A 230686-nucleotide genomic window follows, 5' to 3' on the forward strand; every position below is an offset into this window, starting at 1 on the left:
GAAGCGCTGCGAAACAGGCTGCTTGATTCGGCAGCAGAGAGAAGGGAGGAGAAAGGGAGTGGAGCATGAACGGCTGGAAAGTGTGCTGGAGGACTACAAGGAGCGCATCCAGCGTCTTGCGTTGTTTGATCCTTTGCACAAGCTGGATGCCAAGCGGGAAAAAGATCGGCAAGAGCGGCCTATCGATATGTTTGGACTGGGGTTGTTAGCTCTGCTGTTCTTTTTTGAAAATATGTTAATCCGCAACAAAAAGACCGGGGTGCAAGAGCTTGCCGCCTTTCTCATGCAGATGAACCAGGAGGAGATCGACCTAGAGGATGAGGGATTTGAAAAGATCGCCCGAACGATTATTGAGACGTTCCGGCCCGCCAGTGGCAAACGCAACCACCGGAGCTTTTATAACTGGGAGACACGGCAGATGGACAAGGTGGAGTTTTCGATTTTGAAAGCAGAGCGGGGAGATATAGCGGCCAACAAGCAGTATTATTCCCTCGATGAAGACGGGCTAGAGCTGGTTTTTGCCACAAAGGAGTTTTTCCGGGAGTTTCATTTGTCGATTAATCAATTGCTATTGAGAAAACAGTTGGAAAAAGGTGAGTTCGGAGGAGCGCTGCGGCAAATCAGCGAGATGCGGATCGATGTGGAAGCTTTGCAGGAACGCATGGTGCGGATGAAGCATGAAGTGCAGCGCAACATTATTTCGGAAGAGACGTATGTGCGCTACAAGCAAGTCATTGAAGACATCCATCTGCGTCTTGCGAGAGAGCATGAAGAGTTTCACGAACTGCAAGGGTTTGTCGATGAAACGAAAGAGCGGCTTCTGTATGAGCGCAAAGGAGAAAAAGAACACCGGGCGTATGAATATATTTTACGCATTGATCGGGAACTAGGAGAGGTGCACTTTGCCCATACGGAACTGTTGAAAGACAGCATCGTGCTGAAAACGACAGCTCTCCAGGCGGCACAGGAGACGCTATACCATGTGGCTTTGCAATCTTTCAATTTTGACCAGGAAATCGTCGCTCGCCTGATCGCTTCCCCTCTGCCTCTGACCGCGACGAGAACATTGCTTGCGCCGTTTCTTTCCCTGGAGCAACATACAGGCTGGTCGCCGCTGGCTGTGTTTGAAAAACAGCGGGTAGGGGGCGAACTCGAGGAAGAAGGTCAGGGCGATTTTGAAGAGGTAACCGATGAAGCGGAACAGGAGCAGACGATCGTCCAGCAGCAAAACTTTGGAAAAATCATGCGCTATGTCCTCACTGTTCTCGATGAACAAGGAGAGGCTACGATTTCGCAGGTTGCCCGGCATATGCGGGAAAATGGGCATGAACATTGGCTGCAGCATCGGTCCTTTTATGATTTCTGGTTGCTCGTACATCAGCGTTCCCCGTTGCAAAAGGCGCACGAAGAGGAAGACCATCACTTGCTGGGGGAAGTGCTCGCCCTGCTGCAGCCTGGACAGCGCATCGAGGTGATTGAGCTAGAGGAACGCTTGCAGCTTACGAAGCGATTTGAAATACAAGATATGAAGGTATGCAGAAAGGAGAGTTCCCATGTATGACAACGAGCAGGTTCTGACGGCCTTTCGCATCTATTCTCAACTTAGCCGGGACGGACAGGCAGATACGGAAAGCATGAGAATGTATGTGGGCAATGACGTAATCAGAGGGCTGGTGGAGCAGTTCGCACGCGAAGTGGATTGTGCCGTCATTCCTGCGGGGGACAAGCTGTACATGGTTCCGCTCGCGGTAAGCTCTCCGTTCCATTTGAAAAATGCTTCGCTGAAAAAAGAATACTTGCCCGCCAAAGCCAAGAACATTGATTTGTACATGATGTACGTAGCTATCCTCATTCTGTTTGGCGAGTTTTACGACAGCTACCACTCAACGGAAATGACGAGAGATTTTATCACCTTGGGAAGCTGGTTGGAAAGCATCGACGCCCGTATCCAGACGTTGAAGGAACATGGTCCGGAGCGCTTGCAAGCACTTGACGCCGAGTATGAATATAACTGGAGTCTGCTGGTGGAGAAATGGGAGGCCATTGATGACTTACGTGAGTCTTCCAGGCAGCAGGATGGACGGACGAACAGCCGCCTGGGCTTTTTGTCTATCGTCCAAAATTTTTTGCGAGAACAAGGTCTGATCGCGGATCTAGGGAACCAGGAGCTGACGCTCACGGAAAAAGCCAAGACGATTATTCAGCGCTACTACATGGACGTGGATTACAATCGGGGAATTCTGGACTTCATTTCCGGGCAGGAGAAGCAGAAGGAGGGAGCGTAAATGCCTGTCATTTCCAAAATTCGCTTTACCAATGTGATCTATGAGGGAGGAAGCAAGCGCTATAATGATGAGCTGTTCGTGTTTGACGGGCATAACGGCGCGATTTTGCTTGAAAATGGCGGAGGGAAAACCGTCTTCATCCAGACGGCCCTGCAAACCGTGCTGCCGCATCAAGAGCTGGCGGGACGCAAAATCAGGGAGACGTTATCGCTGGCAGGCACTCCTGCTCATATTGCTATTGAATGGATTATCAACGACTCTCCTCGCCGTTACGCTTTGACCGCTGTCAGCTTGTTTTTGCACAACAACGACCTCGATTCGCTGCGCTATGTGTATGAATATGAAGAGGGGAATCCGCATGCGATCGATGAGCTTCCTTTTTCCAGAGAAGGGGCGTTTGGGAAAAAGCGACCGGCAGATAAAGGGGATATGCAGGATTACTACGCACTAATGAGTTCTCGGCATATGAACGCGCGTACGTTTGCGACGATCAGGGAGTATCATGCCTATCTGGAAGAACACTTTCAGTTGATTCCCGCCGAATGGCGTAAAGTAGCGACGATAAACGGTGCGGAAGGCGGCGTGGAGATTTTTTTTGACGACTGCAAGACGACGGACCAATTGGTGTCGCAGTTGTTGATCCCTACGGTGGAAGAGGCAATCAGCGGCAACAATGGTCAGGCTTTTGCGGAAATTTTTGAAAAACAGCGAGAGCAGTTCAAGCAAAGCAAGCAGCTCCGCATGCAAATCCAGGAGTGTCAACTGCTGGAAAGGTCCGTGCAGCAGTATAAACAAGTGTTTGCCACGTATCAGGAATCGAGAGAGTTGCTGGAACGGGAAAAGGAATGGACGAAGGCACTGTTTCAGCACGCCCGGAACGAACTCTTGCTGGTAACAGCGGAAGCCGAGAAAATCGCAGGGCAACTTTCCGAATTGCAGAGAAAAAAGCATACTTTAAACTGGAAAAAGGCATCCCGGGATATTGCAGCCCAGGAAGCAGTCGTGAAGCAATACGGTGCCGAATGGCGCGAGGAATCGCGCAAGCTTGAAAAAATGACGCTGGAAGCCGAAAGGGCGGAACGCCACCAGTACACCCTGGAATATGCCAAATACCAGTCGCAAAAGCAAGTGGCCGAAGAAAAGCTGACATTGGCCGAATCCCAGATTGCGAGGCTGGATGAAGAACAGGACGTTTCCCAGATCAAAGAAGCGCTTGGGCGCACGAACAGAGAAATTCGCGGGTACTACGACCAGGCGGAAAAAGAATGGAAACAGCAGGAGAGCATGATCCGCAGCCAACTGGACAGTGTGCTCCAGCAAAAAAAGGCCAAACGAAACGAAAGCGAACAAGAGCGGGAACGTCTCGAGGCAAATAAGAACAAGCAAGCGGCCTTGCGAGAGCGGATGGAAGGTGCGTCCAAAGAGCAGCAGAGAATTGCCGGAAATATTTTGAGCAATCCACTTCGCGAAACGGTCGAAGAATTCATTCCTGTCTGGCAGGAAGAGCTGAGGAAAAATCAGGAGAACCAAAGCCTTTACCAACAGCACATCAAAGAGTGCGAGGAGCAGCAGGCCAAGCTGGAAAGCAGGCTGGAGGAAACTCGCAAGGAGCTTATGGCCTGGCAAGAGCAAGCGAACCAATGGATATTGCGGTGTACGGAAGCCGAGAAGCAGCAAAAAAGCGTCCTGACAAGCTTGATCGAGCACATCCCCAGGCTGTCCTACCTGGATTCGCTCTACACCAGACAGGAGAGCGTAACCCAAACGGTAATGGACAAGGTCGCGATTTTGGAGAAGGAAAAAGAAGAGGCATTTTCGCGGGAGCGACAAGTGACAAGGCTGAGCGATGAATACGCTGAAAGCGGCGTGTATGCGGCCGATCCCGAATTGGCCGCGCTCGTCGTCAGATGGAGTGAGTCGTTTCACTATTTGGAGACTGGACCGCAGTTTCTCCAAGAGGTGCTGCAACGTGGAGAGATCGCTCTGGAAGCTCTCACTGCCCGCTTCCCTTATTGGGCAGCAGCCTTGATTACTACCGAACAGGAAATCGAACAACTGGCAGCGAGGCTGCAAAAGCATGCCGACCAGCTCCGCAGTCCTGTCATCCTCCTTTCCTTGCAGGAAGCGCGCAAATGGCTGGAAGCAGGCGAAGAGTATGCATTCTCTTACCGCCAAATCGTCCCGAGCCATTGGCAGGACAATCTGGATCACGAACGGTTTGAGAAGTGGAAGCGGGAGTTGCAAGAAAAAGCGGCTGCAGTCATTCAAGCGCGCAAAGACAAGGAAACCGAGTACCAGAAGCTGTACCAGTTGAAAAGCGAGCTGCTCTGTTTTTACGCAGACTATCCGCAGGCACGGTACGCAGACTGGACGCGGCAGCGGGACGAATGCCAGGCGCAAAAAGAACGATGCCAGAAGGACATCGCGAATCATACGGAACAAATCAAGAAGATCGAACAAGAAAGGAAGCATTATACGGAGAAGCTGTCCGAAGAAAAAGGACTGGAGCAGACTTTGGGCTATCGTTTGCAAGAGGCGAACCAGTATATGCTGCAGAAAAAAGTATGGGAGGAGGCAAAAAGACAAGAGGATGAGCTCGTGCGCGAGGCGGAACTGCTGAAGCAAAACTTGCAGGCCCTGGACAGGGCGTTGAAAACGCTGGAGGCGCAAGAGCAAGAACTGCAGGAAGAGCGGGAAGAGAAGACCACGGCCCTGGCACATCTTCGCGGGGAATGGCTCTATGAACAGGTGAGAGAGTTCCCGCCGGCCACTCCCCGGTTCTCCTTCGAAAGGTTGCGTGCCGAGCGAGAGCAATTGACAGATAGGTTGCGGGAGCGGCAAGCGAGCCGGGCAGAATTAGAGAGGGAGGCCGAGCGTCTGGCGAAGGAAATCGAAGCGAATCAGCGCGGAATGAATCTGGTGCTGGCGAAGCTGGATCAGCCGCTGGAACATCCGGTCGTCTATCCGGTGGATGGAGACGTCCAGTACGAACGTATAGTCAGGAAGGTCGCAGAATTGAAAAAAGGGGTCGCGGCCCAGCGTATTGTGACGGAAGAGCGGAGCAATCGTTTGTCTGAGCAAAACGGCCGCCTTGTGACATTGATGGAGAAGTACGGAGAGCGATTTGGAGATGAGCCGCTGGAAAGGTTTGAAGGTGATCTCAACGACGCGCTGAAAAGGCTGAACCAGGAGGAAGCGGATACGGCAGCAAAACAAGAGTATTTGTTGACGCAGGAGCAGGGCTTCCGCCAAACAGTCAAAGAACTGGAGGACACGATCCGGGAGCTGGAGGCCAAGAACGAGGTTTACCGTTTTGCCGAAGCCGCCGTTACCGATGTCCCGGTACGGGAAGAAGAGTTGCTCGCTTTCCCTTACCAGCGCTTGGCCGTGGCGCGAAAACGAATCCGGGTGCTCTCCCAGAAACAGGAGACTGAACAGCAGGAATGGAGGAAGGTCATGGCTGAAAAGGACCGATTCAAGCAATTTTGCGAAAGGCAGATTCGGAATAACAAATTGCGGTACACAGCCATGGCCGGAATTCAGAACAAGCAGGAATTTTCCGAGGTACAGGAATGGGCAGACACCTTGACCAGGACGATCGCCACTAGTATCCGGGTATTGGAGGATAACTTGCAAGGGCGGGACAAAGAACTGCAAGATTTCATCACGATCGTGCACACCCACTTGCAGCGAATTGCCGTCGAACTGAAGACGATCCCGAAAAAAACGAGTGTCCAGGTAGAGAGCGGCAGGAAGGAAGTATACAGCTTCCACGTTCCGGAGTGGAAAGAGGAGATCGGAAAACAGCTACTCCGTCAGCACGTTGACTGGATGTTGAATCGGCTGGACGGGGACGAGTTTAAGGATGTGGAAGGGAAAGAAGACGCAGGAAAAATGAAGAAGTTTATCTACGCCTCCCTGCAGTCCAAATCGCTTCTCGGCATCGTCATGGGCAATGACAGCATTCGTGTAAAGTGTCGGAAGGTCAGCAAAGACGGACAAGTGAGCGGGGCGCTCTCGTCCTGGGAAGAGTCAAACAAGTGGTCTGGCGGAGAAAAGTGGAGCAAGAACATGACGCTCTTTTTGGGCATCCTCAACTACCTGGCGGAAAAGCGCCAGCGTATCCAGCAAACGGGCAAGCGTTATCGGACAGTCATCGTGGACAATCCGTTCGGGAAAGCATCCAGTGAACACGTGCTGGACCCTGTTTTCTTCATTGCCAACGAATTAGGCTTCCAGCTCATTGCCCTGACCGCTCATGCGGAGGGAAAATTCATTCGCGATTATTTTCCTGTTGTTTACAGTTGCCGTTTGCGCGCTTCTGCTAGTGGCGACGCTTTGATTATGACGAAGGAGCGGGAGATCAAACACGCTTATTTCCGTGATTATGATCCGTATTCATTGCTGCGGCTGAGTGAGCATGAACAGCTTACTTTATTTACGTGAGAGATTGGCAAGTCGCTGCCGAGGAACAGCTCGATGTACAGCCGAAGGGCTTCGACAACACCATCCGCTGGAATGTCGGTCACATGATCTATTGGATGGATCGGTACTCCACGCTCTGTTTTGATACTCCGTCCTTGATTCCGGATCAGTATGAAGGGCTGTTTGCCTCCGGTACAAAACCGTCTTCGTGGACGACAGAGCCCCCGAGCAAGGAAGAATTGCTCTCCTTGCTAACGTTGCAGCTTTCCCGCCTATCCGAGCTGACGCCTGAGATGCTGGATGCACCATTGAAAGCGCCGTATGTCATGGGGCCTTTCCAATTCGATACCGCAGGCGAGCTGTTCAACTTTGCCCTGGTTCACGAAGGAATCCATCTTGGGACGATTTCCAGCCAGCGCAAGCTCATCCAGTGAAGATCTTGCACTCGGATGCAAAAAACGAAGCAGGGTCACATCATAAAAGGAGGGTGGTCAGGATGAAAACCCGTGAAGCGTTTGACGCCTTTAGATGTGCGCTGGAAACAGGATATACAGGTGATTTCCTTGACAAGGTGACGGATGACTTTCATTTCTTCGTTCCGCTCCCGTTGGATGGGTGGAATCAGAAGCAGGAGGGCCGAGAGCGGTTCGAGGAATTAGTCAGGTTTGAACGCTCTGTGTTTCAGATGAGCCTCGCTTCGCTGATCGAGCTGGAGAATGAGAACTACGGGATGGTCGTATTTCGCTCGGAAGGCTTGCTGAACGGCAAACCTTTCCGCAATGAGCTTTCCATCGTTTTTGAATTCGAGGGGGAGCGGATTCGCTCCTTCCGGGAATATGTAGGCATGCCGTTAAAAAACTACGAAAACCCGTAAAAAGCGTTCAAGCAAAAATGGCAGTCGGTTCGCGGGGAGCCGACTGCCTGTTTTTTGGCTGTTCCTGTCAGGGACGGCTTTCTCGCGTTCACGCCTCTCCGGCAGCGGACGGCTTTGTCGCGCTGCCTTTTGTTTTCCCGGAGGAGAACAAAAAACATCCGGCAATCACCATAATACCGCCCACTCCTTGCATCCACGTCAGTTGTTCATCCAGGCTTTTTTACAAGATCACGGAGGAGGCGATTTCGAGATCTTTCTCTTTATTGCCTTTGTTTTTTCAATTGGCATGTTTGGAATATCGTGTCCATCGATATACCATTTTTTCATCGATACTATGGCGACGGGCCACTTGCGCAGCGTTGCCTGCTACTTTTGCTTTTTAAACCAATTGTTGTTTGAACTCCAGTAAATAACGTTTCCGTTGCATAAAAAATCTCGCTCTATTTTTTTGATACCAGATAAATTAACAAGATAAGTGGCAATAACCCCAATTATGGGGCTTTAGAGAGACAACGGAGGAGCTACGAATGCAATTGGTTCAGGAGACAGGCAGTTTATCAGACAACGGTAAAAGGGATTTTGCGGCGGATCGGACAGACAGTGCAATAGCCTCTTTTTTCGAGATACCCGTAGATCACCCTATCCGATCCGCTGCACTCTTGGCCACTTTTTCCGAAATTCAAGCAACAACCAGTTATGAAGATTTTACTGATTTGCTTCAATGCCTTTTGAAGGCAATGGTAAGAGTCTGAATTTTTTGTCAAAATAATTTACAATATAATACAAATGATGGTAATATATGCAAAAGTTCCTACATAACATTTCTAACAGAATGCACTGTCTCAAAAATTAATTTAAGTAGACTGTATGAAAGGATTGGCGAAGTCAGTTTTAACAATTGTTTCACTCATTTGTCTTGTGTTACGAGGTGGTATGGCTCAAGCTTCTACGTCACCAGGAGAAGAAGTCCTTTTTCAAGCAATAATAAAATCTGAGAAAGAATTATTGGAAGATGCATTGGCAGGAAAACGGGACCCTGGGTTAGAAAACTTAACGATGAAGTTCAAGCATTGGATGACAACGGAAAAAAATCGACATCAATATAAAGAAATATTATACTGTTCAGAAGTTAAAGCAGACAAAAAGAGGAAATGAAGTTGCTACTGATTATGTTGTATTAGGTTCCGCTGTTATTGACGATCCCAAAACCAACCCGGGAATAAACTTTACTCAAAATATTACGGGTTATTTTTCTACTACCACTATTGGTACAGATCAATATGCGAAGGCTACCCGCTATGAAGCAAAATATACACTTCATGACGGTAATTTACTCAAGATCACAGATGCCGTTTTTAATGTGAGAACGGAAGGAAGAACACCATCCGGCCAAAATTACTTTAATCAACAGAACCCTACATCTATCAGTCCTGTCAACTGGGGACAAACTTATGTAAAGACACCCACTTGGGATTACGTTAACATATCTGGTTCTGGATATTGCGGAGGTACATTGACGACGAAATTCACCGCTCGCAGTTCTTCGGGAACCCTTGTTTCTACTGTTGGATTTAACCCATGAACTTAACCGCTAATAGAACCCGCGGTCGTAGATCGCGGGAATTTTTTATCGAGGAGCCATTCCTGTAATGAAGAAATTTGAGCTTTGAAAGAAAAAAGCGCCTCCTGTATGCTGGGTCTTGGAATGGTCACATTCACACTGCCCTAATGAAAAGGAGGACGCTCTACATGAAGTATAAGCTGAAACAGAAACAGAATCAACGGATTACACGAATTACCGAAAAAACACTGGTTGTTGGCGCGGACATCGCCAAAAAGATTCATGTAGCTCGAGCCGTGGATTTCCGAGGCATTGAGCTTGGGAAAGAATGTGTGTTCCACAACGATCAGGAGGGGCTAACGAAACTGGCTGCGTGGATGAAGGAGCTTGGCCGGATACATGAGAAAACCGACATCGTATTTGGCATCGAGCCTACCGGACACTACTGGTTCCCGTTAGCGGCATTTTTGAAGGAGCAAGACATCAGGGTCGTCGTCGTGAATCCGCACCATGTGAACAAGAGCAAAGAACTTGAGGACAACTCGCAGACCAAGAGCGACTACAAGGATGCGAAGGTCATTGCCGACCTGATTCGGAGCGGGAAATATTCAGAGCCCAATTTGCCGACCAAGGAATATGCAGAGCTACGCATTCTGATGAATTTTCGGGAGAAGGTCATGGTGAGCTTGAATCAAGTGAAAGCTCGGATTACAAACTGGTTTGACCGCTACTTTCCGGAGTATCCACAAGTGTTTAAGGACTGGGAAGGCAAGGCATCACTGATGACCATGCGCCAGTTTCCCACTCCAGAGGAGATTGTCTCGATAGGCGCCAGAGGCGTTCTCACACATTGGAAGACGGAAATCAAGCGTGGGGTGGGCATCAAGAGAGCGGAGCAGCTCTATGCTGCCGCTACGGTCTCTATCGGGCTTACCGAGGGGCTGACAGCTGCCCGAATCGAGCTTGCCGCCTTGCTGCAGCAGTACGATCTGTACTGCAAGCAAGAAGAAAGCATTATGACGGAAGTCCTGCAGATTCTGGAGAAGATCCCCGGAACGAAGCAAATGCTGAGCATCCCAGGGATTGGCATTCTGACCGTCGCCGGCTTCTTGGCGGAGGTTGGCGATCTGAACAACTACGACCATGGACAGCAGATCATCCGTCTGGCTGGGCTGAATCTGACGGAGAACAGCTCTGGAAAACGTAAGGGAAAGACCGGAATCAGCAAGCGGGGGCGCTCTCGCCTAAGAGGCATCTTGTTCCGCTGCATGCTGCCGATGGTAGCCAAAAACAAAGAGTTTAAAGCGCTCCACGAGTATTATACAACGCGTAGTCAAAATCCGCTCAAGAAGAAGCAATCGATTATCGCCTTATGTGGAAAACTGGTTCGCGTCCTCTATGCACTGGGGACAAAGCAGAAAGAGTATAACGCAAACGAAGTATTGGGGCCGATTCGACAAGCCCAGCTACAACAAAGTGCTGCATAAAGCTTATCAACAAACCTGTCATCTCGCTTATTCACATGTGTACAACCATGACAACGGAAGCACCGGAGAAGCCGAAGAATTATAATCCATAAGGGCAACGACCCAGTCGAGGAGCTAGAATCGGCCTCCACCCCTTGAGAGGTAGAACGAAGGAATGTAAGGGCATAGACCCAGCGTGACATGGGAGGGTAAACCCCGAGGGCGGATGTGGAGATCCACTGTGCGATCATACCTTTTTATCCACAGTCTGGAAACTGGTGATTGCAGGCTCTATTCCCGCCACAGCCCTTACAGAAATATTTGTATCTCCTTCAATCTTCCGACAAGAGCTTTAAGATGTCAAAGTTAAAAAACAGAGAATGAGCGAGAAAACAGGAGAAAACATTACTTTATAGTGGGAGGGATACGGGTTGAGTAAAGTCAAAAGATACTCCTTATTATCTGGTGCCCTGTTTATTATCTTCGTTGGTGCTTATATGCTTCTCAACCATTTCCGCACCTCGCAAGAATGGTCGTACTTATTTCGAGGCTCCAGCCAGCAATGGGAAGGACAAATGGTGGTGAGGCCCTGGGGAGATGGGAGCGAGGTGCTCTACAAGGGAACGATAAAGCCGCTAACTCCGATGAAAGTCACTCAAATTACCTATAAGACAGACTTGGTAACAAGCCAACCTGGGGGAACGCTGGTTTCACCATCTATCGAGGAGGGGAAGCCGCTTCCAATATTTACTACAAGTCCGGGGCATGACTCCATCCAGTTTCGAGCGGGGATGAATGCAGGAGAGATAACCAGCATTTTTTATCGGGACCTTGTATATGAAATCACTTGGAATGATGAAACGGGGCAGCATACCGAAAAAATCGTCTTGAAGCTCGTACCACCCTCGTGACCCGACGAGGACGAATCATCGGAAAATGGAGGATGGCATCAAACAAAATGGCAGTCGGTTCGAGAGAAGCCGACTGCCTGTTTTTTGGCTGTTCCTGCCAGGGACGGCTTTCTCGCGTTCACGCCTCTCCGGCAGCGGACGGCTTTGTCGCGCTGCCTTTTGTTTTCCCGGAGGAGAACAAAAAACATCCGGCAATCACCATAATACCGCCCACTCCTTGCATCCACGTCAGTTGTTCCCCGAGGAATAGAAAGGCCAAAAGCGACGTGAAGATCGGATTGAAGTTGAGGAAAATGCCTGATGTAGTGGCGCCCAGCTTTTGCACCCCGATGTTCCACAGCACCATGCACACGACGGTGGAAATCACGCCGGTGTACAATAGGGAGCCGACGAAGGACGCATTCAGGTTGGATACGGTAAAGTCAGCCAGGTTAAAAGGCACCAGGATCGCCAGCCCGAAAACAGCCGAATAGAGGATGGACATCATCGGAGTCGTCTTGGTCATGGCCCACTTGCTGCAAATGGAATACAGTCCCCACACGCCAACGGCAGCGAGCATCCACAAATCGCCCGTGTTGAACTGCAAGGTGAGCAGGTAGTCCGTGTTGCCTTTTGACAACACAAGCAGCACGCCCGCGAGCAAAAACACCATGCAGCCGATCTGGAACAGGTTGATCTGCTCTTTTAAAAAGACAAAGGAAAACAGCGAGATCGACAGCATGTTCAACGTCGAAATCAGCCCGACATTCGTCGCGGTCGTCGTCTCCAGCGCGAGAAACTGGAACAAGTTGAAGAGGACGACGCCCGTAATGCCCATCAGCACCAAAGGCAGGATCGAGTCTTTGGCCGGCAACAGCTTTCGTTCCTTCCACCAGACCATCGGCAGCAGGCACAGAACCGCGATCAGCCAGCGCAGGCTGGTCAACGTCAGCGGAGACGCGTGCCCCACGAGCGACTTGCCCAGGACAAAGTTTCCTCCCCACAAAAGACTGGTGAGCAGCAGCAAGACATAAGCTTTTGGCATAGCAGATAGCCCCTTTTTCGCGATAACGGAAGAATGGATAATCATCTTGTTAATGAACATAACATTTTCGTTAGACTTGCAAAATAAGATTCTGTATAATAGAAAAAATTCGAAATAAAAGCTTCATAAAGTGGACTTCGACAAAATTTCATCTGTTTTTCGCGAAAAAAACGTGCCGCTGTTCGAATAATCAAAAGAGGGGAAAATCAAATGGAAGCTTTTGTCAGTAAAGTGCTGGATCGGGTCGATCTGCACATTCTGGATCTGCTGCAAAAGGACGCGACGATCAGCAATGCCGAGCTGGCGCGGCGCGTGAATTTGTCGCCGCCTGCGACGCACACACGGGTAAAGCGTCTGGAGGCGGAAGGCTATATCAATCGGCAGGTGGCGATTCTCGACCAGGAAAAGCTCGGCTTTGATTTGTTGTGCTTTATTTTTATCAGCACGAACATTCACCAGGCAGAACAGTTGGAGACGCTGGAAAACGCCTTGCGCGCCATGCCGGAAGTGCTGGAGGGCCACTGCCTGACGGGCGAATACGATTACTTGCTGAAAGTCGCGATCAAGGATCGGAAGGGGCTGAACAGCTTTATTCGCCGGCTGAACCAGCTCGGCATTTCCCGGCTGCAAACGAACCTGTCCCTGCGAGAAGTGAAATATTCGACGGTTTTGCCGATCACAGAGGCAGAGCAGGCGCCGTCCGACAGTCGCTAACGGGATTTTTCCGATATCATGCCGACCGAGAATCCGGCTTTCTTTTCGCAGAAGTCTGTTGATAAAACAGAAGATTTCCGTAATCATAGAACAAGAGACAGATTACGAGGAGAAAAAGGGGAATCAGACTGATGGCAATCAAGGCGATTTTATTTGATTTGGACGATACGTTATTGTGGGATGAGCGCAGTGTCAAAGAGGCGTTTCAGGCAACCTGTAGAGAAGCCGCCAAGCATTACGAGGTGGATGCGGAGCAACTGGAAGCTGCGGTCCGCAAGGAAGCTCGGGCGATGTATGAAGCCTTCGAAGCATTCCCCTTTACGAAAATGATCGGAATTAATCCGTTTGAAGGACTGTGGGCGCAATTTGCGGAAGGAAAGCAGGAGGAGTTTCGCCAGTTGCAAGCGTTCGTTCCTACGTACCGGAAGGAAGCGTGGACGCGCGGCTTGCGCTCTCTTGGCATTGAGGACGCGGAGCTTGGGCAAAAGCTGGGAGAGATGTTCGTCGCGGAGCGGAAAAGCCGTCCGCTCGTCTATGAAGAAACGTTCGAGGTGCTCGATCAGCTCAAAGCCAAATACAAACTGCTGCTGCTCACAAACGGCTCGCCTGATCTGCAAAAACAAAAGCTGGCAGGGGTGCCGGAGCTTGCGGCTTACTTCGACCATATCGTGATCTCGGGAGATTTCGGCCGAGGCAAGCCGGCGGCGGAGATTTTCGAGCACGCCATGAGCCTTTTGGGCATCACGGCGGAGGAAGGCGTCATGATCGGGGACAAGCTGACGACCGACATCCAGGGCTCCAACGCGGTCGGCATGCGCAACATGTGGATCAACCGGCACGGCGCGAAGCTGGAGGGCGAGATTGTTCCGGCGCATGAGATTACGAGCTTGCGCGAGATTCAAACCGTGATTGATACATGGGAAAACTAGCAGACAGACAAAGGACAAGCCCGCCGGACGTTTCGGCGGGCTTTTTTCCTAGCGTCTTATACTTCCAAGTGGAAGGTTATTCGCAGCCTGCACGGTCACGTCACTGCGATGCCTGAAAGAGAGAGGCGGGAGGAGGGACCCGTGTGAAGCGTCATCAAACAGATGGAGAACGGCAGCTTAGTCAGTTGTTTTCCCGGGAACACGTTGTCCTGGGACAATATATGGAAAAATTGAAGAAGCTTGTCTATCAAAACCGAAGCAATCATTTGCTCTTGCTTTGCCTGCCCTTTTTGCCGCATGTCCCCGCGCTTGTCAGCGTCATCTTTTTGCCGGGAGTCGTCAAAATGGCGATTGCCGCCAAAGGGGTAAAGCTGCCTGTAAAAACAGTCGGGATCATGGAGATCGGCAATGTCCTCTGGTTTTTGGCGGGGGGATATGTGCTGCTTGCGGTGTGACTGCCCCCACGCGAAATATGATGTTTACAAACTGGTGAAGATTGGGAAAATAAGCTAAAGTCAGATCAACATTTGACGAAAACCAGACGTGGGGGAATGGTCAGTGTCTATGTTCGGCAGAAACGAGCCGTGTCCGTGCGGTTCGGGCAAAAAATACAAAATATGCTGTTTGCCTAAAGAGGAAGCAAAATGGTTGGCACTGTCCCAAAATCCTTCCCTTGCCGAAGTACAAGTGCAAAACGAATACTTCCAGCCCGCAACTACCTCGCACAACGCTTTGCAAGGAATGCGCGAATTTGCGTTGGCTGTCATGGACCAGATGGGAACGTATTTGAGACGGGAGCACAAGCGCGATGACATGATCCGCTTTCTGGCAACCGATCTGTTGAAGCTGGTGGATGAAGGCGAGCGCCATTATTTTGAGGCAGTCAGAGAGATACTGGAAATGAAAGGGCTGCCTCCAGCGGCGCGGAACCAGGTAAAGGCCGTACCTGCCTTGACCAGAGCGGAGCGCATTCTGGTCCGCAATGCAGCGCAGAGCATTTTGGCAGAGTATGCGTTTATGGGCGAACACGATACGGCCGATTACGGAGCGATGAAAGTCATCATGGAGTGCTGCTATCAGGCGGTTGCACGGGGCATCGAGGAACAGGCCGATTTGTGGAGCGTCAAGCTGTTTGTCGATACGGGCAACCAACTGGTCGATTGGGAATTGCAGTTCAGTGACGACATGGCGTTCGGGCTGGATCAGGAAGAGAGTGAGGTCATGATTTACTTTGACTGGCACTCGCTCGACGAGATTGAGAACGAATATGAATCCTACGCCCACACGCTCACCGGATTGCGCGAGGAGTCGTTGAAAACGTTGGCGACGGCTCTCGTCCAGGAATCGTCGACACCGCGCAAGTCAGCCGACAAAATCACGTACACGGGACTGGCGATGAACTATTTCGGCTTGCTGGAGCAGGAGCTGCGGGATGTCATCTCTTTTCACGAAGGGGCGACCGCTCCGAAAAAACGGATGTGGCGAGAGCTGTGTGAATACTTGCAAAACGAGCACGTTCCGATCGTAAGCGACGGCATCGAGCTTTTGGGGGACAAGCTGAAAGCGTTGCACGGGCTGCGCAATCGGGCTGCACACGGGGAGTTCATTACGCATGAGGAATTTGCGGCAGTAAGAGCGCTGGCGCTCGACTCGAACTTGCTCGCGTACATCTCGCAGGCAAAATCGGCGTATGCCGAGCAGCGGGCTCAAGGCTAGGTCGGGCCAGAGTGCTGCTACCCGCCAGCCACGGAGACGTTTTGCACCAAAAAAATTGTCAGTAGCCACTATTTGCGAATAGTGGTTTTTCTGTTCGGCTCAGTGGTGCCGCGCCCCTCGCCTTGCCTGCTATAATAGACAAAAAATCGGTACAGACGATGAACTTTTGACCTGGACTGACCATGCTTTTCGCGGGAGGAACAGGCCAAAAGCGAATGCCAGAACGGCGGAACAAAAGGAGGTCATCATGTTCAAGATCACGCTGCCGCAGCTAGAATCCCATTTGTGGGAATGTGCCAATATTTTGCGCGGGAGCATTGACTCCGCTGACTATAAAAACTACATTTTCGGCTTGTTGTTTCTCAAGCGGCTGCACGATGTTTTCAGCGAAGCCGAGCAGCATCCCCCGGAGCGCGGAGATGGCGTCGGCGATGGCGACAAACACACTCGGGACGCTCACCTGTTTGTCGTCCCGGAAAACTCGCGCTGGCACAGACTGCAGGCGCTGACAGAAGGGATTGGAGCCGCGATCAACGAGGCGTTTGCCGCGCTCGAAGCGGAAAATCCCGTGCTGCGCGGCGTTCTGGCGACAATCGACTTCAGCGATACGGAAAGGCTGCCGGACAAGCTTTTGCAGCAGTTGATCCGGCATTTTTCCGCGATTGACCTCGGCAATGGCAACTTGTCGGAGCCGGATATTTTGGGACGAGCCTACGAATATTTGCTCAAGCAGTTTGCCGCTGATGCAGGGAAAAAGGGCGGAGAATTTTACACGCCGAGCAAAGTGGTGGAATTGATCGTGAGGCTCATCAAGCCGGAGGAAGGCATGCGCGTGTGCGACCCGACGGCAGGCTCCGGGGGGATGCTAATTCAGGCGGTGGACTACATCAAGGCAACAGGCGGCAATCCGCAGCGCATTACGCTGCACGGACAAGAGCGCAATTTGAAGACGTGGGCGATTTGCAAGATGAATTTGCTGTTGCACGGCCTTTGGGACCACCGGATCGAAAAAGGCGATACGATCCGCGAGCCGAAGCTGCTCGAAGATGGCGAGCTCATTTTGTACGACCGCGTCATTGCCAACCCGCCGTTTAGCCTGAGCAACTGGGGGCTGGAAGAAGCAAGGACGGACACGCTCGCCCGGTTTCGCTTCGGACTGCCGCCAAAAGACAAGGGCGATTTCGCTTTTGTGCAGCACATGGTGGCGACGCTTGCGCCAAACGGCAAGGCCGGGGTGGTCGTGCCAAACGGGGTGCTGTTTCGCAGCGGGGCGGAGGCGGCCATCCGCAGGGGGCTGCTGGAAGAAGACTTGATAGAAGCAGTGATTGGCTTGCCGCCCAACCTTTTTTACGGCACGGGGATTCCCGCTTGCATCCTGATTTTGAACCGCAACAAAGAGGCGGCGAAAAAGCGGAAAGTGTTTTTCCTGAATGGCGCAAGCGGCTATCAGGAAGGGAAAAACCAAAATTTCCTGCGTGACTCCGATGTGCAGGACATCGTGTCCGCCTATGAAAAGTGGGAAGCGGTCGACCAATACTGCCGGGTAGTCGAGCACAGCGAAATCCAGGCCAACGACTACAACCTGAACATGGCCCGCTACATCGACTTGTCCGAGCAGGAAGCGCAGATCGACGTAGGGGCAGCTCTGGCCAAGCTGCGCGCGCTGGAGGCAGAGCGTGGCGAGGTAGAGGGGAAAATGCTCCGTTTCCTGAAGGAGTTGGGGTACGATGCCTGAATGGAAAAAAGGGCCGCTCGGATGGGCCGTGCGCGTGCAAGGCGGCTATCCGTTTTCCTCGACCGCGTTTGTGGACAAAGGGGTTCCCGTCGTGCGGATGAGCAACATGAAAAACGGCCGCCTGGACTTGTCGCAGGCGAAATGCCTCGATAAAACCGCTCTTGAGAAGTTCAAGTCGTTCGTGCTCCAGCCAGGCGATCTGTTGCTCGGGATGTCTGGCAGTATTGAAAATTTCGCCGAAGTGCACGCAGACGATCTGCCCGCGCTGCTCAACCAGCGCGTCGGGAGATTGCAAGTCAAGGACGACGCGCTCGTGTGCAGAGAGTATTTGAAATTCGTGGTGACCTCCAAACGGTTTCGCGACCAGGTGCTGACCATGGCGGCGGGCGTGGCCCAGCTCAACATCAGCTCGAAACAACTGGAGTCCATCCCGATCTGCTACCCGCCCCTGCCGGAGCAGCAAAAAATAGCGGCCATTCTCGCCTCCGTCGATGCCGTCATCGAGAAGACCGACGCGATTATCGCCCAGGTGCAGGTTGTAAAAAAGGGGTTGACGCAGCAACTTTTTACGCAAGGAATCGGCCACACGGCGTTTGTCCAGACGAAAATGGGCACGATTCCAGAAGGCTGGTCGCTGGTCAGGCTCAAGGAGATCGCCAAGGTCAAGGGCGGAAAACGAGTGCCAAAAGGCAGCAGCCTGACAGACACCGTTACTCCTTATCCGTATATACGGGTATCCGACTTTGGCGAGCATACGGTGCGGATGGAGCAGCTCAAGTACGCAACCGAAGAGATTTACAGCAAAATCAAGCGCTACACCATCTCCAGACGCGATATTTACTTGTCGATCGCAGGCATTTATTTAGGCGTGGCGGGCAGAGTCCCGGACGCGCTCGACGGTGCGCTGTTGACGGAAAACGCGGCGAAAATTACGCCGACGAGCGACCAGGTTGATCTCGACTATTTGATGTTTGCCCTTGGCTCGGAATTTTGCCAGCGGCAGATTGCAGTGCTAAAAGGCGTGACAGGAGTGCCGAAGCTGGGCTTGAAGCGCGTGGAGACGATGCTCGTCCCCCTCCCCCCTCTGGAGGAACAGCAAAAAATCGTGGCCGGGATCAAAAGCGTCCTCTCCAAGCGCAACATCGAGGAAGCGAGGCTGCAGCAGTTGCGGGCGGTCAAAAAAGCGCTGATGCAGATGCTGTTGACAGGCAGCGTGCGCGTGTAGCCGGACGAAGCGGCGGGGAAGAGCCGCCCGGCTTCGGTGCCATCACGCGTTTGACGCACGGGGCCGAGGCGTGCTGTGTCCTTGAGCCGCCGCGCGTACACCAGACTCAATCGCGCCTTGAATCCAGCCGTGGTACTGGGGAGAAGTGTGCTCCCCGGCCAAAGGCACAGGGCCTTCCTGCGCGGTCAAAAACGCGGACAGCTCCGTCTCCTGCAGCGGTTTGAACAAGGCAAAACCTCCTGCGGCAAAAGGCTGTGTCGCCCAATTGTGGACCACGCCTGTCACAAACGTCCTGTACACTTGCGCGTCGAAGAGGATAGCCAACTGGCGCAGCACCTGCCTGATTTGCTCGTCGTGGGACATGCTGATCCACGGCAGCGCGTCGTCTTCCCACGTGTAGCTCGCCAGGATGGTCCCGCCAGGCTGCTGAAACCCGTGGCTCGGATAATAGGCAAAGCGCAAAGGCAGGTCGCAGATCGTCTGTCCGCCGTACAGCCCTTCTTCTTCCCAAAATCTGCGCGAAAACTGCAAGCCGATTTTGGTCGCGGAGACGTAGTGGAGCTGGTGAATCGCCTTCCATTTTCCAAACGAAAACAGGCTCGTCGGCTCGACATCGACAAATTGCAGGACGGAAAAGGGAACGGTAACGATCGCGACATCTCCTTTCAGTTGAAACGAGCGGGAAGAGGCGAGGTTGATTCCCGATATGGCGATTTTTGGCCCGCGCTGGCTGATCTTGGTCATCTTGTGATGGAACAAAACGTTTTCCTGCAATTCCGGCGCGAACGACTGGGGAAGCTGGTCAAACCCTCTGCTTATTTCATAGAAGAGAGTAGCGGGCGAGAAAAGGATGAAGTCGCGCAAAATTTCCAGAAAAGACAGCTCGGGAAAGCCTTCAAAGCCGCTCATGACCTTGATTTTGTCGACCGCCGCCGCTGACAGGGACGCACCGAGCGGATTGTGGCGCAAAAATAGCTCCATCGAATATTTATCGTATTCCTGGATGACAAGCGGCCAGTGTTGCTCCGGATTTTGCCGGATGAAATCGAGGAGCGACCCGATGGCCATGAGGGCAAGGGCGTCAGCCGACTTGCCTTTTTCGTGTGGCGCGACGGGGAAGCGCAGCATGTCTGGCTGTTGCTCGTACAGCCAGCGCCGTTTTTTGATTCCGTTTACGTAAAGGAGATCGTTCGGCGTGCTGTTGATGAACTTGTTGAGAGGCAGCCCGAACTTGGCGATGTAGGCCATCGTGAGCTGGTGGGTGCTGGGGATGCGCATGGCGCCGGCTTCCAGGTAGTGGCCGTCTGTAAAAGGCGCGCGCAGCGTGAGCACTCTGCCGCCGAGGCGTTCCGACGCTTCCACAATCGTGACGCGGTGCCCGGCTCGCTTCAACAGCGACCCGGCGACCAGTCCAGCCATGCCAGCGCCGACAATGATGATCTTTTTGGGCTGGTTCGTCGGTGGCAGCCCGTCGCGGATGATGGTCAGCATTTGCGATTCAGTCAGGGAGGATGAAGTGATCTCCATTTCGTTTCTCCTTTGTGCACTTGTAAAAATAAGGTATTCTCGCATGGCGCAATGGTGTTTGCCAGATTCCATTTTCATCCAAGTCATGGTAGACTGGAATGGTAGGGGAACAAATGATCGGGGGTCGAGTCATGCTGCCAACATACGTAATCTGGAAACCAAGCACGGGAGCGGGGTATGAGCATCTTGCCATCAGCGAAAGCGAGGAGCAGTTGACAGTCGACAGCTTCGTGATCGGGGAGAGCGAACCGGACAAGCTCGCGTGAATCCAGTATGAAATCGTGCTCGATCGTAGTTGGGCCACGAGAAAAGTTTCAATTCGGCATTGGGGAGGGCAAAAAGCGCTTTGTCTTTTGTCCGACGGAAACGGACAGTGGACGGACGAGGCGGGACAGCCGATTGCCGAGCTGGCAGGCTGCGTCGATATTGATCTTTCGTGTACGCCGTTCACGAACACGCTGCCGATCAGAAGACTGGCGTTTACTCCGAACGTGCCGCAGGAGATCGACGTCGCCTATTTTTCTGCCTACGAGCTGACCTGGCGGCGGGTGCGGCAGCAGTACACGCTGCTTGCGTCTGACGCCGATACTGCGGTGTTCGAATATCGCGCGGGCGCTTTTGTGCAAAACATCACAGTGGATGCAAACGGTCTTGTCCTTTTGTATCCCGAGCTTTTTGTTCGCGAGAGGCCGCTGGCCGCAAGCGGTATCGAAGTGGAAGCAGGCAAGTAGAAAGGGGCCGTTTTGTCATGGCGGAGCGTTTTCTGGCGGGGCTTTTGGCCAGCTTTTTGTTTACGTTTGGCGCGGCGATCTTCTATTTCCAAGATCGCTTCATGGTTCTGCCGACGGCTATGTTCACATTCCCGACCGTCTTTGTATTGGGGCTGCCGCAATCTGTCGCGATCGACTGGCTCCTGCGGCCTTTGCGCAGTAGAAAAAGGAGCAGAGTGGTCGTGCTGCTGGAGGCTTTGCTCTACGCCGTAGCCGGAATCGCGGCGACCGCCTTGTTACTCTGGCTCGTAACAGGAGAGTTGTTCAAGGGGATTTCTTCTTTTTACTGGCTGGGGATGACGGCTTCGTTGCTTTACTATGCGTGCTTGCTCGCCCTCAGAAGGCAGAGGAAAAAGCGGGACACGCCGCATGCCAAGGAAGCCGAGAACGAATGAAGCGAAGGAGACGGGTTGAGCACATTGGAAAAGGCAATTGCACTCGCGGCACAGGCGCACGCGGGGCAAACAGACAAAGGCGGGAATCCGTACATCCTCCATCCGTTGCGTGTGATGCTGAACATGCCAACGGACGAGACGAAAATCGCGGCTGTGCTGCATGACGTGCTGGAAGACACCGCTGTCACGGTGGCGGATTTGCAGGCGGCAGGCTTTTCCGAACCGGTCATTGCCGCAGTGATTGCTCTGACCCGGCGCGAAGGCGAAGCCTACGAGGACTTCATCCGCCGGGCGAAGCAGGATGCGATCGCCAGGCAGGTGAAGCTGGGCGATATCGAGGACAACATGGACTTGTCGCGGATTTTGGAACCGACTGAACAAGATTACGAAAGACGCAAGCGCTACGAGAAAGCTGCCCTGCTGCTGACTTCGCAAGGGCAATACGAGGGGAACGGCTAGCGGCGGCAGCTTTTCTTGACGGCGGCTGTTTTGGTGAGCTATAGTGGGAGTAACCTTATCAGGGGAGAGATGTTGATGTCGGCGGTTGTTCTTAACTAACGCAATTCCATACAAAAGGCTAGGAGCAAGTTCACGAAAATTTTGCACGTTTGGCAAAGTTTATTTGTGATGGTTACTTTCCGGCCTTGGAATTTGTTAAGAACAGCGGATATCATCCAATGCTCCAGGGGTTTTTCCCCCAATCATTGCGCCCAAATCCGTGCTGTTTTCAGCGCGGTTTTTTTGCGTCCTTTTGACGGCAGCCCAGCCACTTTTTCGTGAGCGGATTGCCGTTTGGAAGAGAGGCTGTTTGCGCGCGCTTGGTTTGGGGTCACCCACAAAAAGGGCGGAGAATGACGTTTGTTCATTCTTCGTCCTTTTTTTGTTGATGAGCAAAAAAAGATGCGAAAAAAGATGCGAAAAAAGGAGCGATTCACCTTGAACGAAAAAGCATGGCAACGCCTCGAATACGACAAGATCAAAGCTGCGCTCATGGAGTACGCGGTGTCGTACGTGGGGAAAAAGCACGTCGCGCACATGCAGCCGCTCGACTCGGCCAAAGTTCTGCGCAAAAAGCTCGACGAAACAGCGGAAGCAAAAGCATTGCTTGCGCATGGCGCGAGCGTCCCGATTCCTTCGCTTGCAGGAATCGAGCAAATGATGTCGCTGCTCGGGACCGGGTATGTGTTTACGGAAGCCGATTTTTCGCACCTGCACCAGTTTCTCGCAAGCTGCGCCCAGCTCTCGAAATACATGGCGAGCAAAGCGCCAATAGCGCCGCGTGTCAGCTCGTACGCGCTGACGATGTACACGCTGAGCCGCTTGCAGGCGGAGATCGAGCAGTGCATCCGGCACGGGCAGGTCGTGGATACGGCCAGCAAAGATTTGCTCAAGGTCCGCAAGCGCATCGTCGTGTTTGAAGAGCGGCTGAAGCGGCAGCTCGATTCGCTCACGAACAAATACCGCTCGATCATGCAGGAGAACGTCATAAGCAAGCGCAACGGCAAATACGTCCTGCCGATCAAAAAAGAGCATCGCAGGCAAGTGGCGGGCAGTGTCGTGGACGAATCCGCGAGCGGCCAAACTGTCTACATGGAGCCGGCAGAGCTTGGCGCGGTACAGTTCGAGCTGGCGGCGCTCAAGGCCGAGGAAGCGCGCGAGGTGACCAAGGTGCTGATGCAACTGTCCGCTGTCGCGGAGGAATTTTCGCAGGAGCTGCATGTAAATGTGGAGACGGTCGGCATGTACGATTTTTTGTTTGCCAAGGCCAAGTACGCGCTGGCATTGGGCGCAGTCAACGTGGAACTGAACGAGGACGGACTGATCGACGTGAAAGAAGCGCGGCATCCGCTGCTGGGCCGGCAGATGGTTCCGTTGGATTTTCAGATTGGAAAAAGCTACAAGTCGCTGGTCATTACCGGTCCGAATACGGGCGGGAAGACGTTGGCGCTCAAGACGGTCGGCCTGTTGACCGCGATGGTGCAGTCCGGCTTGCTGGTGCCTGTGAGAGAGGGCAGTCGCTTCGCTGTTTTCCGCAATATCGCGGTAGATATCGGCGATGGGCAGAGCATCGAGCACGCGCTGAGCACTTTTTCCGCCCATATTCATCATGTGATCGAAATCTTGCGGGTCACGGACAGCTCGACCCTCGTGCTGATCGATGAAATGGCGTCCGGCACCGATCCGGGCGAAGGGGTGGGCTTGTCGATTGCGATTTTGGAGGAGCTGCACCGAAGAGGCGCGACGGTGATCGCGACGACGCATTTTAACGAAATCAAAAATTTTGCCGCCGCGACAGACGGTTTCCAAAACGCGCGCATGGAGTTTGACGAAGAGACGCTGCAGCCGCTCTATCGCTTGCGCATCGGCGAAGCGGGCCAGAGCTACGCGTTCGTGATCGCCACGAAGCTGGGGATTCCGCCGGAGATGATTAAGCGCTCGCGGGAGATTACGCAAAGCGGCTTTGCTGGTGCGCGAAGGGGCGAGCAGGGGGCTGTGGCAGCGGCGCAAGTCAGCGAGAAGCAAGCAGTCACGATGCGAGAAGCTGAGGGGCAAGCAGCCGAGCAGCAAGCGAACCAAGACCAGCAGCCATTGCCGCCCACCCCCGAGATCGACGGAGAGCCACCCGCGACAAAGAAAAAGCCGTTCGCCATTGGGGATTGCGTTTTTGTGTCGTATCTGGGCAGAACGGGCATTGTCTTTTCCACCGCGGACGCCAAAGGCAACGTCGGCGTGATGATCCAAAACCAGAAATTCAAAATCAACCAGAAACGGCTCAGCCTGCACATCGAGAGCAAGGAGCTATACCCGGCGGACTACGACATGGACATCGTGTTTGAAACGAAAGAAAACCGGAAGAAACGAAAGCTGATGAGCCGCAAGCACGTAGAAGGGGTATCCATCGAAACGAAGCAGGAGGGATAAGGGCACACACAGCCAGCCGTTTTTCGAGCGGAACAGGCATTTGAATAAATGGCAAGGGGAGCAAGCTGCGCGTTTGGCAGCGGCTTGAGAGGGCATGGCGTGGGCTAGCCAGCATGCTGGTTTTGCTCCCTTTGCTTTTTCCGCCTTTTTCATCCGATTTGATTCCACTTCCACCCGGCTTTCATTCGGTGAGTAAAAGGAAGGGAGAATACAGCTCAATGAAGAGGGACAGGCGGAAAAAGGAATATAGACAGGTCCGTTCTTTTACTTATGGTGAAAACTTACATCACGTTTTCCGATAAAGTGGTAAGATGCAGACAGGCGATTGGGAAACGAGGCGGCGAGCGCACAAGTGGCAAGGGCAAAGGGGGCCATGAACTTCGCCCGGTTTTTGCTCATGCTGACGTTACCCGTAAAAAGCGGTCGGAAAAAAGGCAATCAGCCAAAAAGCAGAAAGTGACCCGCACATATCCGCCCGGCAGCGAATGGAACAATACGAGCTGTACGCCGAGGCCGTTTGCGATATTCGAGAGCCCTGTGCCACAAACCACTACCAACAGAAAAAAGAAAGAAGGTGAACAGCAATGAGTCGTACAAATCCATGGGATGCGGAATGGCAAGTGACGGAGGACCTGGCTCAAGCCTTGATCTACAGCCAGTTTCCCGCATTGTCCTTGAAACAGGTAAGGCGTCTCGGGGACGGATGGGACAATATCGTCTATGTAGTTGGCGAGGAATACGTTTTTCGCTTCCCGCGCAGAAAAATCGCTGTGGAGCTGATCGAGCTGGAAGGCAGGCTTTTGCCCAAGCTTGGCCCGTTTCTTACGCTCCCGTATGCAAAACCGCTTTTTTACGGGGAGGGCAGCGCAGCGTATCCATTGCCGTTTCTCGGCTATACGTACATCGCCGGGAATTTTCCGCTTGGGTTGCCAGAGGAGCAGCGCGCGGCGTCTGCGCTCGTGCTTGCCCGCTTTTTGAAAAACTTGCACGCATTCCCCGTCCAGGTGGCCAAAGAAAACGGTGCGCCCACTGACCAGCGCGGATTGCAGGATATTCGGGGACGGAAAGAAAAAATGCAGCAGTTTCTGGCTGAAACGGACATTCCTTTTGCGGAAGCCGATCGCGCGCTGATTGCGGATTATTTGCAGGGGCTTGGCGTGGAGCAGATTCAGCCGAAGGAAGTGTTGATGCACGGCGACCTGCACTTTAAAAACATGCTGGTGGCTCCCGATGGAAAAATCGCGGGCATTATCGACTGGGGAGACATGAACATCGGTCATCCCGGCTGCGATCTGAGCATTGCCTACAGCTTTTTGCCGCCACAGGCAAGGGATGGCTTTTTCCGCGCATACGGCGAAGTCGATGAAGAGACGAAGCTGTTGGCGCGTCTGATTGCCGTCTACATCCCGATGCTGATTTACATGCAGGCAAAAGACACGGGCGACGACCGCGTAGCAGCGGAAGCGAGCGCGGTCATCAGGCGCGCCTTGGCAAATTAAATTCGTAGCGGGCCGTCGGGCGAGCTGTCTACAAGCATAGGCGAGGCGAGGCCGAAGCGTCACACATGGCTTTCGCTGCACGGCCCAATGGCAAGCTCGCTCATCTTGCGGTACAGCGTGCTGCGGGCGATGCCGAGCTTTTTCGCGGCGGCGCTGATGGAAGGGGCTTCGCGGATCGCTTGCTGGATCGTTTCCCGCTCCAACGTGCGCAACAGAGGCGAATGGTCTGCCTGCGCGTCCGCTTCGTTCTGCCCGAGCCATGTCCAATCAGGCGGGAGATGCTGAACCGAAATTTGCGGGTCGGGGAAGGCATGCAAAAAGGCGCGCTCCAGCACATTGCGCAACTCGCGCACATTTCCCGGCCAGGAATGGCGATGCAGGGCAGTCATGGCTGTTTCGCACAGTTGCGTGGGGCCGCCCTCGTATTGCTCGTGCAACTGGTGGAGAAACTGCTCTGCCAAAGAGGCGATGTCTTCCTTTCGCTCGCGCAGCGGCGGGATGCGAATTTGCAGCACATTCAAGCGGTAGTAAAGGTCCGCGCGAAACAGGCCGTTTTGCACATCGTCCTCCAGAAAGCGGTTTGTGGCGGCGATGATCCGCACGTCCAGCTCTTTTTCGGTGTGCGAGCCAAGCCGCGTAATTTTCCGTTCCTCCAGCACACGCAGCAGCAAGACTTGCAGCTCCAGCGTCATTTCCCCGATCTCATCGAGGAACAGCGTACCGTGGCTGGCGGCTTCAAATTTGCCGGGCTGCCCTCCTTTTTTTGCCCCGGTAAAAGCGCCGTCTGCGTAGCCAAACAGCTCGCTCGCAATCAAATCTTTGGGGAGCGAAGCGATATTGACTGCGACAAACGGCCCGTTTTTGCGCGGGCTCGCGTCGTGAATGGCTCTGGCCAGCACTTCTTTGCCGGAGCCTGTTTCGCCCAGGAGCAGCGTATGGGAGAGCGAGTGGGCGGCGATTCGCGCCGTCTGCAACTGTTTTTGGTACAGCGGGCTTTTCGTGGCGATGGCTGGGAAAAGTGTCGGTTGTTGCTGGGCGGGCGAGGAAGCAGGGCGTCGGCGAAGAAGATAAATCCACATAGGGGCAGCTCCTTCTGTTGTCTGTTCCTCAAAGGTCCAGTCTTTTCGCAGCGCATCTTGCCAATGTTCGTCCAGCGTCATCCCGGCGCGGATGCCGAATCGTTCGCCAGCAAGCCGGGTGGCAAACACGACTGTCCGGGACTCGTCGAGGGCGATGAGGTGCTCGTGACTTTTTTCAGCCCAAAAAAGCAAGAGCCTGCGCCAATCTGCCTCGGTCTGCGAGAGAGGGCGCGAAGGAGGCGTGGCAGGTTGCGATAGATTCAAAGAATCGGCAGGAGGCTTGGCGACAGGGAGAGGTTGAGAGGCAGCGCGATGTTGCGAACGCTCGATGACGGATGAAGCCCCGATAAACGAGAGTGGCACGTCGGCTTCGAGAATGGTACTCGCATCCCTTCTTGGTAAATGGTTTGTTTTCGTTGTCCGATCGCAGGACAAGTGTTCGAAAGTGAAACACGCAAACAATTTTTCCGTTAACCAATGAGGCAATACAAGCAGGACAGGGGAGATAACGAGAAAAGAAAGCCAGTAGCTGACCCGTTTTGCGACAGGCTTCTCTTCCCTATTATACAGGAAAATATAGGCAAAAGAAGCGTGATGGGTAAATTTTGTGAATTTTCCGTCTGTTGGCATACACGTTGCTTCCAAGAAGAGGGAGCGACACTCATTCTTCAGCAAAAAAAGGAGGATGCAGCATGCCAGAAGTATTATTTCGCGTCGACCTGAACAAACCGATGGAGGAACAGGATACACCCGGCCACAACCGATGGCATCCTGACATTCCCGCTACGGTATCGGTCAATCCGGGGGCGGTATTCCGCATAGAGTGCAAGGATTGGACGGATGGACAAATCAAGAACAACGACGATCCGGTCATCCCATAGACGCCCGGCGTTTTTTTCGTGGGCGCTTAGTTGGCGCCACGCGCTTTCCAGGCCAGCGCCTTTTGCTCCAGAGAGCAGGCCAGCTCATGCTTGCCTGCGACATAGCTGGCAGCGTCGTACGGGAAGCGCTCTGCCAACTGCTCCTTCAGCTCCCCGTACAGCCGGGCACAGTCAGGATGGGCGCGCAAGTAATCGCGAAACGCCAGATGGCGTCGAATCGCCGGATGGTCTTGCTCGTAAACGTGGACGTGATGGGTGCGCTCGTCGCCGCCTTTGGCAAAATACCGTCTGCCGGGCAAGCCGAACTCGCCTTTTGGCAAGTAGCCTAGCGAGCGCATCTGTTCGTTTGTCTCATCGACGCGCCCGATATCGCGCACGACTGGCAACAGGTCGATGATCGGCTTTGCTTTCAGCCCGGGCACGGCTGTACTGCCGATGTGATGAATCTGTATGAGGTTGTCCTGGAATACTTGGCGCAGCAGCTCGGCTTCCGCGGCAAACAAGGCTTGCCAGCGCGGATCGTAGGGGTGGACTTCGACTTTTCGCATGACAGACTCCTTCCTGTACGTGAGAGGGATCGCTTTTTGGCGTGAAAAGGCCCGGACATTTGGCAAGGCGAGCAATGTCCGGGCGCGTTTTGGTTCTTTTCTAGTTATGATTTTCGGTTCGGCGGTCCAGCGACTTGCACGCGCGCCGGGTTTGTCACTTCCAGCGTAATCATCGAGCTGACGACGGCTTGCATGGTCACAACCAGATACGTTCAAAAAAAGATAGCTTTCCAAATGGGTGATTCCAACGAAAATCGTTTCTCCTTCTCATTTTCACGGTGTTTTCCAACAGAAAAATGGCAGAAACGATACGGTTACACGTGTTTCACACTCTCTTTCCTGATCTTGGCGATCGTGGCAAATGATCGCTGCTCTGGTTATATTGTAAGGCTTGCCTGGGCCGGGATGCAAAGCTGCCATTTCGGCATTTTGGACGTTTTTCGGGCAGGCTGGGGCCGTTTTGCCTGAGCAGGTCGCTCGCTCATCGCGTACGTAGCCAGCGCTCGGCGGCAATCGCGCGCGTGGCCGTCAGTTGTCCAGCGCAATGCCGCGCGCGGCGGCGCGAAGTGCTTCCAGCGCAAACGAGCCTGGCGCGACCCCAAACAAGTTTTCAAAAATCGGCTGGATCGCCTGCAGACGCAGGCGGCGTTCTTCGGGCGTCCATTTGAACAGGGCCGAGTCCGCCCAATGGTGCAAGGTGCTGAGAAAAAACTCGGCAGCAAGCGCCGGGTTGGCGACGCGAAACCGCTGTTCACGGTTGCCCTGGACGATGATTTCCGTCAAGATCGGCGTGAACTTGCAAATGGTTTGGATGTACAGTTTTTGCCGGAGTACGGCGTTGTTGTCATGCTGCAAATATTTGAAGTTTTCCACATGCCCGGTCGGAGCGTCCAGCTCGTAGACGAACACCCAGGCGATTTTTTCGTAGGCGGTAAGGTGTGGGGCGCGGGCAATCCGCGCATAGTGCTCCCGGATTTGCTCCAGTTGCCGCGCGATCAGGGCGCTGGCGAGAGCGTCCTTGGATTCAAAGTAATAGTACAGCGTCCCCTGCGCGACCTGCATCGTTTTGGCAATGTCGATCGTGGATGTTTTTTCATAGCCAACCCGGTTGAACAAGGCTTCGGCAGTGTCGAGAATTTCATTGCGGCGGACGAGAGGATCTTTCGAAATTCTTGGCATCGGTCATATCACCTCCTGTTCATTAAAGCATCCGACAAGTTATCAGTCAAACCTGTCACCGTAATTAAATGGTAGTCAGTCAAAAAGAAAACTTCACCCGTTGCCCGCCTGTTTCAACGGACCGAATCGGGGAAACGAAGAGGCGGCCGCATCGGGGTTCAAGCAGCGCGCCTTTTCGTAAAAAGCGCCCGGACCGCTGGAAAAAAATGCGCACCCGAGCAAACTTTTATGGTTTAATCTACGGTATCAGACCACATTTTGCGCGATGTGTCATTGGGTATCGGCAGAGAGGAAGGCGTCAACATGAACCAGGCCAAAATATTACTGATCGAAGACGAGAAAAAAATCGCCCGTCTCCTGAAGCTGGAGCTGGAGTACGAAGGCTATGAAGTGAAGACGGCCGAGGACGGGGCAACCGGACTGGAGTGGTTCAAAAGCGAGCCGTGGGATTTGGTCTTGCTGGACGTGATGATTCCGCAGCTCAGCGGGATGGAGGTGCTCAGGCGCATTCGCGCATCGGACAGCGTCACTCCGGTGATTCTGGTCACCGCCCGGGATTCGCTTCCCGACAAAGTGAGCGGCCTCGACTTGGGAGCCAACGACTACATTACGAAGCCGTTTGCCATCGAGGAGTTGTTGGCGAGAATCCGCGCCTGCCTGCGTGTGGCGGCGGGCGTCAGGAAAAAGGAAGAAGAAGAGGCGCCGCTCAAGGTCGGCGATCTTTTTATCGATGAAAAAAAGCGGATCGTCATGCGCGGGGAAACGGTGGTGGAGCTGACGCCGCGGGAGTTCGACCTGCTCGTCTACCTGGCCAGGCACGTCAATCAGGTGCTGGACAGGGAGCAAATTTTGACGGAGGTATGGGGCTATGACTACTACGGCGACACCAACGTCGTCGACGTGTACATCCGGTATTTGCGCAAAAAGCTGGACGATCCTGCCCATCCGCCGCTGATCCAGACGGTGCGCGGAATCGGCTACGCGTTGAAGGAGTAAAAAACGATGACGATTCGCAGCAAAATCCATCTGTTCTCGACGGTGTGGCTCGTGCTGACTTTATGTCTCATCAACACGTCGATTTACTGGCTGTTTTACAAACAAACGACCGACCTGGAATTGGAAAGACTGCAACTCCAGACCGAAAACATCGCCCAGCGGCTGCATGAAGCGGGCAGTCAGGCCGAGCCGGCCGAGCTGTTGCAGGCGTATTTGTCCCCGATCGACATGATCCGCATCGTAAACGCCGAGTCCCGCGCAGTGGTGACGGCGACGAAGGAGCTGGCCTACGGCAAGTGGCCGCCTGCGTTCAGCCCGCAAGAAACGTACCGGATCGAGGAAAAAGACGGCGTGCTCTACGCCATCGGGCAGATGCCGCTGATCGCGGGAGACGGCAGCGTCATGTCGATGGAGGTGACGACGGCCTTGCCGCAGGTGCAGGAGACGATGCAGGTGCTGCTCGTCGTGCTCTTGATCGCTTCACTTGTCGTGCTCTTGCCTTCGTTTTGGGCGGGCAAAATGCTCGGCAACCTCATCGTCGGACCGATCAACTCGCTCATTCGCACGATGGAAGAAATCCAGCGCAAAGGCCAGTTCAAAAAGCTGGAGCTGCCGGCCAGATCAAACGACGAGCTGTACCAGATGGGAAACACGTTCAACAAAATGATGGATATTTTGCAGCAACATTTTGTCAAGCAGCAGCAATTTGTGCTGGACGCGTCCCACGAGTTGAAGACGCCGCTCACCGTGATCGAAGGCTATGCGACGATGCTGAAAAGATGGGGCATGAACAAGCCGGAGCTGTTGGAAGAATCCGTCGAGGCTATCTACTCGGAAGCTGTGCGGATGAAAAAGCTGACCCGGCAAATGCTGATGCTGGCGAACCCGGACGAGGAGTCGAATCTGGACGTGCAGGCGGTAGATGTGGAAAAGCTGTGCGAGGAGACGAGCAAATGGATGCGGCGCACCTACGAGCAGGAGATTCGCGTCGAGGCGCAAACGCCGGGGATTCACGTGCTCGCCGACGAGCAGCGGCTCAAGCAGTTGCTGGTCATTTTGCTCGACAATGCGCTGACCTACAGCACGGAGGCGATCCGGGTAGAGATTGCCGAGCAGGCGGACACGGTGACGCTGTCTGTGATCGATCAAGGGGTGGGCATCCCGCCGGAAGACCTTGCCCACATTTTCGACCGTTTTTACCGGGTGGACAAAGCGCGCGCACGCGATACAGGCGGCACAGGGCTCGGCCTGTCGATCGCCAAGCGGATTGTCGACGTGCACGGCGGCAGGCTGGATGTGCGCAGTGAGGTCGGGGTAGGCAGCGCGTTTACCGTGACATTGCCGAGTGCGACCCAAAAGAAAGCGGGGGAGAGCGAATGAAGCGAAACCATGCGATCGGGATGATCGGACTGGCGCTGGTGGCGGGAGCCGTGTTCGGCGTGTCGCAGCTTGCGGCAGGCGAGCAGGACAAGAAACGCACGAGCGAAGAAATCACGAAGTCGCTGGAAGCCAGATACGGCAAGGCGAAGACAGCTTTTGAGCTGACGACAGAGGACGGCAGGGAGGTCTACGCGGGGACAGTGGAAAATCAAACCGGAACGTATCGCGTGCAAGCGGATGCGCTCACCGGACAAGTCACCCACATTACGCTGCTGTCGGCAAAGCCCAGGCCGCAGCCTGCTTCCGCAGAAACAGCGCCGCAGACAGCGGAGGAAGGCGGCAGCCGCCCGGCTTCGCCAGCGCCAACTAGCGAGATTGCCAAAAGCGGCATTTCCCTCGACCGGGCGCGAGAAATCGCTTTGCAACAAGTAGCCGGGACGTTTGACGGCATCGAGGTGGAGCAGAAGGATGGGATGGCCGTCTACGAGGTAGAGGTCGTCACCGCCGAAAACCGGGAAGTGAAGGTCGCCGTCGACCCGCTCACCGGACAAGTGCTGTCGATCATGTGGGAGGACTAAAGGCTTTCTCATCAAATTTTAATCTTTCTCTCGCTTTCTGCTCATCTGCCTCTTGTACGATGAGGTCAGTAGAAAAAAAGGAGAGAGAAACATGAAGAGAAACGTCATTATGATAGCAGCAGGTGCAATCGTCGTGGGGAGCCTTGGCGCGTCAGCCATGGCGAAGACATACCAGCACAATCCTCAGCCGAACCAGCAGCCGACCAGCTTCAACTATTTGCACGTGGATGACGACGTTCCGTTCGGTTGGGAAAAGCAAATCCGCATCACGTCTGAGCAGGCGCAAAAACTGGCCCTGGGCGTCCAGCCTGGCGTCATCAAGGAATGGAAGCTGGACCGCGCGGGAAAAACGCTTGTGTACAAGGCGGAGATTTTCCACAACTACCGTGAGATCGACGTCTACGTCGACGCGGTAACGGGCGAGGTTTGGCGCGAGAACGATCCGGTGCGCAAGCAGAAAACGGTGAAGATCACTGTGGAGGAAGCGAAAAAAATCGCGTTGTCCAAAGTAAACGGAAGCATCAAAAAAATCAAGCTGGACGAAGACGACGGCTACTACATCTACGAGGTAGAGGTCCGCACAGGCAACAGACAGGAAGCCGAGATGGACATATCGGCTACGACTGGCGAGATTTTGAGCATGGAGTGGGACGACTAAGTTGTAACGCGCGAGTACAGTCCGCAGCAAACCGCAAACCGGCCTTTGTCCAGACGACAAGGCCGGTTTTTTCATTTTCTGGCAATTCCGTATTCCCATTCATCAGCGTAGAACCTATAATGTTACTTGGGATTACCCGCTAGATTGTGGTATAATTTTGACGCCAATATACGACTAAGGAGTATGGATGATGGAAAAAAAGCTAATCTTCGGTCATAAAAATCCAGATACGGATTCCATTTGCTCGGCGCTCGTCTACGCTGATCTGAAAACGAAGCTCGGCGCAAACGTAGAGCCAGTTCGCCTCGGTGTCATCAGCAGCGAGACGGCGTTCGTCTTGAACTACTTCCAGGTAAAAGAGCCTCGCCTCGTGGAAACCGTGGCGAACGAAGTCAACGAAGTAATCCTCGTGGACCACAACGAGCGTCAACAGAGCGCAAACGACATCGAGCAGGTGCAAGTAGTCGAGGTAATTGACCATCATCGCATCGCGAACTTCGAGACAAGCAATCCGCTGTACTTCCGCGCGGAGCCTGTCGGCTGCACCGCGACCATCTTGAAAAAAATGTACAAAGAAAACGGCGTGGAGATTCCAAAAGACATCGCGGGTCTGATGCTGTCCGCGATCATTTCCGACACGCTGCTGCTGAAATCCCCGACCTGCACAGAGCAAGACGTAGCCGCTGCCCATGAACTGGCGGAAATCGCAGGTGTGGACCTGCAAGCGTACGGACTGGAAATGCTCAAGGCAGGCGCAGATTTGAGCGACAAAACCATCGCCCAACTGCTCTCCCTCGATGCCAAAGAATTTCAAATGGGCAACGCGAAAGTGGAAATCGCCCAAGTCAACGCAGTAGACGTCAATGACGTGCTGGCTCGCCAAGGCGAACTGGAAGCGGCTATTTCCGCCATCATCGCGGACAAAGGTCTGGACCTGTTCGTGTTCGTCGTAACCGACATCCTGAACAACGACTCTGTGGCGCTGGCGCTCGGTACGGCTACACAAGCGGTAGAAAAGGCGTACAACGTCACGCTGGTTGACAACAAAGCCGTTCTCAAAGGAGTCGTTTCCCGCAAGAAGCAGATCGTGCCTGTATTGACAGATACATTCCAGGCTCTCTAAAATACGCTACCGAAATACCAAAAAACACAAAGGCTGCCCGCGAAAATGTGGGCAGCCTTTTTTCCTATCAAATAAAAACGGATCAGATTCTCATCCAGGATAAGGGCAACCAAGGCTGCGCCAAGTCATCGGCACAGCCTTTGGTTTTCTCATGGCGCTCAAAACGGATTGTGGTTGTGATGACTCAGATGGTTCATCGTCTGCTGCGCATAGGCGTCATCGTCGTAATGCCGGATTGCGTGTTTGTCTCTTGCCCGCAGGCTGATCGAGCCTGTCAAAAAGTAGGCGGCGCCGAGAACAGCCAAAATAACAACGAGGGTATAGAGCATTCGAAAGTCCCCCTTTTTCCAGTGGCTTACCAATAGGTTAACATATTTTTCCTGACAGAACTACGGTTGACTTTGACGGTGCGTAAATGTGTACGATGAATTTGTCAGGAGGGATGGAAGATGGAATATACGGTGCAAAAGCTGGGTCTCCTGGCGGGCGTCAGTACCCGGACGCTCCGATACTACGATGAGATTGGCCTTCTCAAGCCGGCGAGAATCAATTCATCCGGGTATCGTATTTACGGGCAGGCAGAAGTGGATCGCTTGCAGCAAATCTTGTTCTACCGCGAGTTGGGTGTGAGCTTGGAGGAGATCAAGGAAATTGTCAGCTCGCCGACCTTCGACGCCGTCCAGGCACTGCGGGAGCACCGCGCGAAGCTGCTGGACAAACGGGCGCAGCTCGATCGGCTGATCGCCAATGTCGATCTAACCTTAGCGCAAAGAGAGGGGACGAAAACGATGACGGACAAACAAAAATTCGAAGGCTTCAAGCAGCAACTGATTGATGACAACGAGAAGCAGTACGGGCAAGAAATTCGCGCCAAATACGGCGACGAGCAGGTGGACCGTTCCAACCGGAAACTCAAGGAAATGACCGAGGAAGAGTACAACCGGCTTGAGCAGTTGAACGCAGAGTTGCACAAGACGCTGGAAGAGGCGTTTGCCACGGGAGATCCGGGCAGCGAGCTTGCGCAGAAAGCGGCTGACCTGCATCGCCAGTGGCTGACGTTTTACTGGGACAGTTACAGCAAGGAAGCGCACGCCGGGGTGGCGCAAATGTATGTGGACGACCCGCGCTTCACCGCCTACTACGATAAAACCCAGCCGGGACTGGCGGCGTTTCTCCGCGATGCGGTCGTGATTTATACGCAAGCGTAGACAGCCGATAGCGTCGAGAAAAACAAACCGCGCACCGCCCTGAATCAGATCGGAAAGCTTCGATCCGGTTGGGGCGGTGTTTTTTCATGCCTGTTTCATGCCCAAGCTGGCCTGGCTCACGCCCCTTGGCTGGAACCGGAATTTTTTCGCTGATGAAAACTTTTGGCCCAAGGGAGTGAGCCATCCGTCCATCGAGGTCGAGTTTTTTCGCGCTGAACGCGTGTTACCGTGAACAGACAGCGGGCGAGCAGCAGGGAGCCGCCCAACCGCTTTTCTTTTCTGTTTGTTGCGTTATATAATCTGTTCGAGCTGGACCCGGGCGCGAGCTATCTCTCCATGCCGCACAATGACGGTGTTTACGAGTATATAAGCGTCAGCGCCGGACGGTTTGCCTTGAAAATCAAGGAAGAGACGTTTCGCCTCGGCGAAGGGGACGCGATTCGCTTCACGGGCAACGTCCCCCACGCGTACAGCAATGACGGCGAACAGCCGCTATGAAGTCATTTGGGCGGCGGCAGGGCATCCGAAAGCGGTGTTTCGACTGACTCCCGAGCAACTGGTGCAAATGACGAACGGACAGGTCGCCTGTATCGCTTCGTGCCGCTAGCGGCAAAGGGGTCTATCGCCTCGTTGTAGAATAGATGATAAAGTGGAAATATTCCTAAAACAACGAGGAGGGTATACATGAAAGCTACAGAACCGATTTTCCTGGGGCATCGCATCCATCTGATCGACGGGTTTGATATGGGCTGGGCGCAGCGGACGGGAACGTACGTCATCGCCGAGGACGAGCTGACCCTGGTCGAGACAGGGCCGAGTCCTTCTGTCCCGTACATACGGGAAGGGCTGCGCAGGCTCGGATTTTCCCCGGAGCAAGTGAAGTACATCATCGTGACGCACATTCACCTCGATCACGCGGGGGGAGCGGGACTTTTTTTGCGCGAGTGCCCGCAGGCAAAAATCGTGGTGCATCCAAAAGGAGCGCGCCATCTGGTGGACCCGAGTCGGTTGATCGCGGGCGCCAGAGCGGTGTATCACGACGATTTTGACCGCCTGTTCGATCCGATTGTCGCCGTTCCCGAAGAGCGGATCATCGTGCGCGCCGACCAGGAGACGCTGCAAATTGGCGCCAACTGTGTCCTGGAATTTTGGGACACGCCGGGACATGCCAACCATCATTTCAGCATTTACGACCCGGTCAGCCGCGGCATGTTCACGGGAGATACAGCGGGTGTCTTCTATCCGCAGCTTCAACGGGACGGGATTCACTTCGTCCTGCCGTCCACCTCGCCGAACCAGTTTGACCCGCAGGCGATGCTGCGCTCCGTGGAACGCTTTGAACAGCGCGGGCTTGCGCGAATCTATTTCGGGCATTTCGGCATGACTGACGATGTTGCCGACGTCTATCGGCAGGTGCGCGAGTGGCTTCCTGTCTTTGTCGCGGAAGGGGAGGCGGTCGTAGCCGCCGGACTCGGCGATGGCGAACTGGCGGAGCGGCTGTTCGGGCGTGTACTGGCGCATCTGCAATCGTTCGGGATCGGCGACGGGCATGAGGTGCTGGACGTGCTGCGGCTCGATTTGCAAGTATGTGCGATGGGAATTGTCGACTATTTGCAAAAGCGCAGGAAATAGCGGGAGACGCCAGACAGCGGGTACGAGACGGGCAGCATGGGCTTACGTAGCCGTGGCAGCAGCGAAAAAGCATTCTTTTTTTGGCAAAGGAATGCTATCATGATGGATGAGTCTTAGCAGTTGTAGGCCATTGCAATTGAATACGCGCAAACAGGTGCCTTGGTCCTTGCCAAAGGACGAGGTGAAAAGGGAAGCCGGTGCAAGTCCGGCGCGGTCCCGCCACTGTAAAGCGGCTGTCGCAATAGCTGCCAAGCCAGGAGACCTGCCTGTTTGCCTGATGTGCCTGCGCCTTCGCGGAAAGGTTCGGCCCGTTCAGGACGTTTTTTTGCGTGAGCATGGATGAGCCTGACATGTCGCCCCTTTGGTTCCGGTTGGATGCGAAGGGTTTTTGTTTGCTAAGAATCAACCAGTCGCACAGAAAGGAAGTCATACATATGAAACGCGCATGGAAACTGCTCATCCCGCTGGTGCTTGCTGCAAGTCTCGTCGGCTGCGGCGGCAACACCCAGACGGCACCTGCTCCGCAGGCAGAAGCACCGCAGACAGCACCACAGGACGCGGCTGCCAAGCAGACCGTCTACCCGCTTACCGTCACAGACGCGACCGGAAAAGAAGTGACCGTGGCAAAAGAGCCGCAACGAATCGTCTCGACTTCCCCGGCAGAGACGGAAATCTTGTTCGCGCTCGGCTTGAACGAGCGGATTGTCGGTGTCTCCGACTTCGACGACTATCCGGCAGAAGCGAGCACGAAGCCAAAAGTGGGCGGAGTCGTCAAGCCGAGCGAAGAAGCGATTCTCGCCCAGTCGCCCGATCTGGTCATCGGCGGAATTTCGATGGAAAAGCCGGTTGCCGACAAGCTGAAATCGCTCGGCATGCCAGTGTACGTCACGCATCCGAAAAAAGTGGATGACATCCTGAACAACATTTTGACGATGGGGGTTATCACCAACCGACAGGAGCAGGCGGAAAAAGTCGTCGCCGCGATGAAGCAGGATATCGCCCGCGTACAGGAAGCCGTCAAAGCGGTGAAGCCGGAAGACAAGAAAAAAGTGTACCTGGAGTTTGCGCCAGGCTGGACCGTGGGCAAAGGGGAGTTCCTCGACGAGCTGGTGACGCTGGCAGGCGGGACGAACATTGCGGCCGACACAGAGGGCTGGAACCCGATCAGCGAGGAAAAGATTTTGAAAAGCGATCCCGACGTCATTTTGTACGCCAAAGGCATTACGGATGACAAGACGGGCACGAAGCTGGAAGAGATCATCGCAAACCGCAACGGCTGGGATACGATGAAGGCGATCCGCGAGAAGCAAGTGTTCGGAATGGACCAAAACCTGCTGGCGCGCCCAGGCCCGCGCATTACACAAGGTTTGATCGAGGTAGCTAAAGCGATTTATCCTGACCTGGTGAAATAAAAATGAAAAAGCAATGGCTTATATGGGGAGGAGCGAGCAGCCTTGTGCTGCTCGTATCCGTGGTGGTCAGCATTTCGATGGGGGCGGCGTCGCTCCCTCTTTCGCAAGTATGGCTCATCCTCTTGCACCAGCTTCCCGGCATGTCGGAGTGGATTCCGGCGACATGGCCGGAGTCGTCCGAGCAGATCGTGATGAAGGTGCGTTTTCCGCGCGTCGTACTGGCCATTTTGATCGGAGCTTGCCTGTCGCTTGCGGGCGCGGGCTTTCAAGGCGTGCTGCGCAACCCGCTTGCGGACCCGTTCACGATGGGCGTAGCGTCCGGTTCGGCCGTCGGGGCGGCTTTTCTGATCCTGTTCGGCTTGCAGTTCGCTGTTCTTGGAGAGTGGAGCACGCCTGTCGTCGCCTTTTTGACGGGGCTTGTCAGCTTGTGGATTGTGCTTGCCCTCGCCAAGACGCAAGGCAAGCTGCAGACGGAGACGCTGATTTTGTCCGGCGTCGTCATTCAGGCGTTTCTCGGCTCGCTCGTGTCCTTCATGGTGTCGCTGTCGGATCAGACGGTGAACGAGATCGTTTTCTGGCTGATGGGAAGCCTGTCGTTTCGCGGCTGGGCCTTCACGTACGTCCTGGTCCCGTATTTGCTGATCGGCGTGCTCGTGCTGCTTGGCTATGCCCGCTCGTTGAACCTGTTTGCGCTCGGGGAGCGGCAGGCGGCGCATCTCGGAGTCAACGTCGACAAGACGAAGCTCATCATTTTGCTCGTCTCTACGCTCCTGACTGCAGCGGCGGTTTCGATTGCGGGCGTCATCGGGTTTGTCGGGCTGGTCGTGCCGCATCTGGTGCGGATGATGGTCGGGCCTGACTACCGCATTTTGCTGCCGATGGCGACCATCTGCGGCGGTGTGTACGTGCTGTGGGCGGATACGCTGGCGCGAATGCTGCTCGTGCCGACAGAAATCCCGCTCGGGGTCGTGACTGCGTTTTTGGGAGCGCCGTTTTTCGCCTATTTGCTGAAGCAAAACAAACGGATCGGAAGGAGGTAGTCGCGTCATGATCGAAGTGCGCGGGCTGCAAAAGTCTTACCAGGATGTGTCCGTCCTGCGCGAGATCGGGTTTACAGTCCAGCAGGGCGAGTTTTTTGGCATCATCGGCCCGAATGGGAGCGGAAAATCAACGCTTTTGAAAATGCTCTCCGGTGTGATTGCCGCTGATGCGGGAGAAATCACGCTCGCGGGCAAACCGGTTGGCCGCTATACGCGCAAGGAGCTGGCGCGGGTTCTCGCCGTACTCGAACAGGAGGGGCTGCCTCCGGTCGGCTTTCGCGTTCGCGAGGTGCTGGAAATGGGGCGCTACCCGTACCAAAACTGGCTGGGCGAGGAACAGACAGACGTCGGGCCGCTCATCGACGAGATCATGCAGCTTTTGGGCCTGACACCGCTTGCCGATCGCACGCTGGATCAACTGAGCGGAGGGGAAAAGCAGCGCGTCGCCTTGGGCAAGGCGCTCGTGCAAAAGCCGCAGGTGCTGCTTCTGGACGAACCGACGACTTATCTCGATATCGGCTACCAGATTCAACTGATGGACATTGTGCGCAAGTGGCAAAAGACGACGCAGGTGACCGTGGTCGCGGTGCTCCACGACCTGAATCTCGCTTCGCTCTATTGCGATCGCATCCTGATGCTGCACAAAGGCGAGCAGATCGGCGTAGGCACGCCAACAGACATGCTGCAAAGCGACCGGATCGAGGCGGTGTACGGGACGCGGCCGATCGTCATGGAGCATCCTGTCCACCGTTTGCCGCAAATCATGCTGCAATCCGGGTCGTAATGGGGGAATACAGATGATCGTACTCGTGACAGGCGGCGCTCGCAGCGGCAAGAGCACCTTCGCGGAAAAATACGCGGCCCATCTGGGGCAATCGGGCGTCTATATCGCCACCGCGCAAGCTTTTGACGAGGAGCTGCAGGAGCGCATAGCCAGGCATCGCGAGCGCAGGCGAACGAGCGCGTTTTGCTGGGAGACGATCGAGGAGCCTTACGCCCTCGCAGACGTGATCCGCTCGCTTGGGCAACGGGACGAGCTGGCGCAAAAAAAGGCGGTCGTCGTGGTCGATTGCCTGATCGTCTGGCTGTCCAACTGGCTGATTTGCCACGAGCAGGACGAGGCGTTCGCGCGCACGCTTGCGCAGGCAGACGAGCTGATTGCGGCTGTAGAGGACTTTCCCGGGACGATTTTGTTTGTCACAAATGAAGTCGGGGCCGGACTGGTGCCGGAGTATCCGTTAGGGCGCATGTTCCGCGATCTGGCAGGCTTGATGAATCAGCGGCTGGCGACGGTGGCCGACCAGGTGTTTCTGCTCACAGCAGGCATTCCGCTGGAACTCAAAAGCAGGGCGTTTCGCTTTTAGGCAGGGGAAAAGACGGTTTCGCGTCGTCTTTTTCCCTTTTTTGTGCTATACTATAAGAAAAGCAATGGAAAGGATCAGGATACCATGCGTCCCCATAGGACGATCTGGAAACGGTATGACCTCTCCTACATCTAGCTTCGTAGTAGTCGACCGTCACTTGGACGACTAGCCTACTACGAAAGCGAGGCCCTTTGTATGAGTAGCGACTTATACTTGCGATGTTCCTCCGTAGTCGGTTGGTCGTCTGTGCCAAAACCGACAAAAATGCGAGGAATCGATGATGAGGAGAGCGCTGCAATTTACTCGACGTTACGGTATGATTTTGTTTGGAGCATGTTTGCTTGCTTTTGCGTATTATCACATCAACTTTCAGAACCACTTGTCTGAGGGCGGCTTCGTCGGCCTGGGGTTACTGGCCAAATACGCCTTTGACCTGTCGCCAGCGATGATGATTTTACTCTTGGACATCCCGCTGTTTCTGGTTGCCTGGTTAGTGCGAGGGCGTCAGTTCATCTGGGACACGATCTTTGCCTCACTGGCGTTTACCGGGTTTTATGAACTGTTCGAACAGTTTTCCCCGATTGTGATGGATATGAGCAGAGTGATGCCGCTCGCTTCTGTGTTGTCCGGGGTATTGACCGGACTCGGCACCGGGCTGGTTCTGCGCTACGGAGCTGCGACAGGCGGCGACGATATTTTGTCCCTGTTGCTCAGCAAGTACACAGGATTGTCGATCGGTACGATTTTTCTGTTGCTGGACGCCATGGTGTTGGGCCTGTCGTTCTGGTATGTACCGATGAAAGAGATGCTCTACACCATTTTGGCCGTCGTCATCTCCAGCCAAGTGATTACCTGGACGGTGAATGCCGGCGGTGCAGGAATCGCTGTGGAGGAAGAGGCGCACGGACATGGCAACGTCTCGATGACACACCAATGATGAGAAATCCAGTTGAAAAACATGCCTATACAAAAGCGCGAAAAAGGCCAGGTCGGTTTACCAGTCGACTTGGCCTTTTCCCTGTTCCTGTACATAACGACACGGGGAAGTAGTGGATACTAACCCATACGTAAAGCTGTCTGACGGAAAGGACGGGGTCTGCATGAGCGATCGTTTTTTTGGCAACTACAAAGCGTTCGTGGTCATCCCGGAAAAAAAACAAAAGGCGGGGCCGAAAGCGTTTGATCCGAGCGACTACACCCGCCACTTCGTTCTCACATTTTCCTTGTATGATTCGCTGATTGCAAACTGGAAGGAAGCCGCCAAGTTCAAAGTCCAGCCGCGACAGGGCCTGGCGCGAGTCGTCGACGACTTTAACCTCAAGCATGGCGGCGATGCTTACCTGCAAATTTTGGAGATGGAGGAGGACCAGTCCTACTTTGTGCTGGCGCTGTCCTGCAAAACAGCCAGCGATCAGGAGCAGGCGGTCATGAACCGGATCACCCATCTGCTGGAAAAAGATTTCGCGACGGACCTGTTGATCGGAGAAACGTGGTACCAGCTTATTGGCACCAAAGGCAAGTTCGAGCGCAAGCTGTTCTCCTACAGCATCCAGCCGTACCACTAGCCGCCGAAGTAGTCGGCGAGACCGTCCACGATCGCTTGCGCTGCTTTTTCCTGGTAAGCGGCAGTGCGAACGAGCTGCTCGTCTTTCGGATTCGACAAAAAGCCAAGCTCAACAAGCACAGACGGCCTGTCGTTTTCGCGCAAAACGTGGTAGTCGCCGAAAGAAATGCCGTTGCTCTTCAAGCCGATCCCGCCTGCCAGACGAGTCTCGATGCTTCGCGCGAGGTCGTAATCTTTGTTTTGCGCGTAAAAAAACGTCAAGGTCCCGCTGTTCGGCTTCGTGGAGGAGTTGTAGTGAATACTGACAAAGGCGTCCGCCGCCTTCGCTTCGCTAATGGCTACCCGCTGGGCGAGAGAAGGCTTTTCCGCATCGCTCGTCCGGGTCAAAATCACCTGTGCCCCTCGCTGGCGCAGCTTGCTCGCCACCAGCAGCGAGGTTTGCCGATTCAGCGTCTTTTCTTCGGTACTCCATTTGGTTCCGAGCGTCCCCACGTCGCTTCCTCCGTGCCCCGGATCAATGACAATCACTTTTCCCCGCAATCCGCCTGACTTGTTGCTGCTGCTTGCGACGCGGTTGCTTGTCCCCTCGCGGATGTACATGGACGATACCCAGCCTGTTTTTCCATCGGCGGTTCTGGTTTGCAGCCAGTCGGCCTGCTTTTTGAGTATCTCAACCTGTGTGCCCATGGCGAGCACATGAAGGATGTCGTGCTCCAGCCCAGGGCCTTTGCGCATGCGCAGGGCATCCGCCGCTACGGTCCCGGTCTTTTTGCTTGCCGACGCAGCAGGAGCGGGAGCAGGAGCTGGCGAGGCAGCAGTGCCTGCTTTGCCTTTTTGCAAATAATAGCCGGCTACCCAGCCGCTCGCCTGCTGGTATTTGATTTTGACCCAGCCATGGGAATCTTCCGAAACGACAGCCACAGTAGTGCCGTATTTCAGCGTGGCGACGACGGACGACTGGAGGGACGGTTCGCTGCGAACGTTCAGGGAAGTCGCGACGACTTTTGCCTGGGAAGAATTTGCTGTTGCTTGCGTCGGCTCCATGAGCGCGGGCCATGCCAAAAGCGCCGTCAGCAGGCCCGCTCCCAGGAGTGACGCTGTTTTTGCGGTTAGTTTCATGATGTGTACCTCTGGTCTCGATTGTCTGTCTCTCTTTGGACAATGATAAAGGGAAACGAAATCGTCCAGTAGTGCATTTTTTCCTGATTTTTCTTAGGAAATTAGTGGAGGGGAGGCGCGTAGCGGGCCAAAGCGTTTGCCGCCGACTCGGCCATGCGCCGTTTGAGCTGGTCGTTTTCCACTACTTTTACCCGCAAACCGAGAAAGCGGAGGCGCGACAAAATAAACTCCTGCTCGTCTTGCAAAAAACGGAGCGTAATCGTGTACTCCTGCGTGTCCGGGTCGTAGGCGACTTCTTTGTCGAAGCAGGAAAAGGCGTACAAAATGCGCTGCAGCTCCGGGTTGTAGCGGCGCACGACCTGAATTTTCGCCGTTTGTCGGCGCGCCGCGAGCATGTTTTCGATCACGGGCAAGAAACTGTCGTACCACGCGTCCTCGACGTAGATTTCCTTCGCGGAACGGATGAGCGACAGCGGCGTTGTGAGCAGATGCTCGGAATCGAAGGTCAGCCAGATGAGATACCAGTCTTTTTTGGCGAGCGAGAACTCCAGCTTGTACGGGACGCCGCGCTGGTTGCGGTAGGCCCGGCCGTTTCGGGTGCCCGCGTGGATCAGGATGTGGTTTTTGCCGAGAATGATCCGGCGCAGCTTGCGGACGAGCGGATGCCAGACGTTCCGGGTTCGCGCTCCGGCTTTTTCGATGAACAGCTCGCGTTCGTCAGCCGGCGCGTAGGCGGCTGTCAGTTGTTGCAGCTTGGACAGCGTCCCGGCTTCGAAAAAGCTTTGCGCCGCCGGGTGCTTGAGCATCATGGCGAGCCACGCCTTTTCGTGCGACGTCACCGGGTACAAGCCAGCCTCGTCCAGCCGGGTGACGAGCTGATAGTTGTGGATTTTGTCAAACAGATTCATAGTAAGCGAGCAGCTCCTTCCATTCCTTTTGAAATTGCCTGCGCAAAAAGAGCGGCTCCAGCACCTCGCAACTGGAACCGAAGCTGCGAATCCACGGCGTGATCTCCAGCGTGCTGTTGACCGTAATTTCGTAGAGGAAGCTTTCCCTCGTCTCTTCCGTAATCACGCCCCACTGGCCCTGGGCCTCGACCCGTTCCTTGATGAACGAGTGCGGCGTCCCTTTGGGCTGGAAAAATTTCAGCCGGATCGTCACAGGCTCCCCCGTATCAATCAGCCAACTGTGTTGAATGCGCTCGTCTACGCGCGCCTGCATGCGCGAAAAAACGTCCGGCGCAGCCTGTCGGCCGAGAGCAAGCTGGGTGATCCCTTCCACCCGGTACTTTCGCAGCGGTCTTTTTTCGCTTTCCTGGGCGAGCAAATACCAGCGTCCGTACTGATGGTCAAACACGACCCGCAGCGGATATACATTCTGCGGCTTGCCCGAGGAGTCGCGCAGGAAGGCGGGGTTCGTGTTTTGCGAATCGTAAAATTTGCGCCGTTTGGGCGTGAAGTAGCAAAATTCCACCATTCTTTGCTCGGCGATCGCAGTGGCGAGCAGCAGCGCCTGATGCTCGTCGAGGATGCGGGACACAAAGTGGTACTTGTACAAAAAGACGGCCCAGTCCTCGCGCTCGAGCCGGGTGTCCAGGCAGCGCTTGACTTTATGGCGCAAAAGGTAGCCGGGCACAGCGGGGAGCTGGGTGTTGGCCATGACGTCGATAAAGTCATGCAGGTCCAACAGCTCGTCATCGGCGAGCGAATTCCACAGCTCCTGGTCAAAATGATAAACATAAGGCCGCGCGTCGCCGCTCTTTTTGATGACGGCCAGCTCTTCCAAGTATTTCAAGTCCTGGCGCAACGTTTTTTCGTCCGGCACTTCGCCCGTCGGAGTCGCGAGAAACGCGTCCAGCAGCTCCTTGATCGAGCGCGGCTGCTGGCTGAGCTGCTCGAGGATGCGGGACAGCCGCTCTACCTCCGATTCCTTGAGCGATTTGGCGTGGTAGAGGAACATCAAAAAATTGTCTGTCACAGCAAAGTAGTTGTAGCGAAGCTGCGCGTAGTAGCCTTTTTTCTCGCTATCTGTCACGTGCTGGTAGAGGGTGGACTGAATCTCCCTGAGCTTTTTCACGGTTTTGTCCAGCGTATGGACGGAAATGCCCAGCCGCTCCGCCAACTGCTGGCGGTTGTACGCCCCTGCGGTCAAAAACATCAGGCGCAGCAACTGCAATTCTTTGTCAAAGCCTTCTTTTGCCATCCGCATTCATCCTTATCTGTGCGGTAATTTCCAAATTAGTCCTCATATTACGAAAGCGGGGGAGCACAAGTCAAGACGTGGCGACGATTTTGCCAAAAATAGCGGGTCGTAATACTTTTGCCATGTTCAGCCATGGAAAAATCAGCGAAGATAGCAGCAAGAGAAAGCCGTCGCGTTGTCTGCTGGCGCGGCTCGGCAAGGAGAGGAGCAACAACGAAAATGAAAACGATCGATCACGGGAATTGCCATCGGGAAGTGCAGCTTGGCGCTGGCTCCGTTCACGTGTTTGCCAATGACGAAGTGTTTGCCACATTTGGGCAGCGCGTGTTCGAGATGGCGGAACATAACTTGCGCATCCCTCGCAATGTGTACTTTTCCTATACGCCGGATGCCCATGTCGGAATCGGGACGTGCATCGGGACGACGGCCGTCTGGAATATGCATGACGGGTTTGTGTCGCCCTCGATTGTCGGCTCGGATATCGGCTGCGGCATGCGCGTGCACCTGACGCCGCTGCATCGGGATGAGCTGAAAGACAAGCAATTGAAGCGCGAGCTGATTCAGGCGATTGAAACGTACGTGCCGACGACGGAGCGCGGGCAAACGAGCTACACCGATATTTCCCTCGAAGAAGTGGTGAAGCATGGCCTGAACGGCCTGCCTGCCGCGTATTTGGCGGAGCCGGCGGGCGAGCCGGGCGGGGTGAGCCGCTCCTTGACTCATGTGGAAAAGCATACATTTGCCTTCGATCACGCGGCGCTTGCGCACATCCCGGCCAAGTCGTGGCAAAGAGCGTGGGGACAGCTCGGCACGCTCGGCGGCGGGAATCATTTTATCGAAATCCAGTCGCTCGAAATCGCGGAGGACAACCGGGAGATCGCACAGGAATGGGGCTTGTTCGACGGGCAGGTCGTCATCATGATTCACTCCGGCTCCCGCGCCTGGGGCGCCATGCTCGGACGGGATTACACGAAAAGCTTCAAGGAAGCGATGTTCAAGTGGGGGATTGAAAATCCGGAGCCGAGCCTGGTCTACGCCCCGATTGATACAGAGGAAGGCAAGCGATATTTGAACCTGATGTACTCGGCCTTGAATTACGCGGTGGTGAACCGCCATCTGATCGGCTATGCGGTCGAGCGGGCTTTCCGGGACGTGCTGGGAAAAGACTTTTCCACGCCGGTCCTGTACGATTTGATGCACAATTACGCCTTGCAGGAATATCACCGCAACACGCCGATGCTCGTCCATCGCAAAGGGGCGACCAAAGCGCTTCCGGCTGGCCACTTCCAAAATCCGAAGGCGTACAAAGACGTGGATCAGATTATTGATTCCGTCGTGGGGGCAAAGCTGGCGACAGTCGTAGCCAAGTGCAAGCCGCTCGTCGCGATCAAAGGAGTATGAGCCGAGATGGTTTCCGCTGCCGGGCGGGAGCCATCTTTTGCTTTCCTTTTGGCAAAATAGGTTCGAATGTAACATAAATTGCACCGCTTCCCCAACCGATATGAGAAAAGAGACCAAATAGGGGAGATAGGGGAACAGCTATGGCTACATACTACTACTTCACCTGCCAAAAGTGCCGGACCCGGGGGGGAGTTTTCGGCGAACAACCTTGGGGGTGGGGGAACTTTGACATGATCGAGTCCTTTAAGTTCCTGGCTCATCACATTCGCACGTGCGGGGAGGAGCACATCCGCGTCATCTCGGAGGAAGTGGACGAATACATCGATCAGCTTCACGGAGAGTACAACACGTTCCTGGAGCAGACGAAGCATATTTTTCCGCACTCGAAGGATTGGGAGTTTCTCGACCGCTGGAAGTCGCTAAAAGTTGAGGAATTAAAGGAAAAATGGGTAGAGGAAAACCGGATTGCCCACCCGGATGACCGCTTGAAGATTTACGGCACGCTTGTGGAAGTGGAAGTTTTGCAAAGAAGGGCCGGACGCGTTTCCTTCCTGGCGACCGTGACGGACCGTGAGAAAACAGCGTGGAGGCTTTCTGCCACCATGCCCGAATTGCCTGCGCTCGAGCAATCCTATATCATCATAGGAGTAAGACAGGATCATCCGGAGCTGGGGGAGATTGTGGAAGTGTTCAAGATGATTCCCCAGTCTGCAGATACGAAAGAGAGGGATCGCTAGGATGAAGCTTGAGTCCATCGGCAAACTGCTGGAAACAGTACGAAAGCGCAATCCGCTGGTGCACAACATCACAAACGTCGTCGTGACCAACTTCACGGCCAACGGCTTGCTCGCCCTCGGCGCGTCACCTGTCATGGCTTACGCCGAGCAGGAAGTCGCTGATATGGCGAAAATCGCAGGGGCACTCGTCCTGAACATGGGAACGTTGAACGAACGCGAAGTAGAAGCGATGCTGATCGCCGGAAGCTCGGCCAACTGCCACCAGGTCCCGGTGCTGTTTGACCCGGTAGGCGCAGGCGCAACCCCGTACCGCACGGAAACCGCGCAAAAAATCGTGCGCGAGCTGGACGTGACCCTCATTCGCGGAAACGCGGCAGAGATTGCCAACGTCATCGGAGAGGCGTGGGAGATCAAAGGCGTGGACGCAGGCGAGGCGGGCGGAGACGTCGCAACGCTGGCAAAAGCGGCGGCGCAAAAGCTGAAAACGGTCGTGGCGATTACCGGAAAGGTCGACGTCATTGCCGACGGCAGCCGGGTGTACGCCATCCATAACGGCCATCCGATCTTGACCAAAGTGACAGGCACGGGCTGCTTGCTGACTTCAGTGATGGGCGCATTTGCCGCTGTGGAAAAAGACACGCTGTTAGCCGGAGCCGCCGCGCTCGTCACATACGGTGTCGCCGCCCAGCTCGCCGCGCAAAAGACGGCCGACGAAGGGCCGGGCAGCTTCCAGATTCAGTTTTTGAATGCCCTGTCCGTCGTGACCGCCGACGATGTGCACCGCCTGGGGGTTATCGAGCAGGTGGGGCTGTAGGCGAAAAGCGTGTAGGCGTGCAGGCATCTGTCCGTGCGATTTGCGGCAGCCTGTCGTTGTTGGGGGAGAGGGGATTCCTCCTGTTCCAGTTAAAATTTCTTCGTATTTTAAGAAGGAAGCGGATAAGGAGAGAGCTAAGAGAGTGGGTGCGTGACGAACAGGGGGATGCAGTGGGCTTCGTGCGGAGCGGCCGCGTGACGGACAGATGGATGTAAAGGGTTTTCGTGCGGAGCGGCCACATGCCGGACAGGCGGAAGTAGCGGCATTCGTGCGGAAGCGGCCACATGCCGGACAGGCGGAAGTAGCGGCATTCGTGCGGAGCCGTCACGCGCGGGACAAGCGGAACTAGCAGGCTTTTGTACAGAGCGGCCCGCTACTCGCAAGCCGCCACTCCGTTGCTTCGCTTTGCCATGCGCGGTTTGCATGGCTTTTTTGTACCGGACGAATTGTCAAGACAAGTGCGACAGAGCTTCCATGAATGATTCGTAAGCGGTCTTCCAACCCAGACATTTTCTTGGCCGATTGTTAATGAGCTCCAAGGCCTGAATCAGTTCCTCCTCGGAGACTTCGGCAAAATCCTTGCCTTTGGGAAAAAATTCTCGCAGAAGGCCATTTGCGTTCTCGTTCGTGCCCCTTTGCCAGGAAGAGTAGGGATCGGCAAAGTAAATGTTTACGCCATGTGCTGACTCCAGCCGTTCGTAACAGGCAAACTCTTTGCCACGGTCAACGGTAGCTGTTTGAAACGATCCTTTCGGTAACGACTCAGCAACGAAACCAAAGGCCTTTTCCATGGAAGCCGAGGTACGATCAGGCATCTTTACGGCAAGGTAAAAGCGTGTCTTGCGCTCAGCGAACGTCGCGACACACGCCTTACTTTTTCCACGGCTGGAAACAACCGTATCCAGTTCCCAATGACCAAAGCTCTCACGCTTTCGTACTTCCTTGGGTCGCTGCCGAATGGACTTTCCTACGTTGAAACGACCACGTGTTTCGATTGGTCTCCGGCGTTTCCCTTTGTGGCGCAAAACGGTGGTATCTCCTTTAACCAAAAAGCCCTGATACAGCCAGCGATACATCGTTTTAAACGACACTTTCTGTTCGGGGCATTCCTGACTCATCCGTCCGGCAATCTGCTCGGGAGACCAGGTCTGCGCCAGCTTACTGGCAATGTAATGCTCACGTTCAGGAGTCCGCTTGCCTCTGGGAACAGACCGTTCGCGACGTTTCTCGTAAACCTCTTGCGCGGCTTCTGCCTGATATTCCCCTGCCTTACAACCCCGTTTTAACTCACGGGCAATGGTAGCATGATGCCGTTTGAGTTCTCTGGCAATGGCGCGGGCAGACCAACCCAAACGATGAAGGAGTGCTAGCTCACTACGCTCTGTTATGCTAAGATGTGTATAACTCATGATTGATTCTCCTGTGTAAATGGTGTTGTGGTGACTTCATTTTACACGAATCAATCATGGGCCGTTTTTTTATCTAGGTGTCGCACTTGATATTACAATCTGTCATATGGCTAGGATTAGGATAGGTAAGTTAGGGCGTAGCTGTAGTTTCGCAGCGTATAGGATAACAGCTTCTTCTGGTGCTCCGAGAGCGCGAGGAATACAAATTCTACTTGATCATTTTCAAACGGGCGGACATAAAAGCAGGAAATTCCATGACAAATAATTTCTTTCTTTAACGTCAGTGCTGCACTGGCATCGGTTCGTATATGCACTTCCACGGCCTTGTACCCTCCTTGGACATTCACTAGAGTACCAAAAAAAGCCAAAGGAAAAACACGGGAGTTATGGCAGATTCATGTCCAAGGTGTTACCATTTTTTGTATGAAGAATGACAATCGTGACAATTCGCAAAACAGCCTATTTCAAGTCGTCCGGAATGCATTTGGAGCGGGAAAAATAGGCGGAAATCATCGCGGCCACCCTGCCCTTTTCCGTGTTCATGTCGATTTTGTTTTGCAAGCAGCGCAAAAGCTCCTGGTCGCAGCTACAGGAAAAATAGCCGCGCTTTTGATAGCAGCGGTCGTGCTTTTTGCAGCAGCGGTCGATATCGTCAATCGGGGCGCCCGGCCCCGAACAGCCCGGGCCGCACCAGTTTCCGTACAAACAAGGAATCCGACCTGCCCGCCGTCTTCTTCTGCCCACCAGCCATCACTCCGCATCGTCAATGATTATTGGTAGCATATTGGAAAAGCGGGGAAGTTGCTTTAGGCAATTTCCACGAAAATTGACGCAAAAACTTGCGAGGCAGAGCGGAGAGAGGGTGGTGTCATGGCGGTCGCTGCCAGGACGAGAACGCCAGCGGGGAGCCGCTTCGTTTTCACAGATTTGCACGCAGAAAAACTTTTAAAATACTCCTTGAAATCGGCTGTTAGATATGATAGATTAGTTCTTGCCCGAGCGATATGCGAACAGGGCAAGCGGAAAATTTGGATGGATGTCCGAGCGGCCGAAGGAGCACGATTGGAAATCGTGTAGGCGGGGTCGACCCGTCTCGTGGGTTCAAATCCCACTCCATCCGCCATCATGGCCCGTTGGTGAAGCGGTTTAACACAGCAGCCTTTCACGCTGTCATACAGGGGTTCGAATCCCCTACGGGTCACCTAGTTCCCCCACAAAGCGAAGTGGATGCGTTGTAACAACGCCGAGTACTTTGCGGGGCCCCAACAACTGGTTGGAACCCGACTTTTGTCGGGGAAGAGTGGAGGCTTAGCTCAGCCGGGAGAGCATCTGCCTTACAAGCAGAGGGTCGGCGGTTCGATCCCGTCAGCCTCCACCATTTTCATATTTGCGGTCGTGGCGGAATTGGCAGACGCGCTAGATTCAGGTTCTAGTGGTGGCAACACCGTGGAGGTTCAAGTCGAACCAGCCGTATCATATCAGCATATTTAAGGGTTTTAGGATGCTCAGAGAATTAAGTGGGCTGACTGAAACCCTTTTTGCCTACTTATGACCACTTTCTTCCGATGCAAAATCATCGTGGAAGGAAGTGGTTATTTTGTTGCTCAAATTTGCTGTTCAGGAATTTTTAGACGACAGAGAATATAAGAACCTGTCCAAGAACACAATCGAAACATATCGGATTTTCCTAAAGGATTTTCAAAACTTTTGCGTCTCCCAAAGTATCATCAATCTTCACGAAATCACATCGGGAACAATCAAGAGTTATTTGCTGATGTGTCAAAAGGAGCAGGGAAACAACGCAACAACTCGAAACACAAAGCTTCGGACGTTGAAGACGTTCTTTAATTACCTCGAACAAAACGAAGTAATTGCCACAGGCAAAAACCCGACAAAGAAAATGGCTTATGCCAAAGAGGAAATAAAGATTGAAGTCTTTACCGACGCTCATATTTCGCAAATGTTGAGTTATTTGAGACGTGTAAAAAGACGTGAACGGACATTCCATGCCTATCGGAATTACGTCATGATTATTTTCCTTTTGGGTTCTGGTTGTCGCCTTGGGGAAACTGTGAATTTGCGCTGGAACGATGTGGATATGGTCAACGGGGTTATCACCGTTTGGGGCAAAAAGCGAGAAGTGAGCAGTATACCAATTACGGAAAAGCTTATCAAGGAGCTTGCTGAATACCGCTTGTATTGTGAAAAGTATTTCGGCAAGGTGGGCGAGTATGTATTTGTGACTGACGAGAATAAACAGTTGTCGCCAAATTCAGTTAAGTGCATGTTCAAGAAGCTTAAAAAGGTCTTTGATTTTAAGGATGTTCGTTTATCTTGCCATACTTTCCGACACACTTTCGCTCATCGGATGTGCATGAACGGATGTGACGTTTTTACTCTTCAAAGGATGTTGCGTCATACTGAAATCGAAATGACGAGCCGTTACATCTCCATGTGGGGAACTGCATTGAAGGAGCAGAACGACAAATACAATCCATTGAACCATTTAGAGGTTTGAGGAAGAACGGTAAGAACAATTAAACGCATGAGGGCTTCCAGAAGGCTTTCTAAGCCTGTTTTATAGTGGGAGAAGAAATACCTTGTCCTTGTAGCTGTAAAGCCGTACAGGGCGAAAATGAGCGTTTGACAGTGGATGGTTAAACCGTTGTGTCAGAATATGAATATGACGTTCCGAACCGAAGTGGTAAAGAGGGAGATGAATGACATCTCCCTCTTTACGTTCCCCATTCAGCACCATATTGGATTATCTTTGGAACTAGCGTCTGAGAATTATCAGTAGTAAGTAATTGCGGAGTCAATACGAGCGTAAACAGCATGTTAGATGCAATTAAAACTTTAGCTAAGGTTTTCATTAACTCACACCTCCGTAAAAGCGTTTAGCACTACATTACATTATATTACCAAAAGTACGACTTGTCAAATATGTCAATTTTTGGGTATAATGATAGGAGCTACTATTACAGATAAGGAGGTATTATTCGATGGCAAATGTAACAGACAAAGAAACACATCTAATCTTACAGCACATCATTAACAAGATTGAGGAAAATAAGTGGGAAGAAGCGAAGAAACAGTTCGACAGTTTGGAAGCAGAGCAAATTGAAGTAGAGGACAAGAGTATCTATTGGTGGGCAAGCGCTCGCTTCAATCACAGAAGTCAGAATTTTGCTGTTGCAGAAAAACAGTATCTACTGAGCATTTCGTTAGCTAAAACAGCCTATGAGGAAAAAGCTAATGCTACAGACTATGTTAGGGTACTTTCCTCGATGGGGCTATTTTACTCTCAATTTGGCGAAGCCAATAAAGCAGTTCCATATTTGATGACTGCGAATCAGTTGATAGATAGACATGAAATTGGAGGAGTTCAAAGGGTTCTTACATACTATTCAAAAGGTGTTATGCATGGAGTGCTGGATGAGTATGTGTCAGCGATTGAATGGCTAAAGCGTGCAGAAGAATTGAATGTTTCGTTGAAATTGCTTTATAATGGGGCAGACATACACATAGTAATGGGAATATGTTATCACAAGTTGTCACAATTCGAGGATGCTGAGAGAAGCTTCTTGAAAGTGCTGGATATTCTGAAAATCATCCCAGATGAAAAGCTAGAAGCAGTTCTTGACCTGAATTTAGGAAGACTTTATAGAAGAACAGGTCGGTACGAAGAAGCACTCGAACATCTTCACTCTGCCTTAGAACTACATCAAGAGGCTGACAGAAAGCACTCGGTTAAGAATACCACCCTAGAATTAGCAAAAGTGTACCGTTTAATTGGTCAGTTAGAAGAATCCAAAAGACTTTGCTATTCAGTCCTTGAAGATTGCACCACGGACGAACTTTTAGCTGAAACTCAGTACGCTCTTGCGGAAACGCTTTATTGTGACAAGCAGTTTGATGAAGCTCTTAAAAACGCAAAGCTTGCATTGCAGTATTTCAAAAAAGACCCAAATAGACTTGAATTTGCAAATAAGACTTATGAACTGATTGTAAAAATATACGAGAAGAGTGATTCATGAGCAACGGAGGTGAGATACAATCACCTCGTTTTTTGTTTGAGCCTAGCTTCTAATTATTTTGTAAATATAAAATGGGCCACTAGCGTTGCATTAATCTTTTCATACCATTCAAAATCATCATAACTTTCAGCGTTCAAGTGTTCTCAGGCATAAAAAAATCCTTTACACTGGAAAGGTCAGGTAGTTCCTGTCCAAATCCAACGCAAAGGATAGACCATGGACAAGAATACCCTATTTTCTTCATTTGGTAAATACATTTCACCCATTAATATTGTGAAATTTCAACAACGGATAGACGAAACGGATCAGGACAAGTACGTGAAAAAGTTAACGACCAAAGCATATCTACTCCTGTTTTTGCATGCTCAACTTCAGCAACGAGAAGGACTCCGAGCCATTGCAGATGATGTTTTATCAAAGAAATTCCAGCGAGAGTTAGGACTGTCGTCGATTAGTCCCGCTCAGCTTAGTCGCAAAAACAATCGAGTAGATCCAGCTTTGCTTGAAGAAATATTTGTTGACCTTGTAGGGCAAATTCAGAGACACTCGGGCAACACGTATTCCCTTCGAAAAGACATGAAAATCATTGATTCTACAACGATTGGGCTGTGTTTGCAGAAGTACAAATGGGCAACTTTCCGTAAAACCAAGGCTGGCATCAAACTTCATCTTCGTCTCGTCTTTGCCGACCAGGGGGATGTGTATCCTGAAAAAATAACCATCACGGGTGCCAAGTCCAATGACCGCACTCAAATGGAATCGTTGATTGATGAGATCGGTATGATGTACGTCTTTGATCGAGGGTATGTGGATTATGAAAAATTTGATGAATACACGGACAAAGGCATCTTTTTCGCTTCTCGTCTAAAAGATAACGCCGAAATCCGTCATCTTTATGAATTCAAAATCCCCTTGGAAAGCTCCGTTTTATCGGATTCCATGATCCTTCTTGGAACGCCTCAAAAGCGGGTAGATAACGTGCTGCGACTCATTGAAACGCTTGATTCGAAGGGAAATCTCATTCGAATCATTACGAATCGGTTCGACCTGGAAGCAGAAGAACTCAGCGACATCTATCGTTGGCGTTGGCAAATTGAGCTGTTTTTCAAGTGGATAAAGCAGCATGTAAAGATCAAGAACTTCTATGGAACGAGTGAAAATGCGGTACGAAACCAAGTATTACTCGCACTCATTGCCTACTGCCTGTTGCTCCTTGTCAAACTGGAACAAAACAGTCAGCACAGCTTGTTGCAGATCAGGAGATGGCTAAAAGTGTTTCTTTGGCAAACGTTCGAACAATGGATAGGTAGAATGAATTACCAGTCCAAACGAACATCCAGAGGGCGACAGAAAAGGAATTAGGTATTGGTTGCTGTTATCACGATTGTAATAAATGTATAAAACTACCAAATGGACAGTGGCTACCTTTTGCTTGGTTGCTGCCGTTTTTGGTTGTGTAGCTGAAAATGTCATTCAGAATACTTCGACAAATTACGAACGCATTTTTTATGCAACGCTAGTGAAAATGGGCAGGTATTTAAACCTGCCCATCATCTATTGCTTTCCTGCCATGAATGTGATAATCCCTATGGCAGACAACATAACACCAACCCCCACAATAGACCACATAATAATTTTCCACTTTCTTGCCATATCGTCATTTCCTTTCAACGCCTTCATTCCAACTCCAAAACCTATTTCCTTGACTAAGGATTAATCGGTCAAGCCATCTTTCAAAGCCTTCTAGAAGCTCTGTACGTTCCCCGACTCCGATGATAATTATATAATCTTCTCTACCATTTTTAACTTTCTCACTGTCGATATACATATATTCACCGTGTCCGTAGAAAGTCCCCATGTGATACCAACTATGAGGAAATGTATTGTCTCTACTAGGACGTGTCTGAAAACTAAAGAAAATGTGGTATGATTTAGGAAAAACGAATGGAGCAACGAGCATGATTCAAAGACGGTACGAAATAAACGATGAACAGTGGGAACAAATTCAGGACATGTTCCCCCCCTATCGAACAGGACGTCCGTCCAAATTAAGTAATCGTACCATGTTTAATGCCATTCTTTGGATTGCCCGAAGTGGTGCGGCTTGGCGAGATTTGCCGGAAGAACGTTATGGTTCATGGAAAACGGTCTACAGTCGCTTCTGCAAGTGGAGAGATACCGGATTACTTGTCGCCATCTTCCAAGCTCTTCACGTAGAACCTGACTTTGAAAACTTGAGCATCGATTCTACATCGGTCAAAGCTCATCAACACAGTGCGGGTGCTAAAAAAACGCAGAAGGACACGAAGTAAATCAGCACATAGGCGTCAGCCGTGGCGGAAAGACAACCAAACTTCATACCGTCGTCGATGGATTAGGGAATCCCCTCGCTTTTCTTCTCACGGGGGGGCACGTCTATGATTCCGTTCCAGCGATCAATTTGCTTCAAGGGTTTGATCTTACGGGAAGCCATATTGTTGGTGACAAAGCCTACGGCTCAGAAGGCATTCGGCATTGGATTACGGCTAAGCAGGCAGCGTACACCATCCCGCCTAAAGCGAATAATAAAAATCCTTGGAAAGTGGATTGGTACCGCTATAAAGAACGGCACTTGGTGGAGTGCTTCTTCAATAAAATCAAACATTTTCGACGAATCGCTACTCGTTACGACAAGCTGGCCAAATCATTCCTAGCGTTTGTATATGTCGCGTCCATCTTTAAACTAACTCAATAATGAGTTTTCAGACACATCCTAGCGTGATACTGCATTATTTCTTCGATTGAGTGTATAAAAATCTGATGCGTTTCACTTATAAACAAGCCAGCCCCATTGTGCATTGACAAAAACTCCTTGTAGCTGTCAGGCAACACCCATCCTGTTTTCTCTGTAAAGGATTCGATTTCTTCTTTTGATGCAGGGTTATTCCACTGAAACTCCACGTCAATCAAATCACCAGTATATTCTTCTTGAATGAGTGTATAGCCTTTGGATACTCTAACCTTCAATGAATCCAATATTGGCACTATGTCTGGTTGCATGAATTTCCCCTCCATAAGCGAACGCATAATTTGGTACATTTTACTGACATTTAATTTTTCAACTGCGACATTAAACAAGGCAGGTTGCAAACCTTGCCCTGTTACTCTTCATGGGATATTTTGAAAATAGTTACAGTCTCAAAATATAAATTCCTCATCTCATCTTCTTGAATACTTGGTTTAAGTTCTTTAAACCAATCTGCTTCTAAATCCTCATCATTAAGTACGTTTCCTCTCCAAAGGGACAATCCCAATTTAGGAAAGGTATATGAGTAGCCTAAAGAAGCATCTTCATTTCTATCATACGGTGAAATCTTATCTAGCATTTGCACGAGCTTGCTTGCTTTCGTATTAAACACATCAATATCTCTAAACAGACAATAGTAATAGTCTTTCAGTAAATTGGAGATATGAATATGGGACACTTTTCCATCTGCATCATATTCGCATTGGACATCTTCATAAAAATGCGGTTCAATAGATTCATTCTTACTCAACTGAACATATCTCTCGACTTCTTCTTTAGTCATTCCAAGCTTAATTACATCTATTGAGTGTCCTTCCTCAATAATTAAATTTTTCATATTTTCCCCCTAGTATCTTGGTAACGGAAAATCTGAACACAACCTTAAACTATTAGAAGAGTAAGGATGTGTTCAGATTAATGTTACTGTTATGTTACTTTACACCCCAAAATTGTAGTGCCAAGTAGGATGCCGCAACAATATAATCGTTATACTTATCTGCTAAGTTATTATATTTCCCTTCTGGGTCACTTACTCCTTTTAGACCATCTACTTCATATTTAAGTAAGCCCATGTAATCTTTGGCATTCATATATCGCACTTCTTCGTCTCTAAATCTTTGAGAAGAACTGTAGTTCCCCCAGTTAGGCGTTTTTACATGGTCATCATACATCATCCTAACAGCAGGAAACTGTCCAGTATTTTTGAAACCTGCTTTTTCTAATGAACTAGCCGCAACGATATGGTGTCTTTCACCGCCCAAAGCATCCATTGAACTATAGGAGCGAGCATCGAAGTTATATCTTTGCCAAGTGAACTTATTGTTACCACTTTTATTATCATATCTCCAAGTTGTTCCATCCTCAACTACAGTTATATCATATTCAAAATAATCTGAAACAGCATCTTTGCTTTGTATCCACTTGAATACATTTCCAGTACCAACGCTTTTCTTATCGAATTTAATGCTATTATCGAACTTCCAATCTTTTCTTTGTTTATTGTACTTTTTCAATGTTCCAGATATCGAGTCAATTTTATCTTTGCCAACATTAAGAATGTCTACAGAAAAATCAGAACCACTCGTACTATAAGCAAGATACCAAACGTTACTAATCGCATTATCTGGTGAGCGTTCTACTAGCAAGTTTTCCTCGATAGTAATTTCTTGCGGTTCAGGCATCTTCAACCCTAATTCATTCACTATCTCCTGAATGTCACTATCACTAATTTCACGCAGGATTAAAGGTTTTTCCATCTCAGTAAAATCAATTTGCTCTGATAGGAAATTATACTTTTCGTTTCCAGTGCTTAATAGATGTTCAAATCCTTGCTCCGTAATGTAATCTGCAACATCTGGATGTTCGCTGATTTCATCTAACTTAATATTCTCAATCAGGGAAGGAGCTTCCTCTTGTGCAATCGTGATGTTAGAAAATACACTAGAAACTAACAGAAGACATAACAGCATGAGCGATGTGATTTTTTTGACACTCATCCAAACTCTACCTCCACAGATTATTTACTTTCTTTTCCAGTATATATTGTCATTTTTTGTATGTACATAGGACTTACGTCATATTGTCAACCATTCAATTAGGTAGGTTTACAATTAGTTCGCAGAGATTTAAAAATAAAAAGGAGATAGGTGCATTCCTGCCTTCTTACCACTTGAACCATGAAATTTGCACACGGTGAAATTCATTTGTGCTGAGTTTTGAGCGCGAATGACACTTAGAGGGGAGTCATCCATGCTCGAATGTGAGCAAAATTGACACAGTATAAACAAGAAGATAGAACTATAAAGAATAGATAAAGACGACGAGCGTTCTGCAACAGCATGTTCTATTTACAAAAACTACCTTTTTCCCAATTATGTCATTTTTTTCGTCACCTATTATAAATAGAGTTATATATTATACATATACTACTATAGAGATATAAGATTATAATAACTCTATTTATATAAGGCTCCGCAAAAAATGACATAATTGGAGAAAAAACAATTTTTTACAGGAGAATCTATCCTCGTGCTATTAAACGGTCTACAATAGCTCTATTTGCCCTCTCTGTGTTCGGGGGTATTGTTACTGCTCCCATACCTGTTTCATGTCTCAGAAGTCGATTCTGAGCGTCTGGTGATGTGATACGAATAGAGACATATCATGCGTCTTCTACCTCTTGAACTAGAGTTGTTCAAAACAGTGAACAAACGGTCGAGTTATCACTATTAGAAATGAGAACGAGTCAGCCACTTCTCGTTCCAACTGCGATTTTATCCAAGTGCATAATGGTGAACCCATCCTCCTAAAACAATTGGGTTCACCAATCACTCATTGATTCGGCAAGGATTCCTTGCCTTTTTCTTTGCATATATCATTCAAAAAAATGAATCCAACGTCCTTGCCTTCGGCATGGGTGTATTTTAATTCCAATGAAAGGAGTGATTACATTGGCAGAGATTAATGCTAGTGGTTATCAGTCAATTCGTGATTTTATTCAGTCAAAGTGGAAGTTCATTGAACTACGTGACATTACTGGTCAGGCAATCCTTCGGCTAGATACCTCTGATAGTCGGGTGTCTTGGACACATACAGCAGGTTCGCAAACACTTGAACTTACCATTGTTGTAAAAGGTGCTGATGCAGGAATTACATTGCCACAAACGTTTGCTTCGTCAGCGATTTACGATGTCGCTTCTGGTGGAAGTCCATATTCGGTTGAATCGTTCACGCCGTTCACGATGGAAGGAGCTGGTGACGAACTGACAGTGAAGCACCAAATCCAAGTTCCGAAAGTAACGTAAGGGGCGATGTAAATGCTTGGTACAGGAACACTATCAGACCCTTATCAAATTACTACCAGAAACGAGTTATCACAAATTGCCAATGATTATTCAGCACACTACATCTTGGTAAATGACATTGACCTAGCGGGAACGAACTGGATTCCATTGCCTGTCTACGACAAAAAAGGAGTTATGTTCACGGGTTCGCTTAACGGGAATTTCAAAAGAATCATCAACATGAAGATTGTCGGTGCTTTGAATGATTCCTACATTGGTCTGTTCAAGCGTCTGGGCAAAGGTGGGAGCATTAAGAATCTTGGATTGGTGAGTGTTGACATAAGCTCTCAGGGGCATTATACAGGTGCTTTTGCAGGTAATGATTATCAAGGCAGCTTTGAAAAAAATTATGTCACTGGAACAATCAAACTGACAGGCTCTTATAATTTCCTGGGTTCTTTTACAGGTCAGATGAACGAATCAAATTATAGCGACTGCTACAGCAATGTTAATCTGATTGGCGGTACAGGCGGTAACTATGGGGGCTTTGTCGGATACGCTCAAAAAGGCAGTTTTAAACGGTGTCTTGCACTCGGATACTACAATGGGATTGCTAATAACTGGACTTCTAGCGGTGCATTCTGTGCGAATCTGAACTGGGGAAATGCTACCTACCAATCTATTGTTGAAGATTCTCATTATGATTCGACTGTCAATCCGAAAGGAAATCCTGCTGGCGGTGTTACAGCAAAGACAACTGCTCAGTTAAAAGCGGGAACTCCATACAATGCGAACTGGTCAACAAACACATGGTCATTCGTTGCAGGGCAATATCCATCATTGATTGTTCCGTTGTCCACTTTAAAGGCGACCAAAACAGTTTCATCTCATGTTTCAGAGTTCATATCGTCACAAGTGTTAGAGAAAGTAACATCGAAAACAAGTGTGTCCCATGTCAATGAACTTGACATTGAATGGGAAAAGTTAATCAAGAGCAACAGAGAAGCATCCGCATACATGCGAGATATTGTTTCTGGTGCGAGTAGGTCAGTACAGGTGGTCAAGGTTACGAAAAATGCTGTGACTTCGTACATCGTCCCAATTACATCGGATGTTGAAACGATGGTACAAAAATTCAAAATGGGTAGTGCCACAGTGACTTCTAGTATTGAAGGCGTTTCAAGCGAAGCGCAAAGAGAGGTAACATCACTCAGACAAGCACTGACGTTCATTGATTCGATTGTAGGAAAGTCGGTCACTCCTGCATTAAGCGTGAACCAGATAGAGACGATACTCAATCATATCGAAAATGGCACATTGTCTGAGTATGTAATGAATCAAAATGCTGTTGCCATGCTCGATGGCGTGACAGCAGACAGTGATTATCAAAATAATTCAAGTACGAATGTTCTTGAAAACCAAACTCTTGCGGAGGTGAGATAAATGGCTTTGATTGGCGATACAGTCAGATTACGAGTTCGATTCAGGACATTTAATGGAAATGCAGTTGACCCAACAGATGTTAAATTGAGGGTATTAGATGGAAACGACTACGCAGAAATTGAAGTAATCCCAATGACAAATACTGACAAGGTTGATGTTGGTGTTTATGAACATGATTATATTATCCCTGATGGGGATTCTGAAACGCTTGTGTATGAGTTCTCTGGAATGTTCAATGGAAAGCCAATCCTTTCAAGGGGAAGTTTTAGCAGAACATTCGTGTAGGTGGTGATACAGAATGTTTGAAATTCCGATGGAAGCTATTGCTACACAGGGAATCTTTGCTATTCTATTCGTTTGGTTGCTAGTCAGTACGAAAAAGGAATCGAAAGAGCGTGAAGATAGATTAATGGCTCATGTTGAAAAGACTACGGAAACCTTAGATGTTCTTAGCAATCGAATGGAGAGGGTCAGCACAAAGGTTGACCACATTGACATAAGACTAAGTGCTTTTGAAAGTAAGGACAAATAAAGGGGGCTATGTAAATGGCAGAAGAAATCATTGACGCTGTTGCTGATAGTGTAATTGCAGATGAAAAAACAAATGGTGAAGCAACGTCCTATACGGATGCTCAGATTGAGGACTTGATGAAACCACTTCGAGATGAGATTGAACGATTGAACAAGGAACGAGACGAGTCAGTTCCGAAAGCTGAAATCGAATATCAGAACCGCATGAAAGAACTCTGGCAAAAGGAAGTAAACCTTGAATTGAAACTGGAAGGTTTACACGATTTTGCGGAGTTCTTTTTTGTTGAAGAAGGTCATTATGAGGAACTGGAAGCAAAAATTAAGCGGTTCAAAGAGGTGCTTGGCAAACGTGACTTAAACAATGGGTTTGTTCCAGAAAGTCACAGAAGCGCAGACAAATATACGCTTGCTGAAAAGAGTAAGGATACCAAAGCCATGATTGGTTCTAAGTTGTCCAAGCTTTTCAAATAAATCGTACTAAGGAGATTGATATAAGATGAATACAACTAGGACGTGTCTGAAAACTAAAGAAAATGTGGTATGATTTAGGAAAAACGAATGGAGCAACGAGCATGATTCAAAGACGGTACGAAATAAACGATGAACAGTGGGAACAAATTCAGGACATGTTCCCCCCCTATCGAACAGGACGTCCGTCCAAATTAAGTAATCGTACCATGTTTAATGCCATTCTTTGGATTGCCCGAAGTGGTGCGGCTTGGCGAGATTTGCCGGAAGAACGTTATGGTTCATGGAAAACGGTCTACAGTCGCTTCTGCAAGTGGAGAGATACCGGATTACTTGTCGCCATCTTCCAAGCTCTTCACGTAGAACCTGACTTTGAAAACTTGAGCATCGATTCTACATCGGTCAAAGCTCATCAACACAGTGCGGGTGCTAAAAAAACGCAGAAGGACACGAAGTAAATCAGCACATAGGCGTCAGCCGTGGCGGAAAGACAACCAAACTTCATACCGTCGTCGATGGATTAGGGAATCCCCTCGCTTTTCTTCTCACGGGGGGCACGTCTATGATTCCGTTCCAGCGATCAATTTGCTTCAAGGGTTTGATCTTACGGGAAGCCATATTGTTGGTGACAAAGCCTACGGCTCAGAAGGCATTCGGCATTGGATTACGGCTAAGCAGGCAGCGTACACCATCCCGCCTAAAGCGAATAATAAAAATCCTTGGAAAGTGGATTGGTACCGCTATAAAGAACGGCACTTGGTGGAGTGCTTCTTCAATAAAATCAAACATTTTCGACGAATCGCTACTCGTTACGACAAGCTGGCCAAATCATTCCTAGCGTTTGTATATGTCGCGTCCATCTTTAAACTAACTGAGTCTGTCAAGATTTTTGTGTAAACGTGAAAACGATGCTTCATATGTCGGGCTTGACATGGAGCCACTGGCGGGCATGAGTTCTTGCGATTGGGCGATGGAGAAGTTCACACCATCGCAAGGCAAAGTAGCCTATCATGCCCGCCCCTCCATGTAAAGCCCTTCATCGAATCTGTACCCGTTCTGGGAAATGTACAGTCAACTGGAGAAGGATTTGCCCCCAATTTTGGACCCGCCCTGTCCACTTCCGAATGACATCCATCGTCGCCAAATATAGCATTTTGAGTAGCGATTCATCCGTCGGAAAGATACTTTTTCCCTTTGTCACCTTCCGGAGTTGTCGATGGTAGCTTTCGATCATATTCGTTGTATAGATGAGCTTGCGCAACTCAGGGGAGTACTTGAAAAAGGTCGCCAGTTCATCCCAGTTACTCCGCCACGACCGGACAATCAGGGGATACTGTTTTCCCCAGGTCTCCTCAAATTGATCCAATTCCAGGAGAGCCGCCTCTTCCGTTGGGGCCGTATAGATCGGACGCAAGGCCGTAGTAATCTTCTTCAAATCCTTGTACGACACATATTTGATGGAATTGCGGATCTGGTGGATGATACATTTTTGAACCTCCGTTTGCGGATAGCTGGCTGCAATGGCTTCGCTGAAGCCTTTTAAATTGTCTACACAGATAATCAAAATGTCCTGAACGCCACGATTTTTCAGATCCGTCAACACATGTAGCCAGAACTTGGCTGACTCGTTTTCTCCGATCCAGATGCCAAGAACGTCCTTATAACCTTCCAAATCAATGCCAATGACCATATAGGCGGCTTTGCTGATAATTTGCCCGTCCTGTTTTACCTTAAAATGAATGGCATCCATGAAAACAACGGAATACACGCTTTGCAGCGGGCGATTTTGCCATTCCTTGATAAGAGGTAACAGTTTAGCTGTTACGTTGGAGATAAGGGTCGGGGATACCTCAAGTCCATACAGATTGTGCAAATGATCCTGAATATCCCGTGTGCTCATGCCTTTGGCGTACATAGAGACGATTTGATCTTCAATACCCGTTACATGTCTCTGGTGTTTCTTGACAATCGCAGGTTCAAATTCTCCAAGACGATCACGGGGAATCGTGAGATCCAACTCCCCATACTCAGACGTAACCGTTTTTTTGCTATAGCCGTTCCGACTGTTTTTCGTCTGCTTCTGCTTGCTGTCATGCTTGGCATAGCCCAATTCGGTATCCAATTCGGCCTCCAACATTTCTTGCAGTGTTTCTGCAAAAATGTCCTTCAGGGCTTTTTGAACATCCCCCATGGTTTGCAAGTTGTGTTCTTTGATAAGTTGGCGCAGCTGGTCTTTTGGAATGAGTCCCATGTGTTCTCTCAACCTCACTTTGTTTCATTGTAATGGAATGTGGAATGAGAGTTTACACAAAATATTTTACAGTCCCAACTAACTCAATAATGAGTTTTCAGACACATCCTAATTTGACTACCCAAGAAAATATTTCTCTTGCGAAAGAGATTGCTCTTGTTGCTCCAATCGACACGCCATTCACTACGCTACTGCTTGCGAATGGTAAGCAAAAACAATCAACAGCAAAGATTTATGTTTGGCGTGAGAAAACACTGAATCTAACAGATGACATTTCGGTTGCAGAGGGTTCGGATGCTACGAACTTCGCTCATGGTGTTCGTGCGGAAATGAACAACGTCATGGAAATCTTTATGAAATCGGCAAAGGTTTCTGGTACAGCGCAAGCAACAGGCGCAGTAGGTGATTTGTTCTCTAGCGAAATTAATGACCGCCTTGCGGAACTGAAAGTAAACATGGAGAAACGCCTAATCAGCGGTGTCAAAGATGATGGCTCAGTAAGTGGCATCCGTAAAATGGACGGCATTCTGAAATTCGTTGATGCTTCCAACAAGATTGTTGGTGCAACAACAGGTGTTATCACAGAAGCAGAAGTAAAACTGCTTGCTCGTAAGCTGTGGGAACAGGGTGTCGGTGCAGGAGAGATTTATGCACTTGTAAATGCAGATATTAAAGAGCAGATTGATGAATTGTACAAAGACCGCTACAACTACCAAGCAATGACAAATGAATTTGGTCTGGTGGTTCAGACGATTGATACGAACTACGGAAGAATCAATTTTGTTCTTGACCGCCATATGCCAGTGGATAAGATTGTGGCGTTCGATTTGAACGCTGTGTCGATAGCTTATCTTCGTGAGCCTGTGTTCGAGTTGCTTGGTAAAACGGGCGACAATACACAAGGTCAAGTGGTTGCGGAAGCGACTCTTGAAGTGCTTTCCAAAAAAGCAGTTGCCGAGTACACGCTGAAAGCATAAACAGTAGTCTAAGCAAAATGGAGTGGGAGTTCCCCACTCTTTTTTGTTTTCGGGAATATTCACTTTTTATAACGAGCGAGGTGATTAAGAAAATGGACGATAAAGATTCTTACGTAATCAAGCGGAGGAAGAAACGGATTCGATTGGTGCAAATTGCGAATGCGATAGGGTGTTCGCCTTCGATGTTGTCAAAGTACGAGACTGGTTGTGCAAATATGTCGCACCAAAAGACTATTAAGTATAGGGAATACATTGATGCAGTGTAAATAAAAATGGGCGAATGACAGGGAGGAAAAAAGAATGAAGGAAATCATCACGAAATTGAATGACCTTTACATTATTCAGCGAGGTCACTACTTGATACAACACAAGCATGGTGGATACAGCCAATATACGGCAGGACAAATTGGCAAGAACAAAAAGAAAATAACAAAACTGATGGATTGGCACGTTGAGAAGCATCTCCAAGGCGATTTTACCATTGGGACATTCGGAGGTAAACTTACGACTAAGTTCATGACTTTTGATGTTGATTTTCATGAACCAGAAATGGCGAAATGGATGACGTACAAGGTTGCTCATGCATTGGATGAATGGGGACTAGACTATTACATTAGTTTTAGGTAAGCGTCAAATAGCCCACACCTTGTCGCCAAGATGTGGGCTGATCTATGCTGGAATCAGGATTGGAACACGCGGCAGGTCAGTGGTAGCGAAGGCGACCAAGGGAGTAAACTGTCCAACGCTTCTGGATTTTTCGGATCGGGAAGCTGCGGGAGTTGCTCGAACAAGAACATCAAGTACTTGAAGGGGTTCAACCCATTCTCTTTGGCCGTTTCAATCACACTATAGATGATCGCACTGGCCTTTGCACCGCGTGGCGTATTGGCGAACAGCCAGTTCTTTCTTCCGATTACAAAAGGCTTGATGGAGCGCTCACTGCGGTTGTTATCAATCTCCAGTCGCCCGTCGCTCAAGAACGCCGTCAGCTTGTCCCATTGATTCAAGCTGTAAGCAATCGCTTGTCCAAGCAGGCTTTTCGGCAAGGTACGGGATCGCTGCTGGCGCAGCCATGCCAAATAGGCATCCAGAACGGGGCGACTGCGCTCCATTCGGATGGCATAGCGTTCTTCCGGGGCGGCATCTTTGCATTCTCGCTCAATGGTAAAGAGCTGATTGCAGAACTGGAGTCCCTGCCAGGCAGCTGTTTCGGTTTTGTCTTGCGAAGCAGGCAGTGCCTTCAGCGCTTCATCAAACTTGCGGCGCGCATGTGCCCAGCATCCGATCAGTTTCACACCGGACACCTTGTGGTATCCAGGATACCCGTCCACGTGCAGGTAGCCGTTGAATCCCGCCAGAAACTTTCGGGGATGTTCACCGCCGCGCGTTGGCTGGTAATCGTACAGAACGATGGGCGGTCCCGTACGACCGGTTCGGTACAACCACAGATAGGACTGTGTTTGCGCTGTCTTGCCCGGCTCGCACAGCACCTGCAATGTCGTTTCGTCGGCATGCGCGATGTCTTGGTTCAGCAGATGCTCGTGCATACGGTTTGTCAGTAGCGAAAGCCACTGCTCTGCGCCGAAGATCATCCAGTTGGCAAGCGTCTGCCGCGAGAGGGTGAGACCTAGACGGGCAAACTGTTGCTCCTGTCGGTACAGCGGCTGGCTGTCCACATACTTCTGGCTCATCACATGCGCGAGGATCGAAGGGGAAGCCAAACTTCCCGGATAAACCGGCTTTGGCATGGGAGCCGTTACGATGGGCGTGTGTATCTCCTCACGTTCGCAACGACGGCACGCATACACCTGACGCACATGGCGCAGCACTTTCACTTCCGCCGGAATGACCGTGATTTCGTTTCGTGTCTCCGTGCTCATCGCATGGAGCGCACCACCGCAGCACGCGCAAACTTGTGCAGCCTCGGGCAACTCATACAGGATCGTTTCCACAGGAAACGAATCCAGCTTGGCCTCGTGGCTACCTGTAGCCTTCTTGCGGCTGTAAGTCACTGTCTCGATATCTGGTTCCTGTGAGACAGGGGTCGCCAACACTTCCGCTTCGTTAAACAGCTGTAGTTCCAGTTGATCCGGATGCGTCTTCTCGCTGGAAGCGCCGAAGCGCTTCTGCTGGGCAAGACGGAACTGTTCTTCGTACCACTTGAGTTTGGCAGTTAGCTCCGCATTTTGCTGCTGCAGTTTGGCAAGCTGTGCCTCATATTCTTCGGTTGTAAGGGCAGGGAAATCCACTCGATTTTTCATTCTTTTTCTTTTCGGCAAAGAGCTTCATATTCCCTGCCAAAAAGTGTGTCGAAACCACAAACAGTTGCGTTAGATGACCGTACAGGCAGTGACTGGTGGATGCGCTTGCCTCTGGCTCAGGGAAAGTCCATCCAGCAACCAGCGCAGCTCACGGCTGGAGACCGTTACCGGCTCTCCATTGCCGGTTGGCCACTGGAACGTCCCGCGTTCAAGACGGCGGTAGAAGAGCCAGAAGCCGTTATGCTCCCAGTACAGGATCTTGAGCTTGTTGCGGTCACGATTGCAGAACACGAACAGGCACGGGGAGAAGGGATCAAGCCTGAATCCTTCTTGCACGAGCGCCGCCAGACCGTCAATGGATTTTCGCAGATCGGTGAAGCCGCATGCCAGATAGACCCGATCAATCTGGATGGAGTTCAGCATAAGGCCTGGAGCGTCCGAACCACGTCGGACAGGAGTACGGGGTTGTAGCGGGGGCGGATTTCAATCACGGCCGCACCCACTTTGACCAGTAACAGAGATTCTGTGTTCTCCTGCGGTTGGTGCACGTTAACTGGGACCCACTGCGGGGGACGAACAGAGGATTCTTTTGAATCCCGAAATTTCCGCAGCCAATACCATAGCTGTCTGGTGGTAACTTCATTTTCAGCGCACCATTTCTCAGCGGTAAGGCCACTGGCGCGATAATCGTTGATTCGTGCCTCCCACTGTTCACGGAGATCCGTTTGCTTCATCTACATCCTCCCACTATAAAGTAATGTTTTCTCCTGTTTTCTCGCTCATTCTCTGTTTTTTAACTTTGACATCTTAAAGCTCTTGTCGGAAGATTGAAGGAGATACAAATATTTCTGTAAGGGCTGTGGCGGGAATAGAGCCTGCAATCACCAGTTTCCAGACTGTGGATAAAAAGGTATGATCGCACAGTGGATCTCCACATCCGCCCTCGGGGTTTACCCTCCCATGTCACGCTGGGTCTATGCCCTTACATTCCTTCGTTCTACCTCTCAAGGGGTGGAGGCCGATTCTAGCTCCTCGACTGGGTCGTTGCCCTTATGGATTATAATTCTTCGGCTTCTCCGGTGCTTCCGTTGTCATGGTTGTACACATGTGAATAAGCGAGATGACAGGTTTGTTGATAAGCTTTATGCAGCACTTTGTTGTAGCTGGGCTTGTCGAATCGGCCCCAATACTTCGTTTGCGTTATACTCTTTCTGCTTTGTCCCCAGTGCATAGAGGACGCGAACCAGTTTTCCACATAAGGCGATAATCGATTGCTTCTTCTTGAGCGGATTTTGACTACGCGTTGTATAATACTCGTGGAGCGCTTTAAACTCTTTGTTTTTGGCTACCATCGGCAGCATGCAGCGGAACAAGATGCCTCTTAGGCGAGAGCGCCCCCGCTTGCTGATTCCGGTCTTTCCCTTACGTTTTCCAGAGCTGTTCTCCGTCAGATTCAGCCCAGCCAGACGGATGATCTGCTGTCCATGGTCGTAGTTGTTCAGATCGCCAACCTCCGCCAAGAAGCCGGCGACGGTCAGAATGCCAATCCCTGGGATGCTCAGCATTTGCTTCGTTCCGGGGATCTTCTCCAGAATCTGCAGGACTTCCGTCATAATGCTTTCTTCTTGCTTGCAGTACAGATCGTACTGCTGCAGCAAGGCGGCAAGCTCGATTCGGGCAGCTGTCAGCCCCTCGGTAAGCCCGATAGAGACCGTAGCGGCAGCATAGAGCTGCTCCGCTCTCTTGATGCCCACCCCACGCTTGATTTCCGTCTTCCAATGTGTGAGAACGCCTCTGGCGCCTATCGAGACAATCTCCTCTGGAGTGGGAAACTGGCGCATGGTCATCAGTGATGCCTTGCCTTCCCAGTCCTTAAACACTTGTGGATACTCCGGAAAGTAGCGGTCAAACCAGTTTGTAATCCGAGCTTTCACTTGATTCAAGCTCACCATGACCTTCTCCCGAAAATTCATCAGAATGCGTAGCTCTGCATATTCCTTGGTCGGCAAATTGGGCTCTGAATATTTCCCGCTCCGAATCAGGTCGGCAATGACCTTCGCATCCTTGTAGTCGCTCTTGGTCTGCGAGTTGTCCTCAAGTTCTTTGCTCTTGTTCACATGGTGCGGATTCACGACGACGACCCTGATGTCTTGCTCCTTCAAAAATGCCGCTAACGGGAACCAGTAGTGTCCGGTAGGCTCGATGCCAAATACGATGTCGGTTTTCTCATGTATCCGGCCAAGCTCCTTCATCCACGCAGCCAGTTTCGTTAGCCCCTCCTGATCGTTGTGGAACACACATTCTTTCCCAAGCTCAATGCCTCGGAAATCCACGGCTCGAGCTACATGAATCTTTTTGGCGATGTCCGCGCCAACAACCAGTGTTTTTTCGGTAATTCGTGTAATCCGTTGATTCTGTTTCTGTTTCAGCTTATACTTCATGTAGAGCGTCCTCCTTTTCATTAGGGCAGTGTGAATGTGACCATTCCAAGACCCAGCATACAGGAGGCGCTTTTTTCTTTCAAAGCTCAAATTTCTTCATTACAGGAATGGCTCCTCACTTGATTCTGAGGAGATTATCTCAAAGTGCGGTCTGTGTTTTGAAGGTGGGATTTATTTGACGCTTACAGTTTTAGTGGCTCGAAGGGGTATCACATTGATTTGTTTTTTGAAGATTTAATTCAGATTACAGATGCAAAAAAATTCTTTGATTATGTGCTCGATAAAGCAGAGGTGCATCTGTTCTCCGATGCAGGAAACAAAGTTGAATTTCGGGTTACTGATAAGTTAGGCATAAAATTACCGCTGGGCAAACACCAGAAGACAGGCGAGTATTGTGGATTTTGCCTAGTCGAAGATGGATTGAAGGTAATGAATCAAGAAGCCAGCGAAGCGTATTTGTTATCCATCACGAAAATGACGAGTCAAAGAATATTGAATATTATCGAAAGGGAAGAGTTGGAAATCGAAGATACGGAGAAATTTATCAGAACAGAGGACGCGATAAGCCATCACAAATCGCTCGCTAATTATGAGCAATCGGAAGAATACTCCATCAGTAGAGCGCAAGAGCTACTAAAAAATGGATTGCAGATTCAGGGCAGCCGACACAAGTCCATCTTATTAATTGGCATGTATCTAAAATACTGTGGCTTGGAACGTGAAGATTGCCGAAGTGAGTTATATGCTTGGATGGAATGGCAAAATCCAGATTCATATACGACTCCCTTGGAGGATTGTTACAAAGATATTGACCAAGTAGTAAAGGACATTTACGAACGAGATTATAATTTGAGTGCCAGTAATAAAGATTTGACAGTTACACTCGATGAAGTCAAATGGATTATTGAAAAGTGTCTGTGAACGCTCACCAAAATGTTGACCACTTTGCTCATCATAAAGTTACCCACCTGACAGTTTGAGCACACGTCATCATTTTCACACCTAATTGCAAATGTTTTTACTGAGCCAAGGATCGTCAAGGGCTTGCGTAGCAAGGGGTTTACCCTTTATCCTTGACGATCCTTGGTGCAGGAAATAAAATGCTACTTTGTGTGAAAAAAAGCATCGTAGGTGGTCAACTCGAAGATGAGCGTTTGCTCCAAAAATGGTCAACTTTTTGATTAGCATTCACAAGTGTCCACAAAAGAACCAGAAGCTAATCACATATGCTATGCTGATTCACTCAAAGCGCCATGCGAATTTGCAAGGCGTTTTTTTTATGCCTTTTAAAGATATTGCAACGACAACAGGCTTGGTAGAAGAGACAGCTAGAAACCAAGTAAACAAATTGATTGACTTGGGAGTGATTGAAGTAGTGGAGCGCAACAGGATACCTAAAGGGAAGGGATTGCAACGAAAATTACCTAACCTGTACCGATTGAATATAAAGATGGCTGTCGAAAGAGAGAGTGATGAATCCAAAATGTTTGTAACTGAGCAAATGAATAATCTCAAATCATGTATGATGTTTTATTTCACAAATAGGGAGTTAAAGAAGATGCTTCCAAGAAAGCAATATGAGAGTTTAGTAGCCTTGGCTAGTTGATAGATGTCCTAGTGGATGAGGTATGAGGGATTAAAGGCAGAGCTAGAACCCTTCATAGGGATATAAATAATCTATTAACCCTAAAATCGTACAACTTTCTAAATATCTATATTTTACCAAAAGGAGTTGGTCAGATGAATATTCATGATGCACTAAAAGCGGTTGCATGGGACAGGGCTGAGTATTTCAAATATAAGTTTCCTGCTGTGCGGTTCGACCAGACGAAGGGAATCAAGACACAAGAAGATTTTCTCAGGGTGGTAAACAAGAAAACGATGAATCCTTATTTGCGTTGGGAAAAGACACAGGAGTACAAAGCGTTGGTGGCTCTGATGTTGCAGTCCAGAACCGCAGATGACTTGCAGGAGGTTTACAACGTTGTTGCTGAGAACGCCAAGACAGGTGACGACAAGTCAGTAAAGCTGTTCTTGGCATTGACAAGAGAGATTGATGCACACGCAAAAATCGCAATGAAAAGCATGGAGCGTTTTGAAGAAGACGAGGAAGAGGATGATGATTTGATTATATAGAAGGTGATGAAATGGCTAGGGTAAGCGTGAAGGAAAAACTGAAAGTAATTAACGAGAGTCCGAAGTTGTGGTTGCAGAACTTTGTGAAGATTGTAGACAACAATGGTGATGCTGTTCCCTTTAAGGTGAATGAGCAACAGGAAATGTTCATTAATGAGATGGTCAAATTCAACATCATCTCGAAAGCAAGGCAAATCGGATTCTCCACTTTATCGTTGGGTCTGTGCTTGTACTATGCTTGTACGAACAGCAACACCAACTATTTGTTGGTTTCATATAAAGCGGAATCATCGAGTTCATTGTTTGAGAAGTTGAAAATGATGTACGATTCATTACCGCATGACAAATATTCGTTTCCGAAGATTAAGCGGTCTAATCGTGATGAGTTCGTTCTAGAAAATGGTTCGAGGATTCAATGCTCTGTAGCTGGATTAAAAGATATTGGGCGTGGTACTACATACCAATATATTCTGTTGTCAGAGTTTGCATTTTACCAGAATCAAGAGAAGGTACTGCTGTCTGCTGAACAAGCGTTGGCTAAGAACGAGACAAGCAGAATTGTCATTGAGACAACATCGAATGGCTTTAACTATTACCAGGAAGTCTTCATGAATGCCTTTAAAGGAAAGTCTAAATACAGAGCTTTCTTCTTTCCTTTCTATTCCAGTGCTTATGAAAGACAATTCAAGCATGACTATAATCAAGCGGAAGAATGGTACAAGGCAAGCAATGGAGGAAGGTGTTTATGTCCTGCTGATTTAGACGATGATGAAAAAATTCTACATGAGAAGGGTGCAACATTAAAACAATTGATGTGGCGCAGGTGGAAATTGCTTGATATGAGCATCCAAGAATTTTATCAAGAGTTCCCAAGCAATCCGATGGAATCCTTTATTAGTAGTGGATTCAGTGTCTTTGACCAATCAAAGGTGTTAGAGCGAATCAACGCTACACCAGAATCAATGCCAAAAATGGAATTGAATCACCTTCCAGAACCTTTGTTGAAGTATATCAACAGAGGTCTTTTTATTTTCAAGTTGCCCAAAAGGGGAGAACGATATTTTGGCGGTGCGGATACCGCTTCTGGTTCTGGTGGAGACAGTTCAACCATTACGATTTTGGATGCCGATGGCGAACAGGTAGCGAGTTTTTATCATAACAAAGTTCCTGTGTATGTATTTGCAGAAATCATTGATTGTATTGGCAGATTCTACAACTATACGTTCTTTGTCATTGAGCGTAACAGCTATGGATTGCCATTGCTTGAACGATTAAGGAAGGAATATGACTATCTGAATCTATATAAGCACAAGGTATTTAATCAATCGACAGGTAGAAAGCAAATGAAGCTGGGATGGCAGACAACAGCAGTAACCAAGAGCATTCTTGTTTCTGATTGTAAAGAGCATTTTGAAGTTGGCATGATACAGGTCAATTGCAAAGAGACATTGGCACAAATGCAAATATTTGTGGAAGCAGATGGCAAAACAGGAAACAAAGCTGGTCAAGGCAATCACGATGACTTGGTTATCTCTCTTGCTTTTGCTGTTCAAGCAATTAAAGCAAACAAATGGTATGTATAAGGAGATGGTGATAGATGGATATTCAAGAATATATTAATCGCACTCATAATGGTGAAGCGCATTGGTTTGTAGAAGAGGTTTCCATGCCGCACCATAAGCGAAGAGTCCAAGACATTCTTGAAAAGAAAGAGTATTTGAGTGGGCAGCATAAGATTTTGAAAAGAGGAATGGAAACATACAATGGCAAGGACTTTGAGCCACGCAAGATTGTTTTGCAGTATTGCAAGACCATCGTGAACTTTCAGACCAGTTATCTGTTGAAGAATCCGATTTCGCTTACTGGTGTTTTTCGCAAGTCAAAAATACAGAGAATCGCTGCGGATTTGTGCATAGGCACGGCCAACGCTGAAGATTATGACGATCTCACTCCGGATAGCGCATTTCGTAGCCGGTAGCTCTCGCCGGTGAAAGCCAGGACGTGTGCGTGGTGAACGAGTCGGTCCACGAGCGCTGCTGTCAGTCTGGCATCTCCAAACACCGTGTTCCACTGGCCAAACTCAAGGTTAGAGGTGACAATCACACTCCTTTGCTCATAGCATTCGGAGATGACGTTAAACAGTAGTTCAGCTCCGTCTTTGTGAAAGGGCACAAACCCCATTTCGTCGAGGATGAGTAACTCAGCCTTCTGCAACTCCCGCTGAAAACGGCTAAGCGTCCCGGATTGGTACTTGTCCTGTAACGCGGCCACAAGGTCATGCACCCGAAAGAATCGTACCTCGTACCCTCGTCGGCAAGCCTCCACGCCTGGTGCCGTTGCCAGGTGGGTCTTGCCTGTTCCCACTTTGCCCAGCATCATCACGTTCTCTTTCCGCTCGAGAAATGCCAGATCCGTTAGGAGCTCACGACTGCAATGCGCTGGGAAGGTGACTGCTCCGAAATCATAATCCTCTAGTGTCTTCATCTGTGGAAACCGGGCTTTCTTCATGAGTCTGCGAATCCTGGATATCTCTCGGCCCCGCAGTTCCACTTGGAGGACTTCAAGCAAGTATTGCGAGCGGTCATTGAACGCAATCGCCTCGTACGCTTCCATCACATACCCCAAGTGGAGGTTCTTGCATGCAGTAACCAATTCGTGTTTCATGCTCTGCTCACCCCCAGAATGGCGTCATATTGCCTGAGGTCCGGTGTGTGCCCGTGAATCTCCATCGGTGTATGAGCCTCCGCAAACGGCTTAGGGTGAAACTCAGGATGTTTCATCGCATATAGCGCATGCTCAAGGACTGTGTCAGGATCGAAATGCCCAGCCAGTGTATCGAGTGCAGCACCCATGTCGGACATCTGGTGTGTATCTAACAATCGACGAATCAGAGCCACACGAGATTTCCTCAGATCGATATCCTCCACTTGCACGAATCTGCGGACGGAAGCAGGCATGAACCTCGCCAGATCGGAGTACATCACCATCCTTGGCTTTCTCAGGTAACCCTCAAACACATCTGTCCACTCAATCGGGATTGCCTTTTCCGTGTACGGGCGAGGCAACGTCCCCAGGTGTCGGTACTCTCCGTCGCCCGACAAAACCTCGATCTCGTCCCATTTCACCTTGAGCAATACGGGATCTAGCGCACGGCACTGCGGTAGTGGATATGTGGTTGTTTCAAACCGGAGTTCCCGATATTTGTTCAAGCGGGCCGGTTCAAGCCTGAAAACCTCAAACGCAACGGTTGGCATAGCCAAAAGCTTCTTCCGTTCTTGCTCCCACAAGTCGACGATACGCTCTTTCTTGGCATAGTGTGGACGATCCATGTCTGCCTCTGCTGCCTGGGCCAAGTATGTCTCAAGGTCAGCATCCGTTTCGCAAATCGGTGGTGGTACGAGCCAATTACGCCGACTGTACCCCACCTTGTTCTCCACATGCCCCTTTTCGTGACCACGATAGGGATTACAGAATTCTGGGTCGAACCGGTAGTGGGTAGCAAACCGCAGGAACTGATCGGTGCATGACCGCTTTCCATCACGGCTAATCGAGACCACCGCCGCCGACAAGTTGTCGAACCAGATTTTCCTCGGAACGCCTCCCATCCGTTCAAAGATGTGCTTCATTGCCTCCAGAAAACACTCTGTGTTCTCCTTTCGAACCGGAAAGGCGAAGGCCGCATTGCTAAACGAGAAGGACATAATCAGCACTTTGCGCTCCACGAGTTGACCTGGTTGCCCAACATAGGCTGTACCAAAATCAACCTGTGCCTCGCCGCCGGGGTGTTCGAGTCGTTCATAGCTTTCGGCACGTTCCAGCTTGAGTTCTTTTCGGCGTTTGGCTACATATTCTTCAACAGTGCGTCGTCCGCCCTCAAACCTGTATTCATCACGCAGACGATCAAAGATTCGCTTCGCGGTATAACGCTGTTTGCGGGGCAACGCCTGCTCCTCCGTTAACCAAGTATCAATGATGTCAAGATACGGACCGAGAACGGGATATCGTCTCTTGCGCCGACAAACGGGTTCATTCCAATCGTCCTTTGTGGCGTATTTCTTGGCTGTCCGCCAATTGACTCCCATGGCTCTCGCAATCTCCGAGATTGAATAATCCTCATTCTCGTACAAAAATTTGATATACTGTTGCTGTGGCACTTTCAACATTCCTCTCACATCTCCCTGGTTCTTCTGGACAAAGACCAAGGTAGACTTAATAGAGTGATGTTGGCAAGTGCCTATTTATTTTTCCGCCTTGTAAAACGCAGGCTAGCTCTGCATTTTTACGCTGCGATTTTCTGTACTTTTATTATGCGATATACAACTGGTGATGAGAATACAGTTGCAGAGTTCAAGAAGGTCTATCGTAAAGGGAAGTTCAATAAGATTGACTTCGACATTCTGGACAACCTTGTTAAGTATGGGAACGCATATGAGTATATTTATGTTCAAGATGGCGTGATTAAGAGCAAGCTGATTGCACCAGAAGACTCGTATCCTGTTTATAACTTCAAGAATGAACTGATTGCATTTATCGAGTTCTATATTGCCGATTTTGCTGAATATTACACAGTGTATTATTCAGACAAAGTTGAAACATGGACAAATGCAGGGACAGGAGAAGATGAGTTCTATTTGCTGGAAGCTAAAAAGAATGTGAGCGGTTTACCAATCTGTTACAAGAACCAGAATGAAATGGATGCTGTGTTTGGTCGTAGTGATTTGGATGACTTCATTGGCATCTTGGACAATATGGAGGACATTCTTTCCAAGTTCACTGATTCGTTTTATAAACATCACAATCCGATTCCTGTAGCCATTGGTCAACAGTTGAAAGGGGATGGGTTGCCTAATCATGTTGTTGGTGGTGGGCTTGTTCTTGATGATGGCGCAGATTTCAAGATGATTAGTAACTCGCTGGACTATCAATCCTTTGAAGCCATTTATAAGACATTGAAGCAAGCTTTACTTGATGTTTCGTTCACACCTGCTGTCAGCTTGAACAACACTGACGTAAGCAACTTATCTGAGGTATCAATGAAGTTGTTGTTTCAGCTTGCAGATATTAAGGCAGGATTGAATGAGAAGTTTATTCGTGAAGGAATGGAACAGAGATTTGCTGTCATTGCCGAACTACTTGGTCGTATGGGTGTTTCGTTTGATGAGGAAGCGTTTGATACTTTGGATGTTGTGTTTCAGTATAGCAGACCTACGAACGAGAAGGACATTATTGAAAACCTTAAAGCATTGCGTGAGATTGGGGCTATCAGTATTGAGAGCGTTCTTGAAAACAGTCCCTATACAAAAGATGTAGGACAAGAGATGGAACGCTTGAAGGGGTCGAATGCCAATCGTGATGTTCAGTTGGATAATGATGGTGGCATGAGTGAGGATAAGGTTGAAAAAGTGGCGAAAATCGCTTAATAAGACAGTTGTAAAAGATAGGATAGTTGTGTGGGAATGTATGTTCGCAGACCGCACACTTTTGAATTATATAGAGAACAAACTGAGCCGCTATCAGTTGGATTCAGAGAAGTTCAAGTCAGGTGTGCGTCCTGTCCAACTCTAAGGACTGTAAGGATTAGAGCGTCCGAACGTTAAGATAAAGAACAATGAAGACAATCAAATCAACGGTTTCACCATCTTCATGTCCAACGAAATATTCTTACAATTTAGACCACCATCTTACTCTAGATAGTGGTCTGTTTTTCGCCTAAAATATGGTAATTCGGGCAGTTTCAAAGGTTTTATGCAACGAAAATGAATAACAGTGCATAAACGATGAATAAATACAGGGTTTATTCAGTTCCGTACACTGAAAATACTCGGTTTGAGGTGCGATACCCTAAAAGTATTTTAGGGTGGGCGAACATACCTCTTTACACACAGGCAAAAAATTTCAAAAAGGAGTGTTTTCCAAATGAACAACTTACAGCGACTGCAATTAGAGATTCAAGGTATCGAATTGTCCCATGAGGAAATCCAAGTGTATCTTGCAGAGAATGGCTTGAAGCACTATGACGAATACAATCCAGAATCAAATAAATCGAAGCGTTCCATTTACCAGACTGCATTATCCATTTTGGAATCGGTTGCTAATAACCCCACTCTAATGAAGGATTACAAGCAGGATGATATGAGCATAGCAGCATTCCATGAAAATCTTCAAGCTAGGATTGAGCAATTGGAACGCAAGGTTCGTCAGATGCCATCTAACGATGATAAGACCGAAAGCAATTATTTTATGCTGTTCCAGTAAGAAAGGAGAGTGCTTTACATGAAGGTTAATTTGTTTCAGGTACAGGACAGTGATTTCAAAGTGTTGTTGGATAAGTTCGGAACTTCAATCAAGGTAAATAATTTGGATACGAGAGCGGTTATCACGAACACATCCATTAACGAGTGGGACGATAAATATATTTCCACCAGCACACAACTCAAACGTGGCGACCACATTCTACTGGAAGGAAAAGATTGGTATGTAATCAGTCAAGTTAAGACTAAACGTTACGAATCGTACAAAGCCATAATAAGGTGTGCAGAGCATTCCATTAGATTTAACCTGTCTGTTAAGGACGCTCCAAACTCAGCCTATGTATCATATGACGTTAAGGAAATCCCTTGCATTGTCCAGACTACAAGTGATTTTGGTTTGGATGGTGGCAGACAAATGATTCTTGGAGAGGGAGAACTGGCTATCCTTGCCCAAGATAATGCAACAACCAGAGCAATATTCGAGTCATTCACAGATAATTCTAGGAAGCATGATATTGTCATTGACAATCGTCAGTATGCGTATCAGGGATTTGATTTCATCTCAAAAGGTCTGGTTCGTATCAATGTCAAAGTGACTTCTTTATCTCAACTGACTGATAAGGTCAACGGTATTCATTGGCAGTATGACCATGCGAATTGGGATGGTGTCATCGACAGTTCGTTTTATGATTGAACAACAAATTAAGAAAAAATTTAAAACCACTTTACAAATGTCGCTGACCACTATATAATTATAAATGTTGTATCGGGAAGAAAGTGTTCTAAGCATCACAAAACACTTGATAATGCTGACATTTTCATATGCGGTCGTGGCGGAATTGGCAGACGCGCTAGATTCAGGTTCTAGTGGTGGCAACACCGTGGAGGTTCAAGTCCTCTCGACCGCACCATATCGTAAACGACAGGTTCCAGTCTGCTTTTGTGGCAGGCAGGGGCCTTTTTTTGTTAGGCGTTCGCGCTCTCTCTGCTGGCGCTGCCATATTCGGCGCGGCCGTTTCGGAATGGCCGAAGCGTACGGCAACACCCATGGCTGGGGCATAGGACAAAGCGACCCGCGAGACCTGTTGATTGTACAAGGCGTCTCGCGGGTTGTTCGTTCCTTCTCCTTGACCTGGTTCCCGGCGGCTCCCCCCTGCCATGCCAGCACCCTGTCCCCAAAAACGTGGCCCCAACAGGTCGCGCGGACAAGATATGGTATAACGAAAAGAAAGAAAACGCAGGAAAGAGGTTGCATGCATGGACTCGGTTCTTCACGTTTTAAAAGAGTGCAGTCTCCTGGCGTGGGAAAAAGGGAAGCCGTCCCTGGAAGTGGCGTTCTCGTCCCCGACGATGCTCGCCCCGCTGTCAGGGCGAATGCGCATGCAGGACGGCAAGCGGACGGTTTGGCTGGGCCCGGAACAAATCGTGCTTTTGCGTCCGGGCCACTCGGTGACGATCTGCGCCGACAAAAACGAGAGCCCGCCTGTTTGCCGCCTGTCCTTCGAGAGCTATCGGCTGGCGGAGCACGACGATGAGCAGCTCGTCTACCGCAACGACCGCAGTTGTTTGCCTGCGAGCGGCTGGGTCACGAATCGACTGCCGTATCGGGCAAATGTGCTGCTGAACGAGCTTTCGCACGCGTGCCAGCAAGCGTCCGCCCACGGCCAGACGGCAGAGCAAAAGCAGCACCAGCGCTTGTTCAAAGAGATGATGGAGCTTGCCCTTCAGTACGAAATTACGCCTGAACTGGATTGGGAGCCGTCGATCCAGAAAGCGGTAACCTATATCGAGGAAAACTACCGAAGCCCGATTACCCGCCCCGAGCTGGCGCGGCTGGCCGGATTTCATACAAGCTATTTTTCGACCTTGTTTGCGAAAAAGCTGGGGTGGGGCTATTCCGAATATTTGAATCGCGTGCGGATCGACCGCGCCAAAGAGCATTTGCTGACGTCGGCCATGACGGTCAACGAAATTGCCGCGAAGGTCGGCTATGCAAACGGCGAGTATTTGAGCCGAAAATTCAAGCAACTGACCGGCATGTCCCCAGGCGAGTTCCGCAGTCGGCCGATTCCGAAGCGAATCGCCGCCTTTCAATTCGTGGGCGATTTGCTTGCGCTCGGTGTCACGCCTGTCGCCACTGACGATGAGCTTGTGCGCGGAGCGCTGCTGTTAAAAGAGGAACTGCAAAATGTTCCGACGGTCAACGGCGCATACGACGACGAGCAGCTCGCCAACCTGAAAGCGGATCTCGCCCTGGCTCCGACCTACTTTTATTACACGCCTGGCAGGATGAAGCGACTGCAAAACATCGCCCCGGTGCTGGCGCTGGAATGGGACAAGCTGGACCCGCTCGCGGAGCTTCGGCTGGTCGGCAAGCTGATTGGCAGAGAGCGGGAAGCGGAGCGATGGATCGAGCGCTATCAGGCACAGGTCGAAACTGCGAGAAAACAACTGCAAAAGCTGATCGACAGAGGGGACACGGCCGCCGTCTACGAGCTGCGCCACGATGGCGTCTTCATCTGGAACAAAACGGCGAGAGGGGCGTACAACCTGTACGACGCCCTTGGCTTCCGTCCGCCGGAGAGCGTGCACAGGGACGTGCTCGTGCCTGGACGGCATCTCTGGATTGCAGCAGACAGGCTGCCCGAATACGCCGCAGACCATATGTTTGTCATTGATGCCCGCGATGACCATGGGGCGGGTGTGCATGGCCTGAGCTTGCCAGCCTTCGAAAAGGCTCCCGGACAGGTGTATGCGCTGGAGCTGAACGAATTTTGGAGCAGTGACGGCTTGGCGCTAGAGCGCCAGTTGCACATCCAGACAAATTGCTTGCTCCGCGGCGGCGCAGAGTGAACATTTGTCCAGAAAAAACGGCAACTTTATGAAATAGACGGTGTATGGAAAAGCTTGCTATGATGGGTACGGATTTTATTGATAAGGTCGTTTCCCATTTTTAGCAAGAAGGAGCTGTACAGGATGAAAAGAAACAAGGTTGGAGCACACAGAGCGCCTGGCATGCTGAGCGCCTTACTATTGGCGATGGCGGTATTGCTTGCGGCTTGCGGTGGAGCCGGAGGGGGCAGCGGGGCCTCGCAGGAAAACGCAGTAGAGGGGCAAACAGCGGCAACGGCTGCGACGAGCGGAGAGGCCAAGCCGTCTACCCGTAAAGTAAAGACGGTCAACGGAGAAATTGAAATTCCGGCCGAGCCAAAGCGCATTGTCGCCCAAGGATATTTGGCTACCTTCCTGGCACTCGGGATCAAGCCTGTCGGGGCACCGTTCTGGGATATCGACTCCCCGCATATCAAGGCACAGACAGAGGGCATCGAAGACATCGGCACGATTGACGCCAGCAGTGTGGAGAAAATTTTGGCCCTGAATCCCGACCTGATCGTCACGCTGAGCGACGACCCCAAGCTCTATGAGCAGTTGAGCAAAATCGCGCCCACACTCGTTTTCGTCCATACGACATTCAAAGACTCGCGCGAGCAAATCCGCACGTTCGGGGAGATTCTCGGCAAGGAAAAAGAAGCGGAAGCCTGGATTGCCTCTTTCAACGAAACGGTAGAGAAAGCAAAGCAGCGCATCAAGGGAGTCGTCGGCGAAAACGCGACGGCTGCGATCATGGGCGGCTTCGACAAGCAACTGGTGGTGTACGCCGACGGCCTTTGGCGGGGAGCCGAAGCCATGTACAAGCATCTTGGGCTGAAGCGACCGCCGCTGGTGCAAAAAAGCGTAGACGAGGGCAAAGAGCATGTGACCATCTCGTTAGAGCAGGTCAACGAATTTTCCGGCGACTACCTTTTTGTGGAGTCGGGCAAGCAGGCGGGACTTGATCCGAGCAATCCGATCTGGAACACGCTGGACGCAGTCAAAAACGGCCGCGTTTACCAGATGGATACCGACTATTTTTGGCCGTACGACCCGATTGCCGTAAAAGCACAAGTCGATCTGATTGCCGACATGCTGGTCGAGGGCAAGCATCAGTTTTGACAGCGGAATATTTCCTCCTGCCATCTGGATACATGCTGAAATCAGCCCTCGAGCCAGCTTACGTGTACGAAGGCGATGAACCTGCCCGGCTGGTTGCGCTCGTAGAGGCGGGAATCGGCATCGCCTTTATCCCTTGCACGGGAAGGAGCTTGCACGAGCAGGTCCACTATTTGCGGGTAGAGGGCTGCAATTTGGCGCGCGAGATCGCTTTGCTCTGGCACAAGAGCCGGTACATTTCCCGCGCTGCCCGGGAGTTTCGCGAGATCGTGGAGGAATACTTTGCGGACGTCACGAGCAATGCGCTGCTGTCCTTTTGCAAACCGGATGCTTTCCGCTTGGAGCGTGGAAAATGACAGGCAGACGGGCGGCCACGACAGCCAGGTCAGAGCCAGTCTGCTGCTGTTTGCCACACAAGAAAGAATACGAAAACCCACCTTTACGAGCGGGCCGCAACATCTGGCGCGGCGTGGTCGCTCCACTCGTAAAGGTGGGTTGTTCTGTCTCGCGTTACGGGGCGAGTTCCAGGTCAGGTGCGGACTGGGCGTTTTCTGCCGAAGACTCGCCGCTGCTCGATTCATCTGCATTGCGGGGAGGGGCAGCGGTGCTGAAAGATTCGGCTTCGGCAAAATTCGTCTGCTCGATGAGCTGTGCTGCCAGCGCCTTAAACTTTTCTCCCATCTGCTCATCGAGCCTGCCCATCGTCTGTTCCAGTGCGGCCACTTGCTCGCGTTTGGCTGTTGCCGTTTGGCCTGACAAAGCCCGGCTTTCGTCCAGCTTGATCTCCTGATTCAACACCCGGATGCCGCGGGCGATTTTATGTTTCTGGGCAGAAAGCTGTTCGAGCTGCTCCAAGTTACCGGACAACGCCATGAAATGCTGCAAGGCAGGTTCTTCGGCAGTCTGGTTGCCAGCGTCAGCGGGTTTTTCAGGAGTCGGCTGTTTGCTGTCTGCATCCTGGACGAACGTCTTCTGCATTTCATCCAGCTTGATTTGGCTGATTTGTTCATCCAGAGCGCGAATTTGCTCATCGAGCGCCTTGATCTGTGCGACATGGAAATTTTCACATAGGTTCCTCTTTTCCAATCAGCGGTAATGCTGCTTCTCCTGTTACCATCGGCTATATTTTTCCATTTGTGTATAGGAATTGCGGACAATGGTTAAAGTTTTTTTGAACGGAGAAGGCCGCAAAAAACAGCCTGCCTATCATGAACTAGGGCGAATTTCCGCGAACGGCTCGGAGGAAGCAGGATGTTTTTCTTCTATATAATATACAAAGGACAGCCCGCGCCGTCGCGGACGGACAAGTTTGCGCTTGTCGACCCCGAGCCTATACACAACGGCTTTATATGGCGTCACTTTCCATATCCTTGACTTTTTTTTCACATATGTTACAATTACGCTTGTAAAAGAGGTCCGAAAACCACTTTTCAGCAATGCGAACCTGGCAAGCGACAGCTTGCGCAAAAGGGGACAGCATTTGTTTTGCGGGTGTAGTTCAATGGTAGAACTCCAGCCTTCCAAGCTGGTCGCGTGGGTTCGATTCCCATCACCCGCTCCATAGCGTTTGGCGGTGTAGCTCAGATGGTCAGAGCGTTCGGTTCATACCCGAAAGGTCGGGGGTTCGACTCCCTCCGCCGCTACCTGATTGATTCCACACATGGCGGTCGTGGCGAAGGGGTTAACGCACCGGATTGTGGCTCCGGCATTCGTGGGTTCGAGTCCCATCGATCGCCCCATAGTAGAAACAGCAAAAGCCCAGCGAGATTCCTGCACGGATCTGGCTGGGCTTTTTGTATGCGCGTTTTCAGGACGAGTTTCTCGCTCGCTACATGTTGCGGTGCAGCATGGCAGTGGTCCGAGCATAGGCACACATGCGATCGACCGCCCCGCCTTCATGCGGCGAAACATGCAGGCGGTGCGAAAAAAGCATACAAGCGCGCGCACGAGAAAGGTTCGCGGCGGGGCGACACAGTTCCTTACGCGGCCAAGAAGCTGCCAGCGGGAGCTTGTTTTTGCCTGCTTACGGAAAAGGATGCGGCTGAAAAAAGTGAATCCGGTTGCCAAACGGGTCTGTCACGCACACCTCGCGCGTTCCCCATGGCGTTTTTTCCAGACCGGGCCGGGCGTATTTGTACGACTTGCCGGTAAGCGTCTGGTGCAGCAGCTCGATGTCCTCGACCTGCACGCGGACAGCCGCGCCCGGACAGGCGTCTCCGTGATGTTCGGTTAAGTGCAGCACGCACTCGGGCGACGAGACTTGCATGTACAGCGGAAAATGGTCCTCGTAGCGATGCTCCCAATCGACCTGAAATCCGAGAAAATCGACGTAAAACTCCTTCGCTTTTGCTTCGTCAAAAATGCGGAAGACAGGCGTGACGGCAAGAGTCATCTGTTCACAAACCTCCTTAATGCAGTAATCGTGGACAAATGCAGCCCTTCGTGAAAAATCGTCCGCACCAGCACCTGGGCGATGGTGTGCATGCCAGATTCGGTGGCAGGAAATGGTTCCTCCAGCCGCTCCCCATAGGCGGAGCGAATTTGCTGAGGCTGTTCTTCCAGCAAGGCGAGGATGGTTTGCAGGGGAGGGGGAGGAGATTGCCAGTCTGCCGGTTTGGTCCCGTAGCCGAACCATTCGCGGAAGCCGGGCGGAATCGGAGCCTCCTCTTTCGTCAAGTGCTGCAGCCATAAGTATTGATCCAGATAGATGTGTCCCAAGTTCCACAAAATATTGTTGGAAAAGCCCGCCGGGACGATGAGCGCTTCTTCCTCTGACAAGCCGTTTACCGCCTCCAGCACTTCCTTTCGATAATCTTCCAACTGCTGAAAGAGGACAATATGCCGTTTTTCCATACCTCTGTTCCCTCCTGATTTCGCTTCTTCTTACCATTCCATGCCATCGCCGCTTTCTCCTATCCGCGAGAAGGGAAAGGCACAGAAAAAAAAGCGTGCCGGGTCCCCGGTGGACCGACACGCTTGATTCAATTACATGCCTTTTTTCTCCAAGACATGGGCGGGCGCGAAAAGCCTGCGCCATTTGATTTGCGGCACGCAGATGGCCGCGAGGATCATCAGAACGCCGCCCCATTGGGAAAGCGTCACGTTTTCTTGGAGGACAAAGCAGGACAAAAGCACGACGGTTGGCAACTCGACGGCACTCAAGATCGTGGCGAGGCCGTTGCCGATGCGGGGGACGCCTACCGCCAGGCAAAAAATCGGGATGACCGAGCCGAATACGGCAACGAGCAAGCCGAGCGGAAGCAGTCCGTCCATCAGCCGTCCATTGAGCAAAAAAGTAGGCGGGTAGACGATGGAGAGCATCACGGCTGCCATGCTGATCGTAATCGCGCTGCGCAAATAAGGATTCATGCCCGGAAGGACGCGCCCGCTGAAGAAAATGACCAGCGCGAACGTTGCCCCCGACAACAGGCCGCAGACCAGACCCGTGATGCTGACGTTTTGCAGCCCGCCTTCGCTAAGACCGCTGGCCAGCACCGTCCCGCCGCCGAGCATGAGCAGCGATACCCATTTTTCTGCTGTCGGCCATTTGCGGTCGACGAGCGATTCGAGCAGGACACCGATCCAGGTGAACTGGAACAACAGCACGATGGCGAGCGAAGCAGACACGCGACTGACAGCCTGATGGTAAAAAATACTGGTGGAAGCCATCATCAGGCTGACTGGCGCCAAAATCAGCAAATATTTCCAATGAAACCGTTCCCGCGAGAAGAACAAGGCCGCAATCGACATAATCAAGCCGCCGAAAATCAGTTGGCTCCCGCTCATTTCAAAAGGAGTGAAGCCAAGGGCGAACGCGTGCTTCATGAACAGGGACAGCACCCCGTAGCTGCATGCGCCGAGCAAGACTAACAAAACAGAACGCCAGTATGTCATAGGTAAAAATTCCTTTCTTATGACTAAACTCGGTTGAATAATGCCTATTGTACACCAGCGTTAAAAATGGTACAATGAAAAATTTGATCTCACTTCATTGTGTTACTGAGGTAATCAGATGTCTTGTTACATCGCTGCCATGGTAGCGAATGAAAGTGTCTCGAGCGCTTATATTGGTGATGAATACATAGCCGATTGGCGACAATTCCGTTACACTACTCTATAGGATGGGCACATGGCAAAATCAGTGGAGGAAGAAAAATGAAACAGGGGATACTTTACGCGTTTGCCGCGTATTTTGCATGGGGGATGCTCCCGCTGTACTGGAAGCTGTTCCAGTCGATGGGCGCATGGGAGATTTTGGCGCATCGCATCGTCTGGTCTGTTCTTTTTGTCGCAATCATTATTCAGGTAACGAAACGCTGGCGCGCGATGTGGGGATCGGTATCCGGAGGCAAAATAGCCGCGGCGCTTGCCATCTGCTCCCTGCTCATCAGTGCGAACTGGCTGATCTACATTTGGGCGGTAAACAACAACCAGGTCATGCAAACGAGCCTTGGCTACTATATGAATCCGCTGTTTACGGTGCTGCTCGGCGTGATCTTTTTAAAAGAAAAAATGCATGCCGGACAGTGGGTAGCGCTGATTCTGGCTGCCTGCGGCGTCCTGTTCATCACCGTGCAATACGGCGAGTTTCCGTGGATTGCCCTCTCGCTGGCGCTCACGTTTGCGTTTTACGGCCTGGCGAAAAAGGTGGTGAAGATGGAGGCGATGATCGGGCTTGCGTGGGAGACGCTGTTCGTCGCGCCAATCGCGCTCGGCTATCTGATTATGCTCCAGGCAAACGGGACAGAGACCGTGACGACTTTGGCATGGTGGCAGATGTTGTTGCTGGCGCTGGCCGGAGTCGCGACGGCGATGCCGTTGTACTGGTTTGCGCAAGCCGCGAAGCGCTTGCCGCTCTCGATCGTCGGCTTCATCCAGTACGTCTCGCCGACGATTACGCTGCTTACCGCTGTGTTTTTGTTCGGAGAGCCGTTTACGACGACGCATCTCATCAGCTTTTCGTGCATCTGGTCGGCGCTCGTCATCTTTACCGTAAGCTCGATGCGCAAAAAGCCGGCGACGGTTCCGCTCAAGCCGGAAGTGGCGATCAAAAAGCAAGCGTGAGATTAGAGAAAAAAACTCCTGACCGATTCCGGGACGATGCTCTCGGCGGGTCAGGAGTTTTTGTTTGCGAACCGCTGGCCTTAGCCTTGGTGCTTGCGGCGGTATGCGCCGTGGTTGGTTGGGCCGACGTATTGGTTGAGGGCAAAGGAGTGGCGAATCGCTTCTGTAATAAATTCCTTCGCGACTTCGACGGCTCCGCGCACGGAATTGCCTTTTGCCAGCTCAGCGCAGATCGCAGCAGAGAAGGTGCAGCCTGCTCCGTGCGTGAATGTAGTGTCAAAGCGCTCGGATTCGAGCACTTCAATGTTTTGCCCGTCGTAGAAAACGTCGACAGCATTGCCGCTTTGCAGCTTGGTGCCGCCTTTTACCACGACGTAAGAAGTGCCGAAGTCATGAATGCGTTTTGCCGCTTCTTTCATGTCTTCTACGCTTGTCAGCGCGCCCATTTCGCTGAGGATGCCCGCTTCGAACAAGTTTGGCGTGGCAACCGTCGCACGCGGGAGCAGCACTTCACGCAGGCTGATGGCGATTTCCGGATGGAGCGCTTCAGCGCCTTTACAGATCATCACCGGGTCTACGACGACATTTTTCAATTGGTATTGCTCTATTTTGCGGGCAGCGAGGTCAACCAGCTCGGTGGTGCCAAGCATCCCGGTTTTGACTGCATCGACGCCGATTCCGGCGAGCACCGTTTCGATCTGTTTTTCCAGAATAGCCACATCGATCGGGAACACTTCATGGAACCAGTCATTGTGCGGGTCTTGGGCCACGATAACAGTAAGGGCTGTCATTCCGAAGACGCCAAGCTCCTGAAACGTTTTGAGGTCTGCCTGTTGTCCAGCACCGCCGCTGGTATCGGAGCCTGCAATGGTAAGCGCTTTTTTCATTGTCATTTTGATTATCTCCCTCTTGTGCAGCAGCGAAGTGAATGCAGAGCTTTACTGTCATGCACTGTAATGTCTCCCTCTATATTAAGAGGAAAAAAACAGCGGTGTCAATAATATCCCCAGAAATAAAAAACCGCTTCCCGGGATGAGAAACGGTTTTCATTATGTAGACCATGTTAGCGGGAGGCAGCGTGATGAAAAGAAAAGCTGATCGGCGTAGACAGGGAGCGGGAGCGTTTGGTCGCGAGCTGTTTGGCCTGTTTGGCTGCTTCGAACATGCTCGGCGCCTTGATGATTTCTACCCATCTGCGAGTTGCGGTTTCAAATAAAAAGCGATAGATTGTCATCGGTCATCGCCCTTTCGTGTTTTCTTCACACTCATATTGTAGTACGTATTTGGCAGCAGTTGGTTACGCGTTTGTTACATGATTTTGAAAAAGCTGTTGCATTTGTGTGAAGGCGAAATAGTTTTTGTCAAGTCCGTTACGTTTTTCGACTTTTTACGTCTTTAGTATGAGAAAAGAACGAATGAGGTGCTGTAAAGATGGCCAACACAACGGGAGAGCTGACAGTAACCGGAGTCAATCACAGCTACGGAACGGGGAAGATCAAGGTTCCGGTGCTGTTTGATATCAACCTGCACGTCAACCGGGGCGAGTTTGTCGCCTTGTGCGGTTCGTCCGGTTCAGGGAAGTCGACGCTGCTGAATTTGCTCGCTGGTCTGACCAAGCCGGAGGAAGGCAGCGTGATGGTGAGCGGCGAGGAAATCTCCAAGTTTAACGAAAATGAATTGTGCCTGTTTCGCCGCAAGCACATGGGCTTCATTTTCCAGTCGTACAACCTTTTGCCTAACTTGACGGCGCTGGAAAACGTGGAGCTGCCGTTGATCTTCGCGGGCGAAAGCGTCAAGAAGCGGAGGGCGAAAGCAAAAGAGATTTTGCATCGGGTCGGACTGGAAGGACGGATCGACCACCGGCCGAACGAGCTTAGCGGTGGGCAGCAGCAGCGCGTCAGTATTGCGCGGGCGCTCGTCAACCAGCCAGGCATCATTTTGGCTGACGAACCGACGGGGAACCTGGACTCGAAGACCGAACAGGAAATTCTCCATCTCATGAGAGAAATGAACAGGGAAAATGGGACTACGTTCATCATCGTTACCCATGAACAGGAAGTAGCAGAGCAGTCCGACCGCGTCATTTATTTGCAGGACGGCCGGGTTGTACAAAAAAGGACAAGGCCAGCGTAGGCGAGGGGTATGAGGTGAACATATTGTGAAGGTAATGGATTCGTTTCGCATCGTCTGGAGAAACTTGTGGCGGATGAAGCTGCGGACCGCCCTGACATCGGTCGGTGTCATGATCGGCACGGCTGCCATCGTCGCGATGATGGCGCTGAGCTTGGGGCTGAAGGAAAACGCAGTGAAAAGCCTGGAAAACTTCGGGAACTTGACAGAGATGGACGTCGAACCGATGTACTACGACCAGGAAAAGGGCGAGATGATCCCGGACGATCAACGCAAGCGGCTGAATATGGAAGCTGTTCAGGAGCTGAAAAAAATACCGGGCATCGCAGCCGTCATGCCTGTCAAGCGGCTGAATGAGCAGGCGAAGCTGAAGGTAGGCAGGCGCGAAGGCTACGTCGAGCTGGTCGGGGTCGACGTGAATGAGTCGGCCGCCTACCGCAAGAACGATGTAGAAAAAGGGACGTATTTGACAGGTTCTCCCCAGGAGGTCGTCGTCGCTTTTGACGTTCCGCGGGCAATGCGCGATGTGGAAAAAGAAAAGCGGGAGGCGCGCAGGCGCAACGCCGACAACGGCAGACAGTCGGGCATGTCCGCAATGCCTCCCGATATGGGCGGCGGCGGAGAGTCGGCAGCCTTCAACATCGTCGACAAAGCGGCAACACTCATTTTGACGCGGGAATACCGCATCGACGACGAACCGAAATTCGAGAAAAAAGAATTGCGGGTGCGCGTCGTCGGCCAGCTTCAAAAATCGGAAAACTTTCGCTACTCCACAGCGGTCTACGTCCCGCTTGGCGTCGTGAAAGAGCTGAACGATTGGGTGAACCGCGGACGCAGCGACGAAGGCAGCGAAGGCTCGTCGCGCCGCACGCGGGAGCAGGCGACAAAAGACACGTTTGAATTTGACCAGATGACCGTCAAGGTAGAATCGCGGGAGCAGGTAGAGAGCGTCGTCAAGGCGTTGAAGGAAAAAGGCTATGAAGTGTGGTCGCCAGCGCGCGAACTGGAGACGATCAACCAGTTTTTCTTCGTGATCCAGATGGTGCTGGGCGGCATTGCAGCGATCTCCTTGCTCGTTGCCACAATCGGAATCGTCAATACGATGATTATGTCCATTTTGGAGCGAACAAAAGAAATTGGCATTATGAAAGTAATCGGAGCAACCGTATTTAACATTCGCTGGCTGTTTTTGATGGAGTCAGGCTTCATTGGACTGATCGGCGGCCTGGCCGGGCTTGGCATGGCCTGGGGCGCGGTAGAGCTAGTGAACTACTTCGGCGCATCCGGCGGCATTATGGACAGTTTGAACATGGGGTATGGCGGCGGACCGGAAGGCGAACAGAGCAAATTGGCAGTGATTCCGGTCTGGCTGGCGTTGTTTGCCATCGGCTTCTCCTTTATCATCGGGCTGCTCGCGGGTATTTTCCCGGCGATTCGGGCTTCCCGTCTAAGTGCACTTCAAGCGATTCGATCAGAATAAGAAATGTGGGGAACGAAAGATGAACAAGAAAAAATGGATCATACTAGCAGCGATTGTGGTCGTTTTGGGAGGGGGCGGCTACGGTGGCTATGCGTACTACCAGTCGAAAAACACGGCTGCAGAGGAACCGCCTGCCGAACCGCCTTCCTTCCCGACGGCTACAGTAGATGTGGGGGAAGTAAAGAAGACGATTTTCTCTTCCGGTACCATCGAAGCAAAGGCGCGTGAGGAAGTCAGACCGGAGATCAGCGGCAAGGTGCAGAAGCTGTTTGTCAAGGAAGGACAAGCCGTGAAAAAAGGCGACGTGTTGTTTACGGTAGACAGCGTGGACGCCCAACTGGAATTGCAAAAGCAGGAGTTGGCGATCATCCGTGCGCAAAAAGAGCTGAACGAGCTGAAGAACAAAAAAGACAAGATTGTGGCCGACAAAACGGGGAAAGTCAAGGAAGTGCTCGTGAAGGAAGGCGAAACAGTTACCCCCGACACCGTCGTGGCGAAGCTGACCAATACCGACTATTTGAAAATTACAGGGAAGTTCACCGCATACGAAGCCGAGCATTTCCGCGTAGGGCAGCAGGTGAAAGTGTTTATCAGCTCGTCGCTTTACTACGTGGACGGAGTCGTGACGAAGGTAGACCATATCGGTCAAAAGGAAAAAGGAGTCGGCGGCGTTCACGATGTCGACGTCTTGGTTAAAAAACCGGGTGCCCTCTACGTGGGCGATCTGGGCGAGGTGCAGTACACCGATCCAAAAGGCTTGCTGTTCGCCAGCCAAAAAGCGACGCCGTTTGAATTGCCGGATGAGATGGAGATCGTGGCAGGGACGCACGGCAAGATTGGCAAAGTAGAAGTGGAGAAAGACGACGAGATCAAGGCAGGGCAGCTTTTGTTCAAAATGGACCTGACCGAATCCGAGCTGGAAATGAAGGACAAGGAGCTTTCCTTGAAAGAAGCGCTTTTGAATATGGAACAGAAAAAGCGGGAAATCGCCAAAAAGCAAGTGGAAGCGCCAATCAGCGGGGTCATTACGAAGCTGAACGTCAAGGAAGGGGAAGCGCCTGGCTCCGAGCCGGTTGCGGTCATCATGGACACGAGCTCTGTCTACTTCGTCGCGGCTGTGGACGAGATGGACATTCCAGCGATCAAGCTTGGGCAAAGCGTCGATGTGTACTTGACGGCATTCGGCAACAAGCCGTTCAAAGGCAAAGTCACCGAGCTGCCGAAAGAGGGGACAAAAGAGGACAAGTCGGTTCGCTTCGCGGTCAAGGTCGAACTGAGCGACACGGCTGATATGAAGCACGGCATGACAGGGGATTGCGATATTTACGTGGAGCAAAAGGAAAACGTGAAACGACTGCCTTTGAACGCCGTGGAAGTGTTGGAAGCAGGGCTTGGCACGGTGATGGTAAAAGACCCGGCCAGTGGCGAGCCGACGCCAAAAGAAATTGAGATTGGCGTGGAAGGAACCGACTTTATTGAAGTGGTAAAAGGATTGAATGAGGGAGACGAAGTTTTGCTGACGAATCCGGAAGGCATGTAAACTTTGCAGCGTAGACTCCCAGCCAGATAAAGCCAACAGCCCTGCGTATCCGTCCCGGGACGAAGCGTGAGGGCTGTTGGCTTTTTACGCGTGCTTTTCGGACAAGGCAAGCGTTTGGACGAGTTGCGATGTCAAGCTGTGCAACGGATGGGCGACAAACCTGCCTGTCTCGCGGGCAAACCGCTCGGCTGCCGGAGCCATGGAAAGTTGGGCTACGGACAGCGGAACGCCGTGCAGCGTCTGATCGAGGTCGTGCAACGCTGCTGTGAGTTTGGCCAAATAGGCTTCCTGTCTGTTTTCCATGAGCAGGGTAAAAGCGTCCTCGACTACGAGCAGCTCGATTGCCGGAACGGCTCTTGCGGTCTGCGCCTGCTTCCGTATCCGGCTCATCGTCGGTTCGACGGTCGCGGGATTGCTGAATACGAGCAAGTGCCTTTCGGTCGTGCGGGACAACTCCTGGATGAAGGGGCCGTCGATCGTGAAGACAGGCGCGGCACATGCCGCTTCAGCTTCGGCTGTGAGATAGGAGGCGTACTGGGTGCAAGTGATGACGATGGCGTCAACGGAACCGTCGTCCATCCCTTTCAACTGTTGGCGAAGCCTGGCGTAAGCCTGTTCTGTAGCCGAGGCGGCAGGGCCGTCGCCTGGCAAAAGCAGATCGGCATCGACGAAGTGAACCAGCTCGACATCGTACATAGCGAAGGCAGCGGACAAGAGCGCGATATTGCTCGGATGGGCGTGCAGGCAAGCTATTTTCTTCACGGGCGCTCTCCGGCGTTTGGTGATGCGTTCGTAGCTTCCTTGTAGGCGATGATGCGGATGCGCTTGTAGTCCACGACCCAGTTGCCGTCTTGAAACAGCGTCGGACGGACCAGCTCTGTCACTTCCTCGCAGACGGCTTCGATCTCCTGCGCGGACAGCCCGGTGAAAAAGGGGCTGCAAAAGGAATCGAGCCAATGTCGAAGCCCCCGATCCCCGTCAGGCAGCGTCGTCGGCCTGTCGAAATGCGAAGCGAGCGTTACGCGAAAGCCTTGCTCCTCAAGCAGCGTCGTGTACTCGCCGACAGCGGGAAAATACCACGGAGAGCGTTCGTCTGCCGAAAGATTCCGACGGCTCAAGGCGATGCGCAGCGCCTGGACGACGTGCTCACAATTGCCTTTTCCGCCGAACTCGGCAACGAACCGTCCGCCGGGCGCGAGCGCATGCCAGACAGTGCGAATCACCTCGCGCGGCTTTTTCATCCAGTGCAGCGCAGCGTTGGAAAAGACAGCGTCATACGTTTCCGCGGATTGGTAAGCGTGGGCGTCCGCGACGAAAAAGGCGACTTGCGGGTATTTTTGTCTGGCTGCTGCAATCATGCTGGCCGAAAAGTCAATGCCCGTTACGTTTGCGCCTGCTTGCGCCAACTGTGCGCTCAAATCCCCTGTTCCGCAGCCCAGATCGAGAATGCGCTCTCCCGGCAGCGGCGACAGCCATTCTACAACTCCTTTGCCATAAGCAGAAACAAAATTCATCTTGTCGTCGTACAGCTTCGCGTTCCATTGATTCGTAGTACTCACCTGGCTCACCCCTTTGTTCTTGTTTTACCAGCTTGCGTGGTATAAATCAATCCTATAAAAGTTATGAACTAAATAGGAATTACCTATATCGAATCCCGACGAAATATTTTCAAGCTACACAGGAGATTGCGCTCTTTTTGTCGAAGAAAGACGAGTGGCAACGCGAGCAATGAAGAAAGGTAGAGGACATTTCGTGAAAAAATGGGTTGTAAAAGCACTTCTTGTGTGTCTGGCAACCGGCACTTTCTTGTCGGGCGTATCGGCTCCGCCAGCCATGGGAGCAGGGGCTACAGCATCGATGAAAAAAAACAGCCAAGTATCCAAGCCCGTTTCGCAGCCTGTTCACAATATGATTATCTTCAACGACTATCAGGTAGCAGGCCAGGACTCCGGCGGATGGAACTGGGTGAAAAACGACGAGTTTATCCTCCCGCCTGAAACCGCTCTTGATATCGATCTTGTGCAAACGACATATGGGAGCGGCACGAATCTCAATCGAAGCGAAGTGTTGCTCGATGGAGTGGAGCTGCCGGAATACCAGGTCGAGCAGCAGTCCTCGCAAAGCACGTTCCGCTGGCAGGTGCCCCGCTTCTCGATTCCTGCCGCCAAATTGTCTCCCGGACCGCACATCCTCACGTTCGTTGTAACCGATGCCAAGGGGCAAAAAAGCACCGTGCACGTGCGCTTTCAAGTAGAGGCGCAAAACTACCCGAGCATCTTCGAAGGGGAGAAGCCGACAGGTGCAGCGATTCCATCGGGTAGCCAAACCGCGATTTTTGGCATGATGGGCTCGACCAGCTTTGCCAGTACGGTTCCGGGAACGTGGAAGCTGATTAACAAAACGACAAATGCGGAGCTCCGATCCGTGCCGGCCAAAATCTTCGCGACAGGCACGCTGCCGACTGGCAATTACGATCTGGTGTTTACGCCTGATGACAGCAGCCTGAGCGCCTGGATGACGCACATTCGGATCGGAATGGCAGAGCTGTACATGGGAACGGATGCGAGCGGCCAAAAGCTCGCCCAAGGACAGCAAGTGACTGCTCCGGCGGCGCCAGGCGTCGTGCAACTGTATTCGCCGGTTGCCGGTCGCTGGTCGGTGAACGGAACAGGCCAAACTTTGACCGACTCCCAGCACTTCGAGGTCGTGATTCCGGAAATGATGGCGGGAATGACCATGTCCGTCACCTTTGAGCCGAATCAGGCCGCCAACACCGACGATCTGTGGGGAGGCTCGACAACGGAAGTGAAAATTCAGGTGCCCGGTGCGCCGAACTCCTGCGATTCTGCCAGCGCTACAGCGACGATGGATGTGCTGATGCAGCAAAATGCGCAGTCTTCGTTGATGGTAGAGCGGGAAAACTTGTACTCGTCCGATGTCACCGTGAAGCTCTACCAAAATCCGGTGCACGTCATCTGGCTGGCGACGGCTGCCGAGCACGTGGAGCAGGGCAGTGAAGCTTCGGATGACGAGGGGCCGGGCTTTTGGGCAGTCGATAACGTCGTCGTGGATGAATCCAAGCTGAACTGGGACCATACCGCTTTGCTGCTGTCCAGCTTTAAGCCGGGCCGCTACAAGGTCAACTATTACAGCAAGCGCGAACCGCGTCAGTCGTGGTGCGGCTACATTCAGGTCGTAGAGGACACCCGTCCGATCCCGTCCGCCCCTGTTTGCGCCAAAAATGAAGCAGGACTGGCACCCTCACCAGGGCCGATTCTTTTGAAAAACAGTCGCGGCAACGAATATCGCGATGGGCAAACCGTCAGAGTCAGCTCGGCGGCGGAACTGGACAGCTTGAGCGAGCTTCGGCTGACGTCTACGTATGCGAAGCGGATCGGGAACAAAAAGCTGAAAGACGGAAGCGGCAAGGACATGATCACCTACTACATGCCGAATCTCGTCTGGACGTACGGCGAAACGCCAATCGGCACCCGCCAGGAGTACATCGGAGCAACCATTTCCTCGGCAAACGCGATTCAGGTGTTCTATGAAGGAAAAGAGATTGCAAGCCTGAAGCCGAACACGGACGAGGAATACGTGGACGAGGGCGATGAATCGCTCGATTTGAAAGCGATCATCGCAGACAACGAGAACAAGCCTGGCGTCTACACAGTTAAAGTAACGAACACATTCCGCAATAAAACTTGCTCGGTCGTGCAAAAATACAAGAAATACGACAAAGAGCTGGGTGAATCGGAACGAAATCAAACGATGACCTTAACCGTAGAGGTCAAATAAACAGATGACCCCCTTGCATGTGGCAAGGGGGTTTTTGCAAAGGTGGGGGGCAAGCAAGATGACGGATGAACAGATTGCGATTCTGCAAGCGTTCGGCTTTTGCGTCGAAAACGGACAAGTGAAACATTTGAAGCTGGGAATCGTAACAGACAGTGAGGAATTTGCGCGTTTTTCCCAGGCAGAGGAGCTGCGGGCGCATATCAAATCGCTGCTTCGCAACCAATGCCAATGGAAGCGCGGCAAAGAAACATAGAAGCAATGATCCGGGAGGGATTGCGGCAGATGGAGTCGAGACAGGTTTTGCAGCAGGCATTGGAAGAGGTGGAGGCATGGGAGCGCGACCAGAACGATTTGTGGTTCTGGGAAAAGCTCGGCAGGCTTCCGTTCGTTTTTCTCGATAAAATGACGCCGAATTTCGTCCGGGAAAAGCTGGGGACAGCCGTGGACGAGATGGCCGCGTTTCTGGAAACAGGGGGAACGTATCTCGTTCAGGATACGGCGATTTACAGCAAGTTCGCTCCCCGCTTGGAAAGGGATGGCGCGGGCATTCCGCAGACCGCAGAAGTCGCAGGGGCACCGCTCGTCCTCATGGATGAGATTGCCCGCGAGCTGAAAGAATCGCGCGCGACCTTTGCCACGGTACAGGGCGCAACGACAGGCATCGGCGGCATTTTTACGCTGGCGATTGATATTCCGTTGCTGCTCGGCACGTCGCTGAAAGTGCTGCAAGAAATGGCGCTATGCTACGGCTATCGCCCGGAGGACAAGCGGGAGCGGCTGTTCGTGGTCAAATGCCTGCAGTTCGCTTCTTCCGATATCGTCGGCAAAAAGGCGATACTGGCTGAGCTGTCGCGCTTTGACGAGCCTGCTGCGCAAAAAGACGTCATGGCGCAATTGCAGGGCTGGCGGGAAGTCGTGGTGACGTACACGGAAAATTTTGGCTGGAAAAAGCTGTTTCAGATGGTGCCGATTGCAGGCATCCTGTTTGGGGCGTACTTGAATCGCTCAACCGTCCAGGATGTCGCCGAAGCGGGGCGAATGCTGTACCGCAAGCGGCGAATCCTGGAGCGATTGCGCGTGGAGCAAAACAAAGAGGAATGATTAGCTCCAGTCCTCTGCCGTGATCGCAAATAGGAGGTGATCTTCCCACACGCCGTTGATTTGCAAATAGCGCAAGGACAACCCTTCGTGGCGAAAGCCGTTTTTCTCCAACACGCGGATGGAGGGAGTATTGCGGGGCATGACAGCGGCCTGTACCCGGTGCAGCCCGGCTTCCTGGAAGGCGTACGCGAGCGCAAGCCGTACGGCCGCAGTGGTGTAGCCTTTGCCGTTGCAGGCTTCATCCATGAAGTAGCCGATGGTCGCGTTTTGCCAGGCGCCGCGCACGACGTTTGACAGAGCGACGCGGCCGATCATTTCGTCCGTGTCGCGCAAAAACACGCCAAAGGCGAAGGCGGTCCCTGCTGCAAAGTCTTGCTCCGCTTGCGCAATTTGCGCCTCCTGACCGCTCAGCGTCAGGAAGGCGGCGGAGCGGAGCGGCTCGAACGGTTGCAGGAAGGCATGATTACGCAGCCGAAGCTTCAGAAGCTCGGCTGCGTCATTTGCTTGCAGTGGTCGCAAGTAGACCGTATGCGTATGTAACGTCATGATATCAATCCTCCTTCTTGAGAAAAGATGGATCGACATTTTATCATGACAGCGCTTGCTTGAAAAGGATTTTTTTGGACAACTTCTTTTCCGGCGCTAGTCTTAGCCGAGCAGCTCGGAGAAGGAAACGCCAAACTGTTTGCAAATCTCTACTTCTTTTGCGTTAGGAGACAGCTCGATTTTCAGACCTTCGAGTGGAGTTTCCGCTCCGCGCTCGCTCGCTTTTTTCAGCAAAATATCTACAGCAGCGCCCACATGCTCGTAAGCGGAGTCGCAGGAACCGAAAGCCGCGACTTTTTTGCCGCTCAAATCAATATCGTCCATCTCTTCGTAAAAGTCCAGGCACTCGTCTGGCAGATCGCCGTCGCCCCATGTATAGGCACCGAGCAAAATGGCATCGTAGTCTTCCAGTTCCTTGGCAGTGGCATCCATGACTTCTTTTATCTCCAGGTCTTTTCCGGTGGAACGAATCCCTTCGGCAATTGCTTCAGCAACTTCCTGCGTGTTTCCTGTCATGCTTGCGTACACCATCAAAATGCGGCTCATAAGAAGTAAACCCTCCAAATAAGATAATGAAAATCATTCTCACACAAATAAAATAATGAAAATGATTCTCGTTGTCAACAGTTATTTTTCTTTCCATAAAGCTGTTGCCACAAGTGATTGATTTTGGTAGAGTAAAATGAAATTATAATATTGGAAGTCTAAATAGAGGTGCGCCGAAGATGAGTACATCTTTTCGTAATCTGCCAGGGGGCGGGAAGAGAGGGAAAGGCTAAAGCGCCGAAGCTGTTGCTGTTCCCCTCGGATAGCAGCGGCTGGGGTGATTCGTGAACAATGAGCATCCTGTCACAAAAGGCAATCGCCTGTTTGTGGAGCGCTATTTACGATTTGCTTGGGCAGTATGGAAAGCAATGAGATAGCGAATGCACTCATTGCTTTTTTTAGTCAGGGGAGCGGTTCGCTCTCGTTGACAGGCACGCTTTTTATTAAAAGGAGGATGTACCAGTGAACATGATGGATGCCAATGAAATTATCGCGTTTATTCAAAAAAGCGAGAAGAAAACACCAGTGAAACTATACGTGAAAGGCAATCTGGAGGGCATTGACTTCGGTGCCAGCTCCAAGACGTTCATTACAGGCACGACTGGCGTTGTGTTTGGCGAATGGAAAGAAATCGAGCCGGTTCTGGCTGCGAACGCTGACAAAATCGAAGACTACGTAGTAGAAAGCGACCGCCGCAATTCGGCGATTCCGTTGCTCGACACAAAAGGAATCCAGGCGCGCATCGAGCCAGGCGCGATTATCCGCGACCAGGTGACGATCGGCAACAACGCAGTCATCATGATGGGCGCTACGATCAACATCGGTGCTGTGATTGGCGAAGGCACGATGATCGACATGAACGTCGTCGTCGGCGGCCGCGGAACGATCGGGAAAAACTGCCATATCGGCGCTGGTTCTGTCATCGCAGGCGTCATCGAGCCGCCTTCCGCGCAGCCAGTCGTAGTGGAAGATGACGTCGTAATCGGTGCCAACGCCGTGGTTCTGGAAGGCGTGCGCGTAGGAAAAGGCGCGGTTGTGGCAGCGGGCGCGGTCGTCATTGAAGACGTGCCGCCATACGTTGTGGTGGCTGGTACACCAGCGCGCGTGATTAAACAGATCGACGACAAAACTCGCTCCAAGACGGAGATCAAGCAGGAGCTACGTCAACTGTAGGGGAGAGAGCTCACATGGACTGGCGTACGCTTGATGAACAATACATCGTCTCTTCCTACAAACGCTTGCCGATCGCGATCGAAAAAGGGGAAGGCAACTACCTGTACGACACAGCGGGCAAAAAGTATTTGGATTTGTTTACGGGGCTGGCCGTCAATGTGCTCGGCCACTCCCATCCGCGGATCGTCCAGGCGCTGCGCGAACAGGGCGAGCGCTTCCTGCACATTTCCAACGTATTTTTGAACCAGCCGGCAATCCGGTTGGCCCAGCGGCTGGTGGAGCAGACGATCCCGGGAAAAGTGTTTTTCACAAATTCCGGTGCGGAAGCGACCGAAGCCGCGATCAAAATGATCCACAAATGGACGAAGGCAGAAGGGGCCGGGCGCGAAGGGATTGTCGTGCTCCGCAACAGCTTTCACGGCAGAACATTGGGCGCGGTGCGGCTGACCAGACAGGCCCATGTGTATCAGGATTTTCCGCAGCCGGACTTTCCGGTGTACGAGCTAGACCCTGAGGATGCGGACGGCTTGCGGGCGATTTGCCGCGACGCGAAGCCGGCCGCTGTCCTGATGGAGCCTGTGCTCGGCTCTGGAGGGGTCGTGCCGCTGTCGGAGCCGTTTTTGCGCGAAGTGGCGGCGATTTGCCAGGAGGAAGGCATGCTGTTTGCCATGGACGAAATCCAGACAGGCATGGGACGCACTGGTAAGCTGTTTGCCTACCAGCACGCAGGCGTGACGCCGGATTTGATCTTGTTTGCCAAAGGCGTAGGCGGAGGGCTTCCGCTCGGTGGCGTGATTGCCGGAACGAAGCTGATGAACCAGTTCAAGCCGGGCGACCACGGGACGACCTTTGCGCCGTCGCCGCTTTCGGCGGCTCTCGGCAACGTGGTGCTGGATGAGCTGCTCGATCCTGCTTTTGCGGCAAGCGTGGACGAAGTGATCGCGTACTTGTGGGCGGGCCTCGAATCGCTGCGCGCGCGTCTCCCGGAACAGTTGCAGGCGCTCCGCGGCAAAGGCATGATGGTCGGCATCCCGCTCAGCGCCGCACCGGAAGAGGTCAGCCGTTTGCAGCAGGCATTGCTTGATCGCGGCATTCTCGTGGACGTGACGCAAAAGACAATCGTGCGTCTGCTGCCGCCGCTCACCTTGACCAAAGAAGACGTCGACCTTTTCCTGGACAGCTTTGCAGCGGAACTCGCTGTGCGGCACGGGGCCAAAGGGGAGGCGTAAACGATGGCGACATCGCTGTTTACCCAGATTCGGCGCGACCTGCACCAAATTCCGGAGCCGGGCTTTGCCGAGGTGAAGACGCAAAAGTATTTGCTCGATTACTTGGAGCGTCTCCCGCAGGAGCGCATGCAGATCAAGACGTGGCGCACCGGGATTTTGGTCCGGATCGAGGGGACGAATCCAAAGCGCACGATCGCCTGGCGCACGGACATGGACGGCTTGCCGATTGCAGAAGAGACGTCGTATCCGTTTCGCTCGCTGCACGAAGGCTACATGCACGCGTGCGGACACGACATGCACATGGCTATCGCGCTCGGGCTTGTGACGCATTTTGTGGAGCAGCCGATTGCAGATGACCTGCTGTTCCTGTTTCAGCCCGCAGAAGAGGGCCCAGGCGGCGCTCAGCCGATGATGGAGAGCGAGGAGTTTGCTTCCTGGCGGCCGGATTGCATTTTTGCGCTGCACATCGCGCCGGAGTATCCCGTCGGCTACATTGCCACCAAGCCGGGCATTTTGTTTGCCAACACGTCCGAGCTGTACATTGATTTGGTCGGAAAAGGCGGGCACGCAGCTTTTCCGCACAAAGCAAACGACATGGTGGTCGCAGGCAGCCATCTCATCACACAGCTCCAGACGATTGTGGCGCGCAACGTCGATCCGCTCGATTCCGCTGTCGTGACCATCGGCAAGCTTGAGGGCGGCACCAAGCAAAACATCATTGCGGAAAAGGCGCGGCTGGAAGGGACGATTCGCACGTTCTCGACCGAGTCCATGGCGCTTGTCAAAGCGCGGATTGAAGCGCTTGTCAAAGGCATCGAGGCGGGCTTCGACTGTACGGCGTCCATCGACTACGGAGTAGGGTATTGCCAAGTGTACAACGAGGAAAAGCTGACGACGGCCTTTATGGACTGGGTGCGCGAGCAGGGCGAAGACGTGACGATGATTGCCTGCAAGGAAGCGATGACCGGAGAAGATTTTGGCTACTTCCTGCAGGAGATTCCGGGCTTTTTGTTCTGGCTGGGCGTCCATACTCCGTACGGGCTGCACCATTCCAAAATCGAGCCGAGCGAGGACGCGATCGAAGTCGCGATCCGCTTGGTCTCCCGATATTTTACGTGGCTGTCGGAACAAAATTAGCGCGAGACAGGCAGCAAAAAAAGAGCGGCGAAGCTGGCCGCTCTTTTTTGTATGCGAAAAAAGGTTTGGTGAGAGAATGGGGATGTCTTTTGTCAAGAGTCCTGCGTATTTTCTTTTCGAGATTGTGTATAAGTCTTTCTTCCTGGATGTCCCGCGCCTGTGGATTCTGTGGATACTGTTGAAAAAACTTGTCTTCGGACCACAACTATTTGCTGTCTTCCACGTATAAAATAGGGAGAAGCAATTCCGGAAAATCAAGCGCTGCCGCGCACACATACAGGAGGATTATGACATGAAAAAAGCATGGTTATCGGCCTTGTTGGCGCTGACTGTAGCGGGAGTTGGGAGTACCGCCGCTTTGGGAGAAGGTGCGTTGCGCGTTTTTTTAGGCACGGAAACGATTTCAAGCGATATGCCTGCTTCCAAGGCCGATTCGGTTGAGGCCTTGGTCAACAAGCTTGGCGGGTTTGTTGATTACGATTCGCGCACGGGCAAGCTGCAGGTAGTCAAGCCTAACGTAAACATCATCGTCATTGAAGGAATTCAGCAGACGCGCAATAAAAATATCGTCTTCAGCAACCCGGTCAAAGGCTACAGCGACAAAAACGTACCGCGCACTTTCAACGTATTCGTTGAGGTAGACGAAGCGCCTGTCGCCAAAGACTTGCGGATGCAGCTCGTCCTGATTGGACCGGACGGCAAGGAAGTGAGCAAAGGCAAAGAGTGGAAGTACTCCACGCAAAATGCGAACAGCTTCTACTTCTCCGAGCCGTTTGTATCGACAAAGCTGGAGGCGTATGGAAATTACAAGGTCCAGGTGCAGATGAAGTCCGAGAAGTTTAATTCCTACGTAGTCGTAGGCGAAAACACGTTTACGGTAGGACGATAAATTAAATGCTCCTGATACGTTCCCACTTGGCTAGGTCACATGGTATAATAGACTGAAAAAACCAATATACATGTTGAAAGCAAGTACATGAAAGAAAGGAACGATGGGAGCAAATGGAGACAAATCCCCCGCGATCGTCCACGGATGTAGAAGGCCCGAGTATCCACATCGCCTGGAAAGATGAGCATTCGATTCAGGCGGAGTGGAGTATGACGAAGGAGTTCGAGCAGGAAGTGGAGAAGAAATTTGCGATACCTTTTGCCGAGCTGCCGTTTGTCCTGCGCCTTTTTGACGTGACTGACCGCAAAGAGATCCGCAATGATGGCACAGACCTTTACACTGATTTTGATATCAACCATCGTTCTTCCGAATGGATTTTGTACGGAGTGACGCAAGGATTGGAATATTGCGTAGACCTGGGCATTCGGATGGTGGACGGAAGGTTCTATTCGCTGTCAAGATCTCAAATGATTTGAATCATCGTGCTCATTTGATCTGGCTTCCGGGCGAAAGCTCGCGCGAAGCTCTCTATGATGCAGTACCTGTTTTTTTCATAAGGAAAGAGCCCCGCTTAGCCCAGGTTCGCCTGTGCTGGAACGGGGCTTTTGTTTTCGCATACGATAACGTTATGGTGCTTCGCGCTGTTTGTCGAGCAGGCGCAGGGCGACAGCGAGGACGGCCCATACAGGCATCGGTTCGTCCAGCTTGCTGAGCCACTCTGGCGAGGTGATAAGCCCCTCGCGAAGCACGCGTTTGCCCAGATCAAGCTTCCAGGGCGGATACGGTGACGGCTCCTCTGGCGCGAACTGATCGTAGGCCGTCAGGTTGTACGTCTGGATCAGGCGGATCAGCTTGTCGGCGTATTGCGGGTCTGTGGCATAGCCGGCTTTTGACAGAGCCTGGGCAGCCTCCTGCGGTGTGGATGCCGTCAGCACGTTTTTGTAGGTAGGCTTGAGCAGAAACTGGGCGTGATCGTCAATCGATTGCTGATAGCTGTAGTACGCTTTGAACGTAGACTGGCGGGACACGGTCTGCCCATTCTCCACCTCCTTGCTTGTGATGGTGACGGAACCGGCCGGGCCTGTGCCTTTGATCCCGAACAAATTGTACGAGGAGCGGCCTGTAACTGGGTCTTGCGGGACTTTTTGCCCCCATCCCGATTCCAGGATGGCTTGCGCAATGGTGATCGAAGGGAAGATATGGTAATTGAGAAAAGTTTGCCTGGCGGAGCCTGCCACCAGCTCGATGAATGCTTTCGGTTCCATGCGGGCACCTCTCTTCATGGTGAGCATGCTGGTTTTTGCCGCTTTTTTGTGTCGCCCCCGATTCGGGACACAAAAAGGGCCATCCGTACCATTCTTATGCCGGAGCCAGCGAAAAAGCCCACTTGCGGAAGAAAGCCGAACGCGGAGGCAGCCAGTAAGCGACAGCGCGCATTTTGCCAAGCGGCCACAAAAAAACAGCCGACAACATCGGCTGCTTGCGTTCTTATGGTTTGCGCGGCTGAAAGTACTGGATGCGCTTGTTGAACAGATGGAGCTCCGCCTTGTAATCGCGGGCCAAGTAACGACAGTATTCGTTTGCTTTGTTCTTGTCGCCGTGCGTCGCTGATTCGGGCAGGGCAATCTGGATGTAGTGCTTCTCGGTGCCGTTTTCCTCTTTGCTGCCGACCCCTACGACGATGGACTTGTACATGCTTGGGTCTTTTCCTTTCAGGAGGAACCACGAGTCCTTGCCTTCCGGACGTTCTTCTATGGTATATGGAAAAGCGGCCTCTGCGTAGGACCAGCCGAGCTGCTCCCCTGTTTTCGAGGTCATGTCCATATATCGCGTAAACTTGGCTTTTACGTCGTCAATACTTGCGGATTGGGCAGTTGAGCCATTAACGAAATAGATGTAGGCCGATTGAAGTTTCACGATTGCACCCTCCTAGTACCGGGAATATCTGCGTTTAGTGTAGCATTGCTTCCACACTTTGGCAATGAGACAGTTGGGAAAGGAAAACAATTGCGCGTCTTTTCTGAAAAGTGTAAAATATAAATACTATTTATATAGTCGATAAGTGAACGATAAAGGATCATGGAGGAGTAAACCCATGCAGGAGGCCTCGATTAGACACGTATTTGAAGCATTGAACACGATGCGCGCCATTGACGTAGTGAACAAGGAAGACTGGGAGCGAGCAGCGAAGGAAGCCGAACTGGATTCCTCCGTGCAATTAAACATTCTCTGGATCATTTACTGTTATGAGGGGGTGCGCGTCACGCAAATTGCCGACTGGACTTTCTGGCACCCGTCGTCGATCGTCATCCACATCAAAAAGTTGATGGAGAAAGGAATGGTGACGATTGAAAAGTCTGAGCTGGACGGACGCGTCGTACACGTGTACCCGACCCAGCGAGGCAAGGAAGTTCTGGAGGCAAGCCGAAGAAAAGTGCCATCTATTTTCAGATTGACGTATGCGCTGGAGAAAATGGAGGAACGATACAGTACAGCAGTAGTCGAACTGTTCTTCGAATGCCTCTCCTTTGTGGCTCAATCGCTGCACGGAGCGGAGAAGGTAAGGTGGATTCAGGAGGGCGAGGAGCGGGTCATGAACCCCACTCATTTGATTAGTTAGGCGAAATGGGTGGCAAAAAGCGGATTTTCGCGTATAATGTTAAATACTCCGAATATTTTTGAAAATGTTGTCGGAGTGAAAATCAAGACGAGGAGGGATTGCTGATGGAGCACTACGACCACTTATACGACGTTTCGGAAAACGCCAATGTCCGTTTTCTCGGGTTTATCTCCGAAGGAACGAGACACGACTTCGGCATTGTATTCACGCACAAGTTTTATGGAAAGCCGTTGGTGATCTGTATGCAGACGGGGCAATCTACCCTTCTCAGTTCAGATGATGCGGTAAATCCAGGGTACCTGCAAAGGATTTTCCGACTGGACTCGGAAAGTGAAGCCAAGGCACTCGCTGAATTTTTCCAAGAATACTTGCCTCCCATCCCATTTGAAGAAAATCAGTATTAGCGGGCGAGCAGAAGTTTATCTTCTGCTCGTTTTTTACTGGTTCCCGAAGCTGCCAGACAGCCGGCAGCACGGAGCGCCCTGTTTACGAAGCGGGCTGCGACAGCATAAAATCGGGATAGGGAAGAGGAGGGACGTAGATGAGCGTACATAAATGGTCGGCAAGCGAGCCAAAAGGAGCGGTCGTGCTCGTGCACGGCACGGGAGAGCACCATGGCAGATACGAGCATGTCGCGGCGTTTTTGAATCAACAAGGATGGGACGTCTACGCGGAAGACTTGCCTGGCTGGGGACGCTCCCCGGGGATCAGGGGGCATGTTGATTCGTTTGACGATTATGTGCAGCGGGTGCGGGAGTGGACCGTGGCCGCCCTGGAAGACAGCGCAGGCAAACGGCCCGTTTTTTTGCTGGGCCACAGTCTGGGCGGACTGATCGCTACGCGCTTCGTGCAGCGGGAAAAAGCGGCACACGAGCTGGCGGGACTGGTTTTGACCTCCCCGTGCTTACAGCTAAAGCTGGAGGTGCCCGCCTGGAAGGCGCAGGCAGCGAGACTGCTGGACCGTTTTTGGCCGACGCTTGCGATTGCAAACGGGATTACGCCTGACATGGTTTCACGGGATGAGGCCGTGCAAGCCGCCTACAAAAACGATCCGCTCAATTATCCGAAAGTCAGCGTGCGCTGGTTTTTGGAACTGCACAAAGCGATGCAGGCGGCCTGGGAGGAGCGGGAACGGCTTACGGTGCCTGTGCTGGTGCTGCAGGCGGGCGACGACTCGCTGGTGGATGCAGACGCTGTGGGGCGCTTTACAGAGGGCATCCAGGGGCAGAAGACGTTTCGCCGCTTTCCGGGCTTGCGCCACGAGGTGCTGAACGAGCCGGAACGCGAGGACGTGCTCAGCCACATGGACAGATGGATGAAAGAGATCGCCCAAAACAAAATGTGACATACTAATCGACAAAAGTTGTGTGCAATTACCGTATTGACTCCAAATGGTGTGGCATATTAATATAAAAGCATGTTGAATTGAAGAATATGTGACATCACATTTCATTTGGAATCACAAATGCGGAGGGGACACAGATGGGAACTATCGTATGTCAGACTTGCGGGACCATCATCGAGCATTTTGAAAGCAACTCAGTGAAAACGCTTTATGGAGTATGCCATTGCGAGTGCAGACCGGAGCAAAGACAGGAAAAAGAATAGCGAAAAACCGTGCAGGCCTTTCTACAAAGGCCTGTTTTTTTTGACAACCTTTTCATCTTGGAGGATAATGGAGAAGTGTGAAAATCGTTGCAAAAGGAGGAATTGTTTCATGAAACGTAAGCCCATGCAGGGTTTGCTGGCCGCCGCATTGCTGGTCACCTCCCTGTGGACCGGGACTCCAGCGTTTGCGAACAGTATCGGACAGGAAATCAAAATAGACGTAAGTCAGCCGGAAGTTTCCAAAGACGGCTTTGACATTTCCAAGGAATATGCGATCTGGAAGATTGCGGGGGAACAAAAGCTCACCTTGTACAATTTGAGCAAGCAGGCCGAGACGAAGATCGGCGACAAAAACTCCGACAAGAAAAACCCGCGGGTCGACGGAAAATACGCGGTCTGGATCGACTCTCGCCACGGCGGAGCAGACGTGTATTTGTACGACATTGCCAAAGACGAGGAAATTCGCTTGACCAGCGGAAAAGCCGCTGCAGCCGATCTGGAGATCTCGGGGAAAAAGGTCGTTTGGTCCGATAAAAGCGATGCGGGAACAGACATTTACATGTACGACATCGCGACAGGCGACACAACGCGCGTTTCCACGAGCGGCAAAGCCAGCGATCCGACCGTCAGCGACAGCTACGTAGCGTGGGAAGACTCCCGCGATGGCAACCCGGACATCTACTACTACGACATCGACAAGCAAAAGGAAGAATTGGCAGCAGGGGGCAAGGCACACCAGATTGAGCCGAGCCTTTTCAGTGACAAAATCGCCTACGTAAACGGACAGCAGGTTTACGTGTACACCATCGGCACGGGAAGAAACAAGCAGTTGACGGATACTTCGACCTCCAAGTCGGGCGTACATATTTACAAAGACACGATCGTCTACCTGGACGATGACGATCTGGCATATCGGGACGCGAGCAAATCTTCCGGCAAAGAAATCGCGAGCAGCGTGTTCGAGTCGGTGCGTCCGCGCATTTTTGAAGATTACGTCATGTACGCAAAGAGAGACAACGACAAAAAGCTGCGCCTCCACATTTATGATCTGGACGAAAGAGCTGACATCGGGCTGGGCGCAACTTCCGGGGAGCCGAGCCAACCGGATGGCTCTGACCGTTACGTAGTGTACGTGACAGAGTCGAAAAAGGCAAACTCCGTCGTCCTGTTCGATACGGAAAAAGGGACGAGCAAGGTCATCAGCAAAAGCAGCGCAGACCCGATTCGTCCGGTTGTGAGCGGCAAGTACGTAGTCTGGTACGATCAGCGGGAAGATGCACTCGTCGCGTACGATATTCGCAAAGGCACGGAAAAGCAGATTACGAACGAAGATGACGACCAGCAGCCGAGTGAAAAACTGTATGAGGTCGACGGCAGCAAGCTGTTGTGGGTCAATGTGGATCGCCGCGCCGACCTTATCATCACCGACCTGGCAACGGGCAAGGAAGAAGAAATTGCCAGCCTGAGAACCGAGCCGTTAAGTGTAGATATTTACGGCAATTACGCTGCCTGGGTGGAAGAAACAGGCTCGAAAAAGGCAGACATTTACTTGTACGACATCGAGGAAAGAGACGAGACGGTAATCCGCAAAAACGTGGAAGTACAATCCGCGCAAATCGGAGACGATTTTGTGGTCTGGAGCGAAAATAGCGGAGGCGCGAAAAACGGTTGGGATTTGTACTACTACAGAATCGATCGTCAACGGACAGAACTGCTGATCCGCTACTCTGAACGCGACCAAAAAAATCCGCAAGCTTCCCGCAATATGATTCTTTTTGAAGATAACCGCTTGTCTTCCAAAGAAAAAGATTTTTATTATGAGCTGTACGATGTAGAAGACCGCTCTTACAGCGATGTGGAGTGGGACGACAATGCTGAGATTTCCAGCCCAAGAATCGGCGGCAATCGCATCGTCTGGATCGACGAGCGCGATGGCAAACCTGTCGTCTACACGATGGCATTTGCAAGCCCACGGGATGACGATGCCGTAGAGGAGCCAGGTACAGATCCAAAACCGGACCCTGAGCCGGGCGATTACAGAGAGTACAAATTGGTTGACTTGATGCTCGACGGCACGCTGGCGGAGAAAATGAACAGTACCGATTTTACCAAAATTGTGTTTGTCTTCTTCCAAGGGACAGAGGATGAAATAACAATGCCGCTGATAGAGGCTTTCAACGATAGCAAACGTATGGTTGATTTGTTTAACCAAGCTGGCCTCACCACGATCGACATTCGATTCTATAAGTAAACGAGAACAGGCGATTAGGCACAGTCCTAATCGCCTGTTTTTACTGTTCCCGTCAAATAAGGCTTCGCCAACACCAGCCCAGCCAAAAAGAACAAGACCGCTACGTAGGCAGGAAGCAAATGCACAAAATCGACGTACCCGACCGCGAAGTGAATCCCGATGCCAGCAGCGAAGCCGGGGATGCCCGCGAGAAACAGCGTCCACCATACCCACGCTTCTCCGCGGCGAAAGCCCCAGAGGCTGATGAGCAGCACGGCGAGGCCGTCGGAGACGAGAGCGCCGCCGAAGCCGGCCCGGTCGTGGGCGATCAGCGGAATCAGCCGTTCGTTAAACGCTTGCAGCATCTCGGCGGACACGCAGAGAAAGACCAGATCGGACGGGACGAAGACGCCAGTGATCCCGATCAAGGAAATAATCAGCCCAGCTCCGGTCAAAGCAAAGCCGATGACGACAAACAAAAGCTGTCCCCACAAAGCCATTTTCCACGTGCGGTCGTTGTGCCGCTCGGGAGGGAGCGCAGGCAAGTGTCTTTTCGCTGGTGTGCGCAAAGCAAGCAGAAACATGGGCAGCAGAAGGAGCGCGAGTACGGCATGCATGTAGTCAAAATAGCCGTAGCCAATAAACAGAAAAAAACTGGAAAATCCGACGGCTCCGGAGGCGAGCAGCACAGCGCGCGTCCAGTGAATGTCGTGGCGCAAGCCGTGAAAGGAAAGCTGCGCGTAAATGATTCCGATCGAGATCATCGTTCCCGCCAGGCTGATCCGGTCATGCGACATAAAGGAAAGCAACTGGGGGCTGATCTGTGACAATTGCTCCGCAGACATTTGCAAAAAACGCTCGTCGTACGGGAGGATGACAGTGGATACAGCGACCAGCCAGGCCAATGCTCCGCCGACGATCATCCCGAGCCCGAGCAGAAGCCCCCACACCCAGGCGGGTAACCAGCGGATGGCACGTGCCTGTCTCGCTGCAGGAGCAGGAGGCAGTTGTGCCGCTGCGACTTCCGCTGCTGCTTCCGTGCGCTCGCTCTTATTCGCTGGCTCGACAGCCTGACGCGCAGCGCCGGACTGCAAAATCGCTTCATTGATTCGTTTGGGCAAGCCCGGACCGGCGTACACAAGGCCGCTGTGCAGTTGCACAAAGTCGGCGCCAGCTTCCAAAAAGGCCAAAGCGTCAGCAGGCTCGATGATGCCGCCGGAGCCGATCAGCAGGCAGTCTGGCCAAGTTTGCCTCGTCAGCGCAACCGATCGCAAGGCGGCTTCGCGGGATGGCTTGCCTGTCTGGTACAGGGGCGCTGGCGAGTCGCTTGAATCGTGTGGAGCGCTTTTCACGCCACCCGCAACCATGATCCCATCCAGTCCTGCGTTACGGGCGATTTGCAGCAGCGAAAGCCACTCTTTTTCCGCTATTCCGGGCGGGAGCGCGAACAGGAGCGGGCGCTCGGTCGCCTGCCGCAGACAGGTCAAATGCTCCTGCCACTGGGCAGCGCTCCACGGCTCATGTCTTTGGCTGGCGCGGTAGTCCAGCGAAAAAAACGAGCAGTACGGCTGCAGGCGCAAAATCAGTTGCTCTCTTTCAGCGGTCGCTTCCTTTAGTGCAGCGCCTGGGCGAAATCCCAATCTGGCGCCGAGCGGAATCGCTACAGAGGGGGAGCGGCGCAAGCAGTTTTCGAGAGCGGCGACCCCGGGATTTTCGAACGGGGCGCTGTATGTAACGGAGAGATTCGTCGTCTTGCGCAAAGTAATACCTGGATCAGACAGCGGCGCAAGCGTAACCGGCCCCAGCTCGATGTAGCCAAAGCCAAAGCGGGATAGCGCTCCAAGCGCTTTTGCTGTGGGATCAAGCCCTGCTCCCAGGCCGACTGGAGTCGGAAAACGCAAACCCCTGACCGTTTTGGACAAAGCGGCAGGCGGCTGCATGTGCCCCATCAGCTCGATAACGGAAGTGCCACCGGGCAGCTTCGCCAATGTGCCGATGGCAGCGAGCGTGAAGCTGCGTGCGCGCTTTGGCGGCATGAGAAAAAGCAGCGGTTTAAACAACGTCTGGTACGACCAGTCTGGCATTCGCATCATCACCTTCCTGATTTTTCCCATTTCTATCTTAGCTCAAAAGGTTCAGGCAATACATGCCCAAATCATGAAAGAAGCCGTTGCCTTCGAAATAGAGGCAACGGCTTTGCGCGCAATGAGGGGTTTACCCCGAAATCGCGGTTTGTCTTTTGATGACTTTGATCGTTTTTAACGACTCATCCTCTGGACCTTGGACGGGCAGTCCGACGCGGATGTTTTCCTGGATGTACGCGATGTTCTCCTCAGTGATGACCTCGCCTGGCAGGAAAATCGGAATCCCTGGCGGATACACCATGATGAACTCCGTAGTGACGCGGCCTGCGGCTTCCACGAGCGGGATGGTTTCCGTCTCTGCATAAAAAGCATCGCGCGGCGTCGTGGACAGCACCGGAATGTTCGGCAAGGAAATGGTCGGCTTTTCTTCTGCCTGCACGTGGGCAAACTCCACGGACAGCTCGCGCAGCGCGTTGACGAGCGCGTGAAGGGATTCTTCGGTGTCCCCTGCCGTGACAAAACAGAGAATGTTGTACAGGTCGCTCATTTCCACTTCGATGTTGTACTTGTCGCGCAGCCAGTTTTCCACTTCCCAGCCGGTAATGCCCAGATCGCGTACGTGGATCAAAAGCTTGGTTGGGTCCATGGCAAAAGTCGCCGGCTTTCCGAGTATTTCTTTGCCTACGCAGTAAATGCGCGGGATGTCGTTGATGAGGTCGCGGGCCTTGTTCGCCAGCTTCATCGCCTGGTCGGCCAGCATCTTGCCGTTGAGCGCCAGATGTTGGCGGGCCATATCGAGCGAAGCCAGGAAAATGTAAGAGGTCGACGTCGTCGTGAGCATGCTCAGCACCGTTTTGACGCGATCTACATCTACGAGGCCCTCGCGCACGTTCAGGATGGATGTCTGGGTCAGCGAGCCGCCCAGCTTGTGTACGCTCGTCGCTGCCATGTCAGCTCCGGCCTGCATGGCGGAAATCGGCAAGTCCTCATGGAAGTGAATGTGCACGCCATGCGCCTCGTCCACCAGGACCGGAATTTCGTAATTGTGCGCGGTTCGCACGATCTCGCGCAAGTCTCCGGCAATGCCGAAGTAAGTAGGGTTGATGACGAGCAGAGCCGCAGCGTCAGGGTGGGCTTCCAATGCTTTTTGCACGGATTTCACTGTAATCCCGTGGGAGATGCCCAGACGCTCGTCCATCGCCGGATGAATGAAAATCGGTACCGCTCCGGCGAAAATAATCGCCGACATGACAGATTTATGCACGTTTCTCGGCACGATGATTTTGTCGCCAGGGCTGCACGTCGCCATAATCATCGCCATAATCGCGCCGCTTGTTCCTTGGACGGAGAAAAATGTATGGTCAGCGCCGAACGCTTCGGCTGCCAATTCCTGCGCTTCTTTAATCATCGCCTTCGGATGGTGCAAGTCATCCAGTGGCGCAATGTTAATGAGGTCTATCGAGAGAGCATTCTCCCCGATGAACTCGCGAAATGCCGGATGCATGCCCATACCTTTCTTATGGCCCGGAATGTGAAATTGAATCGGGTTCCGGTTGGCGTGCTCCAACAACCCGCTGAACAAAGGAGTTTTCATTTGTCTCACTACGATCGCCTCACTTTACGAATCAAGAATAAAGGGGAAAAACAAACAAATTGAGTATAGCAAAATAGGGGGGGAAAGCAAGCGAATTTTTATTCATATTCGCGTGTGGCAGCAGGAGTTTTCCCCGCTTGCCGAGAAGCTTAACAAAAACGGGGGGATGGAGATGAAAACAAAAGTAACCGAGCTGTTGCAAATCAAATATCCGGTGGTGCAGGGCGGATTGGCCTATCTAGCATACGCAGAACTGGCCGCTGCTGTGTCAAACGCAGGCGGACTCGGACAAGTCACGGCGATGTCGCTTTCGTCGGCAGAAGCGCTGCGCGAAGAAATTCGCAAGGTGCGCGAGCTGACAGACAAGCCGTTTGGCGTCAATTTCGCGATTGGGCAATACAATCGGCCGTATGAAGAAGCATTGGAGGTCGCCATCGAAGAGAAAGTAGCCGCCATCTCTGTGACCGGAGGCAATCCTGAGCCGCTCCTGCGCCGACTCGACGGCCATCCGATCAAAAAGCTGGTGCTGGTCGCGTCCGTGCGGCAAGCGCAAAAAGCGGAGGCGATCGGGGCAGACGCCGTCATGGCTGTCGGCCAGGAAGGCGGAGGCCATCTGGGCCGGGACGACATCGGGACGTTTGTGCTCATTCCGCGCGTTGTGGACTCCGTCCGCATTCCGGTGCTGGCCAGCGGCGGGATTGGCGATGGACGCGGAATCCTCGCTGCGCTCGCGCTCGGCGCGGAAGGCGTGGAGATGGGCACCCGGTTCATCGCGACCAAGGAGTGCGTCCACGCCCACGAAGCGTACAAGGAAGCTTTGCTGAAAGGAACCGAACAAGATACGGCTGTCATCAAAAGAACGCTGGGAGCGCCGGCGAGGGTTGTGCGCACGCCAGGCTCTGACCGCATTTTGCAAATGGAAAAAGAAGGCGCCGGCTATGAAGAGCTGAAAAGCTTCATCAGCGGCGAAAATAATCGCACCTTCATCTACGAAGGCGACCGTGAGCACGGCTTTGGCTGGGCAGGCCAGGTCATCGGCCTGATTTCGGACATCCCTTCCGTTCAGGAACTGTTCGAGCGGATGTTCCGGGAGGCGGAAAGCGGCGTTCAGCGGCTGAATGCCATTCGCGGCTAAAAGAGAGGCGCTTCCTTTTCCTCTAGGATGCCCCGCACGGTGACGGTATGCCAAAAAACAAAAGAACAGGCAAGCGCTTTTCAAAAGAAAGCGGACCTGTTCTTTTGCATATATCTTTAGCAAATGCCAGGGAGGCGATTAGGAAAGCTTAACGACCGATTGTGTACAGCTTGCTGAGAACGGCAAACGTGTTTTCGAGTTGTCCCAAAAGCGCCTGCGGATCAGCAAGCACCGGATCGTGACGATCAATGGTCAAGCCGCAGAGCAGCTCCGCTTTTTTCACTTGCGCCAGCCTGTCCACCAGCTTTTTCACACCGGCTTTGCCCAGCTCCGCCTGGGAAGTGCTGTCGGGCGCGGTGTGATCGGGCGACCAGTGGAAATAATCGGGCACCAGCGTCATGATTTCGTCGAGATGCTCGCTGAATGATTGACTGATCTGGGCCTTGGCCGGAGCTTCGTAGATGACGGCATACCAGACGAACAGATGCGTTTGCCACAGGCCGATTTGAAAATGCGGATGCTTTTTGTACCCGCGTTTGTCATTGGCCCAGGCGACCCACGTATCTGCTGGCGGGTTTACGGTGCGGCGGGCATGCTTGGCTACGTGGTAAAACATCTCATCGCCGGTTGCGGCCGACAAAATGGGCGCAAAATGGTGGCCAAGCGCTTCAAGCTTGGGGCGAATCACGGTCTTGATTGCGTCCATCCGCTGGTCGAGTCCATCAACGGCAAAAACGTCAAAATCTTCTTGGCGAAAGCCGGAAAACGCAGTCATGGAACAAACACCTCATTTATCATGATCGAACGCCACGTATAAAGAAAAGGGCGAACGTCCTTGTCAAGGGAGCTTGGAATCCTCCATATGATATCATACCACGCAGGAAAAAAATACTTGCCGGGATATGAATAGCAAAACCGAAGCGTGAATAATATGATATACCACTCACTCCCTTACAGCCGAAACGAAATCTGAGTATTCTGTCAACGGGAGGAGCCAGGATGAATCTCGGCATGGAGCTGGAGTATGACAATCTGGCGGTTTGGTTTGATCGCAAGACATTGCACGCGATGGTGCAGGCCCTGGTGGAAGCGGGGGTGAGCGTCACGTGGAAGGAATCTCCCGAGCAGTTTCACCTCCTCGTGAACACCACGGACGGCCTTTCCGACTGGACCATGCAGCGATTAAACGGGTCTTACAAGCTGCAAGTGGCAGGCGTTCCTGTACATGACTCGCGGGTGGCGCTGGTATTGTACCACTTCGTGGAACGAGCAAAGGGGCACGCCATCATCAAGGTCAGGTTGGATGACTGCATCTTGATGAAGCACGTCCAGTACGGAGAAGTCGTCAGAATAGTGGAAATAAAAGGAGCTGAGAAAAAAATGATCTACGAAAAATTCTGCAATGTGACGATGGACCAAGTGATTGCCGCTTTGAAACGGCGTGACTCAGAGGAGCGTATTCCGGTTTTGCGTCTGGAGCTCGATTATGAACTGGCGACGTTGTTTGACGCGATAAAGGCAGAAGATCAGGCCCAAATCAAAAAATCTATGGAAGTATTAAAACAGCTTCGTCGAGAAATGCTGCTTTTGGAAGCGTAGGTAGACTGGAGGATAACCATAGGACGATGAGCTTGACACATAGGCATACGGAATGAAAAAGCGACATCTCACAAAATGAGGGTGTCGCTTTTTTTGGTTGCGCAAATTTTCGCATTTCCCGGTTTGCCAAAGTCTTTATTTGAACGGGCGGCGAAGCGGAGGTACAATAGAGAAGGCTTTGACTGCTTATTGCAACGCATGTACCAGAAAGGAAGAAAATGTTTTGGAACCATTCCTATCCCAAATACCCAATGTCGCGATTTTGCTTCTGGCGATCATCGCGCTGACGCTGATTTTGCTCCTCGTCGTCATCCTGCAATCGGTTCGCATCAGCCGCATGCGCAAGTCGATCAACAGGCTGATGACAGGTACCGGAGGAGCCAACCTGGAGGAAGGCTTGCACAGGCTGCTGGATCAGGTAGATGAAGTCAAAAAACTGCAAGGCGATCAGCAGTTTACGCTCAATCGTCTATCACAGCGTATAGCAGCCCAGTGTGGCAGGGTAGCCATCATTCGCTACAACGCCTTCGGGGATGTCGGCAGCGATCTGAGCTTTTCCTTGGCGATTTTAGATGACGCCGAAAACGGTGTGGTGATTACCAGTATTTTCGGGCGGGAAGAGTCGCGCGTGTACGCCAAGCCGATTGAAGCGGGAGCATCCGCCTACCACTTGTCCGAAGAAGAACAGGCTGCCATCAAAAAGGCAATGACGGCAAATTCCGGCCTCTGACTCGCGGCGAATTCTTTTGAAACCGCAAGCATATGAATGAATCAGGGAGATCATTGCGTCTCTCTGCGTCATATTGCGGATATTCGGTATTTTTGCGTAAATTCATCTGCTTTTTCATCAAGACTTTTGAGGGCTTCTGTTGTATAATAAAGGTGTCAAGGATGGCTTTTTTTCGGAAAAACAAAAAGTAGGTGATCCGCCTTCATTACCCAAATCGACTTTCGATTCGCGGGGCAAGGCCAGGTTCTACAGCGTTCCTTCGTTGACACTTAGCGTATCTCCTCTACATTTGGACACAGTTTGGTCGTAACTGGCCCACGGAAACCAAAAGAATTGAGGAGATATTTATGGCACAGCGTTTAGCAACCAACTACGCCAAGGCCTATTTTACGGTGAATGAAGAGGAGTTGAACCAATTCGTCTCGCTCTTCACCAATGAACACATTTCAGTCGATGTCAAAGTATGCGACAACGGCGACCGCGACGTAATCTTGTCTGACCATAACGGCGAAATTCAACTGAGCTTTTGCCGTGTCGGCAATCGCTACTCTTGCGACAGCTCCTATCTCATTCGGGATCGGCAGTTGGCGAATGCGATGAGAAAAGCGATGAAAACGTTTCGGGGCTATGGAATCGTCCACAGAATTTACGAAGGCTTCACGATGGTGTACCACTACGATCAAGGATCGGTGGTCAGCATCCAGGAGCTGTCGGGGGACGAGGAGACGTCCATCTTTGAAGATACCTCTCTGAACATTGCCAACGAGCTGGAAGCGTTGTTCCAGCAAGAGGGCAGCGAAAGGGAGATTGAGTCCTTGCGTCAGGAAACGGACCGCTGGCTGGATTTGCGTAATTGGGCAAAGGGAGCTGCTCCGGAGAAACTTCCAGCAATCGATACGCGTTTAGTGATGTTGTCGCAGCGTCTGTTTGAACTAGAAGTATAAAAAACGTAAGACAAAACGGGTGCCGAGTGGTGCCCGTTTTTTCATGGACTTTCTCGAAAAAGGGTATTGTCAAAGTAGGCAAATACATGGTATTGTTGTTTTCGTTGGAAACAGGATTAGGAACCAGGATTCACTTCAAAGGGTGGATAACAAGAGGGAAACCGCCCCCGTTAGTGAATGACGCAGGTCCTAGCGATGTTTAACATTACACTTGCTAGGAAGGGGGAACCGAAAGATGGAATACTCGACTTTCGGAAGACACGTTGCTGTTGACACATGGGGAGTTCAGTTTGACTTGTTGAACGACGCAGAATTTTTGAAAAAGGAAATGATTGAAGCTGCTGAGGCATGCGGAGCTACGGTGCTGAGCGTGCAAGCGAAGCAGTTCTCTCCTCAGGGTGCTACCGTGCTGGTTCTTCTCTCGGAAAGCCACCTGTCCATTCATACTTATCCTGAGCGCGGTTTTGCCGCTCTGGATTGCTACACTTGTGGCGAGACAGTCGATCCGCAAGTTGCCATCGACTACTTGGTATCCGTGCTGAAGCCGGAGAAAACCTACGCGAAGAAACTCGTTCGCGGAACAGGTGAACTGCAAGTGGTTGAGCCAGAAATCAAAGTGGCTGAAGTTGTGAGTAAGTAACAAAACGGAAGAGTATTCAAGAGGTGCGGGAGACATGTCCGCACCTCTTTTACGTGAGCATGCGCTGTCGATCCATCACCGCAACGGCTGCTGGATCGTCGTGCGCATGTCGTGCAGAAGTCTGGTAAATTCGGTCGAGGTGTTCGTTATTTTTTGTTCTACCGAGGTGCCCTCGTGCAAAACCTGGTTGCTGCGGTTCGTCGCTTCCTCGTAAATTTGCGCGTTGATCGCACGCACGCGGTCAAAGACGGCTTGGTCGGACGAGACTTGCATTTGCAAGGTAGGCGACACAGCCCGACAAGCAGAGTGGACTTGCTGCTCGATCACTTTTGCCTGCGGCTCGCCAAGGTTGTCGCGCACGCGAATGCCGATCACGGCGTCCTGGCCGCTTACGACGACAGTAGCGCGATCGACGCCCGGGACATCATCAGCCGCTTTTGTAAGCTGCTCTGCCAGGTCTTGATTGAAGCCGTTTGAGGTGTACCCTTTGAGGTAGTTCTGGGCGTTGATTCCTTGCGTATAGGCGTTAAAATCGTGTCCGATGCTTGAGCGAGTCATCGGTGTCGCTGGATGCGAACTGCTTTGCGTCTGTGCGCCCGTGTCAGGCCCTGCGTTGGAAGACGCGCACCCGACAAGCGTTGCTGCGATCAAGAACAAACCTGTGAAATAGCTTGGCTCGTTTTTCCTCATGGCAGACCACCTCCTGTCTTTAGTATGTCGATTGTGGCGCATGCTAATCAGGAAGTGTTTCCAAGTAAAAAAATGCCCATTGTGCCGTGTTTCGCGACCTGTTAATATGGAAGGTATGCATAACAGAGGAGGTTCACATGAAGCGTCTTGACATACGCAACATTGCCATTATTGCCCACGTTGACCATGGAAAAACAACGTTGGTCGACAAGCTTTTGATCCAATCGGGCACATTCCGCAGCAACCAGCAGGTAGAGGAGAGAATGATGGACTCCAACGACCTGGAGCGGGAACGCGGGATTACGATCCTGGCGAAAACAACGTCCGTGAAATACAAAGAGTTCACCATCAACATTTTGGATACGCCAGGCCACGCCGACTTCGGTGGCGAGGTAGAGCGGATCATGAGCATGGTGGACGGCGTCCTTTTGATTGTTGACGCATTTGAAGGCTGTATGCCACAAACCCGTTTCGTATTGAAAAAAGCGCTCGAAGCAAAAGTTACCCCGATCGTTGTCGTGAACAAGGTAGACCGCGACAATGCACGTCCTCAAGAAGTCATCAACGAAGTGTACGACCTGTTTATCGATCTCGATGCGACGGAAGATCAACTGGAATTCCCGATCGTCTACGCTTCCGGCCTGCAAGGTATCGCCGGAATGGAGCCGGATAAACTGGAAGGCGACCTTCGTCCACTTTTCGACACCATTGTTGAGCACATGCCCGCACCTGATGCCGATGAAAACGCACCACTCCAAATGCAAGTAACCATGCTGGATTATAACGACTTTTTGGGTCGTATCGGGATTGGCCGCATTTATCGCGGAACCATGAATGTAAATGAAATGGTATCGGTCACCACGCGCAACGGCGAAGTGAAAAAAGCGCGGATTCAAAAGCTGTTCGGCTTCTCCGGCTTGCAGCGCGTGGAACAAAAAACGGCGAGAGCAGGGGACATCGTCGCGATCGCAGGGATTGACGATATCAACGTAGGCGAAACCGTTTGCCACGTCGACCACCCGGATGCGCTGCCTCTGTTGAAAATCGACGAGCCGACATTGCAAATGACGTTTTTGGTGAACAACAGCCCGTTTGCAGGCCGCGAAGGGAAACACGTTACTTCCCGCAAGCTGCGCGATCGCCTGATGGCCGAGCTGGAGACAGATGTATCTCTTCGTGTGGAAGAAACAGATTCTCCAGATGCGTTCATTGTATCTGGACGCGGGGAATTGCATCTGTCCATCCTTGTGGAAAACATGCGCCGCGAAGGCTTCGAGCTGGGCGTGTCCAAGCCGGAAGTCATCGTGCGAATGATCGACGGACAAAAAATGGAGCCGGCTGAGTTTCTCGTGATCGACGTGCCGGAAGAATACACCGGGGCTGTCATGGAGACGCTGGGCCAACGCAAGGCCGAGATGGTCAACATGGTCAACAACGGCTTCGGCCAGGTCCGTCTGGAGTTCATCATTCCGTCCCGCGGACTGATCGGCTACCGCACGGAGTTTTTGACGATCACACGCGGCTACGGCATCCTCAACCATTCCTTTGACAGCTATCGTCCGCTTGTCCAGGGCGCTGTGGGTGGACGTCACGCAGGCGTGCTCATTTCCCACGAGACCGGAACCGCAACCACGTACGGCCTGATGTCTGTCGAGGATCGCGGCATCATGTTCATCACGCCGGGTACGGAAGTCTATGAAGGCATGATCGTGGGCGAACACAACCGCGACAACGACTTGACCGTCAACGTGTGCAAAGAGAAGCACGCGACCAACGTCCGCTCCGCAACGAAGGACGAGACGGTGAAAATGAAGACCCCTCGCCTGCTGACGCTGGAAGAGGCTCTGGAGTATTTGAACGACGACGAGCTGTGCGAAGTTACGCCACAATCCGTCCGTTTGCGCAAAAAGTATTTGAACAAATCGGATCGCGAGCGCTACGAAAAGCAAAAGCGCTGGGAAGCACAACCGCAAGCGTAAGCTCGCGGCGCGATCGCGGTACAATAAAAGCCGCTTTGTCCCCGATGATGGGCAAAGCGGCTTTTGGTTTGGCAGGGAAGCCGTTTTTTACAGCAAGCGTTCGATGTCAGCGGCCACGTCTTCCGGCTGCACGCGGGCACCGATGCGCTTGACGATACGGCCTTCCTTGTCTACGAGAAACTTGGCGAAGTTCCATTCGATCTCTTCACCCTGGCCTTCGGGAGCGTTGGCTTTCAGGTGCTGGTACAAAGGATGGGCAGTCGGACCATTCACATCGATTTTGGCAAACAGCGGGAACGTTAGGCCGTAGTGGCGATCGCAAAATGCCGCGATCTCTTCCTCGCTGCCAGGCTCTTGAGCGGCAAACTGGTTGCACGGAAAGCCGAGAACGGCGAATCCTTTGTCCGCATAGCGCGTGTACAGCTCCTGCAAGCCTTTGTACTGCGGGGTTAGTCCGCACTGGCTGGCGGTATTGACGATCAGCAAAACGCGTCCTTTGTACTCGGCCAGCGTCTGTTCTTCGCCGGAAATCGTCTTGACGGAAATATCGTACAGGCTCATGTTTTTCCCACCTTTTTCTAAGTTTGCGACCCTCTCATCATAGCATGTCCGCGAAAAGGCAGGCTAGCATTGTCATGCGCCAAGTGCAGGAGCAGTCCGTTTTTGACAGGAAATCCATCACCTGATAAAGTAAAAAGGATACATACGAAAAAACGTTGGAAAAAGGAAAAGATTATGCAAAAGAGCGGGTCTTTCCCGTCGCGGTGAGAGGACACGGCCTTTTGCGTTACAGGAGAGATTTGTGATGGACTGGATACACCTTGCTTCAACCTACGTACCGGCAAACCCGGATCAACTGAGCGCCTACGACAGCTTCCGCCTGTGGGCGGACCATAATCGGGCTTGGATTTTGTTTGTGCAATTAATTATCGTTTACTACCTGGGGTTTGCGACGGTAATTCGCATGCCGATCTTGAAAACGTTGCTTTTATACCTTCTCCTGTTCGTCGGGGCGCTGATCTTTGCGATTTTGGACGTCCAGCTTCCTGTGAAGAGCGCGATGCTGGTCGCGATTGTCATTCTGGTCGTCGTCAAGCTGAGAATCAAACCGGAGCGAGAGTGAGGTGGCCCTCGTGAAACGTGATGATGCACTCTTTAACTGGTTGCAGATTCAAGTGGTAGCAGACGCGCGGCCGGACGATCAGTCGGCGCAGGAGACGGCGGCGTTTTTCTTGCAGATGTTGCAGGAGGACCACGCGCTTAGCGAGCTTGCCTATCGGCAGGAAGGCGGCTGGTACGTGCTGACGGCAAAGGAGGAAGCGGCGACGTTCGAGCGCAAATATCCGGCTGAAACGGTCGAGTCCTTGCTGGTCGCGATTGAAAACGAGCCTAAATACAATAGTTAAAAAAAGGGAAAAGACTCTTTCCGGCTCCGACCTGTTCGGCGGCGGAAGAGTCTTTTTTGTCGTGCGCACGGGGGCATTATCAGGCGTTCAGAGTGTCCCGGCGCGCTTTTTTGCTGTCTGGAGCCGCTGTGGGTATTTAGACGTGTTTTCGGCTGCGGTGCAACTTTTGAAAAAAACGCTACGTCTGTATGGTTGCCCACAGAAGACAGGGGATGATTGGCAAAAATAGAGGGGGAGACACCAGTGAAAAAGATCATGACCAAGCCCGTATTGGCGGTCGTTACGGCGGCGGGACTCATCGGCTGCCTGACGCCGATTTTTGCAGATGCCAGCTCCAGCAGCACGCCGGCGACCAAGGTAGTGATGAGCGACGAAGGCAAGCAGGTTACCCGCTACAACCTGAAAGAGCTTGCGAAAAACGACCCGGCTACGCTGAATATGCTGCTGAAAAACCAGGCAGACCATTTGTACCTGATTGTAGATCCGATCCATCTGAATACGAAGCTGCAAACATACATGGAAACGAACAAGTCGGAGTGGGAGCGCATTTATCGCGACTATTACGGCGACATCTGGCTGGAAGTTCGCCGCACAGAGGCGGACGAGGAACTGGTCAGCGTGAGCGCGCAGACCGAAAACGGCAAGGTGTACATCAAAGGCATCGTGACGCCGGAAGTGACGAAAGTAGTCGTGACCAAGCCGAACGGCGACTTTATCGAGGCAGTGCCGACGAGCGAGCATTCGTTTACCGTCAGCTTTGCCGCGCCGGAAACAGATTCCGTCCAATACGTCACCGTACAGGCGTATGCCGGCAGTCTGTTGGCGGACAGTGAAAAAGTTAAGCTCATCCCGCAGGCTGACGAGGAAAAAAGCAGGCTGATCCACGCCTTTTCCGTGTACGACGCCAAAAAAGCCGAATGGCAGGTAAAAGGTGTCGTCAAGCACGGAGCGGACAAGGTCGTCGTCTCCTACAACGGCGTGAAACAGGAGACGAGCTTGAAGAAGCTGTGGGACGGGGTGGACAGCTTCAGCGTGACGGTCAAGGACGTGAAGGCGAAAGCCGCAAGCGACGAAGCGCTGGTCGAAATATATGAAGACGGGAAAAAAGTCGACTCCGACACGATCAAAGTCGATGTCGTCAACCCACCGGACAAAGACCCTGGCGCGGCCTATGCCATTGCCGGAACGGCAGTGCACGATTTGAAGAAAAAGTCCGTTCAACTGAAAGGCACCGTCAAGGGCTGGGACGAGAAGCAAAAAGCAAAGCTTGTCGTCGTCACCCCGGACGGCAAGAAAAAGGAGATCAAGCCAAACGACAAGGGCGAATACACCGTGACCTTTACCTACAAAAACCGCTCGTTTGCTGCGAAAACCGTCCATCTGGAACTGTACGCGAAAGACAAGCTGGTAAAGCAGGCGGACATCGCGCTGAGCACGAAAATTACCGCCGTGCCGAAGAAGGATGACGATAAGGACGACAAGGATAAAGACAAGCACCACTATCCAAACGGAAAAGCATACGGCTATTGGAAAAACTACGACGGCAAATGGAAAGATGGCGACAAAGATGACCGCGACGATGACCGCGACGACGACGATGACGACGACCGCGGCAAAAGAAGCGGCAAGTAGTCTCGTTTACGGCTGCTTGTAAGTCTGAACATACTCGACCAGCTCGCGGATGTAATCGCCGAGGATAGGGATCGAGAGAAACTGCGTCAAAAGCGAGCCGAGCAGCGCCAGCACGATCGCTGTTCCAATCGTCAAGCCAAGACCCCGGGCAAGCCCTGCGAGGAAATTGATCCAGAGCAGCTTGCGCGGGGCTGTGTAGTTTTGGATCACGTCTGCGAGCCGGATATCCTCCAAAAACATGGCGATTTTGTCCATGCGCTCGTTCATTTTCCGCACTTCCTGCAGCTCGTGGAGGACCTGGTCGATTTTGTGCATAAGCCGGTCTGTAGGCGTAGGTGCCACTTTTTCCAACCTCCTTATCCGGTACGGCTTTGTTTTTTACCAGTGTAGGGAAAAAAACAGGCAGAATCAAGGCGTGGAGGAAACGTTTGCCTAATGGCAGATGCGAGGGGTACAATAGACGTACTACCGTTTACGAGGAGGCATCCGAATGGCTGAAACCGTATCCCAAACCTTGTCGGAAGAACTGTTCGCGCTCCTGCAAAAAGAGCGATTTGTGACGCTCGGCACCGTCGATCACGAGACAGGAGCGCCATCGCTCAGCTCCTTGTCCTGGACATTGGCGGTGAACAGCGGACTCATCCGCTTTGCCGTGGATAACCGCTCGCGCATACTCGCCAATATTGCCAAAGAGCCGCAGGTCGTCCTGCATCTGATCGGGGCAGGCTCCTCTTTTGCGATCAACGGACGCGCCGCAGTGAAAGCCGAGCGGCTGGAGGGCGTTCCGCTGAAGCTGGCGCTGGTGGAGATCGCGATTGACTCCGTCCGAGACGTCATGTTTTACGGCTCGCGCATTTCCGTAGAACCGCAATACGAAAAGACGTACGACAAAAACGCGGCTGCGAAGCTGGACAACCAGGTCATGACTGCGCTGAAAAACGCCTAGTCAAGACGGCCGCACAACAGTGGAAAATCCTGTTGACAAAAAACCGCCGTATCCTTTAGTATTAGGTCATTCAAATTGAATAGCAAAACTTCTTATCCAGAGAGGCGGAGGGACTGGCCCGATGATGCCCGGCAACCAATCACCTGCATGTTCGTTCATGCGGGGAGATAATGGTGCTAATTCCTGCAGAGTTTTTTAACTCTGAAAGATGAGAAGGTCTTGCTTACGGTGACGTAAACAAAGCCTTCTTTCAGAGGAAAGGGGGCTTTTTTCATGCCCCTCGTACATCATTGGAGGGAGAGAGTTACGTATGAGACTGGAAACAAAATTGATTCAAGCAGGCGTAGGCAGAGATGAAAAAACAGGGGCGGTCAGCTTTCCTGTCTACTATGCCACCGCATATCGCCACCCGGCATTGGGGCAGAGCACAGGCTTTGACTATACACGCACGGCCAATCCGACCCGCACGGTTTTGGAAGAAGCCATCGCCGAGGCAGAATCGGGCGATGCGGGCTTTGCCTGCGCATCGGGAATGGCGGCGGTTCATACGGTCATGGGGCTGTTTTCCCAGGGAGATCATCTCATTGTGTCGCTCGATTTGTACGGAGGGACGTATCGCTTGTTTGAGCAGGTGCTTTCCCGCTACGGCCTGTCTTTTACGTACGTAGACTTGCGCGACCTGGAAGCGGTGCAAAACGCGCTGCGAGCCGAGACAAAGGCGATCTTCTTCGAGACGCCGACGAATCCGCTCATGCAGATTACCGATCTTCGCCAAATCGCCGGGCTGGCAAAGCAGCATGGACTTTTGACGATAGTCGACAACACGTTCATGACCCCTTATTGTCAACGCCCGCTGGAGCTTGGCGCAGATATCGTGTTGCACAGTGCGACGAAGTACTTGGGTGGCCACAACGATGTACTGGCCGGACTGATCGTGACAAAAGGCGAGGAGTTGTCGGAAAAAATCCGGTTTTTGCATAATTCCATCGGAGCGGTATTGGGTCCACAAGATAGCTGGCTGTTGGTACGCGGAATGAAGACATTGGCGCTGCGCATGGAAAGACATCAGACAAACGCGCTCGCGGTTGCAAAAAAGCTGCAGGAGCATCCGGCTGTCGCCGAAGTGTTTTACCCAGGGCTGCAAAAACACCCCGGGCATGCCATCCAGGCGAGCCAGGCAAGCGGTTATAGCGGTATGGTTTCATTCCGGGTACGGTCTGCGGAGCAGGTGGGCTTGTTTTTGCAAAATCTGCGCATCGTTTCTTTTGCGGAAAGCCTTGGCGGCGTCGAATCGTTGTGTACGTATCCGGCGACACAGACCCACGCTGACATTCCGCTGGAAGTACGGGAGTATGTCGGCGTTTGTGACCGATTGCTGAGGCTGTCGGTCGGGATTGAGCATCCGGAAGACTTGATCGCTGATCTGTTTCAGGCTTTGGACGCAAGTCTTGTCGTTGGGGGGGCTGCGCGATGAATTTCGCAACGAAGGTTTTGCATGGCTCTACTTGCATCGATCCGTTCACAGGGGCGTCGTCGGTTCCGATTTACCAGGCTTCCACGTTTCACCAGTTTGATCTCGACCAGCCAGGCACGTATGACTACGCCCGTTCCGGCAATCCGACCAGACACGCGCTGGAGGAAGCGATTGCCGCTCTCGAAGGCGGCGCGCGCGGCTTTGCTTTCTCGTCCGGCATGGCGGCGATCTCCAGCGTGTTCATGCTGTTTTCGGCTGGCGACCATATCGTAGTCGCGGAGGACGTGTACGGCGGCACCTTCCGCTTTTTGACCCGCGTGCTGTCGAGAATGGGCATTTCCGTTACGTTTGTCGATGCGACCCAGACAGAGGCCGTGCGGGAGGCGATTACTCCGGCGACCAAGGGAGTGTATCTGGAAACGCCGTCCAATCCGACGCTGAAAGTGACCGACATCGCGGCGGTGTCAGCCGTTGCGAAGGAGCACGGGCTGCTCGTCATTGTCGACAATACGTTTTTGACGCCGTACTATCAGCGGCCGCTGGAGCTGGGGGCGGACGTCGTCATCCACAGCGCGACCAAGTTTATCGGCGGCCACAGCGACGTGGTTGCCGGGCTGGCAGTGACGCGCGACGCCGCGCTCGGCGAGCAACTGTACCTGATCCAGAACGGCATGGGCGCGATTCTTGGGGTACAGGATTGCTGGCTCGTCATGCGCGGGCTGAAAACGCTCAAGGCACGTCTGGATGTCAGCACAAAGTCGGCAGGGATTCTCGCGGAGTGGCTGTCCACGCACCCTGGCGTGAGCCGCGTTTACTACACGGGCTTGGCTGACCATCCGGGGCATCTCGTCCAGCAACAGCAAGCAAGCGGCCACGGTGCGGTTCTGTCGTTCGATGTAGGGAGCCGTGAGCGAGCCAAGGCGTTGTTTGACCGGGTGAAGCTGCCGATTGTGGCAGTGAGCCTGGGGGCTGTCGAGACGATCTTGTCGTATCCGGTGATGATGTCGCATGCGGCGATGCCCGCAGCGGAGCGGGAAGCGCGCGGCATTACCGATGGCTTGATCCGGTTGTCCGCAGGGTTGGAGGACGTGGACGACTTGCTCGCGGACTTGAAGCAGGTACTGGACGCATTGCCGCCGCTGAGTTCGGTTCAGTCACAACAATCCGTCCAGCCGCAACAAAAAGAGGCATTCTCCCGGGCGTAATTTCCCGAGGCGAATGCCTCTTTTTTACTGAATCGGAATCTTCCACGAAAACGCGTTCGCTCATCCTTGAAATGGCTTCGAGAGAGTTTTTTTTATGGTGCGCCTGTGCGGTTTACGTTGATCTTGTCGTTTCCTTGCGGTGTCGCGCGGCCGTCTTTGTTGATGCGCTGTTCATTTTCCTGCGAGGGCGTTTCCTCCCGCTGCCTTACGTCGCGCGGCAACTGTGGAATGATGCGGCCGACGATGTCAGCCAACTCCTCGGCGAAGCCCGAGATCGGGTGGCCCCGGCGAATGTCCGCAGCCATTTCCTTCAGGCGCTGGACGATGTCCGGATCGGCTGTCACGATTGCGTTTGCGCCCTGCGGGTCTTCTTTCATCGCTTCGGCAACGGTGTACTTGATGACGCCGACCTCGGGCCGATCGAGATGGGCATCCACATCAATCCCGACGACAGCGATCTTGCCGATGACGACCGCCGTCGCACCGTTAACCTTTTTCACACGGGTAGCCAGTTGCACAAGCCGGTCGGCCGTCGCTTGCGAAGATTGGTTGTAAGCTGGTTCCGGAGCCGTTTGCTGGACGCGCTGGGTATGAGGCACTTGCTGGTTGGGCTGTGGGGCAGCCTGATTGGCTGGCGGCTTGTTGTTCGACATGCATCCAGACAAAAGCAGGCTGGCGCCCAGGCAGCCGATAATCATCCGTTTCATACGCATTCTCCCTTTCCCCGTAATGCCTCCTGAAAGCGGAGGGCAGGTTACCTGTATTTTGTCCTTGCAGCCCCATTTCATTCTGCCAAAGGGCCGTCTATCTCTGTCCGACCGAACATAGACTGTAGTACATCACGTCGCCACAATTGAGCATCCCTCCAAAAATTGCATACCGTATATAAGAAGGGTAATAGGAGGCGAGATTTTGAAGAAAATCTACGTACTGGACACCAACGTACTCCTGCAAGATCCACGGGCGATGTTCTCTTTCGCTGACAACGAAATTGTCATACCCGCTGTGGTGTTGGAAGAAATCGATTCCAAAAAGCGGTACATGGATGAAATTGGCCGCAACGCTCGGTACGTATCGCGGCTCTTTGACAGTTTTCGTGAGCTGGGTCATTTGCACAAAGGCATTACCCTGGAGACAGGCGGGCTATTTCGGGTGGAGCTGAACCATTCCTCGCTTCATCAACTGCAAAAGCAATTTACGGAAATGACCAATGACAACCGCATTTTGGCGGTCGCACTTAATCTGCAGGAGGAGGAGAACCAATCCCCACAGCCCAGACCCGTCATATTGGTGAGCAAGGATGCGCTCATGCGTGTGAAGGCAGATGCCTTGAACATTTCGGCAGAAGATTTTCTCTCCGATCGCGTAGTGGGGGAATTTTCCAGCATCTACACGGGTTATCAGAAAATGCTGGTCGCCTCGGAGATCATCAAGACGTACTACGCGACGAGAAAACTGCACTTGGCCTCCTGTTTCCCTCGCTACCGCTTTTATCCGCATCAGTTTCTCGTACTGAAGGATGAATGCAACCCGTCCATTTCTGCCATCGGAAAAGTGGACCCCGATGGAAAAACGCTGGAAATGCTTGTTTCAGACGACGATCCGATTTGGGGCATCCGGGCCCGAAACGTGCAGCAACGGATGGCAACCGATCTCTTGCTGCGAGATGATATCCCGCTGGTGACCATGACGGGCAAAGCGGGGACAGGAAAGACGTTGCTGGCGCTGGCAGCGGGGCTGCTGCAGATCGAAGACCAGCAAAAGTACAAAAAACTGTTAGTGGCACGACCTATCGTTCCTTTAGGAAAAGACATCGGTTATTTGCCCGGCGAGAAAGAAGAAAAACTGCGGCCGTGGATGCAACCGATTTATGATAATCTGGAATATTTGTTCAACACGAAGCGACCAGGCGATCTCGATAAAATTTTGGCGGGGATGGGCAGTCTGCAAGTCGAGGCGTTGACGTATATTCGCGGTCGTTCCATTCCCGGGCAGTTCATCATTATTGACGAGGCGCAAAACTTGACGAAGCACGAGGTGAAAACGATCCTGACGCGGGTAGGGGACGGCTCGAAAATCGTCCTGATGGGCGATCCGGAACAGATCGACCATCCGTACCTGGACGAAAGCAACAACGGACTGACGTACGTGGTCGAGGTGTTCAAGGATCAGAAGCTGGCCGGGCACATTCGCCTGGAAAAAGGCGAGCGCAGCGTGCTTGCCCAGTTGGCTGCCGATTTGTTGTAAAAAATCGTGTATGAAAACCGGCTGGCTGACCATACTATAGTTGTCGAGCCCGACGATTCATGTAAGAAACGGCGAAATGCCTTGCAGGAGGCGAAGATCCGTGGATAACCATGAACAAGCAGTCGACGAAAGTCGTATGGAAATAAGCCGATTCCTTGGGTAACCTATCTCTTTCATGGAGGTTGAAGTGCCAAAGAGAATAACCGGTAAAACCCCATAAGCAATCGGGCTCGACAAAGGACCGCTCCCTATTTGGGAGCGGTTTCGCTTTTTGGCGCAAATCAACGTGCGTTCCACGTCCATAAAAAAACGCGGACAGCCGTGTGGACGGCTCCGCGTTTTGCAGGCAAATGATAAGGGCTAGGCTTTGGCTGCGGCAATCGCCTTGCGCAAGGAAGAGATCATGCCGATGTGCATGCCTTCGTGGAACAGGGTGAAGACCATGATTTCGCCATACGTGTGCATAACACCCTTGTCTCCCAGTTCAAACGGCTTCGGGAGCGACTCGTTCAGCCGGGATTGGAATTGCTCCTTGATGCGAGCATGCTGCTCCTTCAACTGGGCAGCCAACGTTTCCAGGGAAGGGATGTTTCCCTGCCAGTCTGCCGGTTTTGTCCCTGGGCTAAACATAGCCGCGTAGGACGGAGGACAGTTCATTTTGGCTGGTCCAAGCAGCAAATAATCTTGCGTGAGCAAAATATGGCCGATATTCCAGCGGATGTTGTTTTTAAATCCTTCCGGAACGATGTCAGCCTCCTCCTCAGTCGTCTTGGTCACGTCCTCCAAAAACAGGCCGCGAATCAAATCGTATTGATTCCAAACGAATGAATAATCCTGCATGGCGAAAACCACCTTTCGTCAATTTCCATTCGTCTCCATGTTACCGTAAATCCGTAGCGAGGAAAACAAGCCCGGACAATTTTTTGCAAGTTGTCCTCCTCCCTTCATACATATATATCAAGGAGGGAGCGCACATGGTCACGTTGGACTCATCCATTGCCTTTTTTGTTTATGTAACCGCTGTTTCCAGCGCAGCGGCAGGTGTGACAGAAGCGTTCAAATCGATCATTCCGTTTTTGTCCACTGACTACGAGCCGAAGGAAGACTGCTGGGAGGACCAAAATGAGGCGGCGCGTCTGATGCACTACAAACGCTTTTTCAACCTGCTCATCTCGGTGTTGGCCGCCGGCGCGATTTTTGGCATGCTCGGCCTGGACCCGGCGCTGATTTTGACCGGAGCGGATTCGGCTTACGTGGAAAATCCATGGCAGGTAGGAACATGGCTGTGGGGCATTATCGCCGTGTTCGGTTCCCCGTTTTTTGCTTCGGTCCTGAAAATTTTGGAGGGATTCAAGCAGTCGGTCAATAACAGCAACCCGCCGAATCGCCCGCGGCAGAAGGTGAGCGGCCCGCGGGAATGACCGGCCACAGCTTGAACAGTGCCTGCCGCGTGCGGTAAGATAGCAAAAGCACATACCGCTAAAGTAGGTGGGCACGATGGCAAAGCGAAATTCATTCGGAATATTGGCATGGTTGGCGCTATTCATCTTCATGCTGACAGCCTGTTCGGGGCAGTCGGAGCCGTCCGGCGTATTCGATCCGGAAAACCAGCGGGAATACGGCGTGGGCGGAATTTACTTGGGCCAAAACATCAAGGAAGCGATGGACATCATCAAGCCGAGCAAAGCCGATTTTATGGACATGGTGTCTCGGGAAAGCTACACGGTGGACAGAATGGCAAAAGGCGAAGGCGAGGCCGTCATGGGCATGCTTTTGCTCGATCGCACGCAACTGCTCGTCAAGGTCAGAAAAGGCGAATTGAGCTCAATCATGCTCGGCGGAGTGGCAAAAGAAGACGCTGCGCGGTTCAAAACGTATCGAGGGCTTGCCATGTACGACAGCGGGGAGCAGTTGAAAAAGCTGTACGGCGAAGGCAGCGGGGAAAAGGAAGTCGTGTACGAAGGCAGCAAGTACACGGCCAACTTCGGCCTTGAAGACAACCAGGTGGTCTGGTTCCGGTTTGACAGCAAGTAGCGAGCAAGCAAGGAAGGAAGTCGCTTGGCTGGCGCAGGGAGCGCATGGCCCGCCAGCCCTGGCAAGCCGACAGAAAGAAAGTGAGTTCTCCCAAAGCGGAGAGCTCACTTTCTTTTTGGGCGAAGGCCGCAGTCAGCGCATCGGCTCGGCTACGTTTTGTGCAGCCACTGCACTTGCACCTGATAGGCTTTGGCGATCCCTTCAACAAGCTCGGTCAGGCTGCTGTCGAGCAGGTAGATCGTCTCTTCTTCCTCCGCTTGCGGGATCGTGCCGCTGACGTGCTCCTTCCACTGCTCAGCCGCAGCCCAGCGATCAGCAGGGGTGCCAGACGCTTTGTCTACCGTAAACAGCGCAACCTGGTCTGCATACACAAACATATGGTCATTCGGCGAGACGAAACCGATATCGTCCAAGTGCCCGACCATCGCTTCGGGAGGAAGCAATAGCAGCGAGAAGCCGTCGCCCAGCATCTGCGACTTTTGCAAAATCGCCTCCAGCTTGTCTTTTTCCGCCTCGTTTTCGACGATAAAAAGCAGTTTGTACCGATCAAAGACATTGACATGGTCCCCGATTTTATGTATGACTTGAGCATAGAAGCCAGGCAATTTCCCGTCTGGGATCGCAAGCTCGATTCCGTACATATGGCGCATGCGCTTCATCCTTTTCTCTAGGCTTTTTTCTTATCGTACCAAAAAAACAGGGAGGTTCCTATGAGCGACCAACAGCTTGCCATCCAATCTTTTGCCTTGGGAGGCTTTCAAACAAACGCCTACGTCCTGACCAACACGGATACAGAAGAGACGATTGTCATTGACCCCGGCATGGAGCCAGCGCGGCTTTTGCAGGCGATTTCCGGCAAAAACGTCGTGGCGATCCTTTTGACACACGCCCACCTCGACCATATCGGCGGACTGAACCAGGTGCGCGCGCTGACAAAAGCGCCCGTGTACATCCATCCGCTGGAACAGGAGTGGCTGACCAATCCCGATCTCAACGGTTCCAGCCGCTGGGGGCTGCCTGAGCCGATCGTGTGCGATCGCGCCGAGCACGAATTGGCTGACGGGCAGACGCTGCAGCTCGCCGGATTTGACATCCAGGTGCTGCACACGCCGGGACATTCGCCAGGAAGCTGTTCGTTTGTGATCGGCAAGCATTGCTTTGGCGGTGATGTACTGTTTGCGCAGAGCATTGGCCGGACCGATTTGCCCGGGGGCGATTACGAGACGCTGATGATTAGCATCCAAGACAAGCTGTTTGAACTGGATGACGACACGATCGTCTACCCGGGGCACGGCCCGAAGACGACGATTGACTACGAAAAAACGTACAATCCGTTTGTGACGGGCATGCTACGGTAAAGACTGCTCGACTCTTTCTGGAGATGCGAAGAGGATTTTGTCGGATGGCGGCGAAAAAGAAGGGGTTATCTTAACGCCAAAAGGAGCTATTGCGATGAAGCAAGCATGGAGCAAGTGGGTCATCATCACAGCGGTCGGCTGTATGAGCCTGGTCGGGTGCGTCCCGCCGGCAGCCCCGGATCACGAAGCTTCCAAGGCTCCTGTCCAGCATGTGACCCCATCTGAGCCCGCCACGCCGCAGCCGCCGCAAGACGAGCCTGTCGCCGACACGGAAGCAAATCCGCCCGCCCCTCCCCCGGAACAGGCGCCTTCGCGTTTTCCGGAACAGCGAATCTCGCTGCTCGCTGTCGGGGACATCATGGTTCACCAGGAGCAAATGGATGCCGTCTGGAACCCTGCGACCAAAACCTATGACTTCAACAAGTTTTTCCCTTATGTCACGCCACTGTTTCAAGAGGCGGACTGGGTGATCGGCAACCTGGAAACGACGATGAGCGGCAGCCAGGCCCGCTATTCGGGATACCCGATGTTCAATTCCCCGGAATCTTTGGCGCAAACGTTGAAGGAAGTAGGTTTTACCGCAGTAACGACCGCGAACAATCACTCGATGGATCGCAAGGAGCAGGGGGTACTGCAGACGATCAAATACTTGGATCAGGCAGGAATTTTGCACACGGGGACGTTTGCCAGCGCCGAGGAACGCAACGAGCCGCTTCTCTTGACCAAGGACGGCTTTACGCTCGCCCTGCTGTCCTATACGTACGGGACGAACGGCATTCCCGTTCCGCCAAAGAAGCCGTACCTCGTGAACCTGATCGCGCCTGAGCTGATGAAGCAAGACATTGCCCGGGCGAAGGAAAAGGGAGCGGACCTGGTCGCCGTGGCGCTGCACTTCGGCGTCGAGTACCAGCGGCTGCCCAATGCGGAGCAAATTCGGACAGCCGAGCTGTGCCTGACGTACGGGGCCGATCTGATTTTGGGCGCTCACCCTCATGTCGTGCAGCCGTACGAGTGGAAGACGGTCACGCGGGAGGACGGTACAGAGCACACAGGACTGATTGCGTATTCGCTTGGCAACTTCGTCTCGGCACAGCGCTGGGATTACAAGGACGTGGGCGCGATTCTCAAGCTCACCTTGCACAAGGACGAGTCCGGAAAAGCGAGTATTGAACAGGCGGAGCTGCTTCCGACCTACGTTCATTTTTTCCGCAAAAACAACAAGCGCAATTACGTGATTTATCCCGTGAATGAAACGCTGGCAGGGCTTATGCGCGGGGAAAAATATCCGACCCTCACCAAAGAAGCGATCCAGTACATGACCCGTTTGCAAAAGGAGATGCCGGTTCACGTGAATACGGCTGTCTCCGGAAAAAAAGCCAGCTAATGGATAGCTGGCCTTATTTCTTTCCGAAGCCGAACGGCAAGTTCAGCTTCAGTTGCAGCTTCAGTTCTTCGTTTTGCAGGCTGATGCCCTGCACCTGGATGTTGGGCGAGATCAGCTCGGGATAAAAGCCGAGATCGTACGCTTTTTCCATCTCGTCCACGGTCGCTTGCGGCAACGCGAAGCCGTCGAAGTAAAGCTCGCTGATGTGGAATTTCAACTGGGTGGGCGAGACGAGCTCGTAGCTGCCCACCAGACGAAGCTCCATATGGTCGTAGGTGCCTTCGACAATCAGTTTGTTGTCTTCAAAAGAGAAGCGCGACTGCTTGAACAACTCGTCCTTTTGCATCAAAAACTGGTTGAAATCGCTCTGCTTGATCGTCAGCGTATGGTTGAAAAAGCCGTCCGACTGGATGCGATCGGGCGTAGCCAGCTCAGGCACTTGCACCATCACCTTGGCCAGCATGCCGAAAAACGTCTGGAAGGCGGGCAAGCCGCGCTTTTCCCAATCATCAATCAAATGGTCCATCAACGCTTCTACGGCCGTCGGGTCGTCCAGCTTCTGCACGTTTTTCTCTTTTTCCGCCTGGATGGCGAGCATCTCGGCCAGTTGCTGCTCGTATTTTTTGCGCAGATCCTGGAGCAGAGCCAGCCGGTCTTGCTTGTCTGTCTGCATGACAGCAAGCTTTGTGCGCTCGGCATGGTACGCCTGGAGCCGATTCATGTCGTGCTCGTACAGTAGCTGATAAAATTCGAACATCAATAAAAATTGATTGAAATTTTCAGCATTGAGTAAAAGAGTGAGAAGATTGACTCGTTCACCCATGTAGTAAGCCCGTGCCACCTCGCCGGCATGGCGCTGCATCGCTTCGATCACGAGCTTTTGACGCTGCAGGTCGAGATCGATTTGAGCGATATCCCGGTATGTCCGAGACTCTTCATCCTTGAGCAAGGTGAGGGTTCGCTCCAGCTCTTTCTGAGTGAAATGCTGCTGCAGGATGAGCTGTTCCAGAGGAAGCGCCGTTTCTTCCTGGGCGAACGCCGTCAGCGGACATACAAGCAGGAACAAGACGAGCAGAAATTTGCGCATGTTTTCACCTTTTGCTTTCATGATGGAAGTCGCTTACCTTTCCACATTGTATGACTTCTTTTTCGTATTATAGCCTTATCAGGTTGAATTTGGATAGCAGGAGAAGAGACGAATGGATATCATCGCACAGATTCGCCACGAAATCGAAAGCCAGGAGGGACGCGCCATTTCGTTTTCGCGCTTTATGGAGCTGGCTCTCTATCACGACGCCTATGGCTATTATATGTCGGACTTGCCCAAGGTAGGCAAAGATGGCGATTTTTTTACCAGCGCGACGGTACACGCGGTGTTTGGAGAAACATTGGCGGATGCGGTGAGCGAGCTGTGGCGCGCAGCGGGGATAAAGCAGCCCGTGCTCGTCGAAATCGGCGGAGGTACCGGCTCCTTGTGCAGCAGCATGCTGGGACGAATACGCGAGAGTGCGCCGGACGTATACAAACGGTTGAAAGTCGTTCTCATCGAAGCAAGCCCTTATCACCGGAGAAGACAGGAGGAAGCGCTGCGCGAGCATGAGGTGGAAAAGGTGTGGCACGCTTCGCTTGCGGATGCCGCTTGCGGAGAAGCAGTAGAAGGCGTCGTCCTGTCCAACGAATGGCTCGATGCCTTTCCCGTTCACGTGGCCGAGCGGACGAAGACAGGCTGGCAGGAAGTAGCGGTGACTTGCAAAGAGGGGCAATTTTGCGAGGTGCTGCGGGAGCCGACCGCGCCATTGCTCGCTGCTCTGGCTGAAATAGAGGCGGCTCTGCCGATTCCGGCAGGCATGCGGATCGAGGTGAACCTGGGGTTGAAACAGGCGGCGCAAGAAGTAGGGCGCCTCTTGGCAAAAGGCTTTGTCGTGACGATTGATTACGGCGATCGCCAGGAAGAGCTGTACCACCCGAGCCGAAAAAAAGGGACGCTGATGTGCTACTACCGCCACCAGGCCCACGACAATCCGTACATCCACGTCGGGGAGCAGGATATTACCGCGCACGTCAACTTTTCCGCCTGGAGCCGCTATGGAGAAGCAGCAGGCTTGCAGGAGGTTTGCTACATGCGCCAGGACAAGTTTTTGCTGCAATGCGGGCTGCTGCACAAAGCGGTCGCGCACCAGGATACGGACCCGTTTACAAGCAAGGCGATGAAGCGCAACCGGGCGATTTTGCAACTGATCGACCCAGCCGGATTGGGCGGCCGCTTCCGGGTCATGGTACAGCAAAAAGGCATGGAGCCGAATGCCGCTGCCTTGCCTGCGTTTTTCCGCCAATAAAAAAGATGCTCGCGATTGAGCATCTTTTTTTCTTACATCATCAGTTGCATGAAAGCGTGTTCTTGTCCGCCTACAGGCATCACGAAGAAGGTGTAGTACGTGAACCCTACAAAAGACAGGAACATGAAGCCGAAGAAAATGTTGATATACACTCGTTCAGTCAGGCTCATGTAGCTCAACGCTACAAAGAATGCAGTAAGACCGAAGAAGATGAGCGACATCGGGTACAGACCGCCCCAGAACGCCATCAGCGCGATTACAATGGTCCAAAAACCGAGAACGCGATACATACGATCCATTTGTTGTCCCCCCTTTTTGCCTAGATCGGTAAGATTTACAAGATTCCTTCCCCATTATATAGGACAGGCGAAGACGTGTAAACGATAAAGCTATGACGGTTTTTTGACGCGCCGAACAAAAAAAAGACGGGCGCGCCCAAGGGAGGACGTTTTCGCTTGCTCAGAACTGGATGACCGTATAGTTGCACGATTTGCAGCCCCGAATCATGGAGTCATCCTCACGTAATTCAATGTTCCCTAAGTACGTTTCGAATATTCCCATCAAAAGAGCGTTGTGCATCTGGCAGACAGCGCTCGGATATTTCTTGGCGGTGTCGGAAAACGTGCAGTTGTTTACGCGAAAACGAAGCTTGCCGTCTTCCAGCTTTTCAATGTCCGGTCTCAATCCCTGAGCCACGACGAGGCGATGGATCAGGTGCAATTTTTCTTCCAACGTAGCCGTTTGCAAATTCAATCCGCTTTGGACAATCGCCCGTTTCGCCATCTCTGTACCAATGCGATGCCCCATATGGATAAGAGCGGCTTCGCCCGCCTCACCGAGCGACAGCAGACTTTCGATCGCGATATCGGCCAGCAACTGATAGTCGCGCGGTGGGAACTGCAGGCTCACCACCTGTTCAGACAGTGAATACAATCGACTGGGACGTCCTCCTTTGCCGCTTTTGTCCGAGACGGCCGTGAGCAGATTCACGTCCTCCAGCTTGGTCAGGTGCAGGCGCGCTACATTCGGGTGAATGGCAAAGTGGTCTGCGACGTCCTGAACCGTGATGGGCTCTTTGCTGTACGCGACAAACTGGTAAATGGAAAAACGGGTGGGGTCTGCCAAAGCACTGGTTAACTTCTGCGCATCTTGGTCCATGCCGGATACCCCTTTCTCAACGTGACAAGCCTTGTTCAACATTTGTTTGAAAAAATTTCACATCCTCATAAGTGTATCCGATTTTGTGTGGCTTGTTAAGGTGGCAGTGTGCTACAACAGCACATCCCCCGATTTCCTGCCTAGTTTTTAGATTAACTACTATTGACATAGTGTTTATTGTAGATTTATAATCCAAACTAAAGAAAGAATTTTTATTAGCTTACTTTTTGCAAGTTAATAGCTCTAAGCAATTAACGAAAGCAGACAGCAGCACCAAGAACATACGCAAATGAATTTGTATAGATGAGACGGAGGGGTAACCGATGGCAGTTGCTGAGCGTACACGAACACAAAAATTGACGTTTTTCACGTATCCGAGCTGCACATCCTGTCGCAAAGCCAAAGCTTGGCTGGCAGAGAATGGCGTCAACTACGAAGAGCGTCACCTGTTCAAAAATCCACCGACAGCCGAAGAGCTGCTCGACATCATTAAAATGACGACAAACGGACTCGACGAAATTTTGTCGACCAGAAGCCAGCGCTTCAAAAACTTGGATGTGGACATCAACGACATGTCTGTAAAAGAGCTGCTGGAGATGCTGAGCGAAGAGCCGCAGCTCCTGAAGCGTCCGATTCTCACCGATGGCGAGAACCTGATTGTCGGCTTCAATTCATCCGCCATGAAAAACTTGTTGTCGTAACCGGAGAGGGAAGGCGTAGGCCTTCTCTTTTTTTTCGTCGTTAAAAAGTTCTAGCGGCACAAGAGCAGCCAAGGCTTCGCCAAAAGACCGGCAAAGCCAAGTTTTCTCGCGCCGATATGATTTTCGCGGGCGACACGGTACAATAAAGCAAATACATTCGAAGAAAAGGATGGAGACTGTTCATGGATACGTTACTGATCCGAAAAGAAGCAGGGATTGCCACGATTACGCTGAACCGTCCGCACGTACATAACGCCATCAGCATGGAGCTGGTCGACGAGCTGCACGAGGTGCTGGCCGATTGCCAGACCGATCCGCAGGTGAAGGTGCTCGTCATCACGGGCACAGGCAAAAGCTTTGTATCCGGCGGCGACCTGAACCAGTTCATTGCGGCGCGAGGGCGTGCGCAAGCGCATCCGCTGCTCAGCAAAGTGGCGGGTCTGCTGTCTTCTATCGACCGCTGCACGAAACCGGTCATCGCGATGGTGAACGGTGCGGCGGTAGGCGGCGGTTGCGAATTTGCCGGGGCGTGCCACTTCCGCTTCGCCAGCGAGCAGGCGCTGTTTGGCTTCGTCCAGATCAGCATGCATATTACGACTGGCTGGGGCGGAGGCAGCCGGCTTTTGGACCTGCTCCCTGAGTCAAAGGCACTGGCTCTTTTGCTCGCCGGGGAAAGGCTTTCTGCACAGCAGGCCAAGGCTTACGGCTTCGTCGACGAAGTCTATCCGCACGAGCAGCTTGCGGACGCCGTTTACGCCTTTGCGCAAAAAATCGCGGCGCAGCCGCTTGTCGGGATTGAGGCGTACATGCAACTCGTCCGCTGGAAGCGGGAAGGGCTCGTGCGCGAGGAGCGCATCAGGCGGGAAGTCGATCAGTGCGCCCAACTCTGGGGCAGTCCCGAACACGTGTCCGTCGTGCAAAAGTTCCTCACCAAGCAGTAGTTCTCGCCTATTCGGGTTCTTCTCGTTTAAACATTTATTTGCTTGGACATACTTTTTCTAGTAGAAAGCGATTCTACAAGAGTAGGGAAAAGCATAGGATGAACTACATCATCCTTTTTAAAGGTAACGGGAGGGACTCATATGGTAGCTTCCAGACAAGACGCATGGACCGAAGATGACGATCTCGTGTTGGCGGAAGTCACCTTGCGCCACATACGCGAAGGCGGCACACAGCTTGCCGCATTTGAAGAAGTGGGTCAAAGGTTGGGTAGGACTGCGGCAGCGTGCGGTTTTCGCTGGAATAGTTGCGTGCGCAAACGTTACGATGCAGCAATCTCGATTGCCAAGAGCCAAAGACAGCAACTGAAAAAAATGGGTCGGATACAAGCGCCGGCCGCAGCGGCCGAGACGGATGCGGTTTTGTTGCCGCCAAGGCAGGCGTCGCCTGCTGCTTCGGAGACGCAGGCTGCCAAGCTGGAGGTAGTGGAGGAGGAGCAGATCGAATCCGTGATTCGCATGCTCGTCAACCAGAAAGAAATGGCCCGTCGCTTGCGACAATTGGAACAAGAGTTGGAAGGAAAAGATTTGGAGTTAAAAGAATTGAAAGAAGCGCACGAGCGCGCCAAAAAAGAACTGGAGCAGGTGCAGGGCGTAAACGACGACTACCGCGCCCTCGTCCAGATCATGGACCGGGCTCGCAAGCTTGCCTTTTTGCAGGAAGAAGAATCCGCCAAAGCCATTTTCAAAATGGATGAAAACGGCAATCTGGAGCGAGTGGAAAAATAAATGCAGGGCTTTCGACAGAAAAAAGAAGCGGTGTTCAGTCCGCTTCTTTTTTCTCGTCCGGACGAAGAGCTAGTCTTGCAGCTCCACGTTTTCCGGCAACCAGACGTAAGGGTTTTCGCCACGGTCGCGCATCGGATTGTACTTGACAGGGGTAAAGCCCATTTTCAGCCAAAATTCGTCCGCACGACAGCGGGAATTGGTTTTGATAGGAGCGCCAAAGCTTTTTGCGTGGTTAACCAGAGCTGTCCCGTAATCTTTGCCGCGGTAGTCAGGCAGAACTTCAAGCTTCCACAGCTCGTAGTAATCTTGGGCTGGCTGGAAATAACGATCGTATTTCCCGTCGATTTTATAGAGGCTCATGCGTGCTACCAGAAGATCGTTGTCATAAATACCATAAAAAGGAGATTCCGAATCGTTCTCCACGATGTTCGCCTCCAGGTCTTCCTTCATCGAAAGCTCCTCCAGGCCAAATTCGCGAAACTTTTGGAATTCCTCCAGTGTCTTGTAGTTGATCTGTAAACGTCTTACTTCAAACATGGTTAGCCACTCCTCTCACAGCTCTTTGCCTTGGCCAGCTTCGGCCACTCTCCTCTATTATACACAAGGATTGGATTTTCCGAAGCGTTTTCTTTGATTCGTCTAGGAATTGACAGGAAGTGATCGCGCTTCCTTGGAAAAAATTAAAATTTCTTGCTAGAACTATGTTCATTCTCATGGCAAAATAGAAGTAAGCAGCACATGAAACAAACCGAGCAAACGATTTGGAAACGCTTTCGATTGAAGCCGGTTTGTCAAAGAGGGGAGCGTTGCCATGCGCAAGGTATTGATCGCAAACCGTGGTGAAATTGCCAGAAGGATCATTCGCACCTGCCGCGAACAAGGAGTCGCGACCGTAGCGGTCTATTCGGATGCCGACCGCGACCTGCCGTTTGTCCGCGAAGCAGATGAGGCCGTCCATATCGGCCCGCCACCAGTGCCGCACAGCTATTTGAACGTGGAGGCAATTATCGCGGCTGCCAAGAGCACGAATGCCGATGCCATTCACCCCGGTTACGGACTGCTTTCGGAAAACGAAGCGTTCGCGAGCCGCGTTTTAGCGGAAGGACTCATCTTCATCGGCCCTTCGCCAAAAGTCATCGGGCAAATGGGCGACAAGCTGACCGCCCGCAAAATCATGCAGGAGGCAGGCGTGCCTGTCGTACCAGGCTGCGAGGAATCGCTTGCGACCGTGGAAGAGGCAGCAGCCAAAGCGGCCGAAATCGGATATCCGGTCATGCTGAAGGCCAGTGCAGGCGGCGGTGGGATCGGGATGCAAATATGCCGGGAGGAGTCGCAGTTGCTCCAGGCCTATCAGTCGGCCAAGGGCCGCGCAAAAGCTTATTTCGGCAACGATGCGATGTACGTGGAAAAGTACGTGGAGCGCCCGCGTCACATTGAGGTGCAGATTGCCGCGGACAACGACGGCAACGTCATTCATTTGCTGGAGCGCGAATGCTCGATCCAGCGGCGCCATCAAAAGGTGCTGGAGGAAAGCCCGTCGCCATTCCTCGACCCAGCCACGCGCGCGAAGCTGTGCGAAGCAGCCGTAAAGGCAGCGAAGGCCGTCGGCTACACGGGTCTGGGCACGGTCGAATTTATTGTAGATGAAAACAAAACCTTTTACTTTTTGGAAATGAACACGCGTTTGCAGGTGGAGCATGCCGTGACGGAAGAAATGACCGGCTACGATCTGGTAGCCATGCAGCTTGCCATCGCGGACGGACATCCGCTGCCGATCAGCCAGGACGAAGTGCAGGCAAAGCGCCACGCGATCGAACTGCGCGTCTACGCGGAGGACCCGGTGACGTTTTTGCCATCGCCAGGCACGATCAGCCTGTATCAGTCGCCTGTCATGGAACATGTGCGGATCGACGATGGAGTGGAGTCGGGCACACAGGTCACGCCTTTTTACGATCCGATGATCGCCAAGGTGATTATTTCCGGGCAGACCCGCGCAGAAGCGGTGCAAAGGGCGCAGGAAGCGCTGAACCATTTTCTGATTACTGGTATTAAAACGAACATTCCGTTTTTACAGGAAGTATTGGCAGACGAGCATTTCCAGGCCGGAGATTACACCACCTGGTTTATCACCGAGCGCCAAGCCAAATCCAATCACTAAACAAGGAGAGGGTCATTCATGAAGCAAGTAACCGCAAACATGGCAGGAACAGTCATTTCCGTCCTGGTGCAGCCAGGCGACACAATTAGCGACGGCCAGGACGTCATCGTGCTGGAATCGATGAAAATGGAAGTGCCGGTGCAATCGCTGGAAGCAGGCAAAGTCGTGGAAGTCAAAGCGAACGTCGGGGACTTTGTCAACGATGGCGACGTTATCGTCGTTCTCGAGTAGTATTTTTTTTCTTTCAAACTGAGCGGTCGCTAGGAAAGGAGGCGGGATGAGCGTGAAGGTGCAAATTGTAGAGGTTGGCCCCCGAGACGGGCTGCAAAATGAGAGTGCCATCGTGCCCGCAGAGGCGAAAATCGCCTTGATCCACAAGCTGCTGGATGCGGGACTGGAAAGGATCGAGGCAAGCTCCTTTGTCAACCCGCGCTGGATTCCGCAGTTGGCTGACGCGGAAGAAGTGTTGCGAGGGATTTTGCCTGTCGAAAAAAAAGGTGTGCAGATCAGCGCCCTTGTGCCCAATGTGCGCGGTCTGGAGCGGGCGCGTCAGTGCGGTCTCGATGAAATCGCCCTGTTCATGTCCGCCTCGGAGAGCCACAACCGCAAAAACATTAACAAGAGCATCGCGGAAACTTTTCCCGTGCTGGCGGAAGTGGCGAAGGAGGCGCTCGCTCTCGGGATGCGCGTGCGCGGGTACGTCTCCACCGTTTTCGGTTGTCCGTACGAAGGCGACGTTCCTGTCGACAACAGCCGTAGAGTCACCGATGCGCTGCTGGAGATGGGCGTGTACGAGGTTTCGCTCGGGGACACGATCGGGGTGGCGACGCCGAAGCAGGTACACGAGATTTTTGCGGAACTTGTGAAAGATGTTACGACCGAGCGCTTGGCCGGGCATTTTCACGACACGCGCGGAACGGGTCTGGCGAATGTGGTGGCGGCGCTCGAAGAAGGCATCCGCACGTTTGACAGCTCGATTGGCGGCCTGGGCGGTTGTCCGTACGCTCCCGGCGCGGCAGGCAACATCTCGACGGAAGATCTGGTTTACATGCTGCACGGCATGGGCTATGAAACCGGAGTCGACCTGAACCGACTGACGGAAGCAGGCGCCTACATCCAGGAGCAGCTTGGCCGGGAGCTGTCGTCGAAAGTGCTGAAAGCAAACCTGGCAAAACGCCAGTTGGAGGAGTATACGTAGAGAGGAGGGACTACATGACGATTTCTTACCAAAAAGAGGGCATGGTCGGTGTCGTGACGATTGACAGGCCGGACGTTTTCAACTGCCTGAACCTCGCGACATTGACCGAGCTGAGACAGCTTGTCGCAGAGTTGGCGGGCGATCGCAGCACGCGCGTCGTGGTCGTGACAGGAGCGGGAGACAAGGCGTTTTGCTCGGGCGCGGATTTGAAGGAGCGGCGCGGCATGTCGCCTGAACAGGTCGAGCACTACATCCGAACGATTCGCGACACGTTCAGCGAGCTGGAAAAGCTGCCGAAGCCGGTCATTGCCGCCATCAACGGATTGGCGCTGGGCGGGGGCACAGAGTTGGCGCTCGCCTGCGATCTGCGGATCATGAGCGATCAGGCGCAAATGGGCTTGACGGAGACGTCGCTCGGGATTATTCCGGGAGCGGGCGGGACGCAACGCCTGCCGCGGCTGGTGGGCAAGGGCATTGCCAAAGAGCTGATTTTTACTGCTCGGCGCGTCCAGCCGGACGAGGCGCTGTCGATCGGGCTGGTCAACCGCGTCGTGCCTGCGGAGCAACTGATGGGCGCAGCGCTGGAGATGGCTGCCCAGATTGCGAACAACGCTCCGCTGGCGCTCGCACAGGCGAAGTTCGCGATTGACTGCGGGGGCGAGGTCGAGCTGGGAGCAGGGCTGTTGATCGAGAGCAACGCCTACCAGTTGCTCGTTCCGACCAAAGATCGCCTGGAGGGGCTGGCAGCCTTTGCCGAAAAACGAAAACCGAACTATCGCGGAGAGTGACGAGGGGGAGTAGCCGATGAGCAAACATTTGGAAGAGACGTTGCAGGAAAAGATCGCGCAAATCCAGCAAGGTGGCGATGCCAAGTACCACGAAAAGCTCAAGGAGCAAAACAAGCTGTTTGTCCGCGATCGGCTGAAGCTGTTGTTCGACGATGAATTTATGGTCGAGGACGGGCTGTTCGCCAATGTCATGGCGGGAGATTTGCCGGCAGACGGCGTCGTGACCGCCATCGGAAAAGTAAACGGCCAGACAGTGTGCGTCATGGCCAATGACTCTACGGTCAAGGCTGGCTCCTGGGGTTCGCGGACGGTGGAAAAGATCATCCGCATTCAGGAAACGGCCGAAAAAATGCGCGTGCCGCTGATTTATCTCGTCGACTCGGCCGGGGCGCGGATTACGGATCAACTGGAAATGTTCCCTGGCAGACGGGGAGCGGGCCGGATTTTTTACAACCAGGTGAAGCTGTCCGGAAAAATTCCGCAAGTGTGCATCCTGTTCGGCCCGTCCGCTGCAGGCGGAGCGTACATCCCGGCATTTTGCGACATTGTCATCATGGTCGACAAAAACGCGAGCATGTACCTTGGCTCCCCGCGCATGGCCGAAATGGTGATCGGGGAAAAGGTGAGCCTGGAAGAGCTGGGCGGCGCCCGGATGCACTGCTCGGTGAGCGGCTGCGGCGACGTGCTGGCTGCCAATGAAGAGGAAGCGATTCGGTCGGCGCGCACCTACTTGAGCTTCTTTCCGGCCAACTACACGCAACAGCCTCCGCTGGCAGCGGCTAAAGGCCCTATCGAAACGGCCAAGGACATCTCCAGCATTGTCCCGGAAAATCAAAACGCGCCCTTTAACATGCACGATCTCATTCAATCGTTGGTCGATGCGGATTCGTTTTTCGAGATTAAAAAGCTGTTTGCCCAGGAGCTGATTACAGGTCTTGCCCGTCTGGACGGCAAGCCGATCGGGATTATCGCCAACCAGCCGCGGGTGAAGGGCGGCGTCCTGTTCGTCGATTCGGCCGACAAGGCGGCGCGGTTTATTACGCTGTGCGACGCGTTCGGCATCCCGCTCCTGTTCCTGGCCGATGTTCCGGGCTTTATGATCGGCACAGCGGTGGAGCGCGCGGGCATCATCCGCCACGGGGCGAAAATGATTTCGGCGATGGCCGAGGCGACCGTACCGAAAATTTCCGTCATCGTGCGCAAGGCGTACGGAGCAGGACTGTACGCGATGGCCAGCTCGGCGTTCGAGCCGGATGCGTGTATCGCCCTGCCCGGCGCGCAAATCGCGGTAATGGGCCCGGAAGCAGCGGTGAACGCCGTTTACAGCAACAAAATTCAGGCCATCGAAGACCCGGCCGAGCGCCAGGCGTTCATTCAGGAAAAGCGCAAGGAGTACCAGGAGGACATCGATCTGTACCTGTTGGCCTCGAACCTGATCGTCGACGCGATCGTTCCGCCGAGCAGCTTGCGCCAGGACCTGATTGCGCGCTACGAGATTTACAAGGACAAACGGCAAGTGTTCTCCGACCGGAAGCATCCGGTTTATCCGGTGTAGGAGGGAATGGCTGGAGACTGTCGCCTTTGGGCGGCAGTCTTTTTTGGCTGGCGAAAAGGTAAATTCCTCTGCGAGCTGTTTCTTTCGTTCGATGTTGATTTTTGTATTGTAAATCAGGAAGTCAGGCTGCCCAAGGCAAGGAAGCAGATTCAAAAAGCATTGCGAATGGTCGAGCAGGTAGAATGATAGCTCCCAGAAAGGTCTACACGAATGCCCGCACTTCTTCTTTAATTCTTGTCCAATCTTTTTACCTTGCCCTTCCTTTTTCCCCTCCGACATCCCCCTTGGCCCCTGACGAGGAAAGAGACGAAATCCGCGAAAGCTCTTTGGGCTCCCAACCGAGGCGGAGGGGAAAAAGCGAAACACGCTTTTAGCGTCCAACTCTGAGAAGCTCCCTGAATCAACCACTTTTGGACGCGGTTTCGCTTTTTCCCCGCAGCCAGGCAGTCCAGCCCCCCAGCAGGGAGCCCAAGAAGCTACAGCGATTTCGTCTCTTTCCTCGCCGCACCAAAAGTGCCGATGAAGGCCGCTTTTAAAACACAGCACGTACTACACCCAAAGTTTTCACCTCATCCGGCCATGTAAACGAAAGAATCAACAGAGAATTTTTCGATAATTGCGATCTTTTTTGTTCCAATCAATTGAACAATCTCCTAAACTCTGCTATTCTTATAAAATAAGTATTGATTAATGTAGGTGAACAAATGCAGCCAGTAACTAGCGATTTGCAAGTGGTCGTAGTTGGCGGTGGTTCCGTTGGTTTGCTGTACGCAGCAAGGCTTGCGCTCGCTGGACTGTCCGTGACCGTCGTTACGCGCAGTTCACTTCAGGCGAATCAACTCATGGAACAAGGACTTTCGCTCCAGCGTCTGGACGGCACAAAAACAAAGGTGATGGTACCTGCCCGCCCCATTGAAGCTGGCTTGCCTGCAGGGAACCTGTACCTGCTCGCCGTCAAGCAGCCTGATTTGCCTCCGTTGCTTCCGGCGCTGACCGACTTGAATCCTGCCGCGCGCGTCGTCGCGCTGCAAAACGGGATGGGGCACCAGGAAATGCTCGCAGAAGTGCTTGCGGACGCGCAATGCTTTTTCGCCATTCACACAGAAGGAGCCAGAAGGCATTCCGCGACGGAAGTGGAGCATACCGGGACAGGCACTTTGCGTGTCGGACCATGGCAGGAGAGAAACAGCAGAGATCCCGTGATCGCTTCCTTTGTCGAATGGGCATCGGCTGCGGGGATTACGGCGATCTACGAAAAAGCGATTGAACCGCATGCGTGGAGAAAGCTGCTCGCCAATGCCTTGATAAATCCGCTTACGGCATTGTTTGAAATCCCGAACGGGGCACTCCTCGACAGTTCGCATACACAAGCGCTGATGCGCGATTTGTTTGATGAAGCCGCGCAGGTAGCTGCTTTCGCCGGACAAAAAATTGGGGAAAAAGACTGGCAGGAAATTGTCGTTATTTGCCGAAGTACTTCCCGTAATCTTTCCTCTATGCTGCAAGATGTGATGAAAAATAGGTCTACGGAAGTACAATCAATCAACGGTTATCTTGTCGAATTAGGAAAAAAGTCCGGGATTCCTACTCCGTTGCACGAGACCTTGCTTCGCGTCATTCTTCTAAAATCTGGCATGGGAATAGGGAAGGAGGGGAGGCGACAGTAGATGGCCATGTGGACAACTTTCTGGTCCTATTTTTGGGGGACGCTGACCGTAGTGCCATTCTTAGGATTTCCGCTTGTCTATTTGATTGTGTACATGGTGAAGCGGAACAAAAGATTGGCAGGTCGTTGGGCGGTGAATATCACGAATTTTTTGGTGATTCGTTCCGCTGTTTCCGCGTACGAGCTCATCTGGCCAGAAGCGATGTCAGCCTGGTGGTGGGTTAGCTGCTTTTTCCTGGTGACGATTGTGCTGCTAGGCTGGTTCCAGGTGAAGTTGAAAGGGAAGCTCTCCTTGAAAAAGGTAGGATTTTCCGCTTGGCGGTTGTCGTTTCTCTGGTTTGGACTTGTCTATATAGTGCTGTTTACGACGGGCATAATCAAGACGATGGATGTGGTGTAACGCACTGGCTATACATATCGTATTTATTCCGATAAGAAAGAAGGTTGGAACTATGCGACTTCCCATCGAGAGCATCGGACATAAGATTCGGATGATTCGAAAAGAACGTGGATTTACCTTGGAGATCATGGCAGGAAAAACGGGGCTGAGCAAAGGGCTGCTCAGTCAGGTGGAGCGGGGAATTTCCCAGCCATCGCTGGATTCGCTATGGAAAATCACAAAGGCGCTGGAATCCCCGATCATTCATTTCTTCGAGGACATCGATCAAAAGCAAGTACACGTGACACGTCTGCAAAAGCGCAGACAACTGGTTTTTCCCGAATCGACAGGCACGTATTCGTTGCTCTCAATGGGAGGGAGCGCCAAGCTGGGCATGCTGGAGGTCCGGCTGATGCCAGGAGAAATGGTCGCGGACAAATTCGTCCAGACCGAAGGCGAGGAATGCTTCACGGTGATCGCCGGAAGCGTGACAGCGAGATTCAACGATGAAGAGCACGTGCTGGAGACAGGCGACAGCATCTCGTTTGACAGCAGCAAATCGCACACGATTGAAAACAGCGGCGACGTGGAAGCCGTTCTGATCTGGTCTGTCACACCGCCTCAATTTTAAGAAAAAACAGCGCTACACTTTGACAACCCATTTTGGCGGGTTGTCTTGTTTTTTGTGGATGGCTAGCGTGGTATAATTTGCAGTGACCATCGCCCTAAGAAAGGTGAGCTAGCATGAATGTTGAACGTGTTGCGCTTCCATTGGCAAATCGGCTGGCACGAGAGTACCAGCAGCAGAACGAATCTGCTTTGTCCTTATTCGCGCACAATCCCTACCAAGATCAGTCATACCGGGAACGGTTGAAGTGGCTCTCCACGCAAACCTTCGAGCGGAAGCAACTGGCGGAAGGCTTACATAACTTTAATGAAGCAATAGGCACTCACCCCGAAGCGCTGAAAAACATCGAATTACTGAAGCAGCCGGATACATATGTCGTCATCGGCGGCCAGCAGGCAGGAGTCCTCACAGGCCCGCTGTACACGATCAACAAAGCGGTTCATTTGATTCAGGCAGCGCGAAAGCTGTCGGCCGAACTGCAAACAAACGTCGTCCCCGTCTTTTGGATCGCCGGAGAAGACCATGACATTGATGAAATCGATCATGTGTACTGGGCGGCGGATGGCGATACCCGTCTGCACAAGGAACGGCTGAAGCTGCGAAAAAAAGGGCGCATGTCGGCAAGCAAGCTGGCTTTGGAAGAAGAGGTGTGTATGCAGTTCCTGGATGCTTTTTTCCAGGAACAAACTGAGACAGCCGAAACGAAAAACGTGCGGGAATTGCTGACGCAAACAGCCAAAAGCTCGGCTACGGTGGCGGAGTGGTTTGCCCGGCTGATGGCCCAACTGTTCGGAAAGCATGGGCTGATCCTCGTCGAGTCATCGCTGCCGTTCGTACGGGAGCTGGAACGCCCCGTGTTTCAGCAGGTGATCGAACAAAACGAGCAGATGGCCCGCCTGCTCGTGAAGGCAAAAGACCGGATCGCAGCGGCCGGGTATCCGTTGCAGCTTGAAGTTGACGAGCAACAGGCCAACCTGTTCATCTACGAAGGGGAAGACCGGCTGCTATTGTCCCGGCATCTGGATCGCTTTGTCAACAGACGGCAGTCGTACAGTCGCGAGGAATTGCTGCGGCTGGTCCAGGAGCAGCCTGAGCGATTCAGCGCCAATGTCGTCACGCGCGGTCTGATGCAGGAGCATTTGTTTCCGACTGTGGCTTTCATCGGGGGGCCAGGCGAGATCGCCTATTGGGCGTACTATCGCGAAGTTTTCGAGCTGTTCGGGATGCAGATGCCGATTGTTTTGCCGCGCATGTCCATCACCCTCGTGGAAGGCGCTCACCTCCGTCTGCTGGAGAGTCTGGAGCTTACGGTCGAACAGGTGCTGACCGACTTTGCGGGCTGGAAAGCCGAGTGGGAGAAAAAGCAAGGGCCGCATCCGCTGCATGAGCAATTTGCCAGTGCGCGCGAATCAATCCTGGCCATGTACCGTCCGCTCGTGGAAGAGGTGCTGCGTCTGGACCCGGGAATGCGCGGCCTGGCGGAAAAGAACAGTGCGCTGTTGCTTGAGCAGGTGTCCTTTTTGGAGGAACGTTTGATTCGCTCCTTGCAGCAAAAAGAAGATGTCGCCTATAACCGGATCAAGCGGATCGAGACGACGCTTTTGCCCGAGGGCGGCTTGCAGGAACGCAAGCTCTGTTTTTTCCCCTTCGCGAACAAGTACGGGCTGGAACTGGTTGACCGTCTGGTCGAGGCTCCGTTTGCTCACGACGGCACTCATCAACTCTTTTTCGTGTAACAGGCAAAAAACAAAACGGATGAAAACAAAAAGTCGGCTGATCGTCCTAGACGGCCAGTCGGCTTTTTTTCGTGCAACGAAGGCGCTGCGAATCGCTTGGCTTCGCTGATTTTTCTTGCGTGTTTGGAAAATGGAAACAATTTCTACGGCGTATGCCGAAACTTTTCCGACAAAGTTTGCGTCCTACGAATAACGGAATTCCTGTGAAGAAAGGTGGTACTCGGGATGGAGAACAAGTCGCGACTATTCGGGAAAAAAGCCACTGTATGGGCGCTTGTCCTGTCGATGGCCTGGGCAGGCACAGCACTTGGCGAGTCGAATCAGGCCCAGGCCCAGGCCAGGGAGGAAAAGGCCGTCACCGCTTCCGTCTCCTTCCTCGACACAAAAGGACACTGGGCGGCCAAGGAGATTGAGCAGGCAGCCAAAGCCGGGTTGATTCAAGGCTTCCCGGACGGGACGTTTCAACCGGAGAAAACAGTGACACAGGAGCAGTTTCTTTCGTTGATAGAGCGCGTGCTCCCGTCCTACAAAGGACACGAGCCGGACGCTTTTGTCAAAGAGACGTATGTAGCGAAAGCTTCGGGCCGCTGGTCGGAGCAAACGTATCGCCACCTGGCGGCAGCAGGCATCATGACGACAGGCAAACCGACAGATGGGATGACGCGGCTGGAGGCGGCGCGCCTTCTGTTGGCAGCGCTCGGCCATCAGTCCGAGGGCGAAAAATACCGGGGAACGACGGCGCGGTTTTTCTCCGACCTGTCTCCCAAAAACGAGCATGAGGTCATGACCGTCTATCCGGCGTACAAAATGGGGCTTCTCTCCGGCTATCCGGACGGCACGTTCCGCCCGCAAGAAACGATCAGCAGAGCGCAGGCCGTCGCGATGCTGACCCGACTGGACAGCAAAATGGAAGAGCTGTTCCCGGGCCAGGTGAGCGAGAGCGAGAAAAAGGCGATGACCGATGCCGTAGCGGCGTTTGTCCGCGATGTGATGGACCAGAAAAAGATCAGGCGCTACGACGACCTCGTCGCGTATGTGAAGCAAAACAAGCTGAATGTCAGCGAGTCTTTTTTGCGCGAGCATTTCTCGTTCATGAAATACGAAATTTACGACTTCGTGCGTTTTCCGCAATTCAATGAACTTTTGTACTTCGCCAAAATCGGCACGAACAAGTACAGACTGACCGTCCAATACTACGCGGGCGAGCTGGGCGGCAGCGTCGACAAAACTTTTTACCTCTCGTCTGCGGACGGCAAGACGTTCCGGCTGATTGGCAAAGACGAATAGCGGGCAACAAAAAAAGCTGGGTGCTTTGCATCCAGCTTTTTGCGATTTTGAGGAAAACGCGCTACGACTCCCCCTGGCCTTTAAGCAGGCGGATCAGCTTGCGGTTGAAGTCGACGGCAGCTTCTGTGGTCATCCCGTTTTGGAGCAAAAAGGTGGTCGTATAAGCGGTGTCATCGTAATTGAAGCTGTAAAAGGCGTACGTCCCTGAGTCGGTTTCCTTTTGCCCGTACTCGACCGCCATTCCTTCGATGAGCTGTGATTTCGCGTCGGCGAGGAAATTTTTCATCGTGTGGATTTCCATGATGATGACCGGCCTGCCAGCGTATTCACCGTAAAACAGTTCGCGTTGCTGCCTGTTTCGCATCACGGCGCGCTGCTCGTCAGTCAGTGGCAGAAGCTCGCCTTTTTCATCGGTGTACACAATGACGGCGACAGAGGGGCCGGCGATCTGCTGCTGGTTTACGATCGGCGGGTAGCGGATTTCGGCGTATTTGACCGCGAGCTTTTCCGCAGGCGGAACGACAATGTCGACGTGAAGCTGCTCCTCCATGCGCTTTTCCACCTCTTTCGGCAGCGTGACTTCCACTTCCGGTTCCCCGCATCCTGGCAAAAACAGCAGGAGCTTCAAGCTGAACAACCACAAGCGTCTCATGATTCGCCACCTTTCCTTGGCCTGTGCCGCTCTTTTTCCTATATTTTACCATATAACGAGCGCGGGAAGGCGCTTCTGCCTCCAAAAGAAAAAAGCGTGCGGGTACCAGTGACGGTCCGCACGCTTTTTGACGTGACGCTCAAACGGTTTGATTGCGCCCGGCCCCGATGCCGCTTGTGACGACCAACACGCTGACGAGGCAGAGCAGGCTGAGCGGCACGGTCCAGGAGTGCTGCAAATCGTAGAGAAAGCCGACAAAAATCGGGCCGACCGCAGCGAGCAAGTAGCCGACAGACTGGGCCATGCCGGATAGCCGGGCGGCCTGGCGCACGTCTTTGGCCCGAATGACGATAAAGGTGAGGGCGAGACTGATGCAGGCGCCTTGCGAGAGGCCGAGCAGCAACAGGCAGAGGTAGAGCAGAAGCTCGCTTGTGCCGAGCAAAAGCCCGCCGAAGCCGACGAGGGAGAAGAGGCCGACTACAGCCGCGAGCAAACGCTGATTCGTCAAGCGGGAAGCGAGCACAGGGGTGAAAAAGCTCGCAGGCAGGCTGACCGCCTGCACGAGCGACAGCATCCATCCGGCGCTGGTTTGGCTGATGCCGTGCTGCTGCAAGAGCGTAGGCAGCCAGGCGATCGTGCAGTAAAACAGAAACGACTGCAAGCCCATGAACAGCGTGACCTGCCAGGCGAGCAGCGAGCTCCACAGCCCTTGTTTGCTTTTTTCGCCCGTGCTTTTTCCTGGCTGGCTTCCGTCAGCGCGAAGCTGCGGCAGCCAGACGGCGATGGCGAACAGGACCGGGAGCGCCCAGGAGAAGAGCGAGCCTTGCCAACCCCAGCCGCCTGTGCTGGCGAGCGGGATGCTGATGCCGGAAGCGAGCGCGGCACACATCGACATCGTGGTCGTGTACACGCTGGTCATCAACCCGGCTTTTTGCGGGAAGCGCTGCTTGACCAGGCCGGGCAGCAGCACGTTGCAGATGGCGATGCCTGCTCCGATCAGGGCGGTTCCGGCGAACAGCGTGAAGACGAAGCCGGAGGAGCGCAGAATCAGCCCGATGAGGACGACGAGCAGTCCGGCAAAGAGCGTGCGCTCCGTGCCAAAGCGGTGCCCGATGCCCGGTGCCAGCGGCGAGAGCAGCGCGAAGGCGAGCAAAGGAACGGTAGTCAGCAGTCCGGACATTCCATTGGACAGGCCGAGGTCGCCTTGGATGGAGCCGACCAGAGGGCCAACAGCCGTCAGCGGAGAGCGCATGGCAAATGTAATCAAAATAATTCCGGCGATGATGAGAAACGGTTTGGGAGTGACAGGCTGCGCTTTGCTTTTCGCTGCTGTCAGGGTGGCAGGGCTCATGCGTCCATCCCTCCTTTCTCGATCAGCTCCGTGAGAGCTGTTTTGCTGGCTTGAATCAGGTTGCTTGCCGCTTCTTCCGCCGCGTCAGGACTTTGTTCGGCAATTGCTTGGACGAGAGCCGTATGTGTGATTGCCTGCTGGTCCAACAGGTCGTGGAAATCCAGCGTGCCGCTGACAGACAGGCGCAAGGATTCGGTCATCTGCTCGTACAGGTCGATCATGACGCTGTTGTGTGTCGCGTGGGCGACCGCGATATGAAACGCCACGTCAGCGGTGATGTACGCTTGCGGATCGTGCCTGAGCGAGAGGGAAGCGTCGAGCTTTTGCCGGATTTGCAGCAAATCGGCATCCGTCCTGCGCATGGCAGCCAGCCGGGCGATTTCGCGCTCCAGTCCGTACCGCACCTCCAAAATTTCCAGCAAGGTCGAGCGCCGTAGCCGTCGCTGCATCGCTGCGCCGAACTCGCTGGACGAGCGGACGTAAGTGCCATCGCCTTGGCGCGCTTCCAGCATGCCTGTGTGGATCAGCGCCTGCACCGCCTCGCGCAGCGTGTTGCGGCTGATGCCGAGCTGCTCCACCAGCTCCGGCTCAGGCGGGATGCGTTCTCCGACCTTCCACGCGCCTGATTCGATCCGCTGCACCAGTTGTTCCGCAATCTGTTTCACGAGCGAAGAGCGGACAGGTTTTTGCAATGTCATAGGATAAACCTCCAAACATCCGACGATTGGGAATGTCGCCATTTTAGCATGGGGAAAGACGACGGGCAAGATTCATGAGCGAGGAAACTGTTTGCAAGCGCAAAAAAAGACAGGTGCGTTTCCCGGGAAGAAGAAACGACCTGTCTTGATGCTACGCGGTCATGCGTTTTTCCATGCGCTTTTGCCAGAGTAGCAGCAAGGCGGCGATCACGAGCGGATAGAGCGCGGACCAGCCCAGAAATGGATAAAGCGCGACAGTGAAGACGAGCGACGTCCAGGAAGCCAGCCGTCCGAGACGATGGTTGCGCAGCAGCCGGATTCCGGCGAGACACCCGCCGATGTAGGTGGCAAAAAACGTGGCGTTGGGCAGCTCGATCAGCCGGGCCAGGTCAATCACTCCTGCATACAGGACCGTCAGCACCACGCCAAAGCAGAGCGAGAGGAACAACAGCCCGCCGATCGGCGTCCGGTATTTCGCGTGCAGCAGCCCAAACCAGCGGGGCGCGATCTTTTCCTGCGCCAGCGCATAGGCGATCCGCGCCGCCGCGCCGATGTAGGCGTTGGTGGTGGCGATGCAAATAAACAAGGCAGTCACAGCCACGATCCAGCCGCCGACAGGCCCGAGTGACAGTTGAACCATGACGGACAGCGCTGCCGCCGAGATGCCTGCGCCATAGCTGTGAGTGGCGACCGTCATGAACGCGACGGCAAAGTACAGGAGGGCGACGATGCCCGCGCTCCACAATACGCCGCGGATGGCATTTTTCGCCGGATCGACGAACTCCTCGGACAAGTGCGTGACCGCCTCCCAGCCGATAAAGCACCAAAATAACAGCCCTGCCGCTTGCACGACGCTAAGCCAGCCGTTGGGGGCAAACGGAGTGAAGTGAGCGGCGGAAGCGTGCGGCAGCGCAGCGACGACGGCCACGATCAAAATCGAGATAATGAGCGCGACGACGATCGTTTGCACGCGAGCGGCAACGTGCATCCCTAACACGTTCATGATGAGCACCGCGGTCAAAATGAGCGCAGCCGCCGCGTAAATTTGCGTGTCGCCCCAGCCGAGCAGCACCGCGAGATAGTTGGCTCCGGTCACGCTGAGGATCGGGGCGCCGATGGGCACAGATAATAGAAAAAACCAGCCGACGATGTTGCCGAAGCGGTCGCCGTAGGCCGTGCGGACAAAGGTGGAGACGCCGCCGGAACTTGGGTAGCGGGCGGACAGCAGTCCCATCGTGAGTGCCATCGGCAAGACGAGAATCGACATGACCAGCCAGGCGAGGATCGAGGCGGGGCCTGCCTTTTCTGCCGCCAGCCCCGGGATGAGCAGCACGCCGGACCCGATGACGGCCCCGATGTACAAGGCGACGATTTGCGGCAGCCGCAGCGTTTTGGCGAGGCCCGCTGTTTGCACAGTTGCTTTTTCCATGAATGTTCCCTCTCTTTATCGTTCGGTTGTTTGTAGAGGTAGTGTAGCATAGACATAATCATCGGAGTTATCTATAATATTAGATAATCAAAATCGGTTTTTTCGATGAAAAGGAGGGAGAGGAATTTGGATACGCGCTACTTGCTGACCTTTCGCGAGGTAGCCAAATGCCAGAGCTTTACCCGCGCGGCAGAGGTGCTGGGCTATGCGCAATCCAGCGTGACGACGCAGATTCAAAACCTGGAGGCGGATTTTGGCGTCACGCTGTTTGAGCGGTGGGGGCGAAAAATCAGACTGACCCACGCCGGAGAAGCCCTTCTCGCCTACAGCGAGCAACTGCTGGCGGTGCTGGACGAAGCGAGGGCCAACCTGTCCGAGCAGGCGCAGTTGGCTGGCACCTTGCGCATTGGCACGGTGGAATCGCTCGCCGCTTTTTTCCTCCCGCCTTTTTTGCAAGCATTTCGCACGGAGCACCCGCGCGTGCGCATTTTGTTGAAGCCGGGAATTTGTCACGAACTGCGCCAGGGCGTCAAGGAGGGCCACTACGACTTCGCCTTTGTGCTCGACTGGCTGCAGGATCACCCTGAACTGGTGAACATCAATCTCGGCGAAGAAAAGCTCGTAGTCATCGCCGCGCCCAACCATCCGCTGGCCCGGGTGGAAAAGCTCGAAGCGCGCGATTTCGCCGGAGCAAACTGGATTTTTACCGAAGCCGGATGCAGCTACCGCTCGATCATGGAGTCTGTCCTGCGCGACGCCGGAGCGACGATCGAATCGTCGTCCGAGTTCGGCAGTCTGGAAGCGATCAAGCAATGCGTCGCATATGATTTAGGGATTGCGCTCGTTCCTTACATCGCCGTCGCCGAAGAAGCGAAAAACGGTACGCTCACCATCCTGCCTTTTTCCCATCCGGAAGTCCGCGTCTACCGCCAACTGGTCTATCATAAGAAAAAATGGATGCCACAGGCGCTGCTGCGGTTTTTGGAGCTGCTGACGACAAATGCAGGACAGCAGCAGGGCGCAGCAAAAAACGCCATTTCGGCAGCGAAGGCGGATGCGATCTGACAGCAGCGGCGAGGCTCGCTTTCAGCAGCGCAGCCGTTCGCGGGGCGACACCTGCAGCCGTGTGCCGAAAAATTGGCGGGAACAGGAAAAAGAGATGATGGTTGTACTTGCGTATGATATGATAGACAGGGTTGTGTTTATGAGATAAAAGGAGGTCTACCCATACATGAACACCGTTTCTGAAAGCATTGTAAAAGACATGTCGCTTGCACACAGCGGCCATTTGAAAATTGACTGGGTAAAAGAGCACATGCCCGTTCTCAACCGCATCCGCGAGCGTTTTGAAAAAGAGCAGCCATTTGCAGGACTGAAAGTGGCGATCTCCTTGCACCTGGAAGCAAAAACCGCGTACCTGGCAAAAGTCGTGCAAGCCGGTGGCGCTGAAGTAACGATTACAGGCTCCAACCCGCTCTCCACTCAGGACGACATTTGCGCGGCGCTGGTGGAAGACGGCATCCGCGTTTTTGCGAAGTACAATCCAGATCCAGCCGAGTACAAGGAGCACCTGATTAAAACGCTGGAGACGCGCCCTGACCTGATTATCGACGACGGTGGCGACCTGGTGACCATCCTGCACAGCGAGCGCCGCGATCTCTTGTCGCAAGTGCGCGGTGGCGCAGAGGAAACGACAACAGGGATTCTGCGCTTGAAAGCATTGGAAAAAGAAGGCAAGCTGGAGTTCCCGATGGTAGCGGTGAACGACGCTTTCTGCAAATATTTGTTTGACAACCGTTACGGTACAGGCCAATCCGTATGGGATGGCATCAACCGCACAACCAACCTGGTCGTAGCAGGGAAAACCGTTGTCGTAGCCGGCTATGGCTGGTGCGGAAAAGGTGTGGCGATGCGCGCGAAAGGTCTTGGCGCGAAAGTCATCGTGACCGAAATCGACGCGATCAAAGCGGTAGAAGCGTACATGGACGGCTTCGAAGTAATGCCGATGAGCGAAGCGGCGAAGCACGGCGACTACTTCGTGACCGTGACCGGAAACCGCGATGTGATCCGCAAAGAGCATTTTGAAGTGATGAAAGACGGCGCGATCCTGTCCAACGCAGGCCACTTCGATGTCGAAGTAAACAAAGTGGAGCTTGGCGCCCTGTCGACATCCAAGCGAATCGTGCGCAAAGATATTGAAGAATTTGTCATGGCAGACGGTCGAAAACTGTACCTTCTTGCAGAAGGACGCCTCGTAAACCTGGCAGCAGGCGACGGCCACCCGGCAGAGATCATGGACATGACCTTTGCCCTGCAAGCTGTTTCGCTGGCGTATGTCAACGAACAGTACAAAAACATCGGCAAAAAAGTGCTGAACGTACCTTACGAGCTGGATGCAATGGTTGCCCAATACAAATTGGAAGCATTGAACATCGGCATCGACAAATTGACCGACGAGCAAAAAGCATATCTCGATAGCTGGGTCGAATAGTTCGCGAAAACCGTCCTTTCCCGGCAAAAAATTCAACGAAAAAATCCTGCTTACAAATGCAGGATTTTTTTTTATAATAGCAAGTAGGCGACAAAGTGGGGAAAAGTGGGGGAAAGTGGAGCCGAAGGACAGGAAAGTGGGGGACTAGGGCGTGTTCATGGGGGAATACCAGCACAGCATCGATGAAAAAGGCCGCCTGACGATCCCTGCCAAATTCCGTGAAGGACTGGGAGCTTCCTTTGTCATTACCCGCGGACTCGATCAATGCTTGTTCGCCTATCCGATGGAAGAGTGGAAGCAGCTTGAGGAAAAACTGAAGACTCTTCCCTTTACAAAAGCGGATGCACGCGCGTTTACACGGTTTTTCTTTTCCGGCGCAACCGAATGTGAGTGGGACAAGCAGGGAAGGGTAAACATACCGCCCAATCTGCGCGAGCATGCCGGTATGCAAAAGGAATGTGTCATCATTGGCGTATCCAACCGCGTAGAGGTGTGGAGCAAAGAACGTTGGGAAGATTATTTCGCCCAGTCGGAAGGCTCTTTTGGAGAAATTGCTGAGAAACTGGTTGATTTTAATTTGTAGCAGCGAGAAGAACAGGAGTGACGACATTGTCGTTTCATCACGTAACCGTACTGAGGGACGAAGCTGTAGACGGCCTGAACATCCGGCCCGGGGGCATTTATGTGGACTGCACGCTCGGCGGAGCGGGACATAGCAGCCTGATCGCGTCCCGATTGACCGAGGGCGGCCGCCTGATTGCGATCGATCAGGATGACTGGGCGCACGACAACGCCCGGGAAAGACTGGCCCCCTATATGGACAAGGTAACACTGGTCAAAAGCAATTTTCGCCATCTGAAAGAGATTGTCAAAGATTTGGGGCTTACAGGTGTAGATGGAGTTTTGTTTGATCTGGGGGTGTCTTCCCCGCAGCTCGACGAAGGCGAACGCGGTTTCAGCTACAATGCGGACGCGCCGCTCGACATGAGAATGGATCAGCAAGCGCCGCTTTCGGCCTACGACATCGTCAACGAGTGGGACGAAGAGGAGATTGCCAAGATCATCTGGCTGTACGGAGAAGAGAAATTTTCCCGGCGGATTGCCCGGCAAATTGTACAGCAGCGCAAAAAGCAGCCGATTCGTACAACAGGCGAGCTGGTCGAGCTGATTAAGGAAGGAATCCCGGCAGCAGCGCGGCGCACAGGAGGACATCCTGCGAAGCGGACGTTTCAGGCGATCCGCATTGCCGTCAACGATGAACTGGATGCATTCAAAGAAGCTGTCGCCGATGCCATTGATATTTTGAATCCGGGTGGCCGCGTGAGCGTCATCACGTTCCATTCGCTGGAAGACCGGATTTGCAAGCAGGTGTATCAAGATTATTCCAAGGGCTGCACATGCCCGCCGTCGTTTCCGATCTGCACGTGCGGGAACGAAGCGATTGTCAAAGTCATCACGCGCAAGCCGATTTTGCCGTCCGAAGAGGAGCTTGCGGCCAATCCACGCGCGCGTTCTGCGAAGCTGCGGGTAGCCGAGAAGGTGTAGAGGGAGACAGCAACGAGGAAAAAGGGGTGAGAAAGCGTTGAGCTACTACTACCAAGGGAATCTGGCAATGGAGCTGGAGAAGCAGTCGCGCTCCGTCACCAAGACAACAAAACGAACGATCCGAATCAAACCAACCATTCCGACAGGCGAAAAATTGCTCTATCTCTTGTTTATCTCGTTGACAGTGATCGGCCTGGGGATGGTCGGAGTCAGGTACTCGCAAATCTCCCAGATGAATTACGAAATCCAGAGCACGAAAAAAGAAAACCGTCTGGTAGCCGAGAAAAACGCCACTCTGAAGCTTCAGATCGAGCAGCTCAGCAATCGCGATCGCATCCAGAGAGAAGCAGAGCGACAAGGCATGGTGTACAACGCGAATGCCGTACATACGATTGGTCAGGGGAAAGTAAAGGCGAGTTCGCTTCAACAACAACAGCCAAACCAGCCTTAAAATCAATGTTACTGCGTCAATTGTGCGGTAACATTTTTTTCTTACGCTTGACTGTCCGTGCCGATTCAGGCAGGCGATCATTGACGTGATGGAGTGAGTGGAAATGGAAACGAAACGACTCGTGAATTGGCGCATCCTCATTTGTGCGTTATGCCTGATTTTGATCTTTTCAGGCTTGAGCATTCGGATCTACTGGATTCAAACGGTAGACGCAGCTCGAATCATGGGACAGGCACAGGAGCAATGGGACCGGAATCGGACCCTGCAGCCGACGCGCGGTGCCATCAAAGACCGAAACGGCGAAATTCTCGCCTTCCAAGGCAAGGCATACACCGTGAACGCCAGGCTGAAAGGGCGGGATGAAAAAGATCAGGACGTCGTCAAGGACCCTTACTACACAGCAAACAGTCTGGCCCCCATTCTCAACGCTCCGGTGCCTGAATTGGTGAAGATGCTGACCAAGCCGAACAAGGTGGTGGAGCTGGGCCGCTACGGAAGGAAAATCAGCGAAGAGCAGAAAAAGCGGATTTTGGAGTTGCAATATCCGAAGCTGCCAAGCGGTAAGCAGGTGGAAGAAAATCAGCTTCCGGGGATTTTTCTGAATGAGACGACAAGACGCGTCTACCCGAACAACAGCTTTGCCTCGCACGTGATCGGGTATCTCGATCTGTACGATGAGCCGAAGATGGGGATCGAACTGCAGCTCAACAAGGAGCTGGCCGGAGAAGAAGGGCAGATGCAGTATAAAAGAGACGGAGCTGGCTACCAGCTACCGGATGGAGAAGGCGAATACATCCCGGCAAAAGACGGCTACGATGTCTATCTGACCATCGACAGGCAAATTCAGGATTACGTCGAACAAGCGCTGGATGTGGTGGATCGGCAGTACAAGCCAAAAGGGATGACGGTCATCGTATCCGATCCGCAGACGGGCGAAGTTTTGGCGATGGGCAATCGTTCGCAATTTAATCCCAATACGTACTATAACGGGATTTCGAACTATACGAACCACGCGATCACCTCCATGTTCGAGCCTGGCTCCACGTTCAAGATCATTACGCTGGCCGCCGCGATTGAGGAAGGCTTGTTCAACCCGAATGAGACGTATGACTCCGGGAAGTACACGATCAAGGGACAAGTTCCGATTCGCGACCATAACAACGGGGTGGGCTGGGGCAGAATTTCGTTTCTGGAAGGGGTGCAACGCTCCAGTAACGTGATGTTCGCGAAGCTCGGCTACGAGCGTCTGAAGCTGGAGAAGCTCAGGGCGTACTTCAAAAAGTTCGGGATGGGCTCCCTGACTGAAATCGAGTTGCCCTACGAAAAAGAAGGAACCCTGATTAACTTGGAAAAACCGCAGTCTCCTCGCGACTGGGCAGCGACGACCTTCGGACAAGGGGTGACGGTTACGGCGATCCAGCAAGTGATGGCGGTAGGGGCCATCGCCAACGGCGGCGAGCTGTTGAAGCCGCATATCGTCAAGGAAATGCGCGATCCGCATACAGGAGCGGTCGTGAAGCGCAGCGAGCGCGAAGTCGTGAGAAGGGTCGTCTCGGAGGCGACGGCGAAGAAGACCCGCGACATTTTGGAAACGGTCGTGACCGGCGAGCACGGAACAGGGAAGCTGTACGCCATCGACGGCTACCACGTCGCCGGGAAAACCGGTACCGCGCAAAAGTACGACCCGAACACAGGCAAGATCATGGACGGGCACTATATCGCTTCGTTTATCGGCTTTGCGCCGAAAGACAATCCGCGCCTGCTCGTCTACGTCGTAATTGACGATCCCGATACGAAAGAATGGTACGCGTACTGGGGCAAAATGATGATCGCGCCGACGTTCAAGTCGATCATGGAGCGCAGCCTGCAATACTTGCAGCAGCAGCCAGAACTGCCCCGCGCAGCAGCCGACAGCGGGAAAGGCAAGTCGACCGCTACGACCGCACAGGAGCAGGTACAGGCGGCTCAGTCTGCTGCAAGCCAGACGCTGCCGAAGTTCGTGGGCATGTCCACGACAGCGGCGCAACTGCGAGCCAAGCAGGACAATTTGACCGTGACAGTACTCGGAACCGGGACCAAGATCGTGGAGCAGTACCCTGCCGCCTACGAACAGGTAGTGCCTGGGAAGCAAATCATTTTGGTATCGGACCGCTTGACGGGCGCGAAAATGCCTGACTTCAAAGGGAAGTCGCTCAGGGAAGTCATGGAATTTGCCTCGCTGCTCGACATTGATGTCCACGCTACGGGCACGGGCTTTGTCGTACAGCAGAGCATTGCGCCGGGCACAGCGTTAAACGGCAAGGAAAAGCTGCAGATCACGCTGCAGTCCGAATCGCAGCCGCCAGCGCCGTCTCCAGCTCAGGACGGAGCGGCGACATCCGGAACCGCTCCGCCGTCAGGAACGGCGCCTCCGGCCGGAACAGGTGCAGCGACCGATCCGGCTGAACAAATGGAACAGCCTGCTGGACAATCGACAGGCCAGCAGGGCGGGGCAGAGTCGAACCAGGGAGCCCCTCCTGCCGGCACAGATGCCAGCCAAACAAGCGCAACCCCATAGTTCTATCCCGTCCCCCCAAGGAATAAGGTAAGGAAGAGACAACCTATTTCCGAGGGGGGACTCGCTTTGCGGGTATCCAATGCTACTGTACGCCGTCGCATTTTCATATCGCTGGTCATCGGCATTGTCCTGTACACGGCGCTCATCACCCGGCTCGGGTATGTGCAATTGATCGAAGGACCGAAGCTTGCCCAGATGGCTGACCAACTGTTGAACCGGGAAATCGACTTCAAGCCGAATCGCGGCCGGATTTTGGATCGGAACGGCAACGAGTTGGTGTCAAACATGACGGTGCCAACGGTAGTCGCCGTCCCCGCGCAAATCAAGGACCCGAAGGAGACGGCCCGGCAGCTCGCGATCATTTTGGAGCAAAAAGAAGAAGACGTTTATCAGGCCATCACCAAAAAACAGATGAGCAACGACAAGATTCCAGGCGGAAAAAAGCTGCCGATCGAAAAAGCGCGGAAAATCCAGGAGTTGAACCTGCCGGGGATTTATTTGGCCGGAGACTCCAAACGCTTTTATCCGAACGGGAGCATGGCCGCGCACATTCTCGGCTTTACCGGAATTGACAATCAGGGCTTGACCGGACTGGAAAAAATTTACGACCCGTTTCTGAAAGGAACCGAGGGGCACATTTCTTTTCCGTCCGATGCCAAAGGGCGCGTCATGCCTGGAGGCTCCGAAGATTACGTCCCTCCGGTGAGCGGGATGGACATGTATTTGACGATCGACAGCGCCATCCAGTCGTTTATCGAGCGGGAGCTGGACCAGGCCGTCGTCGCTTATCAGCCGGACGATGTTCTCGCCATCGCAATGAACCCGAAGACCGGAGAAATTTTGGGGATGGGCAGTCGTCCGACCTTCCAGCCGGACGAGTATCAAAACTATCCGACAGAAGTGTACAACCGCAATTTGCCGATCTGGAAAACGTATGAGCCAGGTTCGACCTTCAAAATCGTCACGCTCGCTGCCGCTTTGAACGAAGGCGTCGTCTCTTTGGAGGAAAGCTTCTACGATCCCGGCTTCATTACCGTGGCAGGCAAGCGGCTGCGCTGCTGGAAGCGGCAAGGGCACGGACAGGAGACGATGCTGGAAGTCGTGGAAAACTCGTGCAACCCCGGCTTTGTAACGATGGGGCAGCGCCTGCAAAAAGAGCGGCTGTTTGAATACATCAAAAAATTTGGCTTCGGGCAAAAAACAGGCATCGACCTGATCGGGGAAGAGAACGGGCTGTTGTTCAATCTCAGTCGCGTCGGACCTGTCGAGCTTGGCACGACTTCGTTTGGCCAAGGGGTATCGGTCACGCCGATCCAGCAAATGGCCGCAGTCTCGGCTGCGATCAACGGCGGGAAGCTGATGAAGCCGTTTGTCGCCAAGGAATGGCGGGATAGCGTCACACACGATATTGTAGCGCGGACGCTTCCGACCGAGGTGCGCCAGGTGATTTCAGCGGAAACCTCTGCCAAGGTGCGGTATGCGCTGGAGAGCGTCGTGGCCCAAGGAACAGGAAACAAGGCCTATATTGAAGGCTACCGGGTCGGCGGAAAAACGGGAACCGCGCAAAAGGTCAGAAACGGCCGCTACGTGGACGGGGAGTACATCGTGTCGTTTATCGGCTTCGCCCCTGCGGACGATCCGCAAATCGTCGTCTACTTCGCGGTCGATAATCCGAAGGCGCTGGCTTTTGGCGGACTGATTGCCGCGCCGAGCGTCAAGAGCATTATCGAATCTTCCCTGCAGTATATGAATGTGCCCAAGCGCAAGGACGGCATCGCCAAGGAGATCAACAAGGCATTGGGCGAGCGCGAGCCGATCGAGGTTCCGAACATGGTCGGGCAGACGATGAAGGACGTCGTGCAGACGTATGAGACGCTTCCGCTGGTCGTTTCCGGAAAAGGGACCTATGTCATTCAGCAGTCGCCTGCGCCTGGCGTGAAAATTGACCAGGGCGGAAAAATTCGCATACATCTTGGTGACAAATTGACCAATTAGCTATAAAATGAGATTTCGAAGGCGGAGGGAAGTAGGCTTGTCTACAGTCGCTCTGCCTTTGTTCGTCACAGAAATGGATCGGTTTCCTTTCGTAAAAAAGGGCAAATTTCTGTCTATACTAGTTGGAGAATGGGGTGCCTGTTTCATGTTTCTACGGGATCTGCTCATGCCTTTGTTGCCAGTGAAGGTTTCGGGGGATGACAGTATGGAGATTACGGGTTTGACAGCAGACTCGCGCCAGGTGAAGCCCGGCTACTTGTTTGTGTGTCTGACAGGGTACACCGTGGACGGTCATGCGTTTGCGGCCCAGGCGGTGAAAAATGGCGCCGTCGCCGTGCTATCCGAACAAGATCTGGACGTGCCAGCGACTATTGTCAGGGTGCCGGACACCCGGCGGGCAATGGCTATGCTGGCTGATCGCATTTTCGGATCTCCCACAAGAGAGTTAAAGGTGATTGGGGTTACCGGAACAAATGGGAAGACGACCACCACTCATCTGATCGACAAGATCCTGCGCGACCAGCGCAAGCAAACAGGCTTGATCGGCACGATCCACATGCGGATCGGGGATGTCACGGAAGAAGTGAAAAACACGACGCCCGATGCCGTGGACCTGCAAAGAAGCTTCCGTCGCATGTGCGATGTCCATACAGACTACGCGATTATCGAGGTGTCCTCCCACGCGCTGGAGCAGGGACGCGTGCGCGGCTGCGACATACATACCGCAGTCTTCACCAATTTGACGCAGGACCATCTCGACTACCATAAAACGATGGAAAACTACCGCTATGCCAAGTCGCTGCTGTTTTCCCAGCTCGGGAACCACTACGACCCGAACCGCCTGAAGACAGCCGTGCTGAACGCAGACGACGAGGCGTCGAAGCTGTATGCGACGGTGACCCCTGCGCGCGTCCTTACGTACGGGATCGACCAGCCGGCGGACGTGCGCGCGAAGGACATCGAAATCACGAGCAAGGGAACGTCGTTTACAGCGGAAACCTTTGCAGGCACCATTCGCCTCAACCTGAAGCTGATGGGCAAATTCAATGTGTACAACGCATTGGCCGCTATCGCGGTTACACTGGCAGAAGGCGTGAGCCTCGAAGACATCAAGGCCAGCCTGGAGGCGGTCCTCGGTGTGAACGGGCGATTCGAGTCGGTCGATGCCGGACAGCCGTTCGCCGTTCTGGTCGACTACTCCCATACGCCGGACAGCCTGGAGAACGCCTTGGTGACGGTCAAAGAGTTTGCCAAAGGCAACGTATTTTGCATCGTCGGCTGCGGCGGAGATCGCGATCGCACGAAGCGCCCGATTATGGCGAAGATCGCAACGAAGTATGCGGATATGACCGTCTTAACATCAGATAACCCTCGCTCCGAGGAGCCGCAAGCGATTATCGACGACATGCTGGCTGGCGTGCGCGACGTGGACGCTTCCCGTTACACAGCGGTGACAGACCGCCGCGAAGCGATTCATCATGCCATCTCGCTGGCAAAGGCTGACGACGTCATTTTGATCGCCGGAAAAGGTCATGAGACGTACCAGATTATTAAAGATCAAGTACTGCCCTTCGACGACCGTGAAGTAGCACGGGAAGCGATTGCCCGGTACAACCAAGAATAGAGACAGATGCGACACATTGGCATCGAAAGAAAGGAGGCTCGGGCATGTTCGCTGACAACGTCCTAATCGTCACGATCGTCGCCGCGTTTCTCATTGCCGTACTGATTGGCCCACTGTTTATTCCCTTCCTTCGCCGCCTGAAATTCGGGCAGGCCATTCGCGAGGAAGGACCGCAATCGCACTACAAGAAGGCTGGGACCCCTACCATGGGGGGTACCATCATTCTTTTGGCACTTATCTTTACCGTGTTGAAGTTTGCCAATGCCAACATGGAAATTTACTTCCTGTTACTGGTGACACTCGGCTACGGTCTGATCGGGTTTTTGGACGACTTTATCAAAATCAGAAAAAAACGCAACCTCGGTTTGACCGCCAAAGAGAAGTTTGCCGGTCAGATTTTGCTGGCAATCGGCGCGTATGTTTTGCTGCTCATGATGGGGCACGACACGTCGCTGCATCTGCCAGGAACGCCGTGGAAGCTGGAGCTCGGCTATTTCTACTTCCCGTTCCTGCTGTTTTTGCTCGTCGGCACGACCAACGCCGTGAACATTACAGACGGCCTGGACGGACTTTTGGCAGGGACAGGAGCCATCGCCTTTGGCGCGTACGCGATCATTGCCTGGTTCGGGCAGGACTACGACACGGCGATTTTCAGCGCCGCCGTCGTCGGGGCCGTTCTTGGCTTCCTCGTCTTCAACGCGCATCCGGCCCGCGTGTTCATGGGAGACACAGGCTCGCTCGGTTTGGGGGGAGCGCTTGCGGGAATTGCGATCATGACGAAAACCGAGCTGCTTTTGGCGATTATCGGCGGCGTGTTCGTCGTGGAGACACTGTCCGTCATTTTGCAGGTCGTTTCTTTCAAAACGCGCGGCAAACGGATTTTTCGCATGAGTCCGCTCCATCATCATTTTGAATTGACAGGCTGGTCCGAGTGGCGCGTCGTCGTCACCTTCTGGCTGGTCGGGATGTTTTTTGCCGGATTGGGCGTATATCTTGAGGTGGTGACAATCAGATGATTCGTTATCAAAACCAGCACATAGTCGTTTTAGGAATGGCGAAAAGCGGTGTGGCAGTGGCAAAACTGCTGCACCGCTTTGGCGCTCATGTCGTGGTCAACGATAAAAAGCCGCGCGAAGAAGCAGGTGGCATCGAGGAACTGGAGGCGCTCGGGATCACCGTCATTTGCGGCCACCATCCGGACGATTTGATTCATCCGGGCGTGGCGCTCGTCGTTAAAAATCCGGGGATTCCGTACGAAGCGCCGCCTGTGCAGCAGGCGCTCGCACTGGAAATTCCTGTCGTGACGGAGGTGGAGCTAGCCTCCCAGATTGCCAAGGCACCGATCATCGGCATTACAGGCTCCAACGGAAAGACAACCACGACGACGCTCGTCGGACAAATCCTCAAGGAAGCGGGCCTGGATGTGCTCGTTGGCGGCAACATCGGCACGGTTTTGTGCGGCCTCGCCGAAGAAGCGGGCCCGGACCAGTGGCTCGTGGCCGAACTGAGCAGCTTCCAGCTCATGGGGACGAGGGAGTTTCGTCCGCACATCGGTGTTTTGCTCAATCTGTATCCTGCTCATCTCGACTACCACCATACGATGGAGGCGTATCTGGACGCGAAGCTGAAAATGTTCGCCAACCAAACAGCAGATGATATCGCGATCCTGCCGTTTGACCAGCCGGAGATTCTCGCCAAATGCGGCGAGCTGCCTGCCCGTGTCTACTACTTCAGCAAGACGCAGCAAGTTCCGAGAGGCGCTTTTGTCCAGGATGGCGTGATCCGGTTTACAGATGGACAGGGCCAGTCGGATGACATCATCGCGGTAGCGGATATGACTGTTCCGCATTTGGACAACGCCCTGGCTGCGATTCTCGTCGCCAAGCTGGCTGGTGCCAATACAAGCGCCATCGTGCAGGTGCTGTCTACTTTTCCTGGCGTGGAGCATCGCATGGAATACGTCGATTCCATTGCCGGGGTCAAATATTACAACGACTCCAAAGCGACCAATCCGGAAGCGGCTTCCCGCGCGCTGCAGGCGTGCCAGGAGCCTGTTGTCTGGATTTGCGGCGGCCTTGACCGGGGCGTCGATTTTCGGGAGCTTTTGCCTGTCATGAAAGGACGGGTCAAAGCGGTCGTCGCGCTCGGGCAGACAGCGCCGATTTTGCTTGCGCGTGCGGAAGAAGCAGGGATTAACGAGCGAATCCATGTCGATACTGTGGAAAAAGCCGTTCTTGCTGCTTCCCGGTTGGCGCAATCAGGAGACGTAGTACTGCTCAGCCCGGCGTGTGCGAGCTGGGATATGTTCCCTTCGTTTGAGGTCAGGGGGAGCATGTTTAAGGACGGCGTGCATAGACTTAAAACAAGCCTAGCATAACGTCCCACGAAAGCCTCATGAATACAGCGCAATACGGGACGGCATGAGAAAGGATGACCTGGCACTATGAGCAAGGTACGCTCTGCCCCCGACTTCGTAATTATTTTTGCAACACTTTTTTTATTGGGAATTGGCATCGTGATGGTGTACAGCGCCAGTGCGATCGTCGCCCAGAAGCCGCCTTTTTCCGACCCGTACTTCTTTGCCAAGCGGCAGCTCATTTTTGCTTTGCTCGGCATTACCTCCATGTACATTACGATGAACATTGACTACTGGGTGTGGAAACAATGGGCCAAGCCGGGCTTTTACATGAGTATCGGCTTGTTGATACTGGTTCTCGTGATCGGGATCGAAGTGAACGGCTCCAAAAGCTGGCTTGGCTTCGGGGCTTTCGGGATTCAGCCTGGCGAATTTGCCAAGCTCGGCGTCGTCGCGTTTTTGGCGCGCTGGCTGTCGGACAACCAAAAACAGATCGTCCTGTTCCGAAAAGGGCTGATGCCTGCCCTGGCGATCCCGATGGTCTGCTTCGGGCTCATCATGCTCCAGCCGGACCTGGGAACCGGCACCGTCCTGATGGGAACGGCGGTTGTGATGATTTTTGCCTCGGGAGCGCGAATCAGCCACTTCGTCGGTCTGGGGATGATTGGCGTCGTCGGCTTTATCGGGCTGGTGTTGTCGGCCCCTTACCGCATCAAGCGGATTACGTCTTTTCTCGATCCATGGTCTGATCCGCTCGATACCGGGTACCAAATCATCCAGTCGCTGTATGCGATTGGCCCAGGCGGCTTGCTCGGCCTCGGTTTGGGACAAAGCAGGCAGAAGCATCTGTACTTGCCGGAGCCGTACAACGACTTCATTTTTTCCATCGTAGCGGAGGAGTTGGGGTTTATCGGCGGCACGCTCATCCTGCTTTTGTTCCTGCTGCTGTTGTGGAGAGGGATGCGCACCGCGATTACGGCGCCAGACCTGTTCGGAAGCCTCCTTGCGCTCGGGATCATCGGCATGATCGCTATTCAGGTCGTCATCAACATCGGCGTCGTCACGGGCATGTTCCCGGTTACCGGGATTACGCTGCCGTTTCTAAGCTACGGAGGATCATCCCTGACCTTGATGCTTACAGGGGTCGGCGTTCTCTTGAACATTTCCCGCTTTTCCCGATCATGAATTTTCAGCAGGAAGCCAGTTTTTTTCCCTGCATAAAAATAAGGGTGTGATTGTATGCGCGTCGTCCTAACAGGCGGTGGCACAGGTGGACATATTTATCCGGCGCTTGCGGTGGCGAGAGAAGTTTCTCGCCAAACACCGCAGGCTGCCTTTTTGTATATCGGCAGTAAAAAAGGGCTGGAGGCGCAGCTTGTACCGCGCACGGAAATTCCGTTCCAGTCTGTCGAGATCAGCGGCTTGAAGCGAAAGCTGTCGCTGGACAACATCAAGACTTTGTGGAAATTCGTTCGCGCGGTGTCCGAGGCGAAAAAAATGCTGCGCGACTTCCGGCCGGATGTCGTCGTCGGCACTGGCGGATACGTGTGCGGCCCGGTCGTGTACGCGGCGTCCCGTCTGGGCATTCCGACGCTGATTCACGAGCAAAACGTCGTCCCGGGCTTGACCAACAAGTTTTTGTCGCAGTCGGCTACGCGGGTGGCGGTGTCGTTTGCGGAGTCGCTCGCCTATTTTCCCAAGGGCAAAACAGTCTTTACCGGCAACCCGCGCGCGACAGAAGTGATGCACGGCAACGCGCAGGCGGGAAGAAGCTTTCTCGGGGTAGACTTTGGCAAGCGAATCGTCCTGATCTTTGGCGGCAGTCGCGGCGCACGAGCGATCAATGAAGCGGTGCTAGCTGTCGTCACACAACTGGGCCAATATGCCGATACTCATTTTGTATATGTAACGGGTGACGTTCATTTCGAGAACATCTCCAAACAACTTGCCGCAAAAGGGAAGCTTCCCGAAAACCTTTCCGTGCTTCCTTTCGTCCATAACATGCCGGACGTTTTGGCGGCGACGCATATTTTGGTTGGACGTGCCGGCGCGTCCACGCTGGCCGAAGTGACGGCGCTCGGCGTGCCGTCGATCCTCATCCCTTCTCCGTACGTGACCAACAACCATCAGGAGAAAAATGCGCGCGGCCTGGAACGGGCAGGGGCAGCGCGGGTCATTGTCGAAAAGGAACTGACCGGCGAGCGCCTGCTGGGCGAGGTAGAGAGCCTTTTGCAAAGCCGTGAGCGGTGGGCGCAGATGAAGGAAAGCGCCCTGTCGCTCGGAATGCCGCAGGCAGCGACCGAGATCGTTCGCACGCTGCAGGAAGTCTCCGGAAAAAAATGATCGGATGGGCGATTGTCACGCCGCTCTGGGCGATGGCATAGTATGGAGCAAACACGTGAGAAGACTTAAAGGTCCGACCTAGCAAACGTATCAGGAGGTTCACAAATGAAAAAAATCGCAGATGAGCTGAAGCAAGCAGGAATCGAAAAAGTGTGGACCAATGAACCTCTCGCCAATCATACGACTTGGCGGATCGGGGGTCCTGCTGATTTGTTGATCCAGCCCAAGGACAAAGAATCCTTGCTAAAAGCCTTGCAAATCATCCATCGTCATGAAATTCCTTGGAGTGTTATCGGGCGCGGCTCCAACCTTCTGGTGAGGGACGGAGGGATTCGCGGAGCCGTGCTCAAAGTGGCTGAGGGCTTGAGCCACTGCGAGTTCAGGGATGAAGAGGTGTGTGTGGGTGCCGGATATTCCATGATCCGCCTGGCGGTGGAGACAGGCAAGATGGGATTGACAGGGATGGAATTCGCAGGAGGGATTCCTGGTACGGTAGGCGGAGCCGTCTATATGAATGCAGGGGCACACGGATCTGATCTTTCACGTATTCTTATTGAAGCCGAAATCCTTTTTGCAAACGGCGAATGTAAGGTGTTGAGTAACGAGGAACTGAGCTTTAGCTATCGGACTTCACTCTTGCAGAGAGAAAAAGGGATCGTGCTGGAGGCCCGTTTCAAGCTGCGCCCTGGTGATCGCAAGCAAATTTCCGCTACGCTTTCTGCCAACAAGGAGCGGCGACGCCAGACACAGCCGTTGCAGATGCCGTGCGCCGGCAGTGTGTTCCGCAATCCGCCGAACGACCACGCAGGACGTCTGATCGAGGCAGCAGGGCTGAAAGGCTATCGAATCGGCGGAGCTCAGGTTTCGGAAAAACACTCCAATTTCATCGTGAATTGCGGAGGAGCCACGGCTACCGACGTCCTCACCTTAATCGAGCATGTACGGAGCACAATTCTTGCGACATACGGAATTGATCTGCATCCGGAAGTTCTGGTGGTGGGCGAGGGGTAACACGGAGGTGAAAGTTTGGAGACTTTTGCGATCGAAGGCGGAAGACCTCTGTCCGGTTCGCTTCGGATCCAAGGAGCTAAGAACGCTGCTCTTCCTATCCTTGCCGCTGCTGTGCTTGCGGAAGGGCAATTCTATATCTACGATGTCCCCCACTTGAAAGATATCAAGGTCATGTTGGAAATATTGACGGCGCTGGGGGCCAACACGAAGCATGTGGACGGTTGCGTCGATCTGGATACAACGTCTGTCTCCGTCCCGCATGTACCAGATGATTTAATGAGCCAGATGCGATCTTCTATTTTTCTCGCCGGGCCGCTTCTGGCCAGGTTGGGTGAAGTCACCATATCGCGTCCCGGCGGCTGCGACATTGGTGAACGCCGAATTGACCTGCATTTGTCCGGTCTTACGGCACTCGGGGCTAAAATAGAAGAATCCGAAGGCTACATTACATTTCGGGCAAAGCAATTGCGCGGGACCAATATCTTTCTTTCCTTCCCCAGCGTGGGTGCGACGGAAAATATCATGATGGCGGCGGTCTTGGCAAAAGGGACGACACGCATCTGCAATGCGGCCCGAGAGCCGGAGATTATCGACCTGCAAAACTTTCTGAACGCCATGGGCGCGCGGATCAGGGGCGCAGGCACCGATACGATCGAGATCAGCGGCGTGCCGCGGCTTCGTTCCGTCAGCTACCGGATCATCCCCGACAGAATTGTCACGGGTACGTACGTGCTGGCGGTCGGAATTGCCCAGGGCCATGTCGAACTGACGAACACGCTGCCTGAGCAGCTCACAGCATTGATTGAGGTTGCCCGTAGCTGCGGTGTTGAAATCAAAACCCGCCATGATATAATGGAAATCAAAAGCAACTCCCGTCCGCGTGCCTACGACCGGATCATCACCTCGCCGTACCCAGGGTTTCCGACAGACCTGCAGGCGCAGTTGATGGTGTTTCTGTCACAGGCGAGGGGAACCAGCGTCATCAAGGAAACGATTTTCGAAGGAAGATTCAAACATGTGAATGAATTGGCGCGAATGGGCGCCTCTATATACGTAGATCTCGGCTCTGCCATCATTCGCGGCGTAGGGAAGCTGACCGCCACGAGTGTGGAAGCGACGGATCTGCGAGCAGGAGCTGCTTTGGTCTTGGCAGGGCTTGCTGCAGAAGGCATTACCACGGTGAACCAGATCCATCATATCGATCGCGGGTACGATCGGCTGGAAGAGCAATTGCGCAGGCTGGGAGCCGATATTACGAGGGTGTCGATATGATCGAGGGAAGACAAGCGGCATAGTGCTATGCCGCTTTCCCTGTTTTGTAAAGTGGCAATTATTTGGAAAAAAACCTTTTATTTTCTTTTGTTTTGAGTAATCTTGCGGGCGATGAGCCTAGAATGCATGAGGAAGGATTCGGACATGGCGGTATTTGAAGAACGCATTCCGCAAGTCAAGCAGCAACGCCCCAGAAGAAAAGGAAACCGCAAGCTAGTTTTTCTCTTGGTGCTGTTTTTTCTTACCGTACTTATCATCGTTTTTATTCGATCACCATACAGCAAAGTGCAGGAAATTCAAGTGATCGGCAATGACATTTACCCAGCGGAGCAAATTGTCCAGCAGTCTGGCCTCGCGCGCGACATGCAATTTCTCAACGTATGGGAGAGCAGCGTGCAGAGCAACCTGCAGCCGCTGGAAGGCATCAAAAGCGTAACGGTCAGCCGCTCGTTCCCGGGAGTCATCCGCCTGCACGTGACAGAGCTGAAGCGGGTCGCTTTCTGGAACGGCCAGGACGGCAGCCGCTATCCGCTGCTCGAAAACGGGAAAGTATTGAAGCAGGTGAATTTTGCCGATCGCGTGGTGGACAGGCCGTTAATCAGCTCCTGGACAGCGCCTGAGTTCCTCCCGAACCTCGCCAAAGCGTTATCCAGACTGACGCCGAACGTGCTCGCAGAGATTTCGGACATAACTCTGACGCCAACGGTGTACGATAAGCAGCGGGTGACCTTGTACATGCGCGACGGAAACGAAGTGCGCAGTGTGGTCTACAAGCTCGACAAAATGTTGAACTGGTATCCGGCAATCGTGGCTGAGCTGCCCGCAGGTACCAAAGGGGTGCTCTCCATGTTTGAGCAGCCGTGGTTTGTTCCATACGGCGCGGCGGGAAGCGATGGCGTGCCGCTTACGGACAACCAGCAGCAAACAGAAAAGCCGCAGTAAAGGAAAAAGGGGAAGCAGACAATGAGTCGTCGCCGCAAGTTTCATTTGTATTTAACTGTTGTGACCTTCTGTACCGGTTTTTTGGTAGCGACCTCGTTTGAGACTACCAAGCTCACGCGCAAAGAGCGGCTGAACGATCAGTTGTTCCAGCAGGAAACGCAATTGAACGATCGGATTTTGTCCGAAAAAGAACAAAACAGGCATCTGGAAAAACAACTGATCGATCTGCAGCGGCAGGTGGGCAAAGTCGAGGAAGCGATGGCGCAGCGAAAATCGGAAGCAGCCGAAACGCTCAGCCAACTGGAAGCCGCGCGGATGCTCTCTGGCGTAGTAGCCGTAGAAGGGCCGGGAATCGTCATCACGATGCAAGACAGCCAAACGGCCGCCAGCAGCTCGGACATCGCCAACTTCATCGTGCATGAGCAGGACGTCCGCCTGGTCGTCAACGAGCTGCGTGCAGCGGGAGCGGAGGCGATCAGCATCAACGGCCAGCGGCTGGTGAGCAACTCTTCCATCCGCTGTGTCGGGCCGACGATTATCGTCAACGGGATCAAGTCAGCGGCTCCCTTTGTGATTTCGGCAATCGGCAATCCGGAGACGATGGAGAGTGCTCTCAATTTGCCGGGGGGAGTACTGCACTCCCTGCAAGATTTTGTTCAAATCGACCTGGCGAAAAAGGACAAGTTGCAACTGCCGGCTTTCGTCGGCGACGCCAAAACGAAACACTCCTAAAAGGGAAAAGGATGCGTTTGCCCCATGTTACAAAAAAGCCGTAAAATCACGTTTATTCTTGCCATTATTAGTGCTATCATAGGTGTGATGTTGGCTGTACAGTTGCGCAGCAGCTTACATCCCGTACATAAGGAGTCTCGCAGCATCGCGGAACTTCGGACCACGCTGCAAAAAGAACTGGAGAAACACAAGAACCTGCTTGCAGATATTTCCAAGTACAATCAGTTGTACTACCAATACGAAACCTCGCTAAGTGAAGACGAGAGCATTTCTGTCATGAAAGAAGAGCTGGAACGAAACCGCCGGTTGGCCGGAATGGTGGAAGTGGAAGGAGAAGGCATTGTGCTGCAAGTCGTCGATGCCCCCATGCCCGAGGAGCCGATTCTGGACGATCACATGCAGGTGCCTGTTGTAGGGGAATACACGATTGACGATGAAGATTTGCGTTGGCTGGTCAATATCCTGTTTGCGAACGGAGCGCAGGCGGTATCCATCAATGAGCACAGGTTGGTTGCCACCTCTGCGATTCGCAATGTCGGGGATGTCATTCAGATCGATACGAGGACGATTAAACCTCCGTATGAAATAAAAGCATTGGGGGAGCCCGAAGTACTGCTGTCCGCCTTGAAGCTGGAAGGGGTCGAAGAGAACTTCCGGCTCGCGAATAAAAAGGTGCTGGCCGAAAAACGGGACAAGCTGATGATTTCTGCAAACAAAGAAACACGCGTCATTCAATTTATGAAACCTGTAAAAGAAAAAGGAGATTCGTAACCATGTGGCTCCCGCTTATCGGACTGATTGTCGGTCTCGCTGTCGGCTTCCTTCTGGATTGGCGCGTGCCCCAGGAGTATAGCAGCTATCTCTCCATCGCCCTCTTGGCTGGATTGGACACGATCTTTGGGGGAATCCGCTCGTTTCTGGAGCGCACCTTCAACGTTCGGATCTTCATGTCCGGATTCTTTTTCAATACGCTGTTTGCAGCCGGCCTTGCCTTCATCGGCGGCTTCCTGGGGATTGATCTTTACCTGGCGGCGATTGTGGCTTTCGGGGTGCGTCTTTTCAATAACCTGGCCGTAATTAGGAGAATTGTTCTATCCCGTTGGATCAATCAGCAGGAATAGCCGTAACAAATGGGAAGAAGGTCATTTTTTTACAAAAATTCTATATGAAAAAAAGGGAATGGTTGTCCTGTGTGGAATAATTTATGCAGGTGTTCTCATTTTATTAGCAAGACAAAAGACGTAGCAGGGGAGGTGTCACAGGTTTGGTAAGTAATGAACTCATCGTCAGCCTAGACATTGGAACATCCAAAGTACGCGTCATGATCGGCGAAATCAACAACGGTTCCATCAACATCATCGGCGTCGGACAATCACATTCTGAAGGCATCAAGAAAGGCGTGATTGTTGACATCGACCAAACCGTGCATGCCATCCGGGAAGCGGTTGACCATGCCGAGCGCATGGTTGGCGTTTCAATCGAAGAAGTGTATGTGGGGATCACTGGAAACCATATCGAGTTGCATGAAACCCAAGGGGTTGTCGCTGTATCCAGCGAAGACCGTGAGATACGAGAAGAAGATATCCAACGCGTCATTCAGGCAGCGAAGGTCGTAGCGATTCCACCGGACCGTGAAATCATTGAGGTAGTTCCAAAGGAGTACATCGTAGACGGGCAAGGTAGTATAAAAGACCCGCGGGGCATGATTGGCGTCCGACTGGAAATGGAAGGTACCATTGTGACCGGATTGAAGACGGTTGTACATAACATTGTTCGCTGTGCTCAACGGACCAATTTGCGCGTGGCTGGAATTTTCTTGCAACCGCTTGCGGCTAGCACTGTCGCCCTTTCCAAAGATGACAAAAACATGGGTGTCGTTCTTGTCGACATCGGTGCGGGTTCTACCACGATCGGTGTATTCGAGCAAGGGAAGTTGGCAGCGACCACCGTGATCGGCATCGGTGGCGACCACATTACGAGCGACATTGCATTGGGATTGCGCACACATACGGATGTAGCAGACCGCGTGAAGATAAAAAACGGGTGTGCATTGATCGACGAAGCTTCTGAAGATGTGAAGTTCAAGGTGAACCGGATTGGCAGTGAAGTCGAAAAGCAGTTTACGCAAGTGGATTTGGCCAATATCATTGAGCCGCGCGCTGCAGAAATATTCCAACTGGTCGAGGAGGCCGTCTACAAGCTGGGCTTCCGCGACGAGATTGCAGGTGGCTACGTTCTCACAGGCGGTACCGTAGCGATGCCTGGCATGCTGGAATTGGCAAAAGAAGAATTGGACGCACCTGTTCGCATCGCAATTCCTGATTACATCGGAGTGCGGGATCCTGCCTACACCACAGGGGTAGGTTTGATTCAATATGCCTTGCAGTTGATGGAGCGCCGCAGCGTACGCGTCACCCCCTCATTCAAGGGCACTCAGAAGCAAACCGTTGTGAAGCAGCCGAAAGAAGGCGGCGGTTTAATGGAAAAAGTGAAAAACTGGTTTAGCGAGTTTATTTAGTCGCTTGCCGTAGTTAACACAATGGCGAAAATTGGAACGTTTCGTTCTTCGAAAAACATGGAAGAGAATAACGGGATGTCCCATTCGTTTTGTCAATCGGCTTCTTGGGCCACGAAGTTTTTATGTTGAATTGGGGAGGACTAGCAATATGCTGGAATTTGATATGGACATGGAATCCTTTGCACGAATTAAAGTAATTGGATGCGGCGGCGGCGGAAGCAACGCAGTCAACCGCATGATTGCAGGCGGTTTGAAAGGGGTAGAGTTCATCACCTTGAACACCGATGCCCAGGCGCTCCAATTGTCCAGTGCAGACATCAAACTGCAAATTGGCGAAAAACTGACGCGCGGTCTCGGAGCAGGCGCGAATCCTGAAATCGGAAAAAAAGCAGCGGAAGAAAGCCGCGATATGATTGAAAATGCCCTGCGCGGTGCGGACATGGTGTTCGTTACAGCGGGAATGGGCGGAGGAACGGGTACGGGGGCGGCTCCTGTAGTTGCAGAGATCGCCAAGGAACTGGGCGCTCTCACCGTTGGCGTTGTAACCCGTCCGTTTTCCTTCGAGGGCCGCAAGCGTTCCCAGCACGGTGAAGCCGGAATTGCTGCGCTCAAGGAAAAAGTAGACACGCTGATCGTCATTCCAAACGACCGTTTGCTGGAAATCGTCGATAAAAATACGCCGATGCTGGAAGCATTCCGTGAAGCGGACAACATCCTGCGCCAAGGGGTGCAAGGGATTTCCGACCTGATCGCGGTACCGGGGCTTATCAACCTCGACTTCGCTGACGTGAAAACGATCATGACCGAGCGCGGCTCCGCCCTGATGGGGATCGGCGTAGGCAGCGGGGAAAACCGTGCGGCAGAAGCGGCTCGCCGCGCTATTTCCAGCCCGCTTCTGGAGACGTCCATCGACGGCGCACGCGGTGTCCTGATGAACATCACAGGCGGTACGAATCTGAGCCTGTACGAAGTAAATGAAGCAGCCGACATCGTTTCTTCCGCAGCAGACCCGGATGTCAACATGATTTTCGGTGCGGTCATTAACGAAGACTTGAAAAACGAACTGGTGGTTACGGTGATTGCGACCGGCTTCGAGCAAACGCAGCGCGCGGCAGAAGCGCCTCGTCGCCAGCAACAGCCGATCAGCACGGCCGGCAACCGCCCGACGCCGATTTCCAACGTGAATACGGGTCGTGCGAAGGAAGAAGAGGATGACAAGTCCCTCTTCTCCATGAGCAACCTCGACAACCTCGATATTCCGGCATTTTTGCGCAATCGTCGTCGTAACAAAAAATAGTGTCGCCAAAACGAAAAGCCTTGTTCCCTTACTTGCGGGAACGAGGCTTTTTTGCGTGCGTAGACCAGAAAGTGTTAGACAAAAAATCCAAAAAAACACCGTCAAGAATTGACAGACTTTACATACACATTGATATATACTGCTTTTACTGATAGAAGCCAGTGTACGTAGGCAGCGCAGCACTGGCCGAAAACACACTTGGCAACTCTTGCAGCTCTCGGATTTTCGCCAAGGCGAAACCAGATCGGAGGTGAGAGCAAGTGGTTGTGTATCTTGATATCATTCTACTCCTCAACCTCGCCATTGATACCTTGTTGCTCTGGTTTACGGCGTATTTTCGCAAAGAGCGCGTGGTGTGGTGGAGAATGATCGCGGCCGCCTTGTTCGGGTGCTCGTATCTGGTCTTTTTCTTTTTCCCGGCGTTTTCATCCATGTATCAATGGTCAGTCAAACTGCTCTTTTCCATTCTCATGCTCTGGATTGCATTTGGTAACAGGAGGTTGTTGTCGTTTGCGCAAAACTTAATCATCTTTTACTTTGTCGCTTTTGTCTTTGGAGGCGGGGTATTCGGTCTGCAATATTTTTTGGCCCCGCAAAACGAAATCGTCAACGGATTGGTTGTGACGCACAATGACGGGTTTGGCGTCGGCTTCAAGCCTACGCTCGCGATTGTTGCCGTCGGCTTCACGCTCGTCTTTTTCCTAGGGAAAAAGAGCTACAAGGCGATCCAGGAGCCGCGCAGGATCGAAACGTTTCTCGTCGATGTCGTCGTGACCATAGCCAAGGAGAAAGTCATTTGCCGCGGTTTGGTGGACACAGGCAATCAGCTCCACGAGCCGATTACGCGTCTGCCGGTCATGATTATCGAAAGTCGCATGCTGGCTCATCTGCTTCCGCCGTCGCTTCTCCGACAAACCGATGAAAACGGTGGAGTGTGGGAGAAGCTGGACGGATCCTGGGATGACCTGCCGATCGAATGGCAGTCTCGCGTGCGCCTGATCCCGTATCGGAGCGTGTCGCGGGGAATGGATTTTTTGCTTGCGATCAAGCCAGATCATGTGTTGGTTGTACAGGAAGGGCTTCGTTATGAAACCGAAAAAGTGCTGATCGGGCTGAACCCGATTCCGCTCTCAGCCGACGGGAAGTACCAAGCGATCGTGCATCCTGCCATGATGGAAGCATATACGCAAGAACCTACCTTTATTCTCAAACAGGAGGGCTAATCATGTATGTAAAACTTCGCCTACAACTCCAGTTGACCTGGTACCGTTTCCTGCTGTGGATTGGTGTACGCGCTGAAGAAGTCTATTATATTGGCGGGAGTGAAGCATTGCCTCCACCGTTGACGCGAGAAGAAGAGGAAGTGCTCCTGGGACGCCTGCCATCGGGCGATCCTGCGGTGCGCGGTATGCTGATCGAGCGCAATCTGCGGCTGGTCGTCTACATTGCCCGCAAGTTCGAAAATACGGGGATCAACATTGAGGATTTGGTCAGCATCGGGACGATCGGCTTGATTAAAGCGGTCAACACGTTTGACCCGGAGAAAAACATCAAGCTGGCGACATACGCCTCCCGCTGTATCGAAAACGAGATTTTGATGTATTTGCGCCGCAACAACAAAATCCGCTCCGAGGTGTCTTTTGACGAGCCGCTCAACATCGACTGGGATGGCAACGAGCTGTTGCTGTCGGATGTGCTCGGCACGGAAAACGACACGATCTACAAAAACATCGAGGACCAGGTGGACCGCAAGCTGTTGAAAAAAGCGCTGGATAAGCTGTCCGAGCGGGAGCGGATCATCATGGAGCTGCGCTTCGGCCTGGCAGGCGAAGAGGAGAAGACACAAAAAGACGTGGCCGATCTGCTCGGAATCTCCCAGTCGTATATTTCCCGTTTGGAAAAGCGAATTATAAAACGGTTGCGAAAAGAATTCAACAAAATGGTCTAGCGCATATTTTCCCAGCCTCAGGGGATACTGTTCCTAAACCGTAACAGATGGTGGCTTTTGCCACCTTCTTGGCGGCTACGCGTCAGTACGCGGCCTTTCAAGACAACCGGGTTAGGGACTTTTTTCTTGCTTCGAGGAGGGAAAGACGTGACGCGCAATAAGGTAGAGATATGCGGGGTAGATACTTCCAAGCTTCCGGTGCTGACAAACAAAGAAATGCGTGATTTGTTTGAGCGCCTGCAAAGCGGTGAGCTGGCTGCCCGTGAGAAACTGGTCAACGGCAACCTGCGTCTGGTGTTGAGTGTGATTCAGCGGTTCAACAATCGCGGAGAGTTCGTCGACGATCTGTTTCAAGTAGGCTGCATCGGATTGATGAAAGCGATCGACAACTTTGATCTGGGGCAAAACGTGAAGTTCTCTACGTACGCCGTCCCGATGATTATCGGGGAGATCAGGCGCTATCTGCGCGACAACAACCCGATTCGCGTTTCCCGTTCGCTGCGGGACATCGCCTACAAAGCCCTTCAGGTGCGAGACAACCTGACCAACAAGCATTCGCGAGAGCCCACCATTACCGAGATTTCTCAGGAATTGAACGTCGCCAAGGAGGACGTCGTGTTCGCGCTCGATGCGATTCAGGACCCCGTCTCGCTTTTTGAGCCGATCTATCAGGATGGGGGAGATCCCATCTACGTCATGGATCAAATCAGCGATGAAAAGAACAAGGATGTCACATGGGTCGAAGAAATCGCCCTCCGCGAAGGGATGCAACGTCTGGGTGATCGGGAAAAAATGATTTTATCCATGCGCTTTTACGAGGGAAAAACCCAGATGGAAGTAGCAGAGGAAATCGGAATTTCGCAGGCACAAGTTTCCCGGCTGGAGAAGGCAGCCATCGCCCATATGCAAAAGCACGTCCAATCGTAATGAGAAACGACATAGGTCCCGACGGTCTTGTACCGTTGGGTTTTTTTATTCCCGCAGGCGCTCCGCCGCAAAGAGCCGCTCTTGTTTTTTCGGGCCGAGGAGGACATATTCTCCCGCTGGTTCATATACTGAAAGTAACGGAGAAAAGTGGGTGAGGAGAATGGTAAAAATCTCTGACTTCCAGACAAAAGAAGTGGTGAACATCCTGGATGGGAAGCGGCTGGGGACGATATCCGATTTGGAGATTGATCTGCGCCACGGACGCGTGGAAGCGATTGTCGTGCCGGGGCCAGGCAAATTCCTCGGGTTCTTTTCCTCCGGGAATGATTACGTCATTCCGTGGCGCAATATTGTGAAGATCGGGAAAGATGTGGTGCTGGTCCGGATGGAGGAGGCACTCAAGGTAGAAGCCAGAACCTCTGGCGGAGATGAATACAGGGAGTAAAGGGAGAAAGGCGGCAGTTAGCCTTTCTTTTCTTTTCGGCTATGGTATGATAAGCCATATGAGGAAGGTGACAGGATGAGAGAACCGTTTGTCTTGGAAGAGGAAAAATCCATTTTGGCGCTGGCGGACTGGCAAGCGCATTTCCCGGGGCTCGTGGCGGGCTTTACGGTTCGCCTTGGCGGGGAAAGTGAGGAACCGTACGGCTCGTTTAATATGGGACTGCACGTGGGAGACGACCCGGCGCATGTGATCGCGAATCGAAAAAAGCTGGCCGAGCATGTCGGGATGCCGTTTGAGGCGTGGACATGCGCCGACCAGGTGCACGGCAACCGCGTCTGTCAGGTGACGGCGGGAGGTGCGGGAAAAGAGAGCCTCGGAGACGTCATTGCCGCAACAGACGGGCTGTTCACGCAGCAAAAGGGAGTCTTGCTGACGTCGTTTTACGCTGATTGCGTTCCGCTTTATTTTCTCGACCCGGCATCAGGAGCGATCGGGCTTGCCCACGCAGGCTGGAAAGGGACGGTCGGGCGTATTGCCGAGGAAATGGTGAAGGCGCTGCAAACGCACTATAAGGCGAAGCCGGGGGACATCCGCGTCGCGATTGGGCCATCCATCGGGGGTTGCTGCTACGAGGTGGATGAACGGATCATGACGCAGGTGCGGACGAGTGCGGAAAACTGGAAGACGGCAGTCTCTGCCTCCACAGAAGGGAAGTACATGCTCGATTTGCGGCAGTTAAATACGGAAATTTTGCGGGAAGCGGGGATTTCCCGGGCAAATATGTTGGTGACGGACTGGTGTACAAGCTGCCGGACAGACTTGTTTTTCTCGCATCGAAAAGAAGCCGGACCGGGCAAAATGACAGGACGAATGGCTTCGTATATCGGCTGGAAGGAAACAGAAGGGAGATAGGGCATCGTGAAAATCAAGGAGCAGGAAGTGTTGAAAGAAAGATTGGCGGCGATTGAGACGCGCATTCAGGCGGCTTGCGAGAGGGCGAACCGTCGGCGCGAGGAAGTGAAAATCATCGCTGTGACCAAATACGTCGACGAGCAGGCCATCGGTGATTTGCTGGATGTCGGGATCGAGCATATCGGGGAAAACCGGGTGCAGGATGCCTTGCCGAAATACGAGTTGCACAAAGAGAGAGGCATCTGGCATTTTATCGGGCATCTGCAAACGAACAAGGCAAAAGAAGTCGTCGGGCGTTTCCCGTACATTCATTCGCTGGACCGCCTCTCGCTCGCCCAGGAGCTGAATCGCCGAGCCGAGGCGATCGACCAGGTCGTCAACTGCTTTTTGCAGGTCAATATTTCCGGGGAAGAGACAAAATTTGGGCTTAGTCCCAACGATGTATTGGCTTTTTTGCGTGAAACCAGTAATATGAAACATATAAAGATCGTCGGATTAATGACGATGGCGCCTGTTGTCGAAGATCAGGAGGAGGCGCGACCTGTATTTCGCGGACTGTGCGAGTGGAAAGCGCGGATCAATGAATGCGCGTTCCCGCATGCTCACATAGAAGAATTGTCCATGGGCATGTCCAGTGATTTTGAAGTGGCAATTGAAGAGGGAGCTACATATATTCGTCTTGGCTCTGTTTTGGTCAAGCCGGAATAGGGAAGAAACAGACGCGACAACGAGCAGGAGAGGAGGTAGCGTATGGGTGTCATGAACAAATTGATGGGGTTTCTGGGGCTAGATAACGAGGAATACATCGAGGAAACCACGGTAGAAGAGGAACGCGACGAATACGATTCTCACCACAAAAAGCAGCAGCCTGTCAGCCGGGCCAATAACGTAGTGCCGTTCCAAGCGCGGGAAAAGGAGGGAATCCGTTTGATTCTCTGTGAGCCCCGTCATTATAGCGATGCGCAAGACATTGCCGACAACCTTCGTCATCGCAGACCTGTGGTAGTCAATCTGCATCGGGTGGAAAAAGATCAGGCCAAAAGAATTATCGACTTTTTGAGCGGGACGGTTTACGCGCTGAATGGAGACATTCAAAAGGTGGGCGATACGATTTTTGTATGCACCCCGGACCATGTAGATATTCAAGGAACGATCTCCAGCGTTATGGAAGAGTAACGGACTAACACGATAAAAAGGGTGAGCTAATGGCGTACTTGTTTACCATTTTAAATTTTGCTTTTACAGTGTATCAGTACATGATTATTGCCTACATTTTGATGTCATGGGTGCCGCAAATGCGGGCGACTGGCATCGGCCAACTGCTAGAGAGACTGGTAGAGCCTTATCTGGCTCCGTTTCGCCGATTTATTCCCACACTCGGTTTCATTGATATTTCGCCCATCGTCGCTTTGATTGCCCTTCGCTTTGCCCAGTATGGCTTGTTCAGCATTCTGGAAAAACTGCTGTAGGACGAGTGCTATGAGCGTATTCGATCATTTTGCAAAAGAAGAACGTCCCTTTGTGGAACGGGCGCTGGAAATGCTGACGCTGGTAGAGCGTAAGCAGGCCATGCGCCTTACTGATTTTGTGGATCCACGGCAATGGCACATTATGAAAAGCCTTACGTCGCAAGTGCGCGATGTGAAAATTTCCGCGAGCGGCGGCTATGAAGGCGCCGAGCGGGTGCGCGTCCTCATTCATCCGGAGTACATCGAAGTGGAGCCCGAGGACTTCCGGCTTGCCCTGTTGGCAATCAAGGCAGACCAGCGCTTCCACACCCTGGAGCATCGCGATGTGATGGGAGCGCTGCTGCATGCGGGGATGAAGCGGGAAAAGTTCGGCGACATGCTGACGGACGTCGGGACATGCTATGCGATTGTGGCCGAGGAAGTCGCGGATTTTGTCTGCACGCAGGTGACGCAGATTCACCGGACCTCGGTGCAGTTTGAACGCGTGGCGTGGGAGTCGTTTACCCCGCCTGCGACCCGCTTTGCCGAAAAAACGATCACCGTGCCTTCGCCGCGAATTGATGCGGTAATCGGGGAAGTGCACAATATGTCCCGGGCCAAGGCACTGGTGCCGATTCGCGCGGGCAAAGTCAAGGTCAACTGGAAGGTTACGGAAGATCCTTCGACCCAATTGCAGCAAGGCGACATGGTGTCGCTCGCCGGATACGGGCGGTTTAAAATTTTGGAGATAGCCGGCCCGACGCGCAGCGGAAGACTGCGCATGATTGTCGGACTGGTTACATAAAATGAACGAGGGCGCAAAAAAATGTAAAATAAGGCAGGAAACAATGTCGATTCTGTCGAAAACATAAGTACGAATTATCGGGAAAAGTGGGGGGTTCATGTGCCATTAACGCCATTGGATATACACAATAAAGAATTCAGCACAGGCTTTCGCGGCTACAACATTGACGAAGTGAACGAATTTCTCGATCAGGTCATCAAAGACTTTGAACTCCTGATTAAAGAGAAAAAGGAAATGGAAGAACGGATCGCCATTCTCAATGAGCGTGTGGACCACTATAAGAGCCTGGAAGAAAACTTGAGCAAGTCGATTCTCGTCGCTCAGGAGACGGCGGAGGATGTCAAGTCCAATGCCCGCAAGGAAGCGCAACTGATCTTGAAGGAAGCCGAGAAAAACGCGGACCGGATTGTCAACGAAGCCTTGGCGAAGTCTCGCAAAATTGCGATTGAAATCGAAGAATTGAAAAAACGCGCGTCCGTTTACCGCATGCGCTTCCGCACGCTGCTGGAGGCCCAACTGGAAATGCTGGAGCACGGAGCATGGGACGACATCGAGCAGGCGGATTCTGCGGTAGTTGTTGAATAAAACATTGACGTTGTGTCGATGATGGTACTATAATGAAAAACAACTTTTTCGAAAACATTAATCCATATCACGACAAGACGATGAACGGGAAGAGTACGCGGAACAGCACTGTCAAAGAGAGTCGGGAACAGGTGAAAGCCCGACCAGTCGCCTCTGCTGAAAATCACCCGGGAGTTCAAAATCCGAAAGCTTGGCCGCACGTTGTTGAGGCAGGCAAGTAAGTGAGCGCGTCATTCCCGTTACGAATGAACGAGTGGAACGAATCCCTCTGCATGTTTGCCGACGGGTTTGTTCAATCAGGGTGGTACCACGGGAGCCTTCTCTCGTCCCTTTTTTGGGATGAAGGAAGGCTTTTATTTATTTTTAGGAGTGAAGCAGGCTATGGACTACAGCAAAACCTTATCGCTACCGAAAACCGATTTCCCGATGCGCGGCAACTTGCCGACACGCGAGCCGCAAATCCAGGAGAAGTGGGAAGAGCAAAACATTTATCAACAAGTGCTTGCCCGCACGGAAGGACGCCCTTCGTTCGTTTTGCATGATGGCCCTCCTTATGCGAACGGAGACATCCACATCGGGCACGCGCTGAATAAAATTCTCAAGGACTTCATCGTTCGCTACAAGTCCATGGCAGGTTTCTACGCGCCGTACATCCCGGGCTGGGATACGCACGGCTTGCCGATTGAGCAGGCGATTGTCAACGCTCAAGGACTGGATCGCCGCAACATCGAGGTCAACGACTTCCGCAAGCGTTGCGAAGAGTACGCCTGGTCCTACATCGACAAGCAGCGCGATCAGTTCAAGCGACTGGGTGTTCGCGGCGACTGGGAAAATCCGTATGTCACGCTTTTGCCTGAGTACGAAGCCAACCAAATTCGCGTGTTCGGCGAGATGGCGAAAAAAGGCTACATTTACAAAGGACTTCGCTGTGTCTACTGGTCTCCGTCTTCCGAGACGGCACTGGCTGATGCGGAAATCGAATACAAAGACAAGCGTTCTCCTTCCATCTACGTAAGCTTCCAGGTCGTAGATGGCAAAGGCAAGCTGGATACCGAAACAGGCGTTGTCATCTGGACGACCACACCGTGGACGATCCCGGCAAACCTGGCGATCTCGCTTCATCCTGAACTGGAGTACAGCGTCGTCAAAGCCGATGGCCGCAAATTCCTCGTGGCAAACGGCCTGATCGAAGCAGCCAGCAAGGAAATCGGCTGGGAAAACGTAGAAGTTCTCGCCAGCTTCAAAGGACAGGAGCTGGAGGGCGTAGTGACGAAGCATCCGATCTACGACCGTACATCGCCGCTGATTTTGGGCGAGCACGTGACACTGGATGCCGGTACAGGCTGCGTGCATACCGCTCCTGGACACGGGGAAGACGACTTTGCCGTCGGACAAAAATACAATCTCGGCGTGCTTTGCCCGGTTGACCATGAAGGAAAAATGACCAGTGAGGCTCCTGGTTTTGAAGGCCTTTTCTACGAAGATGCCAACAAGGCGGTCACCGAGAAGCTGAAAGAAAACGGAGCGCTCCTGAAGCTTAACTTCTTTACGCACTCCTACCCGCACGACTGGCGGACGAAAAAGCCGGTGATTTACCGTGCGACAGAGCAATGGTTCGCTTCCATCGACGGCTTCCGCGAGCAAATGCTCGAAGCGATCAAAAACGTGAAATGGATTCCGCATTGGGGAGAAACCCGTCTGGCGAACATGATCGCCGACCGCGGCGACTGGTGCATTTCCCGCCAGCGCGTCTGGGGCGTTCCGATTCCGATTTTTTATTGCAAATCGTGCAATGAGCCGATCATCAACGACACGACGATCAACCACATTGCCGAGCTGTTCCGCAAAGAAGGCTCCGCTGTCTGGTTTGCCCGCGAAGCAAACGAGCTGATTCCGGAAGGGCTTGCTTGCAGCAAGTGCGACTGCAAAGATTTCCGCAAAGAAACAGACATCATGGACGTATGGTTCGACTCCGGTTCTTCCCACCAGGCGGTTCTGCGCGAGCGCGGCATCGCATGGCCGGCTGACATGTACCTGGAAGGCTCCGACCAATATCGCGGCTGGTTCAACTCTTCGCTGTCCACAGGCGTTGCCGTCTATGGCACGGCACCGTACAAGGCGGTACTGAGCCACGGCTTTGCTCTCGACGGAGAAGGACGCAAAATGTCCAAGTCGCTCGGCAACGTGGTTGTGCCGCAGCAAGTCATCGACAAGCTGGGCGCCGACATCCTGCGCCTGTGGGTAGCTTCTGTCGATTACCAGGCAGACGTGCGCATTTCCGATGCGATCCTGAACCAGATCGCCGAGGTGTACCGCAAAATCCGCAACACGTTCCGCTTCCTGCTGGGCAACCTCGATGGATTTGACCCGGCGAAAGACCGCGTAGCGTATGAGCAACTGGGCGAGCTGGACCGTTATGTCTTGGCAAAAGCTGCGAAGGTCGTCAAGCGCTCCCGCAAGGCGTATGACGAATACCAGTTCCATACGGTTTTCCATGCGGTGCACAACTTCTGCGTGATCGACCTGTCTGCTTTCTACCTGGACATCTGCAAAGACCGTCTGTACGTCGAAGCGCCTGACAGCGCAAAACGCCGCGCTGCCCAAACGGTCATGTACGATTGCCTGCTCAGCCTGGTGAAGCTGGTAGCGCCGATTTTGCCGCATACCGCCGACGAGGTATGGTCCTTCATCCCGGGCGTGACCGAGCCAAGCGTGCAGTTGACCGACATGCCGGAAGGCGACGAGCAGCACCTGAGCTTCTCTGCCGAAGCGGAAAGCAAATGGGACGCGTTCCTCGCTGTCCGCGACGAGGTGCTCAAAGCGATGGAAGAAGCGCGCCGCAACAAAGTATTCGGCAACTCCGTCGACGCCAAGCTGGCGCTCTATCCGCAAACAGAGGAAGCAGCAAAAGCATTGGCAGCCATGGACGATCTGGCCGACCTGTTCATCGTCGCTCATGTCGACCTGCACGCCCAAGGCGAAGCCGCTCCGGCAGAAGCTGCCCAACTCGAAGGCATCGCGGTTGTCGTCTCCGCGGCTGACGGCCAAAAATGCGAACGCTGCCGCGTCGTGAAGCAGGACGTAGGCGCCCGCGAAGCGCATCCGTCGATCTGCGTGCGCTGCGCAGATATCGTGGAGCAGCATTATGCGCATGTAGCTGAATCGTAATTTCAGATGTTTTTTCAGGACCTGTCATTCCTAAAGGGATGGCAGGTTTTTTCGGTCCCATCTATGGTCGAACTATGGTCGAAGATTTTGGTGAAAATTATTAACAAAATTGCAAAATATTAATTTACGATAAAGTAAATGACTATGCCATAATAACCACAAATGGGTTTGGTTGGTAATTTTTTCTGTCAATGGACCGAGGCAGCTTTGTTTCGGTCCGTTTTTCCGTATGATTGGAGGGGGATCCGTATGAAAAAATACTTGGTGTTTCTTCTGGTAATCATCCTTTTGTCAACGGCTTGTCAGACGGTGAAAGAATTACCTGTAAAAAAGGAAACACCGCATTTGGCCGTTATCAAAGAGAGGGGGAAAGCCAATGTCGTCATCTTGAATAAAGACTACAAGGTCGTAGGGGAAAAGAAAATCGGCGAATTTCTGATTGATGGGCAGGTGGATGGGCAGACCTTGTACGCGATTGACTGTGGAATTGAGCCGGCGTTGAAAAACTTGTATGCCATAAACGTCCATGATCTCTCGTATCAAACGCTAACCTTGCCCTACATTCCCCAGAAAATATTTATTCATGATCGGGTGGCCTATATCGCTTCCTCTTCGGTCCAACAATCTGGCTTTCCGCTTATGCTTGTCGATTTGCAATCTTTATCGCTCATTGACACGTTAATGGTTCCCGGCGCTGCCCGTCCCTTCATCCCCGAAGCGAATGGAGTCACGTTGTATGTCAATGCGGGAGGACCGTACAAATTTGGCCCGTATGCCAAAAAAGTTCGCGTGGGGAAAGGGACAGCCGGAAAATACGAAATACTGGAAACGACAGACATGCCGCAAGAGCTTCCGCCTACCAATGTCATTTCGTATCCGGAAAAAAATATCGCGGTCTATGCGGGATTCGCCAAAGGGCCAAAGCCGAGATGGGTAAAGCAGCCAGAAGCCTATACAAGTAAAATAAAAGTGTTGGACAAAAAGAATGATTCCGTTTTACAGGAAATCGATCTGGAAGAGTCGTTCCCGCAGCAGATTGTGCAGAAGGACGATCTTGCTTTTATCAATCATTATACGGATTTGGATATGAGCGGGGAGATGATTTCCGTCTACGACTTGAAAACAATGAAGCTGATAACCAAGATTCGCTCGGAAACCCCGTCTTCCATTGCCCTGGCTGGCTCCCATCTTCTTGTTGCGAATTTTGTGCCGGGAACGGTAAGCGTGATTGATACGCAGGAGCGAAAGCAAATACAGCAAGTGGACGTTGGCGAGTGGCCGACAAAAGTGCTGGTTGTTCCAGACTCAAGCAATCCCATACCGAAAGAATAATGAAACGGCCCTTCACTAACAGGGCTGTTTTTTGCTGCGCGGTTTTTCCGTTGCATAAGCAAATTTTTTAAGCCTCGCCGAACAACTACAAGCCCCTGACGAGGAAAGAGGAGAAATCCGCGAAAGCTCTTTGGGGTCCCGACCGAGGCGGAGTGGAAAAAACGAAACACGCTTTTAAGCGTCCACGCTGAGAAGCATCCTGAGTCAACCACTTTGGACGCGGTTTCGTTTTTTCCACGGAGCCGGGCAGCAAAGCTTCCTGCAGGGGCCCCAAGAAGCTACAGCGATTTCTCCTCTTTCCTCGCCTCCAGGGAAGCAACGATTAAGAAGCTTTTAAAAAAGAAAACCGAGCGAACACCAAAAGCTGCTATACCTGACAAAACAGCAACGAACAATCCGCAAGCCGAGGTTGACAAGTAAGCTTGACGGAGCCAGGGTCTTGCAGAGCACGAGAACCGAACGAACAAGCCACACCCATACCCTTCCCCAATCACTTCAAACGGTTATTTCCCGCCTGCAAAGCCATACTACCAGTTGAGGAAACCAAACAAAGGTGGTGGCCGACGTGGACCCAAAAATGCTGGCCAGCTTCAGGGAAAAGCTGCTTGCGCAGAAAAAAGAACTCGAAGACCGCGTACAGGATCATTACGGCATGCGAGAGCCGATGACGACCTCCTTGCAGGAATTTTCCATGTACGATAACCATCCGGCCGACATCGGCAGCGAGCTGTTTGAACGGGAAAAAGACCTCGCCCTCGACAGCCTCGACCGCGAGACATTAAAAGAAATCGAACAGGCGCTGACCCGCATGGAAGAAGGGACATACGGGCTGTGCACCGTCTGTGGCGAGCCGATTCCTGCCGAGCGACTCGAAGCCTTGCCCCAGGCGCAGACGTGCAAGGAACACGCGCCTGCGCCCCATGTGAACGAATCCCGGCCGATCGAGGAAGAGTTTTTGCAGCCCCCGTTTGGCCGCACGTCGCTCGACGAAAAAGAAGGGCAAAACGGCTTCGACGGGGAAGACGCCTGGCAGATCGTCGAGTCGTGGGGCACATCCAGCACGCCGTTCTCCTTCCAGGACAGCGATAAAGCCGACTATGGCGAAATGTACATCGAAAGCGACGAGCCGGATGGGTACGTCGAAGCCGTAGAAGAAATCGGCTACACCGATATCGACGGCTACCATGGTCCCGACAGCGTGCACTTCATGCGCAGTGCAACATACGAAGACTACATGCACAAAGGCGAAGGAAAAGGCAACTTCCTCCCCTACGACGAGTATGAGTCGCAAAACGAACCGCGCGAGGGGCGCGATGGCGTGGAATGACCGCAGTCTGCTGATCGAACGCGTCGAGACTTATCCGCTGTTGCACCGCTTGACGCAAGCCTACGGGGACGCCAACGGGTACAAGCGCTACCGCAGCACGTACCTCATCCGCATCATCACGCAAGCCGGGATCGATGGCTGGGGCGAAATTGTCGATTGGCTGCCCACCCTGGACCGCGGGTTTCGCGAGCGGATCGTCCCTTTTTTGCTCGGCAAGCATGCGTCCAGCCGGACACAGATCGCAGCGATCGTCAACAAATGGCACCAGCGATCGGCAGCAGGGGTCAGCATGGCGTTGACAGAGATCGTCGCCAAGGCAGCGGGGATGTCGGTCTGCCAGCTATGGGGCGGGGCGCTCCACCGGACCATTCCCGTCTACGCATCCTTTCAGTCGTATGCGGAGCGCGAGGACTGGATGACGCACTCGCTCAACCAGGTGGCAGCCGCTCTCGCAGCAGGATTCACCAGGTTCAAGGTAAAAATCGGCGGCCGCTCCGTTCGAGAAGATCAGGCGCACATTGTTCAGTTGATGGACATGCTCTCGCCGGAGGTACAGGTGGCGCTTGACGCCAACCAAAGCTACGATCTGGCGACCACCAGACAGTGGACGCGCATAATCGAGCGCTATCCGAACTGGCTGTGGCTGGAAGAGCCGATGCCGATGGAGCGCACGGAAGAATACGCCAAGCTGCGTGCCGCATTGCCCATTCCGCTTGCGGGCGGGGAAAACCTGGTCCGCTGTGCGCAGTTTTTGCCGCTATTCAAAGCGGGGGCGCTCGATATCGCACAGCCGGATTTGCTGCACACAGAAGGGATCGAGAGCTACCGGACCCATCTGCAAATGGCGCGGGAATTTGGCTATCGCGTGTCGCCGCATTCGTTTGATGGCGGGCTGGCTCGGCTGTACACGCTGTTCGCGCAAGCATGCTTGCCTGCCTGGAGCAAAATGGACAGCGAACAGATCGAGCCAGTCGAGTGGGATGTCATGGAAAATCCGTTCACACACCTCTTTCCGCTGTACCCAGTCAACGGTGAAGTAGCCATCCCGAGCGGAGTGGGGATCGGCATGGAGCCGAATTGGGAGATTATCAACGCCACGCGCTGGGATGGCAGCGCATATGCGTGAGACGAGGAGTTTCGTATGGCGCAAAATGCGAAAAACCTGATTGGGCTGACAGGGATTCCGTTAGTCATGGTGCTTGGCAACTCGATGCTCATTCCCGTCCTGCCCACGATGAAAAACAAGATGGAGCTGACTTCGCTCCAGACCAGTCTGTTGATTACGGCTTTTTCCATTGCCGCCGGAATCGTGATTCCGCTGGCTGGATACTTGTCTGACCGTTTTGGCCGCAAAATCGTCATCCTGATCTCGCTCGCCCTGTACGGGACGGGCGGGCTGTTGGCGGGGCTTGCGGCACTCTGGCTCGATCAGCCGTACATGCTCATCATGGGCGGGCGCGTCCTGCAAGGGATCGGCGCAGCCGGGACAGCGCCGATTGCCATGGCGCTGGTCGGCGATCTGTTCGAGGGAGCGTCAGAGAGCAAAGCGCTCGGCCTGATGGAGACATCGAACGGGATGGGCAAAGTGCTCAGTCCCATTTTCGGGGCGCTGCTTGCGCTCATTTCCTGGTACATGGTCTTTCTCGCTTTCCCGATCATTTGCGGCGTCGTCCTTGTGCTGTTCCTGTTTTTGACCAAGGAAAAGAAGCAGGAGCGGCAGCCGCTTCCGGTCAAGCAGTATTTGCACAGAATCGCACAGGTGTTTAAGCAGCACGGCAAATGGCTCGTTCCCGCGTTTTTTATCGGCAGCATCTGCCTGTTCACGCTGTTTGGCGTTCTGTTCTACCTGTCTGATCTGCTGGAGGAAAAATACAAGATCGACGGCGTCATCAAAGGCGGATTTTTGGCGATTCCGCTGCTCGTCATGAGCATCGCTGCCTATGTGACAGGGCTGATTATCAAAAAGAAGCTAGGCCTGATGCGCCTGTTTGTGATCGTCGGGATGTTTCTGCTCGCGGCGTCGTACGTTCTCGCCAGCTTTGTAAAAGGCGCCTATGCGCTGATCGGCATTCTCATCATCGGCAGCATCGGTACAGGCATGATTTTGCCTTGCCTGAACTCGATGATTGTAGGAGCGGTGCAAAAAGCGGAGCGGGGCATGATTACGTCTTTGTACAGCGGCGTCCGCTTTATCGGCGTGGCTGTCGGGCCGCCGATTTTCACCTGGCTGCTCGGCATCTCCCGGACGGTCATGTTTTTCTCGATTGCCGGCTTGTCGCTTGTCTTCGCGATTTTGGCCATTTTTTTCTTGAAGCCGAAGCAGGCCGAACAAGGCGGGCAAAACCAGGAGCAGGATGCTGCCAAAGAGCGCGAAACGAAGGCGTGGCGGCAAGTGTCAGAGGTGCTCGGGATCGAGCCGGGGACGCAGCAGGAAAAGCGGCGGGCGCGGGCGATCGAGAAGTACGGCTTCGATGTGAACGACTTGTTTGCACGTATCTTGTCCGGGAAAAAAGAAAAGGAAAAAAACTGAAACAGGCAGCCCTGCGCAGCTCTCCCTCAGGAAAATGGGGATCGAAGCAGCAGCAGGGACGTGCCTGTTTGTTTGTGTGAACAGCTTATGCGCTTATGGTCAGGAGCGGACAGATGGGGCAGCAAACGGATGCAGCAACGCTCTTTCCAGCGTCAGAGGATAGACATCGTCGCGCAAAATGCGGCTGAACTGCCCGTCGCTTTTGATATCACGCGGAATGGTGTCGAAGAGGACGGTTTCGGTCACGTCAGAGCCAGAAGGCGTCGCAGCGTATGTAAGCACTTTTGCGATGTAGATGTCTTTTCGCTGTCCGCCGGCAAGCGTGTACTGGCCGATTCGCTCAATGCCTTCCAGCACAGCTCCCGTCTCTTCGTACACTTCCCGGACGGCAGCGGCGAGACTGCTTTCGCCAGGCTCGATTTTTCCTCCGGGCAGCTCTACGCCCCGGCTGCGGTGGCGGGTAAACAGCAGCTTTCCGTCATAAAAAGGGAGAATGAGCACGTGGCCTGCCGGATGAAGGCGATATTCGTCGGGGTCAAAGGTCAACTGCACAGGCAAACCGAAATCATCTGAAAAAGCGTACAAGAACAGCTCTCCTTTCTACGATCAGAACGGGGTAGATGAGCGATATTGCATGGAAATATGCTTGACTGCTTTCATCGCTTGCCCGACAGCGAGGGACAGGCTGGCATAGGCGGCTCCATTGGTGGCGTCACCCGTGCCGTAAATCCACGAATCGTCCGCGCGCTGAAATTCATCTGTTTTCAAATACCCTTCGCCAAACGTGGCAAGGCCGCCCAGCCCTGCGCAGTTGCCATGGACGCCGATGCGCGGCAAAATCCAGTCGACGGCCAGCGTTGGCGGATTTTCAGGCCGTCGCGAGGCCAGCGTCAAGCACAGCCGCTCTCCTTCGTCCTGGTAGCCTGTTACTTCCGTCTCCCACAGCAAAGACAAATTGGGCAGCCCCGCGATTTTGCGCAGCCACTCGGGGCGGGCGCGCAGATGGTTGCTGCGGATCAGCAAGTAGACATGGCGCGCATGCCTGGCGAGATTGACGGCGCTTTCCAGCGCGCGATCCCCTCCGCCGATGACGGCAAGCGCCAGCCCTGCGACCGATGTAGCTTCCGCTGTAGTGGAAAAAGCGGGGGGCAGGACGCGCTTGCAGCCGTTGAGGGCCGGGATCTCATTGGGGGTAACGCCCGTAGCGATAAGCAGATAGTCTACGCGATAGGCAGTCTTGGAGGTCGTCACGATGTGCGCATCGCGGTCAATGGCTAACAGCTCTTCTCCCAGCCGGACATTCAGGTTTTGGATGGTAGGATGCTGGTACAACTCGTCGAGAAGCGAAGCGCCCCGAGGGTACACCCGCGGAGGAAAATCCCAGATTTCATTGTGAATCTGGTGCAATTGCCCTCCGAGCCGATCCGATTTTTCCACCAGCAAGCAAGACAACCCCAATCGTTGGCACCAAATAGCGGCAGACAAACCCGCGATGCCGCCGCCTGCGATCAGCACCTGTACGTGTTCCACTCTCCAGTCCCCCGATCTTTTCTGTTTCCGATTTCCCAATAGTTTTAGACTACCTGTTTCGTTTCCGGAGTGCAAGGACTCACCGCCAAAACGACAAAACAGGTGCGTGGCCTTGACCGTCACCTACAATTTGACAGCAAAATGTGGTAAAATGGGACATGGTTTTCCAGAATAATAGAAAAATTGAACGGAAATGTTGGCACCATGGGAAAAGGAGTGAACCTGCGTGCAGGCCAAGAACGAAAAACAAGTGGCTCCTGTGAAGACGCCGCGGAAACGAAAAAAACGCGGACAGCGATCCAAGCGGATGTATCTGCTTCTGGCTGCGTGCCTGTTCCTCTGTTTGCTTGCGGTCGGGGCGGGGTATGCCTTGAACCAGGTGGACAAAACATTGGAGGACGTGACGAAAAACCCGTACAAGCTTCCCGATCAGCCAGTCGTGGAGCAGCCGTATGAGGAACAGAAATCCATTTCCTTTGTCATCGTCGGATTGGACACGCGCGCCAACATCGGGATGCTGAACACCGATGTGCTGGTCGTCGCTGTCGCTAACCCTGTCACGAAAAAGGTAACGATGGTGTCGCTGCCCCGTGACACGCGGGTCCAAATTCCTGGCGAGCCAGGCTATCACAAGATTAACGAAGTTTTTTCGATTGGCGAAGGGAAAAAGAAATTGGCGGAGAGCAAAGGACAGCCTGTCACGGAAAATGGCATGACGGTGCTGAAAAAGACGCTGGAGCACATGCTCGGTGTCTCGGTCAATCACTACGTCCAGCTCGACTTCGAAGGTTTTACCGCTGTGGTCGACAAGCTCGGCGGCGTCAAGGTAGACGTGGACCGCGACCTGGTGTACGAGCTGCCCAAGCAGGGCGTCTACCGCAGCTTGAAAAAAGGCACGCAAGTACTGAACGGCGAGCAGGCGCTTGGCTTCGTCAGACACCGGATCGACAGACGCGGCAGCGCCTACAACTCCAGCGACTTCGACCGCAACCGCCGCCAGCAGCAGGTCATTCGCGCTGTCGCGGACAAAATGGTTTCGATGGACGGAATTACCCACTTGACGGAGGTAATGGCGACCGTCGGCAAGCATATCAAAACCGATCTGTCCAAAGACCAGATCAAAGGGCTGGCCATGGACTTTGGCAGCATCTCTTCCGACAATATCGTCTCGTTGGAAAACGGCGCGATCTGGAGCTTTCCGTACTCTCTGTGGCCGAAGGAGAACATGCAGGCGGTCCGCAGCACGCTGCAGAAAGAGCTGGGAGTGGCAGAAGCCAGCGACAAGCTCAGCGATGCGGCGGTAGCGGAAATAGCCAAAGTCGAGATGAAAACAGAGACCAGACCGCAAACTACGAAGCCGTCGACCTCTTCGCAATCGGAAGTAGCGAAGCCGCAGCCGCAGAAGCCGTCGACTCCGGCGCCAAAACCGCAGCCGAAGCCAGAGACGCCAGCAGAGCCGACACCTGTGCCGGGTGGAGAAGCAGGCCAGGACAGCGAGTCGTATCCGAGCGACATGCCGCCGCCTGATATTCTCGCGCCGCCAGCTCCTGCGCCAGATGGCGGGGGCAGTGGGCAAACGTAACGATTTTTTTGCACCCTCCGCAAAGCCGGGCACATATACTGCCAGGGAGCGGAAGCGCTGCCCGCTTTCGGGAAGGGGGCGATGTTCTTTGAAAAATTGGCAGGAGACGATGAAGCAACTGCAAAAGGCATCGCAAAGCCTGGCAAAGCTGAACCTGGACAAAGACCATCCGTGGGGGGCCTTGCGCCAGATGAACCAGATCATGGATGCGAATTTTTGGGAAAACATTGCGGCGCTCAGCCAAAAATCGCCGAACCAGTCGCCGAGCACGGCCGCGAAAGTCGTGCCGACCATCCAAAAAAGCCGGAAAAAGCCAGCAACGGATAGGCCGCTGCGGGTGGTGCAGGTCGAAGAAACCGAGGGCTACCCGCCGACGGATGTGTTCCTGGCGGAGCAGTCCGTGATCGTATGCTGCGAGCTGCCGGGCTTTGCGCGCGACAGCCTGGAGCTTTCGCTTGTCGAACAAAAAGTGCTCGAAATCAAAGGGCTGGTCAAGGAGCCGGACTACAAAGGCTCATGCGTGCAGGCGGAGAGAAGCTACGGTTCGTTTCACCGCAAGATCGAACTGCCTGCTCCGGTGATCGCCAAAGGGATGAGAGCCCAGTACCAGGATGGCTTGCTGGAAATTTATTTGCAGCGCGATGCCGATTACCGCGAACGAAAAACAACATTCAAGGCGAAGCTGTAGAGGAGGGACTTTTCGGCCCTCCTCTTTTCCTTTTCCCGCAACTTGCAAGGGACGGGGGAGCATGTCCGCGCCCAAACAAAAACAGTGCTAATGTAAGCCATTAACACTGTCCGTTCATATATTGCCAACCAGCGGCTGATCGACGATGCTCGGATCGAGCGTATTGGTTGCGTTGGCGCCGTTGATCGTGTTCACGACGTTGCCCGTATTGCCGCCACCGGAACCGGAGAAAGTCTTGGATGCGGTTTTGGGCGAGATGTTCAAGGTGTCCCCGAAGTTGACAGTCCCGGAGTTGCTGTTGATGTTGACCGCTCCGACCACGGAAGGCACGGCTAGCTCCTCCTCTCGCGCTTGGGCTCGTCGCGAAGCAGGTGGCGGATGGTTTTCACGCGAGTCTCCAAGGTCAGGCAGTCGGTTGAGCCGATATGGATCAGCGACGATGCCGCAGTAAACGGTACGTCGACCTTTTTGACGTGAATGCGGGGACAGTCGTGAAACGTATCGAGGCAAATCGGCTCGGCAGGGCAAGGAGCGGGTAACGGCACGGAAAAAACAGCGTAATCGGCAAATTCAAATTCGTGCTGGTAAAAAATCGCTTTTTCCCGTTGGACCGCCAAAATGTTGGAGCGGGCGTTGACTTCCTTCGAGTCCCCGATCTGCAAGACAGAGGAGGAGTCGATGGAAATGCTGTTCAGCTTCTTGACATGGCTCGTTCTGCGGTGCATCAATAGGAACCTCCTCAAGGTGGAGTGAGCGCCGTATCAACCGGAATCGCTCCGAGAATCATCGACTCGGGTGGCGTTTCGTAGGACGAGAGCAGCGTGACCGTTGTCGTGTCGCCGATAAACAGGGAGGCGGACGACGACAGGGCATCGATCGAAACGCTGCGCACGCAAATGTCGCCGTTTATCACTTGGTAGATCATATCAGGGTTCGTTCACCTCGCGCGGGAGATTTTTGACAAAGCCTTCACACGTTTTTTCGATATCGCGCTTGACCTTCTGGACGATTTTTCCCGCCCAGACGTCGATCTGTTCAGGCTCCCATTCATCGGTCTGAAGCTGATTGACATAATAACGGATGCGTTGGTCGATCTGCTTCTTGATATCCTCCAAAATAAAATCGCGATAGTCGTCATTGAGCGGATAACCGCACTCTTCCTCGATTCGTTCCAGCACATGGTAGGCGTCCGCTTTCAGGTAACGGTAAATTTCTTTTTGCACTCGTTCGAACAAAGGTGTGTTCTTTTTCTCCCCGTTTGGCACATCCATGCTCTGGTTAATGGAAAAATCGCCGATGCCGGAATCGTTGCTCTTTGGATTAAGCCCGATGTTGAGCGTTCCTTCCAACCGTTCGACTTTCAGCAGATCAAATTTGTATTCGTTTTTGATGACGGAAGGAACCTGCTTTTCCTTTAACTCTTTGACATCCTGTTGCAGTTCTTCTATCATTTGCTTCATTTTTTCCATTTTTTTGTTCTGCGTTTGTATATAGTCATGTAACTGTTGCAAATACTGCATCATTTCGGGACCCATGTACATGACGATCATCCTTCTTCATCAAAAGTAAAGCCGGTTAGAGGGAAGGCGAAACCAAAGGCACAAGCGGAATGAACTCCTCTGACGAAGTCTCGGGCAATGGCCCCGCAGGGGGAGCCGGCTCTGTGAATCCGCCTGTGTTGTACATTTGGGATAACGGTTTAATCATACCTGCACTGCCAATTTGGCAAACCGACGAGTTGGTGATGCCATCAATTTTCAAGTTGTGGATGACGATGTTTTGATGAACGAAAAAGTTCATGAAAAATCCCGTCCCTTTGCCGCCGGATCGCTTGTATCCTCTACAAAGATCGGCAGCTCGTTGCCCGCTGTCTCATTGACGTAGACGACGCTGCGGGGAATCTTGAACGAAAGATTCGTTCCGGAGTTGAACGATCCGCCGCCAGCAAAAGTTTTGGAGTAGCTGACAGGCGAGATTTTGCGGACGTCTCCGACATTGAAGACGCCGCTTATGCTGTTTACGTTGATGACTCCAACAATAGCTGGCAGCTTCGACACATCCCCTCGGAAGAGTCCTTTTTGTATTGTATGTGTGACGGCACTGGGTGTTCATACCTGTTTTTCGCGCTTTTGCGGTTCGCACCGGGCAGCGTGGGCATACGATACATGAGCGACAGGCAGAAGAGTTTTGCAGGGATGGAAAAAGGAGGGGAAACGCGATGAACATGAAGGTCAACAACAAAAAAATCGTCGTGGGAGAAATCAAGATGGGCGGCGTGCAGCAGTCATCGCTCGTGCTGATCGGGGACGCGGACGTCATCAGTTGCTCGTCGGTTTTTGACACGGCAGACGACTCGCTCATTTTCAGCAAAGACGTTCCGATCCGGCCGACCACACCAACGAGACGAGGCGACTGATCGCCTCGTCTAGCTTGCGGACGCGTATTTGCTCTGGTAGTGGCTAAGGGCGAGCAGCGGCCAAATCCAGCGATAGCTGTGATAGGCAAAATAAGTGCCGCCGGGGCGTCCGCCGCCCGTCGGATAAGCGGTGGTCCAGTCTGCCGCCTGGCTTTGCCTGGATAAATAGTCGATGCCGCGTTCAATAGCCGGAGTCGGCCGGGGATGTACGGCGATCAGGGCATCGAGCGCCCATGCCGTTTGCGATGGCGTGCTGGCGCCGAGGGGGACGTACATTTTTTGCTCGTCGCTGTGGCACGATTCGCCCCAGCCGCCGTCGGCATTTTGCTGTCGCGTCAGCCAGTCGACCGCTTTCTGGACCGCCGGATGAGCGGGGGAGACGCCGACTGCCATCAGCCCGGTGAGCGCCGCCCACGTCCCGTACAAATAGGCGATGCCCCATCTGCCGTACCAGGAGCCGTCTATTTCCTGGCGGGCGAGCAGCCAGCGAACCGCCTTCTGGACAGGCGCGTCGTTCTCTTTGTACCCGGCGTAACGGCCGAGAAACTCCAATGTTCTTCCGGTCAAATCGGCCGAGGACGGGTCGGTGCTGACCGTGTCTGCGCCTTCGATCGGCAGGCTGGAAATGAGCGGGGAGTCCGTGTTTTTTTCGAAGGCAGGCCAACCGCCATCGTCGTTTTGCATGGACAACAGCCAATCCAGCCCGCGCTTCCAGGCGGCAGCGGTTGCTTTATCCAGGCGGGACTGGCTGCGCAGAGCGCGCAAGGCCGCTGTCGTGTCGTCGATATCCGGATTCATCGTATTGTAGTCCGAAAAGCCCCAGCCGCCAGGAACCCCTCCCGGATTGCGAATTTTCCAGTCTCCGTACGTATGTTGCTGTTTTTTGAGCAAATAGCGGTTCGCCCGCTGGATGGCAGGGTGGCTTGCGGGCAGGCCGCTTTGCTGCAAGGCGTGCGACAGCAGCGCCGTGTCCCAGACGGCAGAGGTCGCCAGTTGCAAGTGCGCGCCTTCCGCCGTTTGGCAGACCGAATCGCGCAAACCTGACATCGCTTTTGCGATCAGCGGATCACGCAAAGAGTAGCCGCGGGCGAGCAAGGCAAAAATCATGAAAAACGTCGAGGTCGAGTAGTTGTACAGCGTCCCGTCTGCCTCCACGCGCGCGAGGATAAACTGCTCCAATCTGCGCAAGGACAGCTCGTGCAGCAGGCCGGGTAAAAACGGCAAGCGCAACACGTACTCGTGGATAGAGGACAAAAAGCTTTGTCCGTCCCGCGTGAAGCGCTCCAGCAGCCGATGGGGATAGACGCCGGGAGCGATGGAAGGGTTCACATACAAATCGGACAGATCGGGGGTATCCGCCGTCACGTTGACGTATTTGCGGTCAGCGACAATCATCATCGGCGCCAGATGCACACGGGCGTACCCGACAAAATCGTAAAAGCTGATCGGAGAGCTAGGAGGCAAGAGCGCAATTTCTACAGGCACGAGAAAATGAGCGGGCCACTTGTACTGCCCCGCCAAGGCAGCGGCAAACTTCGTCAGCAGGTTCGCCTCGCTCAAGCCGCCTTTGCCGCGAATAAACGCGCGAGCGCGAGCCATCCGCGGCTCCTTTTTTTCATAGCGACGCGAGAGCAGCAGCGCATAGTAGCAATCTACAGTCGTCGAGAGATTTCCCTCGGCCTCGTCCGGGTACAGCTTCCATGCGCCATTTTCTTGCTGAAGGGCCGTGATCCGCGCAGTCAGCCCGTCAATGAGCCGCTCATCATCAATCCCGAGCGTCCGCAATAAGATAATCATGTGGGCGTCTGTCGTCGGAGAGCTTTCCAGACAGAAGCGCCAGGAGCCGTCCTGCTGTTGGCTGTGCAGGACAACAGACTGAATCCGGCTGATTTCTTCGCGTACTTCGCGCAACGAAAACCACCTCCATGTAGAAAACCTGGCTGCGCCAAGCCTTTGGCGCAGCCTTCGTTGCCCTTATACTGGATAAGAATTTTATCCATTCTTATCTGTACAAAAAATGCGTTCGCCAGGCAGGAGGGATCTGTATGGGATGGTCATGGCATGCGAATCCGGCTCTATGGCCGCTCGCACGCGAGCTAGCGAAAGCAAAAGAAGCGAGGCAGGCAGCCAACTCCCTCGTCACAACAGAACAGGACACGATCGCCGAAATCAGGCGCAAGACAGCAGCGAGCAACGCCGACAACCTGGACCGAACGAGCGCCTATTTGACTTTTTTTCACAAGCATCCGGAAGTTCACTGGTCCCTTTTGGCGCACCTCGTATCGCGCAACGCCGGCTGGAGCATGACCGATCTTCGCGGCGAGCTATTGCTGCAGTTGCTTCCCGCAAAAGTACAGCACGACTATTTTGCGTTTTTGGAGCGGGGCAACTGGCTGATTTTTCAAGATGCGTACCCTCAATTATTACTGTATGAGGAGAGCCTGAAGCGACAGACCAACCTTTTTCACCTTCTTCCCGAGTTGGAAGTCTCTGTGTTCATGCAGGCTGTCTGGAACCATTTCTGGAAAACAGGCGACAGCAAGCTGCTTTCGATCGGCCTGATTGTGAACGAACAGCATTATTTGCAGACGCACATGATGGGCGACGAAGCCTATCAGACTACTGTGGTGAAGACACTGCCGTTTGCTTTGCAGGAGGTACTGCGGCTCAATCTGATCCTGTTTCCGTACCGGGCGGCGGGCCAGGAGGACGGAGCATTGCGGCTTGCAGGCGAACCTGTTTTTCATTTTGCTTCCTTGGCAGAGCGCATCGAGCTGGGGAAAAGACTGTACAGCCTGCTGTTTTGCGACAACGAGATCAAGGAAGGCGCAATAGCGTGGGCCAGCCACAAGCCGCATACCGGCTCCCGCAAAGACTTTTGGCCGCATCTGTTCCACGACTTGCGCGAGACGGCACCCGGCAAGCCGTACCAGAAAAAACTGGCGAGCTGCCAGCTTTTGCCGGGCGCCCGGCGGTTGTATTCCCCCGCCCTGCGGCAAGCCTGGAAGCCAGTCCGGCACGAGCCGCCGACGGCAGTGGATTGGTACCCGGCCACAAAAGGCGTCGTGCACAAGCTCGTTTTGTCACGGGACCAGTCGGCTTTTTCCCGGGCAGAGGACGCGTACTGCCAGGCGCTGGAAAAAATCGAGCGGGCGGTGCTGGCAAAAGCGAAGCTGCTTGGCTCGTAACAGCGGCGCCTGATAAGCTGTTGCCAATTTTTTCAGCTTCGCTTGCCGAATGTAGTAGAATAGGAAGAGAGATTACACACGTAGGAGAAGAGCAGGCATGAAAGTTGTCATAGCAGAAAAACCGGACCAGGCCATGAAGCTTGCCAGTCCGTTTCCCCATAGAAAACAACAAGGCTTCCTCGAAGTGCACCCCAATCGGTTTTTTCCCAAGGGTGCCTTTTTTACCTGGGCGGTCGGGCACATCTGTGAGCTGGTGCCGCCAGAGGCGTACAACCCGGCGTGGAAAAAATGGTCGATCGCCACGTTGCCGCTCATCCCCGAGTCGTTTCAGCATCAGGTGATGAAGTCAAAGGCAAAGCAGTTTGGCATCATCAAACAGTTGCTGAAACGCGCGGACGTCACGGAAATTATTCACGCGGGCGACGCGGGGCGGGAAGGGGAGCTGATTGTCCGCACCATCGTCGAAATGTGCAAAGTGAAGAAGCCGATGAAGCGGCTGTGGATTTCTTCGCTGACGGAGCGCGCCGTTACCGCAGGGTTTGCCGCTTTGCTCGACGAGACGCAGACGCGCAATCTGTACCACGAGGCGTACAGCCGCTCTTGCGCAGACTGGCTGGTCGGGATGAATGCTTCCCGCGTCTACACGCTGCTGTTGAAGCAGAAAGGGATCAACGACGTGTTTTCCGCAGGCCGGGTGCAGACGCCGACGCTCGCGCTGGTCGTCAAGCGGGAAAAGGAGATCGCCGCCTTCAAGCCCGAGCCGTTCTGGGAGGTCAAGGCGACGTTTGCGATCGGCAAGAAGCGCTACGAAGGCGTCTGGCACAAGGACGACGGGGAATCGCGCATTCTCGACCCGCAGCTCGCGGAGCGAATCGCCGCTTTTTGCCGGGACAAGCCGGCAGAGGTGAGCGAGGTGGAGACGGAGCGCAAAGAATTTTTGCCGCCGTACTTGTTCAACCTCTCCTCGCTGCAGGCTACCGCGAACAAAATGTTCAAGTACTCGCCGCAAAAGACGCTGGAAATCGCGCAAAAGCTGTACGTGAAAGGGATTTTGTCGTACCCGCGCTCCGATTCGTCGTTTGTCACGCAAGAAGAGGCGAAGACGTTTCCCGACATTTTGGCGAAGCTGTCCAAGCAGCCTGAGTACCAGTCGCACTTTCCGCTGTCCAAAGCGTCCATCGCCCAGGACAAGCGGTACGTGAACCAAAAAAAGGTGACCGATCACTATGCGATCATTCCCACCGAGCAGGTGCCGACCGTCTCCAGGCTGAGCGACGAGGAGCGGAAAATATACGACCTGGTCGCCAGACGCCTGATCGCCGCGCACCAGGAGAGCGCGCTGTTCGACTACACGACGGTGACGACGCTCGTCGATGGCCGCGCCGTGTTCATCAGCAAAGGCAAGGTGCAAATTCGCGCAGGCTGGCGCGAGGTTTTGTTCGACGAGGAAAAGGACGACAAGGAAGCGGTGCTGCCGCCGCTCGCCAAAGGCGAGACGGGCAAAGTGCACAAGGTAGAGGCCAAGGAGAGCAAGACCCAGCCGCCCAAGCGCTACACGGAAGGCCAGTTGATTACATTGATGAAGACAGCGGGCAAGCATCTCGACAACCAGGAGCTGGAAAAGGTGCTGATGAAAACGGAAGGGCTGGGCACGGAAGCGACCCGCGCCGGGATCATCAACATGCTCAAAGAGCGCAAGTACATCGAGGTGCGCAAAAACCAGGTGTTTGCGACGCAAAAGGGCATGCTGCTCATTGACGTGATCGGCGACAAAATTCTCGCCTCCCCGGAAATGACGGCAAGATGGGAGCAGCGCCTCCAGGAGATCGGGCAGGGAGAAGCCTCCGCACAAGTTTTCATGGAACAAGTGCGCAAGCTCTCGCATAAAATCGTCGAAGATGCCGTCGAGCAGTCGCGCGAGTGGAAACTGGAAGGCTACGACGTCGAGGCGCTGCCCAAATCGAAGCAGGCGACGAAGTTTTCGCTCGGCTCCAAAGTGGCGACCTGCCGGGCATGCGGCGGGGATTTCGTGGACAAGGGCGATTTTTACGGGTGCGCCAACTACAAAAAGTCGCAGTGCACCGTGACCGTATCGAAGACGATCATGGGCAAAAAGATCACGCCCGCTGCCGTGAAAAAGCTGATGGAGACGGGCAAGACGAATCTCATCAAAGGCTTTGCCAAAGGAAAAGAGCGCTTCGACGCCTATTTGCAATGGGACGAAGCGGACAAAAAGGCGAAAATCAGCGTGCCGTCGTTGGCAGAAAAAAGCTCTTGAAAAAGAAATCCGCATCATTTTGAAACTTGCTTGCGTAAGTAACGTAGATACATGTATAAAGGGTGCGGCGAAACTGGGCCGAATTACCCGGCACGTACTGAAGGAGGAACGAACCATGTCCATTTTTAAACGGCTTCGCGATTTGACCATGTCCAACCTGTATGCCCTGATTGAAAAAGCAGAAGATCCGATCAAAATGACCGATCAATATTTGCGCGATATGCAAGACGACCTGAATGAAGCAGAAAAAGCGGTCGCTGCCCAGATCGCCCTGGAGAAAAAGTTCAAGGTGCTGTATGAAGAGCAGGAAGCGCTGATGAAAAAGCGCGATGAGCAGGCACACGTAGCTGCGCAAGCGAAAAATATCGACTTGGCCCGCCGCGCACTGGAAGAGAAGAAAGCGGCTGAACAAAAAATGGCCGAATACAAGGAAGCTTACGAGAAAAACAAGCTGGCGGCAGACGGACTGCGCGACAAGCTGGCGGAAATGAAAAAACAGATTACCGAGCTGAAAAACAAGCGCGAGACGCTCGTCGCCCGCGTGAATGCGGCGAAAGCCCAGAAGACGATCAACCAGACGATGGCCGGATTCGACAGCAACTCGGCGATGGCGGGATTAAAGCGCATGGAAGAAAAAGCGCTGCAAATGGAAGCGGAGGCAGAAGCAAGCGGGGAGCTGTACAAAAAGCAAAGCTCGCTCGACGACGAAATCGCGAAACTGTCCAAAGACCAGCAGGTGGAAGACGAGCTGGCCGCGCTGTTGAAAAAATACGAGGGGTAAACCGCTTGGGCGGTGCCCCTTTTTCCTTGAGGAAATCGAAATGACAACGAAAAGGCTTCGTCCAAAACAGGTGGCGAAGCCGAGCTTTCTCAACTCTTTTGGGCTACGGGGGGATCGACGTGGATTTGCAGCAAATACTGGGGATGCTGGTCTGGACGGGTGCTGGATGCATTCTGCTGTTTTTGTTGATGTGGATTGACACGCTGTTCACAAAATACAAGGACATCGCCGAAATCAAAAAAGGCAACGTGGCTGTCACAACCCGCTTTGTGATGAAGCTGTTTGCCCAAGGGTATATTTTGTCGCAGTCAATTCTCAATTCGAACGATCTGTGGATCGCGCTGTTGGTATCTGTGGTCTCATTTATCATCTTGCTGTTGTTGGAGAAAATCGCCGAGCTGTTGTTGAAAACCTTTACCGGACTTGACCTGGAGCGCGGAACCCAGCAAGGCATGGTAGGACACGCCATGGTGGCGGGATCGCTGCACGTGGTAGGGGCGCTCATTCTCGGCGCATTGGTTTAGGGAAGGCTAAGGAAGGAGTAGGACCAGATGAGTTTGTTCAAACGCATTCAAAACTTATTTGCCAAGCATGAGCCGCCTGCGCCGGAAAAGAGCATCCTGACAGTAGGACCCGGTGACGTGGTGGAAGTCTCGCTTGTTACCTACCAGGTCACGGGTAAGTCGACCAATGCGAGCCGCAACGCGACGATGCTGACTTTGCAGGATGGAACGACCATCCGCTACTTATACATCGAAGAACGCGAAAAAACGATTTTTCAGCTTTACAGCGTCATCGACGGCCGCCTCGATTCGGTTGACGAGGTGCCGACCACGATTGAAATGGACGATGTGACGTACCATCTGGAGGAGCAGTACAACGGAAGAGTCCAGGTGGTTGGCAAAGCGCCGTTCCATACGTCCGGCGAGCAGTACATCTGGCAGTTTCAATCCGATGGCCGCGAGCTGCTGCGGATCGAATGGCAGGATGGAAGATTCATGCTGTACGAAGGAGAGGCGGTATTGCCAGCGGATGTGCAGGTACTTCGCGGAACGTAAGGAGGGGTGGGCATGCCGAACGATTGGATGAAATGGATCAAGCTTTTGCTGATTCCGGCGGTGCTTCTGCTGTCAATGGCCGGCTGCGGCAGCCCCGCGATTGGCGAGAGCTATCCGCTCGAATCCGTCTCCACAAAAGATAACGGGCAGACGTCGCGCATTTACCGCGCTGAAAACAAGACGGTGCCTGAGGTAGCGAAGGAGCTTGCTGAACAGAAGCAGCCGGACGAGATTTCCAAAGAAGATGCAGAGCACATGTTCCTCATCTACCCTGACGAGCTGTACCATTTGCAGCAAGATCAGGCGAAGCCGTCCGACACGCTGATTGAGGTCGATACGAAGGAGTACGTCCGGGAAAACTACGATTCGTCCTTTTTACAGGGCTACATCCTGGCCAGCGTCCTCGACGACCTGTTCGATGGACATAAAAAAAGCTCGAAAGGCAGCTATCGCGGTTATTCGAGCAAGGACATTTACAAGCCGACAGGCAGCTACCACGTGCCGTCCGAGGCGGAGAAAAAGGCTGCGCCGCCGATCACGAAGGAAGGCACGGGCAGCATTACAAAGCGCAGCGACAGCAAGAAGAAGAGCAGCGCTAAAGTCGGCCAGGACGGCAACCTGTTCAAAAAGCAGGATACGTCGTCTAGCGGGAGCACAGGCAAAATTATTCGCTCGTCCGACAGCAACTCGTCCGTTTCCTCGAAAAAATCCTCGGTTTTTACCAAGCCGAAAAGCAAGTCGCCTCCGCGCACGAAGGTAGGAAGCTCCGGCAGAATTACGAAACGCAGATAAGCGCAAGACCAACCCGCTGACAAGGCGGGTTTTTTTGCGTGCCTGAACAAGCGGCGGCCCTGCCTTAAAAAAATTTCGCTTGTTCCAACAATGTTTTGTAATCAATTTTTCATAAAGCAAAGCATGGAAGCTCTGTTGCGTTTGTAAGATGTAGAGTACACGAAAAACCGGGGAAAGAAAGCGAGGCAGCCTTCGACTTGTGAAAGCGATTTCCAAAGCTGCTTTCTCGACTTTTGTTTGGCAGTGACGAAAACATGATTGTTTATCGACAAAAGAAGAAGGGATGTGCGTCCAACATTCGACAGCCTTTGTTAACAGCTTTCGCTATGATGACATTGTGAATATATAAAGACGACATGCAAGTGGATAGCGGAAGGGAAACTTGGCGGAAAGGAGCGCATCACGATGCTGGAAAAAATTCTCGAATTGCGTGCACAATCCAAATCCATCGCACAAATTGCCAAAGAATGCGGGTTGACCATAGGCCAGGTAAAATATCGTCTGCAAAAAGACAGGGCGAAGGTGGAGCGTGTGTCGTCGGAGAATCGACAGACGCCTTCGCGGCCATCCCTACGAGACGGGGATTGGCAGCTTCCGGCCTTTTACGGGCGGGATATCGTCAAAGTAATGGCGCAAGGTCCGACCGTACTGTTCGTCTACTGGGAAATCACCTGGCCACGAATGAGAATGGTGGCATCGTACTTACGGGCAGATTTTCGCCATATTCAAAAGGGATTGCGCTTGTACGACGTGACGGAGCGCCTGTTCGATGGCCAAAATGCCCATTCTGTCAGAGACATCCTGGTGAACGAGGATGCGCACTCCTGGTACGTGTACGACGTGTTGCCAGGGCGGACGTATATCATGGACTTCGGTTTATTTGAGCATGGCCGCTTTTGTCCGATTTTGCGCTCGGATGTGGTCGTGACTCCGCGAAATACAAAAGCTGCCTGGGGAGAGCCGTTGGTGGAGCCTGCACCCGATCCTTCAACACCTGCCTGGTTTGAGAACTTTTCCTCGTATTCCCTCTATTCGAAAACATCCAAATAAGTGAGGTGTCCACTGTGCATAACGGTTATCTCTCCCTCGTGCTGCACGCCCACATGCCTTACGTACGGCACGGGGACCGGGACGATCGCCTGGAAGAGCGCTGGATGTACGAAGCCATGCTGGAATGCTACATCCCGCTGCTCATGGTATTCGACAAGCTTCTCTCGGACAAAATCGCTTTTCGCATGACGCTTGCCTTGTCTCCTACCTTGCTGTCGATGCTCGACGACGAGCTTATCGTGACGCGGTTTCGCGCGCATCTCGCCAAAACGGTGGAGCTGGCAGGCAAAGAAGTAAAGCGTGCGGCGAACAACCCGCAAGAACAGCGCATCGCCAAAATGTACCTGGAACGGTTTCGCGGGATCGCCTCGTTTTGCAGCAAGCTGGATTACCGGCTCGTCGAAGGCTTCAAGCGGGTCGCCGACAGCGGCTGCCTGGAGTTGATTACATGCGCGGCGACACACGCGTTTCTGCCTTTTGTAGAAACCGAAGAAGCGATTTTGGCGCAGCTTCGGGTAGGGCTCGACACCCACGAACGAATCCTGGGCAGGCGCCCGCGCGGAATCTGGCTGCCGGAGTGCGGCTATACGCCAGGGCTGGATCGGCTGCTGAAAGAGGTAGGGCTGCACTACTTTTTCGTCGACTCCCACACGATTGAGCACGCAACGCCCCAACCGAGAAGAGGCGTGCTCGCCCCGCTCGGCACTGGCCATGACGTGGTGGCATTCGCCAGGGATGAAGTTGCTTCCAGCCAGGTGTGGAGCTCCTCCAACGGCTATCCCGGCGACTACGATTACCGGGAATATTACCGGGATATTGGCTTCGACAGGGACATGGACTACATCGAGCCGTACATCCACCCTGCCGGCATCCGCATACATACCGGGTTGAAATACCACCGGATCACGGGACCCCATGGGGAAAAGCAGTTGTATCAGCCGGACTGGGCGCGGGAAAAGGCCGCTTCGCATGCAGGCCACTTCCTGTACCACCGGGAGCGCCAGGTCGAAGCGGCGGCAGCGTGGATGGACCGCAAGCCGCTGGTCGTCGCCACGTACGACGCCGAGCTGTTCGGGCATTGGTGGTACGAGGGGCCGCAGTTTCTGGACTATTTGCTGCGCAAGACCGCGTGCGATTCGCAAACGGTGAAGCTGATTACCCCGTCGGAGTACCTCGCGGAGTACCCCGAGCAAGACCGCGGATTTTTGCCGATGTCGACCTGGGGACGCAACGGCTACGGGGAAGTGTGGCTGAATGAAAAAAACGGCTGGATTTATCGGCATCTGCATCAGGCGGAGCGCGACTTGATTGAGGCCGTGACCGCTTTTTACGAGAACGGCGGGCAGGAGCCAGAGCACGACGAGCTTGCCAGCCGCGCCTTGCGCCAGGCGGCCAGAGAGCTGATGCTGGCACAAAGCAGCGACTGGGCGTTCATCCTGGATGGGCAAACCGTCGTCGAATACGCGGTGCGCCGGACCCACGATCACCTGGCGGGCATGCGCGAGTTGCTCGCGATGCTTCGCGAAAACAGACTGGACATAGAGAAAATTGCCCAGATGGAGACTGCTTTCCCGATTTTTCCCCACATGGATGAGACGTACTATTTGCCTAAACAAACGCATAGAGTGAACGTATCGCGTCAGCTAGTAGCGGCAAGCAAAGGGCCGGAGCCGGCCGGAGTCGTCCTGATGCTGGCCTGGGAATTTCCGCCGCACGTGGTGGGCGGGCTCGGCCGCGCCGTCTACGATCTCGCCCGGCATCTGGTGCGCCAGGGCCTTGAGGTGCACGTGCTGACCCGGGCATCGGATTGGAGCGTGGCGGAGGAAGTCATGGATGGTGTCCACGTACACCGTTTGCCGACGTACATTCCCGCAGAGCAAGAAGACTTTCTGTCATGGGTGTTCCAGCTTAACCTGGCGATGGCAGATGCCACCGAACGCTTGTGGAATAGCGGCGTGCGGCCTGACATCATTCACGCCCATGACTGGCTGGTCGGCTGGGCCGCCATGGAAATCAGGGAGCGCTACTCGCTGCCGCTCATCAGCACGATCCACGCCCTGGAGCACGGGCGGCACCAAGGGATTCACACGCCGTTTCAGGAGCGGATTCACGAGAGCGAGCGAACACTTGCCCACGCTTCGGATCGGGTCATTGTTTGCAGCCACTACATGGCAGAGGAAGTGCGGCGGCTGTTCGGCATCCCCGAGTCGAAGCTGCGCGTCATATACAACGGTGTCGATCTGGCTCCGCCGCCAGCATTCGACAAAGGCAAGCTGCGCGAAGAGCTGTCGATTGGCGACGGGCCCGTCCTCTTTTTTGTCGGGCGTCTGGTGCAGGAAAAAGGAGTCCACCTTCTGCTCGAAGCGATGGCCAGACTGCGCTACGAGTTCGGCCACGCCACGCTGCTCATTGCGGGCAAAGGGCCGATGCAAGGGCAGTGGCAGCGGCGCGCAGAAGAGATGGGCATAGCGGACCGCGTGAAGTTTCTCGGCTTTGTCGACGACGCACGGCGTGACCAACTGTTTTTGCTGGCTGATCTCGCGGTTTTCCCCAGTCTGTATGAGCCATTTGGCATCGTGGCTCTGGAAGCGATGGCGCTGGGAGTGCCGGTTTTGGTGGCCGATACGGGCGGGCTTCGCGAAATCGTCCGGCACGGAGAAAACGGAGCGACGATGTACGCGGGAAATCCGGATTCGCTCACCGATCAGCTTCGCTGGCTTTTACAGGACCCGGAAAAACGGCGTCAGATGGCGCAAACAGCGCAAAACGACGTCTTGCACCATTACAACTGGACGGCTTTGGCGACCCAGACCATAGAGGAGTACCGATCGCTTGGCGTAAACCGTCTGGCGCTATCGGAGAAATAAGCACAAACAGCGCATGCTCGCAACGATGATGAAGGAGGAAGGAAAAAAGATGAAGGCAGTAATTATGGCTGGTGGTAAAGGTACACGTCTACGTCCGTTAACGTCCCATACTCCAAAACCAATGGTGCCACTCTTGAACCGGCCGTGCATGGAGTACACGATCGATCTGTTGAAAAAGCACGGAATTACAGAGATTGCAGTCACGCTCCAGTATCTGCCTGATGTCATCCGCGATACGTTTGGCGATGGTTCGCGCTACGGTGTTTCCCTCGTGTACTTTGAAGAGACGACGCCGCTCGGAACGGCGGGCAGCGTGAAAAACTGCGCCGATTTTCTCGATGAACGGTTTCTCGTCATCAGCGGGGATACGCTCACAGACATTGATCTGACGGCGGCGATTCGCTTTCATGAGCAGAATGACGCCCTGGCTACGCTGATTCTCACCCGTGTGGAGACGCCGCTGGAGTTCGGCGTCGTCATGACGGACGAACGCGGGCGAATCACCCGTTTCCTGGAAAAGCCAAGCTGGGCGGAAGTGTTCAGCGATACGGTCAACACCGGGATGTACGTCTGCGAGCCGGAAGTGCTGTCTTATATAGAAGAAAAAAAAGAAGTCGATTTCAGCAAAGAAATTTTTCCGTACTTTTTACAGGAGCAAAAACCGCTCTACGGCTACGAAGCGAGCGGGTACTGGTCGGATATCGGCTCTCTGGAAGTATATCGCCAGGCACAGTTTGACCTGCTGGACGGCCGTGTCAACCTGGAGATCAAAGCCCAGGAAATTGCCCCGCGCATTTTTCTGGAAAATCACGTCCGTGTCGACTCTTCCGTGCGGCTGGAGGGGCCGGTTTATATAAGTGAAAATGTACACCTGCAGGCGGGAGTGGAGGTCGGGCCTTATACCGTGCTCGGAGACAACACCGTCGTCTCCTCGGGAAGCAAGCTGTCGCGAGCGATCTTCTGGGAGAACAACGTCATCGGGAAAAAGACGGAAATCACCGGGACCACACTCTGCCGCAATGTCCGCATTGCCGATTGCGTGCAGACAGGAGACGGTGCGGTCATCGGCGACAATTGCCTGATCGGCGCGAAATCCGTCGTGAAGGCAGGCGTCAAGATTTGGCCGGACAAGGAAGTGGGAGAAAGCGCGATCGTGACGACTTCTCTCATCTACGGCATGAAGCAGACGAAAAATTTGTTCGGAAACAGCGGGATCAAAGGCATCGGCAATATAGACATCACGCCGGAGTTCGTGACGCGGCTCGCTGCCGCATATGCCTATTTGCAAAAGCCCGGCAGCAAAATCGCGCTGTCTGCGTGCTCGCATCCTTTTGCCCAGTTGCTCAAGCACAGCATCATGACGAGCTTGTGCTCCTCGGGCATTGACACGGTGGATCTCGGCGTTGGCAACTCCCCGCTCATCCGCTACGGCGTCCGCTCGCTCGCGTGCATCGGCGGCATCCATGTATTCATGAATGAAAACGGAGACGAAAAAGAGATCGTCCTCCAGTTCATCGACCAGAAAGGGTTGCCGATCTCGCGCGACATGGAGCGGAAAATCGAAAATGCCTACTGGCAGGAGACGTATGTGCGCAACCTGCACCATTTGGGCGAGCTGCACGTCGAGCATCAGGTCCAGGAAGCTTACTTGCGCGCCTTGGCCGAGCAGCTTGATGTGCCATCCATCCAGCGCCAGCGTTTTCACCTGTTGATCGACAGCGAAACGCGGTTTTTCCCGACTTTTCTCGCCCCGCTGCTTCACGATCTGGGCGTGACGGTCACGTATGGAGCGATCCAGGACGGCATCAGCAAAAAGAAAGCCGATCTCGGCATACGCCTGGACAAAAACGGAGAAGCGTTCGCCTTGTTCACCGAGGAAGGCGCGAAGCTGTCGACGGAGCAACTGCTGGCCTTGCAGCTTTTGGCTTGCAGCGGTCGCCACAAGCGGATCGGCTTGCCAGTCAGCGCGCCAGCCGAGCTGGAGCACCTCGCCCAACTGCTGCAAATCGAGGTCGTGCGGACGAAAGTAGCGCCGCGCGCGATGATGGAGGTAGCGTCCGACGAGCGTTTCCATCCGCTGTTTGACGCGGTGTACAGCCTGATGAGCATTCTGTCCTACCTAGCCCAGGAGGAAAAGCCGCTCAGCGTGCTGCTGGAGCTTCTGCCTGCGTGCCATATGGAGCGCAAAACGGTCTTTTGCCCATGGGGAGCGAAAGGCAAAGTGATGCGCAAAGTGCTGGAGGAAAACAAAGGCAAGCTGCTTGAACTCATGGACGGAATCAAGGTTTACGATACGAACGGCTGGGTGCTGATTTTGCCTGACTCGGAAGATTCGCACGTCAAGGTCATTTCGCAAGGAGCGACGGCAGAAACGGCGGCAACGCTCGCCTCCTCCTACGCCAGACGGATTGCGGAGTATCAATGAGGAAAAAGAGAATCGACAGCCTGAGTACGGGAAGGAAGGATGTGAAGGCATGCCGAGACCGCTCGTCGTCGGGAACGGGAAACTTTTGATTAATTTTGACGACAGGCTGCACATGCGCGATCTTTACTATCCGTATGTAGGCCAACTGAATCATGTCGGCGGACATTTCAGTAAGCTGGGAATCTGGGTACAGGGACGGTTCTCCTGGCTCGATGAGGATGGCTGGAAGCGGCAGCTTGGCTATGACCGGGAGTCGCTGGTGACAGATGTTCATGCCCATCATGAGCATCTGGCCGTCTCCTTGCAGATGGCAGATGGCGTGCACCAGCGCGATCCGATTTATTTGAAAAAAGTGTGCGTCCGCAATCATGCCAACGAGGCGCGGGAGATCCGGCTGTTTTTCAACCACGACTTCAGCCTGAACGAGACGGAGGTCGGGGACACCGCCGTGTACGACCCGATTCTCTCCACTGTCTATCACTACAAACGCAACGTGTACATGATGGCCAACGGCAAAACACCGGAGGGCGGAATCGACCAGTTCAGCGTCGGCATCAAGCGGTTCAACTATGCGGAAGGAACGTGGCGCGACGCGGAAGATGGGCTGCTCGCCGGCAATCCGATCGCGCAAGGCTCTGTGGACAGCACGATTTCGTTTCGCTTGCTGCTGCAGCCGCACGAGGAAAAAACGATGTACTACTGGCTGTGCGTCGGGGATTCGTACGACGCCGTGAGAACGCTGAACCAGTACGTGCTGGACAACGACCCGGATCGGCTGCTGGGCCGGGTAGCCGTGTACTGGCGGCGCTGGGTGAACAAGGAAGAGCGGGATTTCGCCGACCTTCCCCCGGAGGTCGTCCATCTGTACAAGACCAGCTTGCTTCTCGTGCGGACGCAGATCGACCAGAACGGAGCGATTCTCGCCGCGAACGACTCCGACATCCTCCAGTTTAACCGCGACCACTACAGCTACATGTGGCCGCGGGACGGGGCGCTGATCGCAAGCGCCATGGCGAAGGCCGGCTACACGGGAACGGTCGCTCCGTTTTTTACGTTTTGCGCGCAAGCCTTGAACGAAGACGGCTATTTGCAGCACAAATACAACCCGGACGGCTCTGTCGGCTCCAGTTGGCATCCGTACGTCGTAGACGGCGAAGTCCAGCTCCCGATTCAGGAGGATGAGACGGCTTTGGTGCTGTACGCCCTTTGGGAGCAGTACAAGAGCGGCAAGCAGATTGAAGACTGCCAGGCGCTGTATGCGACACTCGTTCGCCCGGCTGCCCGCTTTTTGCTGGAATACGTTCACCCGACCCTGGAGCTGCCGAAGCCGAGCTATGACTTGTGGGAGGAGCGGCGCGGCATCTTCACGTTCACGAGCGCCACGGTGTACGCGGGCTTGATGGCTGCGGCGCGGTTTGCGCAACTGTTCGGCGACGACCGCCGCCACAAGCGCTACGAGGACGGGGCGAAAAGCATTCGCGCCGCTATGGAAAAGCATTTGTACGACCCGGGGATCGGCCGGTTTTTGCGCGGCATTTACTTGCGCCCGGACGGAGGCGTGGAAAAAGACTTTACGGTGGAAAGCAGCCTGTACGCGCTGTTTGCCCTCGAAGTTTTCCCGGTGGACGATCCGCGCGTGCAGCGCACGATGGAGGCTGTGAAAAAGAGCCTGCGGGTCGACACGGAAGTAGGCGGCTTCGCCCGCTACCAGGGCGACTACTACTTCAAAAAGTCGCACGATATTGCCAGAGTGCCGGGAAACCCGTGGATCATCTGCACGCTATGGGTGGCGGATTGGGAGATCGCCAAGGCAAAATCGCTCGAAGAATTGCAAGAGCCGAAAAACAGGCTTCTGTGGGTCGTGCGCCATTCGCTGCAAAGCGGCGTGCTGTCCGAGCAGCTTGACCCGTATTCGGGTGCCCCCGTATCGGTTGCGCCTTTGACCTGGTCTCATGCTACGTTCGTAGCTACTGTTCTGCGTTATTTGGAAAAAGTGAATGAGTTGCGCTAACGAGGGGAGAGATGGAGATGACCGCAATCCGTTTCGGTACGGACGGCTGGCGCGACATCGTGGCGGACGGCTTTACGATGGAAAATGTCCGCATAGTCGCGCAAGCTATCGCCAGCTATACAAAAGAAATCGGCCAACAGGAGCAGCCGATTTTGGTCGGGCACGACACGCGTTTTCTCGGTCGGCGATTCGCCGAGGAAATCGTCAGCGTGCTGGCCGCGAACCAGATACGCTCTTACCTGGTCAATGAGGCGGCCCCTACGCCTGCTGTCGCTTTCGGGGTCAAGCATTTTGCCGCCAGCGGAGCGATCATGGTCACCGCCAGCCACAATCCGCCTGAGTACAACGGCATCAAATACATTCCCGAGTACGCAGGTCCGGCGACGCCGGAAATTACCGCCCGGCTGGAAGCTTGGATCAGCGAGATCGCATCCGCCAAAGAGGTGCCGACGGTTTCTTTGGCAGATGCGACCCGCGACAGGCTGCTGCAAGTGATCGTGCTGCGGCCCCATTACGAGGCGCATCTGCGGCGCATCGTCAACATGGACATTTTGCGCGGGTCGTCCCTGCACGTGGTGGTGGATGCGATGCACGGGGCAGGCATGGGGTATGTCAGCTCGCTTTTGGCAGAAGCCGGGGTGAAGACGATCGGCATCCGGGAGACGCCAGACGCGGCTTTCGGCGGGGATTTGCCTGAGCCAAATGACAAGCATCTCGGCTTGCTGAAAAAAGAAGTGCTGGAACGCAAGGCGACACTCGGGCTTGCCAATGACGGCGACGCTGACCGCTTCGGCGTCGTGGATCGGTTTGGACAGTACATTCCGCCAAACGATGTGCTCGTCCTGTTGACCTATCACCTGGTGAAAAACCGCAAGCTGACCGGGCGCATCGTGCGCACGGTAGCGACCACGCATTTGCTCGACCATATGGCAGAGCGCTACGGGCTGGAACTGGTGGAGACGCCGGTCGGCTTCAAATACATCGGGGAACAAATGCGCAAGGGAGACGTCCTGATCGGCGGCGAGGAGAGCGGAGGCGCGAGCATTCTCGGCCATATCCCGGAAAAAGACGGGGTGCTGATTAATCTGCTGCTCGCAGAGCTGGTCGCCTATGAAAACAAGGAGATCGACCAGATTTTGCGCGATGTGTACGATCAGTTCGGCGAGCTGTTCCATACGCGCATCGACATGCGGCTTGCGGAAAAAGACAAGTGGATTTCGCAGATAGTGACCACGCCGCCGGAACGGATCGGTCCGTACGCGGTGCAAGGGATCAACCGGATGGACGGGATCAAGCTGCTTTTGGAAGAAGGGCACTGGGTGCTCATCCGTCCTTCGGGCACGGAGCCGCTGGTGCGCATCTACTGCGAAGCGACGAATGCGACTTCGCTTTCCAAGCTGCAAGAAGCGATTCGGGACTGGTTTTCGGAAATCAATGTATGAGCCAATAGCAAGGAAGAGCGGGCACATAGCTGCCTCGTTCTTCTTTTTGCGTTTTCGGCCGCTTGGGAGTTTTTTTGCTTACGGGGTTTTTAAAAAAAATTCATTTTGCTAGAATCAACATAAAGAAGCCGGTATGGAATGAAAGATGGGGACCTATGCGCATTGACCGAGAAGTGTTGCAAGCTTTTTTGAAAGAAGTAAAGATAGAAAGCCAGTCGCCTGACGATCCGGTCGTCGCCCTGCACATCCCCTATCCGTGGGAGTTGGTCGGCACCGGCAACTACGCCGCCGTCTTTGCCCATCCCGATTATCCGCGTGTGGTCATCAAGCTGTACGCCCCAGGCAGACCAGGCTGGGAGCAGGAGATCGAGGTGTACAAAAAGCTCGGGGAGACGCGCTCGTTCCCGATGATGTACGACTATGGCGAAGGCTATCTGGTCATTAAACGAATCAACGGCATTTCTTTGTTTGACTGCGCTCGTTTTGGCATCCCCATCCCGCCTCAGGTGATCGAGGACGTGGAGCGGGCACTGAAGGAAGCGCGCGAAAAGGGGCTGTTTCCGCACGACGTCCACGGCAAAAACGTGCTGATGGACCAGGGGCGGGGGTACCTCATTGACGTCTCGGACTACTACAAGAACGTTCCGGACAGCAAATGGCGGGATTTGCGCAAGGCGTACTACAAGATATACCTTCCGTTTTTGAAGGACCGTGGCTGGAAAATTCCGTTGTGGGTGCTCAACGGGGTGCGCAAAGGGTATCGGCTGTACAAAAAGGCGAGGCGCTTGTTCACGTGAGCGCACTCTGGTAAAATGAGCATTTGACATTGTGTTTTCATGGCTGGTCGAAGCAGATGAAGGAGGACGTTCCATTGTTGTATTTTCTTATTGCGGCTGTGATTATTGGACTGGATCAGTGGACCAAGCACCTTGTAGTGAACCATATGGAGCGGGGAGAATCCATCCCGTTGATCGCGGATGTGTTTCATCTCACCTCGCACCGCAACATGGGGGCCGCGTTCGGCATTTTGCAAAATCAGCGCTGGCTCTTTATTGTCATTACGGTTGCCGTCGTCGTCGGCATCGTGTATTCGCTGATCCGCCTCGGCAAAAAACAGCCGCGCGCTTCTTTCGCATTGTCCCTCGTGTTGGGTGGGGCCATCGGTAATTTTATCGACCGCGCAACGACCGGACAAGTCGTGGACTTTTTGGATTTCACCCTGATTAACTTCCCGATTTTCAACGTCGCGGACATGGCGATTACGATCGGCGTCGGCATTTTGCTGTTGGATGTCTTCCTGGAAGGCAGGAAAAGCGGACGGTAATGCCCGTTTCGGGTGATACGAAACGGGGTACGGACAGTAACTTTGTGAGGAGACAAACATGAACGACACGCAACTATTCGAACGTTATGATTGGAACGTGGAGCCTGAGGACGCAAACGAGCGGATCGACAAGTTCATCACGCTGCAAAATGAAGACTGGTCGCGCTCGCAGGTACAGGCGTGGATCAAGGAAGGTCGCGTAACGGTAAACGGGGAGCCGATCAAGAGCAACTACAAGCTGCAGGCAGAAGATGAGGTTACGCTGCGCGTTCCGCCGCCAAAAGAAATGGCAATCAAGCCGGAGCCGATGCCGCTTGAGATCGTCTACGAGGACAGCGACGTCGTCGTCGTCAACAAGCCGCGCGGACTGGTGGTTCACCCTGCTCCGGGGCATTACAGCGGTACGCTCGTCAACGGACTTTTGGCGCACTGCAAAGATTTGTCCGGCATTAACGGCGTCCTTCGCCCGGGAATCGTGCATCGCATCGACAAGGACACGTCAGGGCTGCTCATGGTAGCGAAAAACGACAAGGCGCATGTCGGCCTGGCTGAACAGTTGAAGGAGCACTCTGTGACGCGCACATACATCGCGATCGTCCACGGGGTCATTCCGCACGAGATGGGCACGATCGACGCGCCGATCGGACGCGACCCGAAAAATCGCCAGCAGATGGCGGTCGTCTTTGAAAACAGCAAGCCTGCTGTGACGCATTTTATCGTGCTAGAGCGCTTCAAGGAATACACGCTGGTGGAGTTGAAACTGGAGACGGGCCGAACGCACCAAATTCGCGTCCACATGAAATACATCGGCTATCCGCTGGCGGGCGATCCGAAATACGGACCGAAAAACACGCTGGAGATCGACGGACAGGCTCTGCATGCGAAGACGCTCGGCTTTACTCATCCGCGCACGCAGGAGCGGCTGGAGTTCGAGGCGCCCATGCCGAAAGATTTGAGCGATCTCGTAGACTTTCTCAGACAGGCGTAAAAGACGGGAGGAAGGCAAGTGCTGAAAAGACTGGCGCATGTGACGCTGTACGTTCGCGATTGCGAGGAAGCTCTGCAATTTTACACGGAAAAGCTCGGCTTTGAAAAACGGATGGACACGCGCATGGACGACGGCTCGCGCTGGCTGACGGTCGGCCTTCCCGGCCAGGAGCTGGAAATCGTGCTGCATGATCCGACCCACTGGCACCGGGAGGAGATCGCACGGGAGATGCTCGCGGCCGTCGGCAAAAACCCGATGTGGGTGTGGGAGACGGACGATTTTTGGCAGACGTATGAAACGATGCGTCAGCGCGGCGTGAAGTTTGTCAGCGAGCCTGTCGAAGTCGTCTACGGCATGGAAGCGATTTTTGAGGATTTGTACGGCAATCGCTTTTTGCTGCTTGCACCTGCGAGCTTGTGATCGTACATAAAGGCATAAAGGCTTTGGGATTCGAAAACGCTAGAAGAGGGCAGCCGTTTTTTTCTGGCGTTTTTTCAATCGAGTTTGGCGAGGAGGGGATACTCATGAACCGAATATGGCGCAAAGCGGTCTCTGTGGCGGCGATGCTCGGCATGCTGGCGCTTGCGGGTGGACAGTCCATGGCAGCCGAACAGGGGCAGCTCCCGGTCAGAAGCAACAAGGAAGTGACCGTTCCGGCGCAGATCGCTTTTACGAGCAACCAACAGTTGTACTTGCTGGACCTACAGGACAAAAATGGAGCGCCAAAGCCGATTACGAAAGACGGACTGGCGGAAATCGTCGGCTGGTCCGGTGATGGCCAATGGCTTTTGTTCGTGAAATACAAAGGAGCCGACCGTTATTCCGCCCCCGGCTACTTGTGGCTCGTTCGCGCGGATGGCAGCGGAGCGGTTCAGCTCGACGACAGGCCCGTCACGGGAGTGCCGAAATGGTCGCCGAAAAGAAACCAGGTGGCTTATATCGTCAATGCAGGCAGCAGCGAGCAGCCTCGAGGCGTGCTCGTGCTCAAGGAAGTCCGCGACAACGGAGAAGTGGCCGCAGGAGCTGCGACGCCTGCCGCTTTCTTCGACTTCACCTGGATGCCGGACGGAGAAGCGATTTTGACTTCCACAGAGGCGGGGAAAAACCGTCCGATGACGTTCGTCCTGCAAAATCTGGCCGGACAGCCATTGGCTACTTATCCGCTCGCGGAACCGCCCAATGTCGAAGAAGGCATTTACGCCCTGGCAGCCACAGGGATGAACGTATCGCCCGACGGCCAGCTCGTCGCCTACTACGTGCGATACAACGCCGCTTCGCTGTCTGCGGACGGCGTGCCAATCCAGTTGTTCAACCTGAAGCAGCCAGCGAAAAAGCCGATCGAGCTGGGCACAGGTCTGGCTTACCCGCAGTGGCTCTCTTGGACGGCGAACAGCCAGCAGCTCGCCTTCATCGACGGGACGGACCGGATGGCGACGCAAAACAAACATCTGAAGCTGGCAAATCGCGACGGCAAAGTCGTCTCGGCGAGCCCGGCTGACAGCGTGGATACGTATCCGGTCTGGACGGCAAAGCCGCCGTACACGCTGTTTTTTTCCAGAGGAAAAGCGACAAACTATGCGTTTGATCCGAAAAAGGTGATGGTTCCCGGCCAGCGCATCTGGGCGAGGGACGCGAACGGTGCGGAACAGCCTTGGACAAAAGGCGCGGAGCAAACGGCTGATTATTATCCGTCCCCGTCACCGGACGGCAGCAAGCTTTTGTTCCTGCGACTCGATCGGGCCAAGCACGGTTCGCTATTCTATCAGGCAGACGGAAAAGAAAGCGAGCTGGTCAAAGGCATTACAGGCGATATTGGCTACTACGCCAACTACTTGCCGGAATGGATCGCTGTCTATTGGAATAGTTAGATTTCTTTCCATTGCGTTGACACCGGGCTTGTTTCGTGACATAATCCTAATTGACGAATGGAACCTTTAAATCCAGTCCAGTGAGGCTGGCAAGGGCACGGAATGACAAGCAGGCATAGCGCGAGCTGGCCTCTTTGTCCGACGGCTTCTTGTCTCCTGACAAGGAGCCTTTTTTCGTAAAGCCACTGTTCCCGTCGAGGAGGGATCGAGATGATTAACAAAAGTGTCATCATGGATGAAGCGGCCATCCGCCGCGCGCTTACTCGTATCGCTCACGAAATTATCGAGCGAAACAAGGGTGTCGAGGATTGTATCATCGTTGGCATCAAGACCAGAGGGATTTACCTCGCGAAGCGCCTGGTCGAAAGAATCGAGATGATCGAAAACGTCAAAGTACCGGTCGGAGAGCTGGACATTACGTTTTACCGCGATGATCTCCAGCACAAGTCGGAGGATGCGGTGCTGCAAGGTTCGCAGCTTCCGGAGCAGATCACCGGAAAGACCGTCATTCTCGTGGATGACGTCCTCTATACCGGACGGACGGTACGCGCCGCTTTGGATGCGTTGATCGACAGCGGGCGTCCGCGGATGATTCAACTGGCGGTACTCGTTGACCGCGGTCATCGCGAGCTGCCGATTCGCCCGGACTTCGTTGGAAAAAATTTGCCGACGGCACGCACAGAAATCGTCGATGTGCAACTGTCGGAGGTAGACGTGATGGATATCGTGTCCATCCGTCAGCTCATCTAATTGAATGAATCCTCTTTAATAAGCGATCCCGTGAGGTCGACAAGAGGCAGGAATCTTCCCATGCGCATATGGTGAAGCTGGCCTCTTTGTGTCCGCACAAAGAGGCTTTTTGTTTGCCGAAAGAGCGAAAACAACAGCGACGAGAGGGAAGAATAAAGAAACACAGGGGGAAGATAAAGTCATGAGCCAAAAAAACTATGTAGACGTCGATGAAACACCACATATTTCCAAACTGCTGCCACTGTCCATTCAGCACTTGTTCGCGATGTTCGGATCAACCGTTCTGGTGCCGATCCTGACCGGGCTGGATGTCGCTACCGCCCTTTTGACAAGCGGGATCGGGACGCTCTTGTTCCTCTGGATCACCAAAGGGAAAATTCCGAACTACCTCGGCTCGTCCTTCGCCTTCATCGGTCCGATTATCGCAGTGACGGCGTCGCACGGAGTCGGAACGGCCTTGCTCGGCTGCTTCCTGTCAGGGATCGTGTACATCATCGTCGCAGGCATCGTGCAAAAGGCAGGCGTCAAATGGCTGGACAAAGTGCTGCCTCCGGTCGTCATCGCTTCGGTCATCGTCGTCATCGGGCTGAGCCTGGCTGGCGTAGCGGTAGACATGGCGACGAAGGTGACGGTAGACGGCCAGTCGCAAATGTCGCTGACTTCGATTGAAATTTCGCTGGTGACCATGCTGGTGACCATCCTGGCAGCGGTGATGCTGCGCGGTTTCCTTGGCCTGATCCCCATTCTGATCGGAATTATCGTCGGTTATGCGTACTCGCTCGTTCGTCACCCTGAACTGATTGATTTTCAAAAGGTTGTGCAAGCAAAAGTGTTTGCCGCTCCGCCGCTCAAGGTGGGCGAAGTGATGAGTGTCATCAGTGACGGTTCTGCCTGGATCGCGGCGCTCGTCATCGCGCCAGTCGCGTTCGTAACCCTGGCCGAGCATCTGGGCCACCTCTTGGTTACAAGCAAGGTCATGGATCGCGACCTGATGAAAAATCCGGGTCTGCACCGCAGCCTGCTCGGGGACGGGATCGCCACTTCCCTGGCGGCTTTCATCGGCGGACCGCCTGCGACGACATACGGCGAAAACATCGGGGTTCTGGCGATCACCCGCGTTTACAGCAGAGTGGTCATCGGCCTGGCTGCGGTATTCGCCATCCTGTTCGCCTTCAACGGCAAGATCAGCGCTCTCTTGATGACGATTCCGACTCCGGTGCTTGGCGGCGTCTCGATCATCCTGTTCGGGATTATCGCAGCGCAAGGCTTGCGGATGTACGTAGAAAACAAAGTGGATTTTGCCAACAAGCGCAACATGATCGTCGCGGCTGCCATCCTGGTAACGGGAATTGGCGGATACAAAATCAGCTTTGCCGGTGTCGGGTTGCTAAGCGACCTGACCATTGACAATATCGCTTTCTCCACCTTCCTGGGAATCTTCCTGCACCTCATCCTGCCGGGCAAAGAGTCGGCGATGGGGGAAGCGTCCCGCGAAGACGAAAAACAAATTGCCTAAAACGTTCCTCATTCCTTTAAATCCAGTCCCGAGAGGCTGGCAAGGCATAGAACGTCGTTTTGGCTGCCCAGAAATGGCGCCGGATCGGCTTCTTGTCTCGCTTGCCTTGCGACAGGCAACGTGAGCCAAGAAGCTTTTTTCTTTCGATAAAACAGGAAAAAACAGAGTAATCGGAGGGATTTCGATGAACAACCTAGCGCACCTGATTGGCTTGAAAGACTTGTCCAAACAACAGATCGTCCAGCTCCTGGACCGCGCGCATTACTGGGCCGAGAGACCGGGCGAGCAGGCAGACATTCTGCACGGCCGCTTCGTGGCGAATCTGTTCTTTGAAGCCAGCACCAGAACCCGCTTCTCGTTCGAGGTGGCACAAAAAAGACTCGGCGCACATGTGTTGAACTTCATTCCGGAAACCTCCTCAACCGTAAAAGGCGAGACGGTGTACGACACGATCCGCACGCTGGAAGCGATGGGCGTGGAAGCAGCCGTGATCCGCACGAAAAAAGAAGGACTGCTGCAAGAGCTCGCCCAAAGCGTTGACCTGAAGCTGGTCAACGCGGGCGACGGAACAAACGAGCATCCGACCCAATGCCTGCTCGACCTGCTGACCATGAAGCAGCAGTTTGGGATGCTGGAGGGCTTGACGGTAGCGATTATCGGAGACTTGCGCCATAGCCGCGTACTGGGATCGCACCTGCACGCCATGCCGAAGCTCGGGATCAATCTGCTGCTCGCAGGCCCGCCGACGATGATGCCAGCGCAAATTCCGCAAGGCGTCAAAGTCGTCGGCATGGAGGAAGCGGTTCAGACAGCGGACGTCGTCATGATGCTCCGCGTGCAACTGGAGCGCCACACCGAATCGCTCTACATCTCCAAGGAAGAGTATCACAAGGCGTTCGGCCTCACGCTTGAACGGGCCAAAATGATGAAGCCAGGCGCGGTCATCATGCATCCGGCCCCGGTCAATCGCGGAGTTGAGATTCACACCGATCTGGTAGAATGCGAAACATCCTTGATTCAAAAACAAGTAACCAACGGAGTCGCAGCTAGAATGGCTGTGCTGGAAACTCTGCTGAAAGGGAGCGAAACAAAATGGGAATCATCCTTGGCAACGGCAACGTACTAAATCAGGCGGGGGAACTCACTCCGGTAGAAATATTGGTAGAAGATGGACGGATCGCGGCGATGGGCGAAAAGCTCTCCCGCGACGGCCATGAATGGGTAGATTGCAAAGGCGGAATGATTAGCGCGGGACTGATCGACGTCCACGTCCACTTGCGCGAGCCAGGCTTCGAGCATAAAGAAACGATTGAGACAGGAGCAAAAGCGGCGGTGCGCGGCGGCTTTACCACGATTTCCTGCATGCCGAACACGCGCCCGTCCATCGACAGCGTGGACACGGTGACGTACATCTTGGACAAAGCGCGCGAAGCGGGACTGGCTCGCGTGATTCCGTACGGCGCGATCACCGTGCGCCAACTGGGCAAAGAGCTGACGGACTTCGCCGCCTTGAAAGAAGCGGGAATTTTTGCCCTGACCGATGACGGTGTCGGCGTGCAGTCGACCGCGATGATGAAAAAAGCGATGAAAAAAGCAGCCGAGCTGGGGCTGTCCATCGTGGCTCACTGCGAAGACGATGATCTGCTGATCCCGGGAGCCGCCCTGCACGACGGCGTGGTCGCAGCGCGCCACGGACTGCCTGGCATTCCTTCCGAGTCGGAGTCCATCCACGTCGGACGCGACATTTTGCTGGCGGAGCAGACAGGTGTGCACTACCACGTGTGCCACATCAGTGCCAAAGAATCTGTGCGCCTGGTGCGCGACGGAAAACGCGCCGGCGTCAACGTGACGTGCGAAGTGACGCCGCACCACCTGCTTTTGTGCGACGAGGACATCCCGGACAGCCTCGACACCAACTGGAAAATGAACCCGCCGCTTCGCTCCCGCGAGGATCGCGCGGCGCTGATCGCCGGACTCAAAGACGGCACGATCGACATGATCGCCACAGACCATGCGCCACACACCCAGGAAGAAAAAGCGAACGGCATGGCCCGCGCGCCATTCGGCATCGTCGGTCTGGAGACAGCCTTCCCGCTGCTCTATACGCACCTCGTGCAAACAGGCGAGCTGACTTTGCAAAGACTGGTCGAGCTGCTGACGGTGCAGCCAGCGAAAGCTTTCGGGCTGCCGTACGGACGCCTGGAAGTCGGAGCGGTAGCAGACGTGACCGTCATCGACCTTGCGACAGAAAAAACGATTGATCCGACCACCTTTGCGAGCAAAGGGACCAATACACCGTTTGCCGGATGGCCGTGCAAAGGATGGCCGATCCTCACGCTGGTAGACGGCAAGATCGTACATCAAGAGGCGTAGAGCCACACACGCCAGTGCCCCACGGAGAAGGCGGCTTTACCACGAAAATGAAGGAGGAGCATAGATGCGTGCAAGATTGATTTTGGAAGACGGAACGGAATTTATCGGAACGGCGTTCGGAGCGACGAAGGAATCCTACGGGGAAGTGGTGTTCAACACAGGACTGACGGGCTACCAGGAGGTTTTGTCTGACCCGTCCTACTGCGGACAGATCGTGACCATGACGTACCCGCTGATCGGCAACTACGGGATCAACCGCGACGACTTCGAAGCTGTTCGTCCGTACATTCACGGCTTCGTCGTCCGCGAGCATTGCGATATGCCGAGCAACTGGCGGAATACGAACACGCTGGATGAGCTGCTGAAAACATACGACATCCCGGGGATTGCAGGCGTTGACACGCGGATGCTGACGCGAAAAATCCGCTACCACGGCACGATGAAGGGCATGATTACGACGAGCGAAGCCCCGCTGGCCGAACTGCTCGCAGCCCTGAACAACACTGCCTTGATGACCGATCAAGTATCGCGCGTCTCTACGAAAAGCGTCTTCAGTTGCCCAGGTACAGGCCATCGCGTCGTGCTGGTAGACTTCGGCTCCAAACACGGCATCTTGCGCGAGCTGACCAAGCGCAACTGTGATGTGGTGGTCGTGCCGTACAACGTGACGGCGGAAGAAATTCGCCGCATCCAGCCAGACGGCATCCTGTTGTCCAACGGCCCTGGCGACCCGAAAGACGTGCCGCAAGCGATCGAAATGATTCGCGGCATCCTTGGGGAATACCCGCTGTTCGGCATCTGCCTCGGCCATCAGTTGTTCGCACTCGCCTCTGGCGCTGACACGATGAAAATGAAATTCGGACACCGCGGCGGCAACCATCCGGTAAAAGAGCTGCCGACCGGGCGCACATACATTACATCCCAGAACCACAGCTACGCCGTAAAAGAAGATTCGCTCGCAGGAACCGAGCTGGAAATTACGCATATCGCCCTCAATGACGGAACAGTCGAAGGGCTGCGTAACAGAGCGAAGAACGCCTTCTCCGTCCAGTACCACCCGGAAGCGGCTCCAGGCCCATACGACTCCGGCTACCTGTTCGACCAGTTTCTTGCGATGCTGGAAACCGCTAAGGAGGAAAAAAACTATGCCAAAACACGCTAACCTGAAAAAAATCCTCGTGATCGGGTCTGGTCCTATCGTCATCGGGCAGGCTGCCGAGTTTGACTACGCAGGCACACAGGCTTGCGAAGCGCTGAAAGAAGAGGGGATGGAGGTTGTCCTGATTAACTCCAACCCGGCGACGATCATGACCGATACAAACATGGCGGACAAAGTGTACATCGAGCCGATCACGCCTGAATTTGTAGCACGCGTCATCCGCCAGGAAAAGCCGGACGGACTTTTGCCTACGCTCGGCGGCCAAACGGGCTTGAATATGGCTGTCGCGCTTGCCGAAGCGGGCATTTTGGAGCAGGAAAACGTGAAGCTGCTCGGCACGAAGCTGGAATCGATCAAGCAAGCGGAAGACCGCGAGCTGTTCCGCGCCCTCATGAAGGAGTTGGGCGAGCCTGTGCCGGAATCGGTCATCGTCAGCACGGTAGAGGAAGCCGTTGATTTTGCCAACGAGATCGGCTACCCGATCATCGTGCGGCCAGCCTACACCTTGGGCGGAACGGGCGGCGGCATTTGTGAAGACGAAGAAAGCCTCCGCGAAATTGTCGCGAGCGGCCTGAAATACTCGCCGATTACGCAATGCCTGATCGAGCGAAGCATTGCTGGCATGAAGGAAATCGAGTACGAAGTCATGCGCGATGCCAACGACAACTGCATCGTCGTCTGCAACATGGAAAACATCGACCCGGTCGGCGTGCACACGGGTGACTCCATCGTCGTCGCGCCGAGCCAGACGCTTGCCGACCGCGAGTATCAAATGCTGCGCTCGTCTGCCTTGAACATCATCCGCGCACTCGGCATCGAAGGCGGCTGCAACGTGCAGTACGCGCTCGACCCGCATAGCTTCCAATATTACGTCATCGAGGTAAACCCGCGCGTGAGCCGTTCTTCTGCGCTCGCTTCCAAGGCGACAGGTTACCCGATCGCGAAAATGGCGGCGAAAATCGCGATCGGCTACACACTGGATGAGCTGAAAAACCCGGTAACTGGGCAAACGTACGCCTGCTTCGAGCCGACGCTCGACTACATCGTGAGCAAAATTCCGCGCTGGCCGTTTGACAAGTTCCAGTCTGCCAACCGCAAGCTCGGTACGCAAATGAAAGCGACAGGCGAAGTCATGGCGATCGGACGCACGTTTGAAGAATCGATCATGAAAGCGATCCGTTCCCTGGAGATCGGCACGTACCACATCGAGATCAAAGGAGCAGAGGAAATCAGCGAAGAGGAACTGAAGACCCGTCTGGTGCA

Annotated in this window: 229 protein-coding genes, 7 tRNA genes, 5 pseudogenes, 3 riboswitches and 1 other annotated feature (2 of these 245 running past the window's edge); of the genes and pseudogenes, 181 read left to right on the forward strand and 60 right to left on the reverse strand. The window is 53.3% G+C overall.

The window, feature by feature from the left end:
• The 10 genes from M655_RS09560 to M655_RS09605 form a co-directional block, all read left to right on the forward strand.
• A protein-coding gene (locus M655_RS09560; protein ID WP_005829162.1) for a Wadjet anti-phage system protein JetD domain-containing protein crosses the window boundary here: on the forward strand, window positions 1–69 show its final stretch. It extends 984 nt beyond the left edge of the window; only the last 69 of its 1053 coding nucleotides appear in the window; its start codon lies beyond the left edge, outside the window; it ends in the stop codon at window positions 67–69.
• Window positions 59–1561 (forward strand): hypothetical protein, encoded by a 1503-nt coding sequence (locus M655_RS09565; RefSeq protein WP_005829160.1) that lies wholly within the window; start codon window positions 59–61, stop codon window positions 1559–1561. The genes M655_RS09560 and M655_RS09565 overlap by 11 nt, the downstream gene beginning before the upstream one ends.
• Entirely contained in the window at window positions 1554–2285 is a 732-nt protein-coding gene (locus tag M655_RS09570; protein WP_005829158.1) for a DUF6063 family protein, read from the forward strand. The genes M655_RS09565 and M655_RS09570 overlap by 8 nt, the downstream gene beginning before the upstream one ends.
• Window positions 2286–6731 (forward strand): coiled-coil domain-containing protein, encoded by a 4446-nt coding sequence (locus M655_RS09575; RefSeq protein ID WP_026557433.1) that lies wholly within the window; start codon window positions 2286–2288, stop codon window positions 6729–6731.
• A complete protein-coding gene (locus tag M655_RS09580) occupies window positions 6728–7144 on the forward strand; it encodes a DinB family protein (protein ID WP_005829154.1) in 417 nt (138 codons plus the stop codon). The genes M655_RS09575 and M655_RS09580 overlap by 4 nt, the downstream gene beginning before the upstream one ends.
• A gap of 62 nt (window positions 7145–7206) precedes the next feature.
• Entirely contained in the window at window positions 7207–7584 is a 378-nt protein-coding gene (locus tag M655_RS09585) for a nuclear transport factor 2 family protein (protein WP_007784723.1), read from the forward strand.
• A gap of 527 nt (window positions 7585–8111) precedes the next feature.
• On the forward strand, window positions 8112–8336 hold the full coding sequence (locus M655_RS09590; protein ID WP_025846413.1) for a hypothetical protein: 225 nt from the start codon (window positions 8112–8114) through the stop codon (window positions 8334–8336).
• Between the two features lie 115 nt (window positions 8337–8451).
• Complete coding sequence (locus M655_RS09595; protein WP_152344096.1) at window positions 8452–8739, forward strand: hypothetical protein; 288 nt, start codon at window positions 8452–8454, stop codon at window positions 8737–8739.
• A 606-nt stretch (window positions 8740–9345) separates the two neighbouring features.
• Window positions 9346–10632, forward strand: a complete 1287-nt coding sequence (locus M655_RS09600; protein WP_221843694.1) for an IS110 family RNA-guided transposase — start codon at window positions 9346–9348, stop codon at window positions 10630–10632.
• 410 nt (window positions 10633–11042) lie between these two features.
• The gene (locus M655_RS09605) at window positions 11043–11522 is read left to right on the forward strand and encodes a hypothetical protein (protein WP_026557431.1); all 480 of its coding nucleotides are present in this window, start codon (window positions 11043–11045) and stop codon (window positions 11520–11522) included.
• A 118-nt stretch (window positions 11523–11640) separates the two neighbouring features.
• Here the strand turns inward: M655_RS09605 and M655_RS09610 are convergent, their stop codons facing one another.
• Window positions 11641–12546 carry a DMT family transporter gene (locus M655_RS09610; RefSeq protein WP_026557430.1) on the reverse strand — a complete coding sequence of 302 codons (906 nt, stop codon included), beginning with the start codon at window positions 12544–12546 and terminating at the stop codon, window positions 11641–11643.
• A 210-nt stretch (window positions 12547–12756) separates the two neighbouring features.
• Between M655_RS09610 and M655_RS09615 the strand changes: the two genes are divergently transcribed.
• The 6 genes from M655_RS09615 to M655_RS09640 all read left to right on the forward strand — a co-directional run bounded on the left by M655_RS09615 (window position 12757) and on the right by M655_RS09640 (window position 18865).
• On the forward strand, window positions 12757–13260 hold the full coding sequence (locus M655_RS09615; RefSeq protein WP_005829150.1) for an Lrp/AsnC family transcriptional regulator: 504 nt from the start codon (window positions 12757–12759) through the stop codon (window positions 13258–13260).
• 131 nt (window positions 13261–13391) lie between these two features.
• Window positions 13392–14189, forward strand: coding sequence for an HAD family hydrolase (locus M655_RS09620; protein WP_007784720.1), 798 nt, complete (start codon window positions 13392–13394; stop codon window positions 14187–14189).
• A gap of 143 nt (window positions 14190–14332) precedes the next feature.
• Window positions 14333–14644 carry a hypothetical protein gene (locus tag M655_RS09625; protein ID WP_007784717.1) on the forward strand — a complete coding sequence of 104 codons (312 nt, stop codon included), beginning with the start codon at window positions 14333–14335 and terminating at the stop codon, window positions 14642–14644.
• Between the two features lie 109 nt (window positions 14645–14753).
• Entirely contained in the window at window positions 14754–15905 is a 1152-nt protein-coding gene (locus M655_RS09630; RefSeq protein ID WP_035422756.1) for an SEC-C domain-containing protein, read from the forward strand.
• Between the two features lie 247 nt (window positions 15906–16152).
• Complete coding sequence (locus M655_RS09635; RefSeq protein ID WP_005829142.1) at window positions 16153–17640, forward strand: type I restriction-modification system subunit M; 1488 nt, start codon at window positions 16153–16155, stop codon at window positions 17638–17640.
• Window positions 17633–18865 carry a restriction endonuclease subunit S gene (locus M655_RS09640; protein ID WP_005829141.1) on the forward strand — a complete coding sequence of 411 codons (1233 nt, stop codon included), beginning with the start codon at window positions 17633–17635 and terminating at the stop codon, window positions 18863–18865. The genes M655_RS09635 and M655_RS09640 overlap by 8 nt, the downstream gene beginning before the upstream one ends.
• Before the next feature lie 42 nt (window positions 18866–18907).
• Here M655_RS09640 and M655_RS09645 read toward each other — a convergent pair whose 3' ends face one another.
• Entirely contained in the window at window positions 18908–20392 is a 1485-nt protein-coding gene (locus tag M655_RS09645; RefSeq protein ID WP_005829139.1) for a flavin monoamine oxidase family protein, read from the reverse strand.
• A 131-nt stretch (window positions 20393–20523) separates the two neighbouring features.
• Here M655_RS09645 and M655_RS09650 point away from each other — a divergent pair, with 131 nt between their 5' ends.
• The 7 genes and pseudogenes from M655_RS09650 to M655_RS09675 all read left to right on the forward strand — a co-directional run bounded on the left by M655_RS09650 (window position 20524) and on the right by M655_RS09675 (window position 25978).
• Entirely contained in the window at window positions 20524–20658 is a 135-nt protein-coding gene (locus M655_RS09650; RefSeq protein ID WP_286085996.1) for a hypothetical protein, read from the forward strand.
• A 15-nt stretch (window positions 20659–20673) separates the two neighbouring features.
• Entirely contained in the window at window positions 20674–21123 is a 450-nt protein-coding gene (locus M655_RS09655) for a putative glycolipid-binding domain-containing protein (protein WP_286085997.1), read from the forward strand.
• A gap of 17 nt (window positions 21124–21140) precedes the next feature.
• Window positions 21141–21557, forward strand: a complete 417-nt coding sequence (locus M655_RS09660) for a hypothetical protein (RefSeq protein WP_005829135.1) — start codon at window positions 21141–21143, stop codon at window positions 21555–21557.
• 15 nt (window positions 21558–21572) lie between these two features.
• Window positions 21573–22016, forward strand: a complete 444-nt coding sequence (locus M655_RS09665) for an HD domain-containing protein (RefSeq protein WP_007784707.1) — start codon at window positions 21573–21575, stop codon at window positions 22014–22016.
• 477 nt (window positions 22017–22493) lie between these two features.
• Window positions 22494–24021 (forward strand): annotated as a pseudogene (locus M655_RS09670) (endonuclease MutS2); the annotation flags it as partial.
• A 167-nt stretch (window positions 24022–24188) separates the two neighbouring features.
• A pseudogene (locus tag M655_RS28310) lies at window positions 24189–24479 on the forward strand (endonuclease MutS2); the annotation flags it as partial.
• A gap of 584 nt (window positions 24480–25063) precedes the next feature.
• Window positions 25064–25978, forward strand: coding sequence for a phosphotransferase (locus M655_RS09675; RefSeq protein ID WP_026557427.1), 915 nt, complete (start codon window positions 25064–25066; stop codon window positions 25976–25978).
• Window positions 25979–26037: 59 nt separating this feature from the next.
• On the opposite strand, the gene M655_RS09680 is transcribed toward M655_RS09675, so the two are convergent.
• The gene (locus M655_RS09680) at window positions 26038–27249 is read right to left on the reverse strand and encodes a sigma-54 interaction domain-containing protein (RefSeq protein WP_081414705.1); all 1212 of its coding nucleotides are present in this window, start codon (window positions 27247–27249) and stop codon (window positions 26038–26040) included.
• 500 nt (window positions 27250–27749) lie between these two features.
• On the opposite strand from M655_RS09680, the pseudogene M655_RS09685 reads away from it, so the two are divergent.
• Window positions 27750–27926, forward strand: a pseudogene (locus M655_RS09685) (acetamidase/formamidase family protein); the annotation flags it as partial.
• Between the two features lie 38 nt (window positions 27927–27964).
• On the opposite strand, the gene M655_RS09690 reads toward M655_RS09685, so the two are convergent.
• Window positions 27965–28486 (reverse strand): GrpB family protein, encoded by a 522-nt coding sequence (locus M655_RS09690; RefSeq protein WP_026557425.1) that lies wholly within the window; start codon window positions 28484–28486, stop codon window positions 27965–27967.
• Window positions 28487–29014: 528 nt separating this feature from the next.
• Complete coding sequence (locus M655_RS09695) at window positions 29015–29665, reverse strand: TetR/AcrR family transcriptional regulator (protein WP_005829121.1); 651 nt, start codon at window positions 29663–29665, stop codon at window positions 29015–29017.
• A gap of 303 nt (window positions 29666–29968) precedes the next feature.
• On the opposite strand from M655_RS09695, the gene M655_RS09700 reads away from it, so the two are divergent.
• From M655_RS09700 to M655_RS09720, 5 genes are all read left to right on the forward strand, one after another.
• Window positions 29969–30661 (forward strand): response regulator transcription factor, encoded by a 693-nt coding sequence (locus tag M655_RS09700; protein ID WP_005829119.1) that lies wholly within the window; start codon window positions 29969–29971, stop codon window positions 30659–30661.
• A 6-nt stretch (window positions 30662–30667) separates the two neighbouring features.
• A complete protein-coding gene (locus M655_RS09705) occupies window positions 30668–32041 on the forward strand; it encodes a sensor histidine kinase (RefSeq protein WP_005829117.1) in 1374 nt (457 codons plus the stop codon).
• Window positions 32038–32619, forward strand: a complete 582-nt coding sequence (locus M655_RS09710; RefSeq protein ID WP_005829116.1) for a PepSY domain-containing protein — start codon at window positions 32038–32040, stop codon at window positions 32617–32619. Before M655_RS09705 ends, M655_RS09710 begins: the two co-directional genes overlap by 4 nt.
• A gap of 91 nt (window positions 32620–32710) precedes the next feature.
• On the forward strand, window positions 32711–33277 hold the full coding sequence (locus tag M655_RS09715; protein ID WP_005829114.1) for a PepSY domain-containing protein: 567 nt from the start codon (window positions 32711–32713) through the stop codon (window positions 33275–33277).
• Window positions 33278–33467: 190 nt separating this feature from the next.
• Entirely contained in the window at window positions 33468–34400 is a 933-nt protein-coding gene (locus M655_RS09720; protein ID WP_026557424.1) for a manganese-dependent inorganic pyrophosphatase, read from the forward strand.
• Between the two features lie 158 nt (window positions 34401–34558).
• Here M655_RS09720 and M655_RS09725 read toward each other — a convergent pair whose 3' ends face one another.
• Window positions 34559–34729, reverse strand: coding sequence for a hypothetical protein (locus tag M655_RS09725; RefSeq protein WP_005829110.1), 171 nt, complete (start codon window positions 34727–34729; stop codon window positions 34559–34561).
• A 120-nt stretch (window positions 34730–34849) separates the two neighbouring features.
• Here M655_RS09725 and M655_RS09730 point away from each other — a divergent pair, with 120 nt between their 5' ends.
• The 10 genes from M655_RS09730 (at window position 34850) to M655_RS09775 (ending at window position 42621) form a co-directional block, all read left to right on the forward strand.
• A complete protein-coding gene (locus tag M655_RS09730) occupies window positions 34850–35608 on the forward strand; it encodes a MerR family transcriptional regulator (RefSeq protein WP_005829108.1) in 759 nt (252 codons plus the stop codon).
• A 228-nt stretch (window positions 35609–35836) separates the two neighbouring features.
• Window positions 35837–36106 carry a cupin domain-containing protein gene (locus M655_RS09735; protein ID WP_007784689.1) on the forward strand — a complete coding sequence of 90 codons (270 nt, stop codon included), beginning with the start codon at window positions 35837–35839 and terminating at the stop codon, window positions 36104–36106.
• Window positions 36084–36215 (forward strand): YbaK/EbsC family protein, encoded by a 132-nt coding sequence (locus M655_RS09740; RefSeq protein ID WP_005829104.1) that lies wholly within the window; start codon window positions 36084–36086, stop codon window positions 36213–36215. Before M655_RS09735 ends, M655_RS09740 begins: the two co-directional genes overlap by 23 nt.
• Window positions 36216–36292: 77 nt before the next feature.
• Complete coding sequence (locus M655_RS09745) at window positions 36293–37240, forward strand: MBL fold metallo-hydrolase (protein ID WP_007784686.1); 948 nt, start codon at window positions 36293–36295, stop codon at window positions 37238–37240.
• Window positions 37241–37375: 135 nt separating this feature from the next.
• Window positions 37376–37524, forward strand: a riboswitch (cobalamin riboswitch).
• A gap of 150 nt (window positions 37525–37674) precedes the next feature.
• Entirely contained in the window at window positions 37675–38652 is a 978-nt protein-coding gene (locus M655_RS09750) for an ABC transporter substrate-binding protein (protein ID WP_025846379.1), read from the forward strand.
• A gap of 2 nt (window positions 38653–38654) precedes the next feature.
• The gene (locus M655_RS09755) at window positions 38655–39692 is read left to right on the forward strand and encodes a FecCD family ABC transporter permease (RefSeq protein ID WP_025846378.1); all 1038 of its coding nucleotides are present in this window, start codon (window positions 38655–38657) and stop codon (window positions 39690–39692) included.
• A 7-nt stretch (window positions 39693–39699) separates the two neighbouring features.
• Complete coding sequence (locus M655_RS09760; protein WP_005829098.1) at window positions 39700–40476, forward strand: ABC transporter ATP-binding protein; 777 nt, start codon at window positions 39700–39702, stop codon at window positions 40474–40476.
• A gap of 13 nt (window positions 40477–40489) precedes the next feature.
• On the forward strand, window positions 40490–41056 hold the full coding sequence (gene cobU / locus M655_RS09765; RefSeq protein ID WP_005829097.1) for a bifunctional adenosylcobinamide kinase/adenosylcobinamide-phosphate guanylyltransferase: 567 nt from the start codon (window positions 40490–40492) through the stop codon (window positions 41054–41056).
• Window positions 41057–41333: 277 nt separating this feature from the next.
• Window positions 41334–41993 carry a YitT family protein gene (locus M655_RS09770; protein WP_007784680.1) on the forward strand — a complete coding sequence of 220 codons (660 nt, stop codon included), beginning with the start codon at window positions 41334–41336 and terminating at the stop codon, window positions 41991–41993.
• A gap of 163 nt (window positions 41994–42156) precedes the next feature.
• Window positions 42157–42621: a hypothetical protein gene (locus tag M655_RS09775; protein WP_007784678.1), complete on the forward strand. Its 465-nt coding sequence runs from the start codon at window positions 42157–42159 to the stop codon at window positions 42619–42621.
• Here M655_RS09775 and M655_RS09780 read toward each other — a convergent pair.
• From M655_RS09780 to M655_RS09790, 3 genes are all read right to left on the reverse strand, one after another.
• Window positions 42618–43739 (reverse strand): N-acetylmuramoyl-L-alanine amidase family protein, encoded by a 1122-nt coding sequence (locus M655_RS09780; RefSeq protein WP_026557423.1) that lies wholly within the window; start codon window positions 43737–43739, stop codon window positions 42618–42620. The two genes, M655_RS09775 and M655_RS09780, sit on opposite strands and share 4 nt — an antisense overlap.
• Window positions 43740–43840: 101 nt before the next feature.
• Window positions 43841–44647, reverse strand: a complete 807-nt coding sequence (locus M655_RS09785) for a WYL domain-containing protein (RefSeq protein WP_005829090.1) — start codon at window positions 44645–44647, stop codon at window positions 43841–43843.
• On the reverse strand, window positions 44634–45941 hold the full coding sequence (locus M655_RS09790; RefSeq protein WP_026557422.1) for a helix-turn-helix transcriptional regulator: 1308 nt from the start codon (window positions 45939–45941) through the stop codon (window positions 44634–44636). Before M655_RS09790 ends, M655_RS09785 begins: the two co-directional genes overlap by 14 nt.
• A gap of 219 nt (window positions 45942–46160) precedes the next feature.
• Between M655_RS09790 and M655_RS09795 the strand changes: the two genes are divergently transcribed.
• The 4 genes from M655_RS09795 to M655_RS09810 all read left to right on the forward strand — a co-directional run bounded on the left by M655_RS09795 (window position 46161) and on the right by M655_RS09810 (window position 49242).
• Entirely contained in the window at window positions 46161–47342 is a 1182-nt protein-coding gene (locus M655_RS09795; RefSeq protein ID WP_007784671.1) for an RtcB family protein, read from the forward strand.
• A 230-nt stretch (window positions 47343–47572) separates the two neighbouring features.
• A complete protein-coding gene (locus M655_RS09800; protein ID WP_237716657.1) occupies window positions 47573–48079 on the forward strand; it encodes a hypothetical protein in 507 nt (168 codons plus the stop codon).
• A gap of 1 nt (window position 48080) precedes the next feature.
• A complete protein-coding gene (gene thiM / locus M655_RS09805; protein WP_005829082.1) occupies window positions 48081–48893 on the forward strand; it encodes a hydroxyethylthiazole kinase in 813 nt (270 codons plus the stop codon).
• Window positions 48894–49098: 205 nt separating this feature from the next.
• The gene (locus M655_RS09810) at window positions 49099–49242 is read left to right on the forward strand and encodes a hypothetical protein (protein WP_197186690.1); all 144 of its coding nucleotides are present in this window, start codon (window positions 49099–49101) and stop codon (window positions 49240–49242) included.
• Between the two features lie 100 nt (window positions 49243–49342).
• Here the strand turns inward: M655_RS09810 and M655_RS09815 are convergent, their stop codons facing one another.
• The 3 genes from M655_RS09815 to M655_RS09825 form a co-directional block, all read right to left on the reverse strand.
• Entirely contained in the window at window positions 49343–50302 is a 960-nt protein-coding gene (locus M655_RS09815; protein ID WP_129552198.1) for an IS30 family transposase, read from the reverse strand.
• A gap of 116 nt (window positions 50303–50418) precedes the next feature.
• Window positions 50419–50622: a hypothetical protein gene (locus M655_RS09820; RefSeq protein ID WP_005829080.1), complete on the reverse strand. Its 204-nt coding sequence runs from the start codon at window positions 50620–50622 to the stop codon at window positions 50419–50421.
• 139 nt (window positions 50623–50761) lie between these two features.
• Window positions 50762–51046 (reverse strand): phospholipase A2 family protein, encoded by a 285-nt coding sequence (locus M655_RS09825; RefSeq protein WP_007784666.1) that lies wholly within the window; start codon window positions 51044–51046, stop codon window positions 50762–50764.
• A 286-nt stretch (window positions 51047–51332) separates the two neighbouring features.
• Here M655_RS09825 and M655_RS09830 point away from each other — a divergent pair.
• The 7 genes from M655_RS09830 (at window position 51333) to M655_RS09860 (ending at window position 57073) form a co-directional block, all read left to right on the forward strand.
• A tRNA-Ser gene (locus M655_RS09830) sits at window positions 51333–51425 on the forward strand.
• Window positions 51426–51429: 4 nt separating this feature from the next.
• Window positions 51430–51503 (forward strand) — tRNA-Glu (locus tag M655_RS09835).
• 101 nt (window positions 51504–51604) lie between these two features.
• A tRNA-Val gene (locus M655_RS09840) sits at window positions 51605–51680 on the forward strand.
• A 219-nt stretch (window positions 51681–51899) separates the two neighbouring features.
• Entirely contained in the window at window positions 51900–52820 is a 921-nt protein-coding gene (locus tag M655_RS09845; RefSeq protein ID WP_026557421.1) for a tyrosine-type recombinase/integrase, read from the forward strand.
• Between the two features lie 484 nt (window positions 52821–53304).
• Entirely contained in the window at window positions 53305–54339 is a 1035-nt protein-coding gene (locus M655_RS09850; protein ID WP_026557420.1) for a tetratricopeptide repeat protein, read from the forward strand.
• Between the two features lie 216 nt (window positions 54340–54555).
• On the forward strand, window positions 54556–55701 hold the full coding sequence (locus M655_RS09855) for an IS4 family transposase (RefSeq protein WP_005837477.1): 1146 nt from the start codon (window positions 54556–54558) through the stop codon (window positions 55699–55701).
• Window positions 55702–56297: 596 nt separating this feature from the next.
• A protein-coding gene (locus M655_RS09860; RefSeq protein WP_170206163.1) for an IS5 family transposase occupies window positions 56298–57073 on the forward strand; the annotation gives its coding sequence in 2 pieces (ribosomal slippage) (window positions 56298–56625 and window positions 56625–57073; 777 coding nt in all).
• On the opposite strand, the gene M655_RS09865 is transcribed toward M655_RS09860, so the two are convergent.
• The 3 genes from M655_RS09865 to M655_RS09875 all read right to left on the reverse strand — a co-directional run bounded on the left by M655_RS09865 (window position 57067) and on the right by M655_RS09875 (window position 59121).
• Window positions 57067–57378: an SMI1/KNR4 family protein gene (locus M655_RS09865; RefSeq protein ID WP_286085998.1), complete on the reverse strand. Its 312-nt coding sequence runs from the start codon at window positions 57376–57378 to the stop codon at window positions 57067–57069. The two genes, M655_RS09860 and M655_RS09865, sit on opposite strands and share 7 nt — an antisense overlap.
• A 101-nt stretch (window positions 57379–57479) precedes the next feature.
• A complete protein-coding gene (locus M655_RS09870; RefSeq protein ID WP_026557419.1) occupies window positions 57480–57962 on the reverse strand; it encodes a hypothetical protein in 483 nt (160 codons plus the stop codon).
• Between the two features lie 94 nt (window positions 57963–58056).
• The gene (locus tag M655_RS09875; RefSeq protein ID WP_026557418.1) at window positions 58057–59121 is read right to left on the reverse strand and encodes a hypothetical protein; all 1065 of its coding nucleotides are present in this window, start codon (window positions 59119–59121) and stop codon (window positions 58057–58059) included.
• Window positions 59122–60075: 954 nt separating this feature from the next.
• On the opposite strand from M655_RS09875, the gene M655_RS09880 reads away from it, so the two are divergent.
• The 6 genes and pseudogenes from M655_RS09880 (at window position 60076) to M655_RS09905 (ending at window position 63747) form a co-directional block, all read left to right on the forward strand.
• On the forward strand, window positions 60076–60429 hold the full coding sequence (locus M655_RS09880) for a hypothetical protein (protein WP_026557417.1): 354 nt from the start codon (window positions 60076–60078) through the stop codon (window positions 60427–60429).
• Window positions 60430–60441: 12 nt separating this feature from the next.
• Window positions 60442–61851, forward strand: a complete 1410-nt coding sequence (locus M655_RS09885; protein WP_026557416.1) for a hypothetical protein — start codon at window positions 60442–60444, stop codon at window positions 61849–61851.
• Window positions 61852–62136, forward strand: a complete 285-nt coding sequence (locus M655_RS09890; RefSeq protein WP_026557415.1) for a hypothetical protein — start codon at window positions 61852–61854, stop codon at window positions 62134–62136.
• A 13-nt stretch (window positions 62137–62149) separates the two neighbouring features.
• Window positions 62150–62383 (forward strand): BhlA/UviB family holin-like peptide, encoded by a 234-nt coding sequence (locus tag M655_RS09895; protein ID WP_026557414.1) that lies wholly within the window; start codon window positions 62150–62152, stop codon window positions 62381–62383.
• A gap of 14 nt (window positions 62384–62397) precedes the next feature.
• Window positions 62398–62853 (forward strand): hypothetical protein, encoded by a 456-nt coding sequence (locus tag M655_RS09900; protein ID WP_051353891.1) that lies wholly within the window; start codon window positions 62398–62400, stop codon window positions 62851–62853.
• A 101-nt stretch (window positions 62854–62954) separates the two neighbouring features.
• A pseudogene (locus M655_RS09905) lies at window positions 62955–63747 on the forward strand (IS5 family transposase).
• A 139-nt stretch (window positions 63748–63886) separates the two neighbouring features.
• Here the strand turns inward: M655_RS09905 and M655_RS09910 are convergent.
• Window positions 63887–65101: an IS256 family transposase gene (locus M655_RS09910; RefSeq protein ID WP_286085912.1), complete on the reverse strand. Its 1215-nt coding sequence runs from the start codon at window positions 65099–65101 to the stop codon at window positions 63887–63889.
• An 89-nt stretch (window positions 65102–65190) separates the two neighbouring features.
• On the opposite strand from M655_RS09910, the gene M655_RS09915 reads away from it, so the two are divergent.
• Complete coding sequence (locus tag M655_RS09915; RefSeq protein ID WP_035422751.1) at window positions 65191–66078, forward strand: SU10 major capsid protein; 888 nt, start codon at window positions 65191–65193, stop codon at window positions 66076–66078.
• A 300-nt stretch (window positions 66079–66378) separates the two neighbouring features.
• Window positions 66379–66705: a hypothetical protein gene (locus M655_RS09920; RefSeq protein WP_026557411.1), complete on the forward strand. Its 327-nt coding sequence runs from the start codon at window positions 66379–66381 to the stop codon at window positions 66703–66705.
• 53 nt (window positions 66706–66758) lie between these two features.
• Here the strand turns inward: M655_RS09920 and tnpC are convergent, their stop codons facing one another.
• From tnpC to M655_RS09940, 4 genes are all read right to left on the reverse strand, one after another.
• Window positions 66759–68339, reverse strand: a complete 1581-nt coding sequence (gene tnpC, locus M655_RS09925) for an IS66 family transposase (RefSeq protein WP_026557410.1) — start codon at window positions 68337–68339, stop codon at window positions 66759–66761.
• Window positions 68340–68408: 69 nt separating this feature from the next.
• Window positions 68409–68762, reverse strand: coding sequence for an IS66 family insertion sequence element accessory protein TnpB (gene tnpB / locus M655_RS09930; RefSeq protein ID WP_025848874.1), 354 nt, complete (start codon window positions 68760–68762; stop codon window positions 68409–68411).
• Complete coding sequence (tnpA, locus tag M655_RS09935) at window positions 68756–69073, reverse strand: IS66 family insertion sequence element accessory protein TnpA (RefSeq protein ID WP_081414704.1); 318 nt, start codon at window positions 69071–69073, stop codon at window positions 68756–68758. The genes tnpB and tnpA overlap by 7 nt, the downstream gene beginning before the upstream one ends.
• A 408-nt stretch (window positions 69074–69481) precedes the next feature.
• Window positions 69482–70768: an IS110 family RNA-guided transposase gene (locus M655_RS09940; RefSeq protein WP_221843694.1), complete on the reverse strand. Its 1287-nt coding sequence runs from the start codon at window positions 70766–70768 to the stop codon at window positions 69482–69484.
• 231 nt (window positions 70769–70999) lie between these two features.
• Here M655_RS09940 and M655_RS09945 point away from each other — a divergent pair, with 231 nt between their 5' ends.
• From M655_RS09945 to M655_RS09965, 5 genes are all read left to right on the forward strand, one after another.
• Entirely contained in the window at window positions 71000–71701 is a 702-nt protein-coding gene (locus M655_RS09945; protein ID WP_286085999.1) for a hypothetical protein, read from the forward strand.
• Between the two features lie 358 nt (window positions 71702–72059).
• Window positions 72060–72386, forward strand: coding sequence for a hypothetical protein (locus M655_RS09950; protein WP_152344095.1), 327 nt, complete (start codon window positions 72060–72062; stop codon window positions 72384–72386).
• 134 nt (window positions 72387–72520) lie between these two features.
• Window positions 72521–72916 (forward strand): hypothetical protein, encoded by a 396-nt coding sequence (locus M655_RS09955; RefSeq protein ID WP_026557408.1) that lies wholly within the window; start codon window positions 72521–72523, stop codon window positions 72914–72916.
• An 11-nt stretch (window positions 72917–72927) separates the two neighbouring features.
• Window positions 72928–74499, forward strand: a complete 1572-nt coding sequence (locus M655_RS09960) for a terminase large subunit domain-containing protein (RefSeq protein WP_026557407.1) — start codon at window positions 72928–72930, stop codon at window positions 74497–74499.
• Between the two features lie 14 nt (window positions 74500–74513).
• A complete protein-coding gene (locus M655_RS09965; protein ID WP_286086000.1) occupies window positions 74514–74894 on the forward strand; it encodes a phage portal protein in 381 nt (126 codons plus the stop codon).
• Here M655_RS09965 and istB read toward each other — a convergent pair.
• Window positions 74852–75580, reverse strand: a complete 729-nt coding sequence (istB, locus tag M655_RS09970) for an IS21-like element helper ATPase IstB (RefSeq protein WP_283858365.1) — start codon at window positions 75578–75580, stop codon at window positions 74852–74854. The two genes, M655_RS09965 and istB, sit on opposite strands and share 43 nt — an antisense overlap.
• On the reverse strand, window positions 75577–77079 hold the full coding sequence (gene istA / locus M655_RS09975) for an IS21 family transposase (RefSeq protein WP_286086001.1): 1503 nt from the start codon (window positions 77077–77079) through the stop codon (window positions 75577–75579). Before istA ends, istB begins: the two co-directional genes overlap by 4 nt.
• A 57-nt stretch (window positions 77080–77136) precedes the next feature.
• On the opposite strand from istA, the gene M655_RS09980 reads away from it, so the two are divergent.
• From M655_RS09980 to M655_RS10010, 7 genes and pseudogenes are all read left to right on the forward strand, one after another.
• Complete coding sequence (locus tag M655_RS09980) at window positions 77137–78336, forward strand: phage portal protein (protein WP_286086032.1); 1200 nt, start codon at window positions 77137–77139, stop codon at window positions 78334–78336.
• 496 nt (window positions 78337–78832) lie between these two features.
• On the forward strand, window positions 78833–79171 hold the full coding sequence (locus M655_RS09985; RefSeq protein ID WP_026557406.1) for a hypothetical protein: 339 nt from the start codon (window positions 78833–78835) through the stop codon (window positions 79169–79171).
• 18 nt (window positions 79172–79189) lie between these two features.
• Window positions 79190–79861, forward strand: a complete 672-nt coding sequence (locus tag M655_RS09990; RefSeq protein ID WP_026557405.1) for a hypothetical protein — start codon at window positions 79190–79192, stop codon at window positions 79859–79861.
• Between the two features lie 130 nt (window positions 79862–79991).
• Window positions 79992–80078: transfer RNA gene (locus M655_RS09995), tRNA-Leu, on the forward strand.
• A 346-nt stretch (window positions 80079–80424) separates the two neighbouring features.
• Window positions 80425–82020: a helix-turn-helix domain-containing protein gene (locus tag M655_RS10000; protein ID WP_026557404.1), complete on the forward strand. Its 1596-nt coding sequence runs from the start codon at window positions 80425–80427 to the stop codon at window positions 82018–82020.
• Between the two features lie 123 nt (window positions 82021–82143).
• Entirely contained in the window at window positions 82144–83160 is a 1017-nt protein-coding gene (locus tag M655_RS10005) for an ABC transporter substrate-binding protein (protein WP_026557403.1), read from the forward strand.
• Between the two features lie 53 nt (window positions 83161–83213).
• Window positions 83214–83513: pseudogene (locus M655_RS10010) on the forward strand (LysR family transcriptional regulator substrate-binding protein); the annotation flags it as partial.
• Between the two features lie 154 nt (window positions 83514–83667).
• Here M655_RS10010 and M655_RS10015 read toward each other — a convergent pair.
• Complete coding sequence (locus M655_RS10015) at window positions 83668–84243, reverse strand: hypothetical protein (protein ID WP_286086002.1); 576 nt, start codon at window positions 84241–84243, stop codon at window positions 83668–83670.
• A gap of 401 nt (window positions 84244–84644) precedes the next feature.
• On the opposite strand from M655_RS10015, the gene M655_RS10020 reads away from it, so the two are divergent.
• The 3 genes from M655_RS10020 to M655_RS10030 all read left to right on the forward strand — a co-directional run bounded on the left by M655_RS10020 (window position 84645) and on the right by M655_RS10030 (window position 84896).
• Window positions 84645–84718: transfer RNA gene (locus M655_RS10020), tRNA-Gly, on the forward strand.
• An 8-nt stretch (window positions 84719–84726) separates the two neighbouring features.
• Window positions 84727–84800: transfer RNA gene (locus M655_RS10025), tRNA-Met, on the forward strand.
• 20 nt (window positions 84801–84820) lie between these two features.
• Window positions 84821–84896 (forward strand) — tRNA-His (locus M655_RS10030).
• Window positions 84897–85180: 284 nt separating this feature from the next.
• On the opposite strand, the gene M655_RS10035 is transcribed toward M655_RS10030, so the two are convergent.
• From M655_RS10035 to M655_RS10045, 3 genes are all read right to left on the reverse strand, one after another.
• Window positions 85181–85549 (reverse strand): glyoxalase superfamily protein, encoded by a 369-nt coding sequence (locus M655_RS10035; RefSeq protein WP_005832832.1) that lies wholly within the window; start codon window positions 85547–85549, stop codon window positions 85181–85183.
• On the reverse strand, window positions 85546–86010 hold the full coding sequence (locus M655_RS10040) for a DinB family protein (RefSeq protein WP_005832830.1): 465 nt from the start codon (window positions 86008–86010) through the stop codon (window positions 85546–85548). Before M655_RS10040 ends, M655_RS10035 begins: the two co-directional genes overlap by 4 nt.
• Before the next feature lie 132 nt (window positions 86011–86142).
• Window positions 86143–87051, reverse strand: coding sequence for an EamA family transporter (locus M655_RS10045; RefSeq protein WP_026557402.1), 909 nt, complete (start codon window positions 87049–87051; stop codon window positions 86143–86145).
• A gap of 261 nt (window positions 87052–87312) precedes the next feature.
• Here M655_RS10045 and rarD point away from each other — a divergent pair, with 261 nt between their 5' ends.
• Window positions 87313–88221, forward strand: coding sequence for an EamA family transporter RarD (gene rarD, locus M655_RS10050; RefSeq protein WP_005832826.1), 909 nt, complete (start codon window positions 87313–87315; stop codon window positions 88219–88221).
• An 80-nt stretch (window positions 88222–88301) separates the two neighbouring features.
• Here the strand turns inward: rarD and pdxK are convergent, their stop codons facing one another.
• The gene (gene pdxK / locus M655_RS10055; RefSeq protein WP_005832824.1) at window positions 88302–89114 is read right to left on the reverse strand and encodes a pyridoxine/pyridoxal/pyridoxamine kinase; all 813 of its coding nucleotides are present in this window, start codon (window positions 89112–89114) and stop codon (window positions 88302–88304) included.
• A gap of 170 nt (window positions 89115–89284) precedes the next feature.
• A complete protein-coding gene (locus M655_RS10060; protein ID WP_005832822.1) occupies window positions 89285–89455 on the reverse strand; it encodes a hypothetical protein in 171 nt (56 codons plus the stop codon).
• Window positions 89456–89652: 197 nt separating this feature from the next.
• Here M655_RS10060 and M655_RS10065 point away from each other — a divergent pair, with 197 nt between their 5' ends.
• From M655_RS10065 to M655_RS10075, 3 genes are read left to right on the forward strand one after another with little or no spacing between them, the layout of a single operon-like run.
• Window positions 89653–90354 carry an ABC transporter ATP-binding protein gene (locus M655_RS10065; protein WP_005832820.1) on the forward strand — a complete coding sequence of 234 codons (702 nt, stop codon included), beginning with the start codon at window positions 89653–89655 and terminating at the stop codon, window positions 90352–90354.
• A gap of 25 nt (window positions 90355–90379) precedes the next feature.
• On the forward strand, window positions 90380–91831 hold the full coding sequence (locus M655_RS10070; RefSeq protein ID WP_007784106.1) for an ABC transporter permease: 1452 nt from the start codon (window positions 90380–90382) through the stop codon (window positions 91829–91831).
• A gap of 19 nt (window positions 91832–91850) precedes the next feature.
• A complete protein-coding gene (locus M655_RS10075) occupies window positions 91851–93371 on the forward strand; it encodes an HlyD family secretion protein (RefSeq protein WP_005832817.1) in 1521 nt (506 codons plus the stop codon).
• A gap of 84 nt (window positions 93372–93455) precedes the next feature.
• Here M655_RS10075 and M655_RS10080 read toward each other — a convergent pair whose 3' ends face one another.
• Complete coding sequence (locus tag M655_RS10080; RefSeq protein WP_005832815.1) at window positions 93456–94133, reverse strand: hypothetical protein; 678 nt, start codon at window positions 94131–94133, stop codon at window positions 93456–93458.
• On the reverse strand, window positions 94130–94930 hold the full coding sequence (locus tag M655_RS10085; RefSeq protein WP_007784112.1) for a class I SAM-dependent methyltransferase: 801 nt from the start codon (window positions 94928–94930) through the stop codon (window positions 94130–94132). The genes M655_RS10080 and M655_RS10085 overlap by 4 nt, the downstream gene beginning before the upstream one ends.
• Window positions 94931–95228: 298 nt before the next feature.
• Between M655_RS10085 and M655_RS10090 the strand changes: the two genes are divergently transcribed.
• The 3 genes from M655_RS10090 to M655_RS10100 are packed head-to-tail and all read left to right on the forward strand — an operon-like array spanning window position 95229 to window position 98270.
• Window positions 95229–97169 (forward strand): hypothetical protein, encoded by a 1941-nt coding sequence (locus M655_RS10090; RefSeq protein ID WP_286086003.1) that lies wholly within the window; start codon window positions 95229–95231, stop codon window positions 97167–97169.
• A 58-nt stretch (window positions 97170–97227) separates the two neighbouring features.
• Complete coding sequence (locus M655_RS10095) at window positions 97228–97422, forward strand: hypothetical protein (RefSeq protein WP_005832807.1); 195 nt, start codon at window positions 97228–97230, stop codon at window positions 97420–97422.
• Between the two features lie 29 nt (window positions 97423–97451).
• A complete protein-coding gene (locus M655_RS10100) occupies window positions 97452–98270 on the forward strand; it encodes an EcsC family protein (protein ID WP_005832805.1) in 819 nt (272 codons plus the stop codon).
• Here M655_RS10100 and M655_RS10105 read toward each other — a convergent pair whose 3' ends face one another.
• Window positions 98271–98816: a GNAT family N-acetyltransferase gene (locus tag M655_RS10105; RefSeq protein ID WP_005832803.1), complete on the reverse strand. Its 546-nt coding sequence runs from the start codon at window positions 98814–98816 to the stop codon at window positions 98271–98273.
• 102 nt (window positions 98817–98918) lie between these two features.
• Window positions 98919–99362: a flavodoxin gene (locus M655_RS10110; RefSeq protein ID WP_005832801.1), complete on the reverse strand. Its 444-nt coding sequence runs from the start codon at window positions 99360–99362 to the stop codon at window positions 98919–98921.
• Between the two features lie 155 nt (window positions 99363–99517).
• Window positions 99518–99707, forward strand: a riboswitch (Lysine riboswitch).
• Between the two features lie 117 nt (window positions 99708–99824).
• Between M655_RS10110 and dapD the strand changes: the two genes are divergently transcribed.
• The 5 genes from dapD (at window position 99825) to M655_RS10135 (ending at window position 104266) form a co-directional block, all read left to right on the forward strand.
• Entirely contained in the window at window positions 99825–100535 is a 711-nt protein-coding gene (gene dapD / locus M655_RS10115) for a 2,3,4,5-tetrahydropyridine-2,6-dicarboxylate N-acetyltransferase (RefSeq protein WP_005832798.1), read from the forward strand.
• A 14-nt stretch (window positions 100536–100549) separates the two neighbouring features.
• On the forward strand, window positions 100550–101764 hold the full coding sequence (locus M655_RS10120; RefSeq protein ID WP_007784118.1) for an aspartate aminotransferase family protein: 1215 nt from the start codon (window positions 100550–100552) through the stop codon (window positions 101762–101764).
• Window positions 101765–101767: 3 nt separating this feature from the next.
• Window positions 101768–102901 carry an N-acetyldiaminopimelate deacetylase gene (locus M655_RS10125; protein ID WP_026557400.1) on the forward strand — a complete coding sequence of 378 codons (1134 nt, stop codon included), beginning with the start codon at window positions 101768–101770 and terminating at the stop codon, window positions 102899–102901.
• Between the two features lie 292 nt (window positions 102902–103193).
• Complete coding sequence (locus M655_RS10130) at window positions 103194–103790, forward strand: hypothetical protein (RefSeq protein ID WP_005832793.1); 597 nt, start codon at window positions 103194–103196, stop codon at window positions 103788–103790.
• A 209-nt stretch (window positions 103791–103999) separates the two neighbouring features.
• Window positions 104000–104266 carry a DUF4912 domain-containing protein gene (locus tag M655_RS10135; protein WP_005832791.1) on the forward strand — a complete coding sequence of 89 codons (267 nt, stop codon included), beginning with the start codon at window positions 104000–104002 and terminating at the stop codon, window positions 104264–104266.
• Window positions 104267–104416: 150 nt separating this feature from the next.
• Here the strand turns inward: M655_RS10135 and M655_RS10140 are convergent, their stop codons facing one another.
• Both M655_RS10140 and M655_RS10145 read right to left on the reverse strand, forming a co-directional pair.
• Window positions 104417–105055 (reverse strand): glycoside hydrolase family 73 protein, encoded by a 639-nt coding sequence (locus M655_RS10140; protein ID WP_005832790.1) that lies wholly within the window; start codon window positions 105053–105055, stop codon window positions 104417–104419.
• Window positions 105056–105278: 223 nt separating this feature from the next.
• Window positions 105279–105707, reverse strand: coding sequence for a DUF1885 family protein (locus tag M655_RS10145; protein WP_005832788.1), 429 nt, complete (start codon window positions 105705–105707; stop codon window positions 105279–105281).
• A gap of 178 nt (window positions 105708–105885) precedes the next feature.
• Between M655_RS10145 and M655_RS10150 the strand changes: the two genes are divergently transcribed.
• The 5 genes from M655_RS10150 to M655_RS10170 all read left to right on the forward strand — a co-directional run bounded on the left by M655_RS10150 (window position 105886) and on the right by M655_RS10170 (window position 110269).
• Window positions 105886–106410, forward strand: coding sequence for a MarR family winged helix-turn-helix transcriptional regulator (locus tag M655_RS10150; RefSeq protein WP_005832786.1), 525 nt, complete (start codon window positions 105886–105888; stop codon window positions 106408–106410).
• 104 nt (window positions 106411–106514) lie between these two features.
• On the forward strand, window positions 106515–106814 hold the full coding sequence (locus M655_RS10155; RefSeq protein ID WP_005832784.1) for a DUF3055 domain-containing protein: 300 nt from the start codon (window positions 106515–106517) through the stop codon (window positions 106812–106814).
• A gap of 137 nt (window positions 106815–106951) precedes the next feature.
• Window positions 106952–107755, forward strand: coding sequence for an alpha/beta hydrolase (locus M655_RS10160; protein WP_005832783.1), 804 nt, complete (start codon window positions 106952–106954; stop codon window positions 107753–107755).
• Between the two features lie 137 nt (window positions 107756–107892).
• Window positions 107893–108018 (forward strand): GapA-binding peptide SR1P, encoded by a 126-nt coding sequence (locus tag M655_RS10165; RefSeq protein ID WP_005832781.1) that lies wholly within the window; start codon window positions 107893–107895, stop codon window positions 108016–108018.
• A 109-nt stretch (window positions 108019–108127) separates the two neighbouring features.
• Entirely contained in the window at window positions 108128–110269 is a 2142-nt protein-coding gene (locus M655_RS10170; protein WP_005832780.1) for a hypothetical protein, read from the forward strand.
• 26 nt (window positions 110270–110295) lie between these two features.
• Here M655_RS10170 and M655_RS10175 read toward each other — a convergent pair whose 3' ends face one another.
• Both M655_RS10175 and M655_RS10180 read right to left on the reverse strand, forming a co-directional pair.
• A complete protein-coding gene (locus tag M655_RS10175) occupies window positions 110296–112332 on the reverse strand; it encodes a dihydroorotate dehydrogenase (RefSeq protein ID WP_026557399.1) in 2037 nt (678 codons plus the stop codon).
• Window positions 112333–112462: 130 nt separating this feature from the next.
• Window positions 112463–113935, reverse strand: a complete 1473-nt coding sequence (locus tag M655_RS10180) for an aminotransferase class I/II-fold pyridoxal phosphate-dependent enzyme (RefSeq protein ID WP_005832775.1) — start codon at window positions 113933–113935, stop codon at window positions 112463–112465.
• 163 nt (window positions 113936–114098) lie between these two features.
• Between M655_RS10180 and M655_RS10185 the strand changes: the two genes are divergently transcribed.
• On the forward strand, window positions 114099–115061 hold the full coding sequence (locus M655_RS10185; protein WP_005832773.1) for an NAD(P)H-dependent flavin oxidoreductase: 963 nt from the start codon (window positions 114099–114101) through the stop codon (window positions 115059–115061).
• A gap of 148 nt (window positions 115062–115209) precedes the next feature.
• On the opposite strand, the gene M655_RS10190 is transcribed toward M655_RS10185, so the two are convergent.
• Entirely contained in the window at window positions 115210–115836 is a 627-nt protein-coding gene (locus M655_RS10190; protein WP_005832771.1) for a YktB family protein, read from the reverse strand.
• Window positions 115837–116060: 224 nt separating this feature from the next.
• Here M655_RS10190 and M655_RS10195 point away from each other — a divergent pair, with 224 nt between their 5' ends.
• The 4 genes from M655_RS10195 to speD all read left to right on the forward strand — a co-directional run bounded on the left by M655_RS10195 (window position 116061) and on the right by speD (window position 118974).
• A complete protein-coding gene (locus M655_RS10195) occupies window positions 116061–116660 on the forward strand; it encodes a YkzI domain-containing protein (RefSeq protein WP_007784134.1) in 600 nt (199 codons plus the stop codon).
• Window positions 116661–116883: 223 nt separating this feature from the next.
• Entirely contained in the window at window positions 116884–117390 is a 507-nt protein-coding gene (locus tag M655_RS10200; RefSeq protein WP_005832768.1) for a DUF4446 family protein, read from the forward strand.
• 347 nt (window positions 117391–117737) lie between these two features.
• Window positions 117738–118334: a hypothetical protein gene (locus M655_RS10205; RefSeq protein ID WP_005832766.1), complete on the forward strand. Its 597-nt coding sequence runs from the start codon at window positions 117738–117740 to the stop codon at window positions 118332–118334.
• Window positions 118335–118569: 235 nt separating this feature from the next.
• Window positions 118570–118974: an adenosylmethionine decarboxylase gene (gene speD / locus M655_RS10210; protein WP_005832764.1), complete on the forward strand. Its 405-nt coding sequence runs from the start codon at window positions 118570–118572 to the stop codon at window positions 118972–118974.
• 75 nt (window positions 118975–119049) lie between these two features.
• On the opposite strand, the gene M655_RS10215 is transcribed toward speD, so the two are convergent.
• On the reverse strand, window positions 119050–119664 hold the full coding sequence (locus M655_RS10215) for a YhcN/YlaJ family sporulation lipoprotein (RefSeq protein ID WP_005832762.1): 615 nt from the start codon (window positions 119662–119664) through the stop codon (window positions 119050–119052).
• Between the two features lie 137 nt (window positions 119665–119801).
• Here M655_RS10215 and typA point away from each other — a divergent pair, with 137 nt between their 5' ends.
• Window positions 119802–121643: a translational GTPase TypA gene (gene typA / locus M655_RS10220; protein WP_005832760.1), complete on the forward strand. Its 1842-nt coding sequence runs from the start codon at window positions 119802–119804 to the stop codon at window positions 121641–121643.
• Window positions 121644–121730: 87 nt separating this feature from the next.
• Here typA and M655_RS10225 read toward each other — a convergent pair whose 3' ends face one another.
• Window positions 121731–122204: a glutathione peroxidase gene (locus M655_RS10225; protein WP_026557398.1), complete on the reverse strand. Its 474-nt coding sequence runs from the start codon at window positions 122202–122204 to the stop codon at window positions 121731–121733.
• Window positions 122205–122448: 244 nt separating this feature from the next.
• Here M655_RS10225 and M655_RS10230 point away from each other — a divergent pair, with 244 nt between their 5' ends.
• The 3 genes from M655_RS10230 (at window position 122449) to M655_RS10240 (ending at window position 124681) form a co-directional block, all read left to right on the forward strand.
• Window positions 122449–122766 carry a YlaH-like family protein gene (locus M655_RS10230; protein WP_026557397.1) on the forward strand — a complete coding sequence of 106 codons (318 nt, stop codon included), beginning with the start codon at window positions 122449–122451 and terminating at the stop codon, window positions 122764–122766.
• A gap of 10 nt (window positions 122767–122776) precedes the next feature.
• Window positions 122777–123049: a hypothetical protein gene (locus M655_RS10235; RefSeq protein WP_005832754.1), complete on the forward strand. Its 273-nt coding sequence runs from the start codon at window positions 122777–122779 to the stop codon at window positions 123047–123049.
• 243 nt (window positions 123050–123292) lie between these two features.
• Window positions 123293–124681 carry a hypothetical protein gene (locus M655_RS10240; protein ID WP_005832751.1) on the forward strand — a complete coding sequence of 463 codons (1389 nt, stop codon included), beginning with the start codon at window positions 123293–123295 and terminating at the stop codon, window positions 124679–124681.
• Window positions 124682–124687: 6 nt separating this feature from the next.
• On the opposite strand, the gene M655_RS10245 is transcribed toward M655_RS10240, so the two are convergent.
• Complete coding sequence (locus M655_RS10245; protein WP_051353908.1) at window positions 124688–124996, reverse strand: DUF5665 domain-containing protein; 309 nt, start codon at window positions 124994–124996, stop codon at window positions 124688–124690.
• Between the two features lie 175 nt (window positions 124997–125171).
• Here M655_RS10245 and M655_RS10250 point away from each other — a divergent pair, with 175 nt between their 5' ends.
• The 3 genes from M655_RS10250 to M655_RS10260 all read left to right on the forward strand — a co-directional run bounded on the left by M655_RS10250 (window position 125172) and on the right by M655_RS10260 (window position 128306).
• Window positions 125172–125627, forward strand: coding sequence for a pyridoxamine 5'-phosphate oxidase family protein (locus M655_RS10250; protein ID WP_003843022.1), 456 nt, complete (start codon window positions 125172–125174; stop codon window positions 125625–125627).
• 89 nt (window positions 125628–125716) lie between these two features.
• A riboswitch (SAM riboswitch) is annotated at window positions 125717–125842 on the forward strand.
• A 95-nt stretch (window positions 125843–125937) separates the two neighbouring features.
• Window positions 125938–127101 (forward strand): aminotransferase class I/II-fold pyridoxal phosphate-dependent enzyme, encoded by a 1164-nt coding sequence (locus M655_RS10255; RefSeq protein ID WP_026557396.1) that lies wholly within the window; start codon window positions 125938–125940, stop codon window positions 127099–127101.
• Window positions 127098–128306, forward strand: coding sequence for a trans-sulfuration enzyme family protein (locus tag M655_RS10260; protein ID WP_025845106.1), 1209 nt, complete (start codon window positions 127098–127100; stop codon window positions 128304–128306). Before M655_RS10255 ends, M655_RS10260 begins: the two co-directional genes overlap by 4 nt.
• A gap of 92 nt (window positions 128307–128398) precedes the next feature.
• Here the strand turns inward: M655_RS10260 and M655_RS10265 are convergent, their stop codons facing one another.
• Window positions 128399–129019, reverse strand: a complete 621-nt coding sequence (locus M655_RS10265) for a YhcN/YlaJ family sporulation lipoprotein (protein ID WP_005832742.1) — start codon at window positions 129017–129019, stop codon at window positions 128399–128401.
• Between the two features lie 199 nt (window positions 129020–129218).
• Here M655_RS10265 and M655_RS10270 point away from each other — a divergent pair, with 199 nt between their 5' ends.
• Entirely contained in the window at window positions 129219–130553 is a 1335-nt protein-coding gene (locus M655_RS10270) for a PhoH family protein (RefSeq protein WP_007784152.1), read from the forward strand.
• A 360-nt stretch (window positions 130554–130913) separates the two neighbouring features.
• Here M655_RS10270 and M655_RS10275 read toward each other — a convergent pair whose 3' ends face one another.
• Window positions 130914–131393 carry a DinB family protein gene (locus tag M655_RS10275; protein ID WP_005832736.1) on the reverse strand — a complete coding sequence of 160 codons (480 nt, stop codon included), beginning with the start codon at window positions 131391–131393 and terminating at the stop codon, window positions 130914–130916.
• Between the two features lie 134 nt (window positions 131394–131527).
• Here M655_RS10275 and M655_RS10280 point away from each other — a divergent pair, with 134 nt between their 5' ends.
• Window positions 131528–131974 (forward strand): hypothetical protein, encoded by a 447-nt coding sequence (locus tag M655_RS10280; protein ID WP_005832734.1) that lies wholly within the window; start codon window positions 131528–131530, stop codon window positions 131972–131974.
• Between the two features lie 76 nt (window positions 131975–132050).
• Window positions 132051–132587, forward strand: a complete 537-nt coding sequence (locus M655_RS10285; protein WP_005832732.1) for a hypothetical protein — start codon at window positions 132051–132053, stop codon at window positions 132585–132587.
• 149 nt (window positions 132588–132736) lie between these two features.
• Here the strand turns inward: M655_RS10285 and M655_RS10290 are convergent, their stop codons facing one another.
• Window positions 132737–133237 carry a hypothetical protein gene (locus M655_RS10290; protein ID WP_026557395.1) on the reverse strand — a complete coding sequence of 167 codons (501 nt, stop codon included), beginning with the start codon at window positions 133235–133237 and terminating at the stop codon, window positions 132737–132739.
• A gap of 60 nt (window positions 133238–133297) precedes the next feature.
• Between M655_RS10290 and M655_RS10295 the strand changes: the two genes are divergently transcribed.
• On the forward strand, window positions 133298–133945 hold the full coding sequence (locus tag M655_RS10295) for an MBL fold metallo-hydrolase (protein ID WP_007784159.1): 648 nt from the start codon (window positions 133298–133300) through the stop codon (window positions 133943–133945).
• A gap of 94 nt (window positions 133946–134039) precedes the next feature.
• A complete protein-coding gene (locus M655_RS10300; protein WP_026557394.1) occupies window positions 134040–135329 on the forward strand; it encodes a CapA family protein in 1290 nt (429 codons plus the stop codon).
• A 13-nt stretch (window positions 135330–135342) separates the two neighbouring features.
• Here the strand turns inward: M655_RS10300 and M655_RS10305 are convergent, their stop codons facing one another.
• Entirely contained in the window at window positions 135343–136416 is a 1074-nt protein-coding gene (locus M655_RS10305; RefSeq protein ID WP_007784163.1) for a hypothetical protein, read from the reverse strand.
• A 112-nt stretch (window positions 136417–136528) separates the two neighbouring features.
• Here M655_RS10305 and M655_RS10310 point away from each other — a divergent pair, with 112 nt between their 5' ends.
• Window positions 136529–137665, forward strand: a complete 1137-nt coding sequence (locus M655_RS10310) for a class I SAM-dependent methyltransferase (RefSeq protein ID WP_025845098.1) — start codon at window positions 136529–136531, stop codon at window positions 137663–137665.
• A gap of 32 nt (window positions 137666–137697) precedes the next feature.
• On the opposite strand, the gene M655_RS10315 is transcribed toward M655_RS10310, so the two are convergent.
• Together M655_RS10315 and M655_RS10320 are read right to left on the reverse strand one after the other, a co-directional pair.
• Window positions 137698–137964: a DUF2626 domain-containing protein gene (locus M655_RS10315; protein ID WP_005832721.1), complete on the reverse strand. Its 267-nt coding sequence runs from the start codon at window positions 137962–137964 to the stop codon at window positions 137698–137700.
• Window positions 137965–138124: 160 nt separating this feature from the next.
• On the reverse strand, window positions 138125–138823 hold the full coding sequence (locus tag M655_RS10320) for a helix-turn-helix transcriptional regulator (RefSeq protein WP_007784168.1): 699 nt from the start codon (window positions 138821–138823) through the stop codon (window positions 138125–138127).
• Between the two features lie 323 nt (window positions 138824–139146).
• On the opposite strand from M655_RS10320, the gene M655_RS10325 reads away from it, so the two are divergent.
• From M655_RS10325 to M655_RS10335, 3 genes are all read left to right on the forward strand, one after another.
• A complete protein-coding gene (locus tag M655_RS10325) occupies window positions 139147–139524 on the forward strand; it encodes a Spx/MgsR family RNA polymerase-binding regulatory protein (RefSeq protein WP_005832718.1) in 378 nt (125 codons plus the stop codon).
• Between the two features lie 182 nt (window positions 139525–139706).
• Window positions 139707–140465, forward strand: coding sequence for an enoyl-CoA hydratase/isomerase family protein (locus M655_RS10330; RefSeq protein ID WP_007784170.1), 759 nt, complete (start codon window positions 139707–139709; stop codon window positions 140463–140465).
• A 141-nt stretch (window positions 140466–140606) separates the two neighbouring features.
• Window positions 140607–141251, forward strand: coding sequence for an RsfA family transcriptional regulator (locus M655_RS10335; RefSeq protein ID WP_026557393.1), 645 nt, complete (start codon window positions 140607–140609; stop codon window positions 141249–141251).
• 69 nt (window positions 141252–141320) lie between these two features.
• Here the strand turns inward: M655_RS10335 and M655_RS10340 are convergent, their stop codons facing one another.
• Window positions 141321–141788, reverse strand: coding sequence for an N-acetyltransferase (locus tag M655_RS10340; RefSeq protein ID WP_005832713.1), 468 nt, complete (start codon window positions 141786–141788; stop codon window positions 141321–141323).
• A 274-nt stretch (window positions 141789–142062) separates the two neighbouring features.
• Here M655_RS10340 and M655_RS10345 point away from each other — a divergent pair, with 274 nt between their 5' ends.
• The 10 genes from M655_RS10345 to M655_RS10390 all read left to right on the forward strand — a co-directional run bounded on the left by M655_RS10345 (window position 142063) and on the right by M655_RS10390 (window position 152646).
• On the forward strand, window positions 142063–143409 hold the full coding sequence (locus tag M655_RS10345) for an acetyl-CoA carboxylase biotin carboxylase subunit (protein ID WP_005832712.1): 1347 nt from the start codon (window positions 142063–142065) through the stop codon (window positions 143407–143409).
• An 18-nt stretch (window positions 143410–143427) separates the two neighbouring features.
• Window positions 143428–143640 (forward strand): biotin/lipoyl-containing protein, encoded by a 213-nt coding sequence (locus tag M655_RS10350; RefSeq protein WP_005832711.1) that lies wholly within the window; start codon window positions 143428–143430, stop codon window positions 143638–143640.
• 52 nt (window positions 143641–143692) lie between these two features.
• Window positions 143693–144607, forward strand: a complete 915-nt coding sequence (locus M655_RS10355; protein WP_025845090.1) for a hydroxymethylglutaryl-CoA lyase — start codon at window positions 143693–143695, stop codon at window positions 144605–144607.
• 14 nt (window positions 144608–144621) lie between these two features.
• On the forward strand, window positions 144622–145395 hold the full coding sequence (locus M655_RS10360; protein ID WP_007784177.1) for an enoyl-CoA hydratase-related protein: 774 nt from the start codon (window positions 144622–144624) through the stop codon (window positions 145393–145395).
• 16 nt (window positions 145396–145411) lie between these two features.
• Window positions 145412–146950 (forward strand): acyl-CoA carboxylase subunit beta, encoded by a 1539-nt coding sequence (locus tag M655_RS10365; protein WP_005832704.1) that lies wholly within the window; start codon window positions 145412–145414, stop codon window positions 146948–146950.
• A 704-nt stretch (window positions 146951–147654) separates the two neighbouring features.
• Window positions 147655–148617: a ketopantoate reductase family protein gene (locus M655_RS10370; RefSeq protein ID WP_007784179.1), complete on the forward strand. Its 963-nt coding sequence runs from the start codon at window positions 147655–147657 to the stop codon at window positions 148615–148617.
• Window positions 148618–149016 (forward strand): DUF3397 family protein, encoded by a 399-nt coding sequence (locus M655_RS10375; protein ID WP_005833013.1) that lies wholly within the window; start codon window positions 148618–148620, stop codon window positions 149014–149016.
• Window positions 149017–149068: 52 nt separating this feature from the next.
• Window positions 149069–149626, forward strand: coding sequence for a helix-turn-helix domain-containing protein (locus tag M655_RS10380; protein WP_005833012.1), 558 nt, complete (start codon window positions 149069–149071; stop codon window positions 149624–149626).
• Window positions 149627–149739: 113 nt separating this feature from the next.
• Window positions 149740–151359: a bacillithiol biosynthesis cysteine-adding enzyme BshC gene (bshC, locus tag M655_RS10385; RefSeq protein WP_026557391.1), complete on the forward strand. Its 1620-nt coding sequence runs from the start codon at window positions 149740–149742 to the stop codon at window positions 151357–151359.
• A gap of 225 nt (window positions 151360–151584) precedes the next feature.
• Complete coding sequence (locus M655_RS10390; protein WP_026557390.1) at window positions 151585–152646, forward strand: S-layer homology domain-containing protein; 1062 nt, start codon at window positions 151585–151587, stop codon at window positions 152644–152646.
• A 61-nt stretch (window positions 152647–152707) separates the two neighbouring features.
• On the opposite strand, the gene M655_RS10395 is transcribed toward M655_RS10390, so the two are convergent.
• The 4 genes from M655_RS10395 to M655_RS10410 form a co-directional block, all read right to left on the reverse strand.
• The gene (locus tag M655_RS10395; RefSeq protein WP_005833006.1) at window positions 152708–153298 is read right to left on the reverse strand and encodes a hypothetical protein; all 591 of its coding nucleotides are present in this window, start codon (window positions 153296–153298) and stop codon (window positions 152708–152710) included.
• 139 nt (window positions 153299–153437) lie between these two features.
• Window positions 153438–154649 carry a CynX/NimT family MFS transporter gene (locus M655_RS10400; RefSeq protein ID WP_005833004.1) on the reverse strand — a complete coding sequence of 404 codons (1212 nt, stop codon included), beginning with the start codon at window positions 154647–154649 and terminating at the stop codon, window positions 153438–153440.
• Window positions 154646–155347, reverse strand: a complete 702-nt coding sequence (locus M655_RS10405; protein WP_005833002.1) for a FadR/GntR family transcriptional regulator — start codon at window positions 155345–155347, stop codon at window positions 154646–154648. Before M655_RS10405 ends, M655_RS10400 begins: the two co-directional genes overlap by 4 nt.
• A 151-nt stretch (window positions 155348–155498) precedes the next feature.
• Complete coding sequence (locus M655_RS10410) at window positions 155499–156776, reverse strand: APC family permease (protein WP_026557389.1); 1278 nt, start codon at window positions 156774–156776, stop codon at window positions 155499–155501.
• A 126-nt stretch (window positions 156777–156902) separates the two neighbouring features.
• On the opposite strand from M655_RS10410, the gene M655_RS10415 reads away from it, so the two are divergent.
• The 35 genes from M655_RS10415 (at window position 156903) to M655_RS10585 (ending at window position 195337) form a co-directional block, all read left to right on the forward strand.
• Window positions 156903–157841: a LysR family transcriptional regulator gene (locus tag M655_RS10415; RefSeq protein ID WP_026557388.1), complete on the forward strand. Its 939-nt coding sequence runs from the start codon at window positions 156903–156905 to the stop codon at window positions 157839–157841.
• 166 nt (window positions 157842–158007) lie between these two features.
• Complete coding sequence (locus M655_RS10420) at window positions 158008–159267, forward strand: adenosylhomocysteinase (RefSeq protein WP_007784192.1); 1260 nt, start codon at window positions 158008–158010, stop codon at window positions 159265–159267.
• Between the two features lie 151 nt (window positions 159268–159418).
• Entirely contained in the window at window positions 159419–159850 is a 432-nt protein-coding gene (gene mraZ, locus M655_RS10425; RefSeq protein WP_025845067.1) for a division/cell wall cluster transcriptional repressor MraZ, read from the forward strand.
• Between the two features lie 17 nt (window positions 159851–159867).
• Window positions 159868–160812 (forward strand): 16S rRNA (cytosine(1402)-N(4))-methyltransferase RsmH, encoded by a 945-nt coding sequence (gene rsmH, locus M655_RS10430; protein ID WP_026557387.1) that lies wholly within the window; start codon window positions 159868–159870, stop codon window positions 160810–160812.
• Between the two features lie 37 nt (window positions 160813–160849).
• The gene (gene ftsL, locus M655_RS10435; protein WP_005832993.1) at window positions 160850–161263 is read left to right on the forward strand and encodes a cell division protein FtsL; all 414 of its coding nucleotides are present in this window, start codon (window positions 160850–160852) and stop codon (window positions 161261–161263) included.
• A gap of 103 nt (window positions 161264–161366) precedes the next feature.
• Entirely contained in the window at window positions 161367–163820 is a 2454-nt protein-coding gene (locus M655_RS10440) for a penicillin-binding protein (protein WP_026557386.1), read from the forward strand.
• 66 nt (window positions 163821–163886) lie between these two features.
• The gene (locus M655_RS10445) at window positions 163887–165815 is read left to right on the forward strand and encodes a stage V sporulation protein D (protein ID WP_007784200.1); all 1929 of its coding nucleotides are present in this window, start codon (window positions 163887–163889) and stop codon (window positions 165813–165815) included.
• Between the two features lie 145 nt (window positions 165816–165960).
• Window positions 165961–167439, forward strand: a complete 1479-nt coding sequence (locus M655_RS10450) for a UDP-N-acetylmuramoyl-L-alanyl-D-glutamate--2,6-diaminopimelate ligase (protein ID WP_026557385.1) — start codon at window positions 165961–165963, stop codon at window positions 167437–167439.
• A gap of 44 nt (window positions 167440–167483) precedes the next feature.
• On the forward strand, window positions 167484–168455 hold the full coding sequence (gene mraY / locus M655_RS10455) for a phospho-N-acetylmuramoyl-pentapeptide-transferase (protein ID WP_005832983.1): 972 nt from the start codon (window positions 167484–167486) through the stop codon (window positions 168453–168455).
• Entirely contained in the window at window positions 168452–169816 is a 1365-nt protein-coding gene (gene murD / locus M655_RS10460) for a UDP-N-acetylmuramoyl-L-alanine--D-glutamate ligase (protein ID WP_005832981.1), read from the forward strand. Before mraY ends, murD begins: the two co-directional genes overlap by 4 nt.
• Before the next feature lie 66 nt (window positions 169817–169882).
• The gene (gene spoVE, locus M655_RS10465; protein ID WP_007784210.1) at window positions 169883–170980 is read left to right on the forward strand and encodes a stage V sporulation protein E; all 1098 of its coding nucleotides are present in this window, start codon (window positions 169883–169885) and stop codon (window positions 170978–170980) included.
• Window positions 170981–171034: 54 nt separating this feature from the next.
• The gene (gene murG, locus M655_RS10470; RefSeq protein ID WP_005832979.1) at window positions 171035–172138 is read left to right on the forward strand and encodes an undecaprenyldiphospho-muramoylpentapeptide beta-N-acetylglucosaminyltransferase; all 1104 of its coding nucleotides are present in this window, start codon (window positions 171035–171037) and stop codon (window positions 172136–172138) included.
• Window positions 172139–172243: 105 nt separating this feature from the next.
• Window positions 172244–173149 carry a UDP-N-acetylmuramate dehydrogenase gene (murB, locus tag M655_RS10475; RefSeq protein WP_005832977.1) on the forward strand — a complete coding sequence of 302 codons (906 nt, stop codon included), beginning with the start codon at window positions 172244–172246 and terminating at the stop codon, window positions 173147–173149.
• A gap of 15 nt (window positions 173150–173164) precedes the next feature.
• Window positions 173165–174421 carry a UDP-N-acetylglucosamine 1-carboxyvinyltransferase gene (murA, locus tag M655_RS10480; protein WP_025845050.1) on the forward strand — a complete coding sequence of 419 codons (1257 nt, stop codon included), beginning with the start codon at window positions 173165–173167 and terminating at the stop codon, window positions 174419–174421.
• Between the two features lie 144 nt (window positions 174422–174565).
• Window positions 174566–175363, forward strand: a complete 798-nt coding sequence (locus M655_RS10485; protein ID WP_026557384.1) for a cell division protein FtsQ/DivIB — start codon at window positions 174566–174568, stop codon at window positions 175361–175363.
• A gap of 21 nt (window positions 175364–175384) precedes the next feature.
• Window positions 175385–176095, forward strand: coding sequence for a DUF881 domain-containing protein (locus M655_RS10490; protein WP_005832971.1), 711 nt, complete (start codon window positions 175385–175387; stop codon window positions 176093–176095).
• A 24-nt stretch (window positions 176096–176119) separates the two neighbouring features.
• Window positions 176120–176866: a DUF881 domain-containing protein gene (locus M655_RS10495; RefSeq protein ID WP_005832969.1), complete on the forward strand. Its 747-nt coding sequence runs from the start codon at window positions 176120–176122 to the stop codon at window positions 176864–176866.
• Window positions 176867–176868: 2 nt separating this feature from the next.
• Window positions 176869–177216, forward strand: coding sequence for a small basic family protein (locus M655_RS10500; protein ID WP_005832967.1), 348 nt, complete (start codon window positions 176869–176871; stop codon window positions 177214–177216).
• A 143-nt stretch (window positions 177217–177359) separates the two neighbouring features.
• Window positions 177360–178613: a cell division protein FtsA gene (ftsA, locus tag M655_RS10505; protein WP_005832964.1), complete on the forward strand. Its 1254-nt coding sequence runs from the start codon at window positions 177360–177362 to the stop codon at window positions 178611–178613.
• 148 nt (window positions 178614–178761) lie between these two features.
• A complete protein-coding gene (gene ftsZ / locus M655_RS10510; RefSeq protein ID WP_005832962.1) occupies window positions 178762–179910 on the forward strand; it encodes a cell division protein FtsZ in 1149 nt (382 codons plus the stop codon).
• A gap of 260 nt (window positions 179911–180170) precedes the next feature.
• The gene (gene spoIIGA / locus M655_RS10515) at window positions 180171–181133 is read left to right on the forward strand and encodes a sigma-E processing peptidase SpoIIGA (RefSeq protein WP_005832960.1); all 963 of its coding nucleotides are present in this window, start codon (window positions 180171–180173) and stop codon (window positions 181131–181133) included.
• A gap of 2 nt (window positions 181134–181135) precedes the next feature.
• Window positions 181136–181858 (forward strand): RNA polymerase sporulation sigma factor SigE, encoded by a 723-nt coding sequence (gene sigE, locus M655_RS10520; RefSeq protein WP_005832959.1) that lies wholly within the window; start codon window positions 181136–181138, stop codon window positions 181856–181858.
• Between the two features lie 147 nt (window positions 181859–182005).
• Window positions 182006–182785 (forward strand): RNA polymerase sporulation sigma factor SigG, encoded by a 780-nt coding sequence (gene sigG / locus M655_RS10525; protein WP_005832957.1) that lies wholly within the window; start codon window positions 182006–182008, stop codon window positions 182783–182785.
• Between the two features lie 160 nt (window positions 182786–182945).
• Window positions 182946–183230 carry a YlmC/YmxH family sporulation protein gene (locus tag M655_RS10530; protein ID WP_005832955.1) on the forward strand — a complete coding sequence of 95 codons (285 nt, stop codon included), beginning with the start codon at window positions 182946–182948 and terminating at the stop codon, window positions 183228–183230.
• 75 nt (window positions 183231–183305) lie between these two features.
• A complete protein-coding gene (pgeF, locus tag M655_RS10535) occupies window positions 183306–184142 on the forward strand; it encodes a peptidoglycan editing factor PgeF (RefSeq protein WP_026557383.1) in 837 nt (278 codons plus the stop codon).
• A gap of 3 nt (window positions 184143–184145) precedes the next feature.
• On the forward strand, window positions 184146–184850 hold the full coding sequence (locus tag M655_RS10540) for a YggS family pyridoxal phosphate-dependent enzyme (protein ID WP_026557382.1): 705 nt from the start codon (window positions 184146–184148) through the stop codon (window positions 184848–184850).
• A gap of 42 nt (window positions 184851–184892) precedes the next feature.
• Window positions 184893–185318, forward strand: a complete 426-nt coding sequence (locus M655_RS10545; RefSeq protein ID WP_005832949.1) for a cell division protein SepF — start codon at window positions 184893–184895, stop codon at window positions 185316–185318.
• A gap of 29 nt (window positions 185319–185347) precedes the next feature.
• Entirely contained in the window at window positions 185348–185611 is a 264-nt protein-coding gene (locus M655_RS10550; RefSeq protein WP_005832947.1) for a YggT family protein, read from the forward strand.
• A gap of 10 nt (window positions 185612–185621) precedes the next feature.
• Window positions 185622–186395: a YlmH family RNA-binding protein gene (locus tag M655_RS10555; RefSeq protein ID WP_007784233.1), complete on the forward strand. Its 774-nt coding sequence runs from the start codon at window positions 185622–185624 to the stop codon at window positions 186393–186395.
• 99 nt (window positions 186396–186494) lie between these two features.
• Entirely contained in the window at window positions 186495–186980 is a 486-nt protein-coding gene (locus M655_RS10560; protein ID WP_007784235.1) for a DivIVA domain-containing protein, read from the forward strand.
• A gap of 71 nt (window positions 186981–187051) precedes the next feature.
• Window positions 187052–187314, forward strand: a binding site (T-box leader).
• A gap of 47 nt (window positions 187315–187361) precedes the next feature.
• Entirely contained in the window at window positions 187362–190148 is a 2787-nt protein-coding gene (ileS, locus tag M655_RS10565) for an isoleucine--tRNA ligase (protein ID WP_026557381.1), read from the forward strand.
• A 249-nt stretch (window positions 190149–190397) separates the two neighbouring features.
• On the forward strand, window positions 190398–191480 hold the full coding sequence (locus M655_RS10570) for a YncE family protein (RefSeq protein WP_026557380.1): 1083 nt from the start codon (window positions 190398–190400) through the stop codon (window positions 191478–191480).
• A 565-nt stretch (window positions 191481–192045) separates the two neighbouring features.
• Window positions 192046–192807: a TraR/DksA C4-type zinc finger protein gene (locus tag M655_RS10575; protein WP_286086004.1), complete on the forward strand. Its 762-nt coding sequence runs from the start codon at window positions 192046–192048 to the stop codon at window positions 192805–192807.
• Window positions 192794–193933, forward strand: coding sequence for a mandelate racemase/muconate lactonizing enzyme family protein (locus M655_RS10580; protein ID WP_005833433.1), 1140 nt, complete (start codon window positions 192794–192796; stop codon window positions 193931–193933). Before M655_RS10575 ends, M655_RS10580 begins: the two co-directional genes overlap by 14 nt.
• Before the next feature lie 15 nt (window positions 193934–193948).
• On the forward strand, window positions 193949–195337 hold the full coding sequence (locus M655_RS10585) for an MFS transporter (protein WP_007784246.1): 1389 nt from the start codon (window positions 193949–193951) through the stop codon (window positions 195335–195337).
• Window positions 195338–195436: 99 nt separating this feature from the next.
• Here the strand turns inward: M655_RS10585 and M655_RS10590 are convergent, their stop codons facing one another.
• On the reverse strand, window positions 195437–195922 hold the full coding sequence (locus M655_RS10590; RefSeq protein WP_005833429.1) for an NUDIX domain-containing protein: 486 nt from the start codon (window positions 195920–195922) through the stop codon (window positions 195437–195439).
• Window positions 195923–195943: 21 nt separating this feature from the next.
• Window positions 195944–196867 (reverse strand): NAD(P)/FAD-dependent oxidoreductase, encoded by a 924-nt coding sequence (locus tag M655_RS10595; protein WP_025845025.1) that lies wholly within the window; start codon window positions 196865–196867, stop codon window positions 195944–195946.
• Between the two features lie 226 nt (window positions 196868–197093).
• Between M655_RS10595 and M655_RS10600 the strand changes: the two genes are divergently transcribed.
• A complete protein-coding gene (locus tag M655_RS10600; protein ID WP_005833426.1) occupies window positions 197094–198449 on the forward strand; it encodes an LCP family protein in 1356 nt (451 codons plus the stop codon).
• Between the two features lie 88 nt (window positions 198450–198537).
• On the forward strand, window positions 198538–199137 hold the full coding sequence (locus M655_RS10605; protein WP_026557378.1) for an Hsp20/alpha crystallin family protein: 600 nt from the start codon (window positions 198538–198540) through the stop codon (window positions 199135–199137).
• Window positions 199138–199251: 114 nt separating this feature from the next.
• Here M655_RS10605 and M655_RS10610 read toward each other — a convergent pair whose 3' ends face one another.
• The 6 genes from M655_RS10610 to M655_RS10635 are packed head-to-tail and all read right to left on the reverse strand — an operon-like array spanning window position 199252 to window position 201194.
• Window positions 199252–199467 (reverse strand): spore germination protein, encoded by a 216-nt coding sequence (locus M655_RS10610; protein ID WP_005833423.1) that lies wholly within the window; start codon window positions 199465–199467, stop codon window positions 199252–199254.
• Window positions 199468–199469: 2 nt separating this feature from the next.
• The gene (locus M655_RS10615) at window positions 199470–199862 is read right to left on the reverse strand and encodes a spore germination protein GerPE (protein ID WP_005833421.1); all 393 of its coding nucleotides are present in this window, start codon (window positions 199860–199862) and stop codon (window positions 199470–199472) included.
• A 14-nt stretch (window positions 199863–199876) separates the two neighbouring features.
• Window positions 199877–200062 (reverse strand): spore germination protein GerPD, encoded by a 186-nt coding sequence (locus M655_RS10620; protein ID WP_005833419.1) that lies wholly within the window; start codon window positions 200060–200062, stop codon window positions 199877–199879.
• 1 nt (window position 200063) lies between these two features.
• On the reverse strand, window positions 200064–200678 hold the full coding sequence (locus M655_RS10625; protein ID WP_005833417.1) for a spore germination protein GerPC: 615 nt from the start codon (window positions 200676–200678) through the stop codon (window positions 200064–200066).
• Between the two features lie 34 nt (window positions 200679–200712).
• Entirely contained in the window at window positions 200713–200937 is a 225-nt protein-coding gene (locus tag M655_RS10630) for a spore germination protein GerPB (protein ID WP_005833415.1), read from the reverse strand.
• Window positions 200934–201194: a spore germination protein gene (locus tag M655_RS10635; protein ID WP_005833413.1), complete on the reverse strand. Its 261-nt coding sequence runs from the start codon at window positions 201192–201194 to the stop codon at window positions 200934–200936. The genes M655_RS10630 and M655_RS10635 overlap by 4 nt, the downstream gene beginning before the upstream one ends.
• 161 nt (window positions 201195–201355) lie before the next feature.
• Here M655_RS10635 and M655_RS10640 point away from each other — a divergent pair, with 161 nt between their 5' ends.
• A complete protein-coding gene (locus M655_RS10640) occupies window positions 201356–201553 on the forward strand; it encodes a spore germination protein GerPD (RefSeq protein ID WP_286086005.1) in 198 nt (65 codons plus the stop codon).
• A 9-nt stretch (window positions 201554–201562) separates the two neighbouring features.
• On the opposite strand, the gene shc is transcribed toward M655_RS10640, so the two are convergent.
• Window positions 201563–203464 (reverse strand): squalene--hopene cyclase, encoded by a 1902-nt coding sequence (gene shc / locus M655_RS10645; protein WP_026557377.1) that lies wholly within the window; start codon window positions 203462–203464, stop codon window positions 201563–201565.
• Window positions 203465–203598: 134 nt separating this feature from the next.
• Here shc and M655_RS10650 point away from each other — a divergent pair, with 134 nt between their 5' ends.
• The 22 genes from M655_RS10650 to carB form a co-directional block, all read left to right on the forward strand.
• Window positions 203599–204741, forward strand: a complete 1143-nt coding sequence (locus tag M655_RS10650) for a DUF2515 family protein (RefSeq protein ID WP_026557376.1) — start codon at window positions 203599–203601, stop codon at window positions 204739–204741.
• A gap of 97 nt (window positions 204742–204838) precedes the next feature.
• Window positions 204839–207019, forward strand: a complete 2181-nt coding sequence (locus M655_RS10655; RefSeq protein ID WP_026557375.1) for a DNA topoisomerase III — start codon at window positions 204839–204841, stop codon at window positions 207017–207019.
• Between the two features lie 115 nt (window positions 207020–207134).
• The gene (locus tag M655_RS10660; RefSeq protein ID WP_025845011.1) at window positions 207135–207800 is read left to right on the forward strand and encodes a PspA/IM30 family protein; all 666 of its coding nucleotides are present in this window, start codon (window positions 207135–207137) and stop codon (window positions 207798–207800) included.
• Between the two features lie 119 nt (window positions 207801–207919).
• Window positions 207920–208324, forward strand: coding sequence for a DUF350 domain-containing protein (locus M655_RS10665; protein WP_005833403.1), 405 nt, complete (start codon window positions 207920–207922; stop codon window positions 208322–208324).
• 27 nt (window positions 208325–208351) lie between these two features.
• On the forward strand, window positions 208352–208858 hold the full coding sequence (locus M655_RS10670; RefSeq protein ID WP_005833401.1) for a DUF4178 domain-containing protein: 507 nt from the start codon (window positions 208352–208354) through the stop codon (window positions 208856–208858).
• A 12-nt stretch (window positions 208859–208870) separates the two neighbouring features.
• Entirely contained in the window at window positions 208871–209650 is a 780-nt protein-coding gene (locus M655_RS10675) for a DUF4247 domain-containing protein (protein ID WP_005833399.1), read from the forward strand.
• A gap of 405 nt (window positions 209651–210055) precedes the next feature.
• The gene (locus M655_RS10680; protein WP_005833397.1) at window positions 210056–210700 is read left to right on the forward strand and encodes a DUF4912 domain-containing protein; all 645 of its coding nucleotides are present in this window, start codon (window positions 210056–210058) and stop codon (window positions 210698–210700) included.
• 14 nt (window positions 210701–210714) lie between these two features.
• Entirely contained in the window at window positions 210715–213567 is a 2853-nt protein-coding gene (locus M655_RS10685) for a 1,4-alpha-glucan branching protein domain-containing protein (protein ID WP_007784274.1), read from the forward strand.
• Window positions 213568–213616: 49 nt separating this feature from the next.
• Entirely contained in the window at window positions 213617–215992 is a 2376-nt protein-coding gene (locus M655_RS10690) for a sugar phosphate nucleotidyltransferase (RefSeq protein ID WP_026557374.1), read from the forward strand.
• A 49-nt stretch (window positions 215993–216041) separates the two neighbouring features.
• Window positions 216042–218003 carry a glycoside hydrolase family 15 protein gene (locus tag M655_RS10695; protein WP_007784277.1) on the forward strand — a complete coding sequence of 654 codons (1962 nt, stop codon included), beginning with the start codon at window positions 216042–216044 and terminating at the stop codon, window positions 218001–218003.
• Between the two features lie 11 nt (window positions 218004–218014).
• Window positions 218015–219445: a phosphoglucomutase/phosphomannomutase family protein gene (locus tag M655_RS10700; protein ID WP_035422730.1), complete on the forward strand. Its 1431-nt coding sequence runs from the start codon at window positions 218015–218017 to the stop codon at window positions 219443–219445.
• A 155-nt stretch (window positions 219446–219600) separates the two neighbouring features.
• Complete coding sequence (locus tag M655_RS10705) at window positions 219601–220242, forward strand: serine/threonine-protein kinase (protein ID WP_005833387.1); 642 nt, start codon at window positions 219601–219603, stop codon at window positions 220240–220242.
• 74 nt (window positions 220243–220316) lie between these two features.
• On the forward strand, window positions 220317–220769 hold the full coding sequence (gene lspA / locus M655_RS10710; protein WP_005833386.1) for a signal peptidase II: 453 nt from the start codon (window positions 220317–220319) through the stop codon (window positions 220767–220769).
• Window positions 220770–220827: 58 nt separating this feature from the next.
• Complete coding sequence (locus tag M655_RS10715; protein ID WP_025844996.1) at window positions 220828–221757, forward strand: RluA family pseudouridine synthase; 930 nt, start codon at window positions 220828–220830, stop codon at window positions 221755–221757.
• An 18-nt stretch (window positions 221758–221775) separates the two neighbouring features.
• Window positions 221776–222177, forward strand: a complete 402-nt coding sequence (locus M655_RS10720; protein ID WP_005833383.1) for a VOC family protein — start codon at window positions 221776–221778, stop codon at window positions 222175–222177.
• A gap of 104 nt (window positions 222178–222281) precedes the next feature.
• Window positions 222282–223625 carry a TolB family protein gene (locus tag M655_RS10725; RefSeq protein ID WP_286086006.1) on the forward strand — a complete coding sequence of 448 codons (1344 nt, stop codon included), beginning with the start codon at window positions 222282–222284 and terminating at the stop codon, window positions 223623–223625.
• Window positions 223626–223835: 210 nt separating this feature from the next.
• Window positions 223836–224375: a bifunctional pyr operon transcriptional regulator/uracil phosphoribosyltransferase PyrR gene (gene pyrR / locus M655_RS10730; RefSeq protein ID WP_005833379.1), complete on the forward strand. Its 540-nt coding sequence runs from the start codon at window positions 223836–223838 to the stop codon at window positions 224373–224375.
• Between the two features lie 181 nt (window positions 224376–224556).
• Entirely contained in the window at window positions 224557–225891 is a 1335-nt protein-coding gene (locus M655_RS10735; RefSeq protein ID WP_005833377.1) for a solute carrier family 23 protein, read from the forward strand.
• 184 nt (window positions 225892–226075) lie between these two features.
• Window positions 226076–227017, forward strand: a complete 942-nt coding sequence (locus M655_RS10740; RefSeq protein WP_007784290.1) for an aspartate carbamoyltransferase catalytic subunit — start codon at window positions 226076–226078, stop codon at window positions 227015–227017.
• Complete coding sequence (pyrC, locus tag M655_RS10745) at window positions 226984–228264, forward strand: dihydroorotase (protein ID WP_005833373.1); 1281 nt, start codon at window positions 226984–226986, stop codon at window positions 228262–228264. The genes M655_RS10740 and pyrC overlap by 34 nt, the downstream gene beginning before the upstream one ends.
• 64 nt (window positions 228265–228328) lie before the next feature.
• Window positions 228329–229426 (forward strand): carbamoyl phosphate synthase small subunit, encoded by a 1098-nt coding sequence (locus tag M655_RS10750; RefSeq protein ID WP_005833371.1) that lies wholly within the window; start codon window positions 228329–228331, stop codon window positions 229424–229426.
• A protein-coding gene (gene carB / locus M655_RS10755) for a carbamoyl-phosphate synthase large subunit (RefSeq protein ID WP_005833369.1) crosses the window boundary here: on the forward strand, window positions 229410–230686 show its 5' end (the start). The gene runs 1939 nt beyond the window's last position; 1277 of the gene's 3216 nt are visible here — the first part of the coding sequence; its start codon is at window positions 229410–229412; its stop codon lies off the right edge, out of view. The genes M655_RS10750 and carB overlap by 17 nt, the downstream gene beginning before the upstream one ends.

Origin of the sequence: Brevibacillus sp. NSP2.1 (assembly GCF_000470975.2) — a bacterium.
Lineage (GTDB): Bacteria > Bacillota > Bacilli > Brevibacillales > Brevibacillaceae > Brevibacillus > Brevibacillus agri.

Excerpts from the sequence above, each read along its gene's own strand:
- M655_RS09570 (WP_005829158.1), top strand. The coding sequence starts at position 1,554 with ATGTATGACAACGAGCAGGTTCTGACGGCCTTTCGCATCTATTCTCAA.
- M655_RS09575 (WP_026557433.1), top strand. The coding sequence starts at position 2,286 with ATGCCTGTCATTTCCAAAATTCGCTTTACCAATGTGATCTATGAGGGA.
- M655_RS09585 (WP_007784723.1), top strand. The coding sequence starts at position 7,207 with ATGAAAACCCGTGAAGCGTTTGACGCCTTTAGATGTGCGCTGGAAACA.
- M655_RS09590 (WP_025846413.1), top strand. The coding sequence starts at position 8,112 with ATGCAATTGGTTCAGGAGACAGGCAGTTTATCAGACAACGGTAAAAGG.
- M655_RS09595 (WP_152344096.1), top strand. The coding sequence starts at position 8,452 with ATGAAAGGATTGGCGAAGTCAGTTTTAACAATTGTTTCACTCATTTGT.
- M655_RS09610 (WP_026557430.1), bottom strand. The coding sequence starts at position 12,546 with ATGCCAAAAGCTTATGTCTTGCTGCTGCTCACCAGTCTTTTGTGGGGA.
- M655_RS09615 (WP_005829150.1), top strand. The coding sequence starts at position 12,757 with ATGGAAGCTTTTGTCAGTAAAGTGCTGGATCGGGTCGATCTGCACATT.
- M655_RS09620 (WP_007784720.1), top strand. The coding sequence starts at position 13,392 with ATGGCAATCAAGGCGATTTTATTTGATTTGGACGATACGTTATTGTGG.
- M655_RS09630 (WP_035422756.1), top strand. The coding sequence starts at position 14,754 with ATGTTCGGCAGAAACGAGCCGTGTCCGTGCGGTTCGGGCAAAAAATAC.
- M655_RS09635 (WP_005829142.1), top strand. The coding sequence starts at position 16,153 with ATGTTCAAGATCACGCTGCCGCAGCTAGAATCCCATTTGTGGGAATGT.
- M655_RS09640 (WP_005829141.1), top strand. The coding sequence starts at position 17,633 with ATGCCTGAATGGAAAAAAGGGCCGCTCGGATGGGCCGTGCGCGTGCAA.
- M655_RS09645 (WP_005829139.1), bottom strand. The coding sequence starts at position 20,392 with ATGGAGATCACTTCATCCTCCCTGACTGAATCGCAAATGCTGACCATC.
- M655_RS09650 (WP_286085996.1), top strand. The coding sequence starts at position 20,524 with ATGCTGCCAACATACGTAATCTGGAAACCAAGCACGGGAGCGGGGTAT.
- M655_RS09660 (WP_005829135.1), top strand. The coding sequence starts at position 21,141 with ATGGCGGAGCGTTTTCTGGCGGGGCTTTTGGCCAGCTTTTTGTTTACG.
- M655_RS09675 (WP_026557427.1), top strand. The coding sequence starts at position 25,064 with ATGAGTCGTACAAATCCATGGGATGCGGAATGGCAAGTGACGGAGGAC.
- M655_RS09690 (WP_026557425.1), bottom strand. The coding sequence starts at position 28,486 with ATGCGAAAAGTCGAAGTCCACCCCTACGATCCGCGCTGGCAAGCCTTG.
- M655_RS09695 (WP_005829121.1), bottom strand. The coding sequence starts at position 29,665 with ATGCCAAGAATTTCGAAAGATCCTCTCGTCCGCCGCAATGAAATTCTC.
- M655_RS09700 (WP_005829119.1), top strand. The coding sequence starts at position 29,969 with ATGAACCAGGCCAAAATATTACTGATCGAAGACGAGAAAAAAATCGCC.
- M655_RS09705 (WP_005829117.1), top strand. The coding sequence starts at position 30,668 with ATGACGATTCGCAGCAAAATCCATCTGTTCTCGACGGTGTGGCTCGTG.
- M655_RS09710 (WP_005829116.1), top strand. The coding sequence starts at position 32,038 with ATGAAGCGAAACCATGCGATCGGGATGATCGGACTGGCGCTGGTGGCG.
- M655_RS09715 (WP_005829114.1), top strand. The coding sequence starts at position 32,711 with ATGAAGAGAAACGTCATTATGATAGCAGCAGGTGCAATCGTCGTGGGG.
- M655_RS09720 (WP_026557424.1), top strand. The coding sequence starts at position 33,468 with ATGGAAAAAAAGCTAATCTTCGGTCATAAAAATCCAGATACGGATTCC.
- M655_RS09725 (WP_005829110.1), bottom strand. The coding sequence starts at position 34,729 with ATGCTCTATACCCTCGTTGTTATTTTGGCTGTTCTCGGCGCCGCCTAC.
- M655_RS09730 (WP_005829108.1), top strand. The coding sequence starts at position 34,850 with ATGGAATATACGGTGCAAAAGCTGGGTCTCCTGGCGGGCGTCAGTACC.
- M655_RS09740 (WP_005829104.1), top strand. The coding sequence starts at position 36,084 with ATGACGGCGAACAGCCGCTATGAAGTCATTTGGGCGGCGGCAGGGCAT.
- M655_RS09745 (WP_007784686.1), top strand. The coding sequence starts at position 36,293 with ATGAAAGCTACAGAACCGATTTTCCTGGGGCATCGCATCCATCTGATC.
- M655_RS09750 (WP_025846379.1), top strand. The coding sequence starts at position 37,675 with ATGAAACGCGCATGGAAACTGCTCATCCCGCTGGTGCTTGCTGCAAGT.
- M655_RS09755 (WP_025846378.1), top strand. The coding sequence starts at position 38,655 with ATGAAAAAGCAATGGCTTATATGGGGAGGAGCGAGCAGCCTTGTGCTG.
- M655_RS09760 (WP_005829098.1), top strand. The coding sequence starts at position 39,700 with ATGATCGAAGTGCGCGGGCTGCAAAAGTCTTACCAGGATGTGTCCGTC.
- cobU (WP_005829097.1), top strand. The coding sequence starts at position 40,490 with ATGATCGTACTCGTGACAGGCGGCGCTCGCAGCGGCAAGAGCACCTTC.
- M655_RS09770 (WP_007784680.1), top strand. The coding sequence starts at position 41,334 with ATGATGAGGAGAGCGCTGCAATTTACTCGACGTTACGGTATGATTTTG.
- M655_RS09775 (WP_007784678.1), top strand. The coding sequence starts at position 42,157 with ATGAGCGATCGTTTTTTTGGCAACTACAAAGCGTTCGTGGTCATCCCG.
- M655_RS09780 (WP_026557423.1), bottom strand. The coding sequence starts at position 43,739 with ATGAAACTAACCGCAAAAACAGCGTCACTCCTGGGAGCGGGCCTGCTG.
- M655_RS09785 (WP_005829090.1), bottom strand. The coding sequence starts at position 44,647 with ATGAATCTGTTTGACAAAATCCACAACTATCAGCTCGTCACCCGGCTG.
- M655_RS09790 (WP_026557422.1), bottom strand. The coding sequence starts at position 45,941 with ATGGCAAAAGAAGGCTTTGACAAAGAATTGCAGTTGCTGCGCCTGATG.
- M655_RS09795 (WP_007784671.1), top strand. The coding sequence starts at position 46,161 with ATGAAAACGATCGATCACGGGAATTGCCATCGGGAAGTGCAGCTTGGC.
- M655_RS09800 (WP_237716657.1), top strand. The coding sequence starts at position 47,573 with ATGATCGAGTCCTTTAAGTTCCTGGCTCATCACATTCGCACGTGCGGG.
- thiM (WP_005829082.1), top strand. The coding sequence starts at position 48,081 with ATGAAGCTTGAGTCCATCGGCAAACTGCTGGAAACAGTACGAAAGCGC.
- M655_RS09810 (WP_197186690.1), top strand. The coding sequence starts at position 49,099 with ATGGATGTAAAGGGTTTTCGTGCGGAGCGGCCACATGCCGGACAGGCG.
- M655_RS09815 (WP_129552198.1), bottom strand. The coding sequence starts at position 50,302 with ATGAGTTATACACATCTTAGCATAACAGAGCGTAGTGAGCTAGCACTC.
- M655_RS09850 (WP_026557420.1), top strand. The coding sequence starts at position 53,305 with ATGGCAAATGTAACAGACAAAGAAACACATCTAATCTTACAGCACATC.
- M655_RS09855 (WP_005837477.1), top strand. The coding sequence starts at position 54,556 with ATGGACAAGAATACCCTATTTTCTTCATTTGGTAAATACATTTCACCC.
- M655_RS09865 (WP_286085998.1), bottom strand. The coding sequence starts at position 57,378 with ATGCAACCAGACATAGTGCCAATATTGGATTCATTGAAGGTTAGAGTA.
- M655_RS09870 (WP_026557419.1), bottom strand. The coding sequence starts at position 57,962 with ATGAAAAATTTAATTATTGAGGAAGGACACTCAATAGATGTAATTAAG.
- M655_RS09875 (WP_026557418.1), bottom strand. The coding sequence starts at position 59,121 with ATGAGTGTCAAAAAAATCACATCGCTCATGCTGTTATGTCTTCTGTTA.
- M655_RS09885 (WP_026557416.1), top strand. The coding sequence starts at position 60,442 with ATGCTTGGTACAGGAACACTATCAGACCCTTATCAAATTACTACCAGA.
- M655_RS09890 (WP_026557415.1), top strand. The coding sequence starts at position 61,852 with ATGGCTTTGATTGGCGATACAGTCAGATTACGAGTTCGATTCAGGACA.
- M655_RS09895 (WP_026557414.1), top strand. The coding sequence starts at position 62,150 with ATGTTTGAAATTCCGATGGAAGCTATTGCTACACAGGGAATCTTTGCT.
- M655_RS09900 (WP_051353891.1), top strand. The coding sequence starts at position 62,398 with ATGGCAGAAGAAATCATTGACGCTGTTGCTGATAGTGTAATTGCAGAT.
- M655_RS09910 (WP_286085912.1), bottom strand. The coding sequence starts at position 65,101 with ATGGGACTCATTCCAAAAGACCAGCTGCGCCAACTTATCAAAGAACAC.
- M655_RS09915 (WP_035422751.1), top strand. The coding sequence starts at position 65,191 with ATGAGTTTTCAGACACATCCTAATTTGACTACCCAAGAAAATATTTCT.
- M655_RS09920 (WP_026557411.1), top strand. The coding sequence starts at position 66,379 with ATGAAGGAAATCATCACGAAATTGAATGACCTTTACATTATTCAGCGA.
- tnpC (WP_026557410.1), bottom strand. The coding sequence starts at position 68,339 with ATGAAAAATCGAGTGGATTTCCCTGCCCTTACAACCGAAGAATATGAG.
- tnpB (WP_025848874.1), bottom strand. The coding sequence starts at position 68,762 with ATGCTGAACTCCATCCAGATTGATCGGGTCTATCTGGCATGCGGCTTC.
- tnpA (WP_081414704.1), bottom strand. The coding sequence starts at position 69,073 with ATGAAGCAAACGGATCTCCGTGAACAGTGGGAGGCACGAATCAACGAT.
- M655_RS09950 (WP_152344095.1), top strand. The coding sequence starts at position 72,060 with ATGCCTTTTAAAGATATTGCAACGACAACAGGCTTGGTAGAAGAGACA.
- M655_RS09955 (WP_026557408.1), top strand. The coding sequence starts at position 72,521 with ATGAATATTCATGATGCACTAAAAGCGGTTGCATGGGACAGGGCTGAG.
- M655_RS09960 (WP_026557407.1), top strand. The coding sequence starts at position 72,928 with ATGGCTAGGGTAAGCGTGAAGGAAAAACTGAAAGTAATTAACGAGAGT.
- M655_RS09965 (WP_286086000.1), top strand. The coding sequence starts at position 74,514 with ATGGATATTCAAGAATATATTAATCGCACTCATAATGGTGAAGCGCAT.
- istB (WP_283858365.1), bottom strand. The coding sequence starts at position 75,580 with ATGAAACACGAATTGGTTACTGCATGCAAGAACCTCCACTTGGGGTAT.
- istA (WP_286086001.1), bottom strand. The coding sequence starts at position 77,079 with ATGTTGAAAGTGCCACAGCAACAGTATATCAAATTTTTGTACGAGAAT.
- M655_RS09980 (WP_286086032.1), top strand. The coding sequence starts at position 77,137 with ATGTTGGCAAGTGCCTATTTATTTTTCCGCCTTGTAAAACGCAGGCTA.
- M655_RS09985 (WP_026557406.1), top strand. The coding sequence starts at position 78,833 with ATGAACAACTTACAGCGACTGCAATTAGAGATTCAAGGTATCGAATTG.
- M655_RS09990 (WP_026557405.1), top strand. The coding sequence starts at position 79,190 with ATGAAGGTTAATTTGTTTCAGGTACAGGACAGTGATTTCAAAGTGTTG.
- M655_RS10000 (WP_026557404.1), top strand. The coding sequence starts at position 80,425 with ATGGACTCGGTTCTTCACGTTTTAAAAGAGTGCAGTCTCCTGGCGTGG.
- M655_RS10005 (WP_026557403.1), top strand. The coding sequence starts at position 82,144 with ATGAAAAGAAACAAGGTTGGAGCACACAGAGCGCCTGGCATGCTGAGC.
- M655_RS10035 (WP_005832832.1), bottom strand. The coding sequence starts at position 85,549 with ATGACTCTTGCCGTCACGCCTGTCTTCCGCATTTTTGACGAAGCAAAA.
- M655_RS10040 (WP_005832830.1), bottom strand. The coding sequence starts at position 86,010 with ATGGAAAAACGGCATATTGTCCTCTTTCAGCAGTTGGAAGATTATCGA.
- M655_RS10045 (WP_026557402.1), bottom strand. The coding sequence starts at position 87,051 with ATGACATACTGGCGTTCTGTTTTGTTAGTCTTGCTCGGCGCATGCAGC.
- rarD (WP_005832826.1), top strand. The coding sequence starts at position 87,313 with ATGAAACAGGGGATACTTTACGCGTTTGCCGCGTATTTTGCATGGGGG.
- pdxK (WP_005832824.1), bottom strand. The coding sequence starts at position 89,114 with ATGACAATGAAAAAAGCGCTTACCATTGCAGGCTCCGATACCAGCGGC.
- M655_RS10060 (WP_005832822.1), bottom strand. The coding sequence starts at position 89,455 with ATGACAATCTATCGCTTTTTATTTGAAACCGCAACTCGCAGATGGGTA.
- M655_RS10065 (WP_005832820.1), top strand. The coding sequence starts at position 89,653 with ATGGCCAACACAACGGGAGAGCTGACAGTAACCGGAGTCAATCACAGC.
- M655_RS10075 (WP_005832817.1), top strand. The coding sequence starts at position 91,851 with ATGAACAAGAAAAAATGGATCATACTAGCAGCGATTGTGGTCGTTTTG.
- M655_RS10090 (WP_286086003.1), top strand. The coding sequence starts at position 95,229 with ATGAAAAAAAACAGCCAAGTATCCAAGCCCGTTTCGCAGCCTGTTCAC.
- M655_RS10095 (WP_005832807.1), top strand. The coding sequence starts at position 97,228 with ATGACGGATGAACAGATTGCGATTCTGCAAGCGTTCGGCTTTTGCGTC.
- M655_RS10100 (WP_005832805.1), top strand. The coding sequence starts at position 97,452 with ATGGAGTCGAGACAGGTTTTGCAGCAGGCATTGGAAGAGGTGGAGGCA.
- M655_RS10105 (WP_005832803.1), bottom strand. The coding sequence starts at position 98,816 with ATGACGTTACATACGCATACGGTCTACTTGCGACCACTGCAAGCAAAT.
- M655_RS10110 (WP_005832801.1), bottom strand. The coding sequence starts at position 99,362 with ATGAGCCGCATTTTGATGGTGTACGCAAGCATGACAGGAAACACGCAG.
- M655_RS10120 (WP_007784118.1), top strand. The coding sequence starts at position 100,550 with ATGGACTGGCGTACGCTTGATGAACAATACATCGTCTCTTCCTACAAA.
- M655_RS10125 (WP_026557400.1), top strand. The coding sequence starts at position 101,768 with ATGGCGACATCGCTGTTTACCCAGATTCGGCGCGACCTGCACCAAATT.
- M655_RS10130 (WP_005832793.1), top strand. The coding sequence starts at position 103,194 with ATGAAAAAAGCATGGTTATCGGCCTTGTTGGCGCTGACTGTAGCGGGA.
- M655_RS10135 (WP_005832791.1), top strand. The coding sequence starts at position 104,000 with ATGACGAAGGAGTTCGAGCAGGAAGTGGAGAAGAAATTTGCGATACCT.
- M655_RS10140 (WP_005832790.1), bottom strand. The coding sequence starts at position 105,055 with ATGGAACCGAAAGCATTCATCGAGCTGGTGGCAGGCTCCGCCAGGCAA.
- M655_RS10150 (WP_005832786.1), top strand. The coding sequence starts at position 105,886 with ATGCAGGAGGCCTCGATTAGACACGTATTTGAAGCATTGAACACGATG.
- M655_RS10155 (WP_005832784.1), top strand. The coding sequence starts at position 106,515 with ATGGAGCACTACGACCACTTATACGACGTTTCGGAAAACGCCAATGTC.
- M655_RS10160 (WP_005832783.1), top strand. The coding sequence starts at position 106,952 with ATGAGCGTACATAAATGGTCGGCAAGCGAGCCAAAAGGAGCGGTCGTG.
- M655_RS10165 (WP_005832781.1), top strand. The coding sequence starts at position 107,893 with ATGGGAACTATCGTATGTCAGACTTGCGGGACCATCATCGAGCATTTT.
- M655_RS10170 (WP_005832780.1), top strand. The coding sequence starts at position 108,128 with ATGAAACGTAAGCCCATGCAGGGTTTGCTGGCCGCCGCATTGCTGGTC.
- M655_RS10175 (WP_026557399.1), bottom strand. The coding sequence starts at position 112,332 with ATGCCAGACTGGTCGTACCAGACGTTGTTTAAACCGCTGCTTTTTCTC.
- M655_RS10185 (WP_005832773.1), top strand. The coding sequence starts at position 114,099 with ATGAAAACAAAAGTAACCGAGCTGTTGCAAATCAAATATCCGGTGGTG.
- M655_RS10190 (WP_005832771.1), bottom strand. The coding sequence starts at position 115,836 with ATGACTGCGTTTTCCGGCTTTCGCCAAGAAGATTTTGACGTTTTTGCC.
- M655_RS10195 (WP_007784134.1), top strand. The coding sequence starts at position 116,061 with ATGAATCTCGGCATGGAGCTGGAGTATGACAATCTGGCGGTTTGGTTT.
- M655_RS10205 (WP_005832766.1), top strand. The coding sequence starts at position 117,738 with ATGGCACAGCGTTTAGCAACCAACTACGCCAAGGCCTATTTTACGGTG.
- speD (WP_005832764.1), top strand. The coding sequence starts at position 118,570 with ATGGAATACTCGACTTTCGGAAGACACGTTGCTGTTGACACATGGGGA.
- M655_RS10215 (WP_005832762.1), bottom strand. The coding sequence starts at position 119,664 with ATGAGGAAAAACGAGCCAAGCTATTTCACAGGTTTGTTCTTGATCGCA.
- typA (WP_005832760.1), top strand. The coding sequence starts at position 119,802 with ATGAAGCGTCTTGACATACGCAACATTGCCATTATTGCCCACGTTGAC.
- M655_RS10225 (WP_026557398.1), bottom strand. The coding sequence starts at position 122,204 with ATGAGCCTGTACGATATTTCCGTCAAGACGATTTCCGGCGAAGAACAG.
- M655_RS10230 (WP_026557397.1), top strand. The coding sequence starts at position 122,449 with ATGGACTGGATACACCTTGCTTCAACCTACGTACCGGCAAACCCGGAT.
- M655_RS10245 (WP_051353908.1), bottom strand. The coding sequence starts at position 124,996 with ATGCACAAAATCGACCAGGTCCTCCACGAGCTGCAGGAAGTGCGGAAA.
- M655_RS10250 (WP_003843022.1), top strand. The coding sequence starts at position 125,172 with ATGGCTGAAACCGTATCCCAAACCTTGTCGGAAGAACTGTTCGCGCTC.
- M655_RS10255 (WP_026557396.1), top strand. The coding sequence starts at position 125,938 with ATGAGACTGGAAACAAAATTGATTCAAGCAGGCGTAGGCAGAGATGAA.
- M655_RS10260 (WP_025845106.1), top strand. The coding sequence starts at position 127,098 with ATGAATTTCGCAACGAAGGTTTTGCATGGCTCTACTTGCATCGATCCG.
- M655_RS10265 (WP_005832742.1), bottom strand. The coding sequence starts at position 129,019 with ATGCGTATGAAACGGATGATTATCGGCTGCCTGGGCGCCAGCCTGCTT.
- M655_RS10275 (WP_005832736.1), bottom strand. The coding sequence starts at position 131,393 with ATGCAGGATTATTCATTCGTTTGGAATCAATACGATTTGATTCGCGGC.
- M655_RS10280 (WP_005832734.1), top strand. The coding sequence starts at position 131,528 with ATGGTCACGTTGGACTCATCCATTGCCTTTTTTGTTTATGTAACCGCT.
- M655_RS10285 (WP_005832732.1), top strand. The coding sequence starts at position 132,051 with ATGGCAAAGCGAAATTCATTCGGAATATTGGCATGGTTGGCGCTATTC.
- M655_RS10290 (WP_026557395.1), bottom strand. The coding sequence starts at position 133,237 with ATGCGCCATATGTACGGAATCGAGCTTGCGATCCCAGACGGGAAATTG.
- M655_RS10295 (WP_007784159.1), top strand. The coding sequence starts at position 133,298 with ATGAGCGACCAACAGCTTGCCATCCAATCTTTTGCCTTGGGAGGCTTT.
- M655_RS10300 (WP_026557394.1), top strand. The coding sequence starts at position 134,040 with ATGAAGCAAGCATGGAGCAAGTGGGTCATCATCACAGCGGTCGGCTGT.
- M655_RS10305 (WP_007784163.1), bottom strand. The coding sequence starts at position 136,416 with ATGCGCAAATTTCTGCTCGTCTTGTTCCTGCTTGTATGTCCGCTGACG.
- M655_RS10310 (WP_025845098.1), top strand. The coding sequence starts at position 136,529 with ATGGATATCATCGCACAGATTCGCCACGAAATCGAAAGCCAGGAGGGA.
- M655_RS10315 (WP_005832721.1), bottom strand. The coding sequence starts at position 137,964 with ATGGATCGTATGTATCGCGTTCTCGGTTTTTGGACCATTGTAATCGCG.
- M655_RS10320 (WP_007784168.1), bottom strand. The coding sequence starts at position 138,823 with ATGGACCAAGATGCGCAGAAGTTAACCAGTGCTTTGGCAGACCCCACC.
- M655_RS10325 (WP_005832718.1), top strand. The coding sequence starts at position 139,147 with ATGGCAGTTGCTGAGCGTACACGAACACAAAAATTGACGTTTTTCACG.
- M655_RS10330 (WP_007784170.1), top strand. The coding sequence starts at position 139,707 with ATGGATACGTTACTGATCCGAAAAGAAGCAGGGATTGCCACGATTACG.
- M655_RS10335 (WP_026557393.1), top strand. The coding sequence starts at position 140,607 with ATGGTAGCTTCCAGACAAGACGCATGGACCGAAGATGACGATCTCGTG.
- M655_RS10340 (WP_005832713.1), bottom strand. The coding sequence starts at position 141,788 with ATGTTTGAAGTAAGACGTTTACAGATCAACTACAAGACACTGGAGGAA.
- M655_RS10345 (WP_005832712.1), top strand. The coding sequence starts at position 142,063 with ATGCGCAAGGTATTGATCGCAAACCGTGGTGAAATTGCCAGAAGGATC.
- M655_RS10350 (WP_005832711.1), top strand. The coding sequence starts at position 143,428 with ATGAAGCAAGTAACCGCAAACATGGCAGGAACAGTCATTTCCGTCCTG.
- M655_RS10360 (WP_007784177.1), top strand. The coding sequence starts at position 144,622 with ATGACGATTTCTTACCAAAAAGAGGGCATGGTCGGTGTCGTGACGATT.
- M655_RS10365 (WP_005832704.1), top strand. The coding sequence starts at position 145,412 with ATGAGCAAACATTTGGAAGAGACGTTGCAGGAAAAGATCGCGCAAATC.
- M655_RS10370 (WP_007784179.1), top strand. The coding sequence starts at position 147,655 with ATGCAGCCAGTAACTAGCGATTTGCAAGTGGTCGTAGTTGGCGGTGGT.
- M655_RS10375 (WP_005833013.1), top strand. The coding sequence starts at position 148,618 with ATGGCCATGTGGACAACTTTCTGGTCCTATTTTTGGGGGACGCTGACC.
- M655_RS10380 (WP_005833012.1), top strand. The coding sequence starts at position 149,069 with ATGCGACTTCCCATCGAGAGCATCGGACATAAGATTCGGATGATTCGA.
- bshC (WP_026557391.1), top strand. The coding sequence starts at position 149,740 with ATGAATGTTGAACGTGTTGCGCTTCCATTGGCAAATCGGCTGGCACGA.
- M655_RS10390 (WP_026557390.1), top strand. The coding sequence starts at position 151,585 with ATGGAGAACAAGTCGCGACTATTCGGGAAAAAAGCCACTGTATGGGCG.
- M655_RS10395 (WP_005833006.1), bottom strand. The coding sequence starts at position 153,298 with ATGAGACGCTTGTGGTTGTTCAGCTTGAAGCTCCTGCTGTTTTTGCCA.
- M655_RS10400 (WP_005833004.1), bottom strand. The coding sequence starts at position 154,649 with ATGAGCCCTGCCACCCTGACAGCAGCGAAAAGCAAAGCGCAGCCTGTC.
- M655_RS10405 (WP_005833002.1), bottom strand. The coding sequence starts at position 155,347 with ATGACATTGCAAAAACCTGTCCGCTCTTCGCTCGTGAAACAGATTGCG.
- M655_RS10410 (WP_026557389.1), bottom strand. The coding sequence starts at position 156,776 with ATGGAAAAAGCAACTGTGCAAACAGCGGGCCTCGCCAAAACGCTGCGG.
- M655_RS10420 (WP_007784192.1), top strand. The coding sequence starts at position 158,008 with ATGAACACCGTTTCTGAAAGCATTGTAAAAGACATGTCGCTTGCACAC.
- M655_RS10440 (WP_026557386.1), top strand. The coding sequence starts at position 161,367 with ATGGAAACGAAACGACTCGTGAATTGGCGCATCCTCATTTGTGCGTTA.
- M655_RS10450 (WP_026557385.1), top strand. The coding sequence starts at position 165,961 with ATGTTTCTACGGGATCTGCTCATGCCTTTGTTGCCAGTGAAGGTTTCG.
- mraY (WP_005832983.1), top strand. The coding sequence starts at position 167,484 with ATGTTCGCTGACAACGTCCTAATCGTCACGATCGTCGCCGCGTTTCTC.
- murD (WP_005832981.1), top strand. The coding sequence starts at position 168,452 with ATGATTCGTTATCAAAACCAGCACATAGTCGTTTTAGGAATGGCGAAA.
- spoVE (WP_007784210.1), top strand. The coding sequence starts at position 169,883 with ATGAGCAAGGTACGCTCTGCCCCCGACTTCGTAATTATTTTTGCAACA.
- murG (WP_005832979.1), top strand. The coding sequence starts at position 171,035 with ATGCGCGTCGTCCTAACAGGCGGTGGCACAGGTGGACATATTTATCCG.
- murB (WP_005832977.1), top strand. The coding sequence starts at position 172,244 with ATGAAAAAAATCGCAGATGAGCTGAAGCAAGCAGGAATCGAAAAAGTG.
- M655_RS10485 (WP_026557384.1), top strand. The coding sequence starts at position 174,566 with ATGGCGGTATTTGAAGAACGCATTCCGCAAGTCAAGCAGCAACGCCCC.
- M655_RS10490 (WP_005832971.1), top strand. The coding sequence starts at position 175,385 with ATGAGTCGTCGCCGCAAGTTTCATTTGTATTTAACTGTTGTGACCTTC.
- M655_RS10495 (WP_005832969.1), top strand. The coding sequence starts at position 176,120 with ATGTTACAAAAAAGCCGTAAAATCACGTTTATTCTTGCCATTATTAGT.
- M655_RS10500 (WP_005832967.1), top strand. The coding sequence starts at position 176,869 with ATGTGGCTCCCGCTTATCGGACTGATTGTCGGTCTCGCTGTCGGCTTC.
- ftsZ (WP_005832962.1), top strand. The coding sequence starts at position 178,762 with ATGCTGGAATTTGATATGGACATGGAATCCTTTGCACGAATTAAAGTA.
- sigE (WP_005832959.1), top strand. The coding sequence starts at position 181,136 with ATGTATGTAAAACTTCGCCTACAACTCCAGTTGACCTGGTACCGTTTC.
- M655_RS10530 (WP_005832955.1), top strand. The coding sequence starts at position 182,946 with ATGGTAAAAATCTCTGACTTCCAGACAAAAGAAGTGGTGAACATCCTG.
- pgeF (WP_026557383.1), top strand. The coding sequence starts at position 183,306 with ATGAGAGAACCGTTTGTCTTGGAAGAGGAAAAATCCATTTTGGCGCTG.
- M655_RS10545 (WP_005832949.1), top strand. The coding sequence starts at position 184,893 with ATGGGTGTCATGAACAAATTGATGGGGTTTCTGGGGCTAGATAACGAG.
- M655_RS10550 (WP_005832947.1), top strand. The coding sequence starts at position 185,348 with ATGGCGTACTTGTTTACCATTTTAAATTTTGCTTTTACAGTGTATCAG.
- M655_RS10555 (WP_007784233.1), top strand. The coding sequence starts at position 185,622 with ATGAGCGTATTCGATCATTTTGCAAAAGAAGAACGTCCCTTTGTGGAA.
- ileS (WP_026557381.1), top strand. The coding sequence starts at position 187,362 with ATGGACTACAGCAAAACCTTATCGCTACCGAAAACCGATTTCCCGATG.
- M655_RS10570 (WP_026557380.1), top strand. The coding sequence starts at position 190,398 with ATGAAAAAATACTTGGTGTTTCTTCTGGTAATCATCCTTTTGTCAACG.
- M655_RS10580 (WP_005833433.1), top strand. The coding sequence starts at position 192,794 with ATGGCGTGGAATGACCGCAGTCTGCTGATCGAACGCGTCGAGACTTAT.
- M655_RS10585 (WP_007784246.1), top strand. The coding sequence starts at position 193,949 with ATGGCGCAAAATGCGAAAAACCTGATTGGGCTGACAGGGATTCCGTTA.
- M655_RS10615 (WP_005833421.1), bottom strand. The coding sequence starts at position 199,862 with ATGCACCGCAGAACGAGCCATGTCAAGAAGCTGAACAGCATTTCCATC.
- M655_RS10620 (WP_005833419.1), bottom strand. The coding sequence starts at position 200,062 with ATGATCTACCAAGTGATAAACGGCGACATTTGCGTGCGCAGCGTTTCG.
- M655_RS10625 (WP_005833417.1), bottom strand. The coding sequence starts at position 200,678 with ATGTACATGGGTCCCGAAATGATGCAGTATTTGCAACAGTTACATGAC.
- M655_RS10630 (WP_005833415.1), bottom strand. The coding sequence starts at position 200,937 with ATGAACTTTTTCGTTCATCAAAACATCGTCATCCACAACTTGAAAATT.
- M655_RS10640 (WP_286086005.1), top strand. The coding sequence starts at position 201,356 with ATGAACATGAAGGTCAACAACAAAAAAATCGTCGTGGGAGAAATCAAG.
- M655_RS10650 (WP_026557376.1), top strand. The coding sequence starts at position 203,599 with ATGGGATGGTCATGGCATGCGAATCCGGCTCTATGGCCGCTCGCACGC.
- M655_RS10655 (WP_026557375.1), top strand. The coding sequence starts at position 204,839 with ATGAAAGTTGTCATAGCAGAAAAACCGGACCAGGCCATGAAGCTTGCC.
- M655_RS10660 (WP_025845011.1), top strand. The coding sequence starts at position 207,135 with ATGTCCATTTTTAAACGGCTTCGCGATTTGACCATGTCCAACCTGTAT.
- M655_RS10670 (WP_005833401.1), top strand. The coding sequence starts at position 208,352 with ATGAGTTTGTTCAAACGCATTCAAAACTTATTTGCCAAGCATGAGCCG.
- M655_RS10675 (WP_005833399.1), top strand. The coding sequence starts at position 208,871 with ATGCCGAACGATTGGATGAAATGGATCAAGCTTTTGCTGATTCCGGCG.
- M655_RS10680 (WP_005833397.1), top strand. The coding sequence starts at position 210,056 with ATGCTGGAAAAAATTCTCGAATTGCGTGCACAATCCAAATCCATCGCA.
- M655_RS10690 (WP_026557374.1), top strand. The coding sequence starts at position 213,617 with ATGAAGGCAGTAATTATGGCTGGTGGTAAAGGTACACGTCTACGTCCG.
- M655_RS10695 (WP_007784277.1), top strand. The coding sequence starts at position 216,042 with ATGCCGAGACCGCTCGTCGTCGGGAACGGGAAACTTTTGATTAATTTT.
- M655_RS10700 (WP_035422730.1), top strand. The coding sequence starts at position 218,015 with ATGGAGATGACCGCAATCCGTTTCGGTACGGACGGCTGGCGCGACATC.
- M655_RS10705 (WP_005833387.1), top strand. The coding sequence starts at position 219,601 with ATGCGCATTGACCGAGAAGTGTTGCAAGCTTTTTTGAAAGAAGTAAAG.
- M655_RS10715 (WP_025844996.1), top strand. The coding sequence starts at position 220,828 with ATGAACGACACGCAACTATTCGAACGTTATGATTGGAACGTGGAGCCT.
- M655_RS10725 (WP_286086006.1), top strand. The coding sequence starts at position 222,282 with ATGAACCGAATATGGCGCAAAGCGGTCTCTGTGGCGGCGATGCTCGGC.
- pyrR (WP_005833379.1), top strand. The coding sequence starts at position 223,836 with ATGATTAACAAAAGTGTCATCATGGATGAAGCGGCCATCCGCCGCGCG.
- M655_RS10735 (WP_005833377.1), top strand. The coding sequence starts at position 224,557 with ATGAGCCAAAAAAACTATGTAGACGTCGATGAAACACCACATATTTCC.
- M655_RS10740 (WP_007784290.1), top strand. The coding sequence starts at position 226,076 with ATGAACAACCTAGCGCACCTGATTGGCTTGAAAGACTTGTCCAAACAA.
- pyrC (WP_005833373.1), top strand. The coding sequence starts at position 226,984 with ATGGGAATCATCCTTGGCAACGGCAACGTACTAAATCAGGCGGGGGAA.
- M655_RS10750 (WP_005833371.1), top strand. The coding sequence starts at position 228,329 with ATGCGTGCAAGATTGATTTTGGAAGACGGAACGGAATTTATCGGAACG.